Below are 230686 nucleotides of genomic sequence, written 5' to 3'. Positions count from 1 at the left end.
ATATTTTGCGATCCCTGAATACTGGTGGGATGACCAAGATAAGCTGCTCACAGAAGCCAAAGAGGCGCTGGATGTCGCGACCCGTGATCGTGATTTGAAAAAACAAGCCACACCGTCTCGTCTAAAAGACTTACCTAATTTACGGCTCGCGACCGAGCGCATGCTGAAAAAAGCAGGTATTGAGACGCCTGAAAGCTTACAGCAACAAGGTGCCGTCAATGCCTATAAAGCGCTCCTTTCTGCGCATGAAAAAGAGCTAAGCTTGGAGTTACTGTGGTCACTAGAAGGTGCGATTACTGGCAAGCATTGGTCTGTGGTTCCACCCCAACGTCGCCAAGAATTATTACAACATTTAGAAAATTAATTCCTCACAACCCCCATACCTCTCTACCTTTTTTGTGAGCAATGTTCGCGTCCAACACCGCCTTCATGGCGGTGTCGCTTTTTCTGCACGCACTAAACGCTCAATAAATCATCATTCAAACTGATTTCAGACAAAAAACGAAAGTTTCTTTCGATCGGTCGGGTCTGGTTAAAGGTACGATTAAGGACACAGTTCCTCAATGTAACCGACAAATCAGCCAGTTAATTTAGCTACAGCACCTAAAGTAATAACTGGGCCCATTTACTATCGGACGAGACACAGTATGCCAGTAAAAAAGATCTTGCTTGGTTTAGTGGTGGTGGCGCTTGTAACACTTTGGTTCAGTTTAGATCTCAGCCAGTGGCTCACGCTTGAAAACGCCAAAGCACAACAAGTGGCATTGAATGATTACATTATCGAAAACGCGACCACCGCAAGCCTGGTGTTTTTTGTCGGCTATGTAGTGATGACCGCCCTGTCCTTACCGGGTGCGGCAGTGGCGAGTTTATTGGGCGCGGCACTCTTTGGCTTTTGGTGGGCATTGGTGTTGGTCTCCTTTGCTAGCTCGATTGGCGCCACCCTCGCCTTCTTGGTGAGTCGCTTTATGTTGCGCGACTGGGTCCAAGCCAAATTTGGCAATAAGCTCGATACCATTAATCGCGGCATAGAGAAAGACGGTAGCTTGTATCTGTTGACCCTCCGCCTGATCCCGATTTTCCCGTTTTTTCTGATTAACTTGGTGATGGGGCTAACCTCGTTCAAAACCCGCACCTTCTATTGGGTCAGTCAGCTCGGTATGTTGCCGGGTACCGCAGTCTACGTGAATGCAGGGACCCAACTGGCCCAAATCGACGCACTTGGCGACGTGGTGTCACCCTCGGTGCTTGGCTCACTCGCCTTACTGGGTGTCTTCCCACTGGTGGCAAAGTGGGTTATGGCGTGGATCACGCGTCGTAAACGCTATCAAGGTTGGAACAAGCCCCATCAGTTTGACCGCAATATGGTGGTGATTGGTGCCGGTGCAGGCGGCTTGGTATCAAGTTATATCGCGGCGGTAGTGAAAGCGAAGGTTACGCTGGTCGAAAAAGGTTCGATGGGAGGAGACTGCCTAAACACCGGATGTGTTCCCTCAAAAGCGCTGATCCGTGCGGCGAAAACCATGCGAGAAATTGGCAAGGCTAAGACGTTTGGCATTCATACCCAAGCGCCAGCGGTTGATTTTCCGGCGGTCATGGCGCGGGTTAAGCAAGTCATTACCCAAATTGAGCCTCACGATTCGGTCGAGCGTTACACCAAACTCGGCGTGGAGTGTGTGCAAGGCGAAGCACACATCGTTTCGCCATGGGAAGTCGAGGTGAATGGCGAACGCCTCACTACCCGCAACATCGTGATTGCGACCGGCGCACGCCCTATGTTGCCCCCGATTCCCGGTTTGGCTGAGGTCACGCATTACACCTCAGATACGATTTGGTCTCTGAATGACCTGCCGCCGCGGTTGTTGGTTTTGGGCGGGGGTCCCATTGGCGCAGAATTGGCACAAAGTTTTGCGTGTTTAGGCAGCCAAGTCACGCTCGCGGAAATGGCCGACCAACTTCTCAGCCGCGAAGATAAAGATGCCGCCCAGTTGGTTGAACAGGCGTTAGAGCGTGACGGCGTCACGGTTTTAACACAGCACAAAGTCAAAGCATTTCAACACAGTGATAATGAGCAAATCGCCTTACTCGATGGCCCTGACGGTGAGAAGTCTGTCTCATTTGATGCGGTGCTGGTCGCATTAGGGCGCAGTGCCAACACCAAAGGCTTTGGTCTCGAAAAGCTCGATATTCCAGTGACCGAGCGTGGCACAATTCAAGTCAACGAGTATCTGCAAACCGCCTACCCGAATATCTATGCGGTAGGTGATGTAGCGGGTCCGTTTCAGCTCACCCACGCCAGTGCTCATCAAGCATGGTATGCCGCGGTGAATGCACTATTCGGGCAATTTAAACGCTTTCGTGCTGATTATTCAGTAATGCCTGCCGCGACCTATACATCGCCAGAAGTCGCGCGCGTGGGTATCAATGAAAAAGAAGCCAAAGCCAATCAGCAAGAGGTGGAAGTAACCTATTACGGCATTGATGATTTGGATCGCGCGATTGCTGACGGCAATGATCACGGTTTTATTAAGGTGCTGACACCAAAAGGAAAAGATACCATTCTGGGAGTGACTATTGTTGGCGAGCATGCGGGCGACTTGCTCGCGGAGTTTACTCTCGCCATGCGGCACGGGTTAGGACTAAATAAAATTTTGGGCACCGTCCATCCATATCCCACCATGAGTGAAGCGGTGAAGTATACCGCCGGGATGTGGAAACAAGCCCATGCACCCGAGATGCTACTGAAATGGGTCGAAAAATATCATCGTTGGATGCGTCACTAATTGAAAAGGGAAACGACAATGAAACACTGGATAGCGGCGTTAACATTGGCAATTGCAAGTACCGCCAGTTTTACTGCCTCTGCGAGCACGGAAAACGACCGTTGGGAAAGTATTGAGCAACAAGCCAAGGGTCAAACCGTGTATTTTAACGCATGGGGCGGCAATCAAGAGATCAATACTTACCTGCGCTGGGCAAGTCGCGAGTTACAACGCGATTACGGTGTCACACTGAAACATGTCAAAGTGGCGGATATCGCTGAAACCGTGAATCGTCTGCTTGCCGAAAAGACCGCCGGTAAGGATAGCGGCGGCAGTGTCGATATGGTTTGGATTAACGGCGAAAACTTCAAATCAATGAAGGAAAATGATTTGCTGTACGGCCCTTTTGTCAGCACGCTCCCCAATTGGCAAATTGTCGATAAAAGTTTACCGGTTGAAGAAGACTTCACTGAGCCAACAGACGGCCTCGAAGCACCTTGGGGGGTGGGACAGCTGGTGTTTATCCATGATCAGAAAACCTTGGCCAACCCACCTCGCTCTTTCGCCGAACTGTTAAGTTTGGCTAAAGCATTCCCTGGCCGTATCAGTTACCCCAAACCACCCGAGTTTCATGGCACCAGTTTTTTGAAAGCCGCCCTGCTGGAACTTACCGATGTGCGCGAGGCACTTTACCTGCCGGTTGATGAGGTAGACTTTGACGCCGTGACCGCCCCACTGTGGCGCTATCTAGACCAACTACATCAAGTGGCATGGCGCGAAGGCGCTCAGTTCCCGTCAGGCAGTGCCGAAACTATCCAACTGTTGGACGATGGTGAGCTTCTCGTGGCGATTGCGTTTAACCCTAATGCGGCAAAAGCAGCGGTAGCCTCTGGAAAACTCGCCCCGTCAGCGCGTGCGTTTGCCTTTGACCAAGGCGCGCTATCGAATATTCACTTTATGGCGATTCCATACAACGCCAACGCTAAAGCCGGCGCTATGGTCGCTATCAATTTCTTGATGAGTGAAAAGGCACAACTGCGTAAAGCCGACACCCAAGTATGGGGCGATCCACCGGTTGTTAAATTATCCGACACCGCCGAGGTCAGTCGCTTTAATACCCAGCCCGAGCCACATCCAAGCTGGCAAACCGCGCTTGAGAGTGCTTGGCTGAAACGCTACGGCCAATAGAAAAGAGGCTGATATGGCACGTTTGCTGTTTGCCATTACCCTAACGGTATGCTGCCTGCCCTTGTTGCCAGGGGTTGGCGGCATACTCGCGAGTGCCTTTGCGTTCGTGCCCACACTAGGGCTTATGGAGGCTAATATTAGCGGCTGGCGACATGTGATCGCATGGCCGGGCCTGTATCAATCGATTCAACTTACACTCATCTCAGGATTGGGCAGTAGCCTGCTCGCGGTGGCACTTAGCTTTATGATTTTACAGGCCACTTGGCAAACGCCCATTTGGCAGAAGATCAGTGCGCGCTTGCCCGCCCTACTTGCGTTACCACACGTCGCCTTTGCCATTGGTCTGGTTTTACTGCTTTCCCCCTCGGGTTGGCTGTTTCGCCTGCTAAGTCCCCTTCTCGGTGATAACCCCGTGACTTGGGCGCTGGTACAAGACCCTTATGTTATTGGGCTCACCTTGGCGCTGACGCTAAAAGAAACCCCCTTTTTATTGTTGATGAGTCTGTCGGTGCTGCGTCAAATTGATGTCTCTCGGCTGACGATGGTATCAACCAGCCTCGGGTATAACCGCACCGCAACTTGGCTAAAAGTCATTCTCCCGCTTTGGCTGGCCAAAATGCGTTTCCCGATTTTTGCCGTCATCGCCTACAGCCTGTCAGTGGTTGATGTAGCGATGATCCTCGGGCCGAATACGCCGCCTACCTATGCGGTATTGGTATGGCAGTGGTTTAATGACCCGGATTTAGCACTATTGCCCAGAGCTTCAGCCGGTGCCCTGCTGCTATTTGCCCTGTGTGGCTTGGCCTTATTGCTGTTTCGCTTTTTGGCGTGGCTTGGTTGCCAATGTCTCAATCGCTGGCAATACACGGGGCGCCGCCACGCATGGTTACCTGGTAAGTCACTCTGGTGGCCGGTGTTTATCACTCCCCTTGCGATTATGCCTGTGTTGCTGATGTGGTCATTCGCGCTGCGCTGGTCATTTCCCGATTGGCTCCCGAGTCGATATAGCTTACGGTTCTGGGAGCAAGAGCTTAGCTATGTGTGGTCATTGGTGGGGAACAGCATCGTTCTGGCAGTGATCAGCGCCAGTGTCGCCTTGCTGTTTGCCATCGGGTGTCTGGAACGCTCGGTCAATCAGCAACGCTCTGTGCCAAGAGCCGTCATCGCCATTCCGTTATTGGTTCCTCAACTCTCTATCTTGTTTGGCATTCAGGTGGCGGTGTATAGCCTCCCCGGCCAGTGGCACGTGCCGGCAACCCTTTGGGCTCACATTTTTTTCGCGTTTCCTTATGTGTACCTCGCACTCGACGGGCCGTGGCAGCAGTTTGATATGCGGCTTATGCAAACCGCCAGAAGCCTCGGTGTCAGCGCCATGCTTGCATGGTGGCGGGTTAAACTGCCGCTGCTTTTGCCCGCCATTATCTTAGCGTGGGCGGTTGGCGCGAGTGTCAGTTTGGCGCAATACCTGCCCACACAATTGCTGGGCGCGGGACGCATTAATACGCTCACTACCGAGGCAGTTAGCTTATCGAGCGGCCTCGATCGTCGTATCAGTGGCTTATATGGACTGATGCAAGCGATGCTTCCCCTTATCGTTTTCGCCTTGGCTACTGTGATGAGCCGCGTGGCTGAACGCCGTCTTTTACCTACATCAACACCAACTATCTCAGGAGCTCAACACCATGACACTGTGTGTCAACCAACTCACCATAAACGCGCCTGATCAATGCTTGGTGCGTGATTTGTCATTTTCGGTCGCCCCGGGAGAAATACTTACTGTGATGGGACCCAGTGGCTGCGGGAAATCGAGTCTGCTGAGCGTATTGGCAGGGCACATCCAACCGCCCATGCATTACAACGGTCAACTGACGTTAAATAGTGAGCCTTTTGATCACTTACCGCCTGAGCAGCGCCATATCGGGATTTTGTTTCAAGATGATTTACTCTTCCCGCATTTAAATGTTTGGCAAAACTTGGCGTTTGCTTTGCCATCCTCGATGCGCAAAGCGCAAAAACGTGATCAGGCCATCGCAACATTAGGGTCTGTCAATTTAGCGGAGTTTGCCGATTATGCCCCCAGCCAGCTCTCCGGCGGGCAGCGCGCGCGGATCAGTGTGTTGCGTGCATTACTCGCCGCCCCCGATGCTATCTTGCTTGATGAGCCCTTTAGTAAGCTGGATAAGCCGCTGCGGCGGGATTTTCGCACCTTTGTGTTTGAGCAAATCGCGCAGCGAAACATCCCTGCGTTGATTGTGACGCATGATGCCGAGGATATTGCGGACCAGAGCCGCTGTTTAAATTGGCCTAAACGCCCAGCTGACTCAGCACTGCAAGAGGAGATACAAAATGCTTGATCGCTATGCCATCGCGGTGATCCGCTGGCCATTGAAGCAGGCAGCGGTGCAGCTTACAAAATGGAGGGTAAAACCTGATACCGTCACTCTCTCAGGCTTTTTGATTGGCGTACTGGCGGTGCCGGCTCTCGCGCTACAAATGTACTGGCTAGCACTTATGTTTATTATCATTAATCGACTTTTCGATGGCCTCGATGGTGCGCTCGCCCGCGAGCAAGGGCTCACGGATGCTGGAGGTTTTTTAGACATAACCCTCGATTTTATCTTCTACGCGGCCATCCCTTTTGGGTTTGCCCTGGCCGATCCCGCCAGTAACGCCATTGCTGCCAGTTTTTTGCTGTTTTGCTTTATGGGGACAGGCGCAAGCTTTTTAGCGTTTGCGATCATGGCCAGCAAACACCAGATTGATAACCCGGTTTACGCCAACAAGTCGATGTATTATATCGGCGGGATCACCGAAGGGACGGAGACCATTGCAAGCTTTGTGTTGATGTGTATTTTCCCTACCTACATGGCGTGGATTGCCGGCATTTTTGGCGCAGCCTGTTTAATCACCGCCGCCTCACGAGTTTGGGCGGGCTATCATACCTTGCGTACACTCGATACGCCCTCCTCCTAGCTTATAGCCACTGGTGTTGCAGCTGCTCTTTATCGCCTAAGTAATCGAGCAGCCAGCGCACCGGTGGTGATTCTTTGTCCGAGCGCCATGCAATGCAGCACGGACTGCTTAATAACGGCTCTTCAAGGGCAAGCTCCACCAACTCACCTCGCGCAATCGCGTCCTCTGCCATGTGTGAAGGCATCACACCAATGCCCAGCCCGGCCTTAAAACATTGCATGGCACTGTGCCAATTAGGGACGGTAAGACGGCGCTGATTATCCAGTAGCCATGTCGTACGACGCGGCAAGCGGCGCGAAGTGTCTTCCAAACAAATAGCCGGATACGGCGCAAGCTGCTCATTAGCCAGTGGCTGAGTACACTGTACGAGTGGATGCGATGGGCTCACCACAAACCGCCAGCGCAGGGTGCCCATTTCCCGATAGCGAAACGCGCCGCTCACTGGGACAGCAGCCGTGGCACCAATCGCAATATCAGCTCGATCATCAGCCAGTGCATCCCATACGCCGTTAAACACTTCCATGGTTAGCAACAACTCGACATCAGGAAACGCATCATAAAAATCCCGCACCAACGTATTGACGCTATCTTCGCGCACGACGTTATCCAGTGCTAACGAGACACTTTGTGTCCAACCGTTGGCCACTCGCTGCGTTTGTAGACGAATATCTTCCATAGTTTTCAGCATATCCCGTGCTTGCGCCACAAAGTATTCTCCTGCCGGCGTCAACCGCACTTGGCGGTGAAGTCGCTCAAACAGAGTAACGGCCAGTTTGTCTTCAATCTGTCGTACCGTGTAGCTCACCGCACTCGGCACCTTGTGCAATTCATCGGCCGCCGCAGAGAAACTTCCCCGCCGTGCAACCACATCGATCACATGAAAATCTTGGTAAGAAAACATTCAAATCAATTTTTTTGAAAGCAATGTTCAAATCATAGCGTTTCACAGCCAGCTTTGTCAGCCATAAACTATCTCTATGTCGAGTTTTCTATCAAGAGACAAAAAATGAACAAGCAAGTACCGTTTATGACGCTACTGTGGCTAGCGGGGCTCAGTATGCTGGGCTTTTTAGCCACTGATATGTATTTACCTGCCTTTGAGGCGATGCGACTCGATTTGGCGACCTCTCCCGCCAATATCGGCCTCACCTTAAGTATCTTTTTGCTAGGGATGGCCTGTGGACAGCTGGTTTATGGTCCGCTGTCTGATCGCATCGGCCGCAAGCCCGCGCTGTTGATTGGCTTGAGCCTTTATTTAGTCGCGACTGTGGTGTGTATTTTTGCTAATAACATTTATTTATTGCTTGGCGCACGTCTAGTTCAAGCCTTGGGAGCGTGTAGCGCTGCGGTAATTTGGCAAGCCGTGGTCATTGACCGCTATGATGGCAAACTGGGACAGAAAGTGTTCGCAACCATCATGCCGCTCGTCGCATTATCGCCAGCATTGGCGCCACTTGTCGGCTCACACCTGCTCACCCTATATGATTGGCGCAGTATTTTTGTGGTTTTATTTGCGTTAGGGGTTGGTTTTGTTGCCTTTACCTTACGAGAAAAGGAAAGCCTTTCAAAACCCACACAAGATACTAAAATTATTGATAAACTTGTAAGTGACTATCAGCAAGTTTTTAAGTCAAAAAAATTCATCGGTAACATGCTTATTTTCGCAGGTTGTTCCGCGGCATTTTTTGCTTATCTGACGGGATCACCGTTCGTGATGTCAGCCATGGGTTATACCGAAGCGGATATTGGTCTGAGCTATATTCCACAAACCATTGCTTTTGTCGTCGGTGGTTACGCCTGTCGTCATGCCCTCAATAAGCTTAAAGATCACAGTATCTTGCCTTGGCTGCTTAAGCTGTTTGTTATCAGTGTTGTGGTTATCTTTTTGATCAGCTGGCGTACCGATGTCACCAACATCTGGGTAATTTTAGGTCCGTTTTGTTTCCTCGCGGCAGCGAACGGTGCCATCTATCCACTGGTCGTCAATCGCGCCTTGGAAAATTTCAAATCCTGTAGTGCGACCGCTGCGGGGCTATTGAACTTCTTGCAAATGATGGTCTGCTTCGTAGCGAGCGCTGTGGTGTCTGCGTTTGCAGCCTCCGGCTTGATCGCCGTCACCACCGTCATGCTGTCAACCTGCGTGGTGGTCATTATTGGCTTTGGCTTGGTCTGGCATGCAAACCGTCAAGCTCAAACGCTAGCAGCCGCGTAATACCACTGAGTTTCGAGACTAAAAAGGCGTCTTTCGCGACGCCTTTTTTATCCTGCCAACTTTCAATCACGCAAATAGGCAACAATCTCACCTTTCCCAATGGGAAGTACACCCACATCGAGTTCAGGCTGTTGCTCAAGCCATCGCTTAAAAGGAGCAACATCATCAGCGTGGGATAATGCATTATCGACTACCAGCACACCCTGAGGCTTGAGGAGTTGGAACAAGCGTGGCGCTAGGGACAGGTACTGACTTCGGTCGGCATCAAGAAAAATGAGCTCAAACTGTCCCTCAAGGCGAGTCATCCAGTCACTCGCGTCGCCCAATTTCGCATCTATCCGTTTATCCATGCCGGCTTGCCTAAAGTGCTGCTGCGCTTGTTGGTGTTTTGCTTCATCGCGCTCAATCGTTACCACCTGCACGCTATTGCCGCCTGCGCGCGCGAGCCATAACGTTGAATAGCCCATTGATGTACCGATTTCTAAAATACGGGTAGGCTGAATTTCATCCACTAACAGCGCTAAGAATTTTCCGGTTCCAGGCGTAATATTCAGCCATTTTTTACTTTTATCCTGTTGCAGGGCGTCGTTCTCTGTCCCCTGCATTTGCAGCTGTTCCAGTAAGGCGTTCATGATTATTAATCCAAGACAAGGCTGCCGTTATCATCAAATTGCCAACAATCGCCATAAGCCACTTCCCAAAGATAGTCATCCGGATCGGCAAAGTAGCCGCTGTAGCCTCCCCAAAAAACGTCTTGTGCAGGTTTAACGATCCGACCACCACAACGCTCTGCCAGCGCCAGTACCTCGTCGACCTCTTCTTTAGATCGCGTGTTATGCGCCAATGTGATACCACCAAATCCTGTCTCATTAACGGTGAGTCCGGGTTTAATATCATCGGCTAACGCGTCAGCGGGATATAACGCTAATCGCGTACCTGCGGTACTAAAAAACACGATGCCTTCTTCAGGGTGATTGTGCGTGGGAAAACCCAACTGGCGATAAAATTCATACGACCGTGATAAGTCAGCGACACCCAACGTGATAATGCTTATTCGTGCTTCCATACCGCTGCTCCTTCGCTTAATCGATAGAGGCATTGAGTCACTTTCATATCACACTGTAGCGTGTCAGCCATAAGGTAAGTGTGCGAGTAGTCACAGCCTTACAGTGTATCTAACTCAATATGTTGATTGATGTTTTTCAGTGTGACCCCTGCAGCAGTGAGGCGAGTTTGTATATCATTCAGAACGGCTTGGTAGTCATCACTCCGTTTAAAGCTGGCTAGCGTCTGCTGGTCTTTAAACATCAACCGCACGATTAAGCTTTGTGGAAAACGCTGATAATTCACCTCATGCGTCAGCCACTCGAACCCCTCGATATTTTCCATCGTGAGCTCACAAACCTCTGTCAGTGCCTCTCGAATCGCTTTGTCATATTTCTTGTCTGTTTTTCGCATGATGCTTCTCTTTTACTGCTCATTGCTCTTATGTTTGGGATCCGTGCGAGTGTGATCGACAAAAATCAGCCCTTCAGTGGCAAAACCCCGCTGTTTTGCCGCTGCAATAAACTGTTCCTTTACCGACTCCGAGACGGTTGGCGTGCGCGATAGCAGCCATAGGTAATCGTGGTCAGGCCCCGAGATAAAGGCATATTGGTAATCATCATCCAGCTCAAACACCACATACGACCCATAGAAAGGCCCAAAGAATGAAACCTTCAGGTACCCCGTTTTATCATTTTCAACGAAGTACGCCTTGCCTTCCGCTTCTTGCCATTTTCCCTCTTCACGGCTGTAGCCACGATTAATCACTTTCACGCCACCGTCTTCACGCAACGAATAGGTCGCGGTCACATCCGACAATCCTCGTTCAAACGAGTGATCCAGTCGCGCCACTTCATACCAAGTGCCTAAATAGCGGCTAACCTCAAAGTTTGTTACTGGCGTGACTTGTTTTGGCATGCCTAAACACCCGGTCAACATTAAGGACAACAACCCAATCATCCAGCCTCTTTTCATCGTTATTCCCTCTTTAAATCCAACATGATAAGTCTTACTCAGCAACAAGTTTGATCGTTTACATGCTTTGTCAATTTTTGGTCAACTCGCTGTTTTTCTGCTTGCCAAGGCGCCAAACTGGTGCTTATATAAGCGCTCTTTAGTCACAGAGGTAATCACAATCCATGGACAGCGACCGATGTCGTTTTATGCCCTCCCCCGCTTCCTTTAACGAGGAGGTAATCGTATGTTAACACTCTTTATGGAACCCCAAACGTGGGTGGTCTTTTTTACCCTTCTGACCCTTGAAGTGGTATTGGGTGTTGATAACTTAGTCTTTATTTCCGTATTGTGTGAGCGTCTCCCCAAAGAGAAACGCCGCTTCGCGCGTACCTTGGGTATTGGTCTTGCCGTGATCAGCCGAATTGGCTTGCTGCTCTCCATCGCATGGGTCATGTCGTTGACTGCGCCACTGTTTACGATTGGTACGGAACCGGTTACCGGTAAAGACCTTATCATGCTGTTTGGTGGTGGCTTTTTGCTGCTAAAAAGTGCCAAAGAGCTGTGGGCATGGTTGGGTCATGGCGAACCCGTGAGCCACTCGACACAAGTTCGCACCGGCATGGCAGTAATTTTGCTGCAAATCGTTGCGGTAGATGCGGTGTTCTCGATGGACTCAGTGATCACTGCGGTCGGTCTCACCCAAGATGTACCCGTGATGGTCGCCGCCATTGTAACCGCCGCCATCATTATGATGATCGCGGCCGAACCCGTGAATAATCTGGTCAGCCGTTATCCTGGATTTAAAACCTTGGCCTTGCTGTTCTTGGTGCTATTGGGCTTGCTGCTGATGGCCGAAGGTGCTGGCATTCATATCAACAAAGGCTACGTGTACGTTGCGATGGCATTTGGTTTGATACTTGAGCTCTGCCACATTCGATTGCGTAACAAGCAGCGCTTGAACATCAAGCGTATTCGTCCGCACTTTTCGTTAAAAGTGTCACGTCGGATTACTAACAGCCGTTAATTCTCAGGGGCCGTCGCCACACTTTTGATGGCGGCGGCCCTATCTTTAAACTGGATTTTTCCCACACAGCATTGACCCAGCTGCGCATAGTGCGCTTGGACACGCGCCACAAGCTGGTCAAGTGGCATGACTTGCCCGCTTGGCTGCCAGTGCTGCCCCCCATCTTGGCTCAACCAGCAAACGCCTTGGCTATCTACCAGCCGATCGTCTTCTGTGATCACGTTTTCGCTCAGCGCCTTAAGCGACGCCGAATCGTAGGCAGACGAGAGTTCGTCATCGCCATGCCAAATCAGGAGCGCCGGATAGTCAAGAAACGTATTCATTGCTTGGGCTTAAACATAGCCAAATTGAGTTCAACAGACGGACCCATCCAACCGACATGATCAGTGTGATCTATGTAATCATCGCCCGTCACGCCATGCAAAAACACGGTTAAATCGCCCCGATGCGCCTCAAGCCATGCCATCACCTCATCGAACGCAGCGTTGTCAAAAGCGATTTGAAAGCTCCACTTTGGGTGTGGGCCGACACATTTGCGATGAAAGCGGCCAAGATCGATGGGCAGTGACGATGCAGCGGCTGCTTGATAGATAATATCCGCCTGCGCTTCGGTGTCGGCCTCATAGTAGACATGGGCGTGGTAAGCCTGATGAACATTGGGAAAAGCGTGTAAAAAAGACATAAGCATCATTCGATTCAACAAGATGGAATTGAGAATAGTTTACGTGAAACCAAGGCAAAGAAATAGTGACCAAAGGTGTGGCTATTCAATCATAGCGTTAGCTAACACAGCATCAGGTAATAAAAAAGCGGCCGAAGCCGCTTTAGTTTGGTAACAACCTTTACGATAACGCGCCGGTTAATTCAACACATTGTTATCGTTTTTGACACTATCCAAGCTGGCGTCTCCACCAAAATCAACCGCTTGACGGATCATTTCAGCGTGCACAGCTTGCTCTGCAAGCTCCGTCGTTTGTGGGAAGATAAAGGTGCTATGGCTAGCGTTATTACCGGCAAAATCAACAAAGTTCTGGCCACCTTGTGCATCGTGTGAGCTGGCATTGATGGTTGGTAGGCCAAGTTTCGAGGCTAATGGCTCAGAGCCGGCAAAATTATCCACAATGCCCGGAACCGTGTAAGCAACGTCGTTCGGGACCGTATCATCACCATCAACTTGCAGCATATAAATCGGCGTGGTGCTGCCAGTAATATAGCTTGCATTCGTATAGGGATCGACGGTATCGAGCAAGGTTTGGGCTGCATAGCTAAATTGCTGAATCACACCCTGAACCTGAGCATTTGCACTTGCTGAGCCATTTGCCTCAAAGGTCTTGTAGCAGGTCACATTGTTTTCTGCGCTATTATCGAGCGTACAATTGTCGCCGGCAAAGGTCTGGTAAGCGGCACTGCCTTTAAAAGCGACACTGTGCTTAATCAAAGGACCAAACGAGTCTGACCCGAGCAACAAGTTAGCAATTTGCCCTCCAGAATTCGCTACGCTTAGCGCAGAGAAATCATAGTAAGGGCCAACTCCTGTTACCGCGTTATCACGGTTAGACGCCGCAAACGCAGTGGTGCCAACAATACCGCCCAGCGAATGGCCTAATAAACGTGGCGCCGAGGTCGCGAAAGGCGATATCGCTGCTAATGGCGTCTCTGCGAATCCACCCGCCAATTGGGTACGGGTTAAACCAGCGCGCACGCCCATCACATCCAACTCACTTTGGCGCACATTGTCACGCGCCACGGCTAGGTTATTGAGGTTCAAGTACGCTGTCACATCCACGTTGGCAGAGCGCTTCGCATCTAAGCTACGCTCGCCATGAAGCGGCAAATCAATCGCCATAATGGCTTGATTGGCATCAGCAAAGTTAGGCGCAAAGAAGTAAGCATTTTCTTTTGCCGAGGTAATCCCATGCTGATAAACCGTTAGTTGGGCTGTGTTATCAACCGTCGCTGGCGTAAACAGCAAGAAAGGTACCTCTTGTACCGATTTAATCTGCGGTACAGGGCTATAACGGGTAATAATGCGCTCAGGGTCTAATTGACTGCCATCAGCTTTGGTCAGCGTCACGCCGGCCAGCTTGAAAAGCTCGTTGACGATCTGTGATTTATCGTTACCCGTTAATACAGCAACGTCGACACCCGCGCCTGTCAACTGAGCGGTGATGGTCGCCTGCTGCTCAGGGTCTTGCAGCGCATTCAGTACCTTGACCAAGCTAGGGGTGGCTGACTCAAACGGCTGACTATTCCAGTTGCTATCCGTTTCCAGATAGTAAGGTAGCTTGATGGTACCTTTGCTCACATTAACATTGACGCCGTTGAACGCTGCCTTGAGCGTGGTCTTAATATTATTGGCATCATTGGGATCGAAGTACTGGGTAAACTGGGCATCGGCGTCCAATGCCGTGTCATAGTCCTGAGTGCTGGTAATGTCGATGGTGTAGGCATCCGATAAATCGGCATTATTGGGGTTGGCGCCCGCTTTCCATATTGCAGCTAGGCTTCCAGCATCAAACCCAGCCGCCGTCGCTAGCTTGGTGTAGTTTAAGCTGTCACCTACCGATTGGGTGGAAAACCAGGTGGAGTAGACGATTTTGGTCGGATCAACACCTTCTGCGCCAGCGACCAATTTTTCAACTCCCTGAATCACCGCTTCTGGTGCTTCAAGTAGTGAGTCCTCATAAGTGACAGTCTGGGATTTTAATCCCGCATAGCTCGATGGCATGCCAATCGGATCGCCGTTTACGTCCTGAATATCATCGGTTAGAGCAATAATGTATTCACTGCTGGCGTTGAGATCCTTAACAGGCAACACCGTCAGTGTGTCACTGGCCGCATCGCTTAATACGTTAAAGTCGGAACCTTGTTGGAGCACGGCTTTAACGTTAGGTATTCCCGTCATTGAGTCGGTCAGTTCAATGAGATAAACCCCATTAGCCACAGGCCCTGAATTAAGGCCTGCGCCACGGAAATTAAAGACCAAAGGCATCGAGGTTGACCAACCGTCCATAGTATTCATAGCAGCCTTGGGGTTGGTAAGCGCATTGTCACCTTCCGTGGGTATTTTTAGCGTGCCATCTTCACTGTCCATCAGCAAAAAGGTAGGAACAGGCACTGCTGCATTGGCACCTTGCAAGGTAAAGTCAACCGAAGTGGGTCGATCAATGGCGGTTTGAATATAACTCTCAAATTGAGGTGTGTTGGTATCACTGGCATTTTCGTCGCCACACCCAGCCAAGATGATCGCGGTTGCCAAGACTGACAATTTTAATTGTGTTTTAAGCATCATGATATCCCGGTTAGAACTGGTAATTAAGCTGAACAGAGCTGATGTAAGCGGTTCCGTTAGAATCAAACTCGAGGTTTTGTTTCAGCGCATTTTTTTCTGTGAATGAGCCGTCACGGCTACGTACGATGGCAAAGCCAGCATCAATGCTGAGATCGTTATCGTATTGGTAGGTCAAACCTGTGGCATACCAATAACGGTCAGCGTCTGGGATACTCAGCGTGGCTTCACCGGCTTGTTCGTCATAGGCAAAGCCAAGGCGGCCCGTCCAGTGTTGATTAAACTGATACGTCGAACCGATTGACCAACGATCGTTGTCTTTATACGACTCGTCTTTAACAAAACACACCTTATTGTCGGTACATTCATCAGAGGTGGCGCGCAGCTCGGTAAAGCTGCTCCAATTGGTGTGTTGATAGCTATAGTGGACGGCAAACGCGTCGGTCAGTTGGTGAAAGCCTGATACTTCCCAGTAAGACGGCAAAGATAGCTCGAGGCGTCCTTTAACCGACGCCGAGGTCGCGCGGCCACTGTCGTAACTATCAAAGGTGCCATCATCAAAATCGAGGTCCACCTTAGAGCGATAGCCAACACCAAAACGGTGATTCTCATTGATTTCGTACAACGCACCAAGATTCCAACCATACCCAAAGGTTTCACCCTCTAGACCAATCAATTTATCGGATGGATTATTGCTGGTAACGCTGTTCTTATTGTTCAAATAAGGCGCAAGCGCCCCCTTATGGCGGGTTAACTTTGCTTTGGCATAGGTGAGGTTGACGCCCGCGCCGAGGCTTAATTCAGGGGTGACTTGATACGCAATCGCCGGATTTAAGTTGGTTGAGAGCAGATCGGTGTCGCCGGCCAAGTCGCCTGCTTGAATATCGTCAGGGTAATCCGTCGCGATACCATAGGTGGTGAATAGACCAATCCCCCACGTCCATTTACCCTCTTGCGGGCTAACATAGAAGCCTGCAGGGACGACCTTCATCGGCGCCACATCTTTGGCATATTCATTGTTGGTGCGATCTTTTACATCAACATCGGGATCAATCAGGGTCAACGCACCGGATAATTGGGCGCGGTCAAATCGCATCATGGCTGCGGGGTTACGTGCCAATACCGCGGCATTATCAGCCACCGCGGCGTCGCCTGCAAAAGCGCGCCCTAGCCCAGACGCTGATTGCTCGGATACTTGAAACCCAGCACCGTAGGCTTGGGTTGCTGCAAATACGCTGAGCGCAATGAGAGAATACTGCTTCTTGTTCACTAGTCAGACCTCCGAGGTCTTGTTTTAATATTGAGTTACAGATGTTAATTATTGGTAAACACCATGTCAAATCAGTCGATTACAACAAGATGTTAAAGAGGGCGAATTATAGAGGGCCGATATGTGAGATAAAGGAGAACTTAATTGGTAAGACCAGTTAAGCGGAAAAAGCGGCTATTTTGCAGGCAAAATCGCGAAAACCCGCAGTTATTGTCGGTATTTTTATCAAAGCGTTAGGCGTACACTGATACGGTAGATTATGCTTTTTTGCTATGACTTAACAAGGAGTCACCATGATTGAGCAAGGACAACCGTTACCCACTTCCACACTCAGCGAACTCACTGCTGAAGGAATGCAAACCCACGATATTCCTGACCTTTTCGCCAACAAGAAGGTTGTACTTTTCGCGGTGCCGGGTGCCTTTACCCCAACCTGTTCAGAGTCGCACTTACCGGGCTTTGTGGTGAAGGCGGATGAGATTAAAGCAAAAGGCGTCGATATGATTGCATGCGTCTCCGTCAACGATGCCTTTGTGATGCAGGCGTGGGGCGAAGCACAAAACGCCAATCAGATTCATATGCTGGCCGACGGTGATGGCAGCTTTACCCAAGCGCTAGGCCTGGAAATGGACTCAGGGAAGTTTGGGGGTATTCGCTCACAGCGCTATGCGATGGTGATTGACAATGGCATCGTCACGCATTTGAACCTTGAAGCGCCAAAAAGCTTTGACGTCTCCAGTGCCGAGGCGGTTCTCGCCCTGCTATAGCAGTTAAGTAGCGGTGGCGCTTTCTCGCCACCGCTTGATGATTTACACTGACTTTTCAGTGACTTTACGACGAAGCACATACTTTTGCACTTTGCCCGTCGATGTTTTCGGGAGCGCGGTAAAGATCACTTTTTTTGGCGCCTTGAAGTGCGCCATTTGTTCTCGACAAAAAGCAATAATATCGGCTTCGGTGACGGCGGATGCTTCGGTCGTTTTAACAAACGCACAGGGGACCTCACCCCATTTTTCATCGGGCATCGCAATCACCGCCACTTCTTCAATATCAGGGTGACGGTACAGGACATCTTCCACTTCGATACTGGAAATGTTCTCCCCGCCACTAATGATAATGTCTTTGAGTCTGTCCTTGATTTCGATGTAATTATCGGCATGCCATACCGCTAAGTCGCCAGTGCGAAACCAGCCGTTACTCATGGCATCTTCCGTCGCGCTCGGATTCTTTAGGTAGCCTTTCATCACAATATTACCGCGAACAAAAATCTCACCTAGCGTGCCACCATCTTTTGCCACTGGTTTAAACGTCACCGGATCGGCAACCATCAGTCCACCTTGCATTGGGGCCCGAACACCTTGGCGTGCTTTCATGCGTGCTTTTTCTTGTTGCGAGAGTTGATCCCAGTGGTGTTGCCAGTCACACACCACACAAGGGCCGTAAGTTTCAGTGAGGCCATAAACGTGGGTCACTTCAATCCCCATCGCTTCCATCCCTTCAATCACAGAAGCTGGTGGTGCCGCCCCTGCGGTCATCGCTTTAACTGTATGATGAATCTCAGCTTTTAGCGCAGGATCTGCATTATTCATCATGTTCAGCACAATCGGCGCACCACAAAAATGGGTTACTTTGTGGGTTTTTATCGCATCAAAGATAGGCTCTGCCCTGACATGTCGTAGACTAACACTCACCCCCGCCGTTGCAGCCACCGTCCATGGGAAACACCAACCATTACAGTGGAACATGGGTAGCGTCCAAAGATAAACAGGATGCGCACCCATATTCCAAGATAATACATTACTCACCGCATTCAGATGGGCGCCGCGATGGTGATACACTACCCCTTTGGGATTGCCGGTTGTGCCTGAGGTGTAATTAAGTGAAATGGCCTGCCATTCATCGTCTGGCAATGCGTACTGATAATCACCATCACCTTGAGCTAAAAAGGTTTCGTACGTAGTCTCACTGATACATTCGCCATGTGGATAGAGCGGATCATCAATCGCAATCACCAGTGGACGGTGTTTGATCATTTTTAACGCCCGTTTTGCGACGGCTGTCATCTCTTTGTCGACGATAAAGACTTTGCTTTCTGCATGTTCGAGGATAAACGCGACGGTTTCCGCTTCCAGCCGGGTATTAATGGTATTGAGTACGCCACCTGTCATCGGCACGCTAAAATGCAACTCAAACACTTCGGGCAGATTGGGGGCCATCACCGATACCGTATCACCTAGCCCGATGCCGGCTTGACGTAATGCCGAGGCAAATTGACGGCATCGCTGATCCACTTGCTGCCAACTCCAACATAGATGACCATGAACGCTAGCCGGATAATCTGGATAGACGCTAGCGGCTCGCTCGAGGAAAGAAAGTGGACTCAGTGTTTGATAGTTGGCTGGACTTTTGTCCAAGCCAAGCTCATAGATGTTACTGGCTGACATAACGCGCTCCTTGCTGACTTTGTCTAGATAACTAGATCAACCTAGCATGTCATCAAGCTTGCGCTATTCAACTTAAGTCTATATGGCGGCGATAACGCAAAAAAGGCCCAGCAATGCTGAGCCTCGGTAATTAATGATACGTGAAGTTAGAAGTGTAATGACACGCCGAGGACGACTTTGCGCTCTTCGCCCAACGTGGTTTTATTTTGTGCACCACCAGCGAGATAGCTTTCGTTGAAGAGGTTTTCAACATTCACACTCAGTTTCAAATCCGTTTGTTCACCGGCTTTAATGGTATGGCCCACACCTGCATTCACGGTGGTGTAACCTGGCTTATGATAGGTATTTTTCATATCGCCATAACGATCACCGACATAACGCGCACCTACGTTCACATAGGTTTGGTTATCAACATCATAGCGAGACCAAATGCTGGCGCCCCACTCTGGCGTATCGGCAGGCTGTTTGCCATCGTTCGCAGGATTGAACGGGTCTTCGATGCGTGCATCTAAATACGTCGCTGAGCTATGCACTGACCAACTGTCAGTCACTTGACCGGCAAGGCTGACCTCAACCCCTTTATGCGTTTGTTTACCTAATTGTGTGGTGCGTGAAGTGAGACTGCCTTGTCCGGTGATTGCCTCTTTGACCACTTTATTTTCTTGTTCAATTTGGAACAAGGCGGCACTGAATAACGCTTGGTCGTTCAATAACGATTGTTTATAGCCAAACTCGTAAAGCTTACCCTTCACCGGCTTTAGCGCCATGCCGTCATTAATATCGGTATCACTATCAACCGGGTTTTTCGGTTCAAAGCTCTCAGAATAAGTCACGTACAGGGTTTGTTCCGGTGACGGATGATACATTACCGCGGCTTTAGGCAACACGTTATAATACGTATCCGTCTCGTTATCCTCGCGATCGTAGCGAAGCCCTGCAAGCAGCTGCCATTGTGGATTCAATGTCATTAAGTCTTGCGCATAAAAGCCAATGGAATCAGTAGGCTCAGGATCACGCGGAGTTGCTGTGCCATAATGAATATCCGGCTCCGGATACGCACCACCAATCACGGCGGTTTGGTTTTTCTTCATTACACGCTGACCGACATAGTCATTACGCAGCGCATTGGCGCCAATCAGCACCTGGTGATCGATATTCCCGAACTGAAATGCACCGGTCACATCAAGATAAGCCGTATCCAGTACCCAATTGTCGTGACGGTCCATGGCAAAGTATTTGAACGATTGGGTATTCGCGTCGTACGTTTCGCGCTGTCCGAATCCTTCATGGTAATGACGTTTGTAGTCTTGGCGATTGTAGCCTGATTTGACTTTCCAATCCGGCGTTAATTGGCTGACAATATCGACTCCGTAGTTCTCGACATCAATGTCCATGAACGACCAAGGCGCTTCCCAGATAAATTGGCTGCCCAGTTGCGGTTTACCATTGATGATGTTGGCACCGTTATCGCTATTACTGTCATCAATCACACGATCATAATGAAGAGAAAGCTGGGTATCGGGCGTGATGTCGTAATCTAGCATCAAGCCTGCAATTTGGCGGTCGAGCTCAGGTTCACTGCCATCCAAATAGCGACGTGATGAGCCCTCGCTTTGTTTCGATAGTACCATCCGACCGCGTAAGGTGCCGCTCTGGTTGAGAGAACCCGACGCATCGGCGACGGTGTGTTGATAATCGTTAGTACCGACTTTCTGACTGATTGACGCTTGGAACGCAGCTGTTGGTCGTTTGGTGACCATATTCACCAGGCCGCCCGGTGCGGACTTGCCATAGAGCAAACCTGCTGGCCCTTTTAATACCTCAACGCGTTCCATCAGCTCAACAGGATGTCGATAATAAGACCATTGCTGCTGGCCATTACGCAGGTAGCCTGTTCCGGTATCAAGTTCAAAACCACGTAGCATGAAAATCTCACGATTGCGGTCCGTACCCCCTACACCAATGCTGGCGTCATTTACCAACACATCTCCTAGTGTCGTGGCGTTTTGCTCTTGAATCAGCGTTTGATCCATCACAGCCACTTGGCCCGCTGTTTCTAGTTGGCTGACATCCATTCGCATCGCCGTTTCGTTGCTATTAGCCTTAAAACGTGCCTGATGGCCTTCAACCACATAGACTTCATCAACGGGTTCTGTCGGGTTGGTTGCGGCTGTACTGTTAAGGGGTGACAGCGCGACAGCCACAAAAACGGCAAGGGGGTGTTTCTTCAACATGAGACTTCCTGTAGCTAACGATTATTTGAACGCATTGGAACATAAACGATAACCGGTCTCATTTCTATTTGTTTTCACCCATACGCAACTGTTTGCGCTTTTTTTCGTCAACATTGTACAAGTTATGTTACAAAGCTTTGAGGTTTCATAAACTTACTGATGATCTACCGTTTGATACCTTCGGCCTATACCTTGTAGCCAGCGAGCGAGATCTTGCGTGGCTATGACCCAAGTTTGATCATGACAAAAAGGCTGGCATTCCACCGCTTGGACGTGCCATATCGCATTCGCGATCACCAAACTCACGCGATGCTCAGGATCATTCATCACATCAAATACCGATACGGCACCTGATTGCGCCTGTAAATAGGTGTCGAGTTGCTGCGACGAGGCAAACGATAAGCGAGACGTGCCCAAGGCTTCACTCAATCCGACTAAATTAACGGTGGCTTTGCCCGGTAACACGACCAAGAAAAACTGTTTTCCCTTTCTGTCTTTCAACAGTAAGTTCTTGGTCGGGTTTGCATCAGTATGCAAACCGAGCGCGTCTGCTTGTTCACACGTATAGACAGGCTGATGGCGGTATATTTTTACTGAAATACCGTGCGCTTTGAGGCTTTGAAGCAGCGCCGTCTGTTGACCTGAAAGTGGTGGCGTCCCTGTCATGCTGTTCCTTATTAGTTAGCTTATTCGTCTCCATCCGAGCCTAAGGGCACAGACTGTTAGGTTTATAGTACGCCCAGCGCGCCCATATTCACTATTAGGCTTTCTTATGTGACTTAAGAATAATTAAATACACTTATTCAGAATAAAAATGTAACTTTATCGCAACGTTAATCACAAGGAGAGAAACATGGTACTCAAGGTGAGTTTTCACTCGGGTCGTCAAGTGACCTATCATCGATATGCTAAAAAGCTACACACTCACTTAGCAACGACCAAGCTGTCCACACGCTGGGCCAAGCGCCCTCTACCCTCTGTGCGTAGCACACGATAACGCATTACTCTGACGTTGGTTGCGGCTGGGGCTGCGAGGTAACTGACTGAAAATACTGTGCACGGAGCGCTTGTAACTCACCACGTTGAGCCGCACTGTCCAAATACTCGTCAATCTGCGCCACTAAGTCATTCGCTTGTGGCGCATATCGGCTCACTTGAGCATGAAATGCTTTCGGGTTGGGCAGCGCGATGTAAGCGAGATCGCGTGAAAACTGATAGAGCCCGAGCCGTATTCCCCCTAAAACGGGCTCGATTTCACTGGCAAGAAAGCGACAACGCCCCGCCTCTAACATCCGCAAGGCTTGCTGCAAAGTATTGGCTTCAAACCTCGGTCGGGGGTTGTCGCCAAATGCGGCATAGTTATAGCCGTTCACACCACAAACCGATTGTGTCGCCGATAAATTCGGTTGTGCTTGTGTGTCAGGTGCGCCCACGTACAGATAACCCAAGGATATCGAATAAAGTGGCTGCGTAAAGCGACTATATTGCGCTCGCTCGGGTTTGTAACTCGCATCCCAAGTAAGATCACAACGGCCGGACTCACGCGCCAGTTCATGTTGCACGCGTGCCCAAGGCATAAAGACCAGCTGATAGGCAATGTCGTTACGCTCTAATGCGGTGAGCACCAAATCTGTCGCATAACCTGTCAAGGTGTCCGCTTTTTGCTGGCGCGTTTCTCCCTGCCAATAGGTGTATGGCGGCCAAGGGCTACCGTCACCCACACAAACCTTGAGTGGCTGTGAGGTCGATGGTGCGGCCCATAGTTGAAAGGAGAAAAGAGTTAGCCAAATCGCAATACACGCTTGTGTCCAATGGGTCATCCAACCACTCACTATGTTGACTCACTACGCTGTCTATAAGACTAGCATGCCATCTCTATCGACATGCTCAAGCGCTTTGCTATTTATTCGGACGTTGCGGTTAACGACAACGAAAGCGTGAGAACCGCATCTCGGCTGCGCCCTGTCTCCACAAACCCCAGCGCTTGATATAATGAAACGGCGGGATTTTCTGCAAAAACACGCAAGGCTAAATGCGCATAGCCAGACGTTTGCGCATAAGCGATCGCCCAAGCGATTGCCTCGCGGCCGATCCCTTGCCGCTGTTTACTCGGCTCTATCTGTAAATCGCGGATAAAAAGTGTTTCACCGTCTGCCTTCAAGCGAATCACACCACAACGCTTTCGCTCATGGCGAATTTCATAATTATCAAAAACTCGCCAACTTTCCATAAACCGCTGAGGGTTCCAAGCGATTTTCCTCGCTTCATAGTAAGGGGCCATGTTCTCTTGGGTCAGCTTTTGGCTGTAATTAGCATCCGTTGTCGGACCAATCGCAACATCCATGTCGTTCTCCTTTCATTCACGCTTTGCTAAACGTGCCTTGACGGCACTTACACCTTGCCAATCTTCTAACTCTTGTTCGGGGTGCTCGGATCGAAATTGCTGATACAGTGCAATGCCCTGCGGATCTTCCAGCACATCAACCGTCACCCCTTTCGCTTGTAGCATCGTCTCGTTACCGCTAGCACTGGTGACATCCCCCACCACCACGCGAGAAAAACCGCGCATGGTGATCAGTGCCGCGCACACATCGCATGGGCTTAAACTGGTAAACAAGGTTGTTTGGCTAAAATCAATTCGTCCAGCATCGCGTATCGCCGCCGTTTCACCGTGATTATAGGGATGATTTTCTTGTACCAAGGTATTGTGCCCTTTACCGACGATTTGACGTGTCTCATTGTCAACAATCACCGCACCGATGGGGCACCCTCCTTCATCAGCGCTTTTTTGGGCCAACAACACCGCGATGCGCATCAAATCCGCATCGGTCAGTTTTTGGCTAAAGCTGTTATCCAGCAGCACCGGCAAACTGCGCGTTGGCATATGCGCCACGGCACGCAGCGCCGCTTCCGTTACCGTGCTATTTGCATTGAGTAGCATCGACGTTCTCCTTATTCGGCTTCGCTGATGACACTGACCTGAGCTAATCCACAAGATCATCAATTTACCACCAATGACTGAACCAAACAGTGATAAGGTTTGTATTGGTCAGTTCGATATTTGTTATTGGTTAAATCAACCTTTTGCGCCTTCGTCTGTACTAAAAAGCCAAGGGTGGTGACAGCAATTCTGTTCAGGGATTTTTATGATAAAACGTTTGATTATTATGTTAGTCGCATGTGGGCTCGTTTTTGGGGGAATTTTTGCTTACAAAGCAGTAGGCAATCATTTTATGAACCAATTCTTTGACAACATGCCTGCCCCTACGGTCACCGTGACGGCCACGACAGTCTCAACGCACCCTTGGCGTGAACAACAAACCACCATTGGTAGTTTTGCGGCCATTAATGACACCCAGCTAACTACCGAGGCAAGCGGCATCGTCAACAATATCTTGTTCGACAACGCGACATCGGTGAAAAAGGGACAATTACTGATCACCTTGGATGCCAGTGTTGATGAAGCAGAGCTTCGTCGGCTCGAGTCCGTCGCAGAGCTTGCCCAACTTGAGTTGAGGCGCTATCAACGGCTGTTTAAAGACAAAAATATTTCTGAATCCGAACTAAAGCGCAAAGAAAGTGAAGCCAAGCAAGCGATTGCCGCCGTCGACAGCCAAAAAGCGCGCATCGAGCAAAAGGCATTAACCGCGCCTTTCGATGGCATCATTGGTATCCGAGAAGTCAGTCTTGGCCAACTCATTGCGCCGGGGACAGCCGTTGCGACACTCACGTCAGTGACCCCCATCCACCTCAACTTTACCTTACCCGAGCAGCAGCTCAGCACGCTGAAAAATGGCCAAACCGTTTCTGCCACGATTAGCGCACAGCCCGACGAGGTCTTTACCGGCAAAGTGACTGCAATTTCGCCGGTTGTCACGCCCTCGAGTCGCAGTGTCGACATTCAAGCCACCTTTGACAACCCAGATGCCATTTTACGGTCAGGCATGTTCGCACGCGTGAGTCTTGATCAAGGTGAAGAAACGCAAAATGTCTTGCTGGCACCACAAAGCGCGATTCAATTTAATCCGTATGGCAACGCAGTCTTCGTGATCCAAGCGCAAGATGATGCATTGACGGTCCAACAGCGCTTTGTGCAAACAGGCGCGCGACGCGGTGACATGATTGTGATTAAAGACGGCCTTCAACCCGGTGACCGTATTGTCACCTCCGGCCTCCTCAAGCTCCGTAACGGCAGCAACATCAAGATCAGTGACAACGAACGTGTTCAGCCAAGCGAAGATCTTGATCCCAACGTTGTGAATCAATAGGAGCGATTCGATGCGATTTACCGACGTCTTTATCAAGAAACCCGTATTGGCCTCCGTGGTGAGCCTATTCATTATCTTGCTCGGCTTACGCGCTATCACCGACATGAATGTGCGCCAATTCCCCGAGATTAAAAATGCGGTGGTGAGTGTCTCTACCACTTATATCGGTGCAGATGCTGACTTGATTCAAGGATTTATCACGACACCGCTAGAGCGTGAAATTGCTGCCTCTGAAGGGATTGATTACTTAGTCTCGACCTCAACCGCCGGTGTGAGCACCATTGAGGCCTACTTGCGTCTCGATTACGATCCGAATGAAGCACTCACGCAAATTGCCGCACAGGTGAATAAGGTGCGCTCTGAGCTGCCTGATGATGCCCGTGAGCCCGTCGTTACCCTGCAGGTGGGGGAAACAGTCGCGGCTATGTACCTCGCGTTCTACTCTGACGTCCTCACTGACAATCAAATTACCGATTACTTGGTCCGGGTGGTCGAGCCACAACTGTCGACGATTCCCGGTGTCCAGCGTGCTGATGTGTTAGGTGCCAGTAGCTTTGCGATGCGGATCTGGCTCGACTCGGTCAAAATGGCCGCTTACGATCTCACAGGCACGGATGTGATTGCCGCCCTGCGCAGCAATAATGTGCTTGCTACGCTGGGGCGCACCAAAGGCCAAGACGTGGCGATTGATTTGAACGCTGCCACCGACATTCATGACGTTAAACAATTTGAAGATCTGGTGATCAGCAGTGATGGCCAATCTGTTGTGCGTTTGAGTGATGTGGCGACCGTTGAGCTCGGCGCCGAAAGTTACCAAACGTCGGTGAACTTTAACGGGCTTGATGCCACCTTTATCGGCATCGAAGTCTCGCCAGATGCCAACGCGCTGGATGTGATTGAGGCGGTGAATCAGGTGTGGGATGCCGACATTACCACCCAATTGCCTCAAGGGTTATCGGCCTATATCGCCTATGATTCAACCGAATATATTGATAACGCCATTGATGAAGTGGTGATATCGATTATTCTCGCCCTAGCCATCGTGGTGTTTGTGATTTATGGCTTTTTGGGGTCGTTACGCTCAGTGATTATTCCTGCGGTCGCGATCCCCGTATCGCTTATCGGCACCTTCTTTTTGATGTGGCTGTTAGGGTTTTCCATCAACCTACTGACACTGCTTGCCATGGTGCTTGCAATCGGTGTGGTGGTCGATGATGCGATTATCATGCTTGAAAACGTGCACCGCCATATCGAAGAAGGCAAAAGCCGAACACAAGCTGCGCTTGAGGGCGCGCGCGAACTGGCGTGGCCGATTATCACCATGTCGACCACCTTGGTCGCGGTATTCCTGCCCATCGGCTTTGTTGGTGGCTTAACCGGGGTACTGTTTGTTGAATTTGCCTTTACCCTCGCCGCGTCGGTGATCTTATCCGGCGTGGTGGCGCTTACGCTCTCGCCCATGATGTGTGCCTATGTGCTCAAGCCCTATCAAGCGGACAAAGCGACCCAAGAGCGCTCCCTTGAGCACTGGCTGGATAAGCAGTTTGACCGACTGCATCATCGCTACCAACGCACACTCCATAGCTTGTTGAATACCAATGCGGTGATCCTCACGTTTGGCGCGATTGTTTTAGTGTCTTGCTATTTCTTGTTTATCACCAGTCCTTCTGAGCTTGAGCCCGCTGAAGACCAAGGGTTTGTGTTCTCCATCCTCGAAGCCGACAGCCAAACCACGCTGGATGCGTTGTCTGCCAGTACTGACGAATTAAACCGACTGATTGACGATGTACCAGAAATCGACAACGTCTTTATTATCAATGGCTCTGGCGGCACCAATAACGCAATCGCGGGTATTGTACTTGCGCCATGGGATGAGCGAGAGCGCAGTACCCAAGCCATCTTGGAAAACGAAATCCAACCCTTTATGGACAGCCAACCAAGCTTAAGTAGCTTTGCCTTGGTGCCCCCTTCACTGCCGTCTCCGGGCGGCGGCACGCCGGTTGAATTTATTATCGGTTCGACACAACCCTTTGAAGCGATTAATGAAGTGGCGAACAATATCGTGGGCAAAGCGATGCAAACGGGGCGCTTTATCTTTGTCGATACCGATCTGAGCATTAACCGCCCCAAACAAACGGTCAACATCGACCGTGAAAAGGCGGCTTTGATGGGCGTGAGCATGCAACAGCTTGCCGCGGATATGGGCTCATTGTTATCCGGGGCGGATGCGGGACGCTTTTCACTGGAAAACCGCTCTTACCGAGTGATCCCCCAAGTGGCGCGTAATGAACGTCTCACGCCAGAACAATTACGCCAGTTTTATACCCGCAACCAAGACGGTGAATTGGTTCAGCTATCAACGTTAGTGACCTTAGAAGAAAGTGTGCAGCCCCAAGCATTACGCGGTTTTCAGCAGCTGAATGCGGTGAAAATTTCCGGTGTGCCTCGCCCTGGCGTACCTTTGGGGGAAGCGCTGGGTGTACTCGAAGAGATTGCGGCGACAGAATTGCCAGCAGGCTTTAGTGTCGATTATGCCGGACAGTCACGCCAGTTTATGAGCGAGGGCCAGCAACTGGTCGTGACCTTCTTCTTTGCTTTGATTGTGATTTTCTTGATCTTAGCGGCGCAGTTTGAGTCGTTTAAAAACGCGATCATTATTTTGGTCACCGTGCCAATGAGTGTCTGTGGCGCGCTGATATTTATCAGCCTCGGGTTTACCACCTTGAACATATACACCCAAGTCGGCTTGCTCACCCTCGTCGGCCTGATTGCTAAACACGGGATACTGATCGTCGAGTTCGCCAATCAGCTCCAGCAAGAAGGACGGACCAAACGTGAGGCGATTGAAGAAGCGACCGCCATCCGTTTACGCCCCATCTTGATGACCACGGCGGCGACGGTGCTCGCCATGATCCCGCTCTTGATTGCCTCAGGAGCCGGCGCAGGCGCCCGTTTTGCCATGGGATTAGTGATTGCCAGTGGGATGACATTGGGCACCTTGTTCACCCTGTTCGTGGTGCCTGCCATGTATCTGTTCTTAGCCAAAACCATCACGCCAGCATCCACCGAGTTATCGCCAGCGCACACGCATCATAGCGATTAATCGAAAAATCGTACCCATTGGGGCCACTGAAACGTGGCCCCTTTTATATCGAAATCAGCCCTTTTATGTCTGATTACGCGCTAAGAGGACATGAAACGTGCGAGGACGAATTCCACCAACAACCGGACGCGCAAAGGCACCTGTTCGCGATCTCGATAGAGCAAAAATAGCGTGCGCGCTCGACTGCACCATTGCGGCAACACGCGCTGTAATTCGCCCTGCTCTATCAAAGGTAGCGCAGAATAATCAGGAATATAGCCGATACCAAATCCAGCCTGCACCGCATGGGTGAGCATTTGAATTTCATCCACTTCTGCACGTATGCCGGTGGTGGCTTGATAATCAAACGCCTCCCCCGTTTGATGGTGTGTAAGCTCCCAAACCGTCATCGGATGACAAATCACCACCGGCTGACCACCCAGATCATTGGGTGAGCGCACATTGTGATAGTCACTGTCAGGACTGGCACACAAAATGAAGTGAATATCGGTGAGCGGCCGTGCAATCCAATTTTCTACCACTGGATTCCCGACTCGAAACACCACATCCATGCCTTCCGCTTCAATATCTATCAAGCTATTAGAAAAGTTAAGATCCAGTTGAATCTCGGGGTACTCACGCATAAAGTCGAAAAAAACGCGGCGTAAAAACTGTTTACCGGCATTGATCGGTGCGCTAATACGAATTTTGCCTTGGGGGTGATGTTTCTCGCTCACCAAGTCATCATTGAGTGCCTGCAACTCATCGAACAATCCTGCGGCACGATCAAAGTAGCGATGACCAATTTGAGTCAGCGAGATACGATGTGCATCACGATTGAGTAAACGCAGAGCAAGATCTTGTTCAAGCTGGCGAATACGACGACTTAGGGTGGATTGCGGCATGGCAAGCTGCTGCGCCGCGGCTTTAAAGCTCCCTAGCTGCGCCACGGTACAAAAACAGCGCAAATCGTCTAACGAATAGTTAGGTTTCATATTTGGAATCTACCGTTCTGATATTGCCGGTTTATTCATATTTTGAAACTTATACACTAGCGCACATCACTCAACAAGTCAGGTCTTGCTATGACAACTACTGCTTCACTGTGGAAAGCCGTTGCCCTTCTCATTTTATGTGCCTTTTTTTGGGGCAGCACGTTCCCAATTGGTAAAGATGCGCTGAATGAAGTGAATGCGCTCACCTTGGTCTTTTGGCGCTTTGCCGTCGCCGCAATGTGTTTAGGCTTTTATCTCAAGCTCACCCGTACCCGCGTCCCCACACTCAGCGCTAAACAATGGCTGTGGGCAACCACCGTCAGCGCCGTGGGGATTGGCGGCCTGAACCTCTGTTTGTTCACTGGGCTCGAGTACACCCAAGCGACCAATGGGTCATTAATCATGGCGCTCAGCCCGTTGGTGACTTCACTTATCGCCTGTATCGCAATTCGCGCATTGCCACGTAAAGGGCAAGTTTTCAGCTTAGTGGTGAGTTTATCGGGCGTGCTTGTGGTGATCACCAATGGTCAATGGCAGATGCTCAGCCAATTAAACTTTAACCAAGGCGATCAGATGATTTTCACTGGCATGTTTGCATGGAGTGCATACACCTTCTTCAGCCAAGGCATTGGCCGCTGGATGCCAGTGATCCCCTACACGTTTTTGGGCATGCTGAGTGGCGCAACCGTCATTGGCATCATGTGTGCACTGACCCCAAAGGTTCATCCATTTGGCGAAGTCTGGGCTGCAAGTCCGCTGACCGTCTCCGAACTCCTGTATATCGGTGTGCTGGGTACCGTCGCTGGTTACTTACTCTGGCTCAACGGCGTGCGCCATCTAGGCTCTGCCAATGCAGCACTCTTTTTTAACTTTGTGCCTGTGTTCGCGGTACTCACCGCATTTTTGATGGGACAAGCCGTGAGCCAACTTCAGGTGGTGGGCATTGTCATTGTGATCGCAGGACTGTTGCTGCCACGCCTCCCTCACCCGCGACAGTGGCGCGTTGCTCGAACCGCAAGCGAGGCTAAATAAAGCAGTAGCCTTTCCCGTGCGCAGTTTGGAGCCTTTCGGCAGGGAAGCCCGCATCGGCCAATTTTTTTCTGATCCGGCTCAGGTGCATATCCAGACTGCGATCATCTGGCGCGAAGGTTTTCTTCAATACTTGGCGATACAGCAGCGGTTTACTGAGGGTTGTGTCTTTGTGCTGCGCAAGGAGCCACAGCAACTCAAATTGAAGCGGGGTCAATTTTACTGGCTGTTCGTTAACACGCACGCGGTGCGTATCCTTTTGCATCCAGAGATTATCGATTTGTAGCTGCCCGGACGTATCTCGCATCGCAGACGTTGCATGGCGACGGTGCATGGCGATCGCTGAGCGCGCTAGGCACTCTTCCAAATCAACGGGCGTCGATACTACATCATCAGCGCCCGCATTCAGCGCCGCGACACGGTCTGCCGCCGCTTGACTCGCCATTAACGCAATAAACGGGCATTGCTCACTGAGCCAGCGTAATGTGGTAGTTTGAGCGCCGCCTTCCGGCACCCAGCTGATAAGCTGAACCGTATCCCAATCCGGCATGGCATCGTCAGGCCCAATCACAGTGACATCACAGCCATACTCGCGTAGTTTCGCTTCGAGAATGGCGATAAATGACATATTTTCCGGACCACGCACGACGATGGCGGGTTTGGCGATCGAGAAATACTCCTCGTACATGGATACTGTCCTAGCTGAGTTTGATAGCGGCGAAAATGCAGGGCCGCCATGTCATCGATAGGCGACCTTGCAAGGGCAAAGCGATATTGTCTTATAGCTTCGGTATTTAAAGCAACTTAGAGTACGAAGTCATCTGGCGTTTGGGTTGACTCATCGTGCTCAAATGCTGCGAATTTCACCTAAACAACCCACGCCTTAACAGCAGAGACATCCGGGCGCAGGCTTAAAACCGGTCGACGCGATAAGGCTGCATATCGATCGGTGTGTCCTCACCATCCATCATTTGTCCGATAAGTTTTCCGGTGACGGGCCCCAAAGTAAAGCCTTGATGACCATGACCAAACGCGAGCCATAATCCTTTTTTGTTCGGCGTTGATCCGATGACAGGCTTCATATCCGGCATACACGGGCGCCCACCTTTCCAAGGTGCGGCATCCACGCGAGCGCCAAGTGGATAGAGCTCGCGCGCTACCTTTTCCGCTGCCGATAATTGCCGATCGTTCAAGGGAGCATCCAACGTTGTCAACTCAGCCCCTGTCGTTAATCGCACGCCCGCGCGCATCGGTGCAAGTAAATAGCCCACTTCAGCGTCCATAATCCAATGATTGAGCGGGGTGTTAGCGTCACCTTGATAGTGCATGTGATAACCACGTTTGGTGAACAAAGGTACCTCTATGCCTTGTTGGCGCAACCAGTACGATGACCACGGCCCCATCGCCATCACAACCTGATCCGCACGAAGGCGCACGTGATCTGTTTCGATGACCCACTGTCCGTCTTCCTGCTTAAGTGCTCGCAAATTGGCACGCTTTATCTCGCCGCCTTTGGCGATAACATCGTCGGCGTAGGCTTGCACTAAGGCTCCGGGATCGGTGACAGTCCAAGGTTGTTTCCAATGAATTGCCCCCGCTAGCGGCGCGGCTAAATGCGGCTCCAACGTAGCGAGCTGCGCTTTATTGAGCACCTCATACTCCACACCGTAACTGGCATAGTCAGACGCGGCACGCGAGCACTCTTCATCCAACGCTTTTTGGCTGCGGAATAACTTGAGGTAACCTTGCTTACGGATCAGTGAGGCCGCGCCCGCGGACGTGATCATTTCATCATGCGTATCGAGGCACTGCATGATCAATGCCGCATACTCGGGGACCAACTTTTTGTATTGGTTTTCACTCGAATGATGCCAATATTGCAGCAATGGATGCGCGGCACGCAGTACACTGGTGGGTCGATAACGAATATCGACAGCACGATTAGGTAACACACGCAGCAAGGTCGCAAGGTCGCGAGGAAAGGCATAGGGCCGAACAGCTTCGCGCTGAATAATGCCTGCGTTGCCGAACGACGTTTCTTGCCCAGGCGCCATTCTATCGACGACCGTCACATCGTAGTCTCGCTTCAAAAGATGCCAAGCAACAGACACACCGACCATGCCCGCTCCCAGTACCACCACATTTTTGGCCATTTTTTCACTCCCTGAACAAGATTCCCGGTAAAAAAACAAAAACGCCGAGGCACATTCGCTCGGCGTTATCAGGTAGAGATTAACGCTTAGACCGCGCGTTCAGTCGCTTCTCTATCTGACGTTTTTCCCACTTATCACCAAAGAGATCGACAATGCCCAGAGCACTGACACCGTGGCTGACCACTGCAATCCCCCATCCCATTGCAGCCCACCAAGCCCAGTAATAGCCGGGGCTAGTTTGCCAGTTGATAATAAACAGAATCGCCATCACGACCACATAGCGCGTCAAATGAGAATAAAACCCGCCGAGGGCACGGACGCGATTGGCAATCGCTCTTTCTTCTGGACTCATTGAAGTATCTGCCTGCATGTCTGTCTCCTTTTGCAAATCAGTAATGTCGATATCAAACACAGCAGCCAACGATTTCAGCGACTCCAATCCGGGTTTGTGGCCGCGCTCGATACGTTGAATCGTTCGAACACTTAACCCACTAAATTGTGCTAATTGGTCTTGCGACCACCCTTTTTGAACTCTGAGTGCTTTCACGTTCATCCTTGCTCCTTTGTGCTCTTCCCTATCGACACTATGCAAAATGGGGGCGACATTACCACGACAGCACCCCGACACCTTAACGACAGTTATTTAAAATTAATCGCTTACAAACAAAAACCACCCAATAGCCAATCTGCATATTTTACCCTTAGCAAAAGGTATCAATATACAAGGCTTCGACCTTATCGCGCGCCCACTGCGTTTTACGCAAAAATTTCAACGATGATTTCATCGAAGGATCGTTAGAAAAACAGTTCACATTGATGTGTTGGTAGAGGCCTGACCAACCATAGTGTTCAACCAAACGGGTCAAAATGGTTTGTAGGGTTAACCCGTGCAGCGGGTTATTAGGTTGTGTATCCATAAGGGTTCTCAGCAACTCGAGCACGCGCTCGTCAATAAAAGCGCTACTTTACGTGACGATATTGCAAAACGCGAATTTAACCACGGTAGCGCGCCAGCTTATAATCAAGGTTTAGCTTAATCGCCGGCCATTCGCTTTCGATAATCGAGAACACAACGGTATCACGGTATACGCCATTCACGATCTTGTGGTTACGCAACACACCATCTTGTTTAGCCCCTAAACGGGCAATGGCCGCACGCGATGCCTGATTCAACCAATGGGTGCGAAACTCAACGGCAATCACCCCCAAGCTTTCAAATGCATAAGCGAGTAATAACCGCTTACACTCGGTGTTTACCGACGAGCGGTGATAACGGCTGGCGTACCAAGTGTAACCAAGTTCCACGCGCTTATTGGCGGCATCCGCATTGGCCAATCGTGTTGACCCAATCACTCGCCCCGATTCTTTCTCAATCACGGCGAACGGCAATGCTTTATCTTTCGCCTTTTCGTCCAAGGCGCTAGCGATGTAGCCTTCCACCGATTCTGCGTTCGGGACCGAGGTATACCAAAGCTCCCAAAGCTTTCCATCGGTAGCGGCTTCAACTAATGCATCCGCGTGCGAGGCAGATAAAGGGACCAAGGAAACCATGTCACCGTGCAATATGATGTCATCTTGAGTAAAAAAGCGTTCCATTCTCATGGTTCATTCCTGATGGTTAGGCAAGTTGACGCGATATAACGGGTTAACGGGCTGATCAACAAAGTAAGCCCAAACATGATCATATACGGCATGCTGATTTGGATACGGCGCCAAGGCTTTTGCCTCATCAAGTGAGCACCAGCGAAACTCGGTGTGTTCCTCATTAAGCGTGATGGCTTGATTATCATCACACATCACCACAAATACAGGGATAAGCTCGATCACATTCACCGATGCTTCGTAAAACTGCTCCAAAAATTGCGCGTTATATAAATCAGCCACCGCAATCTGGGTTTCTTCGCTAAACTCACGGACGATGGCGTCCACTCCGGTCTCACCCGCTTCAATCGAGCCCGCAACATGGCACCAGAAGCCACCTTTCACTCGCTTCATCAGTAGCATTTTTGTCTCCCCGTCAATACGAGAGAGCGCTACGCCCGAGACCACGGTAGTATTCACAGGGATCATTATTTCTCCTTTGTTTAAAATGCCGCCACTTTGGCGTATACGACAGTGCTAGAAATCGCACCGCTCGGCAGGATACGGTCATTGGTAAGAATCGCCTCTTGGTGATACCCACAACGCTCGGCTACCGCGCGGCTGCGGGTGTTTTCGTAGGCGGTTTTGATTTCAACTCGCTTGGCATTAAGGCCATCAAACGCGTACTGCTCTAGCGTCCTCACCGCTTCGCTCATATAGCCAAGGCCTTCTTTGGAGCTCCGCAGCCAATAGCCTATTTCAAAATAAGGAATCGCGATATTACGGATGATTAAGCTGATCACACCCACCAGTTGCCCCGTCGACTTTTCAAAAATCGAGTAGCGTAGCTCATTAATAAACATGTCGAAGTCATCAATCGCTTGTTGGGTGTTTTCAATTGAGCTCGATTCGGTCAGCGCGTGCGGAAGCCAATCCATAAAAGGCGCAAGGGTGTGCTGACTTTCCAACACGGCTTCTAAAATGAAAGGCTGATGGGTCATATTGGGTGCCACCAGCAACAGACGATCGCTGTCCAATTGGTCTACGCGCGGGGAGTCATCCATTAATATCCACCCAGTACCGAGCCAATGATTCATTGAACACTTCACCATCGATGATGTTTTCTAACATGCCGCCATTGGCTTCAATCACTTTGCGCGATGCCATATTGTCCTCATTCGCGGTAATTAGAGCGCGAGTGATCCCCAGCTCTCTTGCCTTGGGCAGCGCTAAGGCTAACATTTGCTTGCCGCATCCGCGTCCACGATATGACGGCGCAATATCGTAACCAATGTGTCCGGCTTCTTGAGATAGAAATGGCGTATTAATGTGATGGCGGATCCGAATCGCGCCAATGATTTGTTGCTCAGCATCAAGCAGCCAAAAATGACTACACGACACATACCCTTTACGAAGGTTTTTACCCAATGACTCATCCGTTAATCGCGTCACGTAAGTAGGGAAATCGTCTTTCCCCGGCCGATAGTAATCGGCATTGTCGGGGTCAAACTGAGCAAAATCATCATAAAAACGTGTAAAGGCTGCTTGGTGATTGAGTGCGGGGGCGACTAATTCCATGTGCTTGTTCCAATTCTTGTCATAGAATAAGGCTATCTCATTGATATTGAGAAATAAACCCTTATTGGCCGCCTATCATCCGCCGCCTTAGCGCGCCCTGCTCGCCACACAGAAGTGATTGAATGGTTGATTGCCGCGCATCACTGCCAACGCATCACCGCATCAAACGTTTGACAATGTTGAACCGCTTGCTCCGCCTCTTGCAGATAAACTTGTTGGGCACTTGAGGTTGGATAGGTTAAATACTCGGAACATTTCGCGCTTTGACCGTTACCCACCACAATCTTGGCGCCCGGTTGCAAGGTGCACTGTACCAATTTATCGAGCGGCGACCATTGATAACAAATCTCATAATCTTGGCGATAATCCGCCACCAAGCCAGACGGTTGTGATAACGACCACCAGTGACCAAACTGACTATGCGGGTTGGTGCTATTCCACGCGCGATATACTGTCACCCCTTCAGTCGCCTGATATACCTTGCCTTGGCAAAGCTTCCCTTCCAATGGCTGACCCAACGACGACGCCAGTAACGCTGGATCGTCCACAGCGACAAACTTGTCTGCCCATGCGCTTGGCAACGCCGTACTACCGACACATTTTGCAGCGTCGGTCGTTTCATTATCAACGGGCGCACTGGTGCATGCTTGCAGTGTCACCATCAGTGCGCCAAGCAGTGCTTTTTTCATCATCCTTGCTCCCATTCGTGTCGTAATATGGCGTAAACCACCGTATCCCACCACCGTTCTTTAAAGAAACGATGCTGATGAAAATGGGCCTCTTGTCGCATGCCAAGTGAACGACAAAGCTTGGTTGCAGCAAGATTATCGTAAATAGTCTCAGCGTATAACCGATGCACACCCAGAGACTCAAAACCAAAGTCGGCCAGCGCGACAGCCGCCTCTCTCATTAGCCCCGCGCCTTGCGCCTCTACAGCTAGGCCGCACCCGATAGAAGCTTGATGGTTGTCCTCAAGCCTTAAACCGACGGTGCCTATACATTTTTCTGATTGCTTGCAGATAACCGCTAACTGATAAGCCACGCGTGGATTTGTGTTGGCTTGTTCGATAAAGCGCGCGTGTAAGTCTCGGTATGTCTCTGGCTGGCAGTCCGTTTCGCTATAAAAACGCTGGTACTTCTGGTGTTGCGTGAAGTGAACAAACGCCTCTTCATCGCTCGGCTGCATGTCACGCAGCACAAGTCGACGTGTTTCAATCATAAACATCCTTGTCTCTCTTGTTGTTTTAGTTCAGCGCCTTGACCATGGTAGTGGCGCCTGAAAAGCCGACTAACCATTTTAGGTGCGGAAAGCGCTCTTCTTTAGTGGCGACAAAGCCTCTAGCTTGATAAAGCTTGCGGGCTCTGGGGTTGCTATCAATGACACCTAATCGAACGCTTTCAAAGCCATGCGCTTGGGCATAATCCATAATGGCATCCAATAATTGGGAGCCAATCCCCTGACCACGTATCGCGCTATCAACAGCAATGCCATCCATCATCAATTCATTGTGTGCCGCTTTACGCTCAAACAGCGCCAATATCGCGCAGGCCCAAATGCCTTTGATGGGCCCCAAACTATCGATCAACTGTTTCGCGTCCATGCCCTGTGTCAGTGCGCCGGCTTGAGTTTGAAACCCAGCCAACCCCACCACCTTGCCGTTTTGCATAGCGGCAAACGAAAAGTCTGGGACAAAACACTGAGACAACACCGCCACGCGTGCTGCCTGATTAGGAATTGCCCGTGCGAACTTCATTCCAAACGCTTGCTCATATAACTCAGCGACGTGTTGTGCTTGCTCAAGCGGCCATCCTTGCCGGATCGCTATCTCCATTGGCTCCCCTCTGTCTTCCTCAATAAAAAACACCCACACATTTATCTTGACGTAAAGATTACTAGCACCTATCTTTACATCAAGATAAATAATTAGTCACAACTTAATCAGTTCAGCATGGTTTAACCACAAGCGTATGACAGCCACCCTTTTTACTGGCTATTGCGCGGCATAAGGATACACAGGAGTCATAACATGGAGACTAACGTAATGAATATAATCGTATTTGGTGCCACGGGCGATATTGGCAGTCGAATTGTATCGGAAGCGTTGCAACGCGGCCATAAGGTCACGGCAGTGACACGTAACGAGGCAGCATTCAGCAAGCTACCCGACGGCGTAAAACCTGTCGCCGCCAATTTGAGCGATGCGGACAAGGTGGCATCGGTAATGGCTGGTCATGATCTTGCCATTACGGCGTTACGCCCACCGACAGGCGAAGAAGCGCAATTACCGGTGTTAACCCAAGCCGTCGTCCAAGGCGCAGCCCACCATCAAATGCGCGTTCTGATTGTCGGCGGTGCCGCTCGACTGATGATTCCAGGCACTGACGGTGAAACCGTGTTAAACACCGAAGGATTTCTCCCTGCTTCAGCGGTTGAGATTGCACGCGCGTGCCAAGTGCAATATGAGCAGTGCCTCGCCAGCCAAGATGTGATTTGGAGTTACCTCTCGCCTGCCGCCATGATCGCACCTGGTACTCGCACCGGTCAGTACACATTGGGGACAGACACCTTAGTGACAGATAGTGACGGACAGTCTCGCATTTCAATGGAAGACTTCGCGGTCGCCATGCTTGATGAGGCCGAAACACCTAAGCATCTGCAGCAAGCATTCACGGTGGGCTATGGCACCTAACAGGTGCTAGATCGTAAACGTAAAAAAGGAGCGCTGTGTTGAGCGCTCCTCACTATTCAATCTTTTCTTACCAGCTTAAACCACTGACAGCTCGACCTTAATATTGCCACGCGTGGCATTAGAATATGGGCAGACTTGGTGTGCTTGCTCAACCAACGAGTGCGCAGTATCTTTATCCAGATCACCGACAGAAACCGCCAACTTCACGGCAATGCCAAAGCCGCCATCACCATCGGAACACGAGTCTTTGATTCGCTTATTCGTCACATCGCCAAACTATTACTTGGTCCTGCCACCCTTTATTGAGACAATCGCCGCTGTTACTTCGACAATTACGGACAACAATGAAATTACTAGCTCGCAATCTTGCTCGCACCACTACCGAACACCAACTTCGTCAGCTATTTTCTGAGTATGGTGATGTCGCCGAATGTAATCTGGTGCTGGACCAAGAGACTGGCGAATCCAAAGGCTTTGCTTTCGTGACCATGCCTGATGACACACAGGCGAAAGCCGCGATGGCGGCGTTGCACTTAACCAGCGTTGCGAAAAGCAAAATCCGCGTTAAAGTCGCAAACTAAGCAAAAGGCTCCCTTGCACTTACATTGGCTATGAGGCGAGAGCGATAGCCAACACGATCACACGTGTTGGCTTTTGTTTATGGTCGAAACTTCTGTCCATGGGCGAATACTATTCAGCTGATCTTCGAGCTCATGTTCAGTAATTTCAGTATCATAGGCCACTTGAGCACGCAGCCAATAGCCCTTCGACAATCCAAAAAAACGGCATAAACGCAGGTCTGTATCAGCCGTTATAGCCCGTTTACCAGCAATAATTTGACCAATACGCTGTGCGGGCACTCCGATTTCTTTAGCCAAACGATATTGCGAAATCCCCATCGGGGTCAGGAACTCTTCTTTTAGTAACTCGCCAGGTGTGACAGCTTCTACAGTACGCATGAGCGACCTCTTAGTGATAATCAACGATTTCGACATCTTCCGCACCACCTTGAACCCAGCGAAAGCAAATGCGGAACTGATTATTGATTCGAATGCTAAATTGCCCTTTACGATCACCCTTTAGCGGCTCTAGTTTGTTACCAGGTGGTATTTTGAGATCATCTAAATCGGTTGAGATTTGTAGCTGGCGCAATTTTCTAAGCGCGACTCGCTCAAAATTGACGAAGCGCTTTACCCGCTTTCCCTGTGCTAGCTTTTCAGTATCTTTGCAATTAAACGTTCGAATCATAAACCCAATAGTAACGCATAACGTTAATAACGTAAAGCGTCATTAAACGATAGCTAATTGACAGCCTACGCCCGACTCGTCACTATCAAGCTTTCGGCATCTAGTGACGCTTGAGCAATCAACATGGCAAAGCCAAATAAAAAAGGGCCCACCAAAACCATCGATATTTTCTGTAAACGCTGTAATGCACCACTGTTTAAATACCGCAAAGGCGGCAAAGGTGCATTGGTGAAGTGCTTTAAAGAAAGGATTGTTGAGGATGCCACCACCACGCCGTGTCACTGCCCTCAATGCGAACAGCCCTTTGCGCGTGACACCTTGGTGCGAGGCACACCAGCCTATAAATTTATTGGCGGTAAGGTATGGTTCAAATGAAGATAACCCCTTTAGGCGATACATTAGGGGCACAAGTCGATAATATCGATTTATCCCAGCTTTCAGAGGCTGAGTTTGCGGCGCTGTACCAAGCGTTTTTACGCTACAAAGTGCTTTTCTTTCGCGAGCAGCCTCTATCTACCGACAACCATGTCGCACTGGCAAAACGCTTCGGCGAGCTTGAGCCACCTCACCCGTTTTTTCCGCACCTGCCCGACAACGAGCAAGTGGTCGTGATTGAAACCAGCCGCGGTAATCCACCCAGCCAAAGCTATTGGCACACCGACATGACATGGCAAGCGGTGCCGCCCAAGTGCTCGGTTTTACACGCGCAATATGTACCAGAACATGGCGGGGATACGATTTGGTGTGACATGGCAGCAGTATGGGCCGATCTAACCGACAAAGAAAAAATCGAGCTACGCGAGCTCGACACCATTCACGCACTGCACGCCGTTGAAGGCAGTCGTTACGATCATCAAGACGCCGACGGCCAGAGTGTGGTCTCGAAACGCGCTCAAGACTACCCACCCATTCGCCGTGCCATGGTGCAAACCCACCCAGAAACCGGCCAAGAAGTACTATTTATTAACGAGCAATTTACTCGCACGATTGCCGATTGGCCAGAGGCTGACAGCCAACAACGGCTTGCGACACTGTTCAGTCAAGCACGCCAATCGAAATATCACGTTCGTTTTCGCTGGCAAAAACACTCGGTGGCAATATGGGACAATCGCGCCACCCAACACTACGCAGTAACCGATTATGGCGACACACCCAGACGATTACACCGCGTCACGGTTCAGGGTGAGCGGTCCCAGTAATCCAATAACGGTATTGAAGAGCTTTTTGGGCAACGGCGGATCTCATCCCAAAGCTTACATGCAAAAAGCCACATCGTTTTATCTAAGCAACTGTATCAATGTCACCGGCGCTGAATAACCACTCATGGGATAATACTGACATTACGGCTTTATCAACAAACTCACCATTGCGAAAGCCAGACTGACGCATCACTCCTTCGTGTTTGTATCCCGCCCGCTTATACGCACTGATAGCACGAGAGTTGAGAGTGCTAGCGGTGAGCTGCACGCGATGCAAACCTAGCGTTCTAATGGCATAGTCTGTGACTAATTTGGTCACAAGAGTACCTATGCCTTTTCCCCAAAACTGCTTGTTGCCGATTAAAATAAAAAATTCACCACTACGATTTAGTGTACTGATATCACTAATCCCTGCGTAACCAATCAGCTCATTCGTCGCTCTAGTACAGATCCCAAAAGAAACATTTTTAGGATCTGCATTAATGGTCGACAACCATGAGGAAATATCCGATCGAGACTGCGGATACGCATAGGCTGATAGGCTATAAATTGTTACTTCCCTATCTTGGGACCATTGATAAAAATACTCTGTATCACTGATATCCAGAGATCGTAAGTAATAATGTTCTGCTTCCAGCTGCATGGTTTACTGTATTCCCTATTATGCACCATTGCACTATGACCAAGCATAATCGCGATAGTTGAAAATAAGCTGGCTCTTGTGAACAAACAAAGAACCACTTTTGTTTATCTATTAACGGATATATTCATACAGATTGTTGCTATGCCCATAAAGCATGATTGGGTGTTGTAGCCGAAACCCTAGCTTTTCAAGCAAGTGGTTTGAGGGTTGGTTGTCCGGTAAGGTCACCGCCTGAACCGTAGTCAGTCCGCTCGCTAACAGAGTTGCTTCAAGCACCGCCTCGGCGGCTTCTGTGGCATATCCCTGCCCGGTATAACGCGATAAAAACGCGTAGCCTAAATCTGGATATGCCAATTCATCGCGCTTGAGCACACCGCACATGCCGATGGGCTCACCATCTTCCCGCCGTTCTACCAGATTCAGGCCAAAGCCATGTGCTTGATAGCTCGCAAGCGGTCCGTGACGGAGATACTCGATCGCATCTTGTTCAGTACGCACCTTTTTATCTGCGATATAGCGTATAAACGACGCCTCATTAAGCAGCTCCACAATAAACGGCGCATCGTCGAGATGAAACTGTCGCACATTGAGCCTTTTTGACCGGCATATCAGTGTCATAAACCACTCGCCTACTGAAACATTCTATCGCGCCATAATCGCATATTGGCACGAATAAGTATTTAGGCTGGCAACCAACACTGATAAAAATCGGTCTTCGCATGTTTGGGGTTGGCGCGAACAAATTCCCAGCCTTGATGGCGATAAAAGGTTAACGCGCGATGATTATCACGGCTTACAGAAAGCATTGCTCGGCGACACCCCGCGTTTGTTAAGGTGGTTTCGATATAGCGCTGCAGCAAAGGGGCAAACCCTCGACCACGAAAAGCAGGTGCAAGGTAAATCAGATGCACATAACCAGTCTCAGGCTCTGGCGACGTGCTGCGAAATTCAAGCTGCCCAGCCCATTCTCCATCGACAAAAATATGCCGATAAAACCATTCGGGCTGACCCACGCGTTCACTCACTCGTTCAAAATAGCCAGCCAGAAAGTCTTCAACCCCCTCATCGGAGCCAAAGCTACACACAAAAGCATCCCGACGTGCAGCCACACAATTAGCAAAATCGGTTTCAAGATTGATGGGACGGAAAGTCAGGTGCATGGGTGTCCTAAAATTGATATTTACGTGATGATGCTCCAATATCATAAGGCTTTCTGTGACTATTGTAAGTATTTACTTTTAAATACCTAGATAATGACTCTCAGGGAACAAGTATGCCGGTTTCAAGCTTTAAAGGTGATTTTTGCAATATAGATAGCTTTGAGCCTAGCGCTCAGACCCTTGATGGAATCAAGGAAATGAACAGGATAATCGATACTGCCAATGTACTTGAAGCAGTCTTATCTGGTGTTCCACTATTTCAACTATTTGCATCAAGAAGTGCAAATGGTTCAGTTATTATTGAGGGTTCAGCATCGGTAGTATCCACAGGTATTAATATTAGTATATATGACTGGAAAGGTTTCGCTGATGCATTTAAAAGTGTAGGAATTATTCGGCGCCGTAGACTGCAAGATCACGCTGATATGACAGCACTAAATGCAACAGGAAAAGATTACGAATTTTGGAGATGTGTTTCTAATGCTCTGTAGAAAAGCCACCTTACTTTTACTGATAAGCCTTCCTATAGTAGGCCATGCCCTTACATGGGAAGAATTTTTAAAGTCCGAAATGGATAGTACTTATTCTGCACTAGAAGAAAAAGCAAGTAATTGCCGTAAAAATCGTCAACCATTAGAGCCGATCAAGGAAAGTTGGTTTGTTAATCTCAGTCGAAGCGAAAAAGTAGCAGCAACTGGTTATATTAAACATCTAGCAGAAATTGATTGCTGGGGAAAAGAGCTATCTTCCTACAACTCTGCTTTATTAGCGTATACTTCTGAATCTAAAGATACTCAGTATTTAGACGAGTGGATCGAGCTATCGAATGTATATCGGAGTAGTGCCTTTAAACGTGATTTTCATGCATTGGATGTAAAACCGCTTGTAAATTGGTACAAACGACAACCAAAAGTCATGCCTTTCAATATGGTTGAGTTTCTTGAGCAATACCCTGAATTTCAAAAGAGCAATAAATAGCAATGGAGATATCAAACCGATGCTACAACACCATATAATCCGAAAATAATCAGTAGCTTTGGTAGCTAAGTGAATTCCGACAATCGTATTACGAATATTGTTATCATCACTACTAAGCAACTAACTACACAGTTAAAGAAAGATCGTGTATTTTTCGCCCCCAAAAGGAACAGCTTGACCATTAATCCTATCTGTATTCATGTACGCCAACTTTACGTCTATTTATGATTTCTCTTGAAAAAATATCATTAACTTATACAATCCATTAATGAAAACCCTGATCAAGTAAAACATAAGAAAATAAACCATTGGAACTACTATCATTATTGCTGCTTCGGAACGAGTAAATCCGTAAACGATATAAGCAACAATATATGTAAAATCGTTAAGTTCTCCAGATACAATTGCAACCAAAAGAATGGAAAGTGATATCGCTAAGCTTATCAGTGTTAATAAATTGCTAGCTAAAAATTCTCTAACCAAGCTGATATCATTAGTTCTATTATCTTCTAAGAATAAAAACTCCCCATCTTTCCATGTGGAAAATCTATTTTTTATTAGTACATCTATGACTCTTTCTTTCTCACTTTCATCATAATATTTCTTTGATAGCTTTGAATACATTCTTTTTGCAGTGTACGATGAGACCGTACTCTTTCCTTGGTATAAAATTTTTCTCTGCTCTTCATACGAAAGATATAAGCTTAAGATATTCATCACCATCATCTCCACAAAGCTATAATAGCTTTTCATTATATTACGCTTTATCAGCTAAAGTCACTCCTGATTTTAATCTATATTAGCGCACACAGCTTTCGTTAATCTCATTGTTTTTAATCGTATTATTAAACATTCTTCTTATTCATCAAACAGGCCCACGGAGCCCAATGAGATTTCCAAATGGATCAGTGACTTGGCACATTGATAGTCCATGCTCGATCGCCATTGGACCGCGGTATAAATCAGCGCCGATTGCCTTAAAGTGATCTAGAGCGCTTAACAAGTCATCAACCAGCCAATACAGCACAGTCCCGCACTTACCATTGCGGACTTTTTCATCGGCTTGCACAATTTCCAACTGAAAACCATTTAAGTCGAGGGCGGTAAAATCAAAGTCTGGATAATAAATAGGCATTGCTTTAGGAAAAGCCTTGCGATACCACTCTAGCCCTTCATTCACGTTAGGTACATGTACAAGCAATGCAGATGGGTAAACGGACATACCATTGGAATAACCTTGTCTAGTATTCATTGAAAGTGACTCGCAAACTTCTCGATAAAAAATTAACTGTCGTAACCCAGTAATTCATCAAATCGTCTCAGCAATCAGCCGACGCCGCTATCGTTAGTGTGATTTAGACTCAATTAACATGATCTTGCATGTGCCCCTAATCACATTGAGGGGGAAACTTAATATCAACAATGGCTATCTTTATTTTTACACCATACACTTCTCACACCAACATGCCTAAAACCGACTGACTTACAGTTACGACTACTCGTACTGTTTGGCATGACATCCGTCAGCACTACTTTGGCACCTAAAGAAATAGCATCTTCAATTCGTGCTCGAAGTAACGCAATTTGACACCCTTTCGAACGATAACTCTCTTGTGTATACGCATTGGCGAGTATTACATATTCGCCCTCGATATAACTCGTTGCCCAAGCACATGGCTCACCGTTTATTTTCGCAACATAGCAACGAAACCTTTCTGTGCAGTAAAGCGGACGTTTCTTCTGCCAGATTTCGTTCGAACACTCTAAACCTGATGTTTTAAGTAAAGCTAAAAAATCATCAACATTATCATGTAACCATTGTTCAACTGACACTTGTTGGGATTTATCTGTACACGCTACATACTCATCAGGCTTCAGTTCGAGAAATTCATGCTCATATTCTGATACAAAGGCACGATTTAATAACCATGTTGTCAGCTCATTTGTTATTGCCTGCGGTTCGACGGATATTTCAGGGGGCAAGTCACGTGTGTAAAAACTCAGATAACTCTCTAAAGTCTCTATGCTAGAAAGTTCATGGATGATTATTTGATTATCATACTTACGTGTTTTGTCCACGAAAACAGAGCAACCCTCAGATTCAACCGAAAAAAGTTCACTGGCTAAATCAGTTGACAGTGTTCGTTCATTATTAAAGTGAAAGTAAGCGTTATAGACGTCTCTTACTTTTTTATCTTGCATCGTTCCCTCGATACTATATTAAAAATTAACGGATTAGCCCTTTATTGATAATCAAATTCACTTAGACACGACCTTTAATACAGGAGGTAACTATATCTAATCAATTAATTTTGACGCTAATCTCTAAGTACCAATTTTAAGGTAAAAGTATATACCTTACTTATTGGCTGCTCTCGCGCTGAAAGAAGTGCCAGAGGCAGCTAATCGTTTATTATCTATTTGGTGAAGTGTATCCCGTTGTTGTCGCTACGACTTCAAAACCACGCTTTGATACGATTGGTTTACTCATATCTGAGGCATCGATTATAAGATATTTAACCCCTTTCGATTTCGCTTCAGAGATGCGTTTGTTAAGGATCAAACTATAATACCCATTACCGCGAAATTCTTCGATTGTGCTTCCGCCCCAAATACCGGCAAATGGGCTATTACCATTAAATGTTAGCCAAGCAGAGGTCACTGGTCGGCCATTTACATATACGACGTAGATAGACACAGAATAAGGAGAATGTTCCTTGAGGCTTACTAAGTAATTATATTGCCAATCAAAATCTCCACCCCAGACCTTTTCTTGAACTATTATTGCGTCACGAATACCCTCTCTATCAAATACTTCTGTGATCTGAGATTCATCGAAAGATAGGTTCGCTGTTTTTTCCAGGTCTAGAACCATAAATGATTCGGTATCTTCTTGTTCAAAACCATTTTCGAGTAATACACTGCCGATATTACTTGGTTTATCGGTACTGTAGGTTTTCCATTCAAAGCATAAATTGCGCTTGTTAAAGTATAAAAGTTGCTCTTTAACTATTGATTCAGTGAGACTTTCGTCGAAGCTGAAGAATGAAACATAGCTACCATGACGGTCATTTGATACGAACTTCGTCAGATTATTATCTGACTCCTTTACACCATTAAACGAGGGAAAAAGCTTTCGCTCAAACTCATTGTAGTCTCGCATTACATCCACTGTATTCATTTTATCCTCATTGATTGCTACCTTGCAGCAATACGCTAGTTATGAACTAATCAACACAATCAGGCATAGCATCCAACGTTTTTTCTAACCATATTGAACTAATATAATGTCCATTTTTTCTTGCGTACTCGTTGAAAACACCAACCTCTTTAAAACCAAAGCGTTTATGCAAAGCTATTGATGCATCATTTGGTAATGCAATACCGGACAATGCGCGGTGAACTCCGCACGTGCTTATCGATGAGAACAACTGCTTATACAGCCTAGTCCCTAAGCCTTTGCCTTTCGCCTCTGGCGCTAAATACACTGTCACCTCGACCGTATCGTCAAAAGCAGAATTCGCCCTATACGGTTGGGAGCATGCAAAACCACATACTAAGCCGTTTTCTATCGCCACATAAAGCTGATGCTTCGTTCCACTCGAAAACTGCGAAAACCATTCTTGACGGTTCTCTACTGTGAACGGATCTACCTCAAATCGAGCATTGGTATGTTCGATATAATAATTAAAAATGTCGGTAATAGCCGACACATCTGTATGCTTGCCAGTCCTAATTTCCATGCAATATCCTTGTTCTATATCGTCGATGTTCACCATCACTCGAATTATCAAGACGACACCGTCTAGCTCGGCACTGTTTTAGGAGAAAAAAGTTGAGCTCGCCAAGCACCGCTTTTCTCTTTATTCAGAGATTAATTACAAAAAATTGCCATTATTGCCTGTGAACGTGAGATGATGGTGAGCTTAGGTTCAATGCTCAAAGACGGCGTGATGTGGGATAGAAATCTCACCGAAATTTAAAGATTGACGCCATGCTCGTTTGCTAGCTACTGATTGCACACTTAAAGTTTTGATATCTCGTCAGAGCAAAACTCAACTAGCAGACCATCCTCGAGCCAAACCTCATACAAAGGACCACCAAAGTGTTTTCTAAAGCGATGAGCTAATTGATGTTTCTCTGCTATTGCGACTAACTCATCTACCGTTTTGTTTGCTTCGAGCATAAAGTGAGAAGCATGAAAATTTTGGTTTTTACCTTGCTCTTCATAAATTGCAGCTAAGTCACCGAACGTCAGTTTATACTGCGCTGGAATGAACTCAATTAGCTCATTATCACTCTCACTCCAAACACACATCCATGCACCAGTCATTGTCTTTGACGGAAATGCTTTAGCCTCTCCATTAGTAAGCTCAGCTAAAATCTCCGAGCTGCGCTTCGGTTGGAGTGAGTTAATAGATAAATGCTTAATTTTCATTTAATTTCTCGATCTTCCCTAAGATAGCCAGCGCCCGCCTAAGGCGCTGACAACGCATTTCCACTAAACTCAATCACAACAACCATAACCACCACGGCTCAATGGGACTGGAAACGCCACGCGTCGCCCTTCTATTGAGGCGTTTGTTATCAGGATTTTGCCAGCTTATTCAAATCATTACCTTCAAATCGGTAATACTCTTTTTCTCTAATCAAACTTGCTCCGATTGATTTGTAAAACTTTCCTGCTATCGGATTCGTACTTTCTGCTGTCCAGTCTAGGCGCTTACAGTTATGAGTAATAGCGATAGTAGCCAAATGTTTCATCAATTGAAGTCCGATACTTTTACCACGAGCAGAGGAAGATACAAACAGGTCTTTCATATACATCTGGCCTGATAGTTTTGGTGCCGGAACCATTATTGTGTAAGTTGCAAAACCCAAAACCTTATCGTGGTCAAAGGTGCGATCACATTTACGCCTGAGTGCTCAGAAAATACTTGATGACTAAGATAGTTGGCTAAGTCCTGTTCTGGCGCAGCCTTATCACCGATAATAGTACTGCTCAAGTTCAATGAAGATCTCAACTAAATCAAGGCAATGGTTTTTATCAACTCTTTTGATTTCTACAGACATTTACATCCCTATAACGAATGACATTAATTCTCCCTCTTGAAGATCTGCCACAATTAGATGCGGCTTTTAATAACGGAGATAACCATATCTACTCAATTTTTTGTATTAATCTCGCTAAACACCACTAGCCTCTTTTACGCAATGATTAACTACAAAACATGCGCCAAAATTAAACGATTGACGACATGCTCGTTTGTTATAGCGCAACTTCAGCTATCATTTTAACCGCAAGCAACGTCAATAAAACCTGGATTATTTTAATAATATAACCATTTTTTGTACTTAGTCGAAGCTTCGTTCCTATAAACGAGCCTAAAATAGCGCCCAAAACCATATAAACAATAAGATCTAAGTCAGAAAACATGCTCTCAGTGAACGACAAGTACACGGGGACTTTTGCTAGGTGACTAATTGTCATAAATAACGCGCTTGTTGCTATGATTTCATCTTTAGATTCCAGTTGTTTTGTTAACACGCTCAAACTCAACGGTCCAGTTGCACCTACTACCAACCCTAACTCTGTTTGTAAAAAGCCGATCAGATAAAAGCTTTCGTATCGACTGACAGACGCTGAAAACTTTGGGCTCCATAGGTTCAGTAAAATATACAGGCCAATTGCAGCTGGGACATACTCCATTGAAATATGAGACAAACCATACCCGATCATCAACGCACCGACGACTGACCCAAGTAAGAAGCGAGGAACAAGCTGCCACCTAACATGTTTCAATGAAAACAGCATACGTGACGAGTTACTTGCCAATTGAACCAAGCCATGAATTGGTATTATCAAAGCAGGACTTAGGAAGACAGGAAGGACTGAAATTAGAAGCATTCCACCGCCAAATCCAACGATGCCAGCAACCATGGACGTCAGTAATACTATTAATCCCAATAGATATTCGATCTTCGATTTCTCCTTGCGCTATAACGCCTAGATCAGCAGCGCGTCTTTCTGCGTCGGCTGGATTTAATTGTTAGTTTCATAAATGTGCGTTCCCAAAATCCAGCTTCCGGATCAACTGTGTAGCTAGGGTTTAACTTTTGTACTTCATTCAATATTCGGCTTTCTGTTTTCTTAGCTTCTGCCGACGATCGCTCGCTGTAACATTCACCAATTTTAAACATCGTTAAGCTGAGAGCTGTACCTACCTCAAAGGCAACGATAATTCTAATAAATCCGCCTTCCGCTACGATTTTCGAGTCTCCTAAAGTTGCCATAACAACTATTGAGTAATACAGGCTGTTTAGATAAGTAAATGTAAGATCTTGAAAGTAGACAAAGAACCCATCGAACGAAAACAACTCATACTTGTCGTCAGCCTTAATCTCGCGCAGGCCGGATATCATTTGTTCTTTTGCATCGATTACTCCAATAAAAAAGTAACCTCCGGCACACAGCACAGCCAATGTTACAAAGAGAAACTTAAGCTCTTTGATTGATGTTTCGCTTTTGCTTAGCTGTTTGATAACATCAAACAGCAACTTACCAATATACCCATAGAGAACAATCGCTAATAAAACTAAAAGCGCCCCTGCTAAAGAATGTCCTCTCGCATAGGGAATCACAAGGCCCATAACAAATACACAGGCCGTGAAAAAAAGGTTCTTTGAGTAAATTCTAGTTAAGTCTTCCATGTTCCCCTAAGAAACTAACATTGTATTAATGCGCATTCTCGATTTACCAAAACCGTTATACGCATCTTTTATCGTCTAAATTACTGTTATTAAAATTATTTTAAACGCTTCAAGCAATCAACTCGTCTGCAAAAATGTGCGTGCCGTCCATCACAGCTCAGGCGTTCACATTACCCCGAAACGATACTAACTAACCCATAACGCGTTACCACGCAGGAGTGTGGGAACGAGGTGATAGGCACCGCTATACCAATGGCTTCACTTTAACACCCACGCTACCGCCCTTCGGTTGGCGGCGTCCAAAAGGCCATGTACGGGCGAGAATTTTAGGGGGCTTAGATTATCAAACGCTGGGTAATGTGTTTAGACAGAGGCGTCTAAAATGTTGGCGTGGTCAGGGTTTGGGGATTTGTGGAGGGGATAAACGCAAAAAAGCCGCTGAATAATCAGCGGCTTTTCGGTATGTGGCGGAGAGATAGGGATTTGAACCCTAGAAGGGCTATTAACCCTTGCCGGTTTTCAAGACCGGTGCTTTCAACCACTCAGCCATCTCTCCGGAACGCGGCGTATATTATTGGGTTCGCTGTGGCTTGTAAACCCTTTATTTGCCGCTTTTTGTCTGTTCGCTCAAGCTGTGATCAGGTTGGCGATATTGCTAGCAAAAGGCGATTAGCTTGCCGCCAATCGCCCTACTTTACTGAGACACTTTAACCGAGTCTCGTTACCGCGCAGTACTTATAGCGCGATAAAAATACCCGCCAGAGCCGCACTCATTAGGTTGGCAAAGGTGGCGGCAATCACTGCGCGCACGCCTAAGCTTGCCACATCTTTGCGACGCTCCGGCACCATCGCACCGATAGAGCCGAGCTGAATGGCAATCGAGCCGATATTCGCAAAGCCACACAAGGCAAAGGTCACAATGACTTGGCTTTGCACCGACAAGTTCGCTTTGATATCAGCAAACGATAAGAAGGCAACAAATTCGTTAAGCGCAATTTTCTGGCCAAGTAAGTTACCCACGGTGAAGATCTCGTGCACCGGTACACCGGTGAGTAGTGCCAGCGGTGAGAACAGGTAGCCAAACAGCATTTCTAGGCTTAGACCGTCAATATCGACCAACTCACCTAAACTACTCAGCCCAGCGTTTAGCATCGCAATCACGCTGATAAAGGCCACCAGCATGGTGCCCACAGCCACCGCGACTTTCATACCGTTCATCGCGCCGCTGGCGAGGGCGTCAATCGCATTGGCTTGGTCGCTGTCACTGATCTCTACATGGTTTTGTTCTGCGGGCGTCTGTGTTTCCGGCACAATGATTTTTGCCATCAAAAGTCCGCCGGGGGCAGCCATAAAGCTCGCGGCAATCAGGTATTTCAAATCCACACCCATCGCCGCATATCCGCCCAACACACTACCGGCGACCGAGGCCATGCCTCCCACCATCACAGCGAAGAGCTCAGAGCGTGTCATTTGGCTAAGAAAAGGGCGAACTACCAAAGGAGATTCGCCCTGAGAAAGAAAGATGTTGCTGGTTGCCACCAGAGACTCTGCTCGGCTGGTGCCGAGTAATCGCTGTATGCCACCGCCGAGAAGTTTAATAACCCACTGCATAATGCCGAGATGATAAAGGAGGGATATCAGCGCACTGATAAAAATGATTAGCGGCAGAACTTTAACAGCGAAAATAAACCCATCGTTGGCGAGAGGGCCAAATACAAACTCAATGCCTTCGTTGGCAAATGAAAGCAGCTTCGCCGCGCCATTGCTCATAGAGCCCAGCATGGCTTGTCCTACTGGAATGTAAAGCACCAGTGCGGCAAAACCCGCTTGTAGGCCAAATGCCCCAAGCACTGTACGCCAGTTGATCGCTTTACGGTTAGAGGAGAACGCATAGGCGCACAAAAACAGAGCGACGATGCCGGCCGCACTATAGAGAAGTTGCATAAATAGAATACCTTGCCGTGTTGTGTTGCACTTGCGGTACAGATGAGTACGACACGCTGCCAAGGTGGCAAGAGGTTCCATCATGCGTTTCATCGTACCGCGGGTTCGGTGAAGGTGGGCCCAACCTTGGACACTTTTTCTTCAGCCGCGAATCGCGACACAGCCACTCTTTGCCTTTGGGCTGGCGAAGAGCGCATGTTGGGCGGGCATTCTATTGTGATTTGAATCGCATTTCCAGCTAAATTTGGCCTTTGATCACATTTTATTCTCAGCCGCTCACTGAGCGCTACGACGATGGTCGGATAGGCTGCGAGACGGGTTTTTGGCAAGATTGATTGACACAGATCGCTCATATGTTATTGATAACCTGCTATTGACAATAAAATTAATCAAATAGCGATAAAAACAAACACAACAACGCAATTATTATAAAGGAAACAATCATGCAAACCGTCTCTCCTCATGAGGCCGGGTCGCGTTTATCTGTGATCCAACGTGTTCGCGCCTTGGGGCCGGGCATTATGATGGCCGCTGCCGCCGTGGGTGGCTCTCATCTGGTTGCCTCAACCAAAGCCGGTGCCATTTATGGTTGGCAATTGGCCGCATTAATCCTGCTGGTAAATCTCTTTAAATACCCTTTTTTCCGCGCAGGCGTGCAATACACGGCAGGAACCGGCGAAACCTTAGTAGAGGGCTATGCCCGCCTCGGCCGCGGGTATCTGTGGCTTTTTATTGTGCTCAGCGCGGTATCCGGCGTGATCAATACAGCTGCACTGACTTTATTTAGCGCCAGTCTGCTGAGCTATTTTGTGCCGTTTGATCTTTCCCTGACCGCCCTTTCCATCATTATTGTAATGACTTGTTTGGTCATTCTAATTGCTGGCCATTACAAGGCGTTGGATTGGCTATCTAAAGTGATCATGGCGACGCTCACCTGTGCCACCTTGGTCGCGGTGACTGTGGCAATCGGCAACCCTGTCGCGGTTGAGCCTAATTTTCAGACTCCGTCCATTTGGTCAGTCACGGCGATTGGCTTTATCGTGGTCACCATGGGTTGGATGCCCGCCCCGATTGAAATTTCTAGCATCACCTCGGTGTGGCTAAAGCGTAAAGCGCAATCTGAGCCCATTAATGCTAAAGCGGCGCTGTTTGATTTTAACGTCGGCTATATCGGCACCGCTGCATTGGCGATTGTGTTTCTATCACTCGGTGCCCTGCTGTTGCATGGCAGTGGGGTTGAATTAAAGCAATCTGGGATTGGCTTTTCGCATCAATTGGTTGGCCTGTATGCTGCTACGATTGGTGAATGGTCCCGCTACTTGATTGCGGTGGTCGCCTTTTTCTGTATCTTCGGCAGCACCATTACCGTGATCGACGGGTATGCGCGGGTCGTGTCTGAATCTCAGCGCTTATTGCGTCGCCAGCCACAAGCCTCGCCACAGGTGACTCAAGGCTGGATGTTAATCACGGCCGTGTTAGCGCTCGGTATTGTCGCGTTTTGGACCGGTGCATTGCTAACCATGCTCGATTTCGCCATGATTGCTGCATTCGTGACCACGCCGTTCTTTGCATTACTCAACTATATTTTGGTCACCAAACACCGCTTACCGCCTGAAGTGACCATGAGTAAGTCGATGCGCGCACTGGCGATCGTGGGCCTGATATATTTATTCGGCTTTTTAGCAGTATTTATCTGGTGGAAGTGGTTGATGTAACAAAGTTTACCTTGTTCACGCTTGAAGGGCTGGGTTAACATCCTTTTACAACTTCACCATAGGCGTTGAGCACGGATAAGGTATTATTTGCTTTATAAAAGCCAGTCATGGTTTAGGTTAAGGACGTGGGTAGCTTGAAAAAGTGAACGACTGCCCACATAACTGTCGTATTAAGAAATGGATTGTTAACCCAACCGGGAGAACGTTATGAACGATCGTATCGTTTCGCACAGCCAGTCACAGCAGAGTGCGTTATCTACTAACAAAGTGCTACGTAACACGTATGCACTGCTATCGATGACACTGATCACCAGTGCTATCGCGGCCTTTATCGCTATCGCTGTCGGCATCGGCCCAATGATGTCGCTAGGTATGACCCTAGGTGCGTTGGCGATCGTGTTCTTTGTGCTACCTCGCACCATGAACTCCTCCGCGGGTATCGTGTGGACCTTCGTGTTCACCGGCCTTCTGGGCGCCTCGTTAGGCCCAACACTGACCTATTACCTGAGCCTGTCGAGTGGCCCAGGGATTGTGATGCAGGCGCTTGCTACCACAGGTATGGTATTCCTTGGCCTGTCGGCTTACGCCATCACATCGAAGAAAGACTTCTCTTTCATGGGCGGTTTCTTGGTTGCCGGTGTGATTGCCCTACTGGTGGCGATGGTCGCGAACATCTTCCTACAGATCCCAGCGCTGAGCTTGGCGATCAGCACCATTGCGGTACTGATTTTCTCAGCCTTTATTCTGTATGACACCAGCAACATCATTAACGGCGGCGAGACCAACTACATCCGCGCCACCGTGTCGCTGTATTTGAATATCTTCAACATCTTCGTTCACCTGCTGAGCATTCTTGGCATCATGAACGACGACTAAGTGCCACACAAAAATTGTGTATGCACCACCAAAGCCGGCTATTGCCGGCTTTTTTTATAGCAGCACGCACAAGCGTGATGAAGAAACCTGTCCGCAACAAACGTCAGTTGCACTCATTCCAGTCGCTCGCTATGCTTTGCAGCCTTATCAACGGCGAGAACATCCGCTGGGATGACGAACAAAGGCAAGACTATGTTGGTGTATGAAGGTGAAACCGTTGCAACGGATGCGCAAGGGTATTTAAAAAACGTAGACGATTGGCACGAAGCGCTGGTTCCCTTGTTGGCTGAGCAAGAAGGCATTGCACTGACCGAGGCCCACTGGGAAGTGATCCACTTTGTCCGCCATTTTTACCAAGAATACAACACCTCACCGGCGGTGCGTTTATTGGTAAAATCGATGGAAAAAGAATACGGTCCGGAGAAAGGTAACAGCAAATACCTGTTTAAGCTCTTTCCGAAAGGCCCGGCCAAACAAGCAACCAAATTGGCAGGCCTCCCCAAACCCGCCAAATGTTTGTAACTAAGCCGCTTTAAAGACCTTCCCATGACCTACTGAATGGCAAACCCATCCACGGAACGCCATTCAGTATCTTCGTGTTTAACGTGATTCACGCTCGCGGTGGGCGGCCCTTGATCTAACCATGCAATAAGGGCATCAACCGACTCTTCGCGGCCACATGCCAACACCTCAACACGTCCATCTGGCAAGTTCTTCGCGTACCCAGTCAAAGACAGTTTTAATGCCTCGTGCGCGGTGTGATAACGAAAGCCAACGCCCTGAACGTGACCTGTGACATAGGCCTTGACGCATTTTTGAGACATCGGTCACCTCCACTGTATTTCCATTGCATAATGACATCTGTATAACGCTACATGAGACAGTCGTTTGACAGGATTACGTCATGAAAGAAGTAGCGTTTCGATGGATTGATAAATACCTCATCCACCTTCGGCTCCAAGAAAAATTTTACCTTATCTTTTTCCTTCCCCTCCTCGCAATGATAGTGATAGCGCTGACACTCGATGCAGCGTCGGACACGCGAGTGGCAACCAACATGCAGGCGGAAGGCCAAGCCATTCAGGCCCTAGTGGCGAAATACGATTTGCCAGCGCAAGAAGTACGCACGGTACTACAAAACCAGCAAAGCGGGTTTACGCTCACGCCGTCGGGACAGCTTGACTATCAACCAGATGGCACCTTGTTCACCTACCTTGGCACACTCGATTGGAGCTTGCTGCTTGGCATGGTAGTGGTGATTGCGCTGTTGACCTATTACATCATGACCTTTATCGGCGGCGCGATGTACACCATGAACCAAGCTCTCTTAAAGCTAGCAGATGGGGAACTCAGCTACCGAATGAACTTCTTCCCAGTACGGGATGAGTTCAGCCAGATCGCGATTACCATCGACAAAGTGCTTGAGCGTGAGCAAAACATGGTAAAAGCCATTCAGCAAAGCGCAGAGATGATGGATAGCTTGTCATCAAGCCTGCAGCAGCGCAGCGATGAAAGTGAATCACTGGGTGAAAGCCAACGTCAGTATCTTGATTCACTCGCCAGTGCCACCGAGGAAATGGCGGGATCGATTCGTGAAGTGGCGAGCCACGCCACCGATACGTCTACTCAGACCCAAGAGGCCACCGAGGCGGCTCAGCAAGGGCGTCAGCAAGTTCAGCAAACCATGACGGCGATTAACGCGCTGGCCAGTGAGATTGCTCAAGCCGCTGATAAGGTGACGGAACTGAATCAAAATGCTGAGCAAATTGGCAGCGTGGTGACCACCATTAACGCCATCAGCGAGCAGACCAACTTATTGGCCCTGAATGCGGCGATCGAGGCTGCCCGTGCGGGCGAGCAAGGGCGTGGCTTTGCGGTAGTCGCCGATGAGGTGCGCACCTTGGCAAGCCGCACTCAAGAGTCCACGGTCGATATTCAAACCATGATTGAGTCGCTGCAAACGCATACCACAGAGTTGCGTCGAGTTATGGAGGGCACCGTCGAAAATGCGTCTGCCAGCGAAGCTGCGGTGCAAGAGATTGATGCCGAGATCAGCCAAATCGCCGCTCGTAGCAGCACGATTTCTGATCGCAGTACCGAAATTGCAGCCGCCGCCGAGCAACAAGGCAACGTGGCGAGTACGATTTCACAAGATGTCGAACAGGTGCGCAGCCAGTCCACGCAAGTCGCACAAATGCTGCGAGATTCTGCGACCGAAGTCAGCGAGCTTGGCACGCAAGCCCAGCAATTGAAAACCTTGGTGGCAGGACTTCGTACCTAACTCCCTAGGTTTCGCCCGCATGCTTCCTATCACGCGCCCACCTCTGGGCGCGTTTTTATTGCAATGACACCGGCCTTGCTCGACAATACCCGCCCTTTTTTGCTTTATCCGCAAGTCACGTCATGATGCAGGTGCCTTACTCAGCATTTTGACGTGTTTTGCACCACCAAATTGTTAGGAACGTCCATGACTGCCACTGTGTATCTCGCCAAAGACCGCGATAAATCCATCAAACGCCGCCATCCTTGGATTTTCTCGCGCGGCATTGCCCGCATCGAAGGGAAACCTGCTTTGGGTGACACGGTCACTGTTTGTGATCATCAAGGTGAATTTTTAGGGCTAGGCGCCTATTCACCGCAATCGCAAATTCGAGTTCGCATGTGGTGCTTTGAAAAAACTCCCATCGACAGTGACTTCTTCCTTGCCCGTATTCGTGCGGCAAAGCCGCTGCGCACCATGCTCGCTAAGCGTGATGGTCTCACTGGTTATCGCCTATTAGCCGCTGAGTCTGACGGCGTCCCCGGTATCACCGTCGACAAGTACGATAACTACTTGGTGTGTCAATTGCTTAGCGCCGGTGCGGATGCTCAGCGTGATAACCTCGTCACTGCCCTGCGTACCGAGTTTCCAGAGTGCCATATCTACGAGCGTTCCGATGTGGCGATTCGCAAAAAAGAAGGCCTTAAACCGCGCACCGGCGTTTTACACGGTGAGGAACCGCCTGCGTCCGTCATCATCGAAGAAAACGGCGTGGCGATTGAAGTCGATATTGCCAATGGCCATAAAACCGGTTTTTATCTCGACCAACGGGATAGCCGCGAACAAGCGGTGAAATACATGGATGGCAAACGGGTCTTAAACTGCTTTTGTTACACTGGCGGTTTTGGCTTGTATGCGCAAAAAGGCAATGCTAATCAGGTCACTAATGTGGATGTCTCACAGCCCGCGCTCGACAAAGCGAAAGCCAATGCGGCGCGAAACGGCTTTGATCTCACCCGTGCTGAGTTTGTGAATGCCGATGTGTTCAAGCTGCTGCGCACTTATCGCGAACAAGGCGAACGCTTTGATGTGATTGTGATGGATCCGCCCAAATTTGCGGAGTCCAAATCCCAACTGACCGGCGCATGTCGCGGCTACAAAGATATTAATATGCTCGCTATGCAGCTTCTTAATCCGGGCGGTGTACTGCTCAGCTATTCGTGCTCGGGCTTAATGGATGCGGGCCTGTTCCAAAAGATACTGGCAGACGCGGCATTAGATGCCGGTAAAAATGTGCAGTTTATTGAGCGCTTTGCACAAGCGGCGGACCATCCCACTCACAGTGCATATCCAGAAGGTTTTTACCTCAAAGGCTTTGCGTGTTTGGTGCAATAACACACGGTCTTTAACTGGTGTGCGGACGGGCGCAAAGCGCGTCCGTACTTCTGGACACGATTGTCTGATGAATCTACGTTTAAGTAAGTAGCGACCCGACAGGAGTGTTCAGATGCTAAGCCCCATTAAGCCCAACGACGAAGCTCAACGCCTCAAAAAATTACAAGACACTGGCGTGCTTGATACCGAAGACGAAGAGCGCTTTGATCGCATCACTCGCTTAGCCAAACGCCTTTTCGATGTCCCCATCGCCCTCGTCAGCCTCATTGACGATGATCGCCAGTGGTTTAAATCCTGCTTTGGCCTTAACGTGCGCCAAACGCCACGCGATATCTCTTTTTGTGGTCATGCTATTTTGGGCGATCAACCCTTTGTGGTGAAAGACGCCAGCCTCGATCCACGCTTCGCCGATAATCCCCTCGTTGCGGGCGAGCCACATATTCGCTTTTATGCCGGATACCCGCTCTCGCTCGGCGACGGGAGCAACATGGGCACCTTGTGTGTGATTGATGATAAGCCGCGCCGTTTTAGCGATGAAGATCTGCGCTTTTTGAAGGATTTGGCCCTACTCGCCGAGAGTGAGCTCTCCTCAGCGCAAACCGCATATACCGATGATCTCACGGGAATATCTAATCGACGCGGCTTTATGCAGCTAGCCAGTCGCGCCGTACAGCACTGTCAGCGCATGAACTCGCCGTATTCGCTCGCATTCATCGATTTAAACGATTTTAAAATCATCAATGATACTTATGGTCATTCCGAAGGGGATATCGCCCTTCGCCATATGGCTAATCTGCTGCGCGCCAACATGCGCGAATCCGATGTGTTTGCGCGGTTTGGTGGCGATGAGTTTGTGGTGTTTCTCTCCGGTGCTGGGCGTGAAGCCGCCGAGCAAGCACTCGACCGTTTTGCCGGTGTGGTAGAGCGGTTTAATCAAATCAATCGCCACACCTACCCTATCTCATTCAGTTATGGCGTGGCGACCAGTTCCATGTCGACGCCGCGCAGCTTGGATGATCTACTGGATGAAGCCGACACCAAGATGTACCAGCAAAAAAATGCCAAGGTGTAAGCCAAAAAGCGGGGTGTCCTACCCCGCTTTACGTTAATACCCGTGCGAATGCCTGCCTATCCCTATTAGGAAGAAGACAGCGCCGATGCAATGGTCTCCAAACTGCTCGGATCGTCAATCGTCGAGGGGACTTGGTAAGATTCGCCATCCGCCATCTGACGAATAATACGACGCAAGATTTTACCTGAGCGTGTTTTAGGCAACTTCTCCACGATAACCGCGTGTTTAAAGCAAGCGATTGCGCCAATTTGATCCCGCACGCGCTGCACCAACTCTCGCTCTATCTCGCCACTCACTGAGACAAAGCCGTCTTTCAGCACGACTAGGCCGAGCGGCAATTGGCCTTTGAGCTCATCGTGCATGCCCACCACCGCACACTCGGCGACCGCTTCATGGCTGCCTAACACCTCTTCCATTTCGCCGGTCGATAAGCGGTGGCCCGCGACGTTAATCACATCGTCAATCCGTCCCATCACAAATACGTAGCCATCTTCATCCATATAGCCACCATCACCAGAGACATAATAGCCTGGGAACTGGCTGAGATAGCCGGCTTCAAAGCGATCGTGGTTGCGCCACACCGTCGGCAGGCAGCTAGGCGGCAGAGGACGCTTCACGGCAATATATCCCTGCTGGTTTGGTGCGGCAATCTCTCCCATTTCATCGAGAATACACACCTGATAGCCAGGACTTGGCATGGTTGCCGAGCCGGGCTTGGTCGCAAAGCAGGTTAACCCCAATGGATTGCCCGCAATCGCCCAGCCAGTTTCGGTTTGCCACCAGTGATCAACCACGGGTCGCTGGGTCTTTTCTTCCACCCACTCCAATGTCGGTGGATCAAGCCGCTCGCCGGCCATAAACACCGTACGTAAAGATGTCATCGGATAGCGCGCAAGGTGCTCACCGTTTGGGTCTTGCTTTTTAATCGCCCGAAAGGCGGTAGGCGCCGAGAATAAGATGCTGACGTTATACTCATCACATACACGCCAAAACGCTCCCGCATCCGGTGTACCGACGGGTTTGCCTTCAAACATCACCGTGGTGCAGCCGTGTAGCAAAGGGGCATACACAATATACGAGTGGCCCACTACCCAGCCGACATCCGATGCGGCCCAAAACACTTCACCGGGTTTGACGTTGTAAATCGCGCTCATGCTGTACTTCATCGCCACCGCGTGGCCGCCATTGTCACGCACTACGCCTTTGGGTTTGCCCGTGGTGCCGGATGTATAGAGGATATATAAAGGATCGGTGGCATTGACGGGCACCGGCGCCGCAGGGGTGGCTTCAGCTAAGAGCGACGCCCAATCAGCATCACGCGGATTGTCTAAATTAGAACGACACATCGCACGCTGATAGACCACCACATGGTCGGGTTTGTAGCGACTGTCCATGATGGCCTGATCAACCATCGGCTTATAGGCCAAGGTTTTCGCGCCCTCGATCCCGCATGAGGCGGTGAGTACCACTTTAGGCTCCGCATCTTCAATCCGTACGGCCAGCTCGTTCGGGGCAAAACCACCAAACACCACCGAATGGATCGCACCAAGCCGTGCACACGCGAGCATCGCCACGGTGGCTTCTGGGATCATGGGCATATAAATCACCACGCGGTCCCCCTTTTCAACCCCTAAGCCTGCAAGCATGCCAGCAACTTTCGCCACGTAGTCACGCAACGCGGCATAAGTGTAGGTAGTTTTTTTGTCAGTAACCGGTGAGTCGTAAATAAGCGCGGTTTGTTCGCCCCGACCTTGTTCAACATGCGCATCGAGTGCCATATAAGCGGTATTCATGGTGCCATCGGCAAACCAGCGCTCAATGCCATTATCGTCTTTGCTAAGAATAGTTTGTGGAAAGGTAAACCAATCGAGCTGCTTGGCCTGTGCCTGCCAAAATCCCTCGGGGTCACGACTGGCCCAATCCGCATGGTGTTGGTAACTTGCTTCTTGCATAAGCGGCTCCTTATCGCCCACCCTTGGCGGGCGATACGTTTGCAAGCAATGGATTCATTCCGCGTGCTTAGTTAATCACAAACAGCGACATAAATTCGTGCACCGGGGTTTTCTCCAGCGCGGCCTGATCGCTACACAAGGCAACGATTTTTTCACTCTGTGCGCGCGGGAAACGGGTCGCCAAGTTGGTGCGGAATTTTTGCTCCAGCACGGGGATCCCTTCTTCGCGACGACGGCGATGACCAATAGGATATTCCACGGCGACTTGTTCAGTGCTGCTGCCATCGGTAAAGAAGATTTGGATCGCATTGGCAATCGAGCGCTTGTCGGCTTCTAGGTATTCCGCGCTATAGCGTGGGTCTTCTTTTATCACCATTTTTTGCCGTAGCGCATCAATACGCGGGTCGGCGTGATGGAAGGCGTCTTCATAGTGCTCGGCCACTAGATTGCCGTATAGCAGCGGTACTGCCACCATATATTGCAGGCAGTGGTCACGGTCAGCTGGGTTAGCCAACTCCCCTTCTTTAGAAATGATGCGAATGGCCGATTCATGGGTGGTGATTTCAATACGTTCAATCTCATCCACCCGGTCTTTCACCTGTGAATGCAAGGTCACCGCCACTTCCACCGCGGTTTGAGCATGAAACTCAGCAGGGAAGGAAATCTTAAACAGCACGTTTTCCATTACGTAGCTGGCAAAGTCTTGTTTGACACTAAAAGCGTTGCCGTTAAATAGCACATCGTAATAGCCCCACTTAGGTGCGCTGAGCACCGACGGCAAGCCCATCTCGCCTTTCATGGTGATCATCGCCAACCGCACCGCGCGAGAGGTGGCATCGCCCGCCGCCCACGATTTGCGTGAACCGGCGTTCGGCGCATGGCGGTAGGTGCGCAGCGCACAGCCATCCACCCAAGCTTGTGAAACGGCATCAATAATCTGATCGCGATTACCGCCCAGCATTTTGGTGACCACGGCTGTTGATGCCACGCGCACCAATAAAACGTGATCGAGCCCAACACGGTTAAAGCTATTCTCAAGGGCGAGCACGCCTTGGATCTCATGCGCTTTGATCATCGCGGTCAACACATCGCGCATGGTGAGTGGTGGTTTGCCTTCGGCCACGGCCACGCGGCTTAAATAATCGGCGGTGGCCAAAATTCCGCCCAAGTTATCAGACGGATGGCCCCACTCGGCGGCGAGCCAAGTATCGTTAAAATCGAGCCAGCGAATAATACAGCCGATGTTAAACGCGGCAGTGACCGGATCAAGCTCGTGAGAGGTGCCCGGCACCCGCGCCCCGTGGCGTACTGTGGTGCCCGGCACCAGTGGCCCTAGGTGTTTGGTACATTCAGGGAAACGTAGCGCCAGCAAGCCACAGCCAAGGGTATCCATCAAACAGTTGCGTGCGGTGTTGTAGGCCTCTGCCGAGGCAATCGGCGTGCTATCGACATAGTCAGCAATTTGCACCAATAAGGCATCAGGGTCAGGGCGCTGGTTCAGTTCTACGTTGTTGCTCATGGTCAATTCCTTCTGTGATTTCAATCGGGAGAATGCGCGCTGATTAAGCGCGCTGATCGATAGGTAGCCAATCTTGGTGTTCAGGGCCGTCGTAATCGGCACTTGGGCGAATAATGCGGTTATTGGCGCGCTGCTCAAACACATGCGCCGCCCAGCCCGTTACTCGGCTCATCACAAAAATCGGGGTAAACAACTTGGTCGGGATGCCCATAAAGTGATAGGCCGATGCGTGATAGAAATCGGCATTGGGGAACAAGCCTTTCTCGCGCTTCATCACTTGTTCGACCCGCTCAGACACGTCGTACAGCCAAGCGTCTGGTGCGTTTTGCGCCAGCTGTTTCGACCAATGTTTGATAAGCGCATTGCGGGGGTCGGACTCACGATAAATCGCATGACCAAAGCCCATCACCTTGTCTTTATTGGCGAGCATTTGCATTAATCCTGCTTCGGCTTCGTCAGGTGTGCGCCATTGTTCTAACATCGCCATCGCCGCTTCATTGGCACCGCCATGCAATGGGCCGCGCAAGCTGCCGATGGCCGCGGTAATGCAAGAGTGCAAATCAGACAAAGTGGACGCGCACACACGGGCGGTAAAGGTCGAAGCATTGAACTCATGCTCGGCATACAGCACCAGCGAGCAATGCATCACGGATTCATGCAGTGGCGACGGCGTTTCATCAGTGAGCATTTTGAGGAAGTAACCGCCAATGCTTTTCACCTCCGGCTGATAGGTATCGACTCGCACACCATCATGCGAATAGCGATACCAGTAGCAGATAATGGCCGGCAACATTGCCAACAGCGTATCGGTTTTATCCGCTTGCTCACTAAAGTCGGTTTCTTGATCCAAATTTCCCAACATCGAGCAACCAGTACGCATCACATCCATAGGGTGCGCATTGGCAGGAATTCGCTCCAGCACGGCTTTTAAGGCGTCAGGTAACCCCCGCTTGCCGACCAAGGTTTCTGTGTAGTCGCCCAGTGCTTGGCGATTGGGGAGTTGGCCTTTGAGTAGCAGGTACGCCACCTCCTCAAATTGGGCGTGATTGGCTAAATCGGTAATGTCATAACCCCGGTAGGTTAATCCAGTGCCGGTTTGCCCGACCGTACACAAGGCGGTGGTGCCGGCACTTTGGCCACGCAGGCCTGCGCCAGAGGTTGGTTTCTCGTTAGGTGCGACGGCGACATTTGTCATGATTGGCTCCTTTCCTTTGATGCCATCAGATTCAACCGCTGCATGAATCCGTGAACGTGATGATAATTCCAGTGGTGTAACCGACGTTTTCACACCGTGGGTGTGCGTCTGTGATCACTCTTTGCCAAATAGGCGATCCAATTGCTGTTCGTAGGCGTGATACCCCAAGAAGTCATAGAGCGCATCACGGGTTTGCATGGCGTCGACCACGTTTTTCTGGTGGCCATCATCCAGCAGGTGTTGATACACATTGAGGGCGGCTTGGTTCATAGCACGAAACGCAGAGAGCGGATACAACACCATGCTGACCCCCACGCTCGCCAGCTCTTGACTGGTAAACAGTGGGGTTTGACCAAACTCGGTGATATTGGCCAATACCGGCACCTTTACTTGCTCGACAAAGGCTTGGTACTGCTCGAGCGTTTGCATGGCTTCGGGGAAAATCATGTCCGCGCCCGCTTCTACGTACGCTCTGGCGCGGGCGACGGCACTGTCCATGCCTTCCACCGCCAACGCATCGGTGCGCGCCATGATCACAAACTCAGGTTCAGTGCGCGCATCCACCGCCGCTTTAATGCGGTCGACCATTTCAGCTTGGCTGACAATTTCTTTGTTGGGACGATGACCGCAGCGCTTTTGCGCCACTTGGTCTTCTATATGCACCGCGCCCGCGCCGGCACGTTCCATTTCACGAATGGTACGGGCAATATTGAGCGCGCCGCCAAAACCGGTATCAATATCTACCAGCAAGGGCACGTCGGTCGCTGCGGTGATCCGGCGAACATCTTCCAACACATCGTTGAGAGTCGTGATCCCCAAATCCGGTAAGCCGTAAGAGGCGTTAGCAATCCCGCCTCCGGATAGATAAATAGCTTGATGCCCCACCCGCTCTGCCATCATGGCGCAATAGGGGTTAATTGTGCCGACGACTTGCAGCGGAATATTGTTGCGTACCGCTTGGCGAAAACGTGCACCTGCACTCATAGCATTCTCCTTGTGAACTGATGGCTTAGCGGGTTTAACCGCCGGCATTTTGTAGCCAATAGCGTGTTAGTTAATCGGTAATTTGCTGTTCAATCAGTTGGCGACTGCGCTGAATATGACGACGCATCAGCATTTCCGCCAGCTCGGCATCGCGCTCGCGAATTGCCGCTAAAATTTGCATGTGCTCTTGCAGCGCCTGCTTAGGGCGAGAATGCGCCCGCGGCGATTGAAACCGGTACATCCGCAGCAAGTGGTATAACTCACCACACAATAGGTTGATCAGTTTCTGGTTATGGCTGGCTTGGATGATGCAATAGTGAAAATCAAAATCGCCTTGTTGGTGAAAGTAGGCCGCCCCTTCCACCCGTTCGATATAGGCATGGTGGGTGTCGAGCACCGCACTTAACTGTTCAATTTCCGCATCGGTGATGTGCACGCAAGCCAGTCTTGCGGCCATGCCTTCTAACGCTTCTCGTACCGCGTAAATCTCAGCCAATTGCCGATGAGTGAGGGTTACTACCCTTGCCCCAACATGTGGCACACGCTCGACCAACCCTAAGGCTTCGACCCGCATCATGGCCTCGCGCAGTGGGCCTCGGCTGACGCCAAATGCGGTAGCCAACCCCGCTTCCGATACCTTGGTGCCCGCTGGATAGGTGCCGGTGACAATCGCCTCGATAAGCTGCTCGGTCAGGCTGGCTGACTTGGTGGGCTCACGTGAATCAGCTGGCAACGATTGCGCGTGCTGCGCGGGAAATTGGTCATTTGTCGACAATAAAGACATAAATACCGCCTAATAACTTCAATAAAGCCAGAATAGAATAAGATTGTAGACAATGTAGATTAGACTTTGGTCTGTAGCGATACCTTTTTATCGTGATCACAACCACAACGTAAATGATAATGTACGCATTGAATTGTTATTCACTTGTTATCAAACGGGCGTTTGACTCGACCTATTGCGAGAGCGGCGTATGGTAGTGCGGTCGTTTTAATAGGGATAGAACGCAAATATGGATAGAAATCATTCCAAGCGTGAAAACGCACTCGCGCTGCTTATCGGCAGTAGTTTGGTGTCACTCGGCATCTTCTTTTTCAACCAAGTAGGGTTATTGACCGGCGGCACCGCTGGATTGGCGCTGTTTTTACAGCGAGTCACTGACTTCAGTTTTGGTGAGCTTTTCTTCGTGATCAACCTGCCTTTTTATTGGCTCGCCTACACCCAAATGGGGAAACGCTTTACCTTAAGTACCTTGGTTGCGGTCAGCATCGTCTCATTTTGCGCCGATCACTTAACTGCAGTACTCACCATCAACACCATTCATCCTGTTTATGCCGCGCTATTTGGCGGCGGGTTAATCGGCATGGGTATGCTAGTGATGTTCCGCCATCAGTGTAGTTTGGGTGGATTTAACACCTTAGCGCTGTTTTTGCAGCAACGGTTTGGCATCCGGGCGGGAAAAGTGCAAATGGCGCTAGATTGCTCGATTGTGATCTTATCGCTGCTGGTGGTCGAGCCTTGGCTAATTGGCTTATCGGTCGCTGCCGCAATCACGACCAATCTCGTCCTTGCTATGAACCATAAACCCGGACGCTACCAAGTTCAGCCACCCCAAGCCGCATAGCGGGCGTGACTGACACGGAAAACACAGATAAATATAGATAGAGGCGGCCTTCCGCCTCTTTTTTCAATCACTTCCTCTGCGACACCTTTTCCCCAATCGTTACGATAGCACCTCGACATCTAAATACGAATCACTCTTACAATTGATTGCTGCACATGCTAAATTTCGCCTTTTAGGCGCCAATCATAAGGAGTGTTGATGAACGCGGCCGATCCTAGCTTTGACGCACCACAACTGCCTGCCGCGGTTGCACTGTCCCCTTTTCCCACTGCTTTAGGCTTGTCAGTGATCCCTGATGATGTGCAAGGCGTGTCGCTTCGGGAACAACTCACCACACCACAAGGTCTCGCACAATGTTTTGCCGCGGTAAACTCGACCTATGGCGATGCCGATAGCCGCGCTCAAGGCACGCTTTTTATCGGTGCCTATGCCTATGAGTTTTTGCTTCCGGTGCTGGCTAGCTGGCTTCAGGCTGGACAGCTCCCCTCGCTGGACTTAGATAACTGGCAAGTTAAATACCAACCTACCCGCGTCACTAAACCGAATGGCAAGGAGCTGGTGTATCACAAGCCACATTTTTATCTCAATGCCTTGATTGGATGGAAACAACCCGCGGCAGAAGAGTGGCTAACTATTTTGCACGGCGCGTTATTACGCCACTTTTCACCTATCGTCGATGCGGTCGCGGAACAAAGCGGTATGCGTGAGGGGCCACTTTGGAAAGTGGTTGCCGATTCAATCTGTATTGCCTTTTTGATGGTGGGTAAACATCGTGATTGCGAGCAGGCCGCACGTGACGCGGCACTGTCGATCGTCCATCAACGCGGCACCCCGCTTTATAGCAAGCGCAGTGGTTTTCACGATGTGACCGTCTACGACCCGAACGACACGCAAACCGTGTTACAAACCCACAGCTTCCGTTTGCGCGGCGGCTGCTGCCGGATCTTTACCGTGGATGAACACAGTTATTGCTCAACCTGCTGTTTTTTAAAGCCTGACGAACAAGCTAAGCGCCTCGCAGAAGTTGCGTGTCAGCGTGAAGGCGTGGCGCTGGACACGCAGCCTCGCTAACTCAGCGCCACATCGACCCAAACAAGACGATGATCGGAGTGAGCACGCGCATGCTCTTGGCCGTTTTTATCACAAATCAGTGGGTAGTCGGCGTCATCAGGGGCAGGCCAAAATACGCCGGAGGCTAACACCGCGAGCTCACGCGAAGGTAGGACATAATCGAGGCGCAACCCACCGTTATGGGTAGCAATTGCCCGCCCTTTACCATTGATAAAGCGAAACGCGTGAGACTGGGCCGCGTCACTTTTTGGCACCTGCGTGCCGACAGCAACCCCGGGATGCACACGCGGATGGTGAAGCAAGGCGCCAATGGCTTGCTTATCCCCATCACCGTAGCTCGGGTCTGCATTTAAATCGCCAATTACCACAAACGGTGTCTTGGGAGATATTCCGCCGTGAGCGCCCTTGTCGTCCACCAGCCAATCCGCGTTATCCAAAAGGCCAATCAGTTGGTGAATTTCATCACTGTTGCGCCGCCAGTTACGCTTTTCTGGCCCATCAAACACGGGCGGTGTGGGATGACACGCCACCACCTGTACTCGTTCATCACCAACCAAAATCGGCACTGAAACCAAGTTTTTCGAGGCGAGACGTAGCGCCTGTTGTGCTTGTTCGGTGTAATAATCCGCAGGGAGTTGATGGTGAGGTAATTGATGCCACGCAAAGTGCTGCCAAGTGCGAATCGCATCATCTTCGATGGGGTAACGCGATAAAATCACATAGCCAAATTGACCATGATAGTCGCCAAAGCCATGACACTGCTGGGCATTCGTTAAGTGTTGATGTTCACTGACCGGCACCGTGAGTTTTAATCCCGTGTTGGTGGCGGGCAAGTAGCGATACGGATAATCAATCGGCATGTCACCGTGTTGCGATTCAGCCAAATGCCGCTCACAAAATGCGGCGAGCGCACCATCATCACCGCCATCACCTGGATGATCAAACTCGCAAAGCACCACCACATCGGGGCGCACACGTTGTAAGGTCGCGGCGAGGTTTTTAATTTGCCGGCTGGGGGTGGGCGCTAACATCTTTGCTTTGATCTCGCCGGCCTGACGTCCCGCTAGAGACAGGTTGAATTGTGCCAACCTAAGGGTTGAAGGTGCTGTCATAACATCCCAACAATGCGCTACATGATGGGCTATTTTAACAAGCTATCGAGAGCACGACGAATTTGTCGCGCATCTTCTTCAGCACGATGCGGTGCTGGCCCCAACGCCTCCATTTCGCGGCTAAAGTCACGCCGATCGAGATCACTGTGCTTTTTTAGCCACTGATTCACCTCCATTAGGGTGAATGAAGGGCGCATGTAGCAGGCTTTGTAAAGCCGCCCCATCCAAAACAGATCCCATTGACTGTCGCACAAAACATGATCAAAAGGCGCGAGGGTCTGGTTGAGATGCTGGCATACATCGAGCACACTGATGCCTTCGCTAAAAAGGCGTTCACGCGAGATCCCATGTATTCGGGTTTCGGCTTCTTTGTCCCAGTGATTCCAGTGGCCACTGGCGGTGGAAGGGTCAATCAAAAAACTGTTGCTGTCGCCGCTTGGCAACACGTATCCCACCTCGATGGGATAAGACGATAACGACAAACCGGATGCTTCAAAATCCAGTGTCACCCACATACGCGTACTCCTTGCTCATAAACTCTCCTGCATGACTAGGCACTTCCTTTGCCTTGTTAGTTAACTGTAGCCTTTTTATTGCCACTTCGATGGGTTGTCGCGCTACTTTTGCGTGCTTGGTTAACTTGTGACTGAAAATCCTGACGTTTTTCATTGGATGCGTCAGTTTTTTCTTATTATGTGACACTCTAAACAGTGCTATGCCAAGGTTTTGTCAGCGGTACGCTATATTTCACTACCGGATTGAATTAGGCTTCGATAACACCCTGCTAAACGCAGTTTGACGTTAAACCGCCATGTTTTAAATAGGAAGCAGCATGAAACAAACGTCTCGCACCATGTCCGCGCGCAAACACGTTGCATTAGTGGCGCACGATCACTACAAAGACGCCTTGAGTGAGTGGGTGAAAGAACACCAAGATGTGCTCAGTCAGCATGAGCTTTATGCGACCGGCACCACGGGGCATATTCTTGCGCGCGAAACTGGATTAACGATCACACCATTGATTAGTGGCCCTATGGGGGGTGATCAACAACTGGGCGCCATGATTTCTGAACAAAAAATCGATGCGATGATTTTCTTTTGGGATCCGCTCAATGCCGTCCCGCATGATCCAGATGTTAAAGCGCTACTGCGTGTCAGCACCGTATGGAATATTCCCGTTGCCACCAATCGCGCCACCGCACGGTTCTTGATTACCTCACCACTGTTTGGCCAAGAAGTGGATATTCAAATTCCTGATTATCAAGCTTATTTAGACGAGCGCTTGTAATCTTTTACCCCGCACTGTCCGTCGATGACTAATGTCGCCTATGACTAACAGTGCGGGTTCCCGTTTCTTAAAGGTACCCTTTCAGTTCCTCCACAAACGGTGAGGCATGGCCTTTTTGGTGTACTAGCCACACTTGTTTTTGGGCACGCGTCAGGGCGACATAAAACAATCGCCGCTCTTCCGCGTGCTCAATTGGCTCTTCATTTTTCCCTAATAAAGCCTCATCGAGTGAGAGCGAGCGAGGCTTGGCGGGAAATACGCCCTCATCCAGACCGAGAATAAACACATAATGCGCTTCTTGCCCCTTGCTGGCGTGTGCGGTGGTATAGCGAAGCGCCAATGAAGGATACGCATTCTGCCAGCTTTCTAGCGCGTCAGGACGAATAGCATGCGTGCGACCTAGCAGCATCACACTCACAGCGTGCTCTGCGTTAGCATACTTTTTGGCAAGGCTCGCCAACGTTTTTTCTAACTTGTCGTCCGTGATCACCTTGATCGCTTTAGGCGCTTTCGCTGGTGCCTTGTCACGCGCGTAATCCAACTGCTTGCTGAGCTGCTTGGGGTTTTGCTCAATGAACTGCTGTGCTACCTTCCCCAAAGTAGACGGATAGCGATAGCAGGTGGTCAGCCAGCAAATTTCACTGTCACCGAAACGCTGCGCAAACTCTGTGGTTAAGCTGACATCGGCACCAGCAAAGCGATAAATAGCTTGCCAATCATCCCCCACTGCAAACAAGGAGGCGCGTGGTGATTGGGTTTCACCTTCCGCTTTGCCATGACACAGTGCCTCTAACATTGCCAACCGTGCAGGCGAAATGTCTTGGTATTCATCAACCATGACAAACTGGATCGGCGTGGTAAATTTTCGCTGCTGAAACAGCTTGGTGGCTTGGGTAATCAAGCCGTCAAAGTCTACCGCGTTCTCCGCTTTTAGCGCCTGTTTGTAGGCTTGGTACAATGGCCAAATCACGGCCAGCTCATTTTTTAAGGCGGCCTGCTCCTCAAAGCTTGCCAGCTTATCGTTCAGCGCACGCTTGATGGTATTGGCTTGAACCACCCGTGAAAGGCGCGACCAAACCCAAGTGTGCAACCGGCTGTCATGGGCACACGCAGTCAGTTCAGCGTTATCATCAAGCGGCAGTGTTTGTTGCTGATGCAGTTTGTCCCATGCTTTACGGGGAGTGGGCTGTTGCCACTGTTCGGCGAGTGTTTGAGTCAGCCAGGCCGCTTTTGCCGTCTCATCACTGGCGAGTGGAGAAATCATCGGCGCCTGCCCTTGGTGCTCGGCGAGTTGCTGACGGGCAAAGCCATGAAAGGTGGTGACGTTCACCTCATGGCCGGTTTTGGTCTTTATCCGCGTTTTCAGTTCTTCAGCAGCATCACGACCAAAGGCCAGCAGCAATAGCTGCTCTGGTTTGGCTTGACCACTTTCAATCAAGTAGGCGGCGCGTGCCACCAATACGCTGGTTTTTCCACTACCGGGCCCCGCTACCACCAAGGTATGAGATTCATCGGTGAGCACGGCGGCGCGCTGCCCGTCATTCAATGGCGATGATTCGATGCGATCAAACCAAGCTTGCCACTGATTGAGCATCATCGCTTGCCATTGCTGATTGCGCGTCTTGAGCCACTGTTTATCCCCCCGCAAAACGGGTGCCAGTGTCGTTGCCATCACTTCATCTAAGCTAGCCAAGAATGAGGCTGGGATCCCCTCGCCTTCTAGCTTGTCGACTAGGATTTGTTGCGCCGCGCGCAATTGCGATAAGCGAACATAAGCGGGTGCATTCACCAGTGCATCATACTCTGCCAGCAAACTGGGCCGGATCATCGCCAGCCGTTTTTGATAACGGGCAATATAGGCTTGATAACTGCGATAAATGGTTTGCCCTGCCTGCTGGGCACGGTGCCAAGGCAAGCCAAAGACCTCAAAAGGCAGCGGATCGCCCTCGTCAGTATAACCGGTGAGCGAAATCGTTCCCCACAGCAACCCGCGCGACACCGTGAGCTGCCCATCCCATGCCGAAAAAGGAATATATTGACGATGGTGGCGAGATTCGAGCAATAAGCCGTCATCTTCGAGCTGCAAGCTGTAATGGTCGCCATAAACAAGCCATTGTGCCCAGCGGTTTGCGGAGAGTTTCATACTCATGAGTCAGTGCGTAAAAACGCGCTTTCCAGCCTTGATAAGATGACAGGCATGCTACTGCGCAACTCTCGATAAATCAATTCACTAGCAATATGGCTTCCCGCCGCATCACCTATAGCACGCTATGGATTTGACTTGTCGCAAGCTATTCCTAAAAAGCGCACGAAAACGCGCGGATGACGCTTAGTTTTTCAGTATCTTTCTGCTATCTTGCCCTCATTGTTGGCTTAATCCGTGTTTTTATGTCCTTTTCGTTGCCACGCTTTCCTTCGATGCCACTGACGCTACGCGAATACTGGGCGAACCACCGCATCAATGACAGTATCCGCGTCCTAATCGCTTTAATGGGGGTTGCCCTTTACGCAGGATACGCTGGTCGCACCGATATTGTCACGCCACTGGTGCTCGGGGTCATCGCTTCAGCATTAGCGGAAGTGGATGATCACCTATGGGGTCGGGTAAAAGCCTTGGGCGTGACGCTCACCTGCTTCGCGGTCGCCTCTTTCTCGGTTGAATTGCTTTACGATTGGCCTTGGCTGTTTGCATTAGGGCTAACCGTTTCCAGTTTTGGCTTTATCATGCTGGGGGCTATTGGGGAGCGTTATGGCACCATCGCCTTTGCCTCATTGCTACTAGCGGTATACACCATGTTGGGGATGGAGCAAGGCAGTGATCTGTGGCTTCAACCCATGATGCTGCTCTCAGGCGCATTTTGGTACGGGTTACTATCACTGGTTTGGATTGTGATTTGGCCGCACCGTCCCGTGCAGCATCGGCTCGCAGCGGTCTTTCGTCAAACCGCCACTTACATGGAAACCAAGTCTAGTTTGTTCCATCCGGTTGCCGAATTGGTTCCGCAACCTACCCGCATCGCCGCCGCCAACCAAAATGCGCAAGTGGTGGCCGCGCTCAACCAAGCCAAAGCATCATTACTGGCGCGAGCACGACGCGGCCGTCTGACCCAGCGGCATCAAACCTTGCTGCAAACGTATTTTATCGCCCAAGACATTCACGAGCGGGTTAGCTCCTCCCATTATCGTTACCAAGATCTTGCCGCCCACTTTTTCCACTCGGACATTTTGTTTCGCTTCGAAGCACTGCTCAATGTGCAAGCGCGCGCGTGTCGCGAGGTAGCGCAAGCGCTCTCGTTGGGGATCAGCTATCAGCACCATCATGCAGGGCAGCAAGCGTTAACGGCTATCCAGCAATCGATGGCGTATTTGGCTAAACACCAAGACAGCCATACTCGTACCGCATTGCTAAATCAGTTGCAGTTTTTATATAAGAACCTGGAGACGGTTGAGCAGCAGTTGGCGAGTTTGAGTAACCTCGCAGTTGATAGCCGCGCCCAAGAAAATGAATTGGCTGATCCCGATGCGCGCTCGCTTGGTGAGATGGTCTTTCGCATTCGCCAACAACTGACGTTTCGATCATTACGTTTTCGCCATGCGGTGCGCTTGTCGTTATCGCTCCTCGCGGGGTATGGCGTGATTCAAGGCCTCTCTCTTGAACATGGCTTTTGGATCTTGATGACCATTCAGTTCGTTTGCCAAACCAATTACTCAGCCACACGCAGTAAGCTTAAAGAGCGGATTGTCGGCACTGTGGCTGGCTTGCTACTCGGCGTGCCGGCCTTATACCTGTTTCCCGATCCCAGCAGTCAATTGGCCTTGATGGTCGTCACTGGGGTGCTATTTTTCGCGTTCCGCACCGTTCAGTACACCCTAGCCACCTTGTTTATCACCTTATTGGTATTAATGTGCTTTAGCCAGTTCGGGGAGGGTTTCGCAGTGATCTTACCGCGTTTGGGCGATACCGTCATCGGCTGTTTAATTGCCGTTGCGGCGGTCCGTTATGTGTTACCGGATTGGCAAGCGCACCGTCTCCGCGGGATCATGACAGAAGCCTTGCAAGCCAATCGGGACTATTTAGCCCACGTGATTGCTCAGTACCGAGTAGGTAAACGCGACACCCTTGCCTATCGAGTTGCGCGGCGCCAAGCGCACAATGCGGATGCGGAGCTGACAACCGCGATCAGTAATATGTTGGCGGAGCCCGGCCGCTATCGCACCAACATCGAAGAAACCTTCCGTTTCTTATGTTTAAACAACGCGATGCTGAGCTATATCTCTGCCCTTGGCGCGCATCGAAGCCGGATGGATGATGAGGTCAACCATCAAAAAGTGGCCCAGCTTCACCGTGATATCCACCAAGGGTTAACCCAATTGACCGAGCTACTGGCCCAGCCTACCAACCATGATGCACTGCTGGCGTTACAAACCACTGATGACATGCATCAGACTCACGGCGGCTACGGAGAGCCTGTCGATAACACACCGCTGACGATGGTATTGCAGCAATTACAACTGATTCAGCGCATGCTGCCGGAGCTTAACCAGTTGACACTCACGCTGCGCCAACAGGCCTTGAAACAAAGTCGCGCATAATTAGCGGCGGGGCCAAGGTCCCGCCTTCGGTGACTCACCCTGTGTACCAATACTCGCGTTGCGTGCGGATACCCGGCTAGCACGCCAACGCTAAGTCAGCGGGATGTCAATTTACAACAATTTACGTTGTTGACGGTTGAAAGCCCTAGTCGTAGACCGGATATTATTAACAAAGCCACCTAAGTGACTTAACGCTATACCCAAATGACTCGTTTGGAAGCTAGGGTATACACTTATATTTTTAGCGGCTCGTTTAGCCGCATCGCCCGCCTGGAGCAATTATGGCTATTCATGTAGGAATCATCGACTCGGATCCCGTCCGATTGGTCACCCCCGTGTTACACCAGCAACTGCCGGTGAGCAAGTTGGTGTTAATAGGCACCCTCGAGCAAGACCTAGAATTTGAACGCCTTACCCGCGTACTTGCGCCAAAAGGCATCGAAACCGAGTTTTTTGAAATTTCCGATGATATCAATATCCGTGAATTAAAAAGCCAAGTGAAACAACTGGCCGAACAGCTTAGCACCACCTCTGAAGATATCCTTTTTAACGCGAGCTGTGGTCTCCGTCATCAACTGCTGTCTGCTTACGAAGTGTTTCGCACCTATCAATGGCCCAGCTATGTTATTGAACCTTATAGCGATGAATTATGCTGGTTGTATCCAGATGGGTTGCCACAACAACAAGTCGAAGACCATATTAGCTTGACTGAATACCTCACGATTTTTGGCGCCCGTTGTGAGCGTCATGACGACGATGTGGTCGGTTGTTTAACCGATGATATTTATCGTTTGGGCGAAAAATGGGCCAGCAATGCTTATGAATTAGGACCTGGCTTGGCGACACTGAACTATTTAGCCACCACGTGTCGCAAGGAACAGTGCCTTGATGTCACGTTAAGCGAGAAACAGCAAGGCTACCGTGAACTCGGTATGCTGCTTGACGATCTGACTGAAGCTGGACTCGCAACATACCAAAATGGGGTGCTAACCTTTAGTTGTGAGGAAGCGCGTCGCTTTGCTAATGGTGAATGGTTAGAAAGCTACGTGCATTACACCGTCACGTCTATTCAAAAAGAAATGCCAACCATTCAAGATAATTCACTTTCCGTGCAAGTGTATCGCCAGATTGGCGAGCGCGAAGTGCGTAACGAGCTTGATGTGGCGACTGTGGTCAATAACAAACTGCATATTATTGAGTGTAAAACCAAAGGCATGTCGAGCGATGGCGATGATACCTTGTACAAGTTAGAGTCACTGCGCGATCTACTTGGAGGGTTACAGGCGCGAGCGATGTTGGTGAGCTTCCGTCCGTTGCGCCATCACGATATTACTCGAGCTACCGATCTGGGCTTAGCACTGATTGGCCCTGACCAACTCGGTAACTTGCGTACCCACCTTTATGATTGGTTTGTCGCCGCCGGTGGCACCGTCGCGATTCGCACCAGCTAAATGGCGCACTCAAAACACCATAAAAAACGCGGCGCTCATGATGAGCACCGCGTTTTTTTGATACCGCAATGTCTGAATTACAGCAGTTTACGAGCGGCTTCAACCACAATCTTGATCGAGCGTGTTTCGGTTTCTTTAAGCGTTGCGTGGTCAGGGATCTCTTTTTGGGTACGGTTAATAATCACACCCGCAACACAGCCAGCACGCAGACCTGAGCTAGCACACATGGTAAGTAACGTGGCGGACTCCATTTCAAAGTTCAGTACGCCCATGTCTTGCCACTCTTGCATCGAGCCTTGGAAACGACGCACGACACGACCACTGAAGGTATCGTAGCGTTCTTGACCCGGATAGAAGGTATCGCTTGATGCAGTCACACCGGTGTGAACCGTTGCGCCATCTTCATCAACCGCCGCTTTCATGGCCGTTGCCACATCAAAGTTAGCCACGGCTGGGAATTCCATCGGTGCAAAATGGGTACTCGCGCCATCAAGGCGAACAGACCCTGTGGTGACGATCATATCGCCAACATTAATGTTAGGTTGAATAGCGCCGGTAGTGCCGACACGCAAGAAGGTGCGCACACCCAATTGCGCCAGTTCTTCAACCGCAATCGAGGTTGATGGGCCACCGATACCGGTTGAGCAAACCACCACAGGCTTACCGTCTAACCAGCCTAGATACAAGGTATACTCGCGCTGAGAGGCAAGAAAGGTTGGGTTGTCCATCAGGTTCGCGATTTTTTCTACTCGCGCAGGATCGCCGGGAATAATCGCAGTGGTAGCGCCTTGTAGGTCGGCATGGTTAACGCCAAGGTGGAATACAGGGGTATCAGACATAATCAGTCTCCTCGCTGGATGCTGTCAGCAGCATCTTCAAATGATTAAAGGCCTGCCAAAGCAGGCCTGAACTCGAAGTTGTTATGCGTCTAGGATACCCAATTCTTCGGGTATTTATGTGACTTTTATCGACCTATTACACTGTCAATCCTTACAGATTTCAGAATTTAGAGATCGCTATCACTTTATGACGGTGTATACAGACAAGCGCTGTCAGCTTTATTGGCGCTTATCTCTCAACAGCCGTAATGCGTTCAACGTGACCAGCGCCGTCGCGCCACTGTCCGCTAACACCGCCACCCAAAGCCCGGTGATCCCCAAGACACTCGTGACCAGAAAGACACCTTTTAGCCCTAACGCAATGGTAATGTTTTGACGGACATTCGCCTGCGTTGCGCGCGCCAGCTGTAAAATCCCGGGCAATTCAGTCAAACGGTTATGACTTAATGCCGCATCAGCCGTTTCAAGCGCAACATCCGTACCACTTCCCATCGCTACGCCTAATTGCGCCGCTTTCATCGCCGGTGCGTCATTAATACCATCTCCCACCATAGCAACACGATAGTGTTTCGCTAAGGCTTCAACAGCATGAACTTTATCTTCCGGCAATAAGCCTGCGCGAAAGTCGATACCCAGCTCTCCTGCAATCTCTGCTGCTGCAGCCGGATTATCACCGGTTAGCATCACCGGATGAATGCCCAAATCACGTAATTGGTTAACGGCTTGCTTGGCATCGTCCCGCAAGGTATCACGCCAGCCAATCAGTCCGTACGGCGCGCCCTCAACCATGACGACCGCCACCGTGACACCTCGCTGTGCAATCTCTCCGGCTTGGTGTCGCTGATTCGGTGTCAACATATCATCCGTCAGTCGATCGAATGCAATTAAGCGAATCCGGCACCCATCGACATCCCCTTTCACACCCTGTCCCGCCTGCGCTTGGATATTACGTGCTTCTGGCACTTCAATGCCTCGCTCGGCGGTATAAAGCACCAAGGATTTGGCCAGTGGGTGATGACTGCCTCGCTCGATTGCCGTGGCATACTTAAGTAAATCCTTCTCATCACCTTGCCATGTCAGCACATCAGTCACAGTCGGTTTCCCCTCAGTGAGCGTGCCCGTTTTATCAAAAGTCACCGCATTGACACTGGCGAGCATTTCTAACGCTGCACCGCCTTTAATCAATGCGCCTCGACGCGCTGCCGTCGCCAGACCTGATGTGATCGCTGCCGGCGTTGAAATCACCAATGCACACGGACAGGCAATCAATAGCAAAGCAAGGCCTCGATACAACCACTCTTGCCAACTGGCGGCAAAAAACAACGGCGGGACCACAACGACTAATGCGGCAAGCGCAATCATGGTCGGCGTATACCAACGGCTAAATTTATCGATAAACCGCTCAATCGGTGCTTTTTTCGACTCAGCCTGTTCGATTAAACGTAAGATCCGGTCAATCGCATTTTCGCCTTGTGCGGATGTGACGGTAAGCTGGACCGTTTTATCGGTCGCAAGGCTGCCTGCCATCACAGCATCACCGACCTCAATATCAACCGGGATGGGCTCTCCCGTCAGGGCGCTTTGGTCAAAGCTTGCCATTGCCCCCATCAACTGACCATCTGCAGGCAAACGCTCGCCAGCGCTAATTTCAATCACATCCCCTGGTTGCAGTGCGCTCGCCGCCACGGTTTCACGCTTACCAGATGCATAAACGCGAGTCACTGTCTCAGGAACCAAGGCCATCAGTGACTGAATACCATCTCGTGCCCGTGAGGCAGCATAACCTTCCAGCCTTTCACCAATCAGGAACAGTACCAGCACCATCGCGGCCTCGGTGGTCTCACCCAAGTACAAGGCCCCGAGTGCGGCGATGCTCATCAGTGTTTCAATAGAAAAAGGTGATCCGCTTTTTACCAGTCGGATCGCTTTGCCCACGATTGGCGCCAGTCCAACTAAGGTCGCCAAAGTAAACAGCGTCCCCGATAAAGGTTCAGACCAATAATGGAGTCCCCACGCCACCATCATGACCGCAATTAGCCCGAATAACAGCGCATCTTGCCGCCACTTGTTCCATCCGGTTACCTCAGGTTGTGTTTGGTTGAGAGCGACGAGAGGAAAGCCCGCTTTTTGGGCGGCTTGTTCAACAGCACGTTCGGTAGAAGCCTGTGCATCGGCCGTATAAGTGACACGCAGTTTCTCCGTTGCAAACATCACCTGTGCTTGCACTACGCCTGACGTTGCCAGAATGGCTTTTTCGAGTTTCGCGGCACAGCTCGGACAGTCCATACCGGTCACGCCCCACTCGTGCGCATTCACTGAATCGATTGATGCGCGCTCAGAAGAGGTGTCTGCACGTTGTCGCTGAGCATGCGCGTGGCAATGCTCATCCGGATCATCATCGCCGGCGTTACCCTCGCCCTCCGCATGACTGCTGCAACACCCGCTGTCTGGTGCACATTGTGTGGTTCCAACCGCAGAAGTGGTCGGATTCTGATGGTGATGGGGTTGATGACAATGGTGCGATCCACAGTGTTTACACATAGTCGGCTCCTTATGGGCGGTATATCGAACGTTTATACCTACTATAAGGGTTGGAGCCCACTCCAGAGTCAAGCGATGATCGAAACTCATCGTATTTGTCTTACGTTGTGGGTCGGGGAAAGTGCTTGGATAAAGGGAAAGCGCTGTGATGCGGGGAAAGAAAGCGAAAAGTGCGCTCAGTGATTAGCACTGAGCGCGTTCGCTTACTGAATAATAAAAATGTAGCCCTGCAGAATGATAAGGTTGACAATATCGATGAAGAAAGCACCGACAATGGGCACCACCATAAAGGCTTGAGGCGCTGGGCCAAAACGATTAACAATCGATCCCATATTCATCACGGCTGTCGGCGTGGCACCTAGTCCAAAGCCACAATGGCCACCGGCAATAACTGCCCCTGTGTAGTTACTTCCCATCAACTTAAATGTCACGTAATAGCTAAATACACCGATTACGATCGACTGAATGGTCAGAATAATCAAGAAAGGGACAGCCAGGTCGAGAATATTCCAAAGCTTCAATGTCATCAGCGCCATGGCAAGGAATAGTGACAATGACACTGTCCCGACCATATCAACCGTTTCTGATTCCAGCTTTCTAAATTTAAAGATCTCAAGGGTATTGGTAACAATCACACCCAAAAACAAGGCATATACAAAGTCTGGGATCATTAACCACTGAATATTAAAGCTATTAACCCATTCCGATAAATAACGCGCGCCCGTAATACAAAGCAATAAGATGAATAAGACTTCGATCACTTTCTTTGCGGTTACTTTGTCTTCTTCATTTTCGTTATATGTCACCAACTCAGGATATTTCTGATGTGTCGTCGTGCCACGACCATATTCTGATTCTAATTGGTGCTTATTAATCAAGCGTTGCGCAACCGGGCTGCCGATAATGCCACCAATGACCAGGCCGAGTGTGGCGGAGGCCATTGCAATCTCGAGCGTGCTCTGGATACCGTATTCATCGGTCAATATCTGTGCCCATGCCGCGCCTGTGCCATGCCCACCAGACAAGGTAATGGAGCCAGCCACAAGGCCCATCAGTGGATCCAAGCCAAGCATCGATGCAAAGCTCACCCCAATCGCATTCTGAATAATAATGTAGAAAGAAGCGATAGCGAGGAACCAAAATACTTTTAACCCACCTTTCACCAATTGTTTATAATTAGCCGCTAAACCCACAGTGGCAAAAAACATTAGCATAAAGGTGCTTTTTAACGGCAAGTCAAATTTAAAATCTATACCGTTTGAATGCAGCACTGCAATAACACAGGCAATAATTAACCCGCCGACAATAGGTTCGGGGATATTAAATTTACGTAATGCAGGAATTTTTGAATTAACAAAATGGCCTAGAAAAAGCACACCAATGGCGATCAAAAATGACTCTAGTGCACCAATAGAATTGAGTTGATACATATAACCTCTTTGTTTCTCTCATCACATCCTCCCTGATAATCCAATTTGACCTTTATCTTTTACCTCATGTTATTCACGTTGAAGTCAATGCTGGCTTCCACATCCCAACGACATCTCAGCATCCTGCTTATCGTTTTTAGTTGTTTGACACTGCGAGTATCGCCAACAGTTGCTTGACGCCTCGGTGTGTCTGATTCGCGGCACAATAGCAGAAATCTGTGATTTTGGCACCAAGTATCGAACTTTATGCGTCAATATCGCTGCCAATCATTGAATTAGCGAGGTTATTTACGTCATAGCCAGTGAGTAATGTTGTCGACATTTTCAGCAAAAATCGCCTACATTCGCATCTGTTTGCGACAAATGACGGAGGCGGCGCCGCAGATCGATCGCTAACCATGCCCCCACAGGTATTGCCAATGCCAAATTAGAGGCCGGATAGGCCAGCCAAACCCCATCCAATTGCCAATATGACGCAAAGAGAAACAAAAACGGGAGTTGCAGTACGATATTACCGATACTGATCATTAGCGCGGTTCGCCCGTGATGAATGGCTTGAAAGTACGCGGCGGTAACGACAATAAAGCCATCGAGAAACAGAAGGATCAGGTGCAACCGTAATCCATTGACTGTGCTATCCAGTAAGGCCGGATTGCCGCTGCCAACAAATACGCGTGCCAAGGTGTTGGGTAAGCCATTGATCACTGCCACAAAGGCAACGCCCGTCACTAAGACACAAGACAACGCCATCAATAAGCACCGCTTTATCCAGTGTGGCTGACTGGCACCCGCATAAAAGCTCACTAAAGGTTGCATCCCATTGGCTACCCCTTCGGCTAGCAAATAGTACACAATGACCACATAGCCGATCACGGCATACGCCCCTACCGCCAGTTTTCCGCCGTGCAGCATTAAAAGGTGATTGTGCACCGCCACCATCACAGCGCTATAACCGTACATAATCCAACTCGCCGCACCGATTGCACAGATATGCCGTGTGATTGACCAAGCCTGTGACCATGACGGCCAAATAACTTGCAACCGACTGCGCCGAGAAAAAAAGTAACTGACGCCTACCAGCGTTACCGCCGCTTGCGCTAACGCCGTGGCAATGGCAGCGCCGGTTAATGCCCACTCAAGCCAGACGATAAACACCAGATCAAAACCAATATTGAGCAACGCGCCTAACATCATCAATCGCGTCGCCAAGCCGGGTTGATCGTCGTTACGCAGTAAAATAGGCACTGCCATCGAACCGAGGGTAAACATATTGGCCCAAACCAGTACATCTAAGTATTGCACCGCAAAAGCCAGCGGCACCTGCTCTGCGCCTTGAAGTGCTAGTAGATATTCGCCCCACGCGACCAGTGCGAAGCTAAGAAAAACACTGAGAAGTAGCACTAATCCGATCGCGACCGCGAGCGTGTGATGCCCGGAGGGATCATGCCCTTTTCCGCGCGCAGCACTTATTTTCGCCCCAGCGCCAACACCAATCATCAGACCAATCCCTAACATGCCTGCGATCAATGGCCAAATCAGGTTAATGCCTGCCAAGCCATCAGCCCCCATGACATGACCGATAAAGATGCCATCAATGACTTGATAAAGACCATTAACCAACATAGCGGCCACGGTAGGTAACGTATAGCGCCAGAACTGGCGTGACAGTGAATGAAGTTGTGCAGGCATTAATGGGCAGTGTGTCAGGGTATGATGATAAATATCATACCCAATCTCCACCACAGTGCTGGTTTGGGATCAGCACAGTTTGGGATAGCGCACGTGTTAGTGATATTGATAAGTTACATCGTTTCCTCGTACGCGAAAGCGCGCAAAGAAAAACGCCTTGGCCACTTCTCCCCTCAAAGAAACAGCGCAAGACGCTTGAGTCTTTCATTTAGACAGGATGCGTGAGGCACTCTCCCATTTGAGTACTGATCGCACGGAGAACGTCTCGCCGAGTGATAATCCCTACCAATTTACCGTCATCAACCACTGGATACAGCTTAGGCTTGGTGGGCATCATCATTTCGGCCAGCTTAATGATACTGTCTTCTGATTGCACCGCGAGTGCATTCGGCGTCATACAATCAGACACAGAGTGGGAGTCTTGACAGTGATAGCTGTCTCTTAGCAATTGCTGCAGCATATCTTGCTCGGAAATAAACCCCACTAAACGTTTGTTGGCATCAATCACGGGTCCACCAGTTTGTTGGCTCCGCAGTAATTTTTCCAGCGCACTGGATAGCGGCATATCTGGCGAGAATGTCACCGGCCGCTTGTTCATATAATCTTTAACTTTGATCGACTCCATGTCGCCCCCTCTTCAATGCTTAACTCACGCCATATACCTGCTAACCACGTCATATCAAAATGTGTATGCCGCGTAGCGTGGCTATGGTTGTCCCGTCCTTTAAGTGTTGTCTAAGTTGGCAAAATGTCTAAATCACTTTGAACAATTTGTGTGATTGGACAAAGCAATGATGTGGCGTGATTGCTTTATACCGGCTTCACACGCCTCTCAGCCTCATATGCAACAAGACAAGCTCGCACGCCCTTCTCTTTTTGTTTTGTCACAAATTATTAAATAAGACAGCCATAGAGGTAGATAGGGTTTCATCGATTTCATACCGTATCAAAACAAATGGATGATATTCAAAACGATGGCGACTCTCGCATGGGGATGGGAAGAAAACGATGAAAATTATTGCGGTTTACAGTAACAAAGGTGGTGTGGGAAAAACGGCGACGTCGGTGAATATGGCGCATTTGATGGCAGAAAGCGGCTATCGCGTCTTGCTTTGCGATCTCGACCCGCAAGGCGCGTCATCGTTTTACTTTAAGCTCAAACCATCCAAGCATTTAGGACAAGACAGCTTCTTTACCCGAGATAAAAAGTTTAAAAAGTCCATTCAACCCAGTCACTACCCCAACCTTGATGTGGTGCCAGCGCACCATGACTTTAAAGACTTCGATATTTTTCTAGCTTCACAGAGAAGCGGGTCAAAAAGCCTCTTCAAACGTCGATTTAAAGCCGTTAAGGATGACTACGATATCGTGATACTCGATTGCCCACCCACTCTATCCGCGCTGTCTGATGCGGTATTCCGCCATTGTGATGAACTGCTAACCCCCGTGATCCCGACGACGCTTTCTGAACGCACGCTTGAGCAGCTTTATCAATATTTTATCGCCCATGATTTTGATGTAGCACGTATTCACCCCTTTTTCTCGATGGTGCAGAAAACAAAGCGCTTACACGTCGACACCATGCATCGGATGCAGAAACAATACCCTGCTATGTTAGATGCCCATGTGCCCTTTAGTAGCGATGTGGAAAAAATGGGCGTGACCTGTGCACCTGTCACCGATATCGGCAAAGGAACCGCTGCGGCCATGTATTATCGTCGATTATGGCGGGAGTTCGCAGCGCGGGTGCTTTCCGATCAACACGCTGCATAGGCGGCGCGCCTAAGCGCATAACCATTCGCGCATTACCAACCCAACAAGCGGTACAACTCGCCCGTTCTTACCGCGCGATGAGCCTGCGCAATGGTGCCGTCGCGCGCCCACGACTCAATGACCGGCGCAATGATTGGCTCCACCTGACGCCAATTTTGTCCGGCTTGTATGTCTGGCAAGTACAAAAGTCGCAGTAACAAGCCGTCTAAACCCGTTAATAGTTGTTCCGGCGTGCGATCATTAAAAATGGAAGGAAACACGTTATCGTCGTCATTGGGCAGCCCCATGATCTGGGTTAGCTCTTCAACCACACAGGCGACTAACTTACCTTTAGATCGCGCCAAATCAACTGGGATCACGACCGCTGCACGCCGTATCCAACCATTTTTATCAACGGCAAAATTAGCCGCACAGACCGCTTTGCGTAATGGGGTGACATCGTTGGTTTTAAAGTATTGCCGCGCATCGTCTAAAAAGCGTTGGTGGTTGGTAAATACAATGGTCAGATTAGCGGCTTTAGGGTGCGAAGCCGGGATAAAGTTTATCCCGGTCAAACTTTGCAAATGATCAAGGTGGTAGCGGACGAGTTTATCGTGAAGCTCGCTGTCGCTGACGACATGCGACACGGTATAGCGCACGGATTCTCTCCACTTACGAACACCATGCTCGCCTTCTACATATTCACTTTTCAACGCAATGCGATAAAACGCATCTTGAATATAACTCGGTTGCTGCCAAGGTTGCCCAACAGCAAGCGTACTGAACGAGACCAGCCACACCACGATAAGCCCGATCCTCACTCGACCCTTAAACAACAACGTTCACTACCTCAACCCCGCGCTTTCGATGCCTGTTTAGCTTAGCACACCAGTTGATAAACAACTGGTTGAATCGCGTGCTGTCTGTTTTTTCTTACCATATCTGTTGAACATGGAATAGGAATACCACTTTTCTAGACATTTTTTTGAACCAGATCCTCAATTTGATAGCGAGCACATTTTTAGTTATTCAGTAATGTGGATAGTAATGGGCGATTTGACTCACTAACTCGAGGATTCTATGCGTAAAACACCGCTCGCACTCTTGCTCCCCTTTGCGTTTTCCGCCCAAGCCGCTACCATCGTTGATGCCTCTGATTTGGATCTTAGCCAAGCACTAGACGCCAACACGGCACGCTCAGCAATGGCGGCAGCGCCTGCACTCAGTTTTCGTGAAAAATCGCGTCTGCAAGTGGGCAATCAATCACTAGTTCGTAAGCAGCAACTGCACCATGGCATTCCAGTTTACGGCTATTCTGTGGTTGAAAACACCGCCGCGCGAGGCTTTGCGCCAAGCGTTAAAGGTGACGTTGTCACTGATATCGAACAAGATATTGGTGGCACTCTCCCCATGATTAACCAGCAGCAGGCTATTGCGATTGCTCAAGGTCAAACGAGCCAAGGCAATCGTCATTTTCACCAAGCGGATGCAAACACAGAATTGTTGATCTGGTTGGACGAACAACAAACAGCGCGTCTCGTCTATAAAGTTGACTACCTTGCCAGCGATAACGGTCATCCTTCGCGCCCGATGAAAATCGTCGATGCGAAATCGGGAAATATATTAGATAGCTGGGAGGGAATCGCACACTTAGAGGCCGGCGGACCCGGTGGTAACCAAAAAAGTGGACGCTATACCTTCGGCCCTAATACTCAACTGGGCGGCTTTGAAGTCAACCGCTACTGCCAAATGGACAGCCCCAACGTTGTCACGGTCAACATGAACAATCAGGAATGGGGTGGAAGTGTTCACCAGTTTAGTTGTCCCCAGAACAACTACCGCCAAGTCAACGGGGCTTATGCACCCATGAATGATGCGCAGTACTTTGGACAAAAAGTCTTTGAAATGTATCAAGATTGGCTCGGCGTACGCCCTATCCGTCAAAAGCTCACCATGCGTGTCCATTATGGTCAAGGCTACGGCAATGCATTCTGGGACGGACAACAAATGACCTTTGGTGACGGCAACGGCAGCATGTATCCGTTAACCACTTGGGATGTGATTGCCCATGAGGTCAGCCACGGTTTTACTGAACAAAATTCAGGGCTCGAATATCGCGGCATGTCGGGAGGCATGAACGAATCTTTCTCTGATATCGCCGCCGCGGCACTTGGTCAGTATGTTTATGGCGACTTCAACTGGAAAATGGGTGAAGACGTGATGAAATATAGCGATGCGATGCGCTATTTCATTAATCCAAGCCAAGATGGACGCTCCATTGGTCATGTCAACCGTTACTACCCAGGCATCGACGTGCACTTTAGCTCAGGCATCTTCAACAAAGCGTTTTACCATCTTGCCACCAGCGCAGAGTGGGATATCCAAAAAGCGTTTACCGCGTTTGCCACCGCCAACCAATTGTACTGGCAACCTAACTCGAGCTTCCAACAAGGCGCCGATGGCGTATGTGAAGCCGCGAAAGCGCTAAACTATTCGGCCGTTGCTGTCAGCCAAGCCTTTGCTGAAGTTGGCATCCAAACCCAAAGCTGCCAAGGAACCGGTGAAACGCCTACCCCAGATCCAGAGCCGCAGCCGACGCCTGAAGTGGTACCGCTCACTTTCGATCAGCCAGTGGAACTTCACGGCTACGCAGGTACGGCTCACCAGTTTGTGATTAAGAATGCACCACGCGGTACCGTATGGCTACAAACTTATCGTGGTCAGGGTGACGTTGATTTATATACGGCGGTTGGCCGTCCAGCGAGCGCCGAAGATCATGACTGTGCGTCCACCAACGCGGGTAACGAGGAATACTGTGGTTTTAGTGAGATTCAAGGCATGGATCTATATGTCACTGTCACCAGCAAGGTGGACTACGCCACAAACGTAATCGCACGCCTTGATGACCGTGGTATCGAGCAAAACCGCTGTAGCAACGTCCCTAGCTGGGGAACCTACAACTATTACTACTCCGGCGTCAGCGTTCAATATCAAGGGCATCTGTTCCAAGCGACGCAAGATAACTGGGGCATTGATCCATTCTCGAATCAATGGGTTTGGCAATATCAAGGAAGCTGCCAAGGTTAATATTGTTGTCTTGTGATTAGCGGCTAGCCACGGCTAGTCGCTTTTTTATGATTATCTCGCAGGCCGTTTCCTCACGACTGTGATCACGCCACGATTCTGCCTTCTTCTTGAAAGTGACATTCGCATTACTGCTTCTTTACATCTATGTTAATGATTATTGGTGATAATCAGATAATTGGGCAGATTGAATGCATCTGACGATTTTTTCTAACATATTTCGCGCCAAGCTTGTGGCGCTGCTGTTTTTATTGTGTTCCCCACTCGTTTGGGCCGCGCAAGGCAATGCTGAGAACATTCAGTATCCTAGCATGATCATGGGACTACTCGGTGGGCTGGCGCTGTTTCTCTATGGTATGGACAAGATGTCTAATGCCCTCAAAAGCGCCGCCGGTAGCCGCTTAAAAACCTTGCTCGCCAAACTGACCACCAACCGCGTGGCTGGGGTGCTCACGGGCGCCGGCATTACTGCCACCATTCAATCGTCTTCCGTCACAACCGTATTATTGATAGGTTTTATCTCAGCAGGCCTGATGTCACTTGCCCAAGCGACCGGGGTCATTATGGGTGCCAATATTGGTACCACGGTGACTGCGCAAATTGTTGCCTTTAAGATCACCAAAGCAGCGTACGTAATGGTCGCTGCCGGCTTTCTCACCCAATTTATCGCCAAAGCCGACCAAACCAAACACTACGGTAATATGCTGTTCGGCTTAGGTCTGATTTTTCTGGGCATGAACGTGATGAGCGATGCCATGTCACCGCTGCGCGATTATCAGCCCTTTATCGACGCGATGGCGACCATGGATAACCCTCTGCTCGCGATCTTACTTGCGGCGCTGTTCACCGCATTAGTTCAGTCGTCTTCAGCAACAACAGGGATCGTAATTGTCCTTGCCGGACAAGGTTTTATTTCACTGGAAAGTGGTATCGCCCTTGCGATGGGCGCCAATATTGGTACCTGTGTGACAGCACTTCTCGCCGCTATCGGAAAATCCCGAGAAGCCAAACAAACCGCCAGCATTCATGTTCTTTTTAATATCATCGGCGTCATGATTTGGCTGCCACTGATCTCGCTATTAAGTGATTGGAGCGTTGCACTTTCTCCAGCTTACCCCCAACTGACAGGTGTCGATCGTTTGGGCGCTGAACTGCCGCGGCAAATTGCTAACGCCAATACATTGTTTAATGTGCTTAACACACTGGTTATGTTGCCTTTCGCCGGTGGGTTTGTTTGGCTAGCGAAAAAGATTGTGCCACGCTCGAAAAAGCCACTCAGTAGCGAAAAGCCTATCATTACTCCTAAATATCTGGCGAAAGAGTTATTGATGACACCAGATATCGCGATGGATCAAGCGCAACTTGAGATTGGTCGTATTGGACGGCGGGTCTGTAACATGATGAATACCCTGCCGCCACTCACCTCGAAACTGGCAAGCCAACCACAACGCGACGCGGCGATCGCCGCATTAAAACAAATTGATGAAATTGAAAATCAAGTCGATGCCCTGCACGGACACATCCTGTTTTATTTAGGCAGACTGCGCAAAGAACCACTTAGTCACGCGCAAAGCCAACGTCAAATGGCATTAATTAGCATGACCGACCAACTGGAAAGCATTGCGGACCTGATCACTAATACGCTGATCCCGATAATGGAAAAATCCCTCAATGCGGATATCACCATCAGTAATAAAATGCGTACGACGCTAGATGCCATGCAAGAAAAGGTGACTCATGCGCTGCTTGATTGTGTCAATGCGATTCGGCGAGGCGACAATAAGCGCGCCAAACAGGTCTTGCACGCAAAGCGCGAGCTGAACGCCCTGCTTGATAAAGTTCTCGCCCATCAAGCTGAGCGTCTGGTGGAGGATGATGCCAACCGCTTACAACTGTTTAGCATTGAGATGGAGTGGACCGAGTCTCTCAAACGTGTTTATACCGTCACCAAACGGATCGCGAAGTTGCATCTGCGCGAAAAAGAAGCCTAGTGCCGTATTGTTTGGGGAATATTGGTGCATAAATAGCAAAATAGACAAAGAAAACGGAACCAAGCCCTAATTTTTGGGCTTTATAACCCAAGCGTGTCGGTAAAATCGTTATAACGGCTCCGCCTAATGATATCTAGGAGCCTGAAATGTATACATTATTCCCTTCCCGACCCAAACCTTTATCGGCACTGATTGCCCTCGCTGCATTGAGCAGCACCAGTGCATGGGCTGATGCTCACTGTGAGATTGCCGATTTGGCAGCCAGTAACGCGCCTATCGAAGCGATTATGAGTGCTGAACGCAGTTGTTTTACCAGCTGGTATGACACCACGTCTATTCGATATAGCAACGTCTACCAAGAAGCGTTTGTTAGTAAAGTGGCACAGCGTTTATCGCAGACCATTACCCATTATCAGGGTGAGGACGAACAAGCTCGCCAAATTGCTAACTTAGCTGAGTATGTGCGTGCCGCCTACTATGTTCGCTTCTATGGCGATAAAGCAAATCCTGACTACTCTGACTCGCTGGGCGATCGCCTTGCGGATGCGATCAATACGTTCTTACGTTCGCCTTTCGCCACGGCCAAGGGCAGCGCCCAAACCGATGCTTTGCATGGTTTAACGCTGATGGCCGACAGCATCAAGCGCTTGCCGCAAACCCTAGACCTGCAAATTCAACTGCTTGAAAACCTCGACCAAGAACGCTTAGACGAGCGCCGTTACGCAGATGCGCTCAATAACCTTTTCCGCGCCATGGCTGGCCACCAATCTCGTCAAGCCTTTTACGATGTGCTCGCCGCTGATCTCTCCTTGATTGACCGCCTTTATCAGTTCGTTATCAATCACCCTAAGCTGTCTAACAGCGACCACGGCGCGTTGTTAGTATCAAACACGGTCCGCGAAATGGGACGACTATTGATAGCCCCCCAAGCCAACGTGCGAGATCGTGTGATTAGCCACTATAGAGATCTATTACCCCGTTTCCCGTTGGGCGGTCCAAACGACGCCGTTTGGGTAGGCATGGTAGAAATGGTGGATGCTTATGCTCCCGACAAGATGGCCGAATTAGGCTTGTCTGATGCCAAAGCCACGCTAGAAGCCAAAGTGATGCCTTATCGCCACCAATGTGATGGCCCGGCGATTATTCGCTCACAGAGCATGACACAAGCACAAGCGCAACAGGCATGTGAAAGCCTGCACAACAAAGAAGTGGCTTTTCATCAAACGGTTAGCTCAGGCTATCAAGCCGTCGCCGACGATCTGAACGACAGTGTTGAAGTCGTGGTATTTGATAACCCATCGGACTACAAAACCTACTCAGCATTTTTGTTTGGTAACTCGACGGATAATGGTGGCCAATACTTAGAAGGGAACCCTGCCGATCCAAACAACCAAGCCCGTTTTATCGCGTACCGGAATGATAATGGCCAATCGCTTTCGATTTGGAACCTTGAACACGAGTATATCCATTATCTCGATGGTCGATTTAACATGTACGGCGACTTCAACGACGTGCTTCGTCACGGTCATACCGTCTGGTGGCTAGAAGGCTTTGCTGAGTATATGGCCCATGGTGATGACTATGCCGAAGCAATTCGCTTAGGCAAAGAAGGCGGCTATTCACTCAGTGACGTGTTTGCCACCACCTACCAACATGATGTGAACCGCGTGTATCGCTGGGGATATTTGGCCGTACGCTTCTTGTTTGAAAAGCATCCAGAGGCTGTGGATACTTTGCTTGACGCGGGTCGCACCGGAAAATTCGATCAGTGGGCAAATTTAGTCAAAGACTATGGTCAGCGTTATGATCAGGCATTTGCGCAGTGGCTGACCACCTTGGAAGACACCGATGCCGGTGAACCACCTCGTCCAGAACCGGAGCCAGAGCAGCCAGAAGTCACAACACTGTCTCTCGGTCAGACCGTCACCATTAGCGGGCAAGCATACAGTGAGCACCTGTATCAAATTGACCTAGCCCACCCTGCTAGTGCGCTTACATTCAGTATCGAAGGACAGGGCAACGCGGATCTCTACGTGGCAAAAGGCCGTCAAGCGCATTATTACGACTATGACGCCACCGAGTGGAACCAAACCAGTAATGAAACCGTGATACTAAATGATGTGAAGCCGGGTCGGTATACCTTAAGTGTCACCGGTCGCGGTGACTTTACCGATGTCACTGTCAAAGTGAATGCAGAAGGCCAAGTGCAACCCGAGCCAACCCCAGAACCAGAGCCTGAAACACCAGCAGGCACCGATGACTTGCGCCCAACGCAACTTAACGTCGCCAGCCCAAACAGTATTAGCGTTTATCAACGTCGCTATCTGTATGCCGATGTACCTGCGGGAGCCACCAAGGCGCAAGTGTGGGTCATGGCGGATGGTGACGCGGGGGATCTGAGCGTATTCGCCGCCGAGGATTACTGGCCCACGCAAGCACAAAACCAAGCAGCCTCTGACGTACCGGGCAGCAACCAGTACATCGAAGTTGATTTACGTGACCAGCAGCGTCTGCACTTACTACTTGCAGGTGATGGAAGCCGAAGCCAAACCGATGTGCGTGTTTATTTTCGTTAAGCACTAAGCACTAAGCACTAAGCACTAAGCACTAAGCACTAAAAAAATGTTACCAAGCGCCACTGCCGAGTGGCGCTTTTTTGTTCGGTTGCCATATAAATGGGAAAAGAATAGAAAGAGGAAAAAGACGCAAGGGATGATTGCTGTTTTCTCTCCCACACAAATTGAGACAATGCGGCGAGAACCAACCTTTATCGCTATTCACGAATAATAAGGAGAAACCATGACCGAATGGGAAAAGATGTGCCAAGGACTTGTGTTTGATGACAGCGATGGCTCCATTGATATCCGGCGGGACCACGCCACACGAACCTTGCAAGCATTCAACCAAAGCGTAGAGACGGCAACAAGAAAGCAACTGCTCAACACGTTATTACACACTATCGGCGACGGTTCGGTGATCCAACCGCCGTTTTATTGTGAGTTTGGCGAAACCATCCAGGTTGGTAGTAACACCTTTATCAACATGAATGCCACTATGCTGGATGGGGCCCCGATCACGATTGGCAACCATGTGCTGATTGGCCCCAATACCCAGTTTTACACCGCAACCCACTCACTTGATTATCGAAGCCGCCGCGCTTGGGAGACCTGGTGTAAACCTATTGTGGTCGAAGACGATGTATGGATTGGCGGTAATGTGGTGATCTGTCAAGGCGTCACGATCGGCGCACGCAGCGTCATTGCCGCCAACGCCGTGGTGAAACACGACGTGCCACCTGACAGTCTTTACGGTGGCACGCCTGCACGGTTAATCAAGTCGCTTAATCATCACGATTAATCAATATTGCGCCAGCCATTTGGCGCATTAAGTCTCCAGCGAGTAAACTCGGCCCCACTGTAAATGGCGCGTCCCTGTTTGCCATAAATCACCGAAATAGAGGACGCCTCTTCACCAGCCAGTATCCGATTGACGTACTCTCCCGCCTGAACGCCTTGCGATTCACCAAATAACACCACCCCACCTGCGGTTTGGCCTTTACCCACTGAAAAGTCCCAGAAACCAAACAAAGGGATCGCACTGTGTTGGTTGGTCCATGCCAACACCTTATCCGGGTCTACAACATTACCATTGCTATCACGGATAATTTGATAGAGTCCCACAACAATAATGTCGTAGCCATCGCTACTGTTGACCGAGGCTTTCCACGCGTCAAACGTCTCATGGTTTTCAATCGTGGCATCAATCCCCAGTTTATTCTTCAAACTTTGATACTGTTTACCGATATGGTCGGTGGCAATGGTTGCGGTTGTCCCCGCATCAAACATGATTTTGACAATCAGCTTATCTTTACCCAACATTTGCCCAATCTCTCGCATACTGCGCGCAAATAGCGGGCGCTCGAGCACACCGGTTACTCTCGCCTTACCGCTATATTTGGCCATCAATCGACGTGGGTTAGCATTGATACCTAAAAATACAATATCGATATCTTCATTTTGTAATCGAGGTAGCATGTAACCCAACGCATTATCGTCACCCAGTACCACTACATCGGGCGCGACCTGTTGATACATAGCAAAGGCTTTGTCGGCTTGACTGTCATAATCGGTTTTCGGTAAACGCTTCGTATCCATCTCAAAGGTATGTAAGGTCACATCATCGCCAAGCGTGTTTTCGAGCCCACGAATATAGCTTTTATCCCAGCCGTATTCTTTGTGATAGCTCTCAATCAATAGGACGTCAGCAGCCCATAACGGGCCTACTGAGGCAGCATAGACCACGATAATCAGTAGCCAGTTTTTCATACTCACGCTCCGTCTTTTTTCTTTCGTGCTATTAACCCTAGTCAAAAGATGGATATCGAGAAAGCACATAGCCAGAGCGAGAAGTCAGTCATAACTAAAAAGGGAAGGAATATGGAAAAAGCCGCCACATTCGTGACGGCGATAGATAAGTGATTATCGGGGGATAAAGGTATTTTTGTAAAACCCATGGAAGCCCGAGTTCGGCACATAAAATTCGACCCCGCCGAATAAGCGCAGTGCTTTCCCCTCGCTTTGGGTCTGTTGCTTAGCCTCAATGGCACCAAAACGTTTATAGCGATTTTGTGTGACGAGAATAAATTCGTGTCTACCGTCATTGTCCCCTTCTGGTGGCGAGTAGTGACCGACAATTTGAAGCCCCCAGCTAGTCCCTCCTTCAGGTAACGGCATATCTTGCAGCAACCGTACTTGCGTAAAGTTGTGTTGTTCATCGCGCTCGATAATTGTCTGATATAGGCGACGATCTTCTTCTGCAACACCATCCAGTTTAAGGGTATAGAAAATACTCACCATATCGCCAGTACAAACAGTCGTTAACGATGGGAAGTAGTCATCCGGGTAGCCATCGGTAAAATCTTCCGTGATGAGTGACACCCGTCCATCTTTGACTTGATATACATGCTTATCTTTGCATACCACAATAAAAATGCATGACTGTTGCTGGTGTACTGCAACAATATCAATAATATCCTGCGGGCGTGACGACGGAAGCTGAATGATATCGCTACTTTGTGGGGCCTCTTCGATACCTTGTGTGAAGTAAAGATTCTTCCTGTAACTACTATCTTCGCACAAGAATAGTGCCTGGCTATTGAAATAGCGGTTAACACATTCACTTGCTATTGTGCAGCGCTTTATATGCCAATCTGGGTTCCATTGTTCGTAGCTCAAACTATCATTAAAGCCATCGCTGAAAAATCGATCGGTACGACCAAACTCAGGGTAATCGAAATCACCGCCAAAGTAATAAGTGCGACCCGTGATTTGAGATGATATCATCGTTCCGAGTACTTCTCGGCCTACAGTGTCTTCGACAGATTGAATGTACTCCCAGTCAGTATTCATTGTTTTTACATCAAATGGTCTAAAACAGACATGTCTATCCCAATATATCCGAGTGCGACAAATGTACTGACCAATGTCGGCATGAATAAGGTCTGCAGGTTGCACCACTTCATTGGTATAACGCTGTATCGGCGAAGGCCGGGGCTCCGGCTGACGTAATGCATCGAAAATCCACTGTGCGATCGCGATCACTATCCCTACGATGGCGACCACAATACCTAACGGTCCTGCCAGCACACTCCCCATCAGCGCCGCGACCGCAAGCCCAAATGCAGCGCCCGATATCAAGAAGTTAACTGAAGCCCACACAATATCCGCGGTATCACCGCTAGCAATCGCTTGGCCGAGATTCCAGCTGGCAATACCGACCGCAATAAAGGCGAGTCCCACAAAACATTTATTAACCAGACTCGATATTTTGCCGAGAAATAATGACTCCGCAATTCGACGCTCAACGTTGATAAAATTGGCAACACGACCGGTCAGTTTGCCCAGAAACTGACTAAATTTAGCCATCACTTTCGCGAGCTCATCGGTTATCGGTGTCCCATTACCGAATAAGAAGTGTGTCACTTTAGTCGCAAGGATCTCATAGCTAATTTGCAACGAGGTTTCGATAAATGCGGCGCCCAGCCCAATAAGCTCAACGGGGTTATCCCACTCTTCTCTGTCTGTTGCGGATGCCCAAGTGAAATGTCCCACACCCAGCAACAAGGTCAACGAGGATAGAACAACGTCAGTCATACTTCGCTGGCCACTGACCGGCGTTGCCAATTCAGGGTATTGTCTCGTCAACGCTTGCTGGGTGGCATCGTTACCCAAGGTCTCGTCGCGTAACCCAAGTCCTTTAAACGTATTCCAAACACTATACACGCCACCATTATTGCTAAAGAATTGCCGCCAGAATTGGCTTTGGATAGGCGAGTCATTGTTCTGCAGAATACGGGCAACGGCCAAGAAGTTCTCCTCATTGGCGAGCACGGAATACTGATCGCTCTCACTCCCCCAGCGCAAACTAAACGCGACGCCGTTAATCACAGTACCGAATAACACTCGCTCGATGTCACGCAGCGTGTTCTCCGTTTTGGGACGGCCTGCTGCAATATTTAAAGTGCGTATTTTCGCACTCGTCGCATTCACTTTTTGAACCGCAATATTGAAGCGGTTATCGGCATTGTCGTTTACCGCACAATCGTTAAGCAGCGACTCGAGCGTGCTATCTCGCTGGTAGTATGTGACCAGCTCATCTAACCAATAAGACGCATTTTGCTTGTACTGTCCCAGTACATTACTTTGACAATAGTTTGTCGCAATCGCGTAAAGCTCATCAATGATTTGTTTGAAGGTTTCCCCTTTCTCTGCCAAGTCGATATTGGCATGCGCTTTGATCATGTCCCAACTGTTATAGGCAAGGCGATCATTAACGTCCACATTCTCTTGCCCTTTGTAGCCATACTGCAAATATTGACTGATGTATTCAGCCATGTAGTCATTAAAGTAGGTTTGATAGCGCGCATAAACATCACTCACTGACTGTTGGTTATCATGCATGGCTAACACATCATCATTTGGCTCAACCGCACCGCCTATGTCGGAACTTAGGCCACTGTGATGGATCCGAAAGTTATGTTTCATCATATTCTGAAACATCACATGCGCGAGATAATTGGCTTCGTCAGTGGGCGTCTCGAAATCCACTCGGTCTAACCCTAAACCGCGATGTTCTGATGAATCCGTGTAAAAACTGATCGCATCAAGCTCACTGAGCCCTGCCGACGTAGTTGGTGCAATCCACTGTGCCGCTTTGACAGACTTGGGCAACACGGTAGCTGCCGCCATGGTTAACACTGCCGCCGACGAGTGGGTTAAAAAACGACGGCGACTTTGGGAGCGAAGCCCTTCCCAGACATTGCATTTGCTTTTCATGATCGTCCTCTTTTCAATCGGGATTATCTTGAATGGATAAAAAAACCCGCATCTTTGGATGCGGGTTTGAGGTTATTTAACCGGTTTGATGGTCAACTCGGCATTGTCGAAACCGAGGCTCGCCAGTTCATCGGGGTCAAAGTTAGAAATCAATTCCACCCCATTTGCTTCGCCAGTCGTGGTCATTGGCGAAATAGAGCGCTTAACGCGAGAGGAAGTCGCTTTGCCAATCGGCCTCGCTTGGCCAAGCTCAATGGTCCCTGCATACTGGGATTCCGCATAAAAATCACCCGACACATAGGAATAGAACGGACGCAAGCTCTTCCCTGTTGCCCACTGCATGCTTTCTAGGCCATATTTTTCAACTGCCCAGCTCCAGTCCCACCATTTTACTTCACCTGGGATGTAACGATGATGCCACTGGTAAGCAATATCGTGCTCAGGCTTGCTACTACGTCCCATCGTAAAGGTGTGGCTTCGTGTGGGACGGTTTTCAGGATGCGAATGCCACGCGTTACCTCCCCAGCGTAAAAAGCCGTCAAAGGTTACGTCATAACTAATATCGGCGCCAAAGCGGTACGGATAAGAAATGCTCGACCGATAAAGCTCAACGCGAATAGGGATCTCGGAGTTCGCCGGAACAAATGGACGCGCTTGTAACGTCACCTGCTCACTGCTCGAGCCACCATTGCTGTTAGCAAAGCTTTGATTCGCTTCAAATGAAATAGTGAGCTTGGTATCGCCAACCAATGGCCACTTAAATTCGTTTTCTGTTTGTACTTTTTGCGCAAATCCGAAGGTGTTGGTTTTCGACCAATTGGTGGCCTCATCGACCTTGAGGTCAACGACCACTTGTTGAGGCTCGTCGAGGTTGTTGCGAGCAACAGCAGAAATCGTTTTGACTAGCTGTTTATCGGACTCAACCACATCACCATGCCAGAAATCACTGTCATTTAAGGTATAAGCAAAGTTATCCACTTTGATGGTGGTTTTATCGCCACAGCGGTAGCCATCACACTCGCCATCATTGTTACCGCGGATCAACCATTGGTCACCAGAACGCCAAACGTTCATATCTTCACCGACATAATCACTTTGGTTACCGCCTACCCATGCGTAACCCAGGTAGTGCGCGAGATAGCTCAGTGGTTTGACAAATTCACTGCGGTTATTGACCAATGAATATTGGACATCGAGCTCAGTTCCTTCTGGTACGCTTTGAGCAGCGTAATCCGGAATCTCGCCCTCATCATTGATGGGATAGCACCATGTATCTTTCGTTTGGCCGTAGTGTTTGATTTCACCGTTATAGCCGCTACCCATGATCGCCCAATCGCCTTCAAGTCCAGCGATTTGCCATTTCCCCATTCGATCCATCAAAAAGTGGCGATGGGTACTCGCCTCGTCTGCTGTTAAGGGCCGATAATTAGCTCGACATTGGTCATCGCCTAAGGTATCGAGCACAATTTGGTCAGGATAGACTCTCGCCTGTGCAACTCCCGCACTGACGAGCACTGCGATGGTGGAGAGAGTCAAGGTTGTTGTACGTGAGATTGTCGCCATTTGACGTCTTCCTTTTGTTAGGTGTTATTAGAGTCTGCCGGCCATTCGAAAGCTGACCTTGTTGACCTTTTCATAGCCAATAACGAAAACAAAATGAAAAACGATGATTTAAATTCCCTTTATATTTCATTTCTTTAGGTTGAATTCATATTTATTCTAACAAAGTAAAACGTGATATTTATTCAGGAATAAAATTCACGCAAAACACAGAAAAAAAATAAATTAGAGTTAAGGCTCTATTATTTGAGTAAGGATATCTATGAGAGGAAGTCTAAATAATAAGATGTTGCAAAACACACTCGGCAAGGCTTATAAAAATAAAGCAAATACTCTATTTTTATTCCTCAGCGAGAAACTGCTCAATTTCATGAGTGGCATGCTCAATATTGAAAGGTGAATACCGGATAAGCACACTACGATTCGTCTTTCTTGAGACAAAATAAATCGTGGCATACTTGTGCTTTTTTTCTAGGTAGACGAGACAATCACACTGACTGTGGGTTAAAAATTGCTCCATAGGAAAGTCAAGGCGCGTGTCTTGGGGATAAAAAACGTAAAGGCTTCCGACTCGTTTCTGTGTCAGCCCGCCTCGCTGAACCAAATCACTCCAGCGCCAGCCATTGAGTTTTCCTACCACAAACACGCTGCTCGCCACACATGCCAATAACATCAACGCCATCATGGCACACTGACGTATCGGTTTACTCGCTACTGCCTTGTTTTCAGCATCATACCTCGACTCGTCAGTAGAGCTAGCTGTCGCGGCATTCGTCGTGACGGGGGCTACCTTAGTTTGTTCTAAGATTGCCTGTGACTCGCTGACAGTCTTGGTTTCTACCATACCCTCGACCATGCGATAGCCTTGCTTGGGTACGGTGACCACTAACGTCGGATCCGCGCTAATCGCCATGAGGCTTCGTCTCAGCGCACTGATTGATTTGGCTAACGATGTTTGACCAATGTATTCATTTCCCCACGCGTAACAGATCAAGGTTTGCTTACACACAGTCTTTGGGGCATGCAGCAACAAACATTCCAGCACTAAAGCTTCACGGAAGCCAAGTCGAGTGGATTTGTGGTCTTTATGGAGTTTCCTAGCAACAGCGTCGAAGTAAATCATAGGCTTTTTCTTTTTGATTATAAAAAACTCAATAAATCATTGCGATAGTAAACATTTTAATTCGAAACAAGATCACATTTTACATAAAAGTGAGACTCACTCTATTAATATAAAAAATAATAACCGCAATAAAATTAGGCGATTAGACGTATAAAACCGATAATAAATCGCCATCAATGGTTTATTTTCTATACAAAACAGACAAATAAATCAGATACAAATTTTGGAAAAATGTCAAATGATTGATTAGTGAGTGATTTATTACTATGGAAGTTATTGCATAGTAAGCTATATAATACTGAGTGTTTACTCAAAACAGGTTGGCAACAATAATGAAATATATTTATAAGATAACGATGGCAATCGCCCTACTTATGATGTCTTCAATAAGTTTTGCCGCCATCGGACAATACAACATTGTGTTAGTGCATGGTTTTCAACCCGCACAACTAAAAACGCGTCCCGATCACGATGAAGTCGTGCGTGATGGCAGTGACTATTGGCAAAACTTCTGGTTACAGCATGCTGATGCTAGGATTGACTGGCCTGCTCATGAACGCATCGAAGGGAAAATAGCTTCCGATTACCTATGGCCTGCATTGAAAAATCTTTCCGAGCAAGAAACCTGTCTGTCCGGCTGCATTTTAGTCACTCACTCTACCGGCGACCTAGTAGCACGCTATCTGCTCGATAACCAAGAAAACTGGCTGAGCAACGCAGGACTCGAGCCCCTCAATATTGTCGGCACCTTTGATTTTGCTGGCGCCGGTGGCGGTGTTGAGTTAGCCAACATCGCCGTTAACCTTGCCGAAGGTGGTGGCTGGTTAAACCATGCGATGAAAAAAGCCGTGTCACTTTGGATGGGACAAATGCCAACCAAAGACAACATTGGCGTACTGAACGACTTGAAAGTGGCCAATGCACGTCAATTGGCGATGTGGCCAGATAACCGTGTGCCGCGTATTCGCTTTGTGGGCAATGGTTCGGACTTTTTGGGTACTACGTCTCCCTTTATTCCGGGTAGTGATGATGGCGTGGTCGCCGCCCACTCAGCCTGTGGTGCCGCCGATGCCGATGAGTTTGACAGTTGCTCCACCACGATTGAGTTTGATGGTAAATTGGATTACGTCCATAAAGGCGTTAAACGCTTTATGCCGTTGCACTATCCGCTGTTGATGGGCGATAAGTATAGCCACCTCACCATCTTTAACCCTTGGCACAAGGGAAAAGTCACAGCAACTGATCCTGAGCTTGTGCTCGGTGATAATTCGCGGATTACCGTCGAAACCGTGGATAAAGATGGTTGGTTTGGTAAAAAATATCGCTTTGTCCGTGATTCCGACCGTGACACCTTGTCCGAGCTGGTTCATGCCCTTCCGCAATAATCTCGGTCATGCTGTGACCTGACCAACAAAGCTGCTCTTTTTTTCACAAAGAGCAGCTGGTCAGATTTATTCGCTTTTATCAGCTGTGTTAGTTTATTCACGAATCGTTAATTAGGGATTGCTATGACTAGACTGCTACTCGCAGTAACCTTGGTAGTATCTATTGGAGTTACTGCCTATCTATGGCTTGATGTTCCCGACGCTCCGCCTGCCACACTGACTGCTGAGCAGAACCATCAACCGCCGTCGCCTGACACTGCCGAATACGTACCGCCGACGCAAGCGTCTACCGCTCTAAATACGCAATATCGTCCCGAAGAGCCCGATATCGTGCAGACTTCGATGACACCCACACTCAGCTATATAGCGGCCGATTATGCGGAGCAAATCCAGCACCCCTCCTACTCGATCCCCATTCCATCAAAGCAAAGCCCTTATCTACACTGGAATCGGTATGTTTCGACGCCAATGCCTATTCTCGATGGCTCGGTAAAAGCGGCATTGAAGCTCAACCAATACCGTTACTTTTACCCAGAAAACATCCAAGCCTCACTGGTCACCCCAGCCTCTCTTAATCACGCGACCTTGTCGGTTATCGATGTCCAGTCCAATCGGGAATTGACCCGACTCGATGTCACAGATACACAGTGGAGTATTGAGCCCGAAGCCGATTGGCCTATTGAGCTTCGCCTCAAAGCGGCACTCAGTTTTGATGGTGGCGACGATGTACTCACCGCGGACTTCCGCCTCTACCAACCCATTGCGGAAGTGAAAGGGGTGAAGCCAGTTTTCGGCCGCGGGCCGGATATGGTCATTCCACTCGTTTTGGATATCGATAAAGGCGGTATCTATCGAGTGCGTGCCAATTTATTTACTGCTGACGATCAACCCGTTGCGGTGTTAACCACTAAGACACGCCTCAGTGAGGGAGAACAATCTCTGGAGCTGCGCGCATTTCGGGCTTCAATGAGCGGCTATGGTGATGAATGGCAACTGAAAGACGTGGTGATTGAACGTATGTCCGGCTATCCCGGTGAGCGAGCACAATTTGGCATCAGCCCTCAAGACCATTATTTCCTCGGCATTTTTGATACTGGGCAACTATCTGACGAGCCCTATCAAATGACTGAGCAAGAGCGGATGCAATTAGAGTTTTTACAGCATGCCGCTCAACGGTCTTAACGGCTCAGCTTGCCATCTGAGTGACTTGCTCTCGTGCGGTATGAATACATTGCCGCACAACATGAGCGGTATTAGTTCGCTGCCACGCCAATACGACGTGACTCACTAAGGGCATGTCTTCAACCGCGACGACAGCGACATGGTCGCTCAGTTGCGTAGTCAATGATTCAGGCACTAAGGCAATCCCAAACCCCGCTGAAACCATCGCCGTTGCTGAATGCAATTGTGGCGCTAGCGAGGCATTCGATGGCGTCAATCCCGCCCCTTTTAGGGCATCCACCAAGGCATCATGCAATCCTGGGCCAATATCACGCGGAAACAGAATAATCGGGTCATCGCCCAGTTGTGACAACGTCACACTTTGCTGCTTGGCAAAGACATGATTAGCAGGCACCACCAGCTTAAACGGGTCAGGAAACAACGGCGTGTGTGCCACGTGTTCACTGGCATAACATGGTAAGCGTAGAAAGGCGAGATCGACATCCTGTTGGCGCAAGGTTTCCACCAACGCTGGCATGGGTAACTCTATTGGTTGAAAATCAATCTCTGGATGGGCTTGTTGTAACCGCCGAACAAGTTCTAACACGGCTTGGCTCACGACCGTCGAGCTGGCAAATCCAAGCCGCAGTTGATTCCGCTCTCCTCGCGCCACTTGTTTGACCCGCTGTACCGCATGATCTAACTGCGCCAAGATCTTCACCGCATCATCATAAAGCACCTGACCGGCGGGTGTTAACGCCACCCCGCGAGATAAGCGTTCAAATAAAGGCACCCCCACCTCTTGCTCTAGCTTTTTAATTTGCTGGCTCAGTGGTGGTTGCGCAATGCCCAACTTTTCGGCTGCGCGGGTGAAGTGTCGGCACTCTGCCACCGTCACAAAATACCGTAAATATCTTAGCTCCATGACCCTGCCTTTGAGAAATCAATGATATTCAGCATCTTACCACGTTTTTTATGTGCCATATCTTTTCGATATCAAAGCCAACCTTTTTTGTATTGGATGCTATCCACGTCAGCTCGCATCATATCTATAGATTTCATACAACGAACCGTTTGGTTATCAGAACGGTCGTTAAACACGGTTAACGAGGACGCTTTATGAGCACCCAAACCTGCCACTGTGCCGAGCACATTGCGGCCGCCTACGTTGAGCATCACCAACACACTGGAGAGGGCGAAATCTATCAAACCTCCCTGATGAGTGCCTTGATTGATGGCGTCTACGAAGGCGACACCACTATGGCCGATCTCCTCAAACATGGCGACTTCGGCCTCGGCACATTTAACCAACTCGACGGTGAACTCATCGCCTTTGATAAAACCATATTTCAGCTGCGCGGTGATGGCTCGGCGCGTCATGCCGACCCGGACCAAAAGACCCCCTTTGCGGTCATGACCTTCTTCAAGCCAGAGATCAGCCAGACTTTTGATCACCCCATGTCGCGCCAAGAGCTGCATGATGTCATCGATAGCTTGGTGCCAAGCGACAATATTTTTTGTGCGGTTCGTATCGATGGTGCCTTTGAGCATGTACGCACTCGCACTGTGCCCAAACAAACTCCGCCGTACAAACCCATGCTTGAGGCCATCGCTGCACAACCTGAGTTTCGCTTTGACCATGTCAATGGCGTGATTGCTGGCTTCCGCAGTCCACAATATACCCAAGGGATCAATGTCGCTGGCTATCACGAGCACTTTATCACTGACACACGCCAAGGCGGAGGCCATGTCCAAGACTACGAATTGGCGTGTGGCACCTTGCAAATTGGACGGGTCTCTAAACTGGTCATTGATCTTCCGACCAATGCCAGCTTCCTCGGCGCGAACTTAACGCCGGACAACATACACGCCGCTATCGAACAAGCAGAAAAATAATATCACCTCCCATCGGGAGGCAACCTCACGAGGAGCCCAACATGACTAAAAAAACACAGTGGGACAATGGCGCACAACTGATCGCAAATCACCTAGAACGCCAAGGCGTGGAATACATTTTTGGTATTCCTGGCGCCAAGATTGACCGTCTCTTTGACGCGGTTGAAGACACCAACATTAAGATGATCCCCGTTCGTCACGAGGCGAATGGTGCCTTTATGGCAGGCGTCGTCGGCCGTCTAACCGGCAAGGCGGGTGTGACCATGGTGACCTCTGGCCCTGGCTGTGCCAACTTGGTTACCGGTCTGGCAACCGCAACCTCAGAAGGCGATCCCTTGGTCGCATTAGGGGGCGCAGTGAAACGGGCCGATCAACAAAAACAAACCCACCAAAGCCTTGATACCGTGAGCGTATTCCGCTCCGTCACCAAATACAGCGCCGAGGTTCAAGCCAGCACTGCTGCGTCTGAGATCCTTGCCAATGCCTTCCGCTCAGCAGAAAGCGGCCGCCCCGGCGCAGCCTTTGTCAGTCTGCCCATGGACATTCTCAACGAACCCGTGGAAAGCGATATTCTCGCGCCAACCTTCCCCGCCCAGCCCGGCATGGCAGATACGCGAGCCATCAGCGAGGCAGCCAGTAAAATCAAAGCGGCGAAAAATCCGGTTTTCCTCCTAGGCTTACAAGCCAGTCGTCCCGAGAATGCCGCCGCTATTCGTACTCTGCTTAATCGTACCCAATTACCCGTTCTCGGCACCTATCAGGCGGCAGGTACCGTTGATATTAGCTACTACCAGCGCTTTGCGGGTCGCGTGGGTTTGTTCAACAACCAACCCGGTGATCTATTGCTTGCAGATGCAGATCTTATCATCACCATTGGCTTTAGCCCGATTGAATACGACCCTGAACTTTGGAATACCCAGCACACAGACATCGTTCATATTGATGTCGAGTCTGCGGAAATCGAGCACTACTATCGCCCCAGCGTTGAGCTCGTGGGTCAAATTGAGCCTACCCTGAAAGCACTCACCGAGCAGCTCGATCACCACTGGCTGATGCCGTCTACCACCGTCGATGTGCTCGAAGAAGTCGCCCACCAACGTCAAGCGATTCGGGCTTATAGCCAGTCACACCAAGAATTTGCTTTGCATCCGTTACACCTAATCAAAGTGATGCAGGATGTGATCACCCCAGACACAACCTTGTGCTTGGACATGGGTAGTTTCCACATTTGGATTGCCCGTTACCTCAACTGCTTCCGTTCCCGTCAATTGTTGGTCTCGAACGGTCAACAAACCATGGGCGTTGCGCTTCCTTGGGGGATCGGTGCTAGCTTGCTCAACCCCGATCGCAAAGTGGTGTCCGTTTCCGGAGACGGTGGGTTTATGCAATCGAGCATGGAGCTTGAGACTGCTGTGCGCCTCAAATGCAACTTGCTACACATTATTTGGGTAGACAACGCCTACAACATGGTTGAGATGCAAGAGGTCAAAAAATATCAGCGCTTTTCCGGTGTGAAATTCGGCCCGATTGATTTTAAGGCCTACGCCGAAGCGTTTGGCGCTAAAGGCTTTGCGGTCACTCGCCAAGAAGAGCTCGCTAGCCAATTGAAACAAGCCATGGATACCGAAGGGCCCGCAGTGATCGCAATTCCTGTTGATTACAGTGACAACTACAAGCTGATGGCCCCTCGTGAGGCCGGCAGTATGGATCCGGTATTCGCCTAATAGATAAGCTAAATAATGGAGATAACTATGAAAGGTATTAATCAAAAAGTGGCATTGATAACCGGTGCTGCAAACGGCATTGGCGCAGCCATTGCCGATCGCCTTTATCAAGAGGGCGCTAAAGTGGCCATTGCAGACTGGAACCAAGCAGCATTAAATGACACAGCCGCAAAATACGATAGTGATCGCGTCTTGAAGCTCTCTGTCGACGTATCAGACCCAAAAGCGGTAGAAGCGATGATTCAAGAAGTTGTGTCTCACTTTGGACAGCTAGATATGCTGATCAATAACGCTGGGGTCCACACACCCGGCTCTGTAATTGACGGCACATTGGCTGATTGGGAAAAAATTTCAGGTGTCGATATTGATGGTGTGGTCTTCTGTGCAAAATATGCCATGCCTGAGTTAATTAAAACTAAAGGCTCGATGGTAAACACGGCGTCAGTATCAGGCCTTGGCGGTGATTGGGGCGCGGCTTTTTACTGTGCCGCCAAAGGCGCGGTTGTGAACTTGACACGTGCCATGGCACTCGATCACGGCCTTCAAGGCGTACGTATTAATGCCGTTTGTCCGAGCTTAGTGAAAACCAATATGACCAATGGATGGCCTGAATCGGTTCGAGAAAAATTTAATGAACGTATCGCGCTTGGCCGTCCGGCGGAGCCTGAAGAAGTGGCTTCTGCGGTAGCATTTCTTGTCAGTGACGATGCATCATTTATCTCCGGTGTTAACCTCCCCGTTGATGGAGGCGCTACCGCCTCAGATGGCCAACCAAAAATCGTCTAACTCCTTCCATCCTATTTGTGTAGAACAAGGCAGCATCAAGATTGCTGCCTGTTTAAACCTCACCGCATAAGCTCAGCCATAATAATATTCGAGTCACTTCAAATATTTAGCACATAGGGCTCATTGCTTAAACCAACACACCTCTTAACATAAAGAAACTATCACAACGATAATGGAGTTCACTATGGCAACGACCCCTCGCACGGTAACCTCTCCGAAAAAATTCATCATCGGAACCGGTCTACTGGCCCAATTGCCAGAGAGTATTCAAGACTTTGGTTCTAACGCGTACATTATTTGCGATGAGTTCTTTCTCGATCAGGTGAATCAAACATCGCTTCCAGCCATTGAGCGCGCAGAAGGCTTATCCGCTCATGTCGAGAAATTTCAATACGAATGTACCCAGCAAGAAATCGATCGTAACCTTGGCATCGCCGAACAACAAAAAGCCAATGTCATTGTCGGTATTGGTGGAGGGAAAACCCTAGATTGCGCCAAAGCTGTCGCGTACGAGCGAAAAGTGCCGGTTATTTTATATCCGACCATTGCTTCAACCGATGCCCCCTGTACCGCCTTGTCAGTGATCTACAAACCTGACGGTGAGTTTGATCGCTACTTATTCTTGCCACAAAACCCAGATGCAGTGATTGCCGATACCGGCATTATTGCCAACGCACCAGCACGCTTCTTTGCGGCAGGCGTAGGTGATGCATTAGCTACCTATTTTGAAGCACGCGCCTGTTATCGTGCTGACGGCGTTAACTTGGTCCAAAAGCGCCCTTCACGTACCGGCCTTGGCCTCGCTCAGCTTTGCTATGAGTTACTCAGCGAAAACATTGATGCCGCCATGGATGCATTAGCCAGTAAAGTCAGCACACCAGCACTGGAACAGATGATCGAAGCAACAATTTATCTCAGTGGTGTGGGCGCAGAAGCTGGCGGTCTTGCCGCCGCGCATGCGGTGAATAATGGAATGACCGCGGTGGCCGATTTGCACCATGCCCAACATGGTGAAAAAGTCGTCTTTGGCTTGCTAACGCAATTGGTACTGGAAAACGCCCCTAAAGAAGAAATTGATAATGTGGTCCGAATTATCAAAACAGCGGGTTTGCCACTCACGCTCGAACAAATGGGACTAAAAACCTTTATTGAAGAAGAGTGGCGTCAAGTTGCGCGCATCGCATGTGCAGACGGTGACACTATGGGCAATATGCCAATGACTGTCAGCGAAGACGATGTCTATCACGCCATGTTAGCCGCGAATAATATGGCAAAGCGGTATTCCGCGGCCTAAACACATCAACCAACTGACTCACCAAGCGTCCGTTTTGCCGGGCGCTTTTTTAGTGGCGCACTACCAATCCATGCGCTGCGAGCGCGAGCTGTTAAGCCAGATGAAAATCAATCACAAACAACGGTGGGCGTTCTGGGTAGATTTGCAAAATCAGCGCTTTCAGCTCAGTCAGCGACATTCCTTCTTGTTCAGCATGGCGGGCATTAATGTCCTCGAAAGCAAGCGGAGCAACGCTGTCGATCACAATGTCACACACATAATGATCGGTTTCTAGCTGATGCACCGCGACGCGCGAACCAGGTTGATAGTGACTTTCGGATTCATCGCGAATGGTGATGGTTTTAACACCGGCGGCCACCATGGGCGTTAAGGTGGAGAAAAAGGTGATTTTGGTCGGGGCAGTCATGTTGTTTTCTTCCAAAACTGTGTTGGCCTATAGTGCGATACGATTAAAAAAGCCCGCGAGCACTTGCACGCGGGCTTTCCATGCCTTGTGACGTTACGCCATCATCGGCACCAATACAAGCGTGCCAATAATGACGGTAATTAACCCGCAGATAACTGGCACCGAGGTGCGTTTAACCACTTCAAACGGGCTGAGTTTTGCCATCCCAGATGTCGCTACGATCACTCCCGACACGGGCGAAACCGTGCGGCCTAAGTTAGATGCTTGCAACATGGGGATAATCAAAAAGGCTGGGTTAAGCCCCATCTTCGCAGCTAACGAGGGGGCAAGCTCGACAAACGCATAGAAAGGCGCATTGCCCGACCCGGTCGCAATCGCTGCCGCCACAGTGAGCAGGGTTAGCAACAACATCAGCGCGATACCGCCTGCGCCCGCACTTTCCGCTAGGCCCAATAAGTTGTCAATCGCACCAATCGACATCAAGCCTTGGGCAAATACACCGGCAGCCACCAACAGCATCACGACGCCTTTAAAGGCATCAGCCATGCCTTCATAGCAGGCATCGAGATCTTCTAGCGTTCTTCTGCCATCAAATTTCTTGGTCGCAAAGTCCACCAATGCCCCCAAAAAGATCGACAAGACCACGATGGTATAAATATCAAGATACAGCCCCTCGATGGTTTTCCCATTGAATAGGAACACCCCGATAATGGGTAAAAACGGCAACACTGCGTAATAAGCAGGCGCGTGTGTTTCTATCTCAGAGACATCCACACGCTCCATCGGCGTGTTTTCTTTGTTATCCAGATATTTATTCCAAAAGTAAGCCGCAGCGGCCATCACGATGATCGCACAAATAGAGACCGGCAATACGGTTTCGACCGCAAACACATGGAGAGGCAACCCGGATTTTTCCGCCGCAATCACCACATCCCCCGACGTGGGTGACAAGATAATAGCAGCGGGAGATGCACACACCGCGGTGGCAGCAGGACGAGAAATGCCCATCGCGGTCATCATCGGGAACAAGGTGGCCATCAGAAGGACACCCAACCCAGTTGCAGAGCTGACCGCCAGCGACATTAAACATGCCACAATATAAGCCGCTACGAGCAGCACATAGGGTGACTTGATCACCGATAGCGGCTTAGAGAACTGTTTCACCACGACGTTGTTGGCACCAATGTGCGACATATAGGCAGCAAAGCCGCACAACAACATAATTTGCATCCCGAGGCCACCACCCCGGTATTGCAGCATGTATTTCACGTATTCCAGCGAGTCAGTAAACAGATTCCCCGTTGACGTTAATTTATCCGGCAGCACACTGTGCCCGATTAACCCGGTGATAATCAGTAATAAAATCCCTGCGGTTAGCAAGGTGCTTGCAGCACGATAACCTTTGACAATGAAGTAGCCCACAGCCACTGTTACAACAAGCCCAATGAGCAGTTCTAGCATAATTCACTCCGCCAGATGATAAAGATAAAAGAATGGGATGGAATTTACTCAGCTCACTGTACTAAACCCCTGCCTGTAGCACGATACAAACCAAACCCTGACTTGATTTAAGACAAATAAAAAGCCGCCTCTCGATAAAAGGCGGCTTGGCGATCACAGTTTGTCTTGGTTAAGTCATCGGCTAGTGGTGGAGATCAAAACGGTCAGCATTCATCACTTTTACCCACGCCGCCACAAAATCGTATACAAACTTGGCTTGGTTATCATCTTGCGCGTAAAACTCGGCATAAGCGCGCAAAATTGAATTAGAGCCAAACACTAAGTCGACGCGACTTGCCGTCCACTTCACCGCGCCCGAGTCGCGTGCAATGATTTCATAGCGGTTGCGGCCGACGGGTTTCCATTGATACGCCATGTCTGTCAGGTTGACAAAAAAGTCATGACTTAGCTGCCCCACTCGGTCAGTCAGCACACCTTCCGGCGCACCGCCATAATTGGTACCCAGTACGCGCATACCTCCCAGTAGCACCGTCATTTCAGGGGCCGTGAGTCCCATCAATTGGGCACGGTCGAGCAGTAACTCTTCAGGCTGAACGGTGTAGTCTTTTTTCAGCCAGTTGCGGAATCCATCTGCAACCGGTTCTAACACCTCAAACGAAGCCACATCAGTCTGCTCAAGCGTGGCATCACCACGTCCGGGTGCAAAGGGAACGTCGACAGGGAAGCCAGCCGCCTTTGCTGCTTCTTCGATGCCTTGATTGCCTGCCAACACGATGGTGTCGGCCAAACTAATCTGATGCTTCTGGGCTATATTGCTCAGCACGTTGACTACCTTCGCCAAACGCTCCGGCTCGTTCCCTTGCCAATCTTTTTGTGGCGCTAGGCGGATCCGCGCGCCGTTCGCGCCACCCCGTTTATCGGATTGACGATAAGTCCGCGCGCTATCCCATGCGGTCGTCACTTTCTCAGCCAGTGTCAGGCCACTGTTGGCAATATCCGCTTTTACCGCCGCGACGTCATAATCAGTACGTCCTGCCGGTACAGGGTCTTGCCAAATCAAATCTTCACTTGGCACATCTGGGCCGATATAGCGCGATTTAGGCCCCATGTCGCGGTGCGTGAGTTTAAACCAAGCTTTAGCAAAGGCATCCGCTAACTGCTCGGGATGTTGATAAAAACGCTCCGCAATGCTGCGATAGGTTGGGTCCATCTTGAGTGCCATGTCGGCATCCGTCATGATGGGATTACGACGAATAGAGGGGTCTTCCACATCGACAGGTTTATCTTCTTCTTTGATGTCGATGGGCTCCCACTGCCACGCGCCTGCTGGGCTTTTCTTCAATTCCCACTCGTAGTTAAACAACAGATAAAAGTAGCCGTTATCCCATTGCGTGGGATAGGTGGTCCATGCCCCTTCAATGCCACTGGTGACCGTATCCCGACCAATGCCACGCGCTTGGTGGTTGTTCCACCCTAAGCCTTGCTCTTCAATCGCTGCGCCTTCCGGCTCGGGGCCGAGCTGTTCCGCATCGCCATTGCCGTGACACTTACCGACAGTATGGCCACCTGCGGTGAGTGCGACCGTTTCTTCATCGTTCATCGCCATACGTTCGAAGGTGACACGCATATCTTGCGCGGTTTTAAGCGGATCCGGATGGCCATCCACCCCTTCTGGGTTGACATAAATCAGCCCCATCATCACCGCCGCCAATGGATTTTCCAGATCGCGTTCACCAGAGTAGCGGCTGTTTTCTGCATCACTTGACGCCAGCCATTCTTTCTCTGCGCCCCAATAGGTATCCTTCTCAGGGTGCCAAATATCCTCGCGGCCAAATGCAAACCCATAGGGTTTTAAGCCCATCGATTCATACGCCATCGTCCCCGCCAGCAAGATCAAATCTGCCCAGCTAATTTTGTTGCCATACTTTTTCTTAATCGGCCACAACAGGCGACGGGCCTTATCAAGGTTGGCGTTGTCCGGCCATGAGTTCAAAGGTGCAAAACGCTGGTTACCTGTTGCGCCGCCACCGCGACCGTCAGCAATGCGATAGCTCCCTGCCGAGTGCCATGCCATGCGGATCATCAAGCCACCATAATGCCCCCAATCGGCGGGCCACCAAGACTGACTCTCGGTCAGTAACGCTTTCACGTCCTTTTTTAATGCATCGATATCGAGGGTTTTAAGCGCGGCGTGATAATCGAAATCATCATCAAAGGGGGAGGTTTTACTGTCATGTTGATGAAGAATGTCGAGGTTTAGCGCGTTTGGCCACCAGGTTTTGTGTGCCATCGCTTCCGAGGTTTTGCTGCCGTGCATGACAGGGCACTGGCCACCTGACGTTGAGCGTTGTTGAGACATTGCTTTCTCCTTGCTCTTATTGTTCGACAAGCTTTCTTCACAGCGAATCAGCTTGCGCATTGCGTTAATAGGCAATCAGGCGAAGTGCATGATTGTCCCGACTAATACAACGTTAATAGGCATGAGACATCCGCGCTAATCTGTTTTGCCAATTACTGTGATTGCTGACACCACAGTTACCAGTCAGCATACGCTTAATGTTACACCGCTAATGCATTGATAAGTAGACATACCATTTCCTAACGCCTTGTATTGTCATCAAAACACAACGGCAGCATGACTGCGTCAAATCAACGTCAAGAGAAAGGCATTATATTTCAGTCTTTAACGATAGACTCTCATCCCCCAAAGAAGATTATCTTCGTCACCTGATGGAAAATAAAATAAAGCAGACTAGCCTAATTTTGCAGGCAGGATTTTGTTGTTGCCCTAAGCGATTGAAGCTCATTCAATCACGATTCACATTGTCGCAATTAGGAACACAATTATGAACGCTTCAGATGCACAAAACCTGACATCCCAATTTGATACTTGGCTGAATAACCACCAACATTTGGTTTCTAACCAACAGCAACTGCAGCACAGCGCGCTCTTTGCAGTACCGCGCGATGGCGACAGCACAGTATCAGGTCAAAACACCATCGGTGCCGGTAAAAATGCGCAAACAGAATCGGCGCAAGGTAAGAAATTGGATGATGCTATTAGCGCTGGCAATCACAGTGAAATTGTTCGCTTGCTCACCGAGTCTACCGGTAACGCGGTGTCGAGCATTTTAGGCTTAGCTCAAAGCCGCACCGGCTGGAATCCGCTAGACCCAGATAATGACAAGAATGCCGAAGGGTTTCAGGAGTTTGTGAGCTCCATTCTTAAAGTGCCCTTTTTTAATGTCACCCAATCAGAGCGCACCACGGTGCATTACGAAGAAGAGAACTACAACTCTCTGATTGATAAAGTCGTTGGCCTCTATGATGGGATCACCGAGCAAGATGTTCCGCTGATTAAAAACAGTATTGTGAACCTTGCCAAGGCGTGTACTAGCCGAGTGAATACCCAAAACACCAAAACCTTGTTTGTCCAAAACACCATGAACGCGACTGGGACGGACATTGTCGTCGGTATTCAGCAAACCTTTATGATGATGGAGCGCAGTCACAGCTCAGGTAAAGGTGCGCCTAAAGATCAGTACAAAACTGAGATCACTGTGAATGTCATGGAACTGACCTTTAAAGGTGGACTGTGGAATGAAAGTGCCGCAGAGAAGCTCGCCGATAAATTTGTGAAAAGCTGGGATGACTGGCTGGATGGCACCACAACACCCGCGTCACCGAGCGCGGACCAAATTCAGTTCTGCTTTGGTCCGGCACATCGCGCACGTCAAAAACAAGAAGCGGACGCGATCAAGTAATCACCCTCTGCTTCCTTTATTCAAAGCGGGAGTATTGGCTCATCTGTAGGTAACACGGCAAGTCGATTGTTGGCTTGCCGTGTTTAATACGTCCACTTACGGTTTTGTAGTACCACACGATAACCGTCCAGATCTTCAAAGGTACGCCCGTCTTTATCCCAATAACTATTGTAACTCGGCACCGGTTTAAACCCAGCGGCTTCAATTTTTTGACACGCAGTCTGCCACGAAGCGTGATCCGGCAAGTAAAAGACCAACAGGTTTTCCTGTGACGGTGCTGGACCGACATGGGTGCCGCGATGATGGGTAAATTCAAGGTGATAGTTGTGATGTGGGTGACCAATAATCGCACCATCAAAATCATTATGGCCAGAAAACGTCGCCAACAGCTCAAACCCCAGCCCATCACAATACATGTTAGTAATATCGGCTAAATTGTCAGTGGGTCGTGCCACCCGCATCACGGTGTCTTTATCAATCATTGTGCTGGCTCCTCCGGCTCGCAATTCAATGTTTGCATCATGGTGATAGAGTCTGGGGTAAACCCCAGCGCTTGATAAAACGCCTGCGCGTCCTGATTAAACGTCATCACCTCTAGTTTAATCACAGTGGCATGATTGTCTTTCGCCCATTGGGTACACGCAGCCATTAACGCTTTGCCCGCGCCGGTTCCACGCGCATCACGGTCAACCACAATGGTATTCACATGACACATAGGATCGTCGACCAGATGAGGAATGTGTACAAACGACTCCAGCCTTGCCGACAAAAAGCCAATCACTTTGTTTTGATGCTCTGCCACCCAAAAGTACTTATCCTCTTCTTGCAGCGCTTGCAGCAAAAACGCCCGACCGCTTGGGCCAGGCGTTGCAAACAGATGTGGCGCATGTTGATGGTGCATGTCACCAATTTGTACATTTAGAGCGAAGATGGCATCCAAGTCCTCAACCGAGGCGCGTCTCACTTGCATCCTTGTGTCCTTTAAATCCTTTTGTGTATTAGGCGATAAAAATCTGCCCTAATACATAACCGAGCGCACAAGCACTCACCACGCCAATTAAGCCGACCGCCATAAATGAATGGTTGAAATACCATTTACCAATTTTGGTGGTGCCGGATGCATCAAAATTCACGGTCGCAATATCTGAAGGATAGTTGGGAATAAAGAAGTACCCATACACGGCCGGCATAATACCGATAAGCAGCGCAGGTTCGAGCCCTAACCCAAGACCCACCGGCAACATCATCCGTGCGGTCGCGGCTTGCGAGTTAACAACCACTGACACGATAAACAAGGCAAGTGCAAAAGACCACGGATATTGAGTGACCATCTCCACAATTCCCGACTTAAATTGCGGCATCGCGTATTGAAAGTAAGTGTCTGACATCCAAGCAATCCCGAAGATAGCAATGGCCGCCACCATCCCAGATTTAAACACCACGCCATTCGGCACATTACGCGGATCCGTTTTAGTCGCCAGTAAGATGATCCCGCCAAAGCAGAGCATCATCATTTGAATAACCACCGACATGCTGATGGCCTTACTTGCCCCTGCTACTGTGCGAATTTCTGGCCACATCGCGATAATCACAATGGTAACGATGGCACTGATGAACAGTAACACCGCATTGCGCGCGGAACGGGGTAATACCTCATCTAACGAGGTCGCGGTGGTATTTTCGATACGCTCGCGCCATTCGGGGTCTTGTAAACGCGCTTGGTAATCCGGATCGTCATCCAGCTCTTTGCCGCGGCGCAAGCTATACAGAGACATCAGCAAGGTACCGAACAAGGTGGCGGGGACAGTCACCAACAAAATCGAGACTAACGTAATGTCATGTTGAATATCGGCAAGCTGTGCAAGGTAATACACCACCGCAGCAGAAATCGGCGAGGCCGTAATCGCGATTTGAGAGGCAACCGACGCTGCGGCCATGGGGCGCTCCGGACGAATACCATTTTTCAGCGCGACATCACCGATAATCGGCATAATGGAATACACCGCGTGACCGGTACCAAGCATAAAGGTCATGGCATAGGTGACAAACGGTGCTATCAAGGTGACGCGTTTTGGATTTTTACGCAATAATCGCTCCGCCACTTGCAGCATATACTTAAGGCCGCCAGCCGCTTCCAAGATAGAGGCACAGGTGACGACCGCAAGAATAATCAGCATCACGGTCACTGGCGGTGACGTTGGCGGCATCTGGAAGATAAACACTTCGATGACCAAGCCAATTCCCGAGACCACGCCCAGCCCAATGCCCCCGTATCGGGAGCCGATATACAGCATTAGCAGTAAGAACAAGAACTCTAAATACAACATACCCTCACCTCTCTACCCGACTACGCAGGCTGTTTTTGTTATGCGTTTAGCCTAGAACTTGTGTCATGCCTGCCAAGTGGTGCCAATAGCCGTTGCAATCGTGGTTAAGCGGTAGCGGGTTATTGCCTGCTTGGTTAGCACGGAATTTGTCTACCCAGTGCAAGGTGTCAAGCGACAGTGGACTTAACCGCACCACATCCACCAGCCCTTGCATCGACGGTAAATCGTTAATGAGATTCGCGCACTGCCCAGACTGAGTTTGAATGCCATTCAGCACAAAGACCGCTTGCCCTTCTTGTGACTCGGTTAACCGTCCATTGGGGTAGTTGAGGCAGCACAGCTCGCAGTCATCTTTGGCACGGTTTTCTGAGCGCGCGGTAAAACAGCGTGCTGAATAAGCCAGTGGTAAGTAACCATAGCCAGTCACCTCCACCTCAAACTGGTCGCGAATACCCAGTGCATCGCAGCCGTTCAACATATTCACCAACCAATCGCGCGAAAGCTCCACCGGCATCACCCAGCGTGTCATGCCTAAGTCGACAAATTGCTTTAATGTTTGCGGGTTATAGCAATTGATGGCGGCCCCCACCACAAAGGGCTGCCGACGCTCACTTAAAAACTGCACCGCGCTCACGTCATTCGCTTCAATGCGAATATCATCATTGTCACAGTAGCGTTTTAGCATGCTCAGCTCTGAGGGCGCTTCAATCAGTGCCATGGTCGAGAGCACCACTTGTTTACCAGACTCGGCCAGCTCACGCGCGAGCCCGATCCAGTCTTTGGTTTTCAGCTCTCGCCGCTTGGCACAGACGGTTTCACCGAGATAAATCACATCGGCTTGGCTGTCTGCTGCCGCTTGATAAAAGGCTTCAACCTCAGCCTTAGGCCAGTAATACAGGATCGGCCCGAGAGAAAATTGCATCATAATTCCTTATTGCCACTTGCGATGGTAAGCACCCAAACTGGTTTGCACCCCTTCAGAAAGACTATCGAGCGAGTGCGCCCAATCCGGTGCAATATCAAACGCATCAGGGTTTGCGACACAGCGATCAATCGCTTGACGCCATACCCGTGCAACTTGCTCCACATACGCAGGGCTGCGCTGACGACCTTCGATTTTGACCGATTTGATCCCGGCGCGATAAAGCTCAGGCAGGACACTTAAAGTGTTCAAACTGGTGGGCTCTTCCAGTGCGTGATAGCGGCTGCCATCGACACAGAAACGACCTTTGCATAGGGTGGGATATCCCGCTTTTTCATCGGCTTGGTACCGATCAATCAAGACGCCGTTTAAGCGCGACTCCAACCCATGCTCAGTATCTTGCCAGCGCACGAATGCTGCCGGTGAGCAAGCGCCCACGGTATTGGGCGATTGGCCGGTAAGATAAGACGATAAATAGCAGCGCCCTTCAGCCATAATGCACAGACTGCCGAAGGCGAATACCTCTAAATCGACATCGGTATCGCGTGCCAGTTGTTTAACCTGATGAATAGACAGCACCCGCGGCAATACCACCCGTTTAACGCCATATTGCTGCTGATAGAAACGGATTGCACCAGCGTTGGTGGCGGATGCTTGAACAGAAAGGTGTATATCCAAATCGGGATAGGTGTTGGCGGCGTAATCTAAACAGGCCATGTCAGCGAGGATCAGCGCATCAGCGCCATTTCCGGCGGCGCTATCAATCGCATATTGCCAACGGCGCCAACCATCAGGATGAGCAAAGGTGTTAATGGCAACGTGCAAGTCTTTGCCGTGGTCATGTACATACTGACTGGCACGCTGCAATTTGCTGTCGGTAAAGTTCAGCCCCGCAAAATGGCGCGCATTGGTATCGTCTTTTAAGCCGACATACACCGCATCGGCGCCATGTTCGATCGCTTTTTTAACCGCCGGAATATTGCCCGCCGGACAAAGGAGCTCCATAACATTGCATTCCATTTTATGATTGTCCGGCTAAGATAAGGGCGTTGCCAATGTGGGGGGTTGATGTGCATCAAGCTCACTTATCCATGATGATAAAAATCGCGATAAATGACGCTGTTGGCACAAAAACTCCTCTCATTTTTGACTCGGATCCAATGACGAGGCATTCAATCTCGCTACTCTAGTGGCAATCAACCATTGGCACCAAAGGAAAGCCAAATGCTCGTTAACCCAATCACCCAACAACCCCTTGCCCTGCCACTGCCTCAGCCCAATCTGATTACACCAGGCCTAAAAGCGATCACTAAGTTGCCACAAGGGCTACAGGCCCAAGTGTTGACTAAATTGATGAATACCGCTTTTGCCGTGCCGCTGGCGGAGGAAGAGTTCGACTTTCTTGCTGGCCGTACCATTCGAATTGGTTTACGCGATCTCAACGCCAATTGGTTCGTATCGCTGAACGAAAACAACCAATTATTGGTGCGCTTGTCTGGGGAAGAAGACGCCAGTATCGAGGGAGATTGGTTAGCATTTTTAAAAATGGCGACCCACTATTGCGATCCGGATACGCTGTTTTTCCAGCGCCAACTCAGTATCAGTGGTGATACCGAACTTGGGCTGCATGTGAAAAACCTGCTTGATAGCCTCGAAATCGACACCCTGCCCAAGCCGCTGGCACGCTCACTGACGTTAAGCCATCACTACCTCACTAAACTCGCGTTGTAGTACACGAGCGGCTGGGGTTGCAGACGCCCAGTCGCCTATTATATAGTTCTGTTTCCTTTCTTTAGCGGAGTCTGTGCCAATGAACAACTAACACTCATTACACCGTTTTTATATTCGGTATCTTGGGGTTAGTCGGTATTCATGGTCACTGGGCTTACGTTTTCTCTGTAGCTAAACGGTCTCTACGCAGGTTTTCTGTGTAGCACATACCGCCGCCCCTTTGTGTTGCTTTACATAAAGGAGGCCTTATGCCTTACCTTATTACACATGATCTCAGCGTGACGCTGCCCGATGGACGAGTATTGTTTGAACCTGTCTCTATCACCTTTGAGCACGGCCCCATTGGCCTTGTGGGAGATAATGGCACCGGAAAATCACTCCTCCTCGCGCTGTTGGCAGGTCATACGTTGCCATCCGCGCAAGGAGTTCATTATTCAGGCCATGTACAGCGCGATGGCGATATTGCTTACCTATCACAGCATACTACCGCGCCAAAGACACAAACATTGGATGAAGTACTTGGCATTGCCGAACAGCTTCATGCGTTGGCGGCCATTGAGGCTGGAAGCGTCGACCCAACACATTATGAGCAAGTAAATGATGACTGGGATATCGCCGAACGCTATCAAGCAACACTGACCCAGTTAGGTATTGATGCCGCTTTGTCAGCGCCTTTGCATGTGCTTAGCGGTGGCCAATTGACCTTGTTGAGTTTGTATCGCGTTTTTCACTCCCAAGCGCATATCGTATTACTCGATGAACCAAGTAATCATCTAGATCGCGCTGCACGACATAAGCTCGTAAGCTGGATCGAAAACTATCCTGGGTTAGTGATCACAGTGAGTCACGACCAACAGTTACTTCGCCATATGCGAGCTATCTATGCTTTAACACCACAAGGTATCGCAAAATACACGGGCAACTATGACGACTTCATTCGCACACAAAGGCAAGAACAGGAAGCACTCATCGCGAAACGCACGCACCTGAATCAACAGCATAAACAGGTATTACGTCAACAGCAGCAAAGCGCTGAAAAGGCACAGAAACGCGAAGCAAAAGGCAAACAGTTACGTAAGAAATCAAGTCAGGCAAAGTCGATTCTGGATGGACAAAAAGAAAGTGCGCAAGACGCTAAGTCTCGAGCGAAAACACAATTTTCTCAGCAACTTAAGCGTTCCCAAAAGCAACTCGACGCGTTGGATACGCAGCTTCCGGAAAACAACCCAACGCTGTATATGCATCACTCAGAGCCAATGAAACGGCGACGGCTTATAAAAGCCACCCAGTGTCAGTTACCATTCGGACACACTGAACCGCTTGATTGGTCTGTCTACGCGGGGGAGCATTGGCTACTAACAGGGAGAAACGGTGCAGGAAAATCCACGTTACTGCGGACATTAATGGGTCATCACGCGCCTGTCAGCGGCTCAATCGACGTTGTCGGTGACTGTGTGTATCTAGATCAACACTTCTCACTACTGGCTCCCAAACAAACACTGCTATCTTGTTTGCGCCATCATAGCGACTTGTCAGAGTCGGATGCTCGAACCTGCCTTGCTAGCTTAGGGTTACGTGGCGATCGCGTTTATCAAACGGTTGATAGTTTAAGCGGTGGCGAAAAGATGAAAGTGGCGATGTTAGCGGTAGCCCACCAGCACGCCCAGCCACTGTTACTGTTGGATGAGCCGGACAATCACCTCGACATCTCAGCCAAACACGCACTGGTCGACGCGCTTAATCATTATCAAGGTGCCTATATATTGGTCAGCCATGACGATGCCTTTATTGATGCGCTGCATCTGACCCATCAATGGGAGCTTGGATATCATGCTGCCAGCAGCTTGCTAAGTGATCGATAAAGTGGCGCACGACAGGCTGTTGATAACTACGCGATAAATAGACCGCCCACAGTGCACTGGGCGGTAAGCGATAATCGGTCAGCAAAGGTATTAACTCCCCCTGCTCCACATAGGGATTGGCTAAATCACATGGCACACGGACAATCCCTTTTCCCATTCGCGCCGCATTGACCAAGGTGCCTAAGTCGTTGGCGTGAATCGGCCCACTCACTCTTATCTCTTCTCGGCGACTGTCTTTAATAAACTGCCAATGATCACCGCTGACATGAATCAAGCACGGGTGATCAATGAGATCACTCGGGTGATTAGGCTGGGACGCGTGGGCTATATATGCCGGTGACGCACACACGATAGAATCGATGGCCATGAGTTTGCGGGCAATTAAATGCTCATCCGGCTGAGGTGTGAAGCGCAATGCAATATCGACCCGCTCATCCACTAAGGGCGTAAATTGGTCGGAGGCAATCACTTCAATGACGACCTCTGGATGCGCATCGGTAAATTGCGTTACTGGCGCAACAAGGATCCCTTGCGCTAACCCGATTGGCGCAGCAACTCGAATACGACCGGTTAAGGCGCCGTGTAATCGTCCAGTCGTCAACGTTAACGCCGCCGCTTCGTCCAAAATACGCTGGCAATGACCATAGGCTTGCTCACCGGCATACGTTAAGCTGACTTTACGCGTTGTCCGATGCAACAGACGCTGCGCAAGCCATTGCTCGACCTCTTGCACATGCCTTGAAACTTGCAAACGCGTTAGCCCAAGTTGTTCGGCCGCCCGCGTAAAGCTTTTGCAATTGGCCACTTCTACAAAACTACGTATTGCCGTAAGCCTATCCATATTGTCTCTTTAATTGATACAAACTGTATCTATTATGATTGTTTATCCAATAAATGAAAGCTAATAAGCTACATCCATCCAAGCAATCACAGCATGAGGAAGACAATATGAAAATCGCAATTATTGGTGCAACAGGTTGGATCGGTAGCCAAATCGTCGAAGAAGCGCGTCATCGTGGGCATGAGGTTATCGCTCTTGTCCGTCAGCCAGAAAAAGTGACCCGCGACGATGTCGAGGTGCGTCAATTCGACTTGCTGAATAACCATCACTCTGTACAACAGGCCGTTGCTGACGCTGATGCAGTCATTGCCGCCGTGGGCGGACGCGCTGCAGGCAACCATGAGATGGTGGCAAACAGCGCTAAGCGCTTAATTGACGAATTACCCGCCGCTAACGTCAAACGTTTACTTTGGGTCGGCGGTGCTGGCTCGCTAGAAGTTTCACCGGGAGTCGAGCTGGTCAGCCTGCCCGACTTCCCTGACGCTTATAAAGCAGAAGCGCTCGCTCAAGGCGACGCTTTGAAGGTATTCCGTGAGCACGCCCATACCCTAGATTGGACGTTCGTCAGCCCTGCCGCAGAGATTTTCCCGGGCGACAAAATAGGCCGCTATCGCGTTGGCGCGGATACCTTGCTTACCGATGACCATGGTGACAGCAAAATCAGCGTTGCTGACTATGCTATCGCGATGATCGACGAACTGGAAAGTGGCGCCCACCGTCGCCAACGTATCGGTGTGGCTTACTAATCCAAGCTCATTGCCCAGCGTGCTCACCCGCCAACCAAGGTTGCGTGAGTGAGACCGTCTGGGCATCAAAATCAATACAGGCTTGGGCCCCCAAAGGTGTGGTTAACATCGGATGCGTATGGCAACTGTCAAAACCATCAACCACAGCGAGCGGCTTCCCATCGAGTATTTCTTCAAGAACGTCATAGGTTAAACGTCCCGTTCCTTTGTCATCAAACAGCTCGTGTTTACCAAGTAACACCGCGCCTACCGTATCAAACACCCCAGCCAGTTTTAGGTGTGCGAGTGAGCGCTCAACCGTGGCAATATCAAGCAAAGAGTCCTCAATCAGCAGAATATCGCCTGTTTCAATCGCTGGCATATAAGGCGTTCCCCAGATCCCATTCAGCGTATTGAGATTGCCTCCAATAATACGGCCATTTACCTGACCTTTACCCATAAACTGCCATGCATTCTTATAGGTCGGTTTTGCCTCTGTCTGCTCGCCCCAATCGATCATGACATCCGTCCATTGGACAGGCATCTTATAGATCATCGGCAGCGTTACATTCTCAGTTGTTACCGCTCGAAACGCGTCAAAGGTTTCATCGACCAGTGGCGGGAACTCCCCTAAAGACGCCACTAATGCTGGCCCATAAAACGTGATTAATCCCGTTTTGGCATAGATACCGAGCAGTAAAGCAGTGAGGTCCGAATAACCCACGATGATCTTAGGATCATCAGCCAAGGCGGCGTAATCGATGTAGGTAAGTAAAGCATTGCTGTTCATTCCACCAATCGTCGACATGATGCAGCGCACATTCGGATCACGGATCAGCTGGTTGAGCTCTTCCGCACGCGCCTTGATCGAGCCTGAGCGATAGTGATCCGATTGCCCTGTCAATGCCCCCGCCTTAAGACCAAAGCCTTGTGCGTTGACATAGTCCACCGCGCGTTCAAATCGTTGGGGCGCAAATACGGTGGCAGGAGATGATGGCGAGAAAAAGCCAATTGTCTCGCCTTTTTTGAGAGGTGGTGGCAATAACATCTTGTCTTCCTTGATATTTAATCTCCCTAGCATTAAATCATCAGGACGAGACAGTCACAATACTCCGTCGATTAATCGCTGGGTGGCGTACTGATAGTCTGACAAATGTGTTCGGCAATTGGCATGGCTGAGGTCGCGGCTGGCGATGGGGCGTTACACACATGGAGACTGCGTGCAGATCGAACGAAGAGGAAATCGCCCACCAGCTCACCGCTATTCAACACCGCTTGGGCACGAATACCGGCTGGATAAGGGTGTAAATCATCCAATTGAATTGACGGGCAATACTTATGAACCTGCTTGAGGTATCCCGATTTATAATGCGCATTCCACCATTCTTTTATACCAGTGCGCAGATTCGCTGCAGTGACTCGCCAAAATCCGCGAAAACGCAGCATATCAAGCGTATCACGCCAACTAAAATTGTATGTGGCATACCCCTCGCGTTTCCAGCCCTGAACGGCATTTGGGCCTACCGTCAAACCACCATCAACCATCCGCGTGACATGGACGCCCAAGAAAGGCAAATCTGGATCCGGTACTGGATAGATCAAATGCGACACTAACTCCCGATGCTTTTCCGCTAGTTGATAATATTCGCCGCGATAGGGGATGATTTGAAACGATGTCGCTAACCCTTGCAGCTTCGCCATGCGATCAGCCATCAAACCGGCACAAACAACTAAAAATTCCGCGTGATAACGGTGCGACTCTCCCTGTGATTGGGTATCAATCAGCACACCGCCGTGGTCTTCGTGTAGCTTCGTCACTTGAGTATTTAGCACAAGGTGCCCACCAGCTGCGACAAAGCGTCCGGCCATTTTTTCTGTGACTTGAGCGTAATCCACAACACTGGTCGCTTTGACATAGATCGCGCCTAAACCACGCACATTCGGTTCAGCGCTGGCGAGTTGTTGGGCATCCCAACACTCACACTCGATCTCATTAAGCAAACAACGTTGATACAAATCATGCATCCTCGCCAGCTCTGTCTCTGTGGTCGCGACGATTAACTTGCCACACTGCTTATAAGGAATGCCCTCTTGCTCACAAAACGCTTTGGTGGCAGCAGCGCCACGCTTACAAAAATCCGCTTTCAAACTACCGGGCGGATAATACACGCCAGCATGGATTACGCCGCTGTTATGGCCCGTTTGATGTTGGGCCAAAGCAGGCTCTTTTTCTATCAATAGAGTGCGTTTGTTTGGATATCGCTGTTGCAACTGCCAAGCGGTGGCTACGCCGACGATACCGCCCCCAACGACCACAAAATCGTACGCCATTAGCTACTCCTTTCGTCACCCGTTAATCGGTCACGTCCAGAAAATAATACTGGCTAACGTCGCAAATAAAACCAAAAGATTCAAAAAGATGATGAGCGGCATGGTTGCTTTGATGGGTTTGTAGCAATAAGCAAGCGGCTTGGCGGGCACGAGCCTCCTTGAGAGCGTGCGAGATTAACGCCCGCGCGACACCTTGTCGCCGTGAATCCGGCTGCACATACAAATCGTTAATAATTAAGCCACGGCGCGCCCTCGCCAATGAATACAAAGGCGTTAGGTGGACAAATCCCACCATGGAGGATTGGTAAGAAGCGGTCAATATACAAGTATCTTGCTCGCGCAACCGTTGCTCAGTAAACGCCCTTGTTTGGCTGAGCGGCGGACGAATCGCGAGCCAGCGCTGGTACTGGTCAAATAACACCATGAGGGCGTCTAGATCATTTAACTCCGCTTTTGCTATATGCAACATTCTCTCTCTACTACAGCGCTATGGTTACTTTTCAGTGTAAGCGCCGTCGCGACGTTCTGCTGTCAACACCTCAACAGACGAGCATAAAGAACAAAATGTATACCGTCACACTAAGTTGAAATCGTTCACAGTATTTAGGTTGATATGAAAGCCAATCAAAAAAGTTATAGTGCATAAGGTGACATAAATAAGGCGGCTAAACGCCGCCTCAGCATCTATCGCCCCCTGCACGGATATAGGATCGTTTGGGCAGGTCCGTATTGCGTCATGTTCCGACTACGCCATTGAGCGGGTGCGATACCACTTTACTGTAACAGGCGCGAGCTCTTTTAACGCGTTACGCACCATGACAAATGGCACTTTGATGAAGTAGAACGACATCAACACCATCATCATAGGATCTGCATAAACCGCATAATCCGACCAGGGTGAATGCGCCACTAACCAAGCACCTAGAAAGCCCAAGGTGACCGCCAGACTTAATAAGGTGTCCATTTGCCACTGGCGCGATTCCGCCTCTACTAACTGGCTTTGCCCTGCTTGGTTTTTACGTGCAATCATCCACCATCCGTAGCCACAACCCACCACGTTGACAATACCAAATAGCACCGCCAATGACGGGTTAACCGCACGTCCGCCTTCGACCAAGGAGGAGACCGCTTCATACAGAGAATAACTCACCAACAACATAATCACAGCGCCTTTGATGGCGACAACAAGCGGAGTAAGCAGCGCACGTGTGATCGGCCGTGCGTAACGCGAGTGGATATACCATGACGCTCCCAGTGACAACAAAGTTAACACTAGACTAATCAACGAGTAGATACCGTCGAACATAATCACTAAAGAGCCAGCAATCCATCCAACGGCAAGGCCGGCGATGGCAAACCCCAATGCGAGAAGGGCCGAAAACACTAATACTGACTTTTCATTGATCACGTTTTGAGGAGACATAAAACACCAAAAGTAGAAAACACGCACATATTCTTGGTGCTACTGCGCCGCTTTACAAACACGAACTTGCTGACATTTTCATCACTCTGTAAAGAGCCCAATAAAAGCCATGTCATTTCAATCACTTACAAGCAAAAATAACTGTCAATATTTCTGACAGTGAGTGTTCTAAACAAATTTTAGTTATGAGATAGCGCTAAATCGCATTTTGCTTGTATATAACTTTTACGCATACTAAATCTAAATTTAGATTCTTTATGGACTAAGAAGATGAGAAAAGGCGTGTTACTCGCGGCAATTGGCTTGCAGCTTTTCCTCGCGATAACCAGCACAGGATGGTGGCAGTTTGGTGCGGCACTCAGTGCGTTCCTGTTGGTCGCGGTATTACGTTTACCTCAGGACACGCCGCATGAGTGAACCTGAGGCAACGATGGAGACTAGGCAGCGAGCAGCAGCCAAGCAAGCGATGTACAGGAGATAATCACCCACAGCGCAACACCAAACAGTAAAGGCTTAGGGCCTGCCGTGCGTAGCTGGGTGACAGAAATACTGCAGCCGATTAAGAATAAACACACCACTAATACTTGCTTTGAAATGGCGAAAATCACTTCATAGATAGGTTGCGCTTGGACAAAGACATCACTGATACCAATCGCCAAACAATAGAAAACGATAAAGTACGGAATCGTGATTTTTTTAGCGTGGCTGCGAAACATGAGTGCGCTGACAAACGCCACAGGCACAATCCATAATGCGCGCGCAAGTTTGAGGGTGGTCGCGGTCGTTAGTGCTTGCTCACCATAAGCGGACGCCGCGCCCACCACCGATGACGTATCATGAATCGCGATCGCCGCCCAGGTTCCAAACGTGTGCTGATCTAGCCCCAGCGCATGTCCTACCATAGGAAACACAAACAGCGCCAATGAATTCAACACAAACACCGTGCCTAACGCCAGACCAATTTGTTTATCATCCGCGTTGATAGCGGGCGAGACAGCTGCGATTGCACTGCCGCCACAAATCGCAGTGCCTGAGGCAATCAGGTGACCGGTTTTTTTATCCAGCCCCATAAGTTTGGCCAGTAATGTGCCAAAAACCAGCGTGCCTGCAATGGTGGCAATAATCAGCCCTATCCCATCGCCTGTCACGGCGAGCGCCTCTTGCAGTGGGATACCAAACCCTAGACCCACAATCGAATAAGCCAGCAATTTTTTGGTGATTTTGGTGAGGGGGATTGCGCTTGGTACCCAGCCCAAGGAGGTTAACAAAAAGCCCAGCACCAGAGCGATCGGCGAGCTTATCCAAGGGGTTAAACAGGCTAACACAGCCAATGAAAAAGGAAGATAACGCGTGTATGCGGTCATAATGATGCTCAGTAAAAATCAGTGACGGCATTGTAGCGCTCGGTAGGTGTTCAGAAAATCTTAAACTTTTTAACCTAAGTTAAGTTTTGCTTAACCTATATCGTAACGTCTTGAAAAATCGTTTATCGAGCCGCGTACTTAGAAATCAAACAAGTAGTTGGTAATGCTATCACTCAGCCATTGGATTCCCGGATGCTCGGCCATCCCTGAGGCGGTGAATAGACAATAATCTTCTTGGGTTAAGCCATAGGTATGTTTGATCACTGCTAAGCGCTGTTCTCGTAAGTATTGCCGGATCAGCGGCTCAGGCAACACGCCCCACGCTTCTTCTTGTAAGATGGTATTGAGCATATATTCAAAGCTGGAAAAGCCAATGTAGCGGCGTGAGAAAGGTTGCAGCTCGGGATTGTCTTTTTCATTGAGATAAACCATTACCGCTTGCATGGCATTACGCAATTGATCATCACTGACTCGACGCAATCGACTCAACGGATGCTCACTGTTGCACACCGACATCATGCGAATTTTACCCAGCGGCTGATAGTTGATGCGCGGATCGTCAATCCGCTCGTAGTCTACTCCAAACGCAAAATCGACTTGTTGTGTTTCAACCAAATTGGCCAGATCACCGCTCGACGCTAACACGAGGTTGAAGGACGTCGCCGTAAAGCGCTTGTTTAGCTGGTGCGCCCAGTCCTGCCAAAGTTGATCGGGGATCGCATCATCACGCGCAATCCACACTTCGGCATTAAAGCCCGCATTCGCTTGCTCGCACGTACGACGAATACGTGCCGCCGTGACCGATATACTCTCGAAATCTTTGTACACAGCTTTGCCGATTTCCGACAGGGTTAGACGGTTACCGGTGCGATAAAACAATTCGGCGTTAAGTGATTGTTCTAGCGCTTTAATCGCCATACTCAATCGTGAACGATTCACATCCAGCTGACGTGCAGCTTCAGACACTGAGCCGGTCTCTGCGACTGCACAAAACGCATCAATTTGGGTTAGATTCATGCCGCCCTCCTCTCGCTATCCTACCGGAGTGCGGCAAAGACACAAAGCGCTATTACCGCTTGTCAGCGCTCATGGACGCGCGGCGATTACGCATTCAATCCTTTAAACGCGCTGACTTTTTTGGTGAGTTCTTTCATACGTAAATCAAACCCACTCACCGCCTGTTCACTTTGCTCAAACACTTCTTGAGTGCGGGTACCCTGCTGAGCGAGCTCTTCAATGCTCTGATTGATTTCATTCACCGCGCCGCTTTGCGTATTAGCCCCCTCGGCAATCCGCCCATTATGCTCAAACAATTGCTGCAAATGGCTATCCAAGGTGCGCATATTTTCTACCGCTTGTTGGTGAGTATCGAGACTATGCTGGCTATCCTGACTGACTTGGTTGATTTGCCCGGTCACATTATCCGATGCCGAGCGCAGCTGATTGATAATTTCTTGGATCTCACTGGTCGACTCACCGGTGCGCTGCGACAACGAGCGCACTTCATCAGCAACTACCGCAAAGCCACGACCATGTTCGCCCGCTCGCGCTGCCTCAATCGCCGCGTTTAGTGCGAGTAAATTGGTTTGTTCCGAGATGGTGCTAATCACCTCAAGCACGCGAAGAATATTCTCGATATGGTGATTCAACTCCTCCAAACTGCTCTGACTCGAGGCCATGTTTTCACCCAGTTGCTCAATATGCCGTAGGCTGGTATTCATGCCATTTAAAGCCTCTTTAAGCGCCGCATTCCCAGCCTGAGACAGCTCGCCGGCGTGATTGGCCGAATCCGTTACCTCGGTGGTGATTTCGGTGATATCTTGGCTCGCGGCAGAGATCGTTTGTAGCGATTGCTGCTGCACCATACCGGCTTGGTTCACCTCATGAGCTTGCTGCTTGAGGACACCAAATGCAGACTGTGACTCGTCCACCGTCTGGTTTACCGCTTGCAATGCATCTCGAATACGCGCTAGCAAGCCATTGATTTTATTTGCCAATCGACCGACTTCCGCTTGATCATTCACCGCTATCTGGTGGCTCAAGTCGAGTCGACTAGCAATTTCATCGACCTCGGCGGAAAGCTTTTTTATCGGCTGCGTCAAACTACTGATCACCCAATGGGTAACAAGGAGTGCAATAGCAATAAACACCAAGGTCACTAATAGAGACTGAATGAATTGATTCAGGATAGGCCCTGTGATTTGAGCTTTGGGGATCTCAACCACCACGAAACGGTCCAAGTCTGCGAGCCAATAAGACCCCAGCAGAAACGCTTCACCACCGATGGTCACTTCGCTGATCACCGGCTTATCCGTCCCCTTGGTTACCGCTTGGCGAAATGCGCTCGCATTGTCCGCATTCAGTGCCGAATCTGTCGGTGCGACCTGCACACTGCCGTCGCGCGCGGCAAGCATGGCTCTTCCCTGCTCACCAATGCGAAACCCCTGTACCAGATTCACTAAGCTACTGACATTAAACCCTACTCCCGCTACCACATACGGCTGACCCGTCGCAGGGTTTTCTGGCACGCTACGATAGTTAATAAAAATCACATACTGATTGCCATTGGGATCTTTGTTCATGTTCAGCTCATAGGGCTGATTCTTACTCAGAAAATTCGGGTAAAAGTCTTTGAACGGATAGGTAGTCATTGAGGCGCTGCGATGCTCGCCATCATAAGTAAAAATATACTTCCCTTGGCTGCTATCGAGCGTTGCAAATGCGTTGTCTGCCCCCAAACGCGTCTTGGCATTCGACAGCGCTTGATGAATTGGCGCGAGATTGGTCAGATCGCCGCCATTATCCACCCAATCAATCAGCCCAGAGTGATGGGCAAGAAAGTTAGAACCGGTGATCGCAGGTTGTAGTTCATTACTAATTTCAAACGCCAGCCCCCTCAGCTGACTGGGTAATATAATATTTTTGAGATCATCGAGCTGCTTGTTTGCCGACAACATCGCTTGCTGCACCATCGCAATCAAGGTGCTGAGCACTAAGATAGTCGAAAGAACAATATAAATTCGCTTTCTGATTGAAAGAGTTTGCCAACGCATACGCCGTCCTTTTTATTATCATTACTAACCAACATATCAATATTAGTCAGCAAACTAGACAAGCATGACGGGTTAATGACAAACGACATAATATTTGGTGCTTTGGTGAGATCACTGAGAAAAAGGAAGGGTATCATCTAGAAGATCAGCACATTTACCCTACATTTCTATACATATATGCCATTATTCAACCCTATTCAGAACAGGGGAATTGGATTGAAAGGTTTCAAAATATGACAGCCGACACTGAAGAAGCGCGAATAAGAAAATGAAAGTAAAAAATAGATAGGATAATAAGCATGCTATGGTGCCCCGGGCCGGACTTGAACCGGCACAGCGCGAACGCCGAGGGATTTTAAATCCCTTGTGTCTACCAATTCCACCACCAGGGCAACGCAGTTATGCGTGGTAGCACCATAGTCCGCAGACTGCGCTGCGAACGAGAGTGTACTTTAATGAAATTTAACCCGAGGTCAATAGCCCTTTTATTCTTTTTGATTCAGATGGTTGAAAAGCAGACAGAGAAAGACGTTTCGTCGTCAGCGATCAATAAACACTCATGCATCACAAATGGTTTAACCGTATAAGCCCCATCATCCCTACCGGCATATTTACCATCACCAGTCAGTACCCCAGTAATATCGCTAAAACGTCCACAGTAACTGTAGTTCATCTACAAGCGTATGAACGTTTATAAGACCAAAGTATGTGATTATGATGAGCAGGCTAACGTGATCGTGGAGCGGTGTTTTTACAAGTTCGCCAGCACCCCTTTCACAAAGGGGGCTTTGTGCTTAACGTAAACATCTTGATCACGCACACCTTGAGCGAGTATGGCGCGCTTTTCGTTTTCGTATTCAGCGCGCACATCAGGGTTATCGAGCAAATACTGTTTGTACGCAATTTGACGATGATGCTCATCACTGTCTTTTTCAATCACGTGGGCGTGCACCAGAAAGCGCTCACCTTGAAAGATTACAGAGGCATCTTTGCGAGGGCGGTATTCGGGAAAAGGTTGATCGCTGTGCTGATCTTGAAAACCGAGGGCATAGAGGTGAGCGACAGCATCGTCACGCTCGCCAGAACGATAGAGAATGGATAAATCAATAATCCCCTTCCCTCCCACTTTGGCAGACGTAGAGCCAAAATGTAGTACCTCAATACGGGGTGTCGAGATATGGTCAGACAGGGCTTGGGCAACGTCTAAGTAAATAGGACGCCAAGGAGAGAAACTGGCGTCAACTAATTGGTAGGGCTCGAATGTGATCATGTGGCACCTTGCTGGAAAGAGGGATGCAGATAAATATGAGTAACTCGCCAAGCAGCCTATCGACTGTCATCAAGCTAGGTGTTTATCGTACCAGCAGTTCCCATGCAAACAAATCACACCTCCGTGCTAGACGCCTTCCACGAGCTTAGGATTAGAACCGTATTGATTGCTGTTTTGATCGCCTTCTAGCGCACAGAGTACCAGTATGACTGCCATCCCAAGCAGAGGTATGAACAAAAGCAGTAGCCACCACGCTGAACGTCCTGTGTCATGTAGCCGTCTTGATGTCACCGCCAAGGTTGGCAGCAGCAAGGCTAATGAATACACCATGCTCAACACAACCAATCCCGAGAACTCAGCGACAATATTAATCGCCAACGAGATACAAAAGTTAACCAGAAAAAACATCCAGTATTCCTGGCGGTGCGCACGTCCAGAAAATGTAGCGTACTGGCGCAATACTTTTAAATACCATTCCATACGTTAATCACCTTTTAGCAATAAAGCCGATAATACGTATCTTAGAATGAGGAACGCCATTGGGACCATGTTAGTAATAAGACATCTGACTGTTTTATCATCAGCTTGGGAGCCTTATCACTGATTTCTTACACAATAGAAGGCGGTTAGCTTTGCAAACCGGCAGCGTGCATCAAAAGCTTAAATAGCCAAGAGACTGCCCCCAATGCCGCTACACTGCCTCCCCAGATAGCGATTAACCAAAGCCAACGCTGCCAAGTCGGTTTTGTCATACCAGCCATCAGTGATAGGCCTCGTCCGGATTCACTTTGCCACTAAAGACACGGTAACTCCAATAGGTGTACATCAAAATAACCGGGATGATAAACACCGCGCCAATCAGCATAAATTGCAAGCTTTGTTGTGGTGAAGCAGCCTGCCATATTGTGATGCTGGGCGGAATGATATGCGGCCAAATGCTGATGCCGAGGCCAGTAAACCCGAGCAGGGTGACACACAACGCCATAATAAATGGACGATGGTGAGCATGATCGGGACGGGTACGCCAAAGACGGAGCAAACAAAGAGCGGTCAATAAAGGAACCGGGGAGAGAATGAGCAAATTTGGCAGACTAAACCAACGGTCTGCAACCCCCGGATACGCAAATGGCGTCCAGACACTGACTATCGCGATACTTATCGCCATCAACACAACCAGTCGACGGCTCAAGTGGTACATACGCATTTGCAACGCATGCTCCGTTTTCATGATCAGCCAAGTGGCTCCCAGTAAACCGTACGCAATGATCAGTCCTATACCGCAAAAGAGAGGAAACGGTGCCAACCAATCGAGTCCGCCACCAGCAAAAGCACGTCCTTCAACTGGAAAGCCTTCAATCACCGCACCCACAGTCACCCCTTGGAAAAAGGTGGCAAAAATTGACCCGGCCATAAAGGCGGTATCCCAAAAGCCATGATGCCCGGGCAGCGCTTTGAAACGGAACTCAAACGCCACACCACGAAAAATAAGCGCCACCAACATCAAAGTGAGCGGGATTGTTAACGCATCGACAATCACAGCATATGCCAAGGGGAAAGCACCAAATAATGCCGCCCCACCAAGGACCAACCAAGTTTCATTGCCATCCCATACCGGCGCGACACTGTTAACCATCAAATCGCGCTCTTCGCGCTCAGTAATAAACGGCATCAGGATTCCGATCCCCAAGTCAAATCCATCCATCACGATGTACATTAAAGTGGCAAACACGATGATGCCAAACCAAATCATTGCTAAATCCATGTTTCCCCCTTACACACGGCCAGAGACAGTTAACGGTTCGTGCGGTGTATCATCATGCTGATCCGGACCTAATTTAATTTGATGGATCATATAGATGTACCCCAACCCAAAGACCAAGCCGTACACCACAAAGAAACTGATCAAGCTAATACTCATGTGCAAGTCACTGTGGGCAGACACCGCATCTTGGGTGCGTAAAAGGCCATGCACTACCCAAGGCTGGCGCCCTACCTCAGTGGTTACCCAGCCAGCTAAAATCGCGACCAACCCCGCCGGTCCCATATAGAAAGCAAAACGGAGCAGCCCTTGGTGTTCAAACAGACGTCCTTTATAGCGCTGCCACGCCGCCACTAGTCCAAGTGTGATCATCAATAGCCCTAAGCCCACCATCAGACGAAACGCCCAGAAGACCACGGGCGAATTGGGTCTGTCTTCCGCAGGGAATTCGTTTAGCGCTGGGATTTGCTCGGTCAAACTATGTTTTAAGATCAGACTCCCCAAATAGGGAATTTCCACTTTGTAGCGGGTGGTTTCCGCTTCCATATCCGGTAAGCCAAATAAAATAAGCGGCGTGGGTTCACCATGACTGTTGTCCCAATGCCCTTCCATCGCTGCTATTTTGGCAGGTTGATATTCCAAGGTGTTCAGGCCATGTAAATCACCAATAAACGCTTGAATAGGCGCGGTGAACAACAGCATCCACATCGACATCGAAAACATCCGCTTCACGGCTGGGCTGCGCTGTCCTTTGAGCAGGTGCCACGCCGCCGACGCACCAACAAATAAGGCACTGGATAAAAACGCCGCGACCACCATGTGCGCTAAGCGATAAGGGAAAGAGGGATTAAACACCACCGCGAACCAATCTACAGGTACTACTTGACCATTGACCACTTCATGCCCTTGTGGCGTGTGCATCCAACTGTTGGAGGCTAAAATCCAAAAGGCAGAGATCACGGTACCCAACGCGACCATGGACGTGGCGAAAAAGTGCAAACGATCACCGACACGCTGCCAACCAAACAGCATCACACCAAGAAATCCGGCTTCTAAAAAGAACGCCGTAAGTACCTCATAAGTCAGCAGTGGGCCAGTGATACTGCCCGCAAACTCGGAAAAGCCGCTCCAGTTGGTGCCAAATTGGTATGCCATCACCAACCCAGACACCACGCCCATCCCGAAGTTGACCGCGAAAATTTTTGACCAGAAAAGATAAAGGGTTTTGTACTCCTGCTCGCGAGTTTTAAGCCATAGCCCCTCAAGCACCGCAAGGTAGCAGGCAAGGCCGATAGTAATTGCAGGAAAGATAATGTGAAAAGAAACCGTAAACGCGAATTGAATACGGGCCAACATAAAGGCATCAAGACCAAACATACGTGAAGTCCACTTTAGTAATTAGACCAACACGCATGGTAGAAGCCCATTTTTAATGTGCCCATACACAGACGACTCAGATTAACCTATAACAGTTTGATGTTTTCAGTGTTATAGTCTGGTTCACTTAGCGGCGATTATGGTAGGAAGATGTCTAAGTATCAGCAGCTTAGCGAGCAGATCAAACAACAAATTCAAGCCGGCATTTGGCATGTGGGAGAAAAGCTCCCCTCGCTGAGAAAACAGGCCGCTTATTCAGGGTTGAGTGTCATGACGGTGCTCCAAGCCTATCAACTGCTAGAAAGCCAAGGGTGGATTATTTCTCAGTCTCGCTCAGGTTACCGCGTCGCTCCACATGCCGAACTCGACGATAACAAGCCAGACAGTGCGATTCATCCTGCAGAATCTGTCGATATCAATGACTATATTTTCGATGTGTTGCAAGCCAGCCGCTCGCCGGGGATGGCAAGCTATGGACATGCCTATGTTGATCCCCTGCTCGCCCCTCGCCATCAAGTAAACCGTTCGCTCACCACTGCGGTGCGCTTTATGTCAATTCATAGTGTGGTCGACAATCTTCCCCCGGGTAATGCCCAACTACGTCACCTGATTGCCCAACGCTACGCAGCTCAGGGGATGCAGGTTTCTCCCGATGAAATCGTGATCACCGCGGGCGGGTTGGATGCGCTTAACCTGAGCTTACGCGCGGTCACACAAGCTGGGGATTGGGTCGCTGTTGAAAGCCCGGCGTTTTACGGTGCGCTACAAGCCCTTGAAAACCGGGGGCTCAAAGCGATGGCGATCCGAACACATCCGACGGAAGGGATTGATCTCGATGCACTTGAACGCGCCTTGCAAACCCATCCAATCCGCGCTTGTTGGCTGATGAGCAATCATCAAAATCCGTTGGGATATTCGCTGTCAGACGCGAAAAAAGCACGCCTTGCCGAACTCGTCAAACGCTATCAGGTGTATTTAATCGAAGACGATGTCTATGGCGAACTCTATGATGGCGAACACAAACCGCACCCGACTAAAGCGTTCGATAACAGCGGTCATGTTTTGCACTGCTCGTCTTTCTCAAAAACCTTGGTCGATGCCTTTCGTCTTGGTTGGGTGGCAGCCGGTGATCAAGCCCAGAAACTACAAAAGCTGCAGCTAATGAGCACAGTGACCACCAGCGTCCCTATTCAACTTGCCGTCGCGCATTATCTTCATAACCGCAACTATGAACACCACCTAAAGCAGCTGCGTCGCACACTGGCTGAACGAAAAAAAGCGACCTATCAGTTTCTGATCGCCCATTTACCACAAGGCGTTAGTGTCATTAACAGCCAAGGAGGGTATTTTTTATGGATAACTTTGCCCAAAGGCAGTGATACTACCGCGCTTTACCACCTTGCACTCAAACACCATATCAGTATCGCGCCGGGTAATATGTTTGCGACACACGCACAGTTTGCCCATTGCTTTCGGTTGAATGCCTCTTACCCGCTCGATCATTCACATAAAAATGCGCTGGCAACCTTATGTGATTTGATTGCACAGCACATAAAAAAAGCTGAGCGCTAAGACTGGTTTAGTAACCAAGTAAGGATGGCTTTCCGAGAGGTAGGGGTCGCCTGCTGATACCAATATCCCATCATCTGCAAAGGCTGACTCTGAGTGGTTGGCACTACACCACCACCATCACGATGCGCAAACGCCCAATCTGCAAAGTCGCGACGCTCGGCCTCACTCGCTTGCTGATACCAGTAGTTTACCATTTCTTCTGGTTTCTCGTCCTTAGTCTTGACAGAGATTGGCTGACTAGCGGATACAACGGACTGGCTTTGTTGCCCCAATACTCGCGAAGCCTCATCGTAGGCCGCAAGAAAGTAAGCTTTCGGAATCGATAATTGCACCCGATTCCCGCCCCCAGAACTGCTAAAGGTATAGGCTACCTGTGGTTCAGGCCAATTGGCGACGGTATCTGGGGATAACGGGAATGATACATATTGCGTCGTCACACAATGCTCTGTACAGGTCTCTGAGGTTACTTGGGTATTTTTAAGCGGCACCGTTTCACCATTGATGGTGACGGTTTCATACTCTTGATAGTTTTTGAAATACGATACCTCGGTCATCAATCTGGAAGGAGCCACGTCGGGGCCTGCCGACTTATCAACGGGGTAATTAGCCACATAGTTAGCACTTGCTTTAACGACATTCGTTCCAGACAAAACTTGGATATCTGGCGTGATAGATTTTGTCACCACCTGCACATAATGACGACGTTCCTTCACTGAACTTGCGACATCATCAAACTGACTCGACGAATCAAGGCTAGTACAACCGACCACTAGCAAACAGCTAGATGCGGTCATAAGACGGAAAGTTGCTTTCATACGTTCCCCTTACTGGAAGTGAAAAAACCGGCCATCCTGGCCGGTAAAAAAAGAATAGAAAGGCAAAGTGCTACAGCTAGAAATTGTATTCAATACCCAAACGTGCAAAGGCACTTTTTTCATCCGCATTATATGCATCATGTTGGCCAATACGAAGGTAAGGTAGGAAACCATTTTTCGAGTACATCAGCTGACCCGCGATAACTGATTCACTGTCATCAACATTGGCGTTATTATCAAGATCAGAGTCACCGTTCGCGGCGTATCCTAAACGATATCCCCAAGGACCGTTCCAGTATTCACCAACCACTGATATTTGATCTTGCTCTGCTTCTGTACCTTTATTTGCGCCCGCAGTATCATAAACACCATCATTGTATTTATACGCGGCAGACACCTTGAAACCGCCCGGTAGTGGGATCTCAACGCCAGCTAAATATGCTTGCGTGTCGATGTCACCAGAGTAGTTAGAGTTATACTCATAGCCACCATGGACCGTAAATGCATCGGCCAATGTATAGTGAAGCGCTGCGCCAAAGTGGTTTGACCCTTTGCGATCTTTATCACCGCGTCCAACCGAAACGTCGAAACTAAAGCCATCAAAGTCTGGCGAGTCATAACGGGCAATATCGCCCTTACGATCATAATGAGACTTGGTGTCTGCACCCCAGTCAAAGACACGACCTAGACCTGGATTCGAGTAAGGCCAGTCAACCACTTCATACAAAGGCGTCAACATACGACCAAAACGCACTTGGCCCCAATCACCTTTCATGCCAATAAAGGTATCACGATTACCCAGTGTTGCACCCGTGCCATCTTCGCCAACATAGCCTGACTCAATTTGCATGAAGATATAAATATCATCATTAAACGCTTTGCCCGCGCGAACCCCGACGCGAGATTCGTTTTCATAGTCATAGCCGTTACTATCTTCCTGATAAAAGGCAGAAATAGCGGCAACGCCATAAAGGTCAACGTTATAGTCGGTTAATACTCCAACCACACCTTCATTATCGGCGGCCATTGCGCCAGTTGATCCTAATGCAACCACTGCACTGATAAGCGAACGCTTAAAAATCTTATTCATGGAAAACTCCTGCTGCCTCCAAGATTTTTGGTTTTGTCTCTGTGCGTTATTTAGTGTTTTAGAGTTCAAAACCGATTTGAAAACCGAGCTTGTCGCCCGCGTTTTCGCCCCGCTGCTTACACATTTCGTGTAACCACATCTCCAGACTAAATACGCAGAGAAAAACATCAATATAATCTTATTTTTTGGTGCGAATAATATGATAGAGGGCAAGATTCTGACAGTTTCATGACATAGATCTTACTTTCAATGTAACCACTGATAAGAATATAAATAACTGATTTATAGAATAAAAAATAAATTTACGGCCAGCATGACATAGGATTCACGCTCCTGAGAGCTTGTCATCACAACCTCAGGCTTTTAATGCATAGGCTTCAACGCCTCACCGCTTAACTGACAAAAAACCCAGTAAAAACTGACGTAAAACCTCACAACTTGTTTAACGTTACAAATAAATGGCTTATTAAAACGCTCTAAAACTCTGTTAATTTACAACATAAATTATTTAATGACGCTTTTTAGCCGTGATCACCCGCACTAATTGATGAAACATGAAATTTTAAAACGAAAAATAAGTACAACTAATCAAAACCGTCCAACCATGTGCAACAGATGATAATAAGGATCGTCCGCTTAATTGAGACGTATCGCTAAACATGGCGATGGGCATGAACACATTACGGATGACAGGCAAAACGAATTAAACCATAAAAAACAAGACCATCATCAAAGGTTCATGGCGAACGTAGTCCGTCAAGCGGTGTTGCGTGATAAGTTGGTAAATACTTAACAGAGAAATCAGACACGTCGCATGTAACGTCAACCAGCTAAAAAGGGATCCACTGTAAATGAAAGGACTTCGTTGGGTTGCGCCACCACTTATTCTTGCCCTTGGCTACCTCGCCTATACGGCAATCGCTGCGACTGAACCTCAAACTGAGGCAGACGTTGTTTCACAAGCCGCGCCAGTGGTAGAAACTCAAGTCATTTCTCCGATGCAACACCAAGTTGTCCTCCGAGCACACGGTGAAGTAATGCCGGTTGAGACCACTCAAGTCGCGGCTCAGGTCTCAGGTGAAGTGGTCAGTTGGCATCCAAGCTTTGTCGCTGGCGGTATTGTGAAACGTGGAGAAATCCTTTTTGCCATCGAACCGGATAATTATGAGGCTGCTGTGCTAAGCGCTGAAGCGGATCTCGCCAGCGCCAAAGCCGCGCTGATTGAAGAACAAGCGCAAGCCGCTGTCGCTCAGCGACAAGCGAAGACACTCCCCGCCTCACAAGTGACAGATTTGTACTTGAGAAAGCCTCAAGTTCTCAGTGCACAGGCGCGCGTCAAATCCGCACAGGCTGCGCTCAAACGCGCAAAGCGCGATCTTGCTAACTGCAAGGTGACAGCACCTTATGATGCCTTAGTAGTGTCTCGCGAAATCGGGGTTGGCCAATACATCAACATCGGCACGCCTGTCGCGACACTCAACAATATTGAATCAGCGGAGATTCATCTCCCCATTCCCGGCTTTGATAGTGCTTTTCTGCCGACGCAGTTGGCTGGTATCGGGGCCACTATTACACGTAACAGTGCGCAACCCGTTTCTCGGCAAGGAAAGGTCGTTAGAGATTTAGGGGTGGTTGAAAAACGCACCCGAATGATGCAAGTGGTCGTAAGGCTTGATGACCCTTATGGGATCAATAGCGACGCAATGCCTCTTCCGTTCGGTAGCTATGTCGAAGTCACGTTTACGGGCACCACACTGAGTAACGTTTTTAAATTGCCTCAGGAGTTAATTCAGAATCGACAAGTTTGGGTGGTAAACGATAACAATGAACTGATGCCACGGACGATACGAGTCGTCCGCACGGAAGGCGAATTTATGTTTGCCGACCAAGGTCTAGAACCAAACGACAGGTTGGTCGTCACCCTACCGGAGTTTCCAGAAAAGGGAATGACGGTGCGCCTCGCCTCTCAGGTAGCGGAGGCCAATGATGAGTGATTCGACACAATCACGTGGCCTGATCGCCTACTTTGCCCATAACCCGGTCGCCGCTAACCTGATCATGATTTTTATTATTGTGATGGGGGTCGCTAGCTACTTTTTTATCCAGCGTCAGATGTTCCCCAACATTGAAATCAATTATATCCATATCACCGCCGACTACCCTGGCGCCTCACCACAAGAAGTCGAAGAGAGTATCTTGGTCAAAGTGGAGGAAGCCATCAAAGATGTCAGCGGCATTGAGTCGGTGGTTTCTACGGCAAGGCGAGGCTATGGCCGCGTGGCGATTGAAGTCGATGTCGGCGAAGATCTCAACCTTGTCCTTGATAGAGTCAAACAAAAAGTCGATGCCCTATCTAACTTACCCGGCAATATGGAACCACTGACTGTCGCGCAAGTTGAGTTTCGACAAACCGTGATAAGCATGGCGGTGGTAGGCGATAAACCTCTCACCGAGCTTAAGCCTGTGGCGCAGAAAATTGAAGATGAATTGCTCCAACTTGAAGACGTAACACTGGTTGAACTCAGCGCTCCTACCTATGAAATTGCGATTGAAGTCCCTCCACAGGTACTGCAGAAATACAATCTGACCTTGAATCAGGTCAGTGATGCTATCGCCCGTTATTCTGCGAACTTCTCTGCGGGTGAAGTGCGCACCAACAATGGCATGATCTCCATTCGGGTTGAGAACCAACGTTATCGTGGCGACGAATTCCGCTCGATTCCGATCAAAATTGGCCCCAATGGCAGCCGTTTGCTGCTTCAAGATATTGCCACTATCAAAGACGGCTTCACCGAAGGCGAGCTGTATTTTAAATACTCAGGGCAAAATGCCATTTTCTTAAATGTACAAGCGACAGCGTCCGAAAATATGGTGACGGTCGCCGACGCGGTGAACCAGTACATTGACGCCAAAAACCAGACCTTACCGCCAGGGTTAAAGCTAAAGTCGGTCGTTGATATGACCTACTACCTAAACGCTCGCCTCGATATGATGCTTAAAAACCTGCTCCAAGGGGCGGTGTTAGTTGCGCTGTTGCTTACCGTTTTCTTACGTTTCAAGCTCGCGATGTGGGTAATGATTGGCCTACCAGTGTGCTTTTTAGGTGCCGTGATGTTAATGCCATTGATTGGCGTGAGCATCAATATTGTCTCGCTTTTCGCATTTATTATGGTGTTGGGGATTGTTGTCGACGATGCCATCGTGATCGGTGAAAGTGTCTACACCCAAGTTGAAAAAGTCGGCGGTGGTGTGGATAACGTGGTTAAAGGGGCACAACGCGTCGCGACACCCGCCACATTCGGCGTACTCACCACCATTGCGGTGTTCGCTCCCTTTATCATGTCCAGCGGCCCAGAGCGCGCCTTCTTCTTCGGTATCGCATCGATCGTTATGTTGTGTCTGGTGTTTAGCTTAATTGAATCTAAGCTGATTTTACCGGCTCACCTTGCACACACCCATTTTACGCCCCCAAAGCACCACAGTATAAGGGAGCGATTCAATCAACAGTTCCAACGTTTTATCCGTGGTCCATACCAACGAGCAGTCACATTCTGCGTGCATTGGCGCTGGTCGGTGCTTGCCTCCTTTATCACCCTGCTTGCGATTGCGATTGGTCTGGTTACTGCGAACCATGTGCGTATGGTGCCAACACCCAAAGTCCCGCATGACTTTCCCAGCATCAATCTGACCATGAATAACAATGCGTCCAGTGAACAAACCATTGACGCCCTCAAGGCTATCGAGAGCATGGTATATCGCGTTGATGACCAAATCGCGTTAGAAACTGGGCAACACATCATTAAAGACACCCTCGTATTTAACGATGGACGCACATCTGGTGAATTGGTGATCCCCTTAGTCGATGACGACGTTCGTCCTTTCACCACCTTTGAGCTGTCTCGTCGTTGGCGCGAAGCAATGCCAGATATTCCCGGCGTGAAAACACTCACGATTCAGGATGATGTTAATGGCGGTGAAGACGGCGACGAGTTTGGCTACCTCTTGTTCGGACCCGATATCACTACCTTGAATCAAGCGGGGCGTGCACTGATGTCTCGACTTAATCAGCAGCCGGACCTTTACGATATCTCCTCGTCAATTGACTCAGGGAGTCAAGAGGTGCTCATCTCACTTACACCCGTCGCTTATGATCTCGGGCTCGATCTGACCACCATTGCCACGCAGGTGGGAGGAAGCTTCTATGGCGGCGAAGCGCAACGGATGATCCGCGACGGCGAAGAGGTGAAAGTGATGGTACGTTACCCCAAACTCACCCGTGAAGCCTTCTCATCACTGCGTTATGCCATCATCACTACACCATCAGGTCAACAAGTGATGTTGGGGGATGTGGTGGAGCTAAAACAACAGCCGGGCGTGAACAGTTTACGACGAGAGGCAGGATTCCGTACCGTGTATGTGTATGGCGCGATCGACGAAGAGCAAGTGGAGCCTGGCGCGATTATCGACACCATCGATCAGGACATTATTCCCGATATTCTGGCGCGTTATCCCGATGTCACCACCGAGCTAAGCGGCTCAATAGAAGAGCAGCAAGCACAGCAAAACGAGCAAATCTTGTTCTTTATTGCGGGGATGATAGTGGTGTATGCCCTGCTCGCGGTGCCGCTAAAAAGCTACACGCAGCCGTTGATCATTATGTCCGTGATCCCCTTTAGTTTAACCGGCGCCATATGGGGGCACTATTGGTTTGATATCGATCTGAGCTTGATGTCGACATTTGGTCTGATCGCAGCTGCAGGTGTGGTGGTGAATGACTCCTTAGTGATGACGGATTACATCAATCGTGCTCGAGAAGCGGGAGTTGCGATAAAACAAGCGGTAATAGAAGCCGGTTGTGCGCGTTTTCGTGCCATTACGCTTACCTCTATCACCACCTTTGCAGGGGTACTCCCCATCATGTTTGAAACCAGCCTGCAGGCACGGTTCGTGATCCCCATGGCGGTCGCGCTCGGTTTTGCAGTGATGTTTGCGACCCTACTGACGCTATTCTTGGTCCCATGCTTGTATCTTATTTTACAAGACATTGGCCACCTTTTTCGCCGTCTTGCGGCGCGTTTGCTCCCCAAGCGTCATCACGCTAGCGAGGCATAAATGGCCGGCCGAGTGCTGCGCCTTGCGCCCCTGAGCTGTCCAGCTGGTTCGCGATTGCCGTCATCGCGAGCCAGCGGTTCTCGCACCATAAAGGGGCCAGCAATGTGGGTGGACGGGCACTGGCAGACACACGATGATATACCACCTCTGGCGGAGTTCGCTGGATCATCATGGTCGCGCTGCGTACATAGTCGTCTAAAGACATCGCAAACTGACGCCCTGCTCGCCACGCCTTCGCCATGGTACTGCCTTCAACAATATGCAATGGGTGGAGCTTAACCCCATCCGTCCCAACACCCACGACCCGATCAATGGTTTGCTGGTGTGCCGCCAAGTCTTCGCCTGGCAAACCCACGATCAAATGGGTACAGACTTTTATCCCCAACGCGCGCGCCTGCTGGGTAACAGCTTCATAGACGGCAACATCATGGCCGCGATTAATGCGCTTTAGGGTTTTATCGTGAGCGGTTTGTAAGCCAAGCTCTAACCAGACCTCAAACCCTTGTTGGTGATAATCTGCCAACAACGCCAATACGGCCTGTGGCACACAATCAGGGCGTGTACCGACACAAAGCCCCACCATGTTTTCCCGCGCGAGTGCTTGCTCGTACAAGGCTTTTAAGCGTGTGACTTCGTCGTAAGTACTGGTATAGGCCTGAAAATAGGCAAGGTAGCGTCGAGCACGATCAACTTCTTTAGCCCGTTGCTGCAATTGCTGGCTTACCGAGCCATGCTGAGCCTGCTCATCGGCAAACGAAGCCACATTGCAAAATGTGCACCCGCCTCGCCCAAGTGTGCCATCACGATTGGGACAGCTAAAACCGCCATGCAATGTGAGCTTATGAACACGTTCGCCATAACGATATTTTAAGTCTTGACCCAGTGTATTGACTAATTGATGAAGCTCCATATGGCCTCAGAGAAGAAATGAAAGGCGGCATTTTAGCAAGTGGTATCGACAAGATATTGGGACGGATCAAGCAAAGGTTCACTCATGCCTACAACGAAAAAACCCGCCGTACTGGCGGGTTTGAATCACAAGCGCTGTGGCTTAGTCAGCCTTGGTTTTTTTCTTACGTTTGTCGGTGACTTCCCACTGACCATCAACAAAGAACGCTGACCAACCTGTCGGTTTTCCGTCTTCTTCACTGCGCACATAGTTTTCTTTTGTTTTGCGCGCAAAGCGAACCACTGTCGGACGTCCGTCCGGATCTTCCTGCGGCGCATCTGCTAAGTATTTGAACTTATCAGAAATACGGTCTTTAAAGCGGTGAAGCTCTTCAACCAAAGGTGCGCGCGTTTCACGAGATTTCGGAAAATTACTCGCGGCCATAAATAGGCCCGATGCACCATCACGCAATACGAAATACGCATCCGAGTTTTCACACGGCAACTCGGGGAAATGCACGGGATCTTCTTTCGGTGGAGCAATCTCACCATTTTTGAGGATCTTACGCGTGTTCTTACATTCCTCGTTAGTACAACCCATGTATTTACCGAAACGGCCATTTTTCAGCACCATATCGCTACCACACTTGTCGCACTCAACGACCGGGCCATCGTAGCCTTTTGGCTTGAATTCACCTTTTTCGACCACATAACCTTCACAGCTTGGGTTATTACCACAAACGTGCAGTTTTCGGTGCTGGTCGATTAGGTAAGAATCCATGGCGGTTTCGCAAATCGGACAACGCTTCATTGCTCGAAGATCGGCCGTTTCAACGTCTTCCTCAAGCACGTTGACAATACCATCTTCATCCATCAGGTTGATGGTGGTTTTACAACGCTCTTTCGGTGGTAACGCGTAGCCTGAACAACCAAGGAATACCCCTGTCGACGCGGTACGAATACCCATTTTACGGCCACAGGTTGGACAGTCGATATCTGTCATCACCATGTAGTTGGGCTTCATCCCACCGTCGTCTTCGTCTTGCTCTGCGGTTTCCAGCTCCGACGTAAAGTCGGCAAAGAAGTTATCGAGCACTGCCTTCCAATCGATATCACCGACGGCAATTTTGTCTAACGACGCTTCCATCCGCGCGGTAAAATCATAATCCATCAGATCAGCGAAGCTATGGTTGAGTCGATCGGTCACAATTTCGCCCATCTTCTCAGCGTAAAAGCGACGGTTTTCAACCCGCACATACCCGCGGTCTTGAATGGTGGAAATGATAGACGCATAGGTCGATGGTCGACCGATCCCTCTCTTTTCAAGCTCTTTTACCAGGGCGGCCTCAGTAAAGCGTGCCGGTGGCTTGGTAAAGTGCTGCTTAGGATCAAGCTGCTCTAACTTGAGGGTTTCACCCACATCGACAGCCGGTAAGGTTTGATCCTCGTTCTTACCCGATGGGCGTTGAACGCGTGTCCAGCCATCAAAGCGCAGCGTGCGTCCCTTCGCTTTCAGCGAGAAATCACCGGCTGCGACGGTCAGTGTGGTTGAATCATACTTCGCCGGCATCATTTGACAGGCAACAAACTGGCGCCAAATCAAGTCATACAGACGATGGGCGTCTGGGTCCATGCCTTGCAGATCACTCGCACTCACACCCACGTCAGAGGGACGAATCGCTTCGTGCGCTTCCTGTGCATTCGCCTTCGCACCATACACATTCGCAGACTCTGGCAAATATTGCTCGCCATATTCACTCGCAATATGGCCACGGGCCGCTTCGACCGCTTCTTTGCTGAGGTTGGTCGAGTCGGTACGCATATAGGTGATGTAACCGGCTTCGTACAAACGCTGAGCCAGCATCATGGTCTTTTTCACCCCAAAGCCCAAGCGGGTACTGGCCGCCTGCTGCAATGTCGAGGTGATATAAGGCGCAGACGGCTTGCTGGTTGACGGACGATCTTCGCGATCGCGTACCACAAAGCTTGCATGCTCAAGCGCCGACACCGCCGCCATGGCCTGATCTTTGTTCTTCGGCTTGAACGCCTTGCCGTTTTGTTGTACCACCAGCAAGCGAAGTGCCTGTGCGTTCGGCGTTAGGGTATCCGCATGCACATCCCAGAATTCCTCTGGAATAAAGGCTTTAATCTCATGCTCGCGTTCAACCAGCAGTTTTACCGCCACCGACTGAACACGACCGGCCGATAGGCCACGCGCAACTTTTTTCCAAAGCAACGGCGAGACCATAAACCCGACGACACGGTCGAGGAAACGGCGGGCTTGCTGCGCATTGACGCCATCAATATTGATATCGCCCGGTGTTTCAAAGGCTTGTGTAATCGCATTTTTGGTGATTTCGTTAAACACCACGCGTTTGAAGCGATCATGGTCGCCACCGATCAGTTCCCGCAGGTGCCAAGCAATGGCTTCCCCTTCGCGGTCCAAATCCGTTGCGAGATAAACGTGATCCGCTTTTTCCGCTAGCTGCTTGAGTTCGGCAACCACTTTCTCCTTACCCGGCAGGACTTGGTATTTCGCTTGCCAACCATTGTAAGGATCGACGCCCATCTTGTTGATGAGCGCCTTCTTTTCTTTTTCTTTCTTGATTCGCGCTTTTTCTTCGGCGCTGAGCCCTTTCGTTGACACTGGAGCGGCTTTTTTGCCGCCCTGCGTCGAACCAGTTGGCAGGTCACGAACATGCCCGACACTCGACTTCACGATGAAGTCTTTGCCGAGGTATTTGTTGATCGTTTTCGCCTTTGCTGGGGACTCCACGATGACGAGAGATTTGCCCATAATGACCTAATGTACGCCCTTTGCGCTAAAAACTGTCGATAATTCGTTGCGTTGCAAACTCATGATAGTGAGTAAGACGCTTTCTGTTTTACAATATTGAGCGAGTCTGACCGAATATCAACTAAATTCGCAGTAAAACACGCTGATTGCTTGTCCCTTCCACAATTGTTAGTTAATTGTGATCATTTATTGTGGTCCATCTTTTAAAGACAGATTCGGGAAAAAACGCGCTAATCATTACCATTGCGACCCGATAAATAGCCAAACAGAAACGATAATTTTTGGCTTGGCTCACAATATTTGTGTGTTTTGACTCCAATCATAGCCAATATTTTGCTCACTCCACGGTTGAAACCACACCATCACGGTGAAACGTGATGATGTGATGCCAAACAAGCGTTAAATCAAGGGACGCTGGCCGCGGCTGATCCATTTAAGTAACACGCGATCAGCAACCTCTGCTGAGGCGCCTGCAAGCTTTTCTGCGATGTTTTTACGCTGATGATAGCTCACCGCAAGAATATGACGCTCGCTGTTTGCCGCCTCAAATAAGTATTCATCGCTGGTACTCACCGCATCGATAAGACCCAAGTCAATGGCTTGATTACCGAACCAATGCTCACCCGTTGCCACGGTATCCACATTTAATGTCGGACGATGCTCAGTGATAAACCCTTTGAACAGGTCGTGGGTTTCTTCTAACTCGGTTTGGAATTTTTCACGTGCTTTATCCGTATTTTCACCAAACATCGTCAGGGTGCGCTTAAATTCACCGGCGGTCAGTTGCTCAAACTCGATATCGTTCTTCTTCAGTAACTTATTAAAGTTTGGTAATTGCGCAATCACACCAATTGACCCGATGATGGCAAACGGTGCTGCAATGATTTTATCCGCCACACACGCCATCATATAGCCACCGCTGGCGGCGACTTTATCGACCGAAATGGTCAAACGCACGCCCGCTTTCCGAATTCTTGCTAACTGCGAAGCGGCAAGACCATAGCCATGCACCATGCCCCCGCCACTTTCTAGACGCACTAACACTTCATCGTCAGATGTCGCCACCGCGAGAATGGCAGAAATTTCTTCGCGTAACCCCTCCACTTCTCGGGCATCGATACTGCCCTTAAAGGTCAGTACAAACAATCGCGGCTCTCGTGACGAGTTGTGCTCGCTGTCTTTCTTCGCCGCGGCTTTTTGGGCTTTCTTTTCCGCCTTCTTGGCTTTTTTCTCTGCCTTATCGCGCGCCTTTAGCTCAGCCTCATTGTAAAGGTGGTGTTCCAGTGCTTCACGATGATGCTTAAAGCTCTCAGTCAGATCGGTGATCTTCAGGCTCCCCTTTTGTCCGCCCTTGTCGTTCGCGGCACGAACCAGGGCAACCAGTACCACTGCAGCCACTAAAAAGGTGATGACTTTGGCCAAAAACAGCCCATAATCCGCAATAAATTCCAATGTTGTATCCTCTTTGTCTCGCTTTGGTGGCAATGCCTTAATACAGCGCATCACGCGCTTGGTTGTCACACATCACCCGCAACCTTACAATAATCTACGTTTAACAATAAATAAGGATTTGTATCGTGGAATATCAAGTTACCTCAAATGCCCTAGCAGGTCGCGTCATTTTAGTGACCGGTGCAGGCGCAGGTATTGGCCGTCAAGCCGCATTAAGTTACGCCGAAAAAGGCGCAACGGTTATTTTGCTGGGCCGTACTGTGAAAAAGCTTGAAGCCGTATACGACGAGATTGATGCGATGGGCGCGCCACAGCCAGCCATTATCCCATTGGATATGCTCGGCGCCACACGTCAGCATTACATGGATATGGCCGATACCATCGAGCAACAGTTTGGCCGCTTAGATGGCGTATTGCATAACGCGGGGCTACTTGGCGTACTCAGCCCTTTCGACCAAATTGATGAGAAGTCGCACGATGATGTCATGCAGGTGAACGTCAAAGCGACCATGCTAATGACACAAGCCCTACTCCCGTTGCTGAAAAAGTCGGATGACGCGCGCATTGTATTTACCACATCAACGGTAGGCCACCAAGGTCGTGCTTATTGGGGCAGTTATGCGATATCTAAGTTTGCGACCGAAGGTATGATGCAAGTACTGGCGGATGAAATGTCTGACACCAAGGTCCGTGTTAATGCTATCAACCCGGGTGGCACCCGCACCAGCATGCGAGCCAGCGCGTTCCCCGGCGAGGATCCACAAACACTGAAAACCCCACTCGATATTATGCCGCTGTATATTTACCTGATGGCGCCAGAAGGTATTAACGAGCACGGTCAGTGTATTGATGCGCAACCGAAACGCTAATCGATAACGCCCCAAGACTGGGGCGCTTTTCGTGCTTCACTGGTTAAAAATCGACGCTGAGCTTGGCCTTGATATTTCGCTCGTCTCCATACCAACAGTTCAACTCATCAAAACAGCTATATGTGGTCTTATCGAACAAATTCGTTGCAGATAGCGACACATTTGCCCCCGAAAGCGACGAGGAAAGCTGCGATAAGTCATAGCGAATCGCGGTGTCAAACACGGTATAGTCGGGCACTGTAAAGGTATTGGTTGCGTTACCCTGTGACTCTCCCACATAACGCACACCAACACTAATTCGTGTCCCCGCACTGACTTGATGATTCAACCAGGCACTGGCAGTTTGCTCTGGCACCCAAACAGGCGTTTTTCCCTCAAGATTAGGGTCGTCCGTAATTTCCATATCCATGTAGCCGTAAGTCAGTGACACGTCTGTGTCCACACTCAGCGCGTGATCGAGAGAGACTTCTATCCCACGAGATCGAATTTCACCGGTTTGAATTTTCGCATAGGAGTCGTTGGGATCATTGACCAAGGCATCCTGTTTTTTGAGCTCAAACAGCGCCAAATTGAATCCCGTCGTGCCATCTAGTGAAAGATATTTAAGCCCCGCTTCCCATTGTTTTCCCGTGGATGGGTCAAATACGTTACCGCGATTATCCATATCCGTGGGTTCAAAACTTTCTGAGTAGCTGAGATAAGGCGATATACCGTTGTTGAATTGATACATTGCCCCAGCACGCAATGCTAAATTGTAGTGGCGAATCGTTTTATCTGAACCACTGGGTGTCCCCGCATACAGGGTACGTTGATCGTCTTTTAACTCATATTCATCGTACCGCGCACCGGCAAGTAAAACCCATTGTTTCCAAAGGATTTGATCCTGAGCATAGATGCCTGTCTGCGCCACCTCGATATCGTGCTGATCTTGATAAACAAAGGTCAGGGTGCTTGGGTCAACTTGATGGTTATTGGGGTGAAAAATATCAATATCCGGCACGACACCCGCTAACGTGTCGTCATAGCTAACATCAGAAGACATATTCTGATAGTCGAGCCCAAATAAGGTGTAATGTTGCGCTTTCCCCCAACGCAAATCTCCTGATAGCTGGGTGTCGACAACCCAAGACGTCATAGATTCGTCGGTAAGATAGGCATTGCGCGGGTAGTGCTGACCATCGCTGCTCTTCTGGTGATACATGTTTTTTTGCAGTAAATCTGCATCCGTGTAGCGTGCTGTGTGAAGCACTGACCAATCGGCAGAAAGCTGATGCTGCACCTTGTACCCGAGCATCAAGAATTCTCGGTCGTAGGTGTTCCAATGATTATCACCGGAGAAACTATCGCTCGATAAACGGCCTTTGTCACTGTGCAATACCGAGCCTTTAGCGGGTAATGAAGTATAAATCCCCGCCGCCGGATCCGCTTGGTAATAAAGGTTAACGTTCACCAAGGTATCTGGCGACACCCGCCAATCTAACGATGGGGCAACCACATACCGCTCTTCTTCCGAGTCACCCGCCTGACCGTCTTTTTGCCGAGCCAGGGCCACCATTCGATAAGCCAGTGAGGTATCTGATATTGCCCCCGTACTGTCGACCGACACTTCACGCAACGCGTCCGAATCGGTACTCACCGCCACGCGATGTGCAGCTTGCTGTTGCGGCGTTTTGGCGATCATATTCACCATGCCACCCGGTGGAATATTCCCGTATAACACCGACGTCGGCCCTTTAAAAACTTCGACTTGTTCGATGGCAATCGGATCGATTTGCGGCTGCAAATTCCACGTGTTGTAAGGCACTGCGAGACCATCAAAGAAGTTTTGATAGTTAATAAAGCCCCGAATATTAAACAAATCGAGGCGCGTCACTGCCCCACCTCGCAACTCCGTATTAACGCCGGGGGTGTAGCGCACTACTTCACTTAATGAGCTGGCTTGGCGCTGCTCGATAGTGTCTCGGTCGATGACGGTAACCGCTTGAGGCGTCTCTTCTGGTGCCAGTACTGTTTTAGTGGCAGTATTTCGGTAGGTATCGCCCAGCACTTGAATGGTTTCAATATCACTCTGTTCATTCTCAGCATGGGCCAACGCACTGGTAAGTGTCCCCATGATAACAAGTGCTAACGGCGAGCGTCGCCAACCATTGGCGAATGCGCGAGATGTTGGTGCCTGCATTAAAACGTCCTTCTTACAACTCAAACAACTTAAATGAAAAACAAAATCATTCGCATTGTAAGGACAGGACTGATAAAAACTGTTCAATTTGGTGCAAAGTGTGTGGTGTCGAGCGGCACCCAATAGTGCATCACAGCGTGCTTATCGGCAGGCTGATAGTGTGGAGGATAAACCTCTAACTCAACCCCGTCGGTACATGTGTAGCCAGATTGAGGCAGCCAGTGGTAGATAAAAGCCTTAAGCGTTTCCGGCAATGCACTCACCGGGCCAGTATGTGTGATCACCGCATAGGTTGTGGCAGGGATTATCCAGTGAGTAATCGCATTGTCTTCAGGCGGATGCATTGTGATTTGACCGGCTAAATAGGGTAAAGGCTCACCCAGTGTCTCCGCTTGGGTAACGTTAATCGCGCCAATACTCTCACGCTCACCGGCGTACCATAATGACTGATGGACGTGTTGCCAAAGCTCAGGCACGATATGGCTAAAGTCGGGCTGTGATGAAAATAATCCTCGAATATAGCCAAGCTGGCCTACCAGGTGCATTGGCTCTCGCGTTTTAATATGCACAGACAGCCAAGATGGTTGAGAGGTTGTCAGACTAGCAATATGCATCGGTGTGCGAATACCATCCATCACGCCGCGCTGCCGATAGTGACGCGGGGTAATACCAAAATGTTGCCGAAATGCACGCGAGAAGCTCGCCTCGGAGCCAAAGCCATACATCAACGCAATATCAATGACACGGCTTTGACCCATGACAAGCTGTTGCGCCGCTTGCCCGAGTTTTAGCTCTCGTACGTAGTGCGCAACATTGACCCCAGTTTGTTCCGAAAAAACTCGCTGCAACTGCCAACGTGACCAGCAACTTAACGCGGCTAGGTCTGCCACATTTAAGGGTTGATCAAGGTTGGCATGAATATACGCCAACACACGTTCGATTCGGTTAAAACGTGTGGCGATATGCTGCTCGGCCGCTTTCATCACATCCATTTACTAATAAAACGATAAGTAGCACATTATCACAAACGAGAATCGTTATCATGTGGATGAAAATAGAATGAGAGGCAATGCAGGTTGAAGAAGGGTAAAAACAGCGCATAAAAAACCCGGCAGGTGCCGGGCTTCAGGTAACGCTTTTTAAAATACCGCTTTATAAAACATCATTTGCGGGTGCGCGGTTTACCTTTGCCACGCGGCGCGCCTGCTCGAGGGTTGCCTTGTTTAGGCTTAGGTCCACTGCCTTTCGGCCCACCAGCGGGTGCGTTACCACGACGCGCTTGGCGCGCTTTTTTCGGTTTGCTATCGGAATCAATACGTTCTTCATAGCGGCGAACAGCACGGCGAATCTTCTGGCGCGATTTTTTGCGCTTCTGATCCTCTGGGGTGATCACTGTTTGCGATTCTGGTTTCATTTCAACCATTTCTCGCAAGTAGTTCACTTCTTTCAGCTCCATCTCGCGCCAGCCACCACGTGGCAAGTCTTTCTCGAGATAGATATCGCCATAACGAACACGCTTCAGACGGCTCACCGTCACCCCTTGGGTTTCCCACAAACGGCGCACCTCACGGTTGCGTCCCTCGGTGATCACCACATAGAAGGTATGATTCATGCCTTCGCCACCCGCGTAAACAACGTCCTCAAAACGCGCTACGCCGTCTTCTAGCTCAACACCAGAGACAAGATTACGCACCATGTCTTCGTTCACCTCACCAAATACACGTACCATGTATTCACGCTGCACTTGGCGGCTTGGGTGCATTAGTCGGTTTGCTAATTCACCATCAGTGGTAAATAGCAACAAGCCTGAGGTGTTTGCATCCAGACGACCGACAGCAACCCAACGGGCGTCTCTTAGCTTAGGAAGACGATCGAAGACAGTGCGGCGACCTTCTGGATCGCTACGCGTACACAATTCGCCTTCCGGTTTGTTGTATGCGAGGACTCGACACACAGACTCAGAAGGCGCACTTAGTTGAACAGGATGACCGTCTACACGCACCAGCGCACTCGGGTCATCAAGACGATCGCCAAGCTTGGCAACCACACCGTTCACACTCACACGCCCTGATTGGATATAGCTTTCCATCTCACGACGTGAACCTACGCCAGCACGCGCTAGCACCTTCTGCAATTTTTCGCTCATGTTTGTCTTACCTTACTGTCGCCTTCACAGGCGTCATCACTGTCACGGTTGGCATTAATTGGTTTGCTGACGGTTTTCGTCATCAGGAGGCGAATAATACCAAGAACCTAGGGGATAGAGAAACAGTTTCGGCTGGCTCTGACTTTTTAAAATAAAAAAACGCCCAGCAAGGCGGCTGGGCGGGAATGGAAGGTCAACATGACGCTGACACAACATCAGAACTAGCACATTGTCACAATGCAATTGCACTGTATGAGTAGTTACGGCTCATGGTGACACTTGGTTCATTTTTTATTCAAATGGTTGTGGATCACCACTGCCGTGGCGGCGAATTTCTGGGTTGCCTTCACTAAAATCAACCACTGTGGTGGGATGCTCACCCAATACGCCACCGTGCATAATCAAATCCACACTGTGTTCGAGATGATCACGAATCGCCTCAGGGTCTGATTCGGTAAAATCATTGCCCGGCAAAATCAATGACGTCGACATCAAGGGTTCGCCCAACGCCTCGAGCAAATCAAGCGCGATACGGTTATCCGGTACGCGAATACCAATGGTCTTACGCTTCGGGTTCATTAATCGGCGCGGCACTTCTTTCGTCGCCTTCAAAATGAAGGTGTAAGCACCGGGGGTGTTATTTCGAATCAAGCGAAACGCGGTATTATCCACCCGAGCGTAAAGCGATAACTCGGATAAATCACGACATAGCAACGTAAAGTTATGGTCTTTGTCGAGATCACGAATCCGGCAAATGCGTTCCAGCGCCTGTTTATTTTCTAGTTGGCAGCCTAATGCATAGCCCGAATCGGTCGGATAAATAATGACCCCACCATTTCGGATAATCGCCACCGCTTGATTAATCAACCGCGCTTGCGGGTTCTCTGGGTGGACGTAAAAAAACTGACTCATGGTTCCTCCTGCTTTAGCTCTGCCACTTTAGGATGCTCAACCGCGATCCAGCGTTGGTGGCTAGCGCGCCGGATAATCCTTCTTATACGTCTATTGTAACGCGTCTGGCTTGTCGCTATCTAGTTGATTTACTGATTGCCATTTTTGTTCAGCCGCGTCTAACCATGTCCAATCATGCCAAACCGGCTGACTGTCTTTGGGTAGCCATAAATTGCGGCCCAGCTCTGTCCACGGAGAAGGATAATGAAAATCCGATCCCAGCGAGGCCAACAATCCATAATCTCGCGCGTAATCGGCCAGCAAACGACGCTCTTGTTGCGACTGCTGAGGAAGAGCGACTTCGATAGCATCGCCATTGGCTTCAGAAAATGCAGTCAATAATCGTTTCAACCACTTGGCTTTGAGCTTATATCGGCCTGGGTGAGCAAGCACCGCCTGCCCGCCGGCCTCATGGATCGCCGTAACCGCATCTGCAATCGAACACCAATTAGGCGGTGCATAGCCGGTATTTCCTCGGGTTAAAAAGCGCTTGAAACAGGCTTGCATGGTTTTCGCGTGACCCTGCTCGACCAACCAGCGTGCAAAATGGGCACGGGTCAGTGGTGCATCGCCAGCCAGTTCACGCGCACCCGCGAGCGCCCCTGTGTAATGCGAGCGCTCTAACCGCTCAGCAATCAGCTCAGCACGTTGTTGCCGTCGCTTAGCTTGTTCGGCAATCAATGCGGTTAATGCCGGATGCTGGGGGTCGACATTTAATCCCACAATGTGGATATCAAAATTCTGCCACAAGGTCGAAATTTCAATGCCGTTGACCAGCGTCAGGGGCAAGTTTTGATGGTCGATTTCTGCTTGCGCTTCCACCAGCCCAGCGGTGGTGTCGTGGTCGGTAATCGCCAACACGCCCACGCGACGCTCGACCGCGCGCTGCACCAAATCTTTTGGTGATAGACGGCCGTCGGAGGCAGTGGTATGGCTATGTAAGTCAATGATCATGGTGTATCGGGTTTCCTTAATGCGCTCGCGCCCTAGCACTGTCGGTTTGTGTCTTATCAGCCTGAGGCTAAGTACGCGCCATGCGGGCTCTGTCGATGCGAATACGCCAAGTTAATCAGCGCTCGGCGGGCACGGTGAATATCTTTGTTGTTTATTATCGTGTGCTTATTCCGCACTTTTTCTGCATTCTTTTTGAATTCCCCGTTGACACAGAAGTAAAATATCAGTTTACTAGTACACAAGTTAACGCGCACCACTTCTCAGTCTCGGGGAGCAATATGGCGCTAAGGGTAACAGTCACGACGGAGTCTCGCAGCATGTATTTCAACGCCGCGTCTAGATCACATTCGATTCACAATGCACCCACTGCCGAACAGGCCGTGAGTGTGTTGGCGACATCCATGACCTCTGTTGCGCTTATTTGGTGGCACGGCTCCTCACGGGCGGTGTGACGCGCTGTATAAACAGCAACCTTATTCACAACGCCCGCCACTGATGCGGGCGTTTTTGTCTCTCAGTTTTGCCATCACGCGTTATCGTGCCACTACGCATTCAGTCACGGTAACCCGCAACGTAGTTGATAAGGATATTTGATGATTATTGTACTTAAACCCCAAGCCACCGAGCAGGATGCCAACGTCCTCCTCAATCAAATTGAACAATGCGGGTTAAAACCGCTTTATATGCCGGGTGTGGAACGCATTGTATTGGGCGCACTGGGTGATGAACGTGTGTTGCAACAATGCCATTTTGAGGCCAACCCACTGGTTGAGGAAGTCAAGCCGATTTTAACCAAGTACAAACGCGTGAGCCGTGATGTGCAGCCGCACGACAGCGTGGTGCATATCGGCAATGTACCTGTAGGCGGTCAACACTTCGTGGTCATGGCAGGCCCCTGCTCGGTGGAGTCGGAGTCTCAATTGCTATCCGTGGCGGAGCGCGTTAAAACTCATGGTGCACGTGTATTGCGGGGCGGTGCCTTTAAACCACGCACCAGCCCTTATGATTTCCAAGGCATGGGAGTTGAGGGGCTAAAGCTACTCAAACAAGCCAGTGAGCTGACTGGCATGCCAACCGTGTCAGAAGTGATGGAAATTAGCCAAGTCGACGCCGTGTGCGAGTACATTGATTGCTTGCAAATTGGCGCCCGTAACATGCAAAACTATGGCTTACTCAAAGCGGTAGGCGAAACTGGCAAACCTGTCTTGTTAAAACGTGGGCTTTCCGCCACTATCGAAGAATGTTTGCTGGCAGCGGAATATATTGTCGATGCGGGTAACCCCAATGTGATTTTATGTGAACGCGGTATTCGCACTTACGAAACCGCCACACGTAACACCTTGGACTTGAATGCCGTGGCCTTGATGAAGCAGCGTAGCCATTTGCCAGTGTTGGTCGACCCAAGCCATGGGACGGGTGTGCGAGAGCTGGTGACGCCACTATCACGCGCTGCGGCGGCCGTGGGCGCGGATGGCATTATTGTGGAGAGCCACTTAAACCCAAGCGAAGCACTGTCAGACGGTCACCAAGCCTTAACCGGCGATATGTTCGCGCAGCTAATGCAAGAACTCACCCCCTTTGTGCAAGCGGCAGGGAGAAAGCTGTGAACACTCATGATCCCCAACATGGCGAGCTTGATACGCTCCAACTCTCGGTGCCTTATGTGGCCGACCCGACCGAGTTGTATGCCGCCGTGTGCCAAGATAAGCCTTATAGCATGCTGTTGGAGTCGGCAGAGATTGACTCCAAACGCAACCTTAAAAGCCTGATGCTGATCGATGCCGCCGTGCGCATTGAATGCCGCGGGCAGCGCGTGACCTTACAAGCGCTTACTCATAATGGCAGTCATTTGCTGGAGAGCATCGCCCAGAGCGCAGCGCTGAAAGCCCTCGCCTGTGAGGTAGCGCAAGCCAACGAAGGAGACTTCCCCGCCCTAACGTTGACGTTCCGCCATCCTAACGACAATGGCGCGCTGTTAGATGAAGACGCCCGTCTACGCCAAGCGTCGGTGTTTGATGCCCTGCGTGTTATCAAACAAAGTGTCGCGTTGAATAACCAACCTGACGATGCGCTCTTTGTCGGTGGCCTTTTTGCCTATGATTTGGTGGCCAGCACTGAAACGCTGCCAGCGGTGGAGGGCACCGAGCACTGCCCCGACTACCTTTTTTATGTTGCAGAAAGCTTGCTGGTGATTGACCACCAGCACCGCCAAGCGCGCTTACAAGGCACCTTATTTGGTGGTGATAACGCCCGCGCCCACTATGTGGATTTATCGCGTCGTTTGCAAAGCATCAAAGAAGCCTGCTTATCGCCTGCGCCGCTTCCAAAAGCGCCCGTGATCACTGATCACAGCGTCGCGGTTTCTGTCTCTGATTCAGACTTTTGTCAGCAAGTCGACGCACTGAAAAAGCACGTGATTGCCGGTGATGTGTTTCAAGTGGTGCCATCGCGCCGCTTTACCCTCGCATGTCCGTCACCGCTTAATGCTTATCGAGCGCTGAAGCATGGCAACCCTAGCCCGTATATGTTTTATCTGCGCGATAGCCAATTTAGCTTGTTTGGCGCCTCGCCAGAAAGCGCCCTTAAATATACTCAAGCAACCAATCAGGTTGAGATTTATCCCATCGCCGGTACGCGCCGACGCGGAAAAACTGCCCAAGGCGATATTGATCACGACTTGGATAGCCGCATTGAGCTTGAGCTGCGCAATGATGAAAAAGAAAACGCCGAGCACATGATGCTGGTCGATTTGGCCCGCAACGATGTGGCGCGAATTAGCTCACCCGGTAGCCGCCATGTCGCCGACTTGCTCAAAGTCGACCGCTACAGCCATGTGATGCACTTAGTTTCTCGGGTGGTAGGTCAGCTGAAACCCGATTTAGACGCGCTGCATGCGTACCAAGCCTGTATGAATATGGGCACGCTCACCGGTGCACCTAAACTTCGGGCGATGCAGCTCATCCGTGACACCGAACAGTGCCGTCGTGGCAGTTATGGTGGCGCCGTGGGCTATTTTACCGGATCAGGCGAGATGGATACCTGCATTGTGATCCGCTCTGCCTACGTTGAAAACGGCCTTGCCACCGTGCAAGCCGGCGCGGGCGTGGTGTTTGATTCTGACCCTCAAGCCGAAGCGGACGAAACCCGCGGCAAAGCTCAAGCGGTGATCCATGCGATTCAAACCGCCCACCAAGGAGGCCAATCATGAGTACCCCGCAAATGGACATCGTGCTCCTCGATAACATGGACTCCTTTACCTACAACTTGGTGGATCAATTTCGCACACTCGGTTACCCGGTCACGGTGTTCCGCAATCATTTAGAGGCCGAGGCGATTGTTCGTCATATTCGTTCCCTGCCCCAGCCGCTACTAGTGCTCTCCCCTGGCCCAGGTGCGCCTTCTGATGCCGGCTGTATGCCCGCGTTGATTGAAAGGCTGCGCGGCCAAGTGCCGATGCTGGGGATTTGCCTGGGTCAGCAAGCGATCGTCGAAGCCTACGGCGGCACAGTCGCCGGAGCTGGCACCATCATGCACGGCAAAGCCTCAGCCATGCACCACCAGCAACATGCGGTATTTGGCCCATTGGCATCCCCACTCACCGTGGCCCGTTACCACTCGCTGGTGGCGACTGAGGTGCCGGCCAGCTTGGATGTCATCGCCACGACCTTGGATGGTGACGCGCAAAAAGTGATGGCCGTGGTGAGTAATACCGACTACGTGGTCGGTTATCAATTCCACCCAGAATCTATTTTGACCGCACAAGGTGCTGCCCTGCTCACCCACACCATCGATTGGGCCAGTGGCTATTATCAGCGCTAACAACATTAGCGCTTACAACAACACGTGCCAGATAAGCACGGAGCTCGAACAGACAAATACCGAGGTTAAGTACAGTGATGGATCAACTACTAGAGACGCTCTACCAACAACAGTCACTCAGCCAAGCGCAAAGCGAGCAGCTGTTTAGTGCGATCATTCAGGGCGAGCTCGAGCCAGCGCGATTAGCGGCTGCATTAACCGCATTGAAGATTAAAGGGGAAACGCCTGAAGAAATCGCAGGCGCGGCAAAAGCACTGACTGACAACGCCGAACCGTTCCCCCGCCCCAGTTATCCGTTTGCCGATATCGTCGGCACGGGAGGCGATGGCGCGAACACCATTAATATTTCAACCACGGCCGCCTTTGTCGCCGCCGCCTGTGGCGTGAAAGTCGCCAAACACGGTAACCGCGGGGTGTCGAGCAAATCGGGCTCATCGGATTTACTCGCCGCCTTTGGCATTGATTTGGCGATGCCTGCCGACCACGCCCGCGAGGCCTTGGATAATCTGGGCGTTTGCTTTTTATTCGCGCCGCAATACCACACCGGCGTACGACACGCGATGCCCGTGCGCCAAGCAATGAAAACACGCACCATCTTCAATCTGCTTGGGCCGTTAATTAACCCAGCGAAACCTAGCATTGAGCTGATGGGCGTGTACGACCAAGCTCTAGTTGCGCCGATTGCACAAACCATGCAAAACCTCAACATGACGCGCGCAGCCGTGGTTCATGGTGACGGTCTGGATGAAGTGGCAATCCACGGCCCCACAACGGTGGCAGAAATCACCCCAACTCACATTGAGCATTACACCTTAACCCCCAGCGACTTTGGTGTATCCGAATACCCGCTGGACAGTATTGCTGGGGGCACACCGGAGCAAAACTGCGCGATGATCAGCGCGATTTTGCAAGGTAAAGGCACAGACGCCCAGCAAGCGGCGGTGGCTGTCAATGTGGCACTATTGCTACGCTTATTCGGACAAGAAGACTTGAAAGCAAATGCACAACAGGCCTTGGACGTGATGGCGTCGGGCAAGCCTTACACCATCATGCAAGCGTTAGCACAAAGGAGCGCAGTATGACCACCTCAGACCTCAACGACACCATTTTAGGCCGCATTGTCGATGACAAAAAACGCTGGGTAGCCGCGCGCAAAAGTGCTCAGCCGCTGGATAGCTTTATCGACCAACTGACGCTCAGTGATCGCGATTTTCGTGCTGCACTGGCCGCGCCGGGGTCACAGTTTATCTTGGAGTGCAAAAAAGCCTCGCCTTCAAAAGGGTTGATCCGAGAAGACTTCGATCCAGCCAGTATCGCCCGTGCCTACCAACCCTTTGCCGCGGCCATTTCAGTCCTGACGGACGAGGACCACTTTCAGGGCAGTTTTGACTTCTTACCGATCGTGCGCGCACAAGTCGATGCGCCTGTGCTTTGTAAAGATTTTATTATCGACCCGTATCAGGTTTACCTCGCACGTCATTATCAAGCCGATGCGATCTTATTGATGCTGTCGGTACTCGACGACGCCGAATACCGCGAGCTGGCCGATTTAGCCGAGTCGCTAAAGCTGGGCGTGCTTACTGAAGTGAGCACCGAAGACGAGCTCGCACGTGCCAATGCCCTAGGAGCGGTGGTGATTGGGATTAATAACCGGAATTTGCGCGATTTAAGCATCGATCGCGATCGCACCAAACGCTTAGCACCACAAGTGGGCGAAAAAGCGATCGTGATTTCAGAAAGTGGCATTCATAACCACCGTCATGTGCGCGATCTTGCCCGCCATGCGGATGGCTTTTTGATTGGCAGTGCATTAATGGCAGAACCCGATCTTACCCTCGCGCTACGTAAAGTGATCTTAGGAGAGAATAAAGTCTGCGGGCTCACCACCGCCGACGATGCCCTCGCAGCCTTCAACGCTGGCGCTGTCTACGGCGGACTCATTTTTGTTGAGCACTCGCCGCGCGCGGTGACTCCCGCCGTGGCCGAGCGCGTCCAGCAAGGTGCGCCACTGCGCTATGTGGGCGTATTCCAAAATCATGCGCTAGACACCGTGGCTGAGTACGCAAAACAGCTCAGCCTTCACGCGGTGCAACTGCATGGGGATGAAGATGCAGCGTATCTACAAGCATTGCGTGAGAAGCTCCCTGAACACTGTGAAATTTGGAAAGCGCACGGTGTCTCTGATATCGCACCGGCTTTAGACGGCGTAAATGCGGACCGTCACCTCATCGACAGCCGAGTCGGCCAACAATCTGGCGGCACGGGCAAAACGTTTGATTGGCATCTGATCCCTAAAACTGCCAAAGACAAAGTCATGATTGCCGGCGGGCTCACCCCCGAGAATGCCGCCAAAGCGGCCGAACAAGGCTGCCTCGGGCTGGATTTTAACTCCGGTGTCGAGCATGCGCCCGGGGTGAAAGATGCCAACAAGTTAAACGCGGCGTTCCGCGCCCTTCGCCGCTATTGATTTTTCGAGATAGTTGATTTAGCTGAGAGGATAGATGTCGCCAAGACAGTCAACGTATCTCGGCCCCAGTTAAAGACGTAAAAGGATAATTATGAGCAAGCTTAACCCGTATTTTGGCGAATTTGGTGGTCAGTACGTGCCCCAAATTCTGGTGCCTGCGCTTGATCAGCTCGAACAGGCGTTTATTGATGCCCAAGACGACCCAAACTTTAAAGACGATTTTATCCGCCTGCTGCAAGAGTATGCCGGACGACCCACCGCGTTGACGCTTTGTCGTAACCTCACCAAGGGGACGAACACCAAGCTGTATCTTAAGCGCGAGGACTTGCTGCACGGCGGGGCGCACAAAACCAACCAAGTACTGGGCCAAGCGATGCTTGCCCAGCGTATGGGCAAATCAGAGATCATTGCCGAAACCGGAGCCGGCCAACACGGTGTGGCGACCGCACTGGCGTGTGCGCTATTGGGGCTAAAGTGTCGCATCTACATGGGGGCCAAAGACGTTGAGCGTCAAAGTCCTAATGTGTTTCGGATGAAGCTGATGGGTGCCACTGTGATCCCAGTACATGCGGGCTCTGCGACGTTAAAAGATGCATGTAACGAAGCAATGCGCGACTGGTCAGCCAACTATGATACCGCCCACTATTTGCTCGGCACTGCGGCGGGCCCGCACCCCTTCCCGACCATTGTGCGCGAGTTTCAACGTATTATTGGTGAGGAAACCCGCGCGCAAATTCAGCAGGTAGAAGGCCGCTTGCCGGATGCGGTAATCGCTTGTGTGGGTGGCGGCTCAAACGCGATTGGCATGTTTGCTGACTTTATCGATGACAAAGAGGTGCGTTTAATTGGTGTTGAGCCAGCGGGCAAAGGACTCGATACCGATCAACACGGCGCGCCCTTAAAGCATGGCAAGCCCGGTATTTTCTTCGGTATGAAATCCCCATTGATGCAAGATGAATATGGCCAAGTCGAAGAGTCGTATTCTGTATCAGCCGGATTGGACTTCCCGTCGGTGGGGCCACAGCATGCGCATCTTAACGCCATTGGTCGTGCCGAATATCCTGCGGTCACCGACGATGAAGCCTTGGAAGCGTTTCAATCGCTTGCGCGCAACGAAGGCATTATTCCCGCGTTAGAATCTGCCCATGCACTGGCTCAGGCGCAAAAAATGATTGCCGCTGATCCTGAAAAAGAGCAGCTTTTGGTGGTCAACCTATCCGGACGTGGTGATAAAGATATCTTCACTGTATATGACATTTTAGAAGGCAAAGGAGAGCTGTAATGACGGCACCATCAACTCGATATCAAGCGATGTTCGCAAACCTGGATGCCAAACAGCAAGGTGCCTTTGTTCCTTTTGTCACCTTGGGGGATCCAAACCCAGAACAATCACTCGCCGTGGTCGATGCCTTGGTTGAAGGCGGCGCCGACGCGCTGGAACTCGGTATGCCGTTTTCCGACCCATTGGCTGATGGGCCCACCATTCAAGACGCAACCTTACGCGCGCGGGCCGCTGGCACCACACCCGATACCTGTTTCGACATGTTGGCAGCCATTCGCGCCAAGCATCCAACCATTCCGATTGGGTTGCTGATGTATGCCAACTTAGTCTACGCCCGCGGTATTGACACTTTTTACCGCCGGTGTGCGGATGTCGGCGTCGATTCGGTTCTGGTAGCAGATGTGCCGATTACTGAATCTGCACCATTTCGTGAACAAGCCTTGGCGCATGGCATTGATCCGATTTTTATTGCTCCACCCAACGCAGACGATGCCACCTTAGCTCAGGTTGCGGAGCTGGGTCGTGGCTATACCTATCTGGTGTCGCGCGCCGGCGTCACAGGGGCAGAAGCCAAAGCAGGGGCTCCGGTTGAGCATTTACTCGGCACCTTGCATCATCATGAAGCACCGCGTCCGCTGCTTGGCTTTGGCATCTCAACCCCTGAGCAAGTCAAAGCGGCGATCAGCGCCGGGGCGGCAGGCGCGATTTCTGGCTCTGCGGTGGTGAAAATCATCGAGCAACATCAACATGATGTTCCCACGATGCTGGCGGCATTAACGGACTTCGTCAAAACCATGAAAGCGGCGACAGCACGCCAATAATATCAAGCTGGATAACACTGAGCTTTATAATACTGAGTTTGATAATACTAAGCGTTGGGCGATGTCTGTTCAGCATCGCCTTGCGAACGGCCACTTACCCAAGGTGTGGCTTCATCAAACCGCGGTTCCTCACGACTGTGTCGTTTTCCATTGGGAGGCTGCATAGTGTCATGATACATGCGATATTGGTTCTTCCCTGCCCGCTTTGCCGCGTACATTGCCGTGTCCGCATGGGTCAGTAAACGCTCCCCGCTCAGTTTGTCCTTTCCATGCGCGATACCCACGCTGGCCGACACTTGGCAGAGGTATGTGTCAATTACGATCGGTTGATGCGCCACGTCGACAAGAACACGCGCAAGCACTCTCGACTCATCGTCGCGCTGATAAGGCATCACCACTGCAAATTCGTCACCACCTAACCGCGCAATGACCGCATGCGGCGGGAGTGCCATCGCTAGCTTTTCTGCCAACGCAGACAGAAAAAGATCGCCCACATCATGGCCAAAATTATCATTAATCGCCTTAAAGCCATCAAGGTCAATCACCAACATCGCCATACTATGAGTGTTGAATACATAGCGACCGTTTAACGTATCAAACAACCAATGGCGATTATGCAATCCTGTCAGTTGGTCTTCGCGCGCTAAGCGATAATAGCGTTTGGCATCCAATGCAAGCAGCATCAATACTGTCGCGCCCACGGCTATCATCCCTAACGTCATCACGGTGGTCAGTTGTCCGAGCTGGTTAAGTAACCGCGTATGCTCGCGATAACCATGACCCGGCATGGCTAACGATTGCTGAAAAAAGCCATCGAGTAATTGACGCTGCTGGCGATAATGCCCAATCAGCTGGCTCATGCCCTGACTAGAAAAGCGCAAGGCATAGAAGCGGCTTTCATACGCTTTAAGATCAGCGAACAGGGTTTTTAGTAGCGCCGTCGGATGCCCTTGTTCCGCATCACCACGGTTCGCCATCGTGATCGCAACCGGAAAGCGGCTCCATAAGATCTCGTGCTGAATCGCCAACTGATCAAAGCTGCTCTTTCCACCTTGGTAGCGTTCCAGCAAGGTAATCAGCGCATCGTACTCTTTAGACAAGCTGAGCATATACCACACCAACTTGCTTTGGCCGTTGGTTAGGCGCTCAGATAACGCGGTGATCTTATTGGTGGTTAACACCACACCGATTGCCATAATCGCAATACATACCACTAAAATAGTGCGTTTAATCGGCATCACCTTCAGTTGGGCATTTCTCATCATTCGTCACTCCTTAGGGCTGGCACGCTATGTCAGTCAGCTGCCACACCATTGCCGAATAAAATCGGTCATTCTGAATGGCCGGATATTGGTCGAGAGGAAACACTAACCAAAGTGGACCAAGTGTTCTGAGTGTCATCGCTTGCCCGTTGCGTTTCATCGCAATCACTGGCTGATAACGTGCCACCATGTCTGCACTGAGCATCGCTTGGTATCGATTCATCGCGCTCAGTTTTAAGTCAGCACATTCCCCCATTCCCGCAGCGTCCAAAACGTTTGATAGCGCCACACCCTCAAAACGTTGCTCACCTTGGGTAAATGGGGTTTGAGTGATGATTTGTGCCGAAGGTAAGGCCTCGAGCGCCTGTCGATTGAATCGCACACTGTGCTCTGGAGTAACACTGACGGTGAGATTGATCGGCACGCGCAAGGCGGCAACGGCGCTGAAGGTAATCAAAACGCCAATCACCACCATCGCGACATTGGGGGCTTGAACTAAACCACGCAGCAATACAATGGGTGCTGCAAGAAAGGCTGTGCGAGGTTTTTCTTTCATTTTTCACCAGTTACATCACAACGACAACCGGAGACTTGTCGGTCAGCAGCAAGGGGCTTGAGGCTGGCCTCACAAATGTAAGTCACGTGTCTGTATTACGTCACAGATGTGACGCTGTTGGGACTAGTGTGCTTGAAAGGGGTTAACGATTTATAGTGTTTGAGCCAGCATTTATTAACAAATCTCACAATTGAGATAAACTCGCAGCACAAAAAAAGTCAGGGGCTAGAAAGCAGACGGGGACAATGGGCTATAAACAAAAAAGCCTGCCGATACTCTGTGTACCGACAGGCAAACAACGCTGGTTAGCTAAGATCGCGCATTAATATTTCAAGCTCTTCCTGAGCCTGATCAATCAAGGACGCCAGCTCGTTTGCATCATCATGATGCATTGGCAGTGCCCAATTTTCTCGTCTTCCCGGCTCGACATGCTCTGCGACCAGCTGGGTGATTTTTCCCTTACGCTCAAACTTCACCTCATCAAATTCCGCGAGGTGCGGTTTTTTCTCGTTGGCAATCTGAATCAACACATTGCCATTTGGCACAACCCGCACGTGCGCCTTTCGCGCGGGCGTGGTGTTCAATGTATAACTGCGTGAACGGATAGACATGTCTACCTCCTGTCACTCGATATGGGGCATTACTAAGTGTAGTAACTCTGCCCTCAAACGGCAGCGAAAGGCGCCGGATTTTTAGGATATAAGGGAATAAATGGTTACCAATTGTGAGGCACTTAATAATCTTAATGCTGACAAGCGATTAGGATAACGCCCTCTATACGGTATGGCATAACCAACCGCACTGTATGCATGTTCAATCAAGTTCGCGCGCCGGTCATAACAACGGACTGAACATATAGAAAAACTGTTCAATCGGCTTGTGATAAACCGGTCGTTGTTGCCACGTTTTGGGTTCCACACGCAAAGATTGGCTGAGATAGCGCTGGTGTAGCGCGTTCACGCTGGCACAAAAGTCGGGATCATCGACCGTGAGCGTTAACTCAAAGTTCAACCATAAGCTGCGCATGTCGAGGTTTACGGTGCCAATCAAACAGTACTTTTCATCAACCAATACAGATTTGGTGTGCAGTAAGCCACCGCCAAAACGGTAGATCTCAATACCTGACGCCATTAAATCGGCAAAGAAGGACCGACTGGCCCACTCAACCATTAAGGAATCGTTTTTTTCCGGCACAATCACTGTCACTTTCACGCCTCGTTGCGCTGCCGTTTGTAAGCTAAACAGTAGCCCTTCACTCGGCACCAAATAGGGCGTGGTAATGGTAATGCTGTCATGGGCTTGGTGGATAGCCAAGGTTAACACCTGTTGGATCATACCATCAGGCAAACCCGGTCCCGATGGAATGGCTTGCACAGCGTGATTGGCATGTTGGTGATCTTCAATGAGTGAGCATTCGGGTTGTGCGGGTAAATTTCGCAGTCCCGTTTCTACTTCCCAATCCCAAGAAAAAATGCTGCTGAGCACAGGAACGGTGGGGCCGGTAACACGTACCATCACGTCTACCCATTGACCCACACCCGCATTTTGCTTAAAAAAGCGCGGATCGACCATGTTCATCGAGCCCGTGTATGCCAGATGATTATCGATGATCACCACCTTGCGGTGCTGGCGAATATCAAGGCGGCGGAAGAACATCCGAAACGGATTGACGGCCAGAGCTTCAATCAACTCTATCCCCGCTTCTCGCATCACACTCGGCCATTTGCTGCGGAAAAACGTCTTACTTCCCGCAGAATCGAGCATGATACGAACCGGAATGCCCCGCTTCGCGGTATCACACGCGGCTTGCGCAACCTCATCGGCATGGCCGCCAGGATGCCAAATATAAAACACCATGTTTACGCTTTGCGTGGCGTGACGAATATCAAAGGCAATGGATTTGAGGATATCTGCCGGATCGGTCTGCAAGTGGAGCTGGTTGCCCGTTAATTCAGGGACACCAATCCGCGCTTGGCATAATTGGTTAACATGATGAGATTGCTCGCGCACGTGCTGAGGACGATGCGCCGGACACGCTTGTAAGCTGAGCAACCATTGCCGATACGGTTCAAACATCGCTTTGGCACGTACCGCACGCGTCTTCCCGAGATTGAGCTCGCCGAATAGCAGGTAGGCGATGACACCGACAATCGGCAGGATGTAAATAATCATCAACCATGCGATCGACACCCCGAGCGCACGACGCTTAAAGACCACACGAATAGTGACCGCCGCGATCGTTAGCCAATACGCGAGTAACAAAATAAGAGTCAGGATCTCGTAGACTTTTTCCATGCTTGTTTGCGCACACCTTATTGTTGGAATCGACGGGTTATCAACCACATGGTCTTACCCTATTCTGCCTAGCTTGCCACTGGGTGCAAGCAGTGTTTTGTCTAGATTTATGACAACACAAGTCACCAAAAGTGAAGTGGCCCTCAGTAGAAATGTCATAGATGAATAACCGACACATAAATACGTGACGCAACATCACCTTGTTAACATTGTGTTAAATCAATAATTGCGACAGAGAAAGCCACTGTGGTACTGACTATAGACAGTGAATCGCACTCGCTATCGGTGAATAAGTAAGCAGACGCGGAAAGAATATCGGGAAGTTGGCTCGTTTGGGGGTATTACATACGGCAAGATCTTCAAATTTTACGTATAAACTGTTTTACTTACGAGCCTTAGAGGAACGAATCACTAGCTTCACTCTGTAATTATAACTTTACACACCATAAGGTGTCGCTCACGCATCAGCGATGGGCATTATGAGCAGTATCAATCATCTATACCCAAGCAGCTGGACGCATTCGCGTAGAGTCAGACGGGTATGTCGCATAAACTGACGAGTAGATATGGCAAACACACAACGCGCACAATTTTCATCCCGATTAGGGTTTATCTTGGCGGCAGCCGGCTCAGCGATTGGGCTGGGCAATATTTGGGGGTTCCCGACTCAAACAGCTTCAAACGGCGGCGCCGTTTTTCTGTTCATTTATTTGATCATGGTTTTTGTCCTAGCGTATCCCCTTTTAATAGCAGAACTCACTATTGGACGCTACGGCAATGCTAACCCGGTTCGGTCTTTATCCTCAGTGGCAGGTGGGCAAAAGTGGTTGGGTCGCTTGCTCGGCTTAGTCGGTATGCTCGGAGCAACTGGTATCCTTAGCTTCTATGCCATTGTCGCCGGTTGGCTGGTCGGCTTTATGGTGTCACCACTGCTCACCGCGCTGGGCTTTGTTAATGCGGCGAACTGGTTAGAGTCATTCAGCGAAACCCGTAACCTCGCCCTCATGCTGTGCTTTATGGTACCGACCATTTTGGTGGTTCGTAACGGCATTGCTAACGGGATCGAGCGTTGGTCGTCTCGCTTAATGCCAGTACTGTTTTTACTCTTCGTAGTGATGGTGGTGTACATCTTGTTCCAACCTGGCGCGATTGAGGGATTAAAAATGTACCTGATCCCCGATCCTTCTCATCTCTCGCCAAGTCTGGTGGTGAGTGCAATGGGGCAGGCTTTCTTCTCGCTCTCCCTCGGTGTGTGCGTAATGATGGTCTATGGCTCTTACTTATCAAAGTCAGCCAGTATTCCCAAAACTGCCGCCCAAGTGGCACTGCTCGATACCGGTATCGCCTTTATTGCCGGACTATTGATTATGCCAGCGATGTTCGTTGCCCAACATAACGGGGTGGCGATTTACAGTGAAAGCGGGGATCTACTCAGCAGCGATACGCTGGTGTTCAGCGTCTTGCCTGCCATGTTCGATACCATGGGCAGTGCTGGCTTGTTTATCGGCTTCGCTTTCTTCTTACTGATGGTCATTGCGGCTCTCACATCGGCCATTTCAATGCTTGAAGTGCCCGTAGCTTGTGCAACCGAAGAACTGCGTCAGTCTCGCGAGAAAGCCGTTTGGTGGATTGGTGGTTTGATCACCCTAGCCTCTGCCACCATTGTGTATAACTTTGGCGATCTGTTCGGCTTGGTGGTTACCGTGACGACAGAATACGCACAGCCTATTCTCGGCCTGCTATTTGCCTTGGTCGCCGGTTGGTTGTGGCACCGTAACGAAATCTTGAAAGAGCTGGTGCAAGGTAGCCCTGAACTTGGCGAAACCTGGTTTTGGAAAATCTGGCCGGGTTATGTGCGGGTGATTTGCCCTATCTTAATGATCTTGGTCTTCGGTTGGGACTGGATCTAACCGCACACCGCTCAGTACATGACGTATTATGTGCTGAGCGGTATCTTCTCTTCCCCCTTTTCGAGCCATTTCGTATTTCCTCCCCTCGCCGCAATTGGTTACACTGCCAATACATTTATTCAATCCGCCCACAAGGCATCGTGTCGTTTTATGAAACAACTGATTGATTTTATTCCACTCATTATCTTCTTCGCGCTGTATAAGTTTTACGATATTTATGTCGCCACAGGCGCATTGATCATCGCGACCCTAATCCAAGTCGCCTTAGTGTGGGCGCTTTATAGAAAAGTGGAGAAAATGCAGATCGTCACTGCGGCTTTAGTGGCGGTGTTTGGGGGAATGACACTCTTCTTCCATGACGACAACTTCATTAAATGGAAAGTGACCATCGTCTATGTGTTGTTTGCGGTGGGCTTGGTAGCCTCTGAGCTGATGGGTAAACCCTTAATTAAAAACATGCTCAGCAAAGAGCTGGACTTACCCGATCGCGTATGGCGCACCATTAACTGGGCGTGGGTGAGTTTTTTCTCGGTATTAGCCGGGGTCAATATTTACGTCGCATACAGCATGCCGCTTGATGTTTGGGTGAACTTTAAAGTGTTTGGCACCATGATCTTAACGTTCTTATATCTCATCGCGACAGGTATCTACATCTACCGCCATATGCCCAAGGAGAGCAACTCGGACCAATAAAAACTTGCCCAAATGCTGTGTCAGAGGTCACAATTCTAATCTTATCCTGAAAAAAAGGGGCCAGCCCCTTTTGAATAAGATGTGAAGAGAGCCATGTCTGACAATAAAAACAACTGCCCACGCGGCCAACTGTTGCTGCGTACACTTGCGATGCCAGCCGATACTAACGCCAATGGCGATATTTTTGGCGGCTGGATCATGTCTCAGCTCGATTTAGCCGGCGCGATCCTCGCCAAAGAAATCTCTGGCGGACGTGTCGTGACTGTTTCAGTGAACGAAATCACCTTCAAAGCGCCCGTTAGCGTGGGTGATGTAGTCTGCTGCTATGGTACATGCAGTCGCATTGGTAATACCTCGATGAGTGTCGCGCTCGAAGTATGGGTAAAGCCGGTTAAGCATGACGGTGTCGGCGAACGCTACAAGGTGAGCGATGCCGTATTTAACTATGTTGCCATTGATGAAAGCGGCCGGCCGCGTCCGATCAAAAAATAACGTGTTCAGTCACCACAAAGGGCCTGTTAAATCTCAGGCCCTTTGTATATCCGCCCTATCAATAGCGTTGCTACGAGACCAACAACTGCTTTAATTGCGCGACGTGCTGCTCAAAAAGCAATTTATCCGTTTTCTTTCCACTTTTGGCTATAGCCAGCCACTGTACACCCGTATCGTCTTGATGGTTATACTCAATACGAAACACGTATTTTGCGCTGGTCAGCAAAGCTAACAACGCGCCTGCAACAAACCCCACGGCAGGTAAATACTCCGCGTAGGGCAGTTCACCCACTAACATAAAAAATAAAATGCTCGCGGTTAGTATCCCTAACCCTAACATCCTCAGCAGGTGATCTTTCCATGTAAGTTCTTCAACGCTGGCGTCAACAATATTGCGCATTGAATAACAATCATCATTCACACATAAATGGGTTGGCGTTTGCTTTATTACCACTGACTTTCTCATTTTTATTTCCATACTAGGATGCGTTATTGACTCACACTTTATAGGGCTCATCCCACTGCGGCGCTTATTATGTCTATTTTTATCAACAGGGCGAGCAGGACTAAACGCAAACGTGACCCACAACACTGAACATTGTACGCGCCCCTTGTTAACTATTTATACACGTGCTTACTACGCTTAACCCTGCTGGCAGCTTTTTCGGTCAGTGCACTGACTTCACCCATCGCCATTATTCAGTGGCGACGGTGATTTTATCCAGAGGCGTTATAAGGAGTGGTTTTGTATTGAGGGTGGGCATGACGCCTCGCGCCTTCATTGTGCCATTATGCACCGCAGGCGCTAGGTGACTAATAGTGATATCGGCAAGATAGGATCGTAATAGACGTATCATCCACGGCGTAAACCAGCCGATTGGTATCATCAATACGCCGCGACCAGAAGCCGGTCAGGTTTTCTTTTAGTGCTTCGGGCTTACCTATGCCCTCGAATGGCGTTCGTTTTACATCGAGGATGAGCTTGTTGATTCGCTTGAGTGTTTTTCTATCCTGGCTTTGCCAGTACACGTAGTCACGCCACGCATCATCCGTCCAGCAAAGTAAGCGACTACTCATCGCTATCGACTAACGCGTGCTCCATCGCTTTCCCCATCTTGTACTGAGTAATAGACCGATTTAGGTGCTCAGCATTGGCGGGTGAGCGCAACAGATGAACGGTTTCCATAAGGCTGTTGTAGTAATCAAGCGACATCACCACCGCGTCTTCCGCATCACGTCGGGTGATGATAGTGGTATCAGCGTCATCAACCACCCCATCTAATACCGTTTTGAGGCCATTTCTCGCTTCAGTAAACGAAATGATTTTCATCGGATTGCTCCTATTCGTACACCATCGAAGTATAGAGCAACAAACGAGACATGTACAACTTAAGGAACATGTCTAGTGGTTATTCGCTTAACACAATCGCCTAAAACGGCCGCGCGCCAAGTGTTCGGGTTGGATGGATGTTTGACCGACTTGTTTTATCATGCGCTTACCTGCTCAGTTTCATGGTGATCAAGCGGATAGACTTTCTCAAAGCGCTCTAACACCAAAGGTGATTGAGTTGTAAACGGCACGCCGAGTGCCTGCCCCTCTTGCTCAAAAAACGCAAGGTGCGCCTGCCGCCACCACGCATAGCTCTTATCGCCTTCACCTTCCGCAGCGGCAAATTCAGCAGTCACTTGATCAAATGGACACTCTCTCACTTCAGTCACTTTAATAATACAAACCGGCTGCTGCGCCCAGTTAAGCACCACGGTTAAACGTCCGACTTGCGGGTAAGGTTCGTTTTCGATCTCGTAGCATGCTTTTAAGCTGCACGATGCGCGTTTTATACCTTGATCAATCAAACGGGCGCATTCGTTAGCGTTGTATTCATCCGCGCAAAAGTACTCAGCAATCGTGTCAGGCACCGCCTGACGTTCTGCGTCACTTAAGGTGGCAAGGTAGGCGTTTAAAAATGCCTGTTGTTCTGTATTCATGAGCATCCTTGATTTTTCTACCTAATCCGCGATTTGCCAGGTAGCGCGATCTAAACCGTAAATGGCATGGTCGACAATGCGTCCGTTTAAATTTTCAGCACGACGTATTACGCCTTCGAGTGTGAACCCTAAACGCTCACAGACCTTTCGGCTTGGCGTGTTTTCCGTTGCCGCCGATATCTGTACTTTTTCCATACCAAACTGGGTAAACGCCAGCTCAATGAGCTTAGCCACGGCTTGACTCACAATCCCTTTCCCTTGGTGTAAAGAGCTCAGCCAATAGCCAATTTCCACCTTTTTAAGCGACTGATTGATAGTGTTGTAACTCACACTGCCTACCAATTGACCCTGATAAATAATGCCACATACCAATGATTTACCTTCTGCATAATCGTGAAGGGATTTTTTAATAAAGCTCAAAAAGAACGCTTCATCATGGGCATGCGGTGGCCACACTAACCATTGGCTTAAATACTCCTGATCGCGGGTAACGATATCCAGATAAATCGGCGCAAAGCGTGTATTGATAAGTTCCAGTTTTAGGTCACGATTAACATCCAATGTAAACATACTTCCTCATTATTAATGCGACACAATTGTCGACGTTTATTATTTTCAGTGCGGTTTATTCAATCATCCAATTCGCGGCGCCAGCTCCCGCCTCCTGAAAGCGAAGTTTTATCGGATAGCTGTCACCACAGCCTTCGACAATCCATAGCTCCCGCCACACCCTTGTGCCTACCTCGCCTGACGGCATTTCTCGCACATATGGCACAAATTCCTCTGGCTTCTCACAGCCTTGAGATGCCACCGTAACCAGCACCCCTGCCATCGCATCTTGGATCAATTTTTGATTAGCTAGCGTTCCTTCTTGGATCGCTCCTTCTGGTAGCGACTGCGCCATCGAGGAAAAAGAGACCGCCAAGACACCAAACGCGAGTAAAGCCCGTAGCCAATTAGTCATACTCAAAAACGCCCTCAAAAAACGAATCGTGAATAATTTCAGGGATGGGTTCTAAAGACAACATTTAATCTCCATGAATATCAGCCACAAACGCCTCTCCCACTCATCATATTGCGATAACCCCACCAATAATGCGGATTGAATCGTTGCAGCTGCTCATAGTTTTGCCAGTATTTGAATATGGCTGTGAGCAACAAAACCTAACGACTCACAAAGGCGTCGAGAGGCAATATTTTCCCGGTTGGCTCGATATCTGGCGATACGCCCCCTCTCCTCAGCCTCTTTGACCCACCGTGAAATCAGTGCTTTGCCGACACCACGCTGACGACACTTTGGTGTCACCAAGATAGACAATGAATGTCTATTTACGAAACTTATCCAGTGCAGCCGTCATCGCTTCAGGAAAACCGATCCCACCATGACCAGCTTCTTCCAAGATACATAACTCACTCTTCGGCCACGCACGATGTAGCGCCAAAGCAATATCAAGCGGCCCAGAAATATCCCATCGACCGTGAATTAGGACAGCCGGAATATCTCCGATACAGTTGATACCCACCATCAACTCACCATCTTTTAAAAAACAATCATGGCTCCAGTAGTGCGTTACAGCACGAGAAAAGATAAGGCTAAACTCTGGTTCTCTGTAACGAGGGTCGGGCTTCCAATCTGGCATAAGTGAAACATGGGTGTCCTCCCAACGACACCATTCGAGTGCAGCCTGTTCGCGTATTTTTGGATCTGGGTCAGCCAAGAGTCGTGCATAGGCAGCCGTTATATCGCCACTTTGCTTTGCTTCAGGTACTAGCGCGCAAAAACGCTCCCACTCACGAGGAAAGACTCTACCCATATCCCGCGTGATCCAATCGATTTCACGTCGTGTTCCAGTCGTTACGGCTCCAAGCACCATCGCTCTGACTCGCTCTGGATATCGCTGAGCGTATACAAGACCTAGTGTCACCCCCCAGGATCCACCCACAACAACCCAATTATCGATATTAAGGTGCTCACGAAGGGCTTCGATATCAGCAATCAGGTGATCGGTCGTGTTTGTACTCAAATCAGCATCAGGCTCAGACATGAGCGGAAGGCTACGACCACAACCTCGCTGATCAAATAGAATGGCACGATAGGCTTCGGGATCAAAATTACGCCTTGCACCAGGACCACAACCACTTCCGGGTCCACCATGAAGATAAATAGCTGGAGTTCCCTCAGGATGACCAACCTCTTCCCAATAAATGCTGTGACCATCACTAACTTCTAACATACCCGAATTAAACGGCTCAATCGGTGGGTAACGTTTTGTCATCCTTATTCTGACTCCATCTATCAATGAATTTCTAACAATGCCTTAAAGGGTGAATACCGTATCAATCAACTTTCAGCAGACCACGTTAACCACTAAAAGCCACTGCAAAAACTCTCGCTAAATTTAGTGATTAAAGACATACTCGTTTGTTATAAAATGCCTCAAAGAAAGCGCTGAAACTTACCGTTATTAGCTTTAAAGCCTAGCTTGCTAAACAAAGCTTGAGAGCGGAAGTTACCCTCATCAATATCTGCAAACAATTTTTCAACCCCCAATGATTTAGTATGAGAAAATAATAACAAAAGAGCTTCTGACATATATCCCTGTCGCCAGTACGATGAATTCAGTAAGCATCCAACCTCACAAGCGTCACCGTTATCACTAAGAACCTATCCCAAAAGGGATTTATTCCAAACAATGAGGCCACAAGCAAAATGCAACATGGCCTCGTAGTTTTCGATTTTCTTTTCCCAACGAACAAGCAATCTACGATAACGGTTTAGCCAGCTATGAGTTCGCTCAACAACCCAACGATGAGCCTTAAAATCATCCGATTGCTTCAAGCTCGCGGCCTCTTCAGCACGTGATTGAACATGGGGAATGTAGTTCAAAGCAACCAGTTCATCATGTAACCACTGGCCTGTATAACCTTTGTCTAGGTACAAAGGTACTTTCAGCGGCGGCCGATAACACTCTAGTGCATCTAATGTTTGAAGTACCAGCTTAATGTCGTGGACGTTTGCGCCATCGCTAACAACAGCCAGTGGCAATCCATTCGCATCCGTCAACAAACTGCGTTTTACGCCTTGTTTCGCACGGTCTGTTGGGTTCTTACCTGTTTTTTTGAGCCAGCTAAAGGTGCTTTAGTTTGGCACCCGTCCATTGATATGGAACTCCAATCAACCCCTTCGTAAATCAGGCCATTTTGCCAAAATCGCTCAAAGACTCCTGCATCTCGCCACTCTTGAAAACGACGATGTGCAGAGCTAGAGGAACAAATACCTGTCGCGTTAAGCGCATTCCACTGACAACCAGTTCTGAGAACAAAGAGGATGCCGTTCATAGCATCACGATTATCGACTCTCTTTCGATGTGTTCCTAGAGGATGGTTCGTCTTGTGGATTGGTAAAAGCGGCTCAATTTTTGCCCAAAGGGCGTCAGAGATTAGGTATTGTGTCGAATTCATTTACAGTATTTTCAATAGGTGTTGATTTACTCAGACAACACCTATTGAGATAGGTTCTAAAGCTATGTAAGCCACAGGTTCCAATAACTTTATTTGTCGCTTTCTCCATTATCGCCCATTCCAAAGATTCACCTGATTTCTCTAGTCGGACGACGCTTTCTAGCATCTGAACTATCATATCTTTCGATGTAAAAACTGGATCTGAGGCAAATTCCATTGTTTGAGTATCACTATAAATCTCAAACAGATCGTTACAATCATTAGTTTGAATAGACCTCAATATGATTCTACTTCCATGTAAATCCGGCTTCATTTTTCTCCTTAATCGTATAACGCTCAATTAATTCACGGCGGCAAAACCAAGAACGACCGCATTGATTCCTATAAGATTGCTTCTCTTCTCAGGGGCGGTAACTTTCCGCTGGCTTATGTCTACCCAAAAGTGATGAGGGCCACTCGCGATTTGCTTCGCCGCCAAACCAAAATTATGCGTCACGGCGCTGATTTGAAAGCCCATGTCTCCAATACCTTTAGTCAGTACAATCATCCCGCACCTAACCTTCAACTGCGCTATCCCTACGCCAGAGAGCTGGTTCGCAACCGCTTCAACGAACAACAACGTTGCTTACCCCAAACTGAGCCTGAAGATAACTGGAAAACAAACGTTTAGCCTTCTTTTTGAATAGCGCCTGCTTGGGTTAACCGAATAATGTCTAATGGCCCTGTCACAGGATTGGTAGGCAGCGGTGAGACCGCAGTAAGAGACCTTCTATATGTGTTTGCCGTAAGCAATGACTTAATGGCGGAAATGACAGAGCGAAGTAGACGACTTTGTTGTTCGAGAGCATTGGCTGCTGCGCAGCCAAAAAATGCTATTGCCTATTGACCGGAGAAGAGCTCATATGTGTTATATTTTTTCACGCACTAAGTTAGCTACATCAACTGCAGCGCCACCTGATTTGAAACTACGACCTAGATCGTATGCCATGTTCTCTAATGGCGCATTGTCATAGCCGTGTTCATTGATTTCTTGAACGTACCGCTTCAAAAAGCCTTCTCCACCTAGCTGCTCCCATTGAATTGTGTGCATGAGTTCGTGAATATGAATTTCTAAGTTTTCTTGATGCTGGGGTTTCATAAAGTACATGTGTTTGTAGGTGATTGCCCCACAATCCATATCAAGAAAATCACCTAAACCAATATGGCGTAGTTCGGGAATGTCAGGCTTCGGGATTACGTCCGTTACAACAAACTTGCATTTAGCTAAGTATTCTGGAGAGTAGTAGCCTGAGAAAACATCTGAAAACTTACTGCAGCATTGAGCTTCAATTTCGTATTTAGAAACGATGCTATCAATCCACTTATCAAACTGCTTGATTGGCATATTACCCCCGTAAAATATAACGCCAAATTAAGGTGTGAACAACGCTAACCACCTACCTAAAGCATTGTGCCATAAACACTAAACTTGCTTGAAGTGAGAGCGCCGCGCGTTGTGAATCACCCTTAAATTTTATTGTTATGCACGTCCACACTATTGCTCCCAAAGCACTTTTTCAAGATTTACAGCGATTGATAGAATATTATCAATTGCGGTTGCTATAGATTGAATATCGTACTCTTCACCACGAAACATGAAGATGTTTCTAGTAGGGTCGAACCACCTCATCATATCGGTAGCGTCCAGACCAACGATGGCGTTAGGTGGGCCAATCGTGTCACTAACAATATTTTTATTCGTACTATTATTTCGCCAATGATCCAACCTTTCATCATAATGCTCTAAATGATCACGTAATGCTCTGTTTTTAAGAGGGTTAGAGTCATCAACACCAAAGGCACTCTTTAGTACTCTTCCACGAACAACTTTGTCTATTGAAAGCAGTCTTTTCTCAAAATTTTCGTCAGTTTCATTTTTCTTTTGCTTTGGTGTAGGTGGCCAGAACATCCTAGAAACATTACTCGCATGAGTGAGGAGGCTATGCATTTGTCTAAAAACTTCTGAGTGAAAAAATGTTCGTTCTTCACTCTTTATGTCTCTGTTCCCAACCTGTTGAAGTGCGTTATTTAGGTACTGTATTGCAGCTAAGCAAAACTGACACTGCTTCTTTATTTCCCCAGCATAAACACGCTTTTCAAATGTATCCATTAGACCTCCTAAGTGCATAACGCTTGGCTTTGCGGCGTGCCGGAGCGCCAGCGTAGGTGCGTCCGACAACAGCTATTTGTTAGCATTGTTCTTCTACGGTGTTTCCATAAATAGCTTTATCTGGCAGCCAGATTTCCACGGTACCTTTTGGCGCTCTTTTGTTGCTTCTTATCAATGGAATTATACCTACCCTTAAATCGTATCCACTGAAACACGCCAACTCTTCAAAATCTCTCTTTACTTGATACGCTAACTCTTGGTCATCTGCATGAAAATATCTCACGTCGCCATTGGTCAAACCTTTTGGTATTTCTTGGTCATAGTAGTCGTAGGCAACGTCGCCTTCAGCTAGTGTGTCGCCAATCACATCGATTATTTCACGAGGAAAGGCTGTTTCGTAATAGATCTTAACGCGAGGGTAGTATAGCTTAGCGGCACTTCTCTCCGCGTCTGCCCAATAAGTATTGGTTGTATCACCGGAGATATCGGACAAACTCCCGAAAACGCTGTACGTGACTTCCGGCGGAAAAGTCGCCAGCATGACTTTCTGAAGCTGGCGCCCATCTTCTCCCTCGGAAAAAATCGCCGTTCGGTTTTCAGCCATAAACTTAGCCAGATCTAACTTCCAAGAACGAAAAGATGTCAACTCTTACAAATCTCTTGCTTCTTCGGCCGTGGTTCTTGCCACTGCAAGTTCTTTTTCCTTGTTAATGGTAGCAACCCAAATTTGGGCAGCGGAAACAAGAACTGCACTCAGAGACACAATTGCAGTTATGATTGCCCCAAAATGCTTATCAATAAAATTTCTAGGCTCACTCACCACTACTTCCTTGAATTGCTAACGCCCTGTTAAGGTGTGAGCAACGCAATACCCAAGCTCCTGCATACCACCTTAAACACCAAACGAAACGCATAGTGAAAATGCCACGCGTTGCGAATCACTCTTAAACAGTTTGTATGGATAATCTCACCCGTATTTGGGTAAAGTGAGACCCAGGCTTTAGCTGCAACTAAAGCTTTCTAATGTGCAGTTCGATTGAACGCTGGCTCCTCTGTCGAGAGACCGATAACAAACATGAACGCACCTTAGAACTCCAAGCACCAAACTCGAATACTCGACTGGGTCTCGAACCCGTATTACGCAAACAAGAGTTAGCTTATTATGAATACTGCATCCAATCAAAACATCTACATCGGCGTCGATACCGGCAAAGCGCAACTCGACATCTACGTCAGACCAACTGCGCACTTCTTCTCTGTGCCAAACACTGATAAAGGCATTAAAGATGCATTGAAAATCATCAAGCCATATCAGCCTGAGCGCATCATCATTGAAGCCACTGGCCGATTAGAAATGCCCTTTGTGCTCGCGTGTATTGAAGCCAATTTACCCATCGTACGCGCCAACCCTGTGCACATTAAACGCTTCGCCGGCGCCATTGGCCGCAGAGCGAAAAATGACCGCTTAGATGCTGAGTTAATTGCACATTATGGCGACGCCATTAAGCCTGAAATCACCATTATCAAGGCGGAAAATATACGTCTAATGAGTGACTTAGTCATCAGGAGAAACCAGCTCCTATCTATGCAAACGATGGAAAAGAACCGCTTGCAGATACTGCCCAAAACCTTGCATTCAACCATCAAACCCATGCTCACTGCGATGAAAAATCAAATCACCAACATCGAACAAAAACTCGTGAAGTTGATTGAAGCATGCCCTGAATATCAGACTAAAAATACGCTCTTACAAAGCGTGCCTGGCATTGGCAGCATTGCGGCAGCATCTATCATCAGTAACGTCCCTGAGCTGGGCTATATAACTAACAAACAAGCGGCATCACTCATTGGTGTTGCACCCGTGACAAAAGAAAGTGGGCGATATAAAGGCAAACGAGTGATCCAAGGTGGACGTGCTCAAGTTCGTACCGTGTTATATATGGCGATGATGTCTGCGATGCAATGTAATCCTGTTTTTAAAGCGACGTATACCCGATTAGTCGCCGCTGGAAAGCCGAAAAAAGTCGCCATTATTGCCTGTGTGCGCAAGATGGTAGTGATCTTAAATTCGATGCTCAGAGACGGCGTGATGTGGGATAAAAATCTCGCTAAAATTTAGGATTGACGACATACTCGTTTGTTAGCTTATCTGTTTCCTTTGTAGGTTATCTCGTCTGTGTATATACCAATATCTTTTCGAACTTCACTTAAGAATTTAAGCATCTCTACACGAAAAACATAAAAATCAAAAGTGTTCGATTCAATAGAACTATACATATAGTCTATTAAATCCATGAACATATCGAAAACGTCGGAAGAAGCGAATAGCGCCAATTGAGCAGTCATGTGAAGCCTTTGCTTGTCAAAGCCTCTGATGTAGTCAGGAGTTAGCGTTTCTTGATGAGTAATGTTAGCTACCAAATCGATCAACGGTACGGATACTGACTTATAGAGTTCTAATTTTTGATAGTAGTTTATCTGTTTATTTGCAGTTAACTCACCTAACTTGTTTCTATATTCTTCAATCTCCAGAGCCATTTTTGACTGTTCTTTCTGTAAGATTCGTTGAGCCCATATTTTTCCAAGAAAGCTCGAAGCTCCAAGGACAATTGCTGCTCCTCCACCCAACGATACTAATATAGCTTGAGCTATGCTAAATGCACTCTCTTCCATAACTTCCTCTGATAAGCTAACGCCGCATTAAGAACCTATCCCAAAAGGGATTTATTCCAAACAATGAGGCCACAAGCAAAATGCAACATGGCCTCGTAGTTTTCGATTTTCTTTTCCCAACGAACAAGCAATCTACGATAACGGTTTAGCCAGCTATGAGTTCGCTCCACAACCCAACGATGAGCCTTAAAATCATCCGATTGCTTCAAGCTCGCGGCCTCTTCAGCACGTGATTGAACATGGGGAATGTAGTTCAAAGCAACCAGTTCATCATGTAACCACTGGCCTGTATAACCTTTGTCTAGGTACAAAGGTACTTTCAGCGGCGGCCGATAACACTCTAGTGCATCTAATGTTTGAAGTACCAGCTTAATGTCGTGGACGTTTGCGCCATCGCTAACAACAGCCAGTGGCAATCCATTCGCATCCGTCAACAAACTGCGTTTTACGCCTTGTTTCGCACGGTCTGTTGGGTTCTTACCTGTTTTTTTGAGCCAGCTAAAGGTGCTTTAGTTTGGCACCCGTCCATTGATATGGAACTCCAATCAACCCCTTCGTAAATCAGGCCATTTTGCCAAAATCGCTCAAAGACTCCTGCATCTCGCCACTCTTGAAAACGACGATGTGCAGAGCTAGAGGAACAAATACCTGTCGCGTTAAGCGCATTCCACTGACAACCAGTTCTGAGAACAAAGAGGATGCCGTTCATGGCATCACGATTATCGACTCTCTTTCGATGTGTTCCTAGAGGATGGTTCGTCTTGTGGATTGGTAAAAGCGGCTCAATTTTTGCCCAAAGGGCGTCAGAGATTAGGTATTGTGTCGAATTCATTTACAGTATTTTCAATAGGTGTTGATTTACTCAGACAACACCTATTGAGATAGGTTCTAAGGTGTGAGCAGCGCTTGGCTATACTTGAGCGAAGCGAAAGTGCCAAGCGTTGCGAATCACTCTTAAATGCTTTGTTAAATTTTATATTTCGTAAAACTTCTCTTCACCATCCCAATCAAAATTAATTGCATCATTTAGGTGAAAAGTTCCATTTTTTAACCACGTGTTGTCTTCATGGAAAACCTTATGGAGCATGTAGTCTCCCCAAAAATCTTCAACTGTTTCGACGCCATCGCATATAGCTGCGATCGCATAGCCAATAACCCGCATGCTTAAGTGATTTGATAAATGGTAATACCAATCTACCTTTTTAGGATTAATGTCTTCGGACGTCAAGTCACTCGACCCATCATGAAAAATTGCACAACGATAGTTGTACATATTTTCTATTTCTTTTACCCATTTCTTTCCTTCAGGGTTTCTATGTTCCAAGAATAATGATTTCGAGGGAGAGTCCATCAATTTCTTAGAATCAGAGCCCCTAGGAGCCCCGATAACCAATGAATATCTTTGCACTAGATAAGCTTGACTCACCTCTCCGTCCGGTAACATAGCCTCGAGTCCAATCCAGTTAAAAGCAAATTTATGAGTAATATGGGATGAAAACTGTGCTTCTCGCTCCCACTCTAAACATCGATATACACGACTGCCCAGTTCAGTAAGGCTTCCTCTTAAAAAAGAACCTAGTAACCAGTCCCATACATCTTGACCTAACGGGTGCGCAATTGCCGGTCCATGTAACTGACTGTTCGCCAAAATCGGGGTCAACTTTCCTTTAGTACTAATAACACCCACTGCTTCCCCAGTTCTGCGATCCCAATTAATAAACTTTGCCTTCGCAGAAAAGTACTTTTTATTAAATAACGCTAATGCCATATCAGCAACGATCAAAGCCTCTTTAATCGTCTTTTCATCGCTATTACAAATAGGAACCAGCAGTAACTTTGGGTCATTGAGAGTTAGCTTAGTAGATGCTTCCAAGCCAAAACTTTCAAAAGACAATCTTAAGGACTCTGTAAATACGCCTTTCAGGCTACTTGGCATATGGCTTTCACGACAAATGTACATGTCAGGCCCAAGCCCCAAAGGTACAATTGGAGCCGTAATTACTCCAGTAATTGAAATCGCGATCCAGTGTTTATAATCAGACAAATTAATCATTTTTGTCGAGCTTACCCTTTAAAATTTAACGCCAAGCTAAGCGGAAAATTAAAATTTGTCTATAATGCGCGAAGCGCTAGCCAAATTTAATTTTTCCACTTAAGAACCTATCCCAAAAGGGATTTATTCCAAACAATGAGGCCACAAGCAAAATGCAACATGGCCTCGTAGTTTTCGATTTTCTTTTCCCAACGAACAAGCAATCTACGATAACGGTTTAGCCAGCTATGAGTTCGCTCCACAACCCAACGATGAGCCTTAAAATCATCCGATTGCTTCAAGCTCGCGGCCTCTTCAGCACGTGATTGAACATGGGGAATGTAGTTCAAAGCAACCACGGAAAACGCATGAACATCCGCGTCACGAAAGGCTTCCCAGCACGGTCGCCAGGTACTCTTGGTCCATCGCGCACATCATTCGCTTGCGTTGAATACCGGCTTTGAAACTCTTCTCTTGCTTTAATAAATTCAGAACCATTTGCCTTATTCGTGCAAAAACTTCCGCTCGGTCATCGACTCTTATTCGGCAAGCATCTTCTTTTAATCCAACATCAAGTTGCCAGTGCATTGATTCAATTAACCAGTGTGAGCGCGTGGCATCATGAAGCTCTTTCGCTGTCAGTGCTTTTGAGCTTATATAATAGCGCACTGAAATATCTGACTCTGCGGCGTGTTTTCCCTCTTGTCGAACACTCACCATGATGCCCATCGTTTTTAATTCAGGCCAATCGTAAGCCAAATCACCTAATACACTTAAATCCGTATTAATCAGTGCACATCGTGTTTCCAAACGTCCATGCGATTTCTCTTGTGATGCGTAGCTATCACCATCAAAGTTTTGAAGCATTGAAGGACGGTAATAATTATCAAACGCTTTGTCTAACTTGCCTTGGTTTCCTTTAACAGCAAGCAAATAGTCGGCATTTTTATTAATGATTTTTTGTGCGATTTTTCGCTGACAACCCATGGCATCTATAGTAATTAAACACCCAGAAATGTCGAGCAATTCCAGCAGCTTAGGTATCTCAGTGATCTCATTGGTTTTACTATTTACTTTTGACTGTCCGAGGCATACACCATTTGCGGTTGCGAACGCATTAACCATATGAATCGCAGCTTGGTCTGTTGCTCGGTTATATGAACCCCTCAGTGTTTTTCCATCAATGGCAACTACTTCACCATCCGTTAATTCATGACACGATTTCATCCATTCTATGAAGGCTTTTTGTAATGCTTTTGTACTGATGGTTCCCATCACTCTTGCAATCGTATCTGCCGAGGGTGATGTTTTACCTGAGAAGCCAAAGCGTAATAAGAAATCGCGCTGCTTACGGCCATAATCACTCATACCTTTCCAGGTATCATGACCAGACAACACCGCACAAATCGTTATCAAAATAATATCTGATAACGTATGTTCAACTTTACCTTCTTGACGAATGTCTCTAATGGAAACGAAATGCATAAATGGACTTTTATCTTCTGTCATTTTTAATCTCCTAAACGTTAGGAGACCATTAAATCGCACTGAAAATGATCAACAAATTGATCCTTTATTTTCACTCATTTTAATTAATAAACATGGTTCAACGCACGATTTTTCAGCCTTAATTGACAATTAAGTCATTAAATCGCTAGCCCAGGCATGCCGCGGATCTTCATGCGTTTTCCCTGAATGAACCAGTAACACCAAAGAAAGAGACTTTTCAGCGATAATCGAACCTTTTGCATACACAATTTATCAGAGCAAAAGCCGACAAAAACACAAAAGCATCGTTCAACTTTCAATCGCCACCAAAAAGAATAATAAACTCATAATATCAATAAATTAGAATAGAAAAACGTCTAAATCAGACTGAGTTTTCCCATTAAAATTTATATATTGATTTTGCTGAGGCTCAATAAAGCATAACGCCTCAATCAGTCGACGCGTCAGCGGTCGACTGCATTGAATTGTTAGGCACTTTCTCCGCAAGTTGCGCTTTTTGGTAACCCAAGTACTTTCGTCCAAGCTTCGATAATGTGTAGCCGTATTTGTCCGCTTCGTACTCAGACTCATTCAAAAATTTTCGGCGTTTTAATGAATTCAATGCAATTTCAACATCATCTAAGTTTTCATCCAGGTGGGAAGCTAGATCTTCAGCAATTTGAACGTAGTCATCTTTCATGCCTGTATGGCTTTGCAGAACCTTTTTCTCCAAAGACGAAAGAACAACCTCTCTTGGGTCTGCATCAGGATCGATAATGTCGAGTTCAGACAGCCGATGGTATAGATCAGTATTTTCGTCGGTGAGGTTTTTAACTTGCCGCTCTAATTCCGCTCTTAAAGTTTGACTATCCGCAACAATAGATTTTATACGCTTCTCTTTCGTTACTAATTCTGCCCTCAATGCCATAGACTGCTCTAACGTCAAAAGCTGCGACATCGATAGTTTTTGTTTCAAATTTCTCTGTATATGTTGAATCTGCTCCGCGACCCAAAAAGGAAAAAATGAGATAACCGGGTAAAATATCGAAATAGCTCCACCAATAAGTACCGGGTATAAAAAATTATGATCAAAGGAAGTGTAATTGGTCGCTATGTGATCAATACGTTTTTCAACTATTTCATCTGATAGCAGGAAATAGAAAACTGGTTTCCAATTATATGCAAGCCAAACCAGACCCACACTCCCTAAAAGAGGGCTAGAGACACGTTCATATAGGACTGATTTTAATGATTTAGTTAGTTCGTCAAACATACTTTTCTCTTGGTGCCTAACGCCGCGCTCTGCGGAAATTTAGGAGCTCTAGCGAGTAAATTTTCCGTAGCAGCGCCTTGTTAGCTGTATTTGTCTTCACAGTTACCCAAAAATAGAAGGTTAGTCGCTGTTAGATGCAAGGTATAGCTGGCTAAATGCTCTGGAACAGAAGTAACTTCCGCGCCTTGACCATGCCCACCTTCCTTATTTCTTACCGTAGGAATACCACTTTCGAGCAAGCTTCGTACAGATGAAAATTGATTCTGTAGATATTCTGGCACCAGCCCGTTAGTAAGGCAGCTATTAATCAATTTCTTTGCGGTGTCGTTTTTATTGTAAGGCCATGAGTGCTTTTCATGGATTGCTTTCATCAAACTCTCGAACGACTTGAGACAATCATTAAGGCATTCTTTATAGCGTTTATGACGATAGTGCTCATGGGCTGATAAAAATTCGTCGTTTGCGCCTGCATACTTCTTGTTCTTGCCGAGAAGATGAAGAACCGGTTTTACAACTTCAGAATGAACATATTGAGAGTCGACCCTAATTAGTTCTCCTGATTCAAACTGATAACCAATTCCCGCTTCCTTGAACCTAAGATTTAATTCGTCAATTGCGTCATCAGGTTTTTGACAGACCCCAGCAGCATTACGAAAATCCCACTCTCGCTCTCTAACATAGGTATCAATTATTCTGAAAGTAAGCTCTATAATGTCTAGGCACTTTTCATGACTTTTTTGACTTAAGAAGTAATCGAAGACTGCTGAAAAATTTGAATTTGCGTATTCTTTTAAAGAAAAAACACCATACTCTTTGCAAAGCACCTTATGAATCTCTTCATAGACTCCATTGGTGGTAGCATTGTAATTCTGCTCAACGCCTATAGTATCTCGTACGATGTGAACTACTTGAACACGGAAGCTTTGCTCAATGTTTTCATATTGATATACATCAGGGACTTCTCCCCTCAGCTTTTTCTGTCTTTTTGAAAATAGTTCAAATATTGCCATTTCTACCTCTGTACTCCCTGACAGCTAACGCCGCGCTCTGCGGCAAATTTGGAGCGCAGCGGAAAATTTGTCCGACAGAAGCGCCTTGTTAGTTGCGTTGAATGCCATATGCTCTGCGCCATTGGGTTCTAGGTTTACACTGGACATTCGTTAAATGCTCATTGAGATGATTCAGATTCCTTCCATTCCGCTCTACGAGCTTCCTACCTTTTACACGCTTATCGATTGTATTAAAGCATTCTGCGTAAAATGTTTTGACAATATCTGGCATGTTCGGCTTGTAGCCTTTTTCAACTTCCAAGAATCTACGGATGCACAATGCGACAAGGTCGGAAAGTTGGATCATTGGGTTTTTTCTAGAGTCAATTGGGTAGCTAAACTCGACTATCCATTTCACTTTTTGGTTGTTTGGGACTTCAAATCGCCTATTTTGGATGATTGCTTCAACACTTTCGTGATGCTCTTCTTTTTCGTCCAAAACAATCATACCGCGAGCCGACTGACCGAGATTCTCTTTAACGTGCCAGTTCATATAAGTAATTAGGTAGTCAAAAGACAGTAGGTATGGGTGATTGTTGTCATACACGGTTTCAAACGCACACTCCGCATTCACCAAAGACTCTTTCTCTAATGCGAAAAAATGGACGTGATGACCAAGCTCATCAATTAAACCAAGTAAGTCTCGAACAAGTTGTAATCTATCCTGAATAGGATGCCCGTCAAAAGGGCCTTCACCATTTGGTGATAGAAGTTCATTTGAATGCACCTCAAAACTCAGAGGCACATCACCATTGAAGTAATCTGAAATTATTCGATCAAGGCGCTCTTTAGTGTTATTCCACTTTTTGTCTGCAACGCTCAATCCAGCAAGTACAAATATTGGCTGCTGCGCATCCTGTAAATTAGCGCCGGTATCACCACTTTCGTCTAGGTAGAAAAAATGCACTCGATATTCTCCTTGTGCGAGCAACTAACGCCCGCAATCACGCGCTTGTCGCGTGAATTGCTTTGTTAGCATACTTCTTCAATGCTCATAGTTCTTTAAGTGATTCTCTTAGTTTATCCATAGTTTGAATTCCAAGTTCACTACTAACCCAACCGTACTGGTCGCCATGGAATCTAGGGAAAATATGCAAATGGTAGTGGTCGAGCTCGTTGAAATGAGGGGCCTCTCCATTGTTTTGCATAAAACCTATACCATCGGGATTGAACTTAGCTTCTATACGTTTATATAAATCTCTTGCAACGTCGGTGATCTCTAAAAACACAGACTCAGGCAGGTCAATGAAAGTACGGTATTGAGTCTTAGGACAAATTAAAATGTGTCCAAAGTTGATTGGGTCGTGGTCCGCAAAAGCTATAACTTGGTCAGATTCATAAACGATAACCGAGTCAATTTCACGATTAACAATTTGTTCGACTATCGTAGTCATCTGAACGCCTATCAAAGTATGCTAACGCAAAGCTAAGCGGCGCAGCATTGCTGCGTCCTTACTTAAGCGTCTTGTTAAATTGCTAAAACTTTATCCCTTGAGACGAATCGTGGATTACTAACAACGCCTCCATGCGATTTCTAACTTCTTCTGAATCTTTGACTGACTCAAACCAACTATCTACCGCATCAGCTATTTGATTACAGAATACATCTACTTGTAACTGCAACGTATTATTCGATTGATTGCAGTGAACATGAAACCCTTGCTTTGGAGTGATAAAGTGAAAATCCTCTAGCGCTTTTTGGGCACGCTGCTCTTCAATATTGGAGCCCCCCTCATGTAAATAACTGCATCTAAGCGCATAACAGTCTTCGCCATGAAGAAATACATGTGATTCTTTTTCTGCTCCAACTTCGCGGGTGTACTCTGGCTGCAACCACTGCTGAAACCAAGCTACATACCTAGCTTTAGAACCCATAGTAGGATTTTCAAGCCGACCACACACATCGGGTAATGTAAGAGCTGTTGATAGCGCTCCATACCAGTCTTGTGCGGCTATTGATTTTCTAATCGAATCTGTGAATCTGCGCATGTGTCATCCTTGCAATTTAACGCCAAATTAAGGTGTGAACAACGCTAACCACCTACCTAAAGCATTGTGCCATAAACACTAAACTTGCTTGAAGTGAGAGCGCCGCGCGTTGTGAATCACCCTTAAATTTTATTGTTATGCACGTCCACACTATTGCTCCCAAAGCACTTTTTCAAGATTTACAGCGATTGATAGAATATTATCAATTGCGGTTGCTATAGATTGAATATCGTACTCTTCACCACGAAACATGAAGATGTTTCTAGTAGGGTCGAACCACCTCATCATATCGGTAGCGTCCAGACCAACGATGGCGTTAGGTGGGCCAATCGTGTCACTAACAATATTTTTATTCGTACTATTATTTCGCCAATGATCCAACCTTTCATCATAATGCTCTAAATGATCACGTAATGCTCTGTTTTTAAGAGGGTTAGAGTCATCAACACCAAAGGCACTCTTTAGTACTCTTCCACGAACAACTTTGTCTATTGAAAGCAGTCTTTTCTCAAAATTTTCGTCAGTTTCATTTTTCTTTTGCTTTGGTGTAGGTGGCCAGAACATCCTAGAAACATTACTCGCATGAGTGAGGAGGCTATGCATTTGTCTAAAAACTTCTGAGTGAAAAAATGTTCGTTCTTCACTCTTTATGTCTCTGTTCCCAACCTGTTGAAGTGCGTTATTTAGGTACTGTATTGCAGCTAAGCAAAACTGACACTGCTTCTTTATTTCCCCAGCATAAACACGCTTTTCAAATGTATCCATTAGACCTCCTAAGTGCATAACGCCCTGTTAACAGGCAAAAATAGTTGGTTAAAATTAGCGACGAAGGAGCAAAACCAACTGTTTTTTGTCCTTGTTTAACAGCTTGTTATGTTTAAATTTCACACTGCTCTAGAGCTAATTTAAATTGTGAATCTATTATATATTTACCACTAGTTGATTGCGTAGAATTAGTACCAAACCCAATAATTCTCATTTTTAACTCTGAGCCTTTTTTCATTTGCTCAATTATCAGGTTTGCTTTGCCACCAGAAGTTGCCGTAAAAGGGATAGATATTTTTTGAACATTTTTCATTGTTGAATCTATAGTTGATTGCATAGCTTTTTGATCTATACCGTCAATATTTTTCATATAAGATAAATCTACTTTTTGAGCTGTGGATGCAGAATAAAATACAGGTGTTTCTGTATATGAAATTGTAATAGCTTTATTATTATCGATTCTTAGCTGAACATCACCGACAGGAATATTATAATCATTATGTACACCAAAAATTATTTCCCCGTCTATTTTTTCTATAAATGGATAATAATGAATTCCGCCTAGCCCTTTCGAAAAACCTTTACCAAAATCACTACCATAAACAACCTTGCATGATTTTTTATCTGTAAACTCATCAACTGAATTTTTTGCTGTCCATGAGGTAGAAGCACAACCAGTAAGAAAGATAGTCATTAAAGAAAAATAAAATTTATTCATGATTACACCAAAACTCCTTTTTAAACATAACATTGTATTAGTGCGCGCGCTCGATTTTCCCAAACCGTTATACGCGCCTTTTTTTATCTAACTACTTATGATTAAACACATTTTTAACGCACGAAGCAATCACCTTGTCTGCGAAAGTGTGCATGCCGCCTATCCCGGACAAAGCGTTCACACTATCCTCAAAGACGAATTTGTAACTCATTGATTATATTGAACTAATATTTTATCTTCCGGCGATAATGTGAATGTGTCTCGAAAAAGCGTGCACACTATTTGGCTTTCCTTACCGATAGGCTGTATGAATATACAGTCTAAGGTGGAGGAAAAAGATCATGACCAAAAGTCCGTTTATGGCAAGCCTTCAGCATGAGATTAGGCGACGAGGCTATGCGATCAAAACCGAGAAAAATTACTTGTACTGGGTGCGTCGATTTATCCTTTTCCATCATAAGCAGCATCCTACTAAGCTCAGTGACGAGGATGTAAAAACGTTTCTGTCTTATTTGGCGAATGCGCAGCAAGTTTCACCGAACACACAAAAGGTAGCGCTCAATGCATTAGCCTTTCTTTACAACCAGTTTTTAAACCAGCCGCTAGGTAAGATCGCGTTTAGTCCGTCCAAAAAATCGCCGCGAATTCCAATTGTGCTTAGTAAAGAAGAAGTGGCCAGAATTTTTACCCACCTTAGTGCAAGAGATAAGCTGATTTGTGGGCTTATGTACGGCAGTGGTCTACGCATCAATGAGTGCTTGAGGTTACGCATCAAGGATTTAGATTTTAATCATAACGCGATCAGTGTTCATAATGGCAAAGGTGGAAAATCACGCACGACCTTGTTGCCTAATCAATTGGCCGGTGAGTTACATACATTATGTGAAAGAGCTGTCGACATTCAGAAAGGTGATAATCAAAAAGGTATCGGACCGTCGATGCCTTACGCGCTAGATAAAAAATACCCCAATGCATACCGCAAGACAGGCTGGATGTTTATTTTTCCTTCTTACAATTATTGCCACCACCCAGTGTCTAATAAGCTTTGCCGACATCATCTGCATGATTCAAATGTGCGTAAAGCCTTAAGCCGTGCAGTGCAAAAGGCCGGTATCACTCATAAGCACGTTACCTGTCATACGTTTCGCCATAGCTTTGCCACACAGATGCTGTTGGCGGGTTACGATATTCGCACCATTCAAACCTTATTGGGCCATACCGACCTCTCCACTACGCAGATTTATACCCATGTGATCGGTCAGCAATTTGCAGGTACGACAAGCCCAATGGATTTGCTTTAACCCGAGTTTCCGCACCTAATTTAGGAATAAACCGCTTCGTATAACTGACCCAACAGTTTCAGCAATCGTAGTTGATGTTCTCGTACACCGGTAATGAAGCTCTGACCGTCGAGTTCGAGTGTGTCGATCCCTTCAAATTTTAAGAATACCCAACGTGCCGTCGGTTTAGTCGTTGTTTTGTTCTTCACCATGCTTGGGAAGAACGCTTCTGTCTTGTTAAGTTGCTCTCTGATTTTGTGCTCTAGACTTGCGTAAACAAGAAGGCTAAGCGTCATTATCATGAGCAGAGCCTCAATGCGTTGAGGTTTTTTTAAGAAGATCGAAGACGTTAAGAACTCGGGGCTTTTCAAAAAACGAAAGCCGCGCTCTACTTTTTGTTGGGATTTGTAATGTTCAAGCAATGCAGCCATGGTCAGATCCGCACTATCAGTATCGTTGGTAGCGAGGATAAACATACCCACTTTAAGCTTAGCCAGTTTCACTTTATCTAGATCGGTATAAGGCGTGGCATCAATAAAATAGCGATATCCTGTTGGCTTAGCTCCCTTTTTAGGGCGACCACGACCCGCATAGACAGCCTCTTTAATGATGGTTTTTTGTGCAAAGCCAATGAGGTGACATTGGCTTGCAAAGTCATCCATTGCCTGCTCGGCATCTATTGCACAAGCAAACTCTTTTTTCATAAGTTGGCCCAGGGCTTTCAGCTCTTTGGCGGCATTTTTATCTAAGTTCTTGTAGAACGTTATTTCTTCTCGCTTCGTCGCTTGCTCGCTATGAACCAACAACCATTTTTGAGTGACTGCGCCATAGTTAGCGTCAATCCAGCAACCTGAATAGCCGTTACCGATATGAGTTAACTGTTCAGGTCTAAGCGCCAGCAAGGCTTCTTTGGCAGACTTAATCGTCATTGGCACACGAGTAATGAATTTCTGTTTTTGTTCATCCAAAGAGCGAATGCTGTCTTCTGTATACAGGGCGGCATCGGCGATAAAATAGCGGCTATTTTGAGCCGCTTTTAAACAGTGAATATGCTTCTTAGTGACCTCAGAAAACGCCTTCGCATCATTGGTGTTACCACTGAGTGCTTGCATGTAAACAGGCAGGCCTGCTTGATTTTCACAAATCAGCTCAAGGACCACTTGGTTTAGCTCTGGACGGTGGTCTCGGCTGTAGCCTTTTACCAGTTTAATCGCATTGATATCGTCGTCTTGGGCGTATTCTCCATCAACATGAAAGCTTGTGATATCAAGATGGACAGAGTCCGTTTTAAGTCCCAGTTTATCAACAACATGCTCAGCAATCGCTTGATAAAGTGCGGACACATCCGCTTCATATAAAGCATCAAGCGTGCGCCCAAGGACATCATCCGTTAAATGGTGCGCTTCAATGTCTTTGGCTAGCAATTTGGAAACAGGCTTCGTTTCGAAAAAGTCGGAAAACATATGCAGGGTTCTACTGTGAAAACCCAGCCCATTTAGGATCATCGCTAAGACGGCATCACCATGTGAAACCTTGTGCTCGGAGTACTTAGGAATGATACGATCGATAATATCTGGTAAGCCAACTTCACGACAGAAAGCAGCGATTAGCCCTAGGTGATCGAGACGTTTGATGACGGGTTGAGGAGCAGGCATAGTAAGCGACCGTTAAATAACAGTAATAGATCAAAGCTGGGGATCACGGTCAAGACATATGTGACACTAAAAGCTGCAAATGATCGCTGGATCACACTATTTTAATTCATTAATTGGCTGCGGAATGACGGTTTAACGTCCACGCTACCGCCCTTCGGTTGGCGGCATCCAAAAGACCATGTGCGGGAGATATTTAAGGGACGTAGACTACCAGAGCATGAGAAAGGTGTTTAGACAGAGGCGTCTAAAATGTTGGCAATGTCAGGCAGGGTTTGCATGATTGCGAGGCAGAAAACGAAAAAAGCCGCTGATTTCTCAGCGGCTTTTCGGTATGTGGCGGAGGGATAGGGATTTGAACCCTAGAAGGGCTATTAACCCTTGCCGGTTTTCAAGACCGGTGCTTTCAACCGCTCAGCCATCCCTCCGGAACGCGGCGTATAATATGGGTTTCCCGTTGGCTTGTAAAGTAAAAAACCAACATTCGCGGTGCGTTTGGTCAGCTTTCAGCCAATAAGAAAGAGGCCAGCGTTAGGCTGGCCTCTTTGGTGTGTTTTTTAAACCGTTTTAGATGTTTTCGACATCAAATTCAACCACGGGGCTGATGTCTGCCTCGTAGTCTACGCCTTCAACACCAAAACCAAACAATTTTAGGAATTCAGCTTTGTATTCTTTATAGTCAGTCAGCTCACTGAGGTTATCAGTGGTGATTTGTGGCCACAAGTCACGGCAGTGCTGCTGAATATCGTCACGCAGTTCCCAGTCATCTAAGCGCAGACGGTTTTCGCTGTCTACCTCTGGGGCGCTGTTATCGTCTTTATAGAGGCGTTGGGTGAACATGCGATGGATTTGCTCCATGCAACCTTCATGGACGCCCTCTTGACGCATTTTTTTGAATACCATGGCGATATATAGCGGCATAACTGGAATAGCCGAGCTCGCTTGGGTGACCACGCTTTTCAATACGGCGACGTTGGCACTACCGCCTTTTGCCGAGAGCGTATTGTTCAGTGCTTTTGCGGCGCGATCGAGGTCCATTTTCGCTTTACCCAGCGCACCTTCCCAGTAGATAGGCCAAGTGAGCTCGGTACCGATATAGCTGTACGCGACGGTTTTGCAGCCTTCGGCCAATACACCAGCGTCGTTCAGTGCGTTAATCCAAAGCTCCCAGTCTTCACCGCCCATCACGGTGACGGTATCTTGAATTTCTTGCTCGGTAGCCGGCTCGACACTGGCTTCGATGATTTCATCTTTGTTGGTGTCAACGGCGGTTGAGGTATAGGTCTCACCGATTGGTTTGAGTGATGAGCGCACCAGCTCGCCGCTGTCAGGTAGCTTACGCACTGGCGAAGCCAGTGAATAGACAACCATATCGATTTGCCCCAAATCTTGTTTGATCAAATCAATGGTTTTTTGCTTAGCTTCATGCGAGAACGCATCGCCGTTCAGGCTTTTGGAATACAGGCCTTCTTGCTTGGCAAACTTGTCGAATGCGGCAGAGTTGTACCAGCCAGCGGTGCCAGGCTTTTTCTCGGTGCCTGGTTTTTCAAAGAACACACCAATGGTTGCCGCACCGCCACCGAAGGCAGCCGCAATGCGTGAGGACAAGCCATAACCGCTGGATGCCCCTACCACCAAGACACGCTTTGGCGCATTGGCAATCGGGCCTTGCGCTTTGGTGTAGTCAATTTGTTCTTTTACATTGGCTTCACAGCCGATCGGATGGGTGGTCGTACAGATAAATCCGCGAATTTTAGGTTTGATGATCATATTCAACGTCCCTCACAAAATTGAGGCTAAGGATAATTACTAACGCCGACCTATGCATCCCCTTTTGCGGAAAAATGACGAAAATATCCAGTGGTTGGAGGTGTTGCAGACAAGATTAGTGGACGAGATCGCGATCAGCGCCACCGAAATGGCGCAAAGACGCACTCTTAACGACGGCGGTTAAGCGGCCAATACATAAACCAAGAGGCATAAGGGTTCGGCGAGATGAATTTATCATTGTCTTGCGCGTTTTCTTTATTGCCACTTTGCTCCCACGCATTCGAGAAGATGTGTTGGCCCCAGTTAAACGCAATGTTACCGGTTAAGCCAAATTTAGGGCGTGTTGGGGTTGAGCTAGCGTCTGTATCTCGTGGTTGATGGATTTTACTCACAGTGACTTACCTCTTTAGTTCGATACGCTTGATCGATGTTGGCGTCTTGCCATCACGACACTGCAAAGGAACATAATAAGTAAAAAAGAGCAGACTTGCATCATTTATGTGATATTAGTCACACTGGTTGGTGCAGTCATAGTAAGCCGCTGTCTCATAAAAAAGCGCCTGCCGAAGCAAGCGCTTTTTGTCGTCATGGTGCGGTTTTCTTTGCAGTTAAGCCGCTTTGTTTGGGTTCGGCTTTTTAATCGCACCACCTTCTAGCTGGCTAGATGCAAACCATTCCGCTTTAAAATCATCAACTTGAACCGCATATGCACGTAGCGCATCAGCCTCAAGCAGTTTCTCTCGTGCTTGCGCGGTAATGATGTTTTGATCCACGGCCTGCTGTGAGCGATCAGCCAAGCTGGCTTTCCCGTCGATTTGCTTCGCTTTGGCGGCTTTGATCAACGCCTTGTCGGTATCGCGTGATTCCCACATTGCTACAAAGGCACGCTCCATCACGGCAACAGGATCTTCAGGCTTGTCACCCACATAGCAAATGTGTGTCCAGCGATCGCGATCCGCGCTCGGTGTCATCAGCTGCTCTGCAATTTGGTTAAGCAATTTATCCGATGGCATTTTGTAGTGCATGCCCAACGGGAAGAGAAGTACACGTAAGCTGCGACCCACACCGTTACGTGGGAAGTTATTAAATGCGCCATCAAAGGCTTTCGCACACTGAGCTAAACAGTATTGCAGCGCATAGTGCACCATTGGCAAATCAACACGCGGACGTCCTTCATCTTCAAAGCGCTTCAGTACCGCAGAAGCCATATAAAGATGACTTAACACATCACCCAAACGGGCTGAGAGCATTTCACGGCGTTTAAGCTCACCGCCGAGGGCCAACATGGCAACATCGGTGGTCACGGCCAATGCTCGGCTCATTCGTGTCAGATGACGGTAGTATTTCGCCGTTTCGCCACTCACTGGCGCGCGATTGGTCAGGGAGCCGGTTAGCGCGTTAACCAAGCCCAACACACTGTTTTTACTCGCGTGCCCGATGTGCTTAAACAGCAACTTATCGAACGCTTGCGCACCAGCCTCTTGGTCAGGGTTCGCCGCCGCTTCCATTTCTTTGAGTACATATGGGTGACAACGGGTCGCCCCTTGGCCAAAGATCATCAGGTTACGGGTCAAAATGTTAGCCCCTTCTACCGTGATCGCGACCGGAATCCCAAAGTAGTGATGGCCAATATAGTTAAGTGGCCCCAATTGGATTGCACGCCCAGCATGGATATCCATGGCATCGTTTAAGATGGTGCGCGCCAGCTCTGTCATGTGGTATTTCGAGATCGCGGTGATAATCGCTGGCTTCTCACCTTTGTCGAGCGCTGTGGTGGTCAACGTGCGGGTCGATTCGAGCAAATAGGTCAATCCGCCCATCCGTCCTAACGCTTCGGCGACCCCTTCAAAACGACCAATATGCATTCCGAACTGTTTACGTACATAGCTGTATGCACCCGTGGTTCGGCTAGCCAAATGGCCCACTGCCGTACCCAACGCCGGTAAGGAGATGCCGCGCCCTGCTGATAAGCATTCCACCAGCATCCGCCAGCCGCGGCCGACATAATCTTTGCCCCCGATCACCCAATCGATAGGGATAAAGACATCTTCGCCCTTGGTGGTACCGTTCATAAACGCCATGTTGAGCGGGTTATGGCGATCGCCAATTTCAACGCCGGGATGATCCGCAGGCACCAGCGCACAGGTGATCCCAAGCTCTTTTTTCTCGCCGAGCATGCCGTCAGGGTCGTCCAGTTTAAATGCCAGACCAACCACAGTGGCCACCGGCGCGAGAGTAATGTAACGCTTGTTCCAGCTTAAGCGAATACCCAGCACTTCTTTGCCCTCGTATTCGCCCATGCACACCACGCCACGGTCAGGAATGCTTCCCGCATCCGAACCGGCTTCTGGGCCTGTCAGGCCAAAACATGGCACTTCACGGCCATCCGCTAAGCGAGGCAACCAATAGTCACGCTGCTCTTGGGTACCATAGTGGGTCAGCAGTTCACCCGGCCCCAGAGAGTTTGGCACCATCACGGTCACTGCTGCACTTAAACTACGAGTGGCAATGCGCGATACAATGGTCGAGTTGGCAAGCGCCGAGAACGCGAGGCCACCGTATTCTTTGGGGATGATCAGTGAAAAGAAGCGCTCTTTTTTGAGGTATTCCCACACTTCTTCCGGCAGGTCTTTTTGCTCTTGAACGATTTTAAAGTCGTCGAGCATCGCCAGCAGCGTTTCCAGCTGGTTATCGATAAAGGCTTGCTCGTCTGCGGTTAACGATGGCTTGCCGTACTGGTGTAGGGTTTGCCAATCTGGCGAGCCGGAGAACAACTCACCGTCCCACCATACGCTACCGGCTTCCATCGCCTCACGCTCGGTCGCTGATAGCGGCGGCAGTACCTTTTTGAAGAAAGAAAACGCTTTATCACTAATCAGTGATCGACGCATTGACGTTTGAGAGCTCATGATTCAGGTCCTTTTGTTGATCATGGTTGCACTCTTTTTGGTGTTATTGTGCGACCAGAACGGGTTTTCACTTGGCACTTAGGGTGCCGCTTACGGGTTGTTACAACAGCGCGATGCACGGCTTAAATCCCATCGCTCTTTGACTGTCCCTTGCGCTTATTTTTTCGCCATCAGCCCAAAGGTAATCGTGCGTTACTCTGCGGCAAATGCCACGATGTTATCTTGCGACGCTTGTCTTGGTTTGGCGTTCATCCCTGCAGCTAGATACGGAATAAGTCGGTCAACGATCGCTTCTGAATCTAACGTGCGTCCAAAATCGTTTTCGGCGATGTCGCGCAATGCCTCACTCGACGCCATGGTGAAAATCGCCGCGCCCAAGGTGAAATGTAAGTGCCAGAAAACCGCTTCTGACGTAAGGTCTGGATTGGCTTTGCGTACCGCTTGGTTAAACAATGAGAGCACATGCTCATAGCGGGTGGTAATAAACCAACGCAGGTGCCCTTGTACATCGCTGTACCCACGTCCAATCAGCTGCATAAATGTCGCGGCGCCATGTGGGCGATACTTATCAAGAGCAAGCACAGGTTGTTTTGCACAGGCAAACACTTGCTCCATCGTACAATTGGGTTCACTGAGCAGCGCTTGCAGTTGCTCTCCGAGCGCGGGCATAAACGCCTCGAGATAACGGCTTAATACCGCCCGAACCAGTGATTTTTTATCCCCAAAATGGTAGTTCACCGACGCGAGGTTAACGCCCGCTTTGCCGGTAATCGTTCGAAGTGAGGTTTCCTTAAACCCATGCTCGGCGAAGAGTTGCTCCGCGGCATCCAGAATTTTTGCTTTGGTTTCGCCTCGTCCTGCCATTTTCATTCACCTGTATTAAACGCTTGTTTAACTTTATAACGCAACGTTGGGTTTAACAAGATAGAAACACACCATCATCACATGAGTAACATCACATTCCTGAATATCGAGCGCGGTAGGTTCAACGGTGCTATGAGCAAGATGCGTGGTAGGCACTGTTCCGAGCGACACTCGGCCATGTATTTGGGCGACTTACCGTGGCGAAAGGAGTCACTCGACACCGAGTAGCACAAGGGCAACGAATCGATAGCGTATGGTGGGTGGTAAAAATAGGATGGTGATTTCTGCCGCCAATCCCCGCTATGACACTGAATGTCGGGGGCAAAAGAGCAACGTCAATATGCAACGAGGAGAAAAAGGCGATTTTTTGTGCAAAATTGGGAACCCTTTCGCATTAATGGCGGTCACACTCTGTGCCACTGCTTTTTCTAGAAGACTTTTCTTCTACGCCCACTCGCTCGTTGCTTGTGGGCTTTTTTATGTGCGTGCACTCAATCAGCGCCGCATCAACATGCTAACTCGCCACGCTAAGTCGGTGACGAGACAAAAGAAATATTGCCATTCACCTCCTCTAATGCACAATTTTTGTGAGAAAAATCACGAATTAATCGCGTATTAATAAATAATTGCCACTTTTTCTCAACCTAAGGAACTTCTTCAATTTCGCCCAGTCCTAATGGGTGCATCGGTAAGAAATGCCTTATCTCCCTCAGCGATTGAGGGCGCATGATTTCTCTTTCTTTCCGACCTGCTGCTGCTTTTTCTACTCACTTTAGAGTTTGTTTGTCTCTACCTTTATTTTTTGCCCACCTTGTGTGGGCTTTTCTTTTTTTAGCGGCGCTAACCGCTTTTGACCTTTGCTTATTTATCTTGGGCTTATTTATCTTGGGCTCACTTATCTTCGCTCACCGTGTTTAATCAGGGCTAACAGCACCATTGGCAATCATTTGGTAGGGCGAGCCATATCGCAACGTCAAACCAAGGGCCTTTAACGTTTCTGAAGCATCAATCCATTTACCATCCCCCGTACTGACAGTAAATTGCGGCGGCATTAAGCCCATTTCCCGTGCTGCCCACGGATAATACGTCGCTTTAGGAGGATGAAGCTCTGCACACAGGTGAAAGGTGTGCCCCCATTGCTGCTGATGAATAATCGCAACAATAGTGCTAATCACATCCGCCCGGTGCACCAAATTGACCGGCTCATTGGCACCTGCCAAGTCGCTCCGTCCTGCCAATGTTCTCGACGGATGACGGTCTCCACCAATCAATCCGGCTAGACGCAGCACCGTCGAGGTATTACCGTAATGAGCGCGAAGGTGCGCTTCAATCGCGTGGTGAGCTTGTCCAGATGCAGTCTGTGGTGCCGGCGTCGAGTGTTCTGTCACCTGCCCTTTCAAATCACCATACACAGAGGTAGTGCTAATAAAGAGGACATGCTTAACCTCGGCGGCAAACAATGTGTCGATAAATGCGGTCATGGCCGCTTGATAGGCATTGAAGTCTGCGTTCCGCCGTCCGGCAGCAATGTTGATTACGACGATATCGCAGCCAAGTAAGGATGCCACGGAGGTGTAATCGGGTTTCATCACATCAAACGGCACCACGTCGCACCCAAGCGTCTCGCTGAGCGCCCGTGCATCAGCCGCATCACGCTTTGTCCCTACAACATGATGGCCCGCAGCCAGTAACTGTTTGGCCAAAGACGTGCCTAACCAACCACAGCCACAAATACCTATTTTAAAACCCGTCACAGTCACTCCTTTTGTTACGTAATTATTTTTCAATGTAATGGATAACAGCGCCGTTATTTCGCCTATTTTGGTCTATTATTTATTTCACGCTGTAAATATATTCCGTGATCCTGAAAGGAAATAACCAAAAGCGTGAATGGCGACAAAGTTTTCATGCTCGAATGGTCATAATAATGTCATTAGCAGGCGCGAGAAGATAGACTAAATGCCACGAAACGGTAGTCAAAAACCGTGTTGATATACGTAGTTAACATCGAATTTGGATCGTGGATAACGTCACGATTGTTTTACATTCTGGTCACGAACTTAAGCGGTAACTCGAATGAATACTCTGGAAAAAATACAAAAAAATCTCGAAAACTTCAGCAAATCTGAAAGAAAAGTTGCTGAGGTGATTGTTGCCTCACCACAAACAGCGATCCACTCTAGCATTGCCACACTGGCTAAGATGGCGGATGTGAGTGAGCCAACCGTGAACCGCTTCTGTCGCCGACTCGACACCAAGGGTTTTCCTGATTTTAAATTGCACCTTGCACAAAGCCTCGCGAACGGGACACCTTACGTCAATCGTAACGTAGAAGAAAACGATGGTGCTGACGCTTATACCGCTAAAATTTTTGAATCCACCATGGCCTGCTTGGATGTCGCGAAAAACAGTATCGATACTCACCAAATTAATCGCGCGGTGGATTTACTGACCCAAGCCAAAAAGATCGCCTTTTTTGGCCTCGGTGCTTCGGCGTCGGTTGCGCATGACGCACAAAACAAATTTTTCCGCTTTAACATCCCCATTGTTTGCTTCAACGACATCGTAATGCAGCGTATGAGCTGTATTAACTGTAACGATGGGGACGTCGTGGTGGTGATCTCGCACACTGGCCGCACCAAAAGCTTGGTCGATGTGGCAAACTTAGCGCGTGAAAACGGCGCGACGGTTATCGGCATTACCCAGCGTGACTCACCGCTGGATAAAGTGTGTTCACACACCATTCAGCTTGATGTCCCGGAAGATACCGACGTCTATATGCCCATGGCGAGTCGCGTCGTGCAAATGACCGTCATTGATGTGCTAGCGACTGGCTTCACGCTTCGCCGCGGTCCCGGGTTTAGAGAAAACTTGAAACGTGTGAAAGACGCGATTCGCGATTCACGCTTTCACAAAGAGTCGTTGACTTAATACGCAGGAGTGCCCACGGCACTCCTTTTTTGTGTCACACGATCGACGCTTTCCCTGCGCTACACTGGATGCAATGTGCTCGGTTGCACGTTGAGCTTCATGATATTTTTGCTGTTGCACCTCACTATCCAGGTCTATGCGCGGTCTGGGCGTAGCCCAATGAAAACAGGAGTTAAACATGTCTGCAAAACTGAGAAGAACCAAGATAGTTACAACACTCGGCCCTGCCACTGATAAAGATGATGTGTTAGAAGCAGTGATTAAGGCAGGCGCAAACGTAGTTCGCCTCAACTTTTCTCACGGCAGTGCAGAAGATCATATTAAGCGTGCCGAACAGGTACGAGCCATTGCGGCCAAATTAGGTCGTCATGTCGGTATTTTAGGCGACCTACAAGGGCCGAAAATCCGTGTATCGACCTTTAAGGACGGAGCAATCCAACTGGCCGTTGGTGATAAATTCACCCTAGACGGTGACTTATCACCGGGTATGGGTGATCAAGATGCAGTCGGCCTCGACTACAAAGCGCTCCCTCAGGATGTGACCAATGGCGACATCCTGTTGCTTGATGATGGCCGAGTTCAACTCAAAGTGTTGGCGGTAGACGGCGCGAAAGTGCATACCGAAGTGACGGTCGGTGGCAAGCTGTCGAACAACAAGGGCATCAATAAAAAAGGGGGCGGTCTATCGGCGCCGGCATTGACTGAAAAAGATAAACAAGACATTCATACTGCCGCCAAAATTGGCGTGGATTACTTAGCGATTTCATTCCCACGCAACGGTCAAGATATGAATTACGCGCGTACCTTGGCCCGCGACGCAGGTCTTGAGGCGCGATTGGTTGCCAAAGTTGAGCGTGCTGAAACCGTGGCAAGCGAAGCCAGCATTGATGACATCATCGAAGCATCAGATGTCGTGATGGTGGCACGTGGCGATTTAGGCGTTGAAATTGGCGACCCTGAATTGGTGGGGGTCCAAAAACAATTGATTCGCCGCGCCCGTAGCATGAACCGTTTGGTGATCACAGCAACTCAGATGATGGAGTCGATGATTTCGGCGCCAATGCCAACGCGTGCGGAAGTCATGGATGTGGCGAACGCCGTCCTCGACGGAACAGATGCCGTCATGCTCTCTGCGGAAACCGCGGCGGGACAATACCCCGTAGAAACCGTTCGATCAATGGCCGAAGTCTGTATGGGGGCGGAAAAAATGCCGTCCGTCAATGTGTCGAATCACCGTCTGGATCGTCAATTTGATAGCCAAGAAGAAACGGTTTCGATGGCGACCATGTATGCGGCGAACCATATGAAAGGGGTGAAAGCCATGGTCTCGTTGACCGAGTCGGGCCGAACCGCCTTGATGATGTCGCGTATTTCGTCAGGTATACCTATCTTCGCGCTCTCACGTCACGAGCACACACTCAACCGTGCCGCGCTGTATCGGGGGGTCACACCGGTGTACTTTGATAGTGATAGCGGAGCCGGCCTGCAAGTCGCCGAGCGCGCGCTGAAAACCCTCAAAGAAGGTGGCTTCTTGGATGAAGGGGATCAGGTCATTATGACCCAAGGTGACCAAATGGAAGTGATCGGCTCAACCAACACGATGCGTGTCCTGACCGTGAAATAATTGAGGCTTTCAGCCATGACCAAGGGCGCTGCGGCGCCCTTTTTCGTCACCAACCGTTAGCCAAGAGAGGTCGCGTTTTGCGTGCTCTCAGGACGAGGTGGCTGCCAACGCGGATTAATGTGGGCCATTAAGATATGATCTTCCCAGTGTCCGTTAATCAGCAAATAATCGCGCGCACGCCCTTCGCGCTCAAACCCAACCGCTTCTAACACCTTGGCACTTTTTTCATTTTTCGGCATATAAGAGGCGCAGACGCGATGCATATTCACGTTATCAAACAGCCATTGGTTGGTGGCTGATAACGCGCGCCGCATAATTCCCTGCCCTTGAGCGAGCTCATCTAATGAGTAACCCACAGTGCATGAGTAAGACGGATACTGCATCATGCTGGTGTAAGAGATCACGCCTAACACCTGCGGTGAGGTTGGCTTCGCGATTAAAAAGTAATAAGCCAACTGGTGTTTTTGCAACTCCATCAATTGCAATACGCGGCGTTTCCAGCCCTGCTCGGTATAAAAACCATCGGTGCGTGTCGGCTCCCACGGGGTCAAGAAAGTGCGATTACGTTGGAAGTATGGAACAATACGCGTCACGTCTTCGTGACAGATCGCATCAATCCGTAAATCATCGACAATGATACGCGGGAAACGGCTTATACTGGGATCAGACATTCTGTGGTTCCGAACGATTATGTTTTTTGACTGCATGACAACACCGCTAGGGCAAATCAGCTTATTAGCGGACGAATACGGACTAAGACAGCTGACCTTGTCGGTGTATCATCCCTTTGAGCCCAGCCGTGAGTGGCAACATGACCCAAGAGCACTCCACCGCTACAAAACGCAGCTGTTCGAGTACCTCTCAGGGCAACGGACTGAATTTTCACTGCCCTTGTGCCCGGAAGGCAGCCCGTTTCAATGTCGTTTGTGGCAGCAAATACAGCAGATCCCCTACGGTGATACCTGCACCTACCGAGAATTAGCCGCTGCACTGGGCGAGCCACATATGCTCAGTGCTGTATCGATGGCATGCAACATGAATCCGATTCCCATCATCATCCCTTGCCATCGTGTCCTTAACGAGCACCACCAAGTGGGTGATTACCGTTATGGCGCTGAGCTCAAGCACGCCTTGTTGGCACTTGAGCAAGGCGAGCCCCTAGAGGGGCCCGCTTAGTTCGCGTCGAGTTGACTACTTTTTGCCAATCCCGTAGTCACGCAGCTTATTCGCAATCGCGGTATGCGACACGTCCAAGCGTTTGGCAAGTTTTCGGGTCGACGGATAACTCCGATAGAGATTATTTAAGATCCCTGATTCATACCGCTTCATGATTTCATCCAGCGAACCATCCAATGACTCTTCACTGATGAATTGGGTATTTTCTATCTCTGGTAACTGAACGTCGTCGATCGTCATCACTTCTGCATCAATTTGAGTCATGGCATGAAGCAAAATATTGCGGAGCTGACGAATATTACCCGGCCACGCATAATGGGTCAGGTAATCAGCCAGCGCGTTATCAATTCGTGGCTTAGATTGGCCTAAATCGGCGGCGAACTGTTTGATAAATAGTTCAGCCAAAGGCATGACGTCCGCGGTACGCTCGCGCAAAGGAGGCACGGTCAACGACAAGACATTAAGCCGATAGAACAAGTCTTCACGGAATTGCTGCGCCGCGACCAGTTCAGGCAGATTCTTTTGTGTCGAGCAAATCACGCGGACATCAACGTGCATTTCACGCTCTTCGCCAACGCGACGGAAGGTGCCATCTTGCATAAAACGCAATAGTTTTACTTGCAGATGACGGCTCATTTCGCCGACTTCATACAAGAAAACCGTCCCGCCATCAGCTTGCTCAAGGATCCCTTTTTTGGCTGTGCCGCCGTTTTCCGCCGCCGCCATACCAAATAATTCAGTTTCGGCAGCGTTATCTGGCATAGACACACAGTTGACCAATAAGAACGGCTTATCCGCACGCAGCGAATGGCGATGACAAGCCCGAGCGATCATCTCCTTGCCGGTACCCGTTTCACCTTGGATTAATAATGGCGCGTCGAGCATGGCAAGCTTTTTCGCTTGACTAATCAGCTGTTTAAACTTGTTAGATTGGCCTACCAAATGCTCAAAACCGTGATCGCTAGGGGTACGGAACACGGTTTGTGGCGTATTGTTCATTGCCACTTGCTTGAGCTGAACAACGGCGCTGACCAGCACGGGCTGATCACTCTCATCGTTAATGTGAACCGGCATCACTTCCATCAGAAAGTCGAGCCCGGCCATCACAACCATGCGGCAACTTTGGCTTGCTTCTTCTTTTTCTAACCAGTGAGAAAATTGAAAATCAGGGAACACACTGTTGGCGTGCTCGCCCACTAATTGATGCTCGCTTGAGCTAATCAAATCCAGTGCCGCTTTATTGGCCATATCGATATAACCATCGAGGTTAATCGAGAACACAGGATCAGTCAGACTTTCGAGCAGAGCGCGCAGTTCACGGTGCTCGCGTTCGGCAGGCAGAAACTGGATTTTACGCACATCGGTCACGCCTGAAATCAAACGGATTTCAGACATTAGTTGGCTAAAGGCTTCGAATTCAATTTCAGGGCAATTGAGATAGATAATGCCGACTTGGTCGATCTCGATACCACGCAGGTCGATTTCACGTCGTACCAAGATATCGAGTAGTTCGCGCGTTAGCCCGATTCTGTCTTCACAACAGACTTTCAGTCTCATAATGGATTCCTGTAACTTGACAGTGATACCCAATACCGGCTCGTCACATCGTTGGATGAGTGGGTTAAAAAAACGGCACTCATCAGTCAGTTAGGTAAGAGGTCAAACAGTTTATCTGTCGGAGCCGAATTAGCTGTCAGGATAAGTTGACACTGAAGCGGAGTTTGAGCGGGTTGGCGGAAACAGTCAAGCCCTGATGCGATTTTTGCCACCTGATATCACGTTTGTAGCACACTGTCCGTTTGGGTAAATTTTTGATTATAAAATTGAATTACCTAACAGATCTGAGAGTCTGTCGCGCCCTTGGCGTCGCGACGAGTCCGCGGCCAAGGGCGACCCATTACGACGCTGAGCGTTCAGCTTTGCCCAAAAGCCGTTTAACTAACTCGCGACGAAGTTGTGACAAACTCGGAGCGGGCTGTCCATGCCAAGGCAGCGGACGCATTAAGGTCATGGTTTTAAGACCCAAGCGTGCCGTCAGCAGCCCAATCCCCAAGCCTTGCGCCACACGTCCGGAGACGCGACCGGCCATGTTCACCGACAGGACATCAAATCCCACATCGGTCATCGCCTCACTGGCGCCTGCCAAAGCCATATTAGTTAGCACCATTTTTAGCAAGGTGAAGCGTGCTTTGACACCCAATTGAATACCGTAAATCTGCGCAATCCGTGTCATTAGATGCAAGTTGCGCCAGGCCACCAGCAACATATCGGCAATCGCAAGTGGGCTGACCGCAACCATAAGTGCCGCTTCTTGCGCGTATTTGGTCACTAATAACCGCGCGGCTTTATCTTGGTCGGTTAACACATTTTGCTCATACAGTGCCAACACTTCGCCATCGTTATGCGTGGCCGAGATTTGGCTTTGCCAGTGGGCAAACCCTGCAGTATGGGTTTGCTGTGTGCGCTCAGCCAGCGTCCGACAAAAGGTCTCTCCCTGCCCAACCGACTCAGAAGCCAGTAATTGCTCGGCATGTTGGCGGGTTTGCTCGCGCTGCACTAACTTACGCATGGCTCGCCATTCACGGCCCAGCACCGCAAGCCCAGTCGCGGCCACCGCCACCAACAAGCTTTGCCACGCTAAACTCAGCCAATCTTGCGACTGCCACGATTGGTACACACTCACACCGGACTGCACAACCGCCAAGAGTACGCCAAGTAACACTAGAAAAGGCCACACACGGCGACGCGTACGCTTAGGAGTCAGCGTCGTTTCCAGATCCGATTCGAGTGTCGACGTGGATTCAGGCAAAAAGTCAGCCTGTGCATCAAATTCAGTACGGTGTTTCACATCATGAAAAGCACTCGCCTCATCATTATCGCCATGATGAGTAAACGTCTGCTTGGGTTTATATTGCGTCATCTCACCCTCTCTTATCGAAATTTATCGCCGAGCAAATAGTCGAGCGCTTTGTCCATACGGATGTGTGGCAACGGCGCATCTAATGGCACATGAGGTGGCCTAAATGATGGAAAATCAAAGCCTTGATGTTGCCAAAAATCCGCATCAGGGAGTTGGTTTGGTACATCGCCCGGATACAGTGTCACTCCCGAGCCGTCGTCTAATTCGCCTTTCAGTGCAGCGTGTTGGGTGCCTTTAACATCAACGAAACCGGGCGTCGTTGCCGCCACGGATGCGACACTTTGGCAGCGCATCTCTATGCCTTCGAAAGCCGCTTGTTGCCATGCTTGGTGGACAATTTGTTGCAGTAAGCTGACCATATTCGGATGTTGTTCGGGCGTAACGTGATCGGCTTTGGTTGCCGCAAACAAGACTTTATCGATCCGCGGGGAGAACAGCCGTTTGAGCAACCCAGATTTACCATATTTAAAGCTCTGCATTAATTGCTCAACCGCCAAACGCATATCGTGAAAGGCATCCGGCCCCACATTGAGCGGCTGCAACGTATCGACCAAGATCACTTGGCGATCGATCTTAGCGAAATGCTCGCGGTAGAACTGAGCCACCACGTGCTCACAATAATAGTCGTAGCGTGCCTTGAGTAAGCCATAGTTGGTGTGCTTGTCCGCTTTGGCTTTGATATCGTCAGTTAATGCCCCCATCCAAGGGAAGAACTGCACGACCGGCGCGCCGGCTAATTCACCGGGTAACACGAACCGTCCCGGCTGAACCCAATGTAAGCCACCATGCGCTTTGCAAGCATGCAAAAACTCAGTAAAGCTTGCCGCGACCTCTGCCAATTGTTTTTCATCTGCCGGCGCAAGCGGGTCCAATTGAGCCGCTTTCGCTTGCCACACCTTGGCAAGTTCCGCGCGTTTCCCCGTTAACATGCTGGTCTGCTTTTGCGACCACTGGGGATAACTTTGGCTCAGCAAGGGTAAGTCCAACAACCATTCGCCCGGATAATCGACAATATCGACATACAAGGTAGCCATGTCATTCAACGCGCGCATGGCGGCAGATTGAGGGCGATAGCGCACGGCCACTCTCACTTCACTCACATCTCGCGTTGGCGAGGGCCACGTCGGCGGTGTCATTTGCAGGGCATGCATGGCGTTTTCATAATCAAACGCGGGAAGATGCATGTGAGGGTGTGGCTCACGACGTGCGCCCAGCGCCCGCCCTTGCTGCACCAGTTGCAGTAACGGCAAGTTTGGCTGGGTGCCTAAATGGGTCAGCTGATTAATGAGTGAGGTAATAAACGCGGTTTTACCCGCGCGAGATAAACCGGTAACGGCGAGACGCACATGACGGTCAGCCCCGCGGCTTACCCACTGCTTTACGCGCCTTTTCACTGATGGCATCGGTTAGATTGACTCCTTTATGACCACGCTGTCCCGAGAGGAATCCGATGGGACAGCGTGAATAGGTTCTGTGTAGCTGTTAAGTCATAAACGCTTTACAGCTTTTTAAAGGCTTGGTCGACATTGAATGCCGAGGAGGTGACATAAGCTTCCATCTGGCCAACTTTTGCTTCCATCTCGCTAAACTCGCGATCGAGATCCGCAATCAGTTGGCTCGCCGGCTTTCCCGATTGCCACGCCTTTTGTTTCACTTGGTGTTCAGGCTGCGGTGTCGCATCGGGTTGTTCATCAGGCTGGGTCGGCTTTTTATCGAGGATCAACATCGCAGCGATATACGCGACAATCACAAAAAAGCCAAAACCAATCAGAAACGCAGAAACCGTCAAGATACGCACCAACCAGGTTTCCATGCCAAAGTAATTGGCAATGCCAGCGCACACACCGCCAATGCGTCCATTTTCCGGGTCACGATACAGGGTTTGACTCATGCGCGTTGCCTCCATTGGGGTGCTTCAGCATCGAGCAAACGCTCGAGGTTATCCACACGGGTTTGCAGCTTTTCAGCACGCTGCGCCAGTGATTGCAGCGTTTCATAATCTTGTCCACTCAAGCCTTGCCCAATTTGACGCTTACTACGATAGTGCAGCATCAGCCACAACGGGGCGACAAATAGCAAGAAAATCGCCAGTGGTATGCCTAAAAAGAATGATGACATGTTCGCTCCTATCGTGGTTGTTATTGCTTATCGTTCATTTTGGCTTTTAGTGCCGCCAATTCTTTTTCAATTTCATCTTGAGCTTGCAGATCGGCAAACTCATCTTCGAGTCGCTTGCCTTTGCCCATTTGATAGCTGTCCGCTTCCGCTTCTAGTTCGTCAATACGACGCTCATATTGTTCAAACTTTGCCATTGCCTCATCAGCACGGCCGCTTCCTAAGTGGCGACGCACGTCACGGCGATTTCCGGCGGTTTCACGTCGAATAGCCAGCGACTGCTGACGCGCGCGGGTATCCGTCAGTTTGGTCTCAAGGGCGGCGATTTCACCGCTCAGCTTATCGACACTCTCTTCGATTAAGCTTAACTCTTCTTCCAGCGCGACTTTGATATCATGCGCTTTTTGTTTTTCGATTAATGCTGCTCGCGCCAAATCTTCCCGATCTTTTTGCAGCGCCAAGGAGGCTTTATCTTGCCATTCTTGGAGCTGGCGATTGACGTTTTCAATCTTACGCGCCACTTCTTTTTTATCCGCGAGCGCTTTCGCGGACGATGTGCGTACTTCGACCAGCGTGTCTTCCATCTCTTGAATAATAAGACGGATCATTTTTTGTGGATCCTCTGCCTTATCTAACAGCGAATTCACGTTAGCATTTACGATGTCAGCGAAACGAGAAAAAATACCCATCATAGACTCCTTAATGATGCACCAAAGCAGTAAATTACATGCTCATTGTGCCTGATTCGTCTGAGCGCCATCGCTCAGCCATAGTTTGCTAGCCAATGTATAATCAACTAACGTGCCAACTTTTTAATCTTTATATTTCATACACTTAAAATTTATTGCATCCTGCCATCAAACGCGCCATGATGAATAAAACCACTATTTGGTAAAAATCGCCATGCGTGAACAAGACAATTTAATCGGAGAATCCGATCGCTTTTTAGCCGTGTTGGACCACGTCTCGCGACTCGCGCCATTAAATCGTCCCGTGCTGATCCTTGGCGAGCGCGGTACCGGCAAGGAGCTGATTGCCCAACGCTTGCACTACTTATCACATCGCTGGTCTCAGCCCCTCGTCAGTTTAAATTGCGCCGCATTAAGTGAAGGTCTTATCGATTCTGAGCTGTTTGGTCACGAAGCGGGCGCCTTCACGAGCGCCAAAGGGCGTCATGCGGGTCGCTTTGAGCGTGCCGAAGGTGGCACCTTATTTTTAGATGAAGTCGGCACCGCCCCCTTGGGCGTGCAAGAAAAGCTCCTTCGCGTGATTGAGTATGGCGAATATGAGCGTGTGGGAGGATCTCAGCCCAAGCAGGCGGACGTGCGCTTGATTTGTGCGACCAATGAAGACCTTCCTGCGATGGCAACGCGTGGGGACTTCCGGCCTGATCTGTTAGACCGCCTTGCGTTTGACGTTGTCCATCTGCCGCCACTGCGTGAGCGGCGACAAGATATCTTATTACTCGCCGAGCATTTCGCTCTAAAAATGGCGGTCGAGTTAGGCTATAGCTACTTCGCCGGTTTTTCTGCCCAAGCCCAAGCACAGCTACTTGCCCACCCTTGGCCTGGCAATGTACGTGAGCTTAAAAACAGTGTGGAACGCGCCTTGTATCGCCACAATGATCCCGATACGCCGGTTGAATCACTGTGTCTGGACCCGTTCACACCACCTTGGCAAGCCGAGATGATCTCGCCACGTCAAACCAATGCGGCGGCCGACAACCAAGGCGGGACGCTCCCTGCGTTACCGGTAGATTTGCGGGAGTGGCAAACCGAGATGGAAAAGGCCATGCTGATGGCGGCGATGACACAGGCCAAATATCATCAAAGAAAAGCCGCGCAGTTACTCGGCCTCAGCTACCATCAACTCAGGGGGCTGTTACGGAAACACAATGTGGGCAACGACGAACAATGATGTAAGCCAATACGTACATCACTGGGAAAATGATACGCGACATTGCCCTTACTTTGCTTGGTGGTAAGGCCGTTTCGGTGGTAGATTACGGGGTTTACTTTGATAGCTGATTTCACTTGGTTTATGCGCGTTTTCATCCAATTTTTGATCCTTGGGGTCAGCGGCTTGATCCTCGCAGGCTGTGATGCCTCCACGGACCAACGTGCGGCCGACAATCGTGGCTTTGTTTTTTGTGGCCCGGGCCAGCCCACCACGTTTAACCCTCAATTGACCGACGGCGGCCTGACGGCCGATACCTTATCGAGCCAGCTTTACGATCGCCTTTTGCGTCTAAACCCTAAGACGTATCAGCCCGAACCCATGTTGGCGAAAAGCTGGGAAGTCAGCGAGGACGGTAAAACCTACACGTTCTCTCTGCGACGGGGCGTTGCGTTTCATCGCAGTGTGCAGTTTACGCCGTCACGCTACCTCAACGCTGATGATGTGGTCTTTTCGTTTCGCCGTCTCATCGACAACAATCACCCTTATCATCCTGTCTCCGGTGGCCAGTACCCTTGGTTTGATAGCATGGACTTCTCGGGGTTATTGAAAGACGTAAAAGCTTTGGACACTTATCGCGTTCAATTTACGCTCTCACGCCCTGATGTGTCTTTTTTATCCACTTTGGCAACCAACTTTTCGGTGATCCTCTCGAAAGAGTATGCGGATCAACTTCTTACTGCTGGCACCCCAGAAAAAATAGATACCTATCCGGTCGGTACTGGCCCATTTGCACTGGCAGAGTTTCAACCACGCGAATTTATTCGCTTGCGTCGCCATTGGCAATATTGGCAGGGCCCAGCACCCATGGAGCAGGTGGTATTTGACGTCTCAACGCGTGGCACAGGCACCTTAGCAAAAATGCTGACTGGTGAGTGCGATGTGCTCGCCTCGCCGGTTGCTAGTCAATTGCCTGTGGTCGTCGATGACAAGCGTTTTCATTTGTCATCTCAAACCGGCATGAACGTCGCCTTTATCTCTTTGAATACCCGTCATCCGGCCTTGTCTGAAGTGGAAGTCCGTCAAGCGATTAATCTAGCCATTGATCGCAATGCCCTACTCAGCTCGGTGTATTACGGCACTGGCGCACCGGCCACCAGTTTGCTGCCGCCCATGTCGTGGGCTTACGATCCCAACAGCCAAACCGAATACAACCCGAAATTGGCCGCCGCACTCCTTGCTAAAGCGGGCTATCGCCAAGGTTTTAGCGTTGATTTGACCGTGCCAATGAAACCCACCGCTTTTAACCCGAGCCCACGAAAAACGGCGGAACTGATTCAAGCCGATTTAGGGGCGATTGGTATTCGCGTCAATATTATTCCGGAGAAAACAGTCAACCGCGTGGCTATTCGCGAAGGCGATGATGCGCATGACATGGTGCTGACCGGCTGGGTGGCAGACAATGGCGATCCGGACACCTTTTTGCGTCCACTACTGACATGCAATGCAAAGTTTACTGGCTGGAATATGTCAAACTGGTGCAACCGCTACTTTGATCAAAAACTCAATGAAGCGATTGCGACGGAAGATACCGAGGCGCGCAAGGCCTTGTATATCGAAGCACAAACCATTCTAAATCGTCGTATGCCCGTCGTACCTTTAGCGCATGGCATTCAACATCAAGTGCGTGACGCAAGTCTAAAAGGCTTAACCATGACGCCATTTGGCGCCGACAGCTTTGCTGACGTATCTCGGGGGCGCTAATGCTGATTTATACCTTACGACGCCTCAATCTGTTCCTCATCACCTTGGTGATCCTCACCTTGGTTGGCTACAATATTATGCTGTTGGCGCCTGACTCAGTGTGGCATGGCTTTGATTACTGGATTGGCTGGTTATATTACCTACGCCAATTAGTGGAGGGGCATTTAGGCATGGCCGCTAACGGCGAGCCGGTAATGGTCACCCTTGCGCATGTCGCCCCAGCCACCTTGGAGCTATGCCTTGCCGCATTGGTGATAAGCTTTGTGGTTGGCGTGCCACTCGGCACCTTAGCGGGCCTGCGCAGTCAAGGGCCAACAGATAAGCTGATCTCATCGCTCGCTGTGGTGGTTTTTTCAATTCCCACCTTCTGGCTGGCTATTTTGTTTATCATGCTGTTTTCGCTCGACTTACAGTGGTTTCCTGTGTCTGGGCGCTATAATCTTTTGTATGAGATCCCTCATATTACCGGCTTTGCGTTGGTGGATTTATGGCTGTCGGATTTACCGCTTCAAGGCAAAGTCGCCACTGATATCATGCGTCATCTCGCCTTGCCAACGCTGACACTGGCGGTGGTGCCCACCACGGAAATCATCAAAATGGTGCGCAACTCGATGGCGCATGTGATGAGCCAAAATTACATCAAAGCCGCTGCGACTAAGGGCCTGTCTAAAACCGAGATCGTGTTGCGTCATGGCATGAAAAACGCCATTCCACCCATTATTCCTAATTTTGGTTTATTGGTATCAACCATGGTCACATTCGTGATCATTGTGGAGTCGGTATTTAACTGGCCGGGAATTGGTCGTTGGCTATTAGATGCCCTGATCGCAAAAGACTACGCGTCTGTTCAAGCTGGCGTTCTGGTGATTGGTGGCTTTGTGTTACTGATAAATATCATTTCAGATGTTGTGGGTGCGTTTATGAACCCTCTAGTAAGGAAGGAATGGTATGCCCTCAAATAATGTCTATGTCGAGCAGCATATTCCCACCCAGCTCGAGCGATCGTGGGCGGCATTTCGTCGTAACAAGCTGGCCGTGATTGGTTTTTGGTGCCTTGTCGGCTTGATCTTGGTGACGATATTCGCTCCCTTATTAGCGCCTTGGAGCCCACAGCATCAAACCGGTCACCTGTTGATGGCGCCGTCTTGGGTGCAGTCGGGTCAAATTGAATACTTCTTGGGCACAGACGATCTGACCCGCGATATGCTCTCTCGCCTAATCGCCGGCTCACGTTTAACCTTTGGCTATGCGCTGATGGTGGCGATTGGCGCGGGTATTGTCGGTGTGGGCATTGGGGTGCTAGCTGGCATGACGAAGGGGCTAAAGTCGAGCTTTTTGAACCATATTCTCGACAGCATCCTCTCGATTCCTTCGCTGTTGCTTGCCATCATTGTGGTCGCTTTTTTAGGGGTGGGAGAAATGCAGGTGCTACTTGCAGTCTGGCTCTCTCTGATCCCTCGTATTATTCGTGCGGTGTATACCGCCGTACACAATGAGATAGAGAAAGACTACATCATTGCCGCGCGCCTTGATGGTGCCAACGACTTTTATCTGCTCTATCACTCCATTTTCCCGAATATGGCGGTGGTGCTGAGCACTGAAATGACCCGAGCAATTTCCGTCGCCATTCTTGATATTGCAGCATTAGGCTTTTTGGGCCTCGGCGCCCAGCCACCCGCACCGGAATGGGGCGCGATGCTGGGTGATTCGGTCGAACTCATTTTTACCGCGCCTTGGACAGTTACACTCCCGGGAATGGCCATTGCGTTTAGCGTTTTGGTTGTTAACCTTGTTGGTGAAGGGGTCAGCCAAGCTATCAACGCAGGAACAGAATAATGCCGTTATTAGATATTCGTCACCTGACCATTGAGATCGACACCCCGCAAGGGATGGTGAAAGCGGTTGACCGTATGAGCCTAACCATCAATGACGGAGAGATCCGTGGCTTAGTGGGAGAGTCTGGCTCAGGAAAAAGTTTGGTCGCCAAAGCCATTTGTGGGGTTACCAAAGATAGCTGGCATGTGAGCGCCGACCGGTTACGATTAGGTAATATCGATCTACTTGAGCTTCCAGCACGAGAACGTCGTCATGTGGTCGGTAAAGACATTGCGATGATCTTTCAAGAGCCCTCGACCTGTTTAGACCCCTCTGAGGTCGTCGGGCATCAGCTGGAAGAGGCCATTCCGCCTGCCTCGTTTTCAGGTAGCTGGTGGCAACGTTTAAACTGGCGCAAACAGCACTCGATTGCCTTATTGCATAAAGTGGGCATCAAAGATCATAAACGGGTGATGGACAGCTATCCGTATGAGCTCACCGATGGGGAATGCCAGAAAGTGATGATTGCGATGGCGATTGCCAATCGCCCTCGCCTGTTGATCGCTGATGAGCCAACTAACGACCTCGATCCTATCACTCAATCGCAGATTTTCCGGTTACTCAGTCGTACCAATCAGCTTTCTAACACCACCATTTTGCTGATCAGTCACGACTTAACCTTAGTGACGCAGTGGGCGGATCGTATTACCGTGATGTATTGCGGCCAATCGGTTGAATCAGGCAACCGTGAGCAAATACTTACCACGCCGCATCATCCCTACACGGATGCTTTGCTGCGTGCGATGCCCGATTTCAGCCAAGATATTCCCCATAAAAGTAAATTGGAAACATTACCGGGATCGATTCCTCCGTTACAGCACTTACCGATTGGTTGTCGCTTGGGACCTCGGTGCCCTTACGCGCAACGTAAATGTGTTGAAGTGCCGCATACACAGAAAATCAAAAACCATAAGTTTGCCTGCCACTTCCCATTAAATATGGAGAATAAAAATGACCGCTCTTCTTGAAGTCGACGGGTTAAGCAAAGATTATTACCACCGCACTGGCTGGCTAAGAAAACGCGTCACCCATGCGGTGAAGCCCGTTTCTTTCCAGCTAGAAGTCGGCGAAACCATCGCTTTTGTAGGGGAAAATGGCTCGGGAAAATCGACCCTAGCACGTATGATTGCAGGCGTGATCGAACCAACATCGGGGCAGATTCGGGTCAATGGTGAAGAGCTGACGTTCAAAGATTACCAAACCCGCTGCAAGCTCATTCGCATGATCTTTCAAGATCCCAATACCTCGCTCAATCCAAGAAACCAGATCGGGCAAATTCTTGAAGGACCGCTGAGACGAAATACCAATATGACGCCGCAAGAGCGAGGCAAGCGCGTTAAAGAAACCCTGCTGCGGGTTGGTCTGTTACCTGAGCATGCCTACTTTTACCCGCAGATGCTCGCAACGGGGCAAAAGCAGCGCGTGTCGCTGGCACGTGCGTTAATCTTGCAACCGAGTGTGATTGTGGCCGATGAAGCCTTGAACGGGTTAGATATGTCAATGCGCTCACAGATCATCAACTTGCTACTCGAGCTCCAAGAAGAGATGGGACTGTCGTATGTTTACGTGTCTCAACATATGGGCGTGATTAAGCATGTCACCGACAAGGTGATGGTGATGCAAAAAGGGGAAGTGGTCGAATCAGGTAGCACAGAGTCCTTATTCGCCAATCCTCAGCATACATTGACCCAGCGTCTGATCGATAGTCACTTTACTGCGCCCATCCTCGATAGACGCTCGCGTAAATCTGCGTCGACGCGTACCTAGCCTTATCGCTGATCCAGTCACGATAAAGGCCACACATGTGGCCTTTATTATCTCAAGCAGTTTTGCGCCTGATGTTACGCTAAACTTTGATTGATTTGTGCAAGGACGGCCGCCGGGTCATCGGCTTGTGTAATCGGACGCCCAATCACTAAGTAGTCGGAACCCGCTGCAACAGCTTGTTCTGGGGTCATAATTCGGCGCTGATCACCAGCCGCACTGCCCACAGGTCGGATCCCGGGCGTCACCAACTTAAAGGCATCGCCACACTGGGCTTTCAGCAAACTGGATTCTTGCGCTGAACACACCACACCATCCAATCCCGACTGTTGCGTCAGCTTGGCAAGGTGCTGTACCTGCGCTTGTGGTGAGCGTTGTACCCCACTTTGGCACAAATCCGCGTCCGTCATGCTGGTCAATACGGTAACGCCGATAAGCAATGGACGGTTGCCGCCATATGGCTCAAGCGCTTCACGTGCTGCAATCATCATCCGCTCACCACCTGAGGCATGAACGTTCACCATCCATACCCCTAGCTCTGCCGCGGCTGCAACCGCTTTCGCACACGTGTTCGGAATATCGTGAAACTTCAGGTCAAGAAAGACATCATGACCGTATGCGTGTAATTGTTTAACCAATGCAGGCCCAAATAAGGTGAACATTTCTTTGCCCACTTTTAAACGACACGAGCCCGGCTCAATTTTATCCACAAAGGCCAATGCTTGATTCATGTCTGCATAATCTAAGGCGACGATGACTTTCGGGTCTTGCATTATTGCTCCTGATTCCTTCACAAGGTTGTTATTCTCGCACTCCGCGTGCTCCCCAGCTGTCTCAGCCATTCGCGGTGACAGCAAGATAAAAAAACGGCGATGCCACTGCATCGCCATTATTCCCCATCCAAGCCCCGAATTGGCTTAATCGCTCCCCAGTTTTTACATGAGGGGCATTGCCAATAAAGCGCATGGGTGGAAAAGCCACACTTACGACAACGGTAATGCGGCTTAACTTTAATCTGTTCTGCAACAAGGTCTTTGAGGGTATTGAGGCTGGCTTTCGCGCGCCCCTCTTCCGCCTGTTCCACATGGTATTCCATCAGCTTGTGGAAACCACGCATAGTCGGGTTACGGGTTAGTTGGCGGGTCAGGAAGCTTTGTGCCATCGCGAGGTTCTCATTGGCACTGATCACCTCTGAAAGCATCAGTTCAGCGCTGACGCCGGCTTTTTTCTCAATACATTCTTTTAAGAAACGGACAAGCTGCATTTCGCGTCCCAAGGCGCGATAACTTTGCGCGAGAAGCGGTAAAGCCTCGCTGACAAAATCAGCATCTTGCTCGAGAATGTTTTCCAGCTGCTTAATCGCCCCTTTATAGTCCTCGTGCTGAATATCAAGCTTGGCTAGCATCAGACTGGCTCTGACACAGCCTTTATCATAGGACAGGGCGCGACGTAGCAGTTGACGTGCTTTGTGCTCATTCCCCTCACCCATCTGCTGCATCGCTAACTCACAGTGAAAGTGAGCAATGTCTTTGCGCAGTTTGCTCTTACCCAATTTAACCAGTTTGGCCGCGGTGTCTATCGCTTGTTCCCACTCACGTGTTTGCTGGAAAATCGCTAAAAGCTGTTGCAGTGCAAACTCTTTATAGTCAGGCTCATCGACCAATTTGACAAAGATTTTCTCTGCGCGGTCGAAAAAGCCCGCCACCATGTAGTCTTTCGCCAACTGTTGCATGGCGAGATTACGTTGGTCGAGGGTCAGGTTAGGACGAGCAATGAGGTTTTGGTGAATGCGGATCGCTCTGTCGACTTCGCCGCGAGAGCGAAACAGGTTACCCAACGCGAGGTGAGTATCAATCGTTTCATTATCGACTTGGAGCAGTTCAATAAAGAGATCGACCGCTTTATCCGACTGCTCAGACAGCAGTAGATTGAGTCCCGTGACATACTGACGAGACAGATGATGTGACTGTTCTTGCCGTCGATGACGAGCATTCCTGTTACCCATATACCAGCCGTAACCGGCCGCTATTGGCAATAACAGAAACAACAGCTCTAGCATGAATTAATGTTCCTTAAGCGGATCCGTACGCAATTTATCAAGTTCTTTGCGTTGTTTCTCTACCTGCTTACGCAATCCTCGCGCCGTTAAGCGCGCTTTGAGGTACAGCGCTCCACATACCAGCCAGCCTATGCCAAAGCCAATGACAAAGACAATGCCCAAGATGACTGACAGCTTAAATTCACCTTGCGCGATAAGATAGTTAAAGCTAATCACTTCTTGGTTTTGCGCTCCCAGCGCCAAGGTGATCAAAAAGCATAACACCAGAAACAGAATGCCGAGTATTTTCACAAGTATTCCCTCATTGCGAAAGGCCTAGCGCCCCATCAATCATGATAAACCTGCCAGATGCGAGGCATCTGTCACTGTGATAGTTCCTGTGAGTTAAGCCAAGCTGCGCACCGTATTAAAGGTGTGCGTGTATCAAGGCGTAACATCCGGCGCCTGACCTTGTGATGACTGGTACGAGATCTCACACAGGAGGTATGATTATGCAGGAAATTCATCACGCAAGCTATGATCGATAGACATAAAAAAACGGCACACCTACAGCATGCCGTTTTTTTCAGCGCACATCGCTTAACTGTAAATGTTAACGCGATCGCGAAGTTCCTTACCCGGTTTAAAATGCGGAACGTACTTACCGTCCAATTCCACTTTTTCGCCCGTTTTAGGATTACGCCCCACACGAGGCGCACGATAATGCAGTGAGAAACTACCAAAACCACGGATCTCGATGCGGTCACCGCTCTCGAGTGTGGTCGCCATGTGCTCAAGGATTTCCTTGATGGCATCCTCTACCTGCTTTGCAGATAGATGGGTTTGCTGACTACAGAGCCTTTCAATCAACTCAGATTTGGTCATAAACACCCCGCTTTAGTATGTTTCTCAACAGTATAAATGCAGAGAGGGAAAATTTCCCCCTCTTATTGTGCATTATTCGCTCTTCGCTGCTTTGAACGCGTCAGCCATAGCGTTACCGAACGCGCCTTCTTCGGCTTTGTTCAGGCTAGCCATTGCTTCTTGCTCGTCAGCTTCGTCTTTCAGACGTACAGACAGGTTCAGAACGCGGTTCTTACGGTCAACACCGGTGAACTTCGCTTCAACACTGTCACCAACAGCAAGTACTTGAGTCGCGTCTTCAACACGATCACGAGCCGCTTCAGAAGCACGCAGGTAACCTTCAACACCTTCTGCTAGCTCAACAGTTGCGCCTTTCGCGTCAACAGCAGTCACTGTACCGTTAACGATAGCACCTTTTTTGTTGGCTGCCAGATAGTTGTTGAATGGGTCTTCTTCCATTTGCTTGATGCCCAGTGAGATACGCTCACGCTCAGCATCAACCTGAAGAACCACTGCAGAGATCTCGTCACCTTTCTTGTATTCGCGAACGGCTTCTTCGCCAGCCACGTTCCAAGAAATATCAGACAGGTGAACCAGACCGTCGATGCCGCCGTCTAGACCGATGAAGATACCGAAGTCAGTGATTGACTTGATCTTACCAGTTACACGATCGCCTTTGTTCTGAGTTTCAGCGAATTGCTGCCATGGGTTGGCTTTACACTGTTTCAGACCTAGGCTGATGCGACGACGCTCTTCGTCGATGTCCAGAACCATAACTTCAACTTCGTCACCCACGTTAACCACTTTAGATGGGTGGATGTTTTTGTTGGTCCAGTCCATTTCAGACACGTGTACCAGACCTTCAACGCCTTCTTCGATTTCAACGAAGCAGCCGTAGTCAGTTAGGTTGGTTACGCGACCAGTCAGCTTGTGACCTTCTGGGTAACGGTTAGCAATTGCTACCCATGGATCTTCACCCAGTTGCTTCAGGCCTAGTGATACGCGAGTGCGCTCACGGTCAAACTTCAGAACTTTAACGTTGATTTCGTCACCAACATTAACGATTTCTGATGGGTGCTTAACGCGCTTCCACGCCATGTCAGTGATGTGAAGCAGGCCGTCAACGCCGCCCAGATCAACGAACGCACCGTAGTCAGTCAGGTTCTTAACGATACCTTTAACTTCCATGCCTTCTTGCAGAGAAGCTAGCAGCTCGTCACGCTCAACGCTGTTTTCTGACTCGATAACCGCACGACGAGAAACAACAACGTTGTTGCGCTTCTGGTCAAGCTTGATTACTTTGAACTCGAGCTCTTTGCCTTCCAGGTGAGAAGTGTCACGTACTGGACGAACGTCAACCAGTGAACCCGGTAGGAACGCACGGATGCCGTTCAGTTCTACGGTGAAACCACCTTTCACTTTACCGTTGATGATACCCATCACGGTTTCAGCTTCTTCGTACGCTTTCTCTAGCTGGATCCAAGCTTCGTGACGCTTAGCTTTCTCACGAGAAAGCTGAGTTTCACCGAAACCGTCTTCCACTGCGTCCAGGGCTACGTCTACTTGACCGCCAACTTCAATTTCAAGTTCGCCAGCAGCGTTCTTGAATTGGTCAGCTGGGATAGCAGATTCAGATTTCAGGCCTGCGTCAACCAGAACGAAACCGTTCTCGATAGCAACAACAGTACCCTTAACAATAGAACCTGGGCGAGTTTCGATTTCTTTTAGAGACTCTTCAAAGAGTTGAGCAAAAGATTCAGTCATTATATTTAAATCTTCAATTTGATAAACGTCCACGGGTATCCTACCGCATGGGGTTGTTAAATATGTTAGCCATCATCCTTGCAGCTAACGGTTATAGACTGCTTATGCAGCCGATAATTTGCTTTCAATAAACGCCAGCGCTTGCTCGATCACCTCGTCAATTGACAGTGAGGTTGAATCTAGCACCAATGCATCTGGCGCGGGGCGCAATGGTGCCACCGCTCGGTTGCGGTCACGGTCATCACGCTCTTGAATTTCACTTAAAAGGCGGTCAAAGGTAACATTAACCCCCTTTTCTTGCAACTGCTGCTGACGGCGGCGGGCACGCTCTTGTGCACTGGCATCTAAGAATATTTTCACTTCGGCCTGCGGAAAGACCACGGTGCCCATATCACGGCCATCGGCAATCAATCCCGGCTCACCGGCAAACGCACGTTGACGACGCAACAGTGCTTCACGCACACGTGGTAACGCGGCAACTTTTGACGCCTGATTCCCGACTTGTTCGGTACGTAGCGTCGCGGAAACGTCTTCGCCTTCCAGAATCACTTTTACCAGCTCACCTTCGGCGATGAACTGTACATCTAGGTTAGCAGCCAATGGCACTAATGCATCTTCTGAGGTGGTGTCCACATCATGGTGAATCGCAGCCAATGCCAATACACGGTATATCGCGCCAGAATCCAACAAATGCCACTGCAGTTTTTCTGCCAGTCGCATACATAAGGTTCCCTTTCCAGCACCACTTGGGCCATCTACTGTAATAACAGGCGCCTGTGTCGGCATAAATCTCTCCACATTTGGTTGAGTGCGTCGACGTTGCGCTATCCAAGCGCCCTCATACAAAGGGAAGCAACGCCGATAAATCGGCGCTTATTATAGAAGAAAGCGAGGAGGAAATCACCGCCACCGTCAGTTTATCCGTACGTATGGCGGTGGGATATTCAAGACTGACTAATGGCCGCAAGTTTTTCGAAGTAGTCTGGGAACGTTTTTGACGTACAACCCGGGTCATTAATGGTAACTGGCGTGTCGCTCAACGCCACCAGCGAGAAGCACATCGCCATCCGGTGATCGTCATAGGTATCGATCGCCGCATGAGTGAGCTGCTGAGGCGGTTCAATGTAAAGGTAATCATCTCCCTCTTCGACCACCGCCCCCACTTTTTTCAACTCGGTTGCCATCGCATGTAAGCGGTCGGTTTCTTTTACTCGCCAATTGTAAACGTTACGAATACGCGTGGGGCCTTTGGCAAACAGCGCCGCTACCCCAATAGTCATGGCCGCGTCAGGGATGTGGTTGAAGTCCATGTCCACACCATGAAGCTTTCCTTTGCGTGCAATGACGTAATCATCACCCCACTCGATGTCAGCGCCCATTGCCGCTAACGCATCGGCAAATTGGATATCACCTTGCACACTATGACGACCAATACCAGTGACCTTCACGGCACCGCCTTTAATGGCCGCAGCCGCGAGGAAGTAAGAAGCCGATGACGCATCGCCTTCTACCATCAGATGGTCTGGCGATTGATAGCGTTGCCCCGCCGGAACCACAAACCGCTGATAGTTATCGTTATGTACCTCGACGCCAAACTGGGCCATGATCGCCAAGGTAATATCAATGTAGGGTTTCGATACCAAGTCGCCTTTAATGGTGATCCGCGTTTCTTCACGCGCTAACGGCGCGGCCATCAACAGGGCGGTTAAAAATTGGCTAGAAATACTGCCATCGATACTGACATCGCCGCCAGCGAGACCCGTGCCTTTAATATGTAATGGTGGGTAGCCTTCGCTCTCTAAATAGCGAACCTCTGCCCCTATGGCATTGAGTGCCTCCACAAGGTGGCCAATGGGACGCTCTTTCATGCGCGGCTCACCGGTTAGAGTGATCTCACCTTCACCCAAACACAGCGCGGCCGTTAATGGACGCATGGCCGTACCAGCATTGCCTAAAAACAGCTCCAGTGGAGTTTGGGTATGAAAGGCTTGTCCCAACCCTTCCACAACACATTCAGTGCGATCGTCAGACAGCTGATAAGACACGCCTAAGTCAGTAAATGCATTGAGCATATGACGCACATCGTCACTGTTGAGCAGGTTGGTTAAGCGCGTCGTACCGGATGCTAGCGCGGCCAGCAGTAAAGCGCGATTAGATACACTCTTTGAGCCGGGAAGGTTAATGTAACCATCGATATGAGAGATCGGGGAAAGTGTCAGTTGCTCCATTCTGGTTTAATTTCCGTGATGCTTTGTGCAACCAGAGTAACCAAAATACAAGCCATCTCACAATTATTATTTTTATCAAAGTAGAAACAAAAACGTCCCAGACCCAAAAAGCGGCTGGGACGCAAACCGTTTTACACCATGTTAGGCGTATTTTTTCTCAAACTTCACCATGAAGTCGACTAATGCCTGAACCCCTTCAAGGGACATTGCATTATAGATTGACGCGCGCATTCCTCCGACATCTCGATGCCCTTTCAGCGCGTGCAATCCATGCTCCATCGCTTCGGCGAGGAAGGTGTCGTCCAGCTCACTGTTAGCGAGTTGGAAAGGCACATTCATCAGTGAGCGATTATCTGGGTGAACATCATTGCGATAGAAAGAAGAGTTATCGATGCAATCGTACAACAGCGCCGCTTTTTGCTGATTGTGCGCATAAATAGCCTCAACTCCCCCTCTCTTTTTCAGCCATTTAAAGACTTCTGCTGCCAGATACCAAGCAAAGGTGGGTGGTGTATTGAACATGGATTCTTTATCGGCCAAGACTTTGTAGTTCAGCACACTCGGCAACACATCTTTAGCAAGGTGTAATAAATCATCACGCACAATCACCAAGGTCAGCCCCGCCGGACCGATATTCTTCTGCGCCCCCGCATAGATCACGCCGTACTTAGACACATCTATCGGGCGAGAGAGAATGTTCGATGACATATCTGCCACGATGGGTTTGTTGGTTTCCGGCAGATCCGTGATTTCAATCCCATCAATGGTTTCATTGGGGCAAAAATGCACATATGCGGCATCATCACTTAACAACCACTCGTTTGCCGGCAGGATAGCGCGTTTACCATCACGCTCGCGCGTCACATTGATCACATTGGGAGTGCAGTAGCGCTTGGCCTCTTTGACGGCACTCGTCGCCCAGTAACCACCATCGACATAGTCAGCAATGGTGTTGTTACCCAGTAAGTTCATGGGTACCGCCGCAAACTGAGCGCGTGCGCCACCTTGGCAAAAGAGAATGTGATAATTGTCTGGGATCACCAGTAGTTCACGTAAATCTTGCTCTGATTGACGAGCAATGGCTAAAAACTCTTTACTGCGATGAGAGATTTCCATCACCGAGGTGCCAAGACCGTTCCAATTGGTGAATTCTTTTTGTGCTTTAAGCATTACCTCGCGGGGAAGCATCGCGGGTCCGGCAGAAAAATTGTATACCTTGTCCATGTTGTGGAGGGGCTCCTGCTGTTTTTTATCTGCAAGACGTATCTCACGTTATGACGAAGATACATCGTTGAAAGGCGTAGCTACTGATTTAACACGTTTGCATGGGCTTTGGAAATATAGCGCGTAAAAAAGGGCGCAGATCACTGCACCCTTTTATTGTTTTATGATTGCAACACGAAGACTTAAGCGTCTTGATCGCTATCCGTCTCACTCGATGTGTCATCATTGTCCTCAGAGCTGGTCTCAGAGGCGGGTGCGTCACTGGTTGCAGTGGCATTTGCCGCCGCTTCGTTAGCCAGTGCTTCCATTTCCTCTTCATCCGGCTCTTCGATACGCTGAAGACCAACCACTTTTTCATCATCACTGACGCGGATCAGTCGTACGCCTTGGGTATTACGGCCCACTTGGCTGACTTCTTCCGCGCGGGTACGTACCAGGGTACCGGCATTGGTGATTAACATCAGTTCATCACCGGTGCATACCTGGATGGCACCGACAACGTCACCATTACGCTCAGAGACTTTAATCGAGACCACACCCTTGGTCGCACGGCTCTTCGTTGGATACTCTTCCAGCGCCGTGCGTTTACCAAAGCCGTTCTCCGTCACCGTCAGGATGTCACCATCCGACTGAGGCACAATCAGGGAAACAACTTGGTCTTTCTCTGCGAGCTGAATCCCGCGGACACCTGCCGCGGTACGGCCCATTGCTCGTACTGTCTCGTTAGACGCTACAAAGCGCACCACTTTACCGAATTGTGAGAACAGCATGACTTCGCTGTTATCATCAGTCAGCTGCGCGCCAATGAGGCTATCACCCTCACGCAGGTTCACGGCAATAATGCCCGCGCTGCGTGGACGGCTAAAGTCAGTCAGCGGGGTTTTCTTCACGGTGCCGTGCGCAGTGGCCATGAAGACGTATTTGTCTTCTGCATATTCACGAACCGGCAGAATAGTGGTGATCCGCTCGTCGTCTTCCAATGGCAGCAAGTTGACGATCGGTTTACCGCGTGCGTTACGCGACGCATGTGGCAGTTGATACACTTTCAACCAGTACATACGGCCACGTGTCGAGAAGCACAAGATAGTGTCGTGCGTATTTGCTACCAACAGACGCTCAATGAAGTCTTCATCTTTCATGCGCGTGGCTGATTTACCTTTACCACCGCGACGCTGCGCTTCATAGTCACTCAAGGCTTGATATTTCACATATCCCTCGTGTGACCATGTCACGATGACATCTTCTTCGTTGATCAGATCTTCGATATCAATGTCAGCGCTTGCCGCCGTGATCTCAGTCAGGCGCTTATCGCCATAACTATCACGAATCGCCTCAAGCTCTTCGCGGATCACTTCCATTAAACGCTCAGTGCTGGCCAAGATATGCATTAATTCAGCAATTTGTTCCAGCAGCGATTTGTATTCATCAAGGATCTTGTCGTGCTCGAGCCCAGTCAGCTTATGCAGACGCAAATCCAGAATCGCTTGCGCTTGTTGCTCAGTCAGATAGTAGGAACCGTCATCACGTGCACCAAACTCAGGCGCTAACCACTCAGGGCGAGCAGAATCAACACCCGCCGCTTCCAACATGGCAGACACGCCACCTAAGCTCCAGCCTTGTGCTTGTAGCTCTTGTTTGGCAACCGCTGGGGTCGGCGCTCGGCGAATAAGCTCGATCACTTCATCGATGTTAGCCAGCGCAACCGCTAGACCTTCAAGGATGTGTGCACGCTCACGCGCTTTACGTAATTCATACACGGTACGACGAGTGACCACTTCACGGCGGTGATTGACAAAACACTCCAACATCCCTTTGAGGTTGAAGAGTTTTGGCTGGTTGTTATCCAGCGCCACCATGTTGATACCAAACGACGTTTGCAACTGAGTCTGGGCATACAGGTTGTTGAGAACGACTTCTGCCACCGCGTCGCGGCGACATTCGATCACAATCCGCATCCCGTCTTTATCTGACTCGTCACGCAGCGCTGAAATGCCTTCAATTTTCTTATCTTTGACAAGCTCAGCAATCTTTTCAATCAGGCGCGCTTTGTTAACTTGATACGGGATCTCATTGACAACAATGGTTTCTTTACCATGTTTATCCGCTTCGATCTCCGCCTTCGCACGTAGATAGATTTTGCCGCGACCGGTCTTATAAGCATCTTCGATGCCTTTACGGCCGTTGATCATCGCCGCGGTCGGGAAATCAGGACCCGGAATGTGCTCCATCAGCTCATCGATGGTGATATCTTCGTTATCGATATACGCCAGACAGCCGTTGATCACTTCGGTGATGTTATGAGGTGGGATGTTGGTTGCCATCCCCACCGCGATACCAGAAGCGCCATTCACTAACAAGTTAGGCACGCGCGTCGGTAAAACATCAGGGATTTGCTCCGTACCGTCATAGTTAGGTACGTAGTCCACTGTTTCTTTATCTAGATCCGCGAGGAGCTCATGGGCAATTTTTGCCATGCGCACTTCGGTGTAACGCATCGCCGCGGCCGAGTCACCATCAATGGAGCCAAAGTTACCTTGGCCATCCACCAACATATAACGCAGTGAGAAAGGCTGCGCCATACGAACAATAGTGTCGTAAACCGCGCTATCACCGTGTGGGTGGTATTTACCGATTACGTCACCGACCACACGGGCCGATTTTTTATATGGCTTGTTCCAGTCGTTGCCAAGTACATTCATCGCGAATAAAACGCGGCGGTGTACTGGCTTTAGGCCATCACGCACGTCAGGAAGAGCTCGGCCAACAATGACAGACATTGCATAGTCGAGATACGAGCTTTTCAGCTCCTCTTCGATATTGACTGGCGTGATCTCTTTAGCAAGATCGCTCATGGAGCCAACATCCCTCAAATAATGTTTGCGTATTCAAATACGTGACCACGGAGGATAACACAAAGCCACTCGCTAGACACGTGAATATGGCTAAGATGTATCATAGATCTCGTTAGAAAAGCCTCTCAACGCGTCTATGCGGGTAAAAACCCATCACTTCCGTGTCTGGCTATCAAGAATTAAAAATAAAAGCCCAGAAACGTCCTCAGCGCTTATTTACTTTTTCTATTTACCGTATAGCAGCGTCATCTTCACCCTTTATCGCTTCCTGTTTGCTGTCATTTCAGTCATCTTGGCCCATACTTAAATCGTGAGAACGCGTGACATACGACGCGTAGAAAGGATTGTTGTCGACACGTTCGACTAAGGAGTAAGCAGCATGCTGACTCGTATCGTGAATGCTATCGGAATGTGCTTAATTGCCGGTAAATACATGTTAGCGTGCATCATTGCTGTCAGTGCAATGATGACTGCAACCTTGTAACCACTATCACGCGGCCGGGCTGGCGAGCCGCGTTTATCGCTCACCGACACTTGGCGGGACCACTAAGCTCGCTTATCCTGCAGCCGCCCTTTTGCGTGCCCAATACCACCAATAACACTTCCTTCGTTCCACGCGTTCCCGAGCTGCAACGACACAGCATTTGGGTATATAATGCAGCAAAACCAATAAGGAAGCTGTATTTATGAGCCACGTAGCTAACGTTGACCCGGCAGAAATTCAAAAGTTTGAAGACATGGCATCACGCTGGTGGGATTTGGAAGGTGAGTTTAAACCCCTCCACCAAATCAACCCGCTACGCTTGCAGTACGTGATAGAAAAAGCCGGCGGCCTATTTGGTAAAAAGGTGTTAGACGTTGGCTGCGGCGGAGGCATTCTTGCCGAAAGTATGGCTCGCGAAGGCGCCGAGGTCACGGGACTAGATATGGGCAAAGAGCCACTGACCGTTGCACGCTTGCATGCGCTCGAATCCGGTATTGACGTACAATACATTCAGTCGACCGCTGAAGAACACGCTGACAGCTACGCCGGCCAGTACGATGTGGTGACCTGCATGGAGATGCTAGAACACGTGCCAGAACCTGCCTCAGTGATCCAGTCGTGTGCGAACATGGTCAAACCTGGCGGTCATGTTTTCTTTTCGACGCTCAACCGCAATACCAAGTCGTGGCTATTTGCCATCGTGGGCGCCGAGCACCTGCTCAAACTGGTACCGAAAGGCACTCACGACCATCATAAGTTTATTCGTCCCTCTGAACTGATGGCGATGGTCGATACCACAGCCCTCCAAGCGCGTGGTATGACCGGCTTACACTACAACCCATTAACCGGCATCTATAAGTTATCCAACGCCAATGTCGACGTGAATTATTTGCTCCACACTGTCAACCCCGCTTAAAGAGTTGAGGCATTGTATGACCACCCCCGCAACGGTTTTGTTTGATCTCGATGGCACGCTGCTAGATACCGCGCCGGATATGGGCATGGCGGCGAACCGCGTGCTCGCAGAGTACAACTTACCACCTCTTAGCCAAGAGCAAATCTACCGCCATACCAGTTATGGGGCGCGCGGCTTACTGACCGCAGGGTTTGGTGATAAAGCCAAAGAGCAAGATCCCATCGCCTTGCGGGCCCGTTTTCTGCATCATTACGGCCAAGCGATTTGTTCGGGGACGACTTTGTACGAAGGTATCGAAACGCTCCTCGACCTGTTAGAGCATCAGGCCATCCCGTGGGGCATTGTCACCAATAAACCTGAAGGGCTCACCCATCAGCTGTTAACCTTTTTTCCACGCCTGCAGCAGGCACAGGTTATTGTCGGGGCTGACACTTACGCGCACGCCAAGCCTCACCCATTGCCGCTTCTCGAGGCAGCGAAAACGCTTAATTGTGCACCAGAGCACTGCTTCTATGTCGGAGATATTGAAAATGACATGTTAGCCGCACGGGCGGCCAATATGGGTGCCGCGGTCGCCGCGTGGGGATACACAGGTGGTGATGATGTAATCAGTAAATGGGAAGCAGATCATATTTTCGCCACCCCACACCATCTCAGTGCCTTTATTGGATCCTAATCACACCCCACAAACCGTGGGGTTTGTTGCCTTTTCAATCAGTTAAATCGGATCACTGTTCGAGCCCAAGATCAATCAAAATAAATTTTTTTTCTTGGCCTTTTTACTGTTTCAACGATTGAAAT

General features: G+C 49.2%; 217 protein-coding genes, 3 tRNA genes, 6 pseudogenes and 1 other annotated feature (1 of these 227 cut by a window edge). Of the genes and pseudogenes, 75 read left to right on the top strand and 151 right to left on the bottom strand.

Annotated features, from left to right (window positions below; translation table 11 throughout):
- The 6 genes from N7E60_RS06570 to N7E60_RS06545 form a co-directional block, all read left to right on the top strand.
- Window positions 1–364 carry the 3' portion of a TfoX/Sxy family DNA transformation protein gene (locus tag N7E60_RS06570; RefSeq protein WP_096628211.1) on the top strand. It extends 230 nt beyond the left edge of the window, so the window shows 364 of its 594 coding nt (coding positions 231–594); its start codon lies beyond the left edge, outside the window; the stop codon is at window positions 362–364.
- A gap of 283 nt (window positions 365–647) precedes the next feature.
- On the top strand, window positions 648–2783 hold the full coding sequence (gene lpdA, locus N7E60_RS06565) for a dihydrolipoyl dehydrogenase (protein WP_269598447.1): 2136 nt from the start codon (window positions 648–650) through the stop codon (window positions 2781–2783).
- A gap of 18 nt (window positions 2784–2801) precedes the next feature.
- Window positions 2802–3950: an ABC transporter substrate-binding protein gene (locus tag N7E60_RS06560; protein WP_269598446.1), complete on the top strand. Its 1149-nt coding sequence runs from the start codon at window positions 2802–2804 to the stop codon at window positions 3948–3950.
- Between the two features lie 13 nt (window positions 3951–3963).
- The gene (locus N7E60_RS06555) at window positions 3964–5673 is read left to right on the top strand and encodes an ABC transporter permease (RefSeq protein WP_269598445.1); all 1710 of its coding nucleotides are present in this window, start codon (window positions 3964–3966) and stop codon (window positions 5671–5673) included.
- Window positions 5633–6304, top strand: coding sequence for an ATP-binding cassette domain-containing protein (locus tag N7E60_RS06550; RefSeq protein ID WP_269598444.1), 672 nt, complete (start codon window positions 5633–5635; stop codon window positions 6302–6304). The genes N7E60_RS06555 and N7E60_RS06550 overlap by 41 nt, the downstream gene beginning before the upstream one ends.
- The gene (locus N7E60_RS06545) at window positions 6297–6923 is read left to right on the top strand and encodes a CDP-alcohol phosphatidyltransferase family protein (protein WP_269598443.1); all 627 of its coding nucleotides are present in this window, start codon (window positions 6297–6299) and stop codon (window positions 6921–6923) included. Before N7E60_RS06550 ends, N7E60_RS06545 begins: the two co-directional genes overlap by 8 nt.
- A 1-nt stretch (window position 6924) precedes the next feature.
- Here the strand turns inward: N7E60_RS06545 and punR are convergent, their stop codons facing one another.
- Window positions 6925–7824 (bottom strand): DNA-binding transcriptional activator PunR, encoded by a 900-nt coding sequence (punR, locus tag N7E60_RS06540; RefSeq protein WP_077640300.1) that lies wholly within the window; start codon window positions 7822–7824, stop codon window positions 6925–6927.
- A gap of 105 nt (window positions 7825–7929) precedes the next feature.
- Between punR and punC the strand changes: the two genes are divergently transcribed.
- The gene (gene punC / locus N7E60_RS06535; RefSeq protein ID WP_269598442.1) at window positions 7930–9135 is read left to right on the top strand and encodes a purine nucleoside transporter PunC; all 1206 of its coding nucleotides are present in this window, start codon (window positions 7930–7932) and stop codon (window positions 9133–9135) included.
- 62 nt (window positions 9136–9197) lie between these two features.
- Here the strand turns inward: punC and N7E60_RS06530 are convergent, their stop codons facing one another.
- From N7E60_RS06530 to N7E60_RS06515, 4 genes are all read right to left on the bottom strand, one after another.
- Window positions 9198–9767 carry an O-methyltransferase gene (locus tag N7E60_RS06530; protein ID WP_269598441.1) on the bottom strand — a complete coding sequence of 190 codons (570 nt, stop codon included), beginning with the start codon at window positions 9765–9767 and terminating at the stop codon, window positions 9198–9200.
- A 5-nt stretch (window positions 9768–9772) separates the two neighbouring features.
- The gene (locus tag N7E60_RS06525; RefSeq protein ID WP_069587571.1) at window positions 9773–10201 is read right to left on the bottom strand and encodes a VOC family protein; all 429 of its coding nucleotides are present in this window, start codon (window positions 10199–10201) and stop codon (window positions 9773–9775) included.
- Window positions 10202–10299: 98 nt separating this feature from the next.
- Window positions 10300–10593 (bottom strand): Fis family transcriptional regulator, encoded by a 294-nt coding sequence (locus N7E60_RS06520; RefSeq protein WP_167314322.1) that lies wholly within the window; start codon window positions 10591–10593, stop codon window positions 10300–10302.
- Between the two features lie 12 nt (window positions 10594–10605).
- Window positions 10606–11154, bottom strand: a complete 549-nt coding sequence (locus tag N7E60_RS06515; RefSeq protein WP_269598440.1) for a lipocalin family protein — start codon at window positions 11152–11154, stop codon at window positions 10606–10608.
- A 226-nt stretch (window positions 11155–11380) separates the two neighbouring features.
- Here N7E60_RS06515 and N7E60_RS06510 point away from each other — a divergent pair, with 226 nt between their 5' ends.
- Window positions 11381–12160, top strand: coding sequence for a TerC family protein (locus N7E60_RS06510; RefSeq protein WP_269598439.1), 780 nt, complete (start codon window positions 11381–11383; stop codon window positions 12158–12160).
- Here the strand turns inward: N7E60_RS06510 and N7E60_RS06505 are convergent.
- The 4 genes from N7E60_RS06505 to N7E60_RS06490 form a co-directional block, all read right to left on the bottom strand.
- The gene (locus N7E60_RS06505) at window positions 12157–12483 is read right to left on the bottom strand and encodes a DUF4144 family protein (RefSeq protein WP_269598438.1); all 327 of its coding nucleotides are present in this window, start codon (window positions 12481–12483) and stop codon (window positions 12157–12159) included. The two genes, N7E60_RS06510 and N7E60_RS06505, sit on opposite strands and share 4 nt — an antisense overlap.
- Complete coding sequence (locus tag N7E60_RS06500) at window positions 12480–12842, bottom strand: DOPA 4,5-dioxygenase family protein (protein WP_269598437.1); 363 nt, start codon at window positions 12840–12842, stop codon at window positions 12480–12482. Before N7E60_RS06500 ends, N7E60_RS06505 begins: the two co-directional genes overlap by 4 nt.
- Window positions 12843–13019: 177 nt before the next feature.
- Window positions 13020–15449, bottom strand: a complete 2430-nt coding sequence (locus N7E60_RS06495) for a VolA/Pla-1 family phospholipase (protein ID WP_269598554.1) — start codon at window positions 15447–15449, stop codon at window positions 13020–13022.
- 13 nt (window positions 15450–15462) lie between these two features.
- Window positions 15463–16719 (bottom strand): outer membrane protein transport protein, encoded by a 1257-nt coding sequence (locus tag N7E60_RS06490; RefSeq protein ID WP_069587564.1) that lies wholly within the window; start codon window positions 16717–16719, stop codon window positions 15463–15465.
- A gap of 293 nt (window positions 16720–17012) precedes the next feature.
- Here N7E60_RS06490 and N7E60_RS06485 point away from each other — a divergent pair, with 293 nt between their 5' ends.
- Window positions 17013–17486, top strand: a complete 474-nt coding sequence (locus N7E60_RS06485; protein WP_269598436.1) for a peroxiredoxin — start codon at window positions 17013–17015, stop codon at window positions 17484–17486.
- A gap of 42 nt (window positions 17487–17528) precedes the next feature.
- On the opposite strand, the gene N7E60_RS06480 is transcribed toward N7E60_RS06485, so the two are convergent.
- From N7E60_RS06480 to N7E60_RS06455, 6 genes are all read right to left on the bottom strand, one after another.
- Window positions 17529–19163, bottom strand: coding sequence for an acyl-CoA synthetase (locus N7E60_RS06480; protein WP_269598435.1), 1635 nt, complete (start codon window positions 19161–19163; stop codon window positions 17529–17531).
- Between the two features lie 146 nt (window positions 19164–19309).
- Window positions 19310–21397, bottom strand: a complete 2088-nt coding sequence (locus N7E60_RS06475) for a TonB-dependent siderophore receptor (protein WP_269598434.1) — start codon at window positions 21395–21397, stop codon at window positions 19310–19312.
- Window positions 21398–21550: 153 nt separating this feature from the next.
- The gene (locus N7E60_RS06470; protein WP_269598433.1) at window positions 21551–22063 is read right to left on the bottom strand and encodes a YbaK/EbsC family protein; all 513 of its coding nucleotides are present in this window, start codon (window positions 22061–22063) and stop codon (window positions 21551–21553) included.
- Window positions 22064–22398: 335 nt separating this feature from the next.
- Window positions 22399–23217, bottom strand: coding sequence for a substrate-binding periplasmic protein (locus N7E60_RS06465; RefSeq protein WP_269598432.1), 819 nt, complete (start codon window positions 23215–23217; stop codon window positions 22399–22401).
- A gap of 83 nt (window positions 23218–23300) precedes the next feature.
- Window positions 23301–23741: a GNAT family N-acetyltransferase gene (locus N7E60_RS06460; RefSeq protein ID WP_077457110.1), complete on the bottom strand. Its 441-nt coding sequence runs from the start codon at window positions 23739–23741 to the stop codon at window positions 23301–23303.
- A gap of 12 nt (window positions 23742–23753) precedes the next feature.
- Window positions 23754–24338, bottom strand: coding sequence for a nucleoside deaminase (locus N7E60_RS06455; protein ID WP_198532238.1), 585 nt, complete (start codon window positions 24336–24338; stop codon window positions 23754–23756).
- 292 nt (window positions 24339–24630) lie between these two features.
- On the opposite strand from N7E60_RS06455, the gene N7E60_RS06450 reads away from it, so the two are divergent.
- Window positions 24631–25665, top strand: a complete 1035-nt coding sequence (locus N7E60_RS06450; protein WP_269598431.1) for an efflux RND transporter periplasmic adaptor subunit — start codon at window positions 24631–24633, stop codon at window positions 25663–25665.
- 10 nt (window positions 25666–25675) lie between these two features.
- The gene (locus tag N7E60_RS06445; protein ID WP_269598430.1) at window positions 25676–28768 is read left to right on the top strand and encodes an efflux RND transporter permease subunit; all 3093 of its coding nucleotides are present in this window, start codon (window positions 25676–25678) and stop codon (window positions 28766–28768) included.
- A gap of 80 nt (window positions 28769–28848) precedes the next feature.
- Here the strand turns inward: N7E60_RS06445 and N7E60_RS06440 are convergent, their stop codons facing one another.
- Window positions 28849–29742 carry a LysR family transcriptional regulator gene (locus tag N7E60_RS06440; protein WP_269598429.1) on the bottom strand — a complete coding sequence of 298 codons (894 nt, stop codon included), beginning with the start codon at window positions 29740–29742 and terminating at the stop codon, window positions 28849–28851.
- Window positions 29743–29832: 90 nt separating this feature from the next.
- Here N7E60_RS06440 and N7E60_RS06435 point away from each other — a divergent pair, with 90 nt between their 5' ends.
- The gene (locus tag N7E60_RS06435; protein WP_269598428.1) at window positions 29833–30774 is read left to right on the top strand and encodes a DMT family transporter; all 942 of its coding nucleotides are present in this window, start codon (window positions 29833–29835) and stop codon (window positions 30772–30774) included.
- Here the strand turns inward: N7E60_RS06435 and N7E60_RS06430 are convergent.
- The 11 genes from N7E60_RS06430 to N7E60_RS06380 all read right to left on the bottom strand — a co-directional run bounded on the left by N7E60_RS06430 (window position 30767) and on the right by N7E60_RS06380 (window position 37915).
- A complete protein-coding gene (locus tag N7E60_RS06430; protein ID WP_269598427.1) occupies window positions 30767–31459 on the bottom strand; it encodes a response regulator transcription factor in 693 nt (230 codons plus the stop codon). The two genes, N7E60_RS06435 and N7E60_RS06430, sit on opposite strands and share 8 nt — an antisense overlap.
- A gap of 223 nt (window positions 31460–31682) precedes the next feature.
- Window positions 31683–32924, bottom strand: coding sequence for an NAD(P)/FAD-dependent oxidoreductase (locus tag N7E60_RS06425; RefSeq protein WP_269598426.1), 1242 nt, complete (start codon window positions 32922–32924; stop codon window positions 31683–31685).
- Window positions 32925–33003: 79 nt separating this feature from the next.
- Window positions 33004–33477 (bottom strand): 2TM domain-containing protein, encoded by a 474-nt coding sequence (locus N7E60_RS06420; RefSeq protein WP_269598425.1) that lies wholly within the window; start codon window positions 33475–33477, stop codon window positions 33004–33006.
- Between the two features lie 148 nt (window positions 33478–33625).
- Window positions 33626–33841: a VF530 family protein gene (locus N7E60_RS06415; protein WP_046073336.1), complete on the bottom strand. Its 216-nt coding sequence runs from the start codon at window positions 33839–33841 to the stop codon at window positions 33626–33628.
- Window positions 33842–33917: 76 nt separating this feature from the next.
- Window positions 33918–34526, bottom strand: a complete 609-nt coding sequence (locus N7E60_RS06410; protein ID WP_269598424.1) for a GNAT family N-acetyltransferase — start codon at window positions 34524–34526, stop codon at window positions 33918–33920.
- Window positions 34527–34529: 3 nt separating this feature from the next.
- Window positions 34530–34994 (bottom strand): NUDIX hydrolase, encoded by a 465-nt coding sequence (locus N7E60_RS06405; protein ID WP_269598423.1) that lies wholly within the window; start codon window positions 34992–34994, stop codon window positions 34530–34532.
- A gap of 14 nt (window positions 34995–35008) precedes the next feature.
- Window positions 35009–35602 (bottom strand): GNAT family N-acetyltransferase, encoded by a 594-nt coding sequence (locus N7E60_RS06400; RefSeq protein WP_332301853.1) that lies wholly within the window; start codon window positions 35600–35602, stop codon window positions 35009–35011.
- On the bottom strand, window positions 35562–36083 hold the full coding sequence (locus tag N7E60_RS06395; RefSeq protein ID WP_269598422.1) for a GNAT family N-acetyltransferase: 522 nt from the start codon (window positions 36081–36083) through the stop codon (window positions 35562–35564). Before N7E60_RS06395 ends, N7E60_RS06400 begins: the two co-directional genes overlap by 41 nt.
- Before the next feature lie 140 nt (window positions 36084–36223).
- Window positions 36224–36772, bottom strand: coding sequence for a hypothetical protein (locus N7E60_RS06390; protein ID WP_269598552.1), 549 nt, complete (start codon window positions 36770–36772; stop codon window positions 36224–36226).
- Entirely contained in the window at window positions 36772–37308 is a 537-nt protein-coding gene (locus tag N7E60_RS06385) for a GNAT family N-acetyltransferase (protein WP_269598421.1), read from the bottom strand. Before N7E60_RS06385 ends, N7E60_RS06390 begins: the two co-directional genes overlap by 1 nt.
- 19 nt (window positions 37309–37327) lie before the next feature.
- Window positions 37328–37915 carry a GNAT family N-acetyltransferase gene (locus N7E60_RS06380; protein ID WP_269598420.1) on the bottom strand — a complete coding sequence of 196 codons (588 nt, stop codon included), beginning with the start codon at window positions 37913–37915 and terminating at the stop codon, window positions 37328–37330.
- Window positions 37916–38125: 210 nt separating this feature from the next.
- On the opposite strand from N7E60_RS06380, the gene N7E60_RS06375 reads away from it, so the two are divergent.
- Entirely contained in the window at window positions 38126–38773 is a 648-nt protein-coding gene (locus N7E60_RS06375; RefSeq protein WP_096631366.1) for an NAD(P)-dependent oxidoreductase, read from the top strand.
- Window positions 38774–38848: 75 nt separating this feature from the next.
- Here N7E60_RS06375 and N7E60_RS06370 read toward each other — a convergent pair.
- Window positions 38849–39001 (bottom strand): annotated as a pseudogene (locus N7E60_RS06370) (OsmC family protein); the annotation flags it as partial.
- Between the two features lie 116 nt (window positions 39002–39117).
- Between N7E60_RS06370 and N7E60_RS06365 the strand changes: the two are divergent.
- Window positions 39118–39354, top strand: a complete 237-nt coding sequence (locus N7E60_RS06365; protein ID WP_096628134.1) for an RNA recognition motif domain-containing protein — start codon at window positions 39118–39120, stop codon at window positions 39352–39354.
- A gap of 57 nt (window positions 39355–39411) precedes the next feature.
- Here the strand turns inward: N7E60_RS06365 and N7E60_RS06360 are convergent, their stop codons facing one another.
- Both N7E60_RS06360 and N7E60_RS06355 read right to left on the bottom strand, forming a co-directional pair.
- On the bottom strand, window positions 39412–39732 hold the full coding sequence (locus N7E60_RS06360) for a HigA family addiction module antitoxin (protein WP_077577889.1): 321 nt from the start codon (window positions 39730–39732) through the stop codon (window positions 39412–39414).
- 10 nt (window positions 39733–39742) lie between these two features.
- Window positions 39743–40021, bottom strand: a complete 279-nt coding sequence (locus N7E60_RS06355; protein ID WP_069587542.1) for a type II toxin-antitoxin system RelE/ParE family toxin — start codon at window positions 40019–40021, stop codon at window positions 39743–39745.
- A 123-nt stretch (window positions 40022–40144) separates the two neighbouring features.
- On the opposite strand from N7E60_RS06355, the gene N7E60_RS06350 reads away from it, so the two are divergent.
- Together N7E60_RS06350 and N7E60_RS06345 are read left to right on the top strand one after the other, a co-directional pair.
- On the top strand, window positions 40145–40396 hold the full coding sequence (locus N7E60_RS06350; RefSeq protein WP_025739952.1) for a hypothetical protein: 252 nt from the start codon (window positions 40145–40147) through the stop codon (window positions 40394–40396).
- Window positions 40393–41220, top strand: a complete 828-nt coding sequence (locus tag N7E60_RS06345) for a TauD/TfdA dioxygenase family protein (RefSeq protein ID WP_269598419.1) — start codon at window positions 40393–40395, stop codon at window positions 41218–41220. The genes N7E60_RS06350 and N7E60_RS06345 overlap by 4 nt, the downstream gene beginning before the upstream one ends.
- An 82-nt stretch (window positions 41221–41302) precedes the next feature.
- On the opposite strand, the gene N7E60_RS06340 is transcribed toward N7E60_RS06345, so the two are convergent.
- From N7E60_RS06340 to N7E60_RS06330, 3 genes are all read right to left on the bottom strand, one after another.
- Window positions 41303–41863 carry a GNAT family N-acetyltransferase gene (locus tag N7E60_RS06340; RefSeq protein WP_077457075.1) on the bottom strand — a complete coding sequence of 187 codons (561 nt, stop codon included), beginning with the start codon at window positions 41861–41863 and terminating at the stop codon, window positions 41303–41305.
- 111 nt (window positions 41864–41974) lie between these two features.
- On the bottom strand, window positions 41975–42481 hold the full coding sequence (locus N7E60_RS06335; RefSeq protein WP_269598418.1) for a GNAT family N-acetyltransferase: 507 nt from the start codon (window positions 42479–42481) through the stop codon (window positions 41975–41977).
- A gap of 62 nt (window positions 42482–42543) precedes the next feature.
- A complete protein-coding gene (locus N7E60_RS06330) occupies window positions 42544–43023 on the bottom strand; it encodes a GNAT family N-acetyltransferase (RefSeq protein ID WP_269598417.1) in 480 nt (159 codons plus the stop codon).
- A gap of 113 nt (window positions 43024–43136) precedes the next feature.
- Here N7E60_RS06330 and N7E60_RS06325 point away from each other — a divergent pair, with 113 nt between their 5' ends.
- Window positions 43137–43514, top strand: coding sequence for a hypothetical protein (locus N7E60_RS06325; RefSeq protein WP_077461097.1), 378 nt, complete (start codon window positions 43137–43139; stop codon window positions 43512–43514).
- Window positions 43462–44001 carry a hypothetical protein gene (locus N7E60_RS06320; protein WP_269598416.1) on the top strand — a complete coding sequence of 180 codons (540 nt, stop codon included), beginning with the start codon at window positions 43462–43464 and terminating at the stop codon, window positions 43999–44001. Before N7E60_RS06325 ends, N7E60_RS06320 begins: the two co-directional genes overlap by 53 nt.
- A 222-nt stretch (window positions 44002–44223) precedes the next feature.
- On the opposite strand, the gene N7E60_RS06315 is transcribed toward N7E60_RS06320, so the two are convergent.
- The 5 genes from N7E60_RS06315 to N7E60_RS06295 form a co-directional block, all read right to left on the bottom strand.
- A complete protein-coding gene (locus N7E60_RS06315) occupies window positions 44224–44754 on the bottom strand; it encodes a hypothetical protein (protein ID WP_269598415.1) in 531 nt (176 codons plus the stop codon).
- Between the two features lie 112 nt (window positions 44755–44866).
- Window positions 44867–45253 carry a VOC family protein gene (locus tag N7E60_RS06310; RefSeq protein WP_269598414.1) on the bottom strand — a complete coding sequence of 129 codons (387 nt, stop codon included), beginning with the start codon at window positions 45251–45253 and terminating at the stop codon, window positions 44867–44869.
- A gap of 164 nt (window positions 45254–45417) precedes the next feature.
- Window positions 45418–46203 carry a GNAT family N-acetyltransferase gene (locus tag N7E60_RS06305; protein ID WP_269598413.1) on the bottom strand — a complete coding sequence of 262 codons (786 nt, stop codon included), beginning with the start codon at window positions 46201–46203 and terminating at the stop codon, window positions 45418–45420.
- A gap of 211 nt (window positions 46204–46414) precedes the next feature.
- Complete coding sequence (locus tag N7E60_RS06300; RefSeq protein ID WP_269598412.1) at window positions 46415–47182, bottom strand: GNAT family N-acetyltransferase; 768 nt, start codon at window positions 47180–47182, stop codon at window positions 46415–46417.
- A 46-nt stretch (window positions 47183–47228) separates the two neighbouring features.
- A complete protein-coding gene (locus N7E60_RS06295; RefSeq protein WP_269598411.1) occupies window positions 47229–47744 on the bottom strand; it encodes a GNAT family N-acetyltransferase in 516 nt (171 codons plus the stop codon).
- Between the two features lie 138 nt (window positions 47745–47882).
- On the opposite strand from N7E60_RS06295, the pseudogene N7E60_RS06290 reads away from it, so the two are divergent.
- A pseudogene (locus N7E60_RS06290) lies at window positions 47883–47984 on the top strand (IS110 family transposase); the annotation flags it as partial.
- Window positions 47985–48025: 41 nt separating this feature from the next.
- Here the strand turns inward: N7E60_RS06290 and N7E60_RS06285 are convergent.
- The 6 genes and pseudogenes from N7E60_RS06285 to N7E60_RS06260 all read right to left on the bottom strand — a co-directional run bounded on the left by N7E60_RS06285 (window position 48026) and on the right by N7E60_RS06260 (window position 52656).
- Window positions 48026–48439 (bottom strand): hypothetical protein, encoded by a 414-nt coding sequence (locus N7E60_RS06285; RefSeq protein WP_269598410.1) that lies wholly within the window; start codon window positions 48437–48439, stop codon window positions 48026–48028.
- A gap of 149 nt (window positions 48440–48588) precedes the next feature.
- Window positions 48589–49074 (bottom strand): annotated as a pseudogene (locus N7E60_RS06280) (GNAT family N-acetyltransferase).
- A 196-nt stretch (window positions 49075–49270) separates the two neighbouring features.
- Window positions 49271–49942 carry a sulfite exporter TauE/SafE family protein gene (locus N7E60_RS06275; RefSeq protein WP_269598409.1) on the bottom strand — a complete coding sequence of 224 codons (672 nt, stop codon included), beginning with the start codon at window positions 49940–49942 and terminating at the stop codon, window positions 49271–49273.
- Window positions 49943–50013: 71 nt separating this feature from the next.
- A complete protein-coding gene (locus tag N7E60_RS06270) occupies window positions 50014–50712 on the bottom strand; it encodes a hypothetical protein (protein WP_269598408.1) in 699 nt (232 codons plus the stop codon).
- A 465-nt stretch (window positions 50713–51177) separates the two neighbouring features.
- Window positions 51178–51268: transfer RNA gene (locus tag N7E60_RS06265), tRNA-Ser, on the bottom strand.
- A gap of 179 nt (window positions 51269–51447) precedes the next feature.
- Window positions 51448–52656, bottom strand: coding sequence for a NupC/NupG family nucleoside CNT transporter (locus tag N7E60_RS06260; RefSeq protein ID WP_069588359.1), 1209 nt, complete (start codon window positions 52654–52656; stop codon window positions 51448–51450).
- Window positions 52657–53099: 443 nt separating this feature from the next.
- Here N7E60_RS06260 and N7E60_RS06255 point away from each other — a divergent pair, with 443 nt between their 5' ends.
- The 3 genes from N7E60_RS06255 to N7E60_RS06245 all read left to right on the top strand — a co-directional run bounded on the left by N7E60_RS06255 (window position 53100) and on the right by N7E60_RS06245 (window position 55769).
- Window positions 53100–54371 carry an NRAMP family divalent metal transporter gene (locus N7E60_RS06255; RefSeq protein WP_269598407.1) on the top strand — a complete coding sequence of 424 codons (1272 nt, stop codon included), beginning with the start codon at window positions 53100–53102 and terminating at the stop codon, window positions 54369–54371.
- A gap of 207 nt (window positions 54372–54578) precedes the next feature.
- The gene (locus N7E60_RS06250) at window positions 54579–55247 is read left to right on the top strand and encodes a Bax inhibitor-1/YccA family protein (RefSeq protein ID WP_069588355.1); all 669 of its coding nucleotides are present in this window, start codon (window positions 54579–54581) and stop codon (window positions 55245–55247) included.
- A 192-nt stretch (window positions 55248–55439) separates the two neighbouring features.
- Window positions 55440–55769 carry a TusE/DsrC/DsvC family sulfur relay protein gene (locus tag N7E60_RS06245; protein WP_069588353.1) on the top strand — a complete coding sequence of 110 codons (330 nt, stop codon included), beginning with the start codon at window positions 55440–55442 and terminating at the stop codon, window positions 55767–55769.
- 29 nt (window positions 55770–55798) lie between these two features.
- Here N7E60_RS06245 and yccX read toward each other — a convergent pair whose 3' ends face one another.
- Window positions 55799–56071, bottom strand: coding sequence for an acylphosphatase (gene yccX / locus N7E60_RS06240; protein WP_077480235.1), 273 nt, complete (start codon window positions 56069–56071; stop codon window positions 55799–55801).
- Between the two features lie 80 nt (window positions 56072–56151).
- Here yccX and N7E60_RS06235 point away from each other — a divergent pair, with 80 nt between their 5' ends.
- The 3 genes from N7E60_RS06235 (at window position 56152) to N7E60_RS06225 (ending at window position 59974) form a co-directional block, all read left to right on the top strand.
- On the top strand, window positions 56152–57528 hold the full coding sequence (locus tag N7E60_RS06235; protein WP_069588350.1) for a methyl-accepting chemotaxis protein: 1377 nt from the start codon (window positions 56152–56154) through the stop codon (window positions 57526–57528).
- 186 nt (window positions 57529–57714) lie between these two features.
- Window positions 57715–58902, top strand: a complete 1188-nt coding sequence (locus tag N7E60_RS06230; protein WP_269598406.1) for a class I SAM-dependent methyltransferase — start codon at window positions 57715–57717, stop codon at window positions 58900–58902.
- A gap of 112 nt (window positions 58903–59014) precedes the next feature.
- Window positions 59015–59974 (top strand): sensor domain-containing diguanylate cyclase, encoded by a 960-nt coding sequence (locus N7E60_RS06225; RefSeq protein ID WP_077456961.1) that lies wholly within the window; start codon window positions 59015–59017, stop codon window positions 59972–59974.
- Between the two features lie 65 nt (window positions 59975–60039).
- On the opposite strand, the gene N7E60_RS06220 is transcribed toward N7E60_RS06225, so the two are convergent.
- The 5 genes from N7E60_RS06220 to N7E60_RS06200 form a co-directional block, all read right to left on the bottom strand.
- Window positions 60040–61926: a propionyl-CoA synthetase gene (locus tag N7E60_RS06220; RefSeq protein ID WP_269598405.1), complete on the bottom strand. Its 1887-nt coding sequence runs from the start codon at window positions 61924–61926 to the stop codon at window positions 60040–60042.
- A gap of 67 nt (window positions 61927–61993) precedes the next feature.
- Window positions 61994–63445 carry a bifunctional 2-methylcitrate dehydratase/aconitate hydratase gene (locus tag N7E60_RS06215; protein ID WP_269598404.1) on the bottom strand — a complete coding sequence of 484 codons (1452 nt, stop codon included), beginning with the start codon at window positions 63443–63445 and terminating at the stop codon, window positions 61994–61996.
- Window positions 63446–63488: 43 nt separating this feature from the next.
- The gene (gene prpC, locus N7E60_RS06210) at window positions 63489–64640 is read right to left on the bottom strand and encodes a bifunctional 2-methylcitrate synthase/citrate synthase (protein WP_269598403.1); all 1152 of its coding nucleotides are present in this window, start codon (window positions 64638–64640) and stop codon (window positions 63489–63491) included.
- A 114-nt stretch (window positions 64641–64754) separates the two neighbouring features.
- Complete coding sequence (prpB, locus tag N7E60_RS06205; protein WP_269598402.1) at window positions 64755–65624, bottom strand: methylisocitrate lyase; 870 nt, start codon at window positions 65622–65624, stop codon at window positions 64755–64757.
- 70 nt (window positions 65625–65694) lie between these two features.
- Window positions 65695–66408, bottom strand: coding sequence for a GntR family transcriptional regulator (locus tag N7E60_RS06200; protein WP_269598401.1), 714 nt, complete (start codon window positions 66406–66408; stop codon window positions 65695–65697).
- A gap of 229 nt (window positions 66409–66637) precedes the next feature.
- Here N7E60_RS06200 and N7E60_RS06195 point away from each other — a divergent pair, with 229 nt between their 5' ends.
- Window positions 66638–67249 carry a YitT family protein gene (locus tag N7E60_RS06195; protein WP_077662922.1) on the top strand — a complete coding sequence of 204 codons (612 nt, stop codon included), beginning with the start codon at window positions 66638–66640 and terminating at the stop codon, window positions 67247–67249.
- Between the two features lie 198 nt (window positions 67250–67447).
- Window positions 67448–68320 (top strand): ferric iron reductase, encoded by an 873-nt coding sequence (locus N7E60_RS06190; RefSeq protein WP_269598400.1) that lies wholly within the window; start codon window positions 67448–67450, stop codon window positions 68318–68320.
- Here the strand turns inward: N7E60_RS06190 and N7E60_RS06185 are convergent.
- On the bottom strand, window positions 68317–69432 hold the full coding sequence (locus N7E60_RS06185; RefSeq protein ID WP_269598399.1) for an endonuclease/exonuclease/phosphatase family protein: 1116 nt from the start codon (window positions 69430–69432) through the stop codon (window positions 68317–68319). The two genes, N7E60_RS06190 and N7E60_RS06185, sit on opposite strands and share 4 nt — an antisense overlap.
- Before the next feature lie 29 nt (window positions 69433–69461).
- Window positions 69462–69947, bottom strand: a complete 486-nt coding sequence (locus tag N7E60_RS06180; RefSeq protein WP_069588330.1) for a 3'-5' exonuclease family protein — start codon at window positions 69945–69947, stop codon at window positions 69462–69464.
- Window positions 69948–70264: 317 nt separating this feature from the next.
- Between N7E60_RS06180 and N7E60_RS06175 the strand changes: the two genes are divergently transcribed.
- Window positions 70265–70720 (top strand): methylglyoxal synthase, encoded by a 456-nt coding sequence (locus N7E60_RS06175; RefSeq protein ID WP_077456979.1) that lies wholly within the window; start codon window positions 70265–70267, stop codon window positions 70718–70720.
- Window positions 70721–70787: 67 nt separating this feature from the next.
- On the opposite strand, the gene helD is transcribed toward N7E60_RS06175, so the two are convergent.
- Window positions 70788–72869, bottom strand: coding sequence for a DNA helicase IV (helD, locus tag N7E60_RS06170; protein ID WP_269598398.1), 2082 nt, complete (start codon window positions 72867–72869; stop codon window positions 70788–70790).
- A 239-nt stretch (window positions 72870–73108) separates the two neighbouring features.
- Between helD and yccS the strand changes: the two genes are divergently transcribed.
- Complete coding sequence (gene yccS / locus N7E60_RS06165) at window positions 73109–75313, top strand: YccS family putative transporter (RefSeq protein WP_269598397.1); 2205 nt, start codon at window positions 73109–73111, stop codon at window positions 75311–75313.
- Between the two features lie 281 nt (window positions 75314–75594).
- The gene (locus tag N7E60_RS06160) at window positions 75595–76764 is read left to right on the top strand and encodes a Card1-like endonuclease domain-containing protein (RefSeq protein ID WP_269598396.1); all 1170 of its coding nucleotides are present in this window, start codon (window positions 75595–75597) and stop codon (window positions 76762–76764) included.
- Between the two features lie 77 nt (window positions 76765–76841).
- On the opposite strand, the gene udp is transcribed toward N7E60_RS06160, so the two are convergent.
- The 5 genes from udp to N7E60_RS06135 form a co-directional block, all read right to left on the bottom strand.
- Window positions 76842–77603, bottom strand: a complete 762-nt coding sequence (gene udp / locus N7E60_RS06155; RefSeq protein ID WP_077456987.1) for a uridine phosphorylase — start codon at window positions 77601–77603, stop codon at window positions 76842–76844.
- A 219-nt stretch (window positions 77604–77822) separates the two neighbouring features.
- On the bottom strand, window positions 77823–80144 hold the full coding sequence (locus N7E60_RS06150) for a zinc/cadmium/mercury/lead-transporting ATPase (protein WP_269598394.1): 2322 nt from the start codon (window positions 80142–80144) through the stop codon (window positions 77823–77825).
- Between the two features lie 203 nt (window positions 80145–80347).
- Window positions 80348–81574: a sodium/glutamate symporter gene (gltS, locus tag N7E60_RS06145; protein WP_077675975.1), complete on the bottom strand. Its 1227-nt coding sequence runs from the start codon at window positions 81572–81574 to the stop codon at window positions 80348–80350.
- A gap of 324 nt (window positions 81575–81898) precedes the next feature.
- Entirely contained in the window at window positions 81899–83263 is a 1365-nt protein-coding gene (locus N7E60_RS06140; protein WP_269598393.1) for an MATE family efflux transporter, read from the bottom strand.
- 208 nt (window positions 83264–83471) lie between these two features.
- Complete coding sequence (locus N7E60_RS06135) at window positions 83472–83888, bottom strand: CBS domain-containing protein (protein ID WP_069588315.1); 417 nt, start codon at window positions 83886–83888, stop codon at window positions 83472–83474.
- A gap of 383 nt (window positions 83889–84271) precedes the next feature.
- Here N7E60_RS06135 and N7E60_RS06130 point away from each other — a divergent pair, with 383 nt between their 5' ends.
- Window positions 84272–85036, top strand: a complete 765-nt coding sequence (locus N7E60_RS06130) for a ParA family protein (protein ID WP_269598392.1) — start codon at window positions 84272–84274, stop codon at window positions 85034–85036.
- Between the two features lie 32 nt (window positions 85037–85068).
- Here N7E60_RS06130 and N7E60_RS06125 read toward each other — a convergent pair whose 3' ends face one another.
- A complete protein-coding gene (locus tag N7E60_RS06125) occupies window positions 85069–85818 on the bottom strand; it encodes a DUF2927 domain-containing protein (protein ID WP_269598391.1) in 750 nt (249 codons plus the stop codon).
- A gap of 277 nt (window positions 85819–86095) precedes the next feature.
- On the opposite strand from N7E60_RS06125, the gene N7E60_RS06120 reads away from it, so the two are divergent.
- The 4 genes from N7E60_RS06120 to N7E60_RS06105 all read left to right on the top strand — a co-directional run bounded on the left by N7E60_RS06120 (window position 86096) and on the right by N7E60_RS06105 (window position 93447).
- Window positions 86096–88102: a M4 family metallopeptidase gene (locus N7E60_RS06120; RefSeq protein ID WP_269598390.1), complete on the top strand. Its 2007-nt coding sequence runs from the start codon at window positions 86096–86098 to the stop codon at window positions 88100–88102.
- 188 nt (window positions 88103–88290) lie between these two features.
- Complete coding sequence (locus N7E60_RS06115) at window positions 88291–90090, top strand: Na/Pi cotransporter family protein (RefSeq protein WP_269598389.1); 1800 nt, start codon at window positions 88291–88293, stop codon at window positions 90088–90090.
- Window positions 90091–90236: 146 nt separating this feature from the next.
- On the top strand, window positions 90237–92666 hold the full coding sequence (locus N7E60_RS06110; protein WP_269598388.1) for a M9 family metallopeptidase: 2430 nt from the start codon (window positions 90237–90239) through the stop codon (window positions 92664–92666).
- A 223-nt stretch (window positions 92667–92889) separates the two neighbouring features.
- Complete coding sequence (locus tag N7E60_RS06105) at window positions 92890–93447, top strand: sugar O-acetyltransferase (RefSeq protein WP_269598387.1); 558 nt, start codon at window positions 92890–92892, stop codon at window positions 93445–93447.
- Here N7E60_RS06105 and N7E60_RS06100 read toward each other — a convergent pair.
- From N7E60_RS06100 to N7E60_RS06085, 4 genes are all read right to left on the bottom strand, one after another.
- Complete coding sequence (locus N7E60_RS06100) at window positions 93444–94415, bottom strand: ABC transporter substrate-binding protein (RefSeq protein WP_096628045.1); 972 nt, start codon at window positions 94413–94415, stop codon at window positions 93444–93446. The genes N7E60_RS06105 and N7E60_RS06100 overlap by 4 nt on opposite strands.
- A 153-nt stretch (window positions 94416–94568) precedes the next feature.
- The gene (locus tag N7E60_RS06095; RefSeq protein WP_269598386.1) at window positions 94569–97424 is read right to left on the bottom strand and encodes a twin-arginine translocation signal domain-containing protein; all 2856 of its coding nucleotides are present in this window, start codon (window positions 97422–97424) and stop codon (window positions 94569–94571) included.
- A 72-nt stretch (window positions 97425–97496) separates the two neighbouring features.
- Window positions 97497–98987, bottom strand: a complete 1491-nt coding sequence (locus tag N7E60_RS06090; protein ID WP_269598385.1) for an aerolysin family beta-barrel pore-forming toxin — start codon at window positions 98985–98987, stop codon at window positions 97497–97499.
- Between the two features lie 337 nt (window positions 98988–99324).
- Window positions 99325–100107, bottom strand: coding sequence for a transcriptional regulator (locus N7E60_RS06085; RefSeq protein WP_096628036.1), 783 nt, complete (start codon window positions 100105–100107; stop codon window positions 99325–99327).
- A 356-nt stretch (window positions 100108–100463) separates the two neighbouring features.
- On the opposite strand from N7E60_RS06085, the gene N7E60_RS06080 reads away from it, so the two are divergent.
- Window positions 100464–101492, top strand: coding sequence for a hypothetical protein (locus tag N7E60_RS06080; RefSeq protein WP_408642337.1), 1029 nt, complete (start codon window positions 100464–100466; stop codon window positions 101490–101492).
- Window positions 101493–101615: 123 nt separating this feature from the next.
- Entirely contained in the window at window positions 101616–102674 is a 1059-nt protein-coding gene (locus N7E60_RS06075) for a hypothetical protein (protein WP_096628030.1), read from the top strand.
- A gap of 4 nt (window positions 102675–102678) precedes the next feature.
- Here the strand turns inward: N7E60_RS06075 and N7E60_RS06070 are convergent, their stop codons facing one another.
- Window positions 102679–103578 (bottom strand): LysR family transcriptional regulator, encoded by a 900-nt coding sequence (locus tag N7E60_RS06070; protein WP_269598384.1) that lies wholly within the window; start codon window positions 103576–103578, stop codon window positions 102679–102681.
- A 194-nt stretch (window positions 103579–103772) separates the two neighbouring features.
- On the opposite strand from N7E60_RS06070, the gene budA reads away from it, so the two are divergent.
- From budA to N7E60_RS06050, 4 genes are all read left to right on the top strand, one after another.
- Window positions 103773–104549, top strand: coding sequence for an acetolactate decarboxylase (budA, locus tag N7E60_RS06065; protein ID WP_069590205.1), 777 nt, complete (start codon window positions 103773–103775; stop codon window positions 104547–104549).
- A gap of 41 nt (window positions 104550–104590) precedes the next feature.
- The gene (alsS, locus tag N7E60_RS06060) at window positions 104591–106273 is read left to right on the top strand and encodes an acetolactate synthase AlsS (protein ID WP_069590203.1); all 1683 of its coding nucleotides are present in this window, start codon (window positions 104591–104593) and stop codon (window positions 106271–106273) included.
- Window positions 106274–106300: 27 nt separating this feature from the next.
- Window positions 106301–107059 (top strand): SDR family NAD(P)-dependent oxidoreductase, encoded by a 759-nt coding sequence (locus N7E60_RS06055; RefSeq protein ID WP_077457498.1) that lies wholly within the window; start codon window positions 106301–106303, stop codon window positions 107057–107059.
- Between the two features lie 184 nt (window positions 107060–107243).
- The gene (locus tag N7E60_RS06050) at window positions 107244–108353 is read left to right on the top strand and encodes a glycerol dehydrogenase (RefSeq protein ID WP_077457500.1); all 1110 of its coding nucleotides are present in this window, start codon (window positions 107244–107246) and stop codon (window positions 108351–108353) included.
- A 91-nt stretch (window positions 108354–108444) separates the two neighbouring features.
- Here the strand turns inward: N7E60_RS06050 and yqfB are convergent, their stop codons facing one another.
- The 3 genes from yqfB to katG all read right to left on the bottom strand — a co-directional run bounded on the left by yqfB (window position 108445) and on the right by katG (window position 112579).
- Window positions 108445–108759: a N(4)-acetylcytidine aminohydrolase gene (gene yqfB, locus N7E60_RS06045; protein ID WP_077638974.1), complete on the bottom strand. Its 315-nt coding sequence runs from the start codon at window positions 108757–108759 to the stop codon at window positions 108445–108447.
- Window positions 108760–108852: 93 nt separating this feature from the next.
- Window positions 108853–110220 (bottom strand): anaerobic C4-dicarboxylate transporter DcuC, encoded by a 1368-nt coding sequence (gene dcuC, locus N7E60_RS06040; protein WP_269598383.1) that lies wholly within the window; start codon window positions 110218–110220, stop codon window positions 108853–108855.
- A gap of 181 nt (window positions 110221–110401) precedes the next feature.
- The gene (gene katG / locus N7E60_RS06035; RefSeq protein ID WP_269598382.1) at window positions 110402–112579 is read right to left on the bottom strand and encodes a catalase/peroxidase HPI; all 2178 of its coding nucleotides are present in this window, start codon (window positions 112577–112579) and stop codon (window positions 110402–110404) included.
- Between the two features lie 487 nt (window positions 112580–113066).
- On the opposite strand from katG, the gene N7E60_RS06030 reads away from it, so the two are divergent.
- Window positions 113067–113984 (top strand): hypothetical protein, encoded by a 918-nt coding sequence (locus tag N7E60_RS06030; protein ID WP_077457506.1) that lies wholly within the window; start codon window positions 113067–113069, stop codon window positions 113982–113984.
- Window positions 113985–114067: 83 nt separating this feature from the next.
- Here N7E60_RS06030 and N7E60_RS06025 read toward each other — a convergent pair whose 3' ends face one another.
- Genes N7E60_RS06025 through ubiU form a run of 5 tightly spaced genes read right to left on the bottom strand, consistent with a single transcriptional unit; the run spans window position 114068 to window position 118238 of the window.
- Complete coding sequence (locus N7E60_RS06025; RefSeq protein ID WP_269598381.1) at window positions 114068–114466, bottom strand: VOC family protein; 399 nt, start codon at window positions 114464–114466, stop codon at window positions 114068–114070.
- Window positions 114463–114954, bottom strand: coding sequence for a GNAT family N-acetyltransferase (locus N7E60_RS06020; protein ID WP_269598380.1), 492 nt, complete (start codon window positions 114952–114954; stop codon window positions 114463–114465). The genes N7E60_RS06025 and N7E60_RS06020 overlap by 4 nt, the downstream gene beginning before the upstream one ends.
- A gap of 28 nt (window positions 114955–114982) precedes the next feature.
- The gene (locus N7E60_RS06015) at window positions 114983–116311 is read right to left on the bottom strand and encodes an anaerobic C4-dicarboxylate transporter (RefSeq protein WP_167314256.1); all 1329 of its coding nucleotides are present in this window, start codon (window positions 116309–116311) and stop codon (window positions 114983–114985) included.
- A 46-nt stretch (window positions 116312–116357) separates the two neighbouring features.
- Complete coding sequence (locus N7E60_RS06010; protein ID WP_269598551.1) at window positions 116358–117233, bottom strand: U32 family peptidase; 876 nt, start codon at window positions 117231–117233, stop codon at window positions 116358–116360.
- A 9-nt stretch (window positions 117234–117242) separates the two neighbouring features.
- Window positions 117243–118238: a ubiquinone anaerobic biosynthesis protein UbiU gene (ubiU, locus tag N7E60_RS06005; RefSeq protein ID WP_269598379.1), complete on the bottom strand. Its 996-nt coding sequence runs from the start codon at window positions 118236–118238 to the stop codon at window positions 117243–117245.
- 219 nt (window positions 118239–118457) lie between these two features.
- Here ubiU and ubiT point away from each other — a divergent pair, with 219 nt between their 5' ends.
- Window positions 118458–118964 carry a ubiquinone anaerobic biosynthesis accessory factor UbiT gene (ubiT, locus tag N7E60_RS06000; RefSeq protein ID WP_269598378.1) on the top strand — a complete coding sequence of 169 codons (507 nt, stop codon included), beginning with the start codon at window positions 118458–118460 and terminating at the stop codon, window positions 118962–118964.
- Between the two features lie 248 nt (window positions 118965–119212).
- Window positions 119213–120826, top strand: a complete 1614-nt coding sequence (locus N7E60_RS05995) for an ABC-F family ATP-binding cassette domain-containing protein (protein ID WP_269598377.1) — start codon at window positions 119213–119215, stop codon at window positions 120824–120826.
- Here N7E60_RS05995 and N7E60_RS05990 read toward each other — a convergent pair.
- Entirely contained in the window at window positions 120750–121667 is a 918-nt protein-coding gene (locus N7E60_RS05990) for a LysR family transcriptional regulator (protein ID WP_269598376.1), read from the bottom strand. The two genes, N7E60_RS05995 and N7E60_RS05990, sit on opposite strands and share 77 nt — an antisense overlap.
- A gap of 107 nt (window positions 121668–121774) precedes the next feature.
- On the opposite strand from N7E60_RS05990, the gene N7E60_RS05985 reads away from it, so the two are divergent.
- The gene (locus N7E60_RS05985; protein ID WP_069362583.1) at window positions 121775–122413 is read left to right on the top strand and encodes an NAD(P)-dependent oxidoreductase; all 639 of its coding nucleotides are present in this window, start codon (window positions 121775–121777) and stop codon (window positions 122411–122413) included.
- A 7-nt stretch (window positions 122414–122420) separates the two neighbouring features.
- Here N7E60_RS05985 and N7E60_RS05980 read toward each other — a convergent pair whose 3' ends face one another.
- From N7E60_RS05980 to N7E60_RS05965, 4 genes and pseudogenes are all read right to left on the bottom strand, one after another.
- On the bottom strand, window positions 122421–123440 hold the full coding sequence (locus N7E60_RS05980) for a S66 family peptidase (protein WP_269598375.1): 1020 nt from the start codon (window positions 123438–123440) through the stop codon (window positions 122421–122423).
- Window positions 123441–123511: 71 nt separating this feature from the next.
- Window positions 123512–124723 carry an L-2-hydroxyglutarate oxidase gene (gene lhgO / locus N7E60_RS05975; protein ID WP_077456786.1) on the bottom strand — a complete coding sequence of 404 codons (1212 nt, stop codon included), beginning with the start codon at window positions 124721–124723 and terminating at the stop codon, window positions 123512–123514.
- Between the two features lie 22 nt (window positions 124724–124745).
- Window positions 124746–125192, bottom strand: coding sequence for a GNAT family N-acetyltransferase (locus N7E60_RS05970; protein ID WP_269598374.1), 447 nt, complete (start codon window positions 125190–125192; stop codon window positions 124746–124748).
- Between the two features lie 321 nt (window positions 125193–125513).
- Window positions 125514–126146 (bottom strand): annotated as a pseudogene (locus N7E60_RS05965) (cation transporter); the annotation flags it as partial.
- 270 nt (window positions 126147–126416) lie between these two features.
- Here N7E60_RS05965 and N7E60_RS05960 point away from each other — a divergent pair.
- Complete coding sequence (locus N7E60_RS05960) at window positions 126417–126563, top strand: hypothetical protein (RefSeq protein WP_158011282.1); 147 nt, start codon at window positions 126417–126419, stop codon at window positions 126561–126563.
- Window positions 126564–126583: 20 nt separating this feature from the next.
- Here the strand turns inward: N7E60_RS05960 and N7E60_RS05955 are convergent, their stop codons facing one another.
- The 10 genes from N7E60_RS05955 to N7E60_RS05910 form a co-directional block, all read right to left on the bottom strand.
- Window positions 126584–127510: a YeiH family protein gene (locus tag N7E60_RS05955; RefSeq protein ID WP_269598373.1), complete on the bottom strand. Its 927-nt coding sequence runs from the start codon at window positions 127508–127510 to the stop codon at window positions 126584–126586.
- A 138-nt stretch (window positions 127511–127648) separates the two neighbouring features.
- Window positions 127649–128527 (bottom strand): LysR family transcriptional regulator, encoded by an 879-nt coding sequence (locus tag N7E60_RS05950; protein ID WP_069590163.1) that lies wholly within the window; start codon window positions 128525–128527, stop codon window positions 127649–127651.
- Window positions 128528–128613: 86 nt separating this feature from the next.
- Window positions 128614–130563, bottom strand: a complete 1950-nt coding sequence (locus tag N7E60_RS05945) for a methyl-accepting chemotaxis protein (protein ID WP_077456778.1) — start codon at window positions 130561–130563, stop codon at window positions 128614–128616.
- A gap of 305 nt (window positions 130564–130868) precedes the next feature.
- Window positions 130869–130955: transfer RNA gene (locus N7E60_RS05940), tRNA-Leu, on the bottom strand.
- Window positions 130956–131062: 107 nt separating this feature from the next.
- Entirely contained in the window at window positions 131063–131236 is a 174-nt protein-coding gene (locus N7E60_RS05935) for a hypothetical protein (protein ID WP_269598372.1), read from the bottom strand.
- Window positions 131237–131314: 78 nt separating this feature from the next.
- On the bottom strand, window positions 131315–131833 hold the full coding sequence (locus N7E60_RS05930) for a GrpB family protein (protein ID WP_269598371.1): 519 nt from the start codon (window positions 131831–131833) through the stop codon (window positions 131315–131317).
- Between the two features lie 126 nt (window positions 131834–131959).
- The gene (locus tag N7E60_RS05925; RefSeq protein ID WP_069590159.1) at window positions 131960–132313 is read right to left on the bottom strand and encodes a DUF805 domain-containing protein; all 354 of its coding nucleotides are present in this window, start codon (window positions 132311–132313) and stop codon (window positions 131960–131962) included.
- 146 nt (window positions 132314–132459) lie between these two features.
- Window positions 132460–132585, bottom strand: a complete 126-nt coding sequence (locus N7E60_RS05920) for a DUF2474 domain-containing protein (RefSeq protein ID WP_269598370.1) — start codon at window positions 132583–132585, stop codon at window positions 132460–132462.
- A gap of 8 nt (window positions 132586–132593) precedes the next feature.
- Window positions 132594–133595 carry a cytochrome d ubiquinol oxidase subunit II gene (gene cydB, locus N7E60_RS05915; protein ID WP_269598369.1) on the bottom strand — a complete coding sequence of 334 codons (1002 nt, stop codon included), beginning with the start codon at window positions 133593–133595 and terminating at the stop codon, window positions 132594–132596.
- A 9-nt stretch (window positions 133596–133604) separates the two neighbouring features.
- Window positions 133605–134969, bottom strand: coding sequence for a cytochrome ubiquinol oxidase subunit I (locus tag N7E60_RS05910; protein ID WP_269598368.1), 1365 nt, complete (start codon window positions 134967–134969; stop codon window positions 133605–133607).
- Between the two features lie 150 nt (window positions 134970–135119).
- Between N7E60_RS05910 and N7E60_RS05905 the strand changes: the two genes are divergently transcribed.
- Window positions 135120–136541 carry an aminotransferase-like domain-containing protein gene (locus tag N7E60_RS05905; RefSeq protein ID WP_269598367.1) on the top strand — a complete coding sequence of 474 codons (1422 nt, stop codon included), beginning with the start codon at window positions 135120–135122 and terminating at the stop codon, window positions 136539–136541.
- Here the strand turns inward: N7E60_RS05905 and N7E60_RS05900 are convergent.
- Together N7E60_RS05900 and N7E60_RS05895 are read right to left on the bottom strand one after the other, a co-directional pair.
- Window positions 136538–137356 (bottom strand): DUF2057 family protein, encoded by an 819-nt coding sequence (locus tag N7E60_RS05900; RefSeq protein WP_269598366.1) that lies wholly within the window; start codon window positions 137354–137356, stop codon window positions 136538–136540. The genes N7E60_RS05905 and N7E60_RS05900 overlap by 4 nt on opposite strands.
- A 76-nt stretch (window positions 137357–137432) precedes the next feature.
- Window positions 137433–138446: a porin gene (locus N7E60_RS05895; RefSeq protein WP_069590150.1), complete on the bottom strand. Its 1014-nt coding sequence runs from the start codon at window positions 138444–138446 to the stop codon at window positions 137433–137435.
- Between the two features lie 851 nt (window positions 138447–139297).
- Here N7E60_RS05895 and N7E60_RS05890 point away from each other — a divergent pair.
- The gene (locus N7E60_RS05890) at window positions 139298–140440 is read left to right on the top strand and encodes an efflux RND transporter periplasmic adaptor subunit (protein WP_269598365.1); all 1143 of its coding nucleotides are present in this window, start codon (window positions 139298–139300) and stop codon (window positions 140438–140440) included.
- Window positions 140430–143558, top strand: a complete 3129-nt coding sequence (locus tag N7E60_RS05885; RefSeq protein WP_408642336.1) for an efflux RND transporter permease subunit — start codon at window positions 140430–140432, stop codon at window positions 143556–143558. The genes N7E60_RS05890 and N7E60_RS05885 overlap by 11 nt, the downstream gene beginning before the upstream one ends.
- Here the strand turns inward: N7E60_RS05885 and N7E60_RS05880 are convergent.
- From N7E60_RS05880 to sohB, 3 genes are all read right to left on the bottom strand, one after another.
- Window positions 143545–144468: a TIGR01212 family radical SAM protein gene (locus tag N7E60_RS05880; RefSeq protein WP_077456762.1), complete on the bottom strand. Its 924-nt coding sequence runs from the start codon at window positions 144466–144468 to the stop codon at window positions 143545–143547. The two genes, N7E60_RS05885 and N7E60_RS05880, sit on opposite strands and share 14 nt — an antisense overlap.
- 141 nt (window positions 144469–144609) lie before the next feature.
- Window positions 144610–147243 (bottom strand): type I DNA topoisomerase, encoded by a 2634-nt coding sequence (topA, locus tag N7E60_RS05875; protein WP_269598364.1) that lies wholly within the window; start codon window positions 147241–147243, stop codon window positions 144610–144612.
- Between the two features lie 399 nt (window positions 147244–147642).
- Complete coding sequence (gene sohB / locus N7E60_RS05870; RefSeq protein WP_269598549.1) at window positions 147643–148695, bottom strand: protease SohB; 1053 nt, start codon at window positions 148693–148695, stop codon at window positions 147643–147645.
- Between the two features lie 125 nt (window positions 148696–148820).
- On the opposite strand from sohB, the gene N7E60_RS05865 reads away from it, so the two are divergent.
- Window positions 148821–149564: a YciK family oxidoreductase gene (locus N7E60_RS05865; RefSeq protein WP_069590141.1), complete on the top strand. Its 744-nt coding sequence runs from the start codon at window positions 148821–148823 to the stop codon at window positions 149562–149564.
- Window positions 149565–149607: 43 nt separating this feature from the next.
- Here N7E60_RS05865 and N7E60_RS05860 read toward each other — a convergent pair whose 3' ends face one another.
- The 5 genes from N7E60_RS05860 to rnm form a co-directional block, all read right to left on the bottom strand.
- The gene (locus N7E60_RS05860) at window positions 149608–151743 is read right to left on the bottom strand and encodes a TonB-dependent siderophore receptor (RefSeq protein WP_269598363.1); all 2136 of its coding nucleotides are present in this window, start codon (window positions 151741–151743) and stop codon (window positions 149608–149610) included.
- Window positions 151744–151826: 83 nt separating this feature from the next.
- The gene (locus N7E60_RS05855; RefSeq protein WP_269598362.1) at window positions 151827–152726 is read right to left on the bottom strand and encodes an AraC family transcriptional regulator; all 900 of its coding nucleotides are present in this window, start codon (window positions 152724–152726) and stop codon (window positions 151827–151829) included.
- A 179-nt stretch (window positions 152727–152905) separates the two neighbouring features.
- A complete protein-coding gene (gene rluB, locus N7E60_RS05850; protein ID WP_077480182.1) occupies window positions 152906–153889 on the bottom strand; it encodes a 23S rRNA pseudouridine(2605) synthase RluB in 984 nt (327 codons plus the stop codon).
- A gap of 291 nt (window positions 153890–154180) precedes the next feature.
- Window positions 154181–154801, bottom strand: a complete 621-nt coding sequence (locus tag N7E60_RS05845; protein WP_069590125.1) for an L-threonylcarbamoyladenylate synthase — start codon at window positions 154799–154801, stop codon at window positions 154181–154183.
- A 90-nt stretch (window positions 154802–154891) separates the two neighbouring features.
- Window positions 154892–155794 (bottom strand): RNase RNM, encoded by a 903-nt coding sequence (rnm, locus tag N7E60_RS05840; protein WP_269598361.1) that lies wholly within the window; start codon window positions 155792–155794, stop codon window positions 154892–154894.
- A 416-nt stretch (window positions 155795–156210) separates the two neighbouring features.
- Window positions 156211–156305 (top strand) — a sequence feature (Trp leader region).
- 82 nt (window positions 156306–156387) lie between these two features.
- On the opposite strand from rnm, the gene aroF reads away from it, so the two are divergent.
- From aroF to trpA, 7 genes are all read left to right on the top strand, one after another.
- The gene (gene aroF, locus N7E60_RS05835; RefSeq protein WP_069590121.1) at window positions 156388–157401 is read left to right on the top strand and encodes a 3-deoxy-7-phosphoheptulonate synthase; all 1014 of its coding nucleotides are present in this window, start codon (window positions 156388–156390) and stop codon (window positions 157399–157401) included.
- Complete coding sequence (locus N7E60_RS05830; protein WP_269598359.1) at window positions 157398–159002, top strand: anthranilate synthase component 1; 1605 nt, start codon at window positions 157398–157400, stop codon at window positions 159000–159002. The genes aroF and N7E60_RS05830 overlap by 4 nt, the downstream gene beginning before the upstream one ends.
- Entirely contained in the window at window positions 158999–159613 is a 615-nt protein-coding gene (locus tag N7E60_RS05825) for an aminodeoxychorismate/anthranilate synthase component II (RefSeq protein WP_269598358.1), read from the top strand. Before N7E60_RS05830 ends, N7E60_RS05825 begins: the two co-directional genes overlap by 4 nt.
- Window positions 159614–159690: 77 nt before the next feature.
- Entirely contained in the window at window positions 159691–160695 is a 1005-nt protein-coding gene (trpD, locus tag N7E60_RS05820; protein WP_269598357.1) for an anthranilate phosphoribosyltransferase, read from the top strand.
- On the top strand, window positions 160692–162080 hold the full coding sequence (trpCF, locus tag N7E60_RS05815; RefSeq protein ID WP_269598356.1) for a bifunctional indole-3-glycerol-phosphate synthase TrpC/phosphoribosylanthranilate isomerase TrpF: 1389 nt from the start codon (window positions 160692–160694) through the stop codon (window positions 162078–162080). The genes trpD and trpCF overlap by 4 nt, the downstream gene beginning before the upstream one ends.
- A 91-nt stretch (window positions 162081–162171) precedes the next feature.
- Window positions 162172–163362 (top strand): tryptophan synthase subunit beta, encoded by a 1191-nt coding sequence (gene trpB, locus N7E60_RS05810; RefSeq protein WP_269598355.1) that lies wholly within the window; start codon window positions 162172–162174, stop codon window positions 163360–163362.
- Window positions 163362–164183, top strand: a complete 822-nt coding sequence (gene trpA, locus N7E60_RS05805; RefSeq protein WP_269598354.1) for a tryptophan synthase subunit alpha — start codon at window positions 163362–163364, stop codon at window positions 164181–164183. The genes trpB and trpA overlap by 1 nt, the downstream gene beginning before the upstream one ends.
- Window positions 164184–164230: 47 nt before the next feature.
- Here trpA and N7E60_RS05800 read toward each other — a convergent pair whose 3' ends face one another.
- The 4 genes from N7E60_RS05800 to cls all read right to left on the bottom strand — a co-directional run bounded on the left by N7E60_RS05800 (window position 164231) and on the right by cls (window position 168296).
- Window positions 164231–165448 (bottom strand): GGDEF domain-containing protein, encoded by a 1218-nt coding sequence (locus tag N7E60_RS05800; RefSeq protein ID WP_269598353.1) that lies wholly within the window; start codon window positions 165446–165448, stop codon window positions 164231–164233.
- Window positions 165449–165458: 10 nt separating this feature from the next.
- Window positions 165459–166001: a hypothetical protein gene (locus N7E60_RS05795; RefSeq protein WP_077458262.1), complete on the bottom strand. Its 543-nt coding sequence runs from the start codon at window positions 165999–166001 to the stop codon at window positions 165459–165461.
- 305 nt (window positions 166002–166306) lie between these two features.
- Window positions 166307–166612 (bottom strand): hypothetical protein, encoded by a 306-nt coding sequence (locus N7E60_RS05790; RefSeq protein ID WP_069590104.1) that lies wholly within the window; start codon window positions 166610–166612, stop codon window positions 166307–166309.
- Window positions 166613–166835: 223 nt separating this feature from the next.
- The gene (gene cls / locus N7E60_RS05785; protein WP_077458260.1) at window positions 166836–168296 is read right to left on the bottom strand and encodes a cardiolipin synthase; all 1461 of its coding nucleotides are present in this window, start codon (window positions 168294–168296) and stop codon (window positions 166836–166838) included.
- Between the two features lie 566 nt (window positions 168297–168862).
- On the opposite strand from cls, the gene N7E60_RS05780 reads away from it, so the two are divergent.
- The 3 genes from N7E60_RS05780 to yciA all read left to right on the top strand — a co-directional run bounded on the left by N7E60_RS05780 (window position 168863) and on the right by yciA (window position 171391).
- Complete coding sequence (locus N7E60_RS05780; protein ID WP_069590100.1) at window positions 168863–170206, top strand: sodium-dependent transporter; 1344 nt, start codon at window positions 168863–168865, stop codon at window positions 170204–170206.
- 150 nt (window positions 170207–170356) lie between these two features.
- A complete protein-coding gene (locus N7E60_RS05775) occupies window positions 170357–170899 on the top strand; it encodes a septation protein A (RefSeq protein ID WP_077640746.1) in 543 nt (180 codons plus the stop codon).
- 93 nt (window positions 170900–170992) lie between these two features.
- Window positions 170993–171391: an acyl-CoA thioester hydrolase YciA gene (yciA, locus tag N7E60_RS05770; protein WP_069590096.1), complete on the top strand. Its 399-nt coding sequence runs from the start codon at window positions 170993–170995 to the stop codon at window positions 171389–171391.
- Between the two features lie 70 nt (window positions 171392–171461).
- Here yciA and N7E60_RS05765 read toward each other — a convergent pair whose 3' ends face one another.
- The 11 genes from N7E60_RS05765 to N7E60_RS05720 all read right to left on the bottom strand — a co-directional run bounded on the left by N7E60_RS05765 (window position 171462) and on the right by N7E60_RS05720 (window position 177152).
- Window positions 171462–171857: a hypothetical protein gene (locus N7E60_RS05765; RefSeq protein WP_269598352.1), complete on the bottom strand. Its 396-nt coding sequence runs from the start codon at window positions 171855–171857 to the stop codon at window positions 171462–171464.
- A gap of 347 nt (window positions 171858–172204) precedes the next feature.
- Window positions 172205–172474, bottom strand: coding sequence for a Txe/YoeB family addiction module toxin (locus tag N7E60_RS05760; protein ID WP_443216523.1), 270 nt, complete (start codon window positions 172472–172474; stop codon window positions 172205–172207).
- Complete coding sequence (locus N7E60_RS05755) at window positions 172461–172721, bottom strand: type II toxin-antitoxin system Phd/YefM family antitoxin (RefSeq protein WP_269598351.1); 261 nt, start codon at window positions 172719–172721, stop codon at window positions 172461–172463. Before N7E60_RS05755 ends, N7E60_RS05760 begins: the two co-directional genes overlap by 14 nt.
- 158 nt (window positions 172722–172879) lie before the next feature.
- Window positions 172880–173377: an ASCH domain-containing protein gene (locus N7E60_RS05750; RefSeq protein ID WP_269598350.1), complete on the bottom strand. Its 498-nt coding sequence runs from the start codon at window positions 173375–173377 to the stop codon at window positions 172880–172882.
- Between the two features lie 21 nt (window positions 173378–173398).
- The gene (locus tag N7E60_RS05745; protein ID WP_096627911.1) at window positions 173399–173947 is read right to left on the bottom strand and encodes a GNAT family N-acetyltransferase; all 549 of its coding nucleotides are present in this window, start codon (window positions 173945–173947) and stop codon (window positions 173399–173401) included.
- A gap of 55 nt (window positions 173948–174002) precedes the next feature.
- Window positions 174003–174341 carry a hypothetical protein gene (locus N7E60_RS05740; protein ID WP_269598349.1) on the bottom strand — a complete coding sequence of 113 codons (339 nt, stop codon included), beginning with the start codon at window positions 174339–174341 and terminating at the stop codon, window positions 174003–174005.
- A 156-nt stretch (window positions 174342–174497) separates the two neighbouring features.
- Entirely contained in the window at window positions 174498–174683 is a 186-nt protein-coding gene (locus N7E60_RS17405; protein WP_408642342.1) for a GNAT family N-acetyltransferase, read from the bottom strand.
- A 19-nt stretch (window positions 174684–174702) separates the two neighbouring features.
- Complete coding sequence (pip, locus tag N7E60_RS05735; protein WP_269598348.1) at window positions 174703–175653, bottom strand: prolyl aminopeptidase; 951 nt, start codon at window positions 175651–175653, stop codon at window positions 174703–174705.
- 161 nt (window positions 175654–175814) lie between these two features.
- Window positions 175815–175970 (bottom strand): GNAT family N-acetyltransferase, encoded by a 156-nt coding sequence (locus N7E60_RS05730; RefSeq protein ID WP_269598347.1) that lies wholly within the window; start codon window positions 175968–175970, stop codon window positions 175815–175817.
- A gap of 72 nt (window positions 175971–176042) precedes the next feature.
- Window positions 176043–176839 (bottom strand): IS5 family transposase gene (locus tag N7E60_RS05725; protein WP_269597063.1). Its coding sequence is split into 2 segments (ribosomal slippage): window positions 176043–176498 and window positions 176501–176839, totalling 795 coding nucleotides; the frame shifts between segments, so codons are not numbered across the junction.
- A complete protein-coding gene (locus tag N7E60_RS05720) occupies window positions 176811–177152 on the bottom strand; it encodes a GNAT family N-acetyltransferase (RefSeq protein ID WP_269598346.1) in 342 nt (113 codons plus the stop codon). The genes N7E60_RS05725 and N7E60_RS05720 overlap by 29 nt, the downstream gene beginning before the upstream one ends.
- 30 nt (window positions 177153–177182) lie before the next feature.
- Between N7E60_RS05720 and N7E60_RS05715 the strand changes: the two are divergent.
- Window positions 177183–177452, top strand: a pseudogene (locus N7E60_RS05715) (IS110 family transposase); the annotation flags it as partial.
- A 294-nt stretch (window positions 177453–177746) separates the two neighbouring features.
- On the opposite strand, the gene N7E60_RS05710 reads toward N7E60_RS05715, so the two are convergent.
- The 4 genes from N7E60_RS05710 to N7E60_RS05695 all read right to left on the bottom strand — a co-directional run bounded on the left by N7E60_RS05710 (window position 177747) and on the right by N7E60_RS05695 (window position 179808).
- Complete coding sequence (locus tag N7E60_RS05710; protein WP_269598345.1) at window positions 177747–178223, bottom strand: hypothetical protein; 477 nt, start codon at window positions 178221–178223, stop codon at window positions 177747–177749.
- 150 nt (window positions 178224–178373) lie between these two features.
- Window positions 178374–178988 carry a hypothetical protein gene (locus N7E60_RS05705; RefSeq protein ID WP_269598334.1) on the bottom strand — a complete coding sequence of 205 codons (615 nt, stop codon included), beginning with the start codon at window positions 178986–178988 and terminating at the stop codon, window positions 178374–178376.
- Between the two features lie 79 nt (window positions 178989–179067).
- On the bottom strand, window positions 179068–179592 hold the full coding sequence (locus N7E60_RS05700; protein WP_269598344.1) for a hypothetical protein: 525 nt from the start codon (window positions 179590–179592) through the stop codon (window positions 179068–179070).
- A gap of 45 nt (window positions 179593–179637) precedes the next feature.
- Window positions 179638–179808, bottom strand: a complete 171-nt coding sequence (locus N7E60_RS05695; RefSeq protein ID WP_269598343.1) for a hypothetical protein — start codon at window positions 179806–179808, stop codon at window positions 179638–179640.
- A gap of 342 nt (window positions 179809–180150) precedes the next feature.
- Here N7E60_RS05695 and N7E60_RS05685 point away from each other — a divergent pair, with 342 nt between their 5' ends.
- Window positions 180151–181107, top strand: coding sequence for an IS110 family RNA-guided transposase (locus N7E60_RS05685; RefSeq protein ID WP_269597982.1), 957 nt, complete (start codon window positions 180151–180153; stop codon window positions 181105–181107).
- A 26-nt stretch (window positions 181108–181133) separates the two neighbouring features.
- Here the strand turns inward: N7E60_RS05685 and N7E60_RS05680 are convergent, their stop codons facing one another.
- From N7E60_RS05680 to N7E60_RS05625, 12 genes and pseudogenes are all read right to left on the bottom strand, one after another.
- Window positions 181134–181661, bottom strand: a complete 528-nt coding sequence (locus tag N7E60_RS05680) for a hypothetical protein (protein ID WP_269598341.1) — start codon at window positions 181659–181661, stop codon at window positions 181134–181136.
- Between the two features lie 35 nt (window positions 181662–181696).
- Window positions 181697–182493, bottom strand: a protein-coding gene (locus tag N7E60_RS05675; protein WP_269597063.1) for an IS5 family transposase whose coding sequence is annotated in 2 segments (ribosomal slippage) — window positions 181697–182152 and window positions 182155–182493 — 795 coding nt in all. Because the reading frame shifts where the segments join, the coding sequence is not laid out codon by codon here.
- A gap of 141 nt (window positions 182494–182634) precedes the next feature.
- Window positions 182635–183714 carry a HEPN domain-containing protein gene (locus tag N7E60_RS05670; RefSeq protein ID WP_269598340.1) on the bottom strand — a complete coding sequence of 360 codons (1080 nt, stop codon included), beginning with the start codon at window positions 183712–183714 and terminating at the stop codon, window positions 182635–182637.
- A 107-nt stretch (window positions 183715–183821) separates the two neighbouring features.
- Window positions 183822–184037, bottom strand: a pseudogene (locus N7E60_RS05665) (transposase); the annotation flags it as partial.
- A 37-nt stretch (window positions 184038–184074) separates the two neighbouring features.
- A complete protein-coding gene (locus tag N7E60_RS05660; RefSeq protein ID WP_269598339.1) occupies window positions 184075–185202 on the bottom strand; it encodes an ISAs1 family transposase in 1128 nt (375 codons plus the stop codon).
- Window positions 185203–185629: 427 nt separating this feature from the next.
- Complete coding sequence (locus N7E60_RS05655) at window positions 185630–186454, bottom strand: hypothetical protein (RefSeq protein ID WP_269598338.1); 825 nt, start codon at window positions 186452–186454, stop codon at window positions 185630–185632.
- 80 nt (window positions 186455–186534) lie between these two features.
- Complete coding sequence (locus tag N7E60_RS05650) at window positions 186535–187464, bottom strand: STM4504/CBY_0614 family protein (RefSeq protein ID WP_269598337.1); 930 nt, start codon at window positions 187462–187464, stop codon at window positions 186535–186537.
- Window positions 187465–187552: 88 nt separating this feature from the next.
- A complete protein-coding gene (locus N7E60_RS05645) occupies window positions 187553–188410 on the bottom strand; it encodes a DUF3800 domain-containing protein (protein ID WP_269598336.1) in 858 nt (285 codons plus the stop codon).
- Between the two features lie 85 nt (window positions 188411–188495).
- A complete protein-coding gene (locus N7E60_RS05640) occupies window positions 188496–188897 on the bottom strand; it encodes an HIT family protein (RefSeq protein WP_017636213.1) in 402 nt (133 codons plus the stop codon).
- Between the two features lie 82 nt (window positions 188898–188979).
- Window positions 188980–189492 carry a hypothetical protein gene (locus tag N7E60_RS05635; protein ID WP_269598335.1) on the bottom strand — a complete coding sequence of 171 codons (513 nt, stop codon included), beginning with the start codon at window positions 189490–189492 and terminating at the stop codon, window positions 188980–188982.
- Window positions 189493–189642: 150 nt separating this feature from the next.
- On the bottom strand, window positions 189643–190257 hold the full coding sequence (locus N7E60_RS05630) for a hypothetical protein (protein ID WP_269598334.1): 615 nt from the start codon (window positions 190255–190257) through the stop codon (window positions 189643–189645).
- Window positions 190258–190369: 112 nt separating this feature from the next.
- Entirely contained in the window at window positions 190370–190975 is a 606-nt protein-coding gene (locus tag N7E60_RS05625; protein ID WP_269598333.1) for a hypothetical protein, read from the bottom strand.
- A 341-nt stretch (window positions 190976–191316) separates the two neighbouring features.
- On the opposite strand from N7E60_RS05625, the gene N7E60_RS05620 reads away from it, so the two are divergent.
- Window positions 191317–192276, top strand: coding sequence for an integron integrase (locus tag N7E60_RS05620; RefSeq protein WP_269598332.1), 960 nt, complete (start codon window positions 191317–191319; stop codon window positions 192274–192276).
- Between the two features lie 20 nt (window positions 192277–192296).
- Here the strand turns inward: N7E60_RS05620 and N7E60_RS05615 are convergent, their stop codons facing one another.
- From N7E60_RS05615 to N7E60_RS05590, 6 genes are all read right to left on the bottom strand, one after another.
- Complete coding sequence (locus tag N7E60_RS05615) at window positions 192297–193910, bottom strand: IS1634 family transposase (RefSeq protein ID WP_269597877.1); 1614 nt, start codon at window positions 193908–193910, stop codon at window positions 192297–192299.
- Window positions 193911–194244: 334 nt separating this feature from the next.
- Window positions 194245–194335: transfer RNA gene (locus N7E60_RS05610), tRNA-Ser, on the bottom strand.
- Between the two features lie 139 nt (window positions 194336–194474).
- A complete protein-coding gene (fabV, locus tag N7E60_RS05605) occupies window positions 194475–195677 on the bottom strand; it encodes an enoyl-ACP reductase FabV (protein ID WP_077455154.1) in 1203 nt (400 codons plus the stop codon).
- A 167-nt stretch (window positions 195678–195844) separates the two neighbouring features.
- Window positions 195845–196069, bottom strand: a complete 225-nt coding sequence (locus tag N7E60_RS05600; RefSeq protein WP_077640765.1) for a hypothetical protein — start codon at window positions 196067–196069, stop codon at window positions 195845–195847.
- Between the two features lie 216 nt (window positions 196070–196285).
- Window positions 196286–198586, bottom strand: coding sequence for an acyl-CoA dehydrogenase (locus N7E60_RS05595; protein WP_269598331.1), 2301 nt, complete (start codon window positions 198584–198586; stop codon window positions 196286–196288).
- Window positions 198587–198778: 192 nt separating this feature from the next.
- On the bottom strand, window positions 198779–199450 hold the full coding sequence (locus tag N7E60_RS05590) for a TetR/AcrR family transcriptional regulator (RefSeq protein ID WP_077640767.1): 672 nt from the start codon (window positions 199448–199450) through the stop codon (window positions 198779–198781).
- A 253-nt stretch (window positions 199451–199703) separates the two neighbouring features.
- On the opposite strand from N7E60_RS05590, the gene N7E60_RS05585 reads away from it, so the two are divergent.
- Window positions 199704–200069 carry a hypothetical protein gene (locus N7E60_RS05585; protein WP_269598330.1) on the top strand — a complete coding sequence of 122 codons (366 nt, stop codon included), beginning with the start codon at window positions 199704–199706 and terminating at the stop codon, window positions 200067–200069.
- A 295-nt stretch (window positions 200070–200364) separates the two neighbouring features.
- Here N7E60_RS05585 and N7E60_RS05580 read toward each other — a convergent pair whose 3' ends face one another.
- Window positions 200365–201204, bottom strand: a complete 840-nt coding sequence (locus N7E60_RS05580; protein WP_269598329.1) for an SDR family oxidoreductase — start codon at window positions 201202–201204, stop codon at window positions 200365–200367.
- A gap of 322 nt (window positions 201205–201526) precedes the next feature.
- Here N7E60_RS05580 and N7E60_RS05575 point away from each other — a divergent pair, with 322 nt between their 5' ends.
- Both N7E60_RS05575 and pyk read left to right on the top strand, forming a co-directional pair.
- On the top strand, window positions 201527–202381 hold the full coding sequence (locus tag N7E60_RS05575) for a MurR/RpiR family transcriptional regulator (RefSeq protein ID WP_069588909.1): 855 nt from the start codon (window positions 201527–201529) through the stop codon (window positions 202379–202381).
- Window positions 202382–202559: 178 nt separating this feature from the next.
- A complete protein-coding gene (gene pyk / locus N7E60_RS05570; RefSeq protein WP_269598328.1) occupies window positions 202560–204005 on the top strand; it encodes a pyruvate kinase in 1446 nt (481 codons plus the stop codon).
- A 56-nt stretch (window positions 204006–204061) separates the two neighbouring features.
- Here the strand turns inward: pyk and N7E60_RS05565 are convergent, their stop codons facing one another.
- Window positions 204062–204676 (bottom strand): GNAT family N-acetyltransferase, encoded by a 615-nt coding sequence (locus N7E60_RS05565; RefSeq protein WP_269598327.1) that lies wholly within the window; start codon window positions 204674–204676, stop codon window positions 204062–204064.
- Between the two features lie 34 nt (window positions 204677–204710).
- Here N7E60_RS05565 and N7E60_RS05560 point away from each other — a divergent pair, with 34 nt between their 5' ends.
- Complete coding sequence (locus N7E60_RS05560) at window positions 204711–205181, top strand: methylated-DNA--[protein]-cysteine S-methyltransferase (protein ID WP_269598326.1); 471 nt, start codon at window positions 204711–204713, stop codon at window positions 205179–205181.
- A 15-nt stretch (window positions 205182–205196) separates the two neighbouring features.
- On the opposite strand, the gene tyrR is transcribed toward N7E60_RS05560, so the two are convergent.
- From tyrR to pspA, 6 genes are all read right to left on the bottom strand, one after another.
- Complete coding sequence (gene tyrR / locus N7E60_RS05555) at window positions 205197–206738, bottom strand: transcriptional regulator TyrR (protein ID WP_069588901.1); 1542 nt, start codon at window positions 206736–206738, stop codon at window positions 205197–205199.
- A gap of 340 nt (window positions 206739–207078) precedes the next feature.
- Window positions 207079–208101, bottom strand: a complete 1023-nt coding sequence (locus N7E60_RS05550; RefSeq protein WP_269598325.1) for a YcjF family protein — start codon at window positions 208099–208101, stop codon at window positions 207079–207081.
- Between the two features lie 11 nt (window positions 208102–208112).
- Window positions 208113–209504, bottom strand: coding sequence for a YcjX family GTP-binding protein (locus N7E60_RS05545; RefSeq protein ID WP_269598324.1), 1392 nt, complete (start codon window positions 209502–209504; stop codon window positions 208113–208115).
- Window positions 209505–209599: 95 nt separating this feature from the next.
- Window positions 209600–209992, bottom strand: coding sequence for an envelope stress response membrane protein PspC (pspC, locus tag N7E60_RS05540; RefSeq protein ID WP_069588895.1), 393 nt, complete (start codon window positions 209990–209992; stop codon window positions 209600–209602).
- Window positions 209989–210219, bottom strand: coding sequence for an envelope stress response membrane protein PspB (gene pspB / locus N7E60_RS05535; RefSeq protein WP_069588893.1), 231 nt, complete (start codon window positions 210217–210219; stop codon window positions 209989–209991). The genes pspC and pspB overlap by 4 nt, the downstream gene beginning before the upstream one ends.
- A gap of 20 nt (window positions 210220–210239) precedes the next feature.
- The gene (gene pspA / locus N7E60_RS05530) at window positions 210240–210905 is read right to left on the bottom strand and encodes a phage shock protein PspA (protein ID WP_069588891.1); all 666 of its coding nucleotides are present in this window, start codon (window positions 210903–210905) and stop codon (window positions 210240–210242) included.
- A gap of 214 nt (window positions 210906–211119) precedes the next feature.
- Here pspA and pspF point away from each other — a divergent pair, with 214 nt between their 5' ends.
- The 6 genes from pspF to N7E60_RS05500 all read left to right on the top strand — a co-directional run bounded on the left by pspF (window position 211120) and on the right by N7E60_RS05500 (window position 217518).
- Window positions 211120–212133: a phage shock protein operon transcriptional activator gene (pspF, locus tag N7E60_RS05525; protein ID WP_069588890.1), complete on the top strand. Its 1014-nt coding sequence runs from the start codon at window positions 211120–211122 to the stop codon at window positions 212131–212133.
- A gap of 123 nt (window positions 212134–212256) precedes the next feature.
- Window positions 212257–213876, top strand: a complete 1620-nt coding sequence (gene sapA, locus N7E60_RS05520; protein WP_096627843.1) for an ABC transporter substrate-binding protein SapA — start codon at window positions 212257–212259, stop codon at window positions 213874–213876.
- Entirely contained in the window at window positions 213876–214838 is a 963-nt protein-coding gene (locus N7E60_RS05515) for an ABC transporter permease (RefSeq protein ID WP_069588888.1), read from the top strand. Before sapA ends, N7E60_RS05515 begins: the two co-directional genes overlap by 1 nt.
- Complete coding sequence (gene sapC / locus N7E60_RS05510; RefSeq protein WP_069588887.1) at window positions 214825–215712, top strand: putrescine export ABC transporter permease SapC; 888 nt, start codon at window positions 214825–214827, stop codon at window positions 215710–215712. Before N7E60_RS05515 ends, sapC begins: the two co-directional genes overlap by 14 nt.
- Window positions 215712–216719, top strand: a complete 1008-nt coding sequence (locus tag N7E60_RS05505; RefSeq protein WP_069588884.1) for a peptide ABC transporter ATP-binding protein — start codon at window positions 215712–215714, stop codon at window positions 216717–216719. Before sapC ends, N7E60_RS05505 begins: the two co-directional genes overlap by 1 nt.
- Window positions 216703–217518, top strand: coding sequence for a peptide ABC transporter ATP-binding protein (locus N7E60_RS05500; RefSeq protein ID WP_077641074.1), 816 nt, complete (start codon window positions 216703–216705; stop codon window positions 217516–217518). Before N7E60_RS05505 ends, N7E60_RS05500 begins: the two co-directional genes overlap by 17 nt.
- 74 nt (window positions 217519–217592) lie before the next feature.
- On the opposite strand, the gene pyrF is transcribed toward N7E60_RS05500, so the two are convergent.
- The 9 genes from pyrF to gyrA all read right to left on the bottom strand — a co-directional run bounded on the left by pyrF (window position 217593) and on the right by gyrA (window position 228485).
- On the bottom strand, window positions 217593–218288 hold the full coding sequence (gene pyrF, locus N7E60_RS05495; RefSeq protein ID WP_269598323.1) for an orotidine-5'-phosphate decarboxylase: 696 nt from the start codon (window positions 218286–218288) through the stop codon (window positions 217593–217595).
- Between the two features lie 116 nt (window positions 218289–218404).
- Complete coding sequence (gene lapB / locus N7E60_RS05490; RefSeq protein ID WP_069588879.1) at window positions 218405–219574, bottom strand: lipopolysaccharide assembly protein LapB; 1170 nt, start codon at window positions 219572–219574, stop codon at window positions 218405–218407.
- 3 nt (window positions 219575–219577) lie between these two features.
- A complete protein-coding gene (locus N7E60_RS05485; protein ID WP_269598322.1) occupies window positions 219578–219865 on the bottom strand; it encodes a LapA family protein in 288 nt (95 codons plus the stop codon).
- Window positions 219866–220153: 288 nt separating this feature from the next.
- Window positions 220154–220438 (bottom strand): integration host factor subunit beta, encoded by a 285-nt coding sequence (gene ihfB, locus N7E60_RS05480; RefSeq protein ID WP_069588875.1) that lies wholly within the window; start codon window positions 220436–220438, stop codon window positions 220154–220156.
- Window positions 220439–220510: 72 nt separating this feature from the next.
- Entirely contained in the window at window positions 220511–222181 is a 1671-nt protein-coding gene (gene rpsA / locus N7E60_RS05475) for a 30S ribosomal protein S1 (RefSeq protein ID WP_069588938.1), read from the bottom strand.
- Window positions 222182–222283: 102 nt separating this feature from the next.
- Window positions 222284–222967, bottom strand: a complete 684-nt coding sequence (gene cmk / locus N7E60_RS05470; RefSeq protein WP_069588873.1) for a (d)CMP kinase — start codon at window positions 222965–222967, stop codon at window positions 222284–222286.
- 158 nt (window positions 222968–223125) lie between these two features.
- On the bottom strand, window positions 223126–224409 hold the full coding sequence (gene aroA / locus N7E60_RS05465; RefSeq protein ID WP_269598320.1) for a 3-phosphoshikimate 1-carboxyvinyltransferase: 1284 nt from the start codon (window positions 224407–224409) through the stop codon (window positions 223126–223128).
- A 141-nt stretch (window positions 224410–224550) separates the two neighbouring features.
- A complete protein-coding gene (serC, locus tag N7E60_RS05460; protein WP_077675816.1) occupies window positions 224551–225633 on the bottom strand; it encodes a 3-phosphoserine/phosphohydroxythreonine transaminase in 1083 nt (360 codons plus the stop codon).
- 182 nt (window positions 225634–225815) lie between these two features.
- Complete coding sequence (gene gyrA, locus N7E60_RS05455; protein WP_269598319.1) at window positions 225816–228485, bottom strand: DNA topoisomerase (ATP-hydrolyzing) subunit A; 2670 nt, start codon at window positions 228483–228485, stop codon at window positions 225816–225818.
- A 686-nt stretch (window positions 228486–229171) separates the two neighbouring features.
- Between gyrA and ubiG the strand changes: the two genes are divergently transcribed.
- Both ubiG and gph read left to right on the top strand, forming a co-directional pair.
- Window positions 229172–229885 carry a bifunctional 2-polyprenyl-6-hydroxyphenol methylase/3-demethylubiquinol 3-O-methyltransferase UbiG gene (ubiG, locus tag N7E60_RS05450; protein ID WP_269598318.1) on the top strand — a complete coding sequence of 238 codons (714 nt, stop codon included), beginning with the start codon at window positions 229172–229174 and terminating at the stop codon, window positions 229883–229885.
- Between the two features lie 16 nt (window positions 229886–229901).
- The gene (gph, locus tag N7E60_RS05445) at window positions 229902–230561 is read left to right on the top strand and encodes a phosphoglycolate phosphatase (protein ID WP_269598317.1); all 660 of its coding nucleotides are present in this window, start codon (window positions 229902–229904) and stop codon (window positions 230559–230561) included.
- The last annotated feature ends 125 nt before the right edge of the window (window positions 230562–230686 follow it).

It is taken from the genome of Salinivibrio proteolyticus, from assembly GCF_027286365.1.
Lineage (GTDB): Bacteria > Pseudomonadota > Gammaproteobacteria > Enterobacterales > Vibrionaceae > Salinivibrio > Salinivibrio proteolyticus.
This window is presented reverse-complemented; position numbering and strand designations above follow the sequence as displayed.

Coding starts and splice junctions, on each gene's coding strand:
- N7E60_RS06200 (WP_269598401.1), bottom strand. CDS start 66,408: ATGTCTTTATTGTCGACAAATGACCAATTTCCCGCGCAGCACGCGCAA.
- N7E60_RS06500 (WP_269598437.1), bottom strand. CDS start 12,842: ATGTCTTTTTTACACGCTTTTCCCAATGTTCATCAGGCTTACCACGCC.
- N7E60_RS06390 (WP_269598552.1), bottom strand. CDS start 36,772: ATGAAAAAAGCACTGCTTGGCGCACTGATGGTGACACTGCAAGCATGC.
- N7E60_RS06160 (WP_269598396.1), top strand. CDS start 75,595: ATGGCTATTCATGTAGGAATCATCGACTCGGATCCCGTCCGATTGGTC.
- N7E60_RS06055 (WP_077457498.1), top strand. CDS start 106,301: ATGAAAGGTATTAATCAAAAAGTGGCATTGATAACCGGTGCTGCAAAC.
- N7E60_RS06330 (WP_269598417.1), bottom strand. CDS start 43,023: ATGCACCTGACTTTCCGTCCCATCAATCTTGAAACCGATTTTGCTAAT.
- N7E60_RS05655 (WP_269598338.1), bottom strand. CDS start 186,454: ATGTTTGACGAACTAACTAAATCATTAAAATCAGTCCTATATGAACGT.
- N7E60_RS06175 (WP_077456979.1), top strand. CDS start 70,265: ATGAAACAAACGTCTCGCACCATGTCCGCGCGCAAACACGTTGCATTA.
- trpD (WP_269598357.1), top strand. CDS start 159,691: ATGGATCAACTACTAGAGACGCTCTACCAACAACAGTCACTCAGCCAA.
- N7E60_RS05775 (WP_077640746.1), top strand. CDS start 170,357: ATGAAACAACTGATTGATTTTATTCCACTCATTATCTTCTTCGCGCTG.
- N7E60_RS05955 (WP_269598373.1), bottom strand. CDS start 127,510: ATGACCGCATACACGCGTTATCTTCCTTTTTCATTGGCTGTGTTAGCC.
- N7E60_RS05660 (WP_269598339.1), bottom strand. CDS start 185,202: ATGACAGAAGATAAAAGTCCATTTATGCATTTCGTTTCCATTAGAGAC.
- N7E60_RS06450 (WP_269598431.1), top strand. CDS start 24,631: ATGAACCAATTCTTTGACAACATGCCTGCCCCTACGGTCACCGTGACG.
- N7E60_RS05905 (WP_269598367.1), top strand. CDS start 135,120: ATGTCTAAGTATCAGCAGCTTAGCGAGCAGATCAAACAACAAATTCAA.
- N7E60_RS05990 (WP_269598376.1), bottom strand. CDS start 121,667: ATGGATAGGCTTACGGCAATACGTAGTTTTGTAGAAGTGGCCAATTGC.
- N7E60_RS06375 (WP_096631366.1), top strand. CDS start 38,126: ATGAATATAATCGTATTTGGTGCCACGGGCGATATTGGCAGTCGAATT.
- N7E60_RS05625 (WP_269598333.1), bottom strand. CDS start 190,975: ATGAATAAATTTTATTTTTCTTTAATGACTATCTTTCTTACTGGTTGT.
- pspA (WP_069588891.1), bottom strand. CDS start 210,905: ATGGGTATTTTTTCTCGTTTCGCTGACATCGTAAATGCTAACGTGAAT.
- helD (WP_269598398.1), bottom strand. CDS start 72,869: ATGAGTATGAAACTCTCCGCAAACCGCTGGGCACAATGGCTTGTTTAT.
- dcuC (WP_269598383.1), bottom strand. CDS start 110,220: ATGCTAGAACTGCTCATTGGGCTTGTTGTAACAGTGGCTGTGGGCTAC.
- N7E60_RS06365 (WP_096628134.1), top strand. CDS start 39,118: ATGAAATTACTAGCTCGCAATCTTGCTCGCACCACTACCGAACACCAA.
- N7E60_RS06415 (WP_046073336.1), bottom strand. CDS start 33,841: ATGGATACACAACCTAATAACCCGCTGCACGGGTTAACCCTACAAACC.
- N7E60_RS05755 (WP_269598351.1), bottom strand. CDS start 172,721: ATGAAAATCATTTCGTTTACTGAAGCGAGAAATGGCCTCAAAACGGTA.
- N7E60_RS06090 (WP_269598385.1), bottom strand. CDS start 98,987: ATGGCGACAATCTCACGTACAACAACCTTGACTCTCTCCACCATCGCA.
- N7E60_RS06475 (WP_269598434.1), bottom strand. CDS start 21,397: ATGTTGAAGAAACACCCCCTTGCCGTTTTTGTGGCTGTCGCGCTGTCA.
- yciA (WP_069590096.1), top strand. CDS start 170,993: ATGTCTGACAATAAAAACAACTGCCCACGCGGCCAACTGTTGCTGCGT.
- N7E60_RS05640 (WP_017636213.1), bottom strand. CDS start 188,897: ATGACTACGATAGTCGAACAAATTGTTAATCGTGAAATTGACTCGGTT.
- N7E60_RS05545 (WP_269598324.1), bottom strand. CDS start 209,504: ATGCCATCAGTGAAAAGGCGCGTAAAGCAGTGGGTAAGCCGCGGGGCT.
- N7E60_RS05705 (WP_269598334.1), bottom strand. CDS start 178,988: ATGGATACATTTGAAAAGCGTGTTTATGCTGGGGAAATAAAGAAGCAG.
- prpC (WP_269598403.1), bottom strand. CDS start 64,640: ATGACAAATGTCGCCGTCGCACCTAACGAGAAACCAACCTCTGGCGCA.
- sapC (WP_069588887.1), top strand. CDS start 214,825: ATGCCCTCAAATAATGTCTATGTCGAGCAGCATATTCCCACCCAGCTC.
- N7E60_RS06555 (WP_269598445.1), top strand. CDS start 3,964: ATGGCACGTTTGCTGTTTGCCATTACCCTAACGGTATGCTGCCTGCCC.
- N7E60_RS05935 (WP_269598372.1), bottom strand. CDS start 131,236: ATGAACTACAGTTACTGTGGACGTTTTAGCGATATTACTGGGGTACTG.
- N7E60_RS05500 (WP_077641074.1), top strand. CDS start 216,703: ATGACCGCTCTTCTTGAAGTCGACGGGTTAAGCAAAGATTATTACCAC.
- serC (WP_077675816.1), bottom strand. CDS start 225,633: ATGGACAAGGTATACAATTTTTCTGCCGGACCCGCGATGCTTCCCCGC.
- N7E60_RS06465 (WP_269598432.1), bottom strand. CDS start 23,217: ATGACCCATTGGACACAAGCGTGTATTGCGATTTGGCTAACTCTTTTC.
- N7E60_RS06235 (WP_069588350.1), top strand. CDS start 56,152: ATGAAAGAAGTAGCGTTTCGATGGATTGATAAATACCTCATCCACCTT.
- N7E60_RS05765 (WP_269598352.1), bottom strand. CDS start 171,857: ATGAGAAAGTCAGTGGTAATAAAGCAAACGCCAACCCATTTATGTGTG.
- N7E60_RS06420 (WP_269598425.1), bottom strand. CDS start 33,477: ATGAACGTGAAAGCACTCAGAGTTCAAAAAGGGTGGTCGCAAGACCAA.
- N7E60_RS06075 (WP_096628030.1), top strand. CDS start 101,616: ATGACTAGACTGCTACTCGCAGTAACCTTGGTAGTATCTATTGGAGTT.
- N7E60_RS06520 (WP_167314322.1), bottom strand. CDS start 10,593: ATGCGAAAAACAGACAAGAAATATGACAAAGCGATTCGAGAGGCACTG.
- N7E60_RS05710 (WP_269598345.1), bottom strand. CDS start 178,223: ATGCCAATCAAGCAGTTTGATAAGTGGATTGATAGCATCGTTTCTAAA.
- N7E60_RS06115 (WP_269598389.1), top strand. CDS start 88,291: ATGCATCTGACGATTTTTTCTAACATATTTCGCGCCAAGCTTGTGGCG.
- N7E60_RS06010 (WP_269598551.1), bottom strand. CDS start 117,233: ATGCAATTTTCTCTCGGGCCGATCCTGTATTACTGGCCTAAGGCTGAG.
- N7E60_RS06425 (WP_269598426.1), bottom strand. CDS start 32,924: ATGGCCAAAAATGTGGTGGTACTGGGAGCGGGCATGGTCGGTGTGTCT.
- aroF (WP_069590121.1), top strand. CDS start 156,388: ATGATTATTGTACTTAAACCCCAAGCCACCGAGCAGGATGCCAACGTC.
- N7E60_RS06410 (WP_269598424.1), bottom strand. CDS start 34,526: ATGAGAATGGAACGCTTTTTTACTCAAGATGACATCATATTGCACGGT.
- N7E60_RS05795 (WP_077458262.1), bottom strand. CDS start 166,001: ATGAAAGAAAAACCTCGCACAGCCTTTCTTGCAGCACCCATTGTATTG.
- N7E60_RS06270 (WP_269598408.1), bottom strand. CDS start 50,712: ATGGAAGACTTAACTAGAATTTACTCAAAGAACCTTTTTTTCACGGCC.
- N7E60_RS05550 (WP_269598325.1), bottom strand. CDS start 208,101: ATGACGCAATATAAACCCAAGCAGACGTTTACTCATCATGGCGATAAT.
- N7E60_RS06455 (WP_198532238.1), bottom strand. CDS start 24,338: ATGCTACTCAATGCAAATAGCACGGTAACGGAAGCGGCGCTGCGTGCC.
- N7E60_RS06395 (WP_269598422.1), bottom strand. CDS start 36,083: ATGGAATTAGTCGCCCCCGCACTCAATCACCAAGCAGCCTTTACACGT.
- pspF (WP_069588890.1), top strand. CDS start 211,120: ATGCGTGAACAAGACAATTTAATCGGAGAATCCGATCGCTTTTTAGCC.
- N7E60_RS06560 (WP_269598446.1), top strand. CDS start 2,802: ATGAAACACTGGATAGCGGCGTTAACATTGGCAATTGCAAGTACCGCC.
- N7E60_RS06360 (WP_077577889.1), bottom strand. CDS start 39,732: ATGCGTACTGTAGAAGCTGTCACACCTGGCGAGTTACTAAAAGAAGAG.
- pspB (WP_069588893.1), bottom strand. CDS start 210,219: ATGTCATCATTCTTTTTAGGCATACCACTGGCGATTTTCTTGCTATTT.
- pyk (WP_269598328.1), top strand. CDS start 202,560: ATGTCTGCAAAACTGAGAAGAACCAAGATAGTTACAACACTCGGCCCT.
- N7E60_RS06260 (WP_069588359.1), bottom strand. CDS start 52,656: ATGCAACTTCTCTATAGTGCGGCCGGCATCGTCGCTCTGTTTTTGTGC.
- N7E60_RS06480 (WP_269598435.1), bottom strand. CDS start 19,163: ATGTCAGCCAGTAACATCTATGAGCTTGGCTTGGACAAAAGTCCAGCC.
- cls (WP_077458260.1), bottom strand. CDS start 168,296: ATGGAAAAAGTCTACGAGATCCTGACTCTTATTTTGTTACTCGCGTAT.
- N7E60_RS06120 (WP_269598390.1), top strand. CDS start 86,096: ATGCGTAAAACACCGCTCGCACTCTTGCTCCCCTTTGCGTTTTCCGCC.
- N7E60_RS06495 (WP_269598554.1), bottom strand. CDS start 15,449: ATGCTTAAAACACAATTAAAATTGTCAGTCTTGGCAACCGCGATCATC.
- N7E60_RS06180 (WP_069588330.1), bottom strand. CDS start 69,947: ATGTGGGTGACACTGGATTTTGAAGCATCCGGTTTGTCGTTATCGTCT.
- N7E60_RS05730 (WP_269598347.1), bottom strand. CDS start 175,970: ATGTCAGAAGCTCTTTTGTTATTATTTTCTCATACTAAATCATTGGGG.
- N7E60_RS05595 (WP_269598331.1), bottom strand. CDS start 198,586: ATGAGCTCTCAAACGTCAATGCGTCGATCACTGATTAGTGATAAAGCG.
- ubiG (WP_269598318.1), top strand. CDS start 229,172: ATGAGCCACGTAGCTAACGTTGACCCGGCAGAAATTCAAAAGTTTGAA.
- budA (WP_069590205.1), top strand. CDS start 103,773: ATGAGCACCCAAACCTGCCACTGTGCCGAGCACATTGCGGCCGCCTAC.
- trpCF (WP_269598356.1), top strand. CDS start 160,692: ATGACCACCTCAGACCTCAACGACACCATTTTAGGCCGCATTGTCGAT.
- N7E60_RS06545 (WP_269598443.1), top strand. CDS start 6,297: ATGCTTGATCGCTATGCCATCGCGGTGATCCGCTGGCCATTGAAGCAG.
- N7E60_RS05925 (WP_069590159.1), bottom strand. CDS start 132,313: ATGGAATGGTATTTAAAAGTATTGCGCCAGTACGCTACATTTTCTGGA.
- N7E60_RS05670 (WP_269598340.1), bottom strand. CDS start 183,714: ATGATTAATTTGTCTGATTATAAACACTGGATCGCGATTTCAATTACT.
- N7E60_RS06185 (WP_269598399.1), bottom strand. CDS start 69,432: ATGACAGCACCTTCAACCCTTAGGTTGGCACAATTCAACCTGTCTCTA.
- gph (WP_269598317.1), top strand. CDS start 229,902: ATGACCACCCCCGCAACGGTTTTGTTTGATCTCGATGGCACGCTGCTA.
- N7E60_RS06080 (WP_408642337.1), top strand. CDS start 100,464: ATGGCAATCGCCCTACTTATGATGTCTTCAATAAGTTTTGCCGCCATC.
- N7E60_RS06505 (WP_269598438.1), bottom strand. CDS start 12,483: ATGAATACGTTTCTTGACTATCCGGCGCTCCTGATTTGGCATGGCGAT.
- cmk (WP_069588873.1), bottom strand. CDS start 222,967: ATGCCGACACAGGCGCCTGTTATTACAGTAGATGGCCCAAGTGGTGCT.
- N7E60_RS06285 (WP_269598410.1), bottom strand. CDS start 48,439: ATGAAAATTAAGCATTTATCTATTAACTCACTCCAACCGAAGCGCAGC.
- udp (WP_077456987.1), bottom strand. CDS start 77,603: ATGTCTGATACCCCTGTATTCCACCTTGGCGTTAACCATGCCGACCTA.
- N7E60_RS05890 (WP_269598365.1), top strand. CDS start 139,298: ATGAAAGGACTTCGTTGGGTTGCGCCACCACTTATTCTTGCCCTTGGC.
- fabV (WP_077455154.1), bottom strand. CDS start 195,677: ATGATCATCAAACCTAAAATTCGCGGATTTATCTGTACGACCACCCAT.
- aroA (WP_269598320.1), bottom strand. CDS start 224,409: ATGGAGCAACTGACACTTTCCCCGATCTCTCATATCGATGGTTACATT.
- punR (WP_077640300.1), bottom strand. CDS start 7,824: ATGTTTTCTTACCAAGATTTTCATGTGATCGATGTGGTTGCACGGCGG.
- N7E60_RS06470 (WP_269598433.1), bottom strand. CDS start 22,063: ATGACAGGGACGCCACCACTTTCAGGTCAACAGACGGCGCTGCTTCAA.
- lpdA (WP_269598447.1), top strand. CDS start 648: ATGCCAGTAAAAAAGATCTTGCTTGGTTTAGTGGTGGTGGCGCTTGTA.
- N7E60_RS06105 (WP_269598387.1), top strand. CDS start 92,890: ATGACCGAATGGGAAAAGATGTGCCAAGGACTTGTGTTTGATGACAGC.
- N7E60_RS06305 (WP_269598413.1), bottom strand. CDS start 46,203: ATGCAAGATAAAAAAGTAAGAGACGTCTATAACGCTTACTTTCACTTT.
- N7E60_RS05680 (WP_269598341.1), bottom strand. CDS start 181,661: ATGGAAGAGAGTGCATTTAGCATAGCTCAAGCTATATTAGTATCGTTG.
- prpB (WP_269598402.1), bottom strand. CDS start 65,624: ATGAGTGCAGGTGCACGTTTTCGCCAAGCGGTACGCAACAATATTCCG.
- N7E60_RS05790 (WP_069590104.1), bottom strand. CDS start 166,612: ATGTCTATCCGTTCACGCAGTTATACATTGAACACCACGCCCGCGCGA.
- N7E60_RS06400 (WP_332301853.1), bottom strand. CDS start 35,602: ATGAATCATTGGCTCGGTACTGGGTGGATATTAATGGATGACTCCCCG.
- N7E60_RS06030 (WP_077457506.1), top strand. CDS start 113,067: ATGAACGCTTCAGATGCACAAAACCTGACATCCCAATTTGATACTTGG.
- N7E60_RS05585 (WP_269598330.1), top strand. CDS start 199,704: ATGGTGGGTGGTAAAAATAGGATGGTGATTTCTGCCGCCAATCCCCGC.
- topA (WP_269598364.1), bottom strand. CDS start 147,243: ATGGGCAAATCTCTCGTCATCGTGGAGTCCCCAGCAAAGGCGAAAACG.
- N7E60_RS05505 (WP_069588884.1), top strand. CDS start 215,712: ATGCCGTTATTAGATATTCGTCACCTGACCATTGAGATCGACACCCCG.
- sapA (WP_096627843.1), top strand. CDS start 212,257: ATGCGCGTTTTCATCCAATTTTTGATCCTTGGGGTCAGCGGCTTGATC.
- gltS (WP_077675975.1), bottom strand. CDS start 81,574: ATGTATCAACTCAATTCTATTGGTGCACTAGAGTCATTTTTGATCGCC.
- N7E60_RS05575 (WP_069588909.1), top strand. CDS start 201,527: ATGAATACTCTGGAAAAAATACAAAAAAATCTCGAAAACTTCAGCAAA.
- katG (WP_269598382.1), bottom strand. CDS start 112,579: ATGTCTCAACAACGCTCAACGTCAGGTGGCCAGTGCCCTGTCATGCAC.
- N7E60_RS05985 (WP_069362583.1), top strand. CDS start 121,775: ATGAAAATCGCAATTATTGGTGCAACAGGTTGGATCGGTAGCCAAATC.
- N7E60_RS06385 (WP_269598421.1), bottom strand. CDS start 37,308: ATGTTTATGATTGAAACACGTCGACTTGTGCTGCGTGACATGCAGCCG.
- N7E60_RS05880 (WP_077456762.1), bottom strand. CDS start 144,468: ATGGAGCTTCATCAATTAGTCAATACACTGGGTCAAGACTTAAAATAT.
- trpA (WP_269598354.1), top strand. CDS start 163,362: ATGACGGCACCATCAACTCGATATCAAGCGATGTTCGCAAACCTGGAT.
- N7E60_RS06050 (WP_077457500.1), top strand. CDS start 107,244: ATGGCAACGACCCCTCGCACGGTAACCTCTCCGAAAAAATTCATCATC.
- N7E60_RS05650 (WP_269598337.1), bottom strand. CDS start 187,464: ATGGCAATATTTGAACTATTTTCAAAAAGACAGAAAAAGCTGAGGGGA.
- N7E60_RS05515 (WP_069588888.1), top strand. CDS start 213,876: ATGCTGATTTATACCTTACGACGCCTCAATCTGTTCCTCATCACCTTG.
- N7E60_RS05980 (WP_269598375.1), bottom strand. CDS start 123,440: ATGTTATTGCCACCACCTCTCAAAAAAGGCGAGACAATTGGCTTTTTC.
- cydB (WP_269598369.1), bottom strand. CDS start 133,595: ATGGATTTAGCAATGATTTGGTTTGGCATCATCGTGTTTGCCACTTTA.
- N7E60_RS06445 (WP_269598430.1), top strand. CDS start 25,676: ATGCGATTTACCGACGTCTTTATCAAGAAACCCGTATTGGCCTCCGTG.
- rpsA (WP_069588938.1), bottom strand. CDS start 222,181: ATGACTGAATCTTTTGCTCAACTCTTTGAAGAGTCTCTAAAAGAAATC.
- N7E60_RS05620 (WP_269598332.1), top strand. CDS start 191,317: ATGACCAAAAGTCCGTTTATGGCAAGCCTTCAGCATGAGATTAGGCGA.
- ihfB (WP_069588875.1), bottom strand. CDS start 220,438: ATGACCAAATCTGAGTTGATTGAAAGGCTCTGTAGTCAGCAAACCCAT.
- yqfB (WP_077638974.1), bottom strand. CDS start 108,759: ATGACTGCCCCGACCAAAATCACCTTTTTCTCCACCTTAACGCCCATG.
- N7E60_RS05565 (WP_269598327.1), bottom strand. CDS start 204,676: ATGTCTGATCCCAGTATAAGCCGTTTCCCGCGTATCATTGTCGATGAT.
- N7E60_RS06085 (WP_096628036.1), bottom strand. CDS start 100,107: ATGATTTACTTCGACGCTGTTGCTAGGAAACTCCATAAAGACCACAAA.
- N7E60_RS05860 (WP_269598363.1), bottom strand. CDS start 151,743: ATGCAGGCACCAACATCTCGCGCATTCGCCAATGGTTGGCGACGCTCG.
- N7E60_RS06220 (WP_269598405.1), bottom strand. CDS start 61,926: ATGCAAGAAGCAAGTTACCAACACCATGCGGATTGGGCCAGTCGTGAC.
- N7E60_RS06130 (WP_269598392.1), top strand. CDS start 84,272: ATGAAAATTATTGCGGTTTACAGTAACAAAGGTGGTGTGGGAAAAACG.
- N7E60_RS06300 (WP_269598412.1), bottom strand. CDS start 47,182: ATGAATACAGTGGATGTAATGCGAGACTACAATGAGTTTGAGCGAAAG.
- rluB (WP_077480182.1), bottom strand. CDS start 153,889: ATGAGCGAAAAATTGCAGAAGGTGCTAGCGCGTGCTGGCGTAGGTTCA.
- N7E60_RS05885 (WP_408642336.1), top strand. CDS start 140,430: ATGATGAGTGATTCGACACAATCACGTGGCCTGATCGCCTACTTTGCC.
- N7E60_RS06225 (WP_077456961.1), top strand. CDS start 59,015: ATGCTAAGCCCCATTAAGCCCAACGACGAAGCTCAACGCCTCAAAAAA.
- N7E60_RS05960 (WP_158011282.1), top strand. CDS start 126,417: ATGAGAAAAGGCGTGTTACTCGCGGCAATTGGCTTGCAGCTTTTCCTC.
- N7E60_RS06215 (WP_269598404.1), bottom strand. CDS start 63,445: ATGAGCAACAACGTAGAACTGAACCAGCGCCCTGACCCTGATGCCTTA.
- N7E60_RS06295 (WP_269598411.1), bottom strand. CDS start 47,744: ATGGAAATTAGGACTGGCAAGCATACAGATGTGTCGGCTATTACCGAC.
- N7E60_RS06100 (WP_096628045.1), bottom strand. CDS start 94,415: ATGAAAAACTGGCTACTGATTATCGTGGTCTATGCTGCCTCAGTAGGC.
- N7E60_RS06335 (WP_269598418.1), bottom strand. CDS start 42,481: ATGACACTGATATGCCGGTCAAAAAGGCTCAATGTGCGACAGTTTCAT.
- N7E60_RS06340 (WP_077457075.1), bottom strand. CDS start 41,863: ATGCAGCTGGAAGCAGAACATTATTACTTACGATCTCTGGATATCAGT.
- N7E60_RS05845 (WP_069590125.1), bottom strand. CDS start 154,801: ATGAGTCAGTTTTTTTACGTCCACCCAGAGAACCCGCAAGCGCGGTTG.
- N7E60_RS06310 (WP_269598414.1), bottom strand. CDS start 45,253: ATGAATACTAGACAAGGTTATTCCAATGGTATGTCCGTTTACCCATCT.
- N7E60_RS05560 (WP_269598326.1), top strand. CDS start 204,711: ATGACAACACCGCTAGGGCAAATCAGCTTATTAGCGGACGAATACGGA.
- yccX (WP_077480235.1), bottom strand. CDS start 56,071: ATGTCTCAAAAATGCGTCAAGGCCTATGTCACAGGTCACGTTCAGGGC.
- N7E60_RS06510 (WP_269598439.1), top strand. CDS start 11,381: ATGTTAACACTCTTTATGGAACCCCAAACGTGGGTGGTCTTTTTTACC.
- rnm (WP_269598361.1), bottom strand. CDS start 155,794: ATGATCATTGACTTACATAGCCATACCACTGCCTCCGACGGCCGTCTA.
- N7E60_RS05685 (WP_269597982.1), top strand. CDS start 180,151: ATGAATACTGCATCCAATCAAAACATCTACATCGGCGTCGATACCGGC.
- N7E60_RS06110 (WP_269598388.1), top strand. CDS start 90,237: ATGTATACATTATTCCCTTCCCGACCCAAACCTTTATCGGCACTGATT.
- ubiT (WP_269598378.1), top strand. CDS start 118,458: ATGCTCGTTAACCCAATCACCCAACAACCCCTTGCCCTGCCACTGCCT.
- N7E60_RS06515 (WP_269598440.1), bottom strand. CDS start 11,154: ATGAAAAGAGGCTGGATGATTGGGTTGTTGTCCTTAATGTTGACCGGG.
- pip (WP_269598348.1), bottom strand. CDS start 175,653: ATGACAAAACGTTACCCACCGATTGAGCCGTTTAATTCGGGTATGTTA.
- N7E60_RS06440 (WP_269598429.1), bottom strand. CDS start 29,742: ATGAAACCTAACTATTCGTTAGACGATTTGCGCTGTTTTTGTACCGTG.
- N7E60_RS06460 (WP_077457110.1), bottom strand. CDS start 23,741: ATGGATGTTGCGATTGGTCCGACAACGGATGCTAATTACAGCCAAAAG.
- N7E60_RS06025 (WP_269598381.1), bottom strand. CDS start 114,466: ATGATTGATAAAGACACCGTGATGCGGGTGGCACGACCCACTGACAAT.
- N7E60_RS05910 (WP_269598368.1), bottom strand. CDS start 134,969: ATGTTTGGTCTTGATGCCTTTATGTTGGCCCGTATTCAATTCGCGTTT.
- N7E60_RS05615 (WP_269597877.1), bottom strand. CDS start 193,910: ATGCCTGCTCCTCAACCCGTCATCAAACGTCTCGATCACCTAGGGCTA.
- trpB (WP_269598355.1), top strand. CDS start 162,172: ATGAGCAAGCTTAACCCGTATTTTGGCGAATTTGGTGGTCAGTACGTG.
- N7E60_RS06195 (WP_077662922.1), top strand. CDS start 66,638: ATGGATAGAAATCATTCCAAGCGTGAAAACGCACTCGCGCTGCTTATC.
- N7E60_RS06015 (WP_167314256.1), bottom strand. CDS start 116,311: ATGTTGTATTTAGAGTTCTTGTTCTTACTGCTAATGCTGTATATCGGC.
- N7E60_RS06325 (WP_077461097.1), top strand. CDS start 43,137: ATGCCGGTTTCAAGCTTTAAAGGTGATTTTTGCAATATAGATAGCTTT.
- N7E60_RS05950 (WP_069590163.1), bottom strand. CDS start 128,527: ATGAATCTAACCCAAATTGATGCGTTTTGTGCAGTCGCAGAGACCGGC.
- N7E60_RS06150 (WP_269598394.1), bottom strand. CDS start 80,144: ATGTGTAAACACTGTGGATCGCACCATTGTCATCAACCCCATCACCAT.
- alsS (WP_069590203.1), top strand. CDS start 104,591: ATGACTAAAAAAACACAGTGGGACAATGGCGCACAACTGATCGCAAAT.
- N7E60_RS06485 (WP_269598436.1), top strand. CDS start 17,013: ATGATTGAGCAAGGACAACCGTTACCCACTTCCACACTCAGCGAACTC.
- N7E60_RS05855 (WP_269598362.1), bottom strand. CDS start 152,726: ATGAAAGCGGCCGAGCAGCATATCGCCACACGTTTTAACCGAATCGAA.
- N7E60_RS05970 (WP_269598374.1), bottom strand. CDS start 125,192: ATGTTGCATATAGCAAAAGCGGAGTTAAATGATCTAGACGCCCTCATG.
- N7E60_RS06140 (WP_269598393.1), bottom strand. CDS start 83,263: ATGCCTGCACAACTTCATTCACTGTCACGCCAGTTCTGGCGCTATACG.
- N7E60_RS06190 (WP_269598400.1), top strand. CDS start 67,448: ATGAACGCGGCCGATCCTAGCTTTGACGCACCACAACTGCCTGCCGCG.
- N7E60_RS06345 (WP_269598419.1), top strand. CDS start 40,393: ATGAAGATAACCCCTTTAGGCGATACATTAGGGGCACAAGTCGATAAT.
- N7E60_RS06095 (WP_269598386.1), bottom strand. CDS start 97,424: ATGAAAAGCAAATGCAATGTCTGGGAAGGGCTTCGCTCCCAAAGTCGC.
- yccS (WP_269598397.1), top strand. CDS start 73,109: ATGTCCTTTTCGTTGCCACGCTTTCCTTCGATGCCACTGACGCTACGC.
- N7E60_RS05700 (WP_269598344.1), bottom strand. CDS start 179,592: ATGGCTGAAAACCGAACGGCGATTTTTTCCGAGGGAGAAGATGGGCGC.
- N7E60_RS06525 (WP_069587571.1), bottom strand. CDS start 10,201: ATGGAAGCACGAATAAGCATTATCACGTTGGGTGTCGCTGACTTATCA.
- punC (WP_269598442.1), top strand. CDS start 7,930: ATGAACAAGCAAGTACCGTTTATGACGCTACTGTGGCTAGCGGGGCTC.
- gyrA (WP_269598319.1), bottom strand. CDS start 228,485: ATGAGCGATCTTGCTAAAGAGATCACGCCAGTCAATATCGAAGAGGAG.
- N7E60_RS05800 (WP_269598353.1), bottom strand. CDS start 165,448: ATGATGAGAAATGCCCAACTGAAGGTGATGCCGATTAAACGCACTATT.
- N7E60_RS06320 (WP_269598416.1), top strand. CDS start 43,462: ATGCAACAGGAAAAGATTACGAATTTTGGAGATGTGTTTCTAATGCTC.
- N7E60_RS06245 (WP_069588353.1), top strand. CDS start 55,440: ATGTTGGTGTATGAAGGTGAAACCGTTGCAACGGATGCGCAAGGGTAT.
- N7E60_RS06435 (WP_269598428.1), top strand. CDS start 29,833: ATGACAACTACTGCTTCACTGTGGAAAGCCGTTGCCCTTCTCATTTTA.
- N7E60_RS05590 (WP_077640767.1), bottom strand. CDS start 199,450: ATGGCAGGACGAGGCGAAACCAAAGCAAAAATTCTGGATGCCGCGGAG.
- N7E60_RS05945 (WP_077456778.1), bottom strand. CDS start 130,563: ATGCGTTGGCAAACTCTTTCAATCAGAAAGCGAATTTATATTGTTCTT.
- N7E60_RS05740 (WP_269598349.1), bottom strand. CDS start 174,341: ATGACTAATTGGCTACGGGCTTTACTCGCGTTTGGTGTCTTGGCGGTC.
- N7E60_RS06135 (WP_069588315.1), bottom strand. CDS start 83,888: ATGGAGTCGATCAAAGTTAAAGATTATATGAACAAGCGGCCGGTGACA.
- N7E60_RS05635 (WP_269598335.1), bottom strand. CDS start 189,492: ATGCGCAGATTCACAGATTCGATTAGAAAATCAATAGCCGCACAAGAC.
- lhgO (WP_077456786.1), bottom strand. CDS start 124,723: ATGGCGTACGATTTTGTGGTCGTTGGGGGCGGTATCGTCGGCGTAGCC.
- N7E60_RS05750 (WP_269598350.1), bottom strand. CDS start 173,377: ATGAATACAGAACAACAGGCATTTTTAAACGCCTACCTTGCCACCTTA.
- pyrF (WP_269598323.1), bottom strand. CDS start 218,288: ATGCAAGACCCGAAAGTCATCGTCGCCTTAGATTATGCAGACATGAAT.
- N7E60_RS06350 (WP_025739952.1), top strand. CDS start 40,145: ATGGCAAAGCCAAATAAAAAAGGGCCCACCAAAACCATCGATATTTTC.
- pspC (WP_069588895.1), bottom strand. CDS start 209,992: ATGAGTCAAACCCTGTATCGTGACCCGGAAAATGGACGCATTGGCGGT.
- N7E60_RS05780 (WP_069590100.1), top strand. CDS start 168,863: ATGGCAAACACACAACGCGCACAATTTTCATCCCGATTAGGGTTTATC.
- N7E60_RS06355 (WP_069587542.1), bottom strand. CDS start 40,021: ATGATTCGAACGTTTAATTGCAAAGATACTGAAAAGCTAGCACAGGGA.
- N7E60_RS05630 (WP_269598334.1), bottom strand. CDS start 190,257: ATGGATACATTTGAAAAGCGTGTTTATGCTGGGGAAATAAAGAAGCAG.
- N7E60_RS06405 (WP_269598423.1), bottom strand. CDS start 34,994: ATGATCCCTGTGAATACTACCGTGGTCTCGGGCGTAGCGCTCTCTCGT.
- N7E60_RS06380 (WP_269598420.1), bottom strand. CDS start 37,915: ATGGAGATAGCGATCCGGCAAGGATGGCCGCTTGAGCAAGCACAACAC.
- N7E60_RS06070 (WP_269598384.1), bottom strand. CDS start 103,578: ATGGAGCTAAGATATTTACGGTATTTTGTGACGGTGGCAGAGTGCCGA.
- N7E60_RS05720 (WP_269598346.1), bottom strand. CDS start 177,152: ATGAAGCCGGATTTACATGGAAGTAGAATCATATTGAGGTCTATTCAA.
- N7E60_RS06530 (WP_269598441.1), bottom strand. CDS start 9,767: ATGAACGCCTTACTGGAACAGCTGCAAATGCAGGGGACAGAGAACGAC.
- N7E60_RS05995 (WP_269598377.1), top strand. CDS start 119,213: ATGCCTTACCTTATTACACATGATCTCAGCGTGACGCTGCCCGATGGA.
- N7E60_RS06550 (WP_269598444.1), top strand. CDS start 5,633: ATGACACTGTGTGTCAACCAACTCACCATAAACGCGCCTGATCAATGC.
- N7E60_RS06430 (WP_269598427.1), bottom strand. CDS start 31,459: ATGTACGAGGAGTATTTCTCGATCGCCAAACCCGCCATCGTCGTGCGT.
- N7E60_RS05895 (WP_069590150.1), bottom strand. CDS start 138,446: ATGAATAAGATTTTTAAGCGTTCGCTTATCAGTGCAGTGGTTGCATTA.
- N7E60_RS06255 (WP_269598407.1), top strand. CDS start 53,100: ATGCAAACCGTCTCTCCTCATGAGGCCGGGTCGCGTTTATCTGTGATC.
- ubiU (WP_269598379.1), bottom strand. CDS start 118,238: ATGGAGCTCCTTTGTCCGGCGGGCAATATTCCGGCGGTTAAAAAAGCG.
- N7E60_RS05745 (WP_096627911.1), bottom strand. CDS start 173,947: ATGTTTACATTGGATGTTAATCGTGACCTAAAACTGGAACTTATCAAT.
- N7E60_RS06230 (WP_269598406.1), top strand. CDS start 57,715: ATGACTGCCACTGTGTATCTCGCCAAAGACCGCGATAAATCCATCAAA.
- N7E60_RS06020 (WP_269598380.1), bottom strand. CDS start 114,954: ATGCAAGTGAGACGCGCCTCGGTTGAGGACTTGGATGCCATCTTCGCT.
- N7E60_RS06315 (WP_269598415.1), bottom strand. CDS start 44,754: ATGAAAAGCTATTATAGCTTTGTGGAGATGATGGTGATGAATATCTTA.
- N7E60_RS05930 (WP_269598371.1), bottom strand. CDS start 131,833: ATGATCACATTCGAGCCCTACCAATTAGTTGACGCCAGTTTCTCTCCT.
- N7E60_RS06250 (WP_069588355.1), top strand. CDS start 54,579: ATGAACGATCGTATCGTTTCGCACAGCCAGTCACAGCAGAGTGCGTTA.
- N7E60_RS05825 (WP_269598358.1), top strand. CDS start 158,999: ATGAGTACCCCGCAAATGGACATCGTGCTCCTCGATAACATGGACTCC.
- lapB (WP_069588879.1), bottom strand. CDS start 219,574: ATGCTAGAGCTGTTGTTTCTGTTATTGCCAATAGCGGCCGGTTACGGC.
- tyrR (WP_069588901.1), bottom strand. CDS start 206,738: ATGAGACTGAAAGTCTGTTGTGAAGACAGAATCGGGCTAACGCGCGAA.
- N7E60_RS05920 (WP_269598370.1), bottom strand. CDS start 132,585: ATGACAAAACCGACTTGGCAGCGTTGGCTTTGGTTAATCGCTATCTGG.
- N7E60_RS05900 (WP_269598366.1), bottom strand. CDS start 137,356: ATGAAAGCAACTTTCCGTCTTATGACCGCATCTAGCTGTTTGCTAGTG.
- N7E60_RS06275 (WP_269598409.1), bottom strand. CDS start 49,942: ATGGTTGCTGGCATCGTTGGATTTGGCGGTGGAATGCTTCTAATTTCA.